Source organism: Vibrio vulnificus CMCP6, assembly GCF_000039765.1.
In the GTDB taxonomy this organism is placed as follows: Bacteria; Pseudomonadota; Gammaproteobacteria; order Enterobacterales; family Vibrionaceae; genus Vibrio; species Vibrio vulnificus_B.
Genome location: NC_004459.3, coordinates 173015 through 403700 on the forward strand (window position 1 = coordinate 173015; position 230686 = coordinate 403700).

The 230686-nt window shown below is 45.2% G+C and carries 212 protein-coding genes, 17 tRNA genes, 1 other RNA gene and 4 pseudogenes (2 of these 234 cut by a window edge); 119 read left to right on the forward strand and 115 right to left on the reverse strand.

What is annotated here, in order from left to right; translation table 11 throughout:
* Positions 1–1274 carry the 3' portion of an asparagine synthase B gene (gene asnB, locus VV1_RS00855; RefSeq protein WP_011078298.1) on the forward strand. 391 nt of this gene lie to the left of the window's left edge, so the window shows 1274 of its 1665 coding nt (coding positions 392–1665); the start codon falls outside the window, past its left edge; its stop codon occupies positions 1272–1274.
* Positions 1275–1351: 77 nt separating this feature from the next.
* Here the strand turns inward: asnB and rfaH are convergent, their stop codons facing one another.
* Positions 1352–1858 carry a transcription/translation regulatory transformer protein RfaH gene (rfaH, locus tag VV1_RS00860; protein ID WP_011078299.1) on the reverse strand — a complete coding sequence of 169 codons (507 nt, stop codon included), beginning with the start codon at positions 1856–1858 and terminating at the stop codon, positions 1352–1354.
* A gap of 305 nt (positions 1859–2163) precedes the next feature.
* Here rfaH and VV1_RS00865 point away from each other — a divergent pair, with 305 nt between their 5' ends.
* The gene (locus tag VV1_RS00865; protein WP_011078300.1) at positions 2164–3552 is read left to right on the forward strand and encodes a peptide MFS transporter; all 1389 of its coding nucleotides are present in this window, start codon (positions 2164–2166) and stop codon (positions 3550–3552) included.
* A gap of 73 nt (positions 3553–3625) precedes the next feature.
* Here VV1_RS00865 and VV1_RS00870 read toward each other — a convergent pair whose 3' ends face one another.
* The 4 genes from VV1_RS00870 to htpG all read right to left on the reverse strand — a co-directional run bounded on the left by VV1_RS00870 (position 3626) and on the right by htpG (position 9792).
* Positions 3626–5584, reverse strand: coding sequence for a methyl-accepting chemotaxis protein (locus VV1_RS00870; RefSeq protein WP_043920901.1), 1959 nt, complete (start codon positions 5582–5584; stop codon positions 3626–3628).
* A 204-nt stretch (positions 5585–5788) separates the two neighbouring features.
* Positions 5789–6799, reverse strand: a complete 1011-nt coding sequence (gene hemH, locus VV1_RS00875; RefSeq protein WP_011078302.1) for a ferrochelatase — start codon at positions 6797–6799, stop codon at positions 5789–5791.
* A gap of 138 nt (positions 6800–6937) precedes the next feature.
* Entirely contained in the window at positions 6938–7582 is a 645-nt protein-coding gene (gene adk, locus VV1_RS00880; RefSeq protein ID WP_011078303.1) for an adenylate kinase, read from the reverse strand.
* A 305-nt stretch (positions 7583–7887) separates the two neighbouring features.
* Positions 7888–9792 carry a molecular chaperone HtpG gene (gene htpG, locus VV1_RS00885; RefSeq protein WP_011078304.1) on the reverse strand — a complete coding sequence of 635 codons (1905 nt, stop codon included), beginning with the start codon at positions 9790–9792 and terminating at the stop codon, positions 7888–7890.
* 232 nt (positions 9793–10024) lie between these two features.
* Here htpG and VV1_RS00890 point away from each other — a divergent pair, with 232 nt between their 5' ends.
* From VV1_RS00890 to VV1_RS00905, 4 genes are read left to right on the forward strand one after another with little or no spacing between them, the layout of a single operon-like run.
* On the forward strand, positions 10025–10897 hold the full coding sequence (locus VV1_RS00890; protein WP_011078305.1) for a winged helix-turn-helix domain-containing protein: 873 nt from the start codon (positions 10025–10027) through the stop codon (positions 10895–10897).
* Positions 10898–11428, forward strand: coding sequence for a regulatory protein ToxS (locus tag VV1_RS00895; protein ID WP_011078306.1), 531 nt, complete (start codon positions 10898–10900; stop codon positions 11426–11428). It begins immediately after the preceding gene.
* A gap of 51 nt (positions 11429–11479) precedes the next feature.
* Complete coding sequence (locus VV1_RS00900) at positions 11480–12235, forward strand: sulfite exporter TauE/SafE family protein (RefSeq protein ID WP_011078307.1); 756 nt, start codon at positions 11480–11482, stop codon at positions 12233–12235.
* 9 nt (positions 12236–12244) lie between these two features.
* Positions 12245–12523, forward strand: a complete 279-nt coding sequence (locus VV1_RS00905; RefSeq protein ID WP_011078308.1) for an Rdx family protein — start codon at positions 12245–12247, stop codon at positions 12521–12523.
* Between the two features lie 35 nt (positions 12524–12558).
* Here VV1_RS00905 and yfcE read toward each other — a convergent pair whose 3' ends face one another.
* The 5 genes from yfcE to VV1_RS00930 are packed head-to-tail and all read right to left on the reverse strand — an operon-like array spanning position 12559 to position 15426.
* On the reverse strand, positions 12559–13110 hold the full coding sequence (yfcE, locus tag VV1_RS00910) for a phosphodiesterase (RefSeq protein WP_043920902.1): 552 nt from the start codon (positions 13108–13110) through the stop codon (positions 12559–12561).
* A gap of 46 nt (positions 13111–13156) precedes the next feature.
* Entirely contained in the window at positions 13157–13564 is a 408-nt protein-coding gene (locus tag VV1_RS00915; RefSeq protein WP_011078310.1) for a CBS domain-containing protein, read from the reverse strand.
* Positions 13561–13911: a P-II family nitrogen regulator gene (locus VV1_RS00920; protein ID WP_013572243.1), complete on the reverse strand. Its 351-nt coding sequence runs from the start codon at positions 13909–13911 to the stop codon at positions 13561–13563. The genes VV1_RS00915 and VV1_RS00920 overlap by 4 nt, the downstream gene beginning before the upstream one ends.
* A complete protein-coding gene (locus VV1_RS00925) occupies positions 13901–14695 on the reverse strand; it encodes a DUF1538 domain-containing protein (protein ID WP_011078312.1) in 795 nt (264 codons plus the stop codon). Before VV1_RS00925 ends, VV1_RS00920 begins: the two co-directional genes overlap by 11 nt.
* The gene (locus tag VV1_RS00930) at positions 14692–15426 is read right to left on the reverse strand and encodes a DUF1538 domain-containing protein (RefSeq protein WP_011078313.1); all 735 of its coding nucleotides are present in this window, start codon (positions 15424–15426) and stop codon (positions 14692–14694) included. Before VV1_RS00930 ends, VV1_RS00925 begins: the two co-directional genes overlap by 4 nt.
* A 213-nt stretch (positions 15427–15639) precedes the next feature.
* On the opposite strand from VV1_RS00930, the gene VV1_RS00935 reads away from it, so the two are divergent.
* From VV1_RS00935 to VV1_RS00955, 5 genes are all read left to right on the forward strand, one after another.
* Positions 15640–16554, forward strand: coding sequence for a TIGR01777 family oxidoreductase (locus VV1_RS00935; protein WP_172665213.1), 915 nt, complete (start codon positions 15640–15642; stop codon positions 16552–16554).
* Between the two features lie 40 nt (positions 16555–16594).
* The gene (locus VV1_RS00940; protein ID WP_011078315.1) at positions 16595–17422 is read left to right on the forward strand and encodes an SDR family oxidoreductase; all 828 of its coding nucleotides are present in this window, start codon (positions 16595–16597) and stop codon (positions 17420–17422) included.
* Between the two features lie 288 nt (positions 17423–17710).
* Positions 17711–18565: a co-chaperone YbbN gene (locus VV1_RS00945; RefSeq protein ID WP_011078316.1), complete on the forward strand. Its 855-nt coding sequence runs from the start codon at positions 17711–17713 to the stop codon at positions 18563–18565.
* A gap of 163 nt (positions 18566–18728) precedes the next feature.
* Positions 18729–19652, forward strand: coding sequence for an SPFH domain-containing protein (locus VV1_RS00950; RefSeq protein ID WP_011078317.1), 924 nt, complete (start codon positions 18729–18731; stop codon positions 19650–19652).
* Positions 19653–19661: 9 nt separating this feature from the next.
* Positions 19662–20114, forward strand: a complete 453-nt coding sequence (locus VV1_RS00955; RefSeq protein ID WP_011078318.1) for an NfeD family protein — start codon at positions 19662–19664, stop codon at positions 20112–20114.
* A gap of 133 nt (positions 20115–20247) precedes the next feature.
* Here VV1_RS00955 and VV1_RS00960 read toward each other — a convergent pair whose 3' ends face one another.
* The 4 genes from VV1_RS00960 to zipA all read right to left on the reverse strand — a co-directional run bounded on the left by VV1_RS00960 (position 20248) and on the right by zipA (position 25541).
* Positions 20248–20616 carry a DUF2799 domain-containing protein gene (locus tag VV1_RS00960; protein WP_043920903.1) on the reverse strand — a complete coding sequence of 123 codons (369 nt, stop codon included), beginning with the start codon at positions 20614–20616 and terminating at the stop codon, positions 20248–20250.
* A gap of 71 nt (positions 20617–20687) precedes the next feature.
* A complete protein-coding gene (locus VV1_RS00965; protein ID WP_011078320.1) occupies positions 20688–22037 on the reverse strand; it encodes a hypothetical protein in 1350 nt (449 codons plus the stop codon).
* A 494-nt stretch (positions 22038–22531) separates the two neighbouring features.
* Positions 22532–24541, reverse strand: coding sequence for an NAD-dependent DNA ligase LigA (ligA, locus tag VV1_RS00970; RefSeq protein ID WP_011078321.1), 2010 nt, complete (start codon positions 24539–24541; stop codon positions 22532–22534).
* Between the two features lie 64 nt (positions 24542–24605).
* Positions 24606–25541 (reverse strand): cell division protein ZipA, encoded by a 936-nt coding sequence (gene zipA, locus VV1_RS00975; RefSeq protein WP_011078322.1) that lies wholly within the window; start codon positions 25539–25541, stop codon positions 24606–24608.
* Positions 25542–25743: 202 nt separating this feature from the next.
* Between zipA and cysZ the strand changes: the two genes are divergently transcribed.
* From cysZ to crr, 5 genes and pseudogenes are all read left to right on the forward strand, one after another.
* Complete coding sequence (gene cysZ / locus VV1_RS00980; protein WP_011078323.1) at positions 25744–26484, forward strand: sulfate transporter CysZ; 741 nt, start codon at positions 25744–25746, stop codon at positions 26482–26484.
* A 155-nt stretch (positions 26485–26639) separates the two neighbouring features.
* Positions 26640–27609, forward strand: a pseudogene (gene cysK, locus VV1_RS00985) (cysteine synthase A).
* Positions 27610–27903: 294 nt separating this feature from the next.
* Positions 27904–28161 (forward strand): HPr family phosphocarrier protein, encoded by a 258-nt coding sequence (locus VV1_RS00990; protein WP_011078325.1) that lies wholly within the window; start codon positions 27904–27906, stop codon positions 28159–28161.
* A gap of 136 nt (positions 28162–28297) precedes the next feature.
* Positions 28298–30022: a phosphoenolpyruvate-protein phosphotransferase PtsI gene (gene ptsI / locus VV1_RS00995; RefSeq protein WP_011078326.1), complete on the forward strand. Its 1725-nt coding sequence runs from the start codon at positions 28298–28300 to the stop codon at positions 30020–30022.
* Between the two features lie 120 nt (positions 30023–30142).
* Entirely contained in the window at positions 30143–30652 is a 510-nt protein-coding gene (crr, locus tag VV1_RS01000; protein WP_011078327.1) for a PTS glucose transporter subunit IIA, read from the forward strand.
* A 76-nt stretch (positions 30653–30728) separates the two neighbouring features.
* On the opposite strand, the gene VV1_RS01005 is transcribed toward crr, so the two are convergent.
* The 16 genes from VV1_RS01005 to VV1_RS01085 form a co-directional block, all read right to left on the reverse strand.
* Positions 30729–31856 carry a flagellin gene (locus VV1_RS01005; RefSeq protein WP_011078328.1) on the reverse strand — a complete coding sequence of 376 codons (1128 nt, stop codon included), beginning with the start codon at positions 31854–31856 and terminating at the stop codon, positions 30729–30731.
* A 160-nt stretch (positions 31857–32016) separates the two neighbouring features.
* Positions 32017–33150, reverse strand: coding sequence for a flagellin (locus VV1_RS01010; RefSeq protein WP_011078329.1), 1134 nt, complete (start codon positions 33148–33150; stop codon positions 32017–32019).
* A 588-nt stretch (positions 33151–33738) separates the two neighbouring features.
* Positions 33739–34896: a flagellin gene (locus VV1_RS01020; RefSeq protein WP_011078330.1), complete on the reverse strand. Its 1158-nt coding sequence runs from the start codon at positions 34894–34896 to the stop codon at positions 33739–33741.
* 455 nt (positions 34897–35351) lie between these two features.
* Positions 35352–36545 carry a flagellar hook-associated protein FlgL gene (gene flgL, locus VV1_RS01025; protein ID WP_011078331.1) on the reverse strand — a complete coding sequence of 398 codons (1194 nt, stop codon included), beginning with the start codon at positions 36543–36545 and terminating at the stop codon, positions 35352–35354.
* 13 nt (positions 36546–36558) lie between these two features.
* Complete coding sequence (gene flgK / locus VV1_RS01030) at positions 36559–38475, reverse strand: flagellar hook-associated protein FlgK (protein ID WP_011078332.1); 1917 nt, start codon at positions 38473–38475, stop codon at positions 36559–36561.
* 156 nt (positions 38476–38631) lie between these two features.
* Positions 38632–39552 (reverse strand): flagellar assembly peptidoglycan hydrolase FlgJ, encoded by a 921-nt coding sequence (flgJ, locus tag VV1_RS01035; RefSeq protein WP_011078333.1) that lies wholly within the window; start codon positions 39550–39552, stop codon positions 38632–38634.
* 16 nt (positions 39553–39568) lie between these two features.
* The gene (locus VV1_RS01040) at positions 39569–40660 is read right to left on the reverse strand and encodes a flagellar basal body P-ring protein FlgI (RefSeq protein ID WP_011078334.1); all 1092 of its coding nucleotides are present in this window, start codon (positions 40658–40660) and stop codon (positions 39569–39571) included.
* A 59-nt stretch (positions 40661–40719) separates the two neighbouring features.
* Positions 40720–41499 carry a flagellar basal body L-ring protein FlgH gene (gene flgH, locus VV1_RS01045; protein WP_011078335.1) on the reverse strand — a complete coding sequence of 260 codons (780 nt, stop codon included), beginning with the start codon at positions 41497–41499 and terminating at the stop codon, positions 40720–40722.
* Positions 41500–41536: 37 nt separating this feature from the next.
* A complete protein-coding gene (gene flgG, locus VV1_RS01050; protein ID WP_011078336.1) occupies positions 41537–42325 on the reverse strand; it encodes a flagellar basal-body rod protein FlgG in 789 nt (262 codons plus the stop codon).
* Between the two features lie 21 nt (positions 42326–42346).
* Positions 42347–43096 carry a flagellar basal-body rod protein FlgF gene (gene flgF, locus VV1_RS01055; protein WP_011078337.1) on the reverse strand — a complete coding sequence of 250 codons (750 nt, stop codon included), beginning with the start codon at positions 43094–43096 and terminating at the stop codon, positions 42347–42349.
* 241 nt (positions 43097–43337) lie between these two features.
* Positions 43338–44642 (reverse strand): flagellar hook protein FlgE, encoded by a 1305-nt coding sequence (flgE, locus tag VV1_RS01060; protein WP_011078338.1) that lies wholly within the window; start codon positions 44640–44642, stop codon positions 43338–43340.
* Between the two features lie 30 nt (positions 44643–44672).
* The gene (gene flgD / locus VV1_RS01065) at positions 44673–45380 is read right to left on the reverse strand and encodes a flagellar hook assembly protein FlgD (protein ID WP_011078339.1); all 708 of its coding nucleotides are present in this window, start codon (positions 45378–45380) and stop codon (positions 44673–44675) included.
* Positions 45381–45397: 17 nt separating this feature from the next.
* Positions 45398–45814: a flagellar basal body rod protein FlgC gene (gene flgC, locus VV1_RS01070; protein WP_011078340.1), complete on the reverse strand. Its 417-nt coding sequence runs from the start codon at positions 45812–45814 to the stop codon at positions 45398–45400.
* 4 nt (positions 45815–45818) lie between these two features.
* The gene (gene flgB, locus VV1_RS01075) at positions 45819–46214 is read right to left on the reverse strand and encodes a flagellar basal body rod protein FlgB (protein ID WP_011078341.1); all 396 of its coding nucleotides are present in this window, start codon (positions 46212–46214) and stop codon (positions 45819–45821) included.
* Between the two features lie 348 nt (positions 46215–46562).
* The gene (locus tag VV1_RS01080; protein ID WP_011078342.1) at positions 46563–47390 is read right to left on the reverse strand and encodes a protein-glutamate O-methyltransferase; all 828 of its coding nucleotides are present in this window, start codon (positions 47388–47390) and stop codon (positions 46563–46565) included.
* 13 nt (positions 47391–47403) lie between these two features.
* Positions 47404–48330: a chemotaxis protein CheV gene (locus VV1_RS01085; protein ID WP_011078343.1), complete on the reverse strand. Its 927-nt coding sequence runs from the start codon at positions 48328–48330 to the stop codon at positions 47404–47406.
* Between the two features lie 75 nt (positions 48331–48405).
* Here VV1_RS01085 and flgA point away from each other — a divergent pair, with 75 nt between their 5' ends.
* The 3 genes from flgA to VV1_RS01100 all read left to right on the forward strand — a co-directional run bounded on the left by flgA (position 48406) and on the right by VV1_RS01100 (position 50071).
* Positions 48406–49152 (forward strand): flagellar basal body P-ring formation chaperone FlgA, encoded by a 747-nt coding sequence (gene flgA, locus VV1_RS01090; protein WP_011078344.1) that lies wholly within the window; start codon positions 48406–48408, stop codon positions 49150–49152.
* A gap of 146 nt (positions 49153–49298) precedes the next feature.
* Complete coding sequence (gene flgM / locus VV1_RS01095; protein ID WP_011078345.1) at positions 49299–49625, forward strand: flagellar biosynthesis anti-sigma factor FlgM; 327 nt, start codon at positions 49299–49301, stop codon at positions 49623–49625.
* A gap of 20 nt (positions 49626–49645) precedes the next feature.
* On the forward strand, positions 49646–50071 hold the full coding sequence (locus VV1_RS01100; RefSeq protein ID WP_011078346.1) for a flagella synthesis protein FlgN: 426 nt from the start codon (positions 49646–49648) through the stop codon (positions 50069–50071).
* 197 nt (positions 50072–50268) lie between these two features.
* On the opposite strand, the gene flgP is transcribed toward VV1_RS01100, so the two are convergent.
* Positions 50269–50700, reverse strand: a complete 432-nt coding sequence (gene flgP / locus VV1_RS01105) for a flagellar assembly lipoprotein FlgP (RefSeq protein ID WP_011078347.1) — start codon at positions 50698–50700, stop codon at positions 50269–50271.
* 8 nt (positions 50701–50708) lie between these two features.
* A complete protein-coding gene (locus VV1_RS01110; RefSeq protein WP_011078348.1) occupies positions 50709–51344 on the reverse strand; it encodes a FlgO family outer membrane protein in 636 nt (211 codons plus the stop codon).
* Positions 51345–51516: 172 nt separating this feature from the next.
* Here VV1_RS01110 and VV1_RS01115 point away from each other — a divergent pair, with 172 nt between their 5' ends.
* The 3 genes from VV1_RS01115 to VV1_RS01125 all read left to right on the forward strand — a co-directional run bounded on the left by VV1_RS01115 (position 51517) and on the right by VV1_RS01125 (position 53442).
* Complete coding sequence (locus VV1_RS01115) at positions 51517–52650, forward strand: flagellar assembly protein FlgT (protein WP_013572259.1); 1134 nt, start codon at positions 51517–51519, stop codon at positions 52648–52650.
* A 53-nt stretch (positions 52651–52703) separates the two neighbouring features.
* Positions 52704–52780 (forward strand) — tRNA-Arg (locus VV1_RS01120).
* 155 nt (positions 52781–52935) lie between these two features.
* A complete protein-coding gene (locus VV1_RS01125) occupies positions 52936–53442 on the forward strand; it encodes a hypothetical protein (protein ID WP_011078350.1) in 507 nt (168 codons plus the stop codon).
* Between the two features lie 80 nt (positions 53443–53522).
* Here VV1_RS01125 and gltX read toward each other — a convergent pair whose 3' ends face one another.
* The 3 genes from gltX to chiP form a co-directional block, all read right to left on the reverse strand.
* Positions 53523–54947 (reverse strand): glutamate--tRNA ligase, encoded by a 1425-nt coding sequence (gene gltX, locus VV1_RS01130; RefSeq protein WP_011078351.1) that lies wholly within the window; start codon positions 54945–54947, stop codon positions 53523–53525.
* A gap of 204 nt (positions 54948–55151) precedes the next feature.
* Positions 55152–55742, reverse strand: a complete 591-nt coding sequence (locus VV1_RS01135) for a YccT family protein (RefSeq protein WP_011078352.1) — start codon at positions 55740–55742, stop codon at positions 55152–55154.
* Between the two features lie 61 nt (positions 55743–55803).
* Positions 55804–56925: a chitoporin gene (gene chiP / locus VV1_RS01140; RefSeq protein ID WP_011078353.1), complete on the reverse strand. Its 1122-nt coding sequence runs from the start codon at positions 56923–56925 to the stop codon at positions 55804–55806.
* 479 nt (positions 56926–57404) lie between these two features.
* Here chiP and VV1_RS01145 point away from each other — a divergent pair, with 479 nt between their 5' ends.
* Both VV1_RS01145 and VV1_RS01150 read left to right on the forward strand, forming a co-directional pair.
* Positions 57405–60143, forward strand: a complete 2739-nt coding sequence (locus VV1_RS01145) for a cation transporter (RefSeq protein WP_011078354.1) — start codon at positions 57405–57407, stop codon at positions 60141–60143.
* Between the two features lie 8 nt (positions 60144–60151).
* The gene (locus VV1_RS01150; protein WP_011078355.1) at positions 60152–60601 is read left to right on the forward strand and encodes a DUF411 domain-containing protein; all 450 of its coding nucleotides are present in this window, start codon (positions 60152–60154) and stop codon (positions 60599–60601) included.
* A gap of 63 nt (positions 60602–60664) precedes the next feature.
* On the opposite strand, the gene VV1_RS01155 is transcribed toward VV1_RS01150, so the two are convergent.
* The gene (locus tag VV1_RS01155; RefSeq protein WP_011078356.1) at positions 60665–63316 is read right to left on the reverse strand and encodes a beta-N-acetylhexosaminidase; all 2652 of its coding nucleotides are present in this window, start codon (positions 63314–63316) and stop codon (positions 60665–60667) included.
* Between the two features lie 413 nt (positions 63317–63729).
* On the opposite strand from VV1_RS01155, the gene VV1_RS01160 reads away from it, so the two are divergent.
* Complete coding sequence (locus VV1_RS01160; protein ID WP_011078357.1) at positions 63730–64590, forward strand: TraB/GumN family protein; 861 nt, start codon at positions 63730–63732, stop codon at positions 64588–64590.
* 335 nt (positions 64591–64925) lie between these two features.
* On the opposite strand, the gene VV1_RS01165 is transcribed toward VV1_RS01160, so the two are convergent.
* Positions 64926–65002: transfer RNA gene (locus VV1_RS01165), tRNA-Pro, on the reverse strand.
* A 256-nt stretch (positions 65003–65258) separates the two neighbouring features.
* On the opposite strand from VV1_RS01165, the gene VV1_RS23025 reads away from it, so the two are divergent.
* From VV1_RS23025 to rluF, 3 genes are all read left to right on the forward strand, one after another.
* A complete protein-coding gene (locus VV1_RS23025) occupies positions 65259–65399 on the forward strand; it encodes a DUF3149 domain-containing protein (RefSeq protein WP_011078358.1) in 141 nt (46 codons plus the stop codon).
* A 149-nt stretch (positions 65400–65548) separates the two neighbouring features.
* Complete coding sequence (gene smrA / locus VV1_RS01175) at positions 65549–66130, forward strand: DNA endonuclease SmrA (protein ID WP_011078359.1); 582 nt, start codon at positions 65549–65551, stop codon at positions 66128–66130.
* 97 nt (positions 66131–66227) lie between these two features.
* Positions 66228–67271 (forward strand): 23S rRNA pseudouridine(2604) synthase RluF, encoded by a 1044-nt coding sequence (rluF, locus tag VV1_RS01180; protein WP_011078360.1) that lies wholly within the window; start codon positions 66228–66230, stop codon positions 67269–67271.
* A gap of 84 nt (positions 67272–67355) precedes the next feature.
* Here the strand turns inward: rluF and ybaK are convergent, their stop codons facing one another.
* The 8 genes from ybaK to hemA all read right to left on the reverse strand — a co-directional run bounded on the left by ybaK (position 67356) and on the right by hemA (position 75383).
* Complete coding sequence (ybaK, locus tag VV1_RS01185; protein ID WP_011078361.1) at positions 67356–67835, reverse strand: Cys-tRNA(Pro) deacylase; 480 nt, start codon at positions 67833–67835, stop codon at positions 67356–67358.
* Between the two features lie 99 nt (positions 67836–67934).
* Positions 67935–69596, reverse strand: a complete 1662-nt coding sequence (ushA, locus tag VV1_RS01190) for a bifunctional UDP-sugar hydrolase/5'-nucleotidase UshA (protein ID WP_011078362.1) — start codon at positions 69594–69596, stop codon at positions 67935–67937.
* 404 nt (positions 69597–70000) lie between these two features.
* The gene (kdsA, locus tag VV1_RS01195) at positions 70001–70852 is read right to left on the reverse strand and encodes a 3-deoxy-8-phosphooctulonate synthase (RefSeq protein WP_026130489.1); all 852 of its coding nucleotides are present in this window, start codon (positions 70850–70852) and stop codon (positions 70001–70003) included.
* A 19-nt stretch (positions 70853–70871) separates the two neighbouring features.
* Positions 70872–71681 (reverse strand): SirB1 family protein, encoded by an 810-nt coding sequence (locus VV1_RS01200; RefSeq protein WP_011078364.1) that lies wholly within the window; start codon positions 71679–71681, stop codon positions 70872–70874.
* A gap of 38 nt (positions 71682–71719) precedes the next feature.
* Entirely contained in the window at positions 71720–72103 is a 384-nt protein-coding gene (locus tag VV1_RS01205; RefSeq protein WP_011078365.1) for a SirB2 family protein, read from the reverse strand.
* A gap of 23 nt (positions 72104–72126) precedes the next feature.
* On the reverse strand, positions 72127–72990 hold the full coding sequence (prmC, locus tag VV1_RS01210; RefSeq protein WP_370293146.1) for a peptide chain release factor N(5)-glutamine methyltransferase: 864 nt from the start codon (positions 72988–72990) through the stop codon (positions 72127–72129).
* 16 nt (positions 72991–73006) lie between these two features.
* Positions 73007–74095: a peptide chain release factor 1 gene (gene prfA / locus VV1_RS01215; RefSeq protein WP_011078367.1), complete on the reverse strand. Its 1089-nt coding sequence runs from the start codon at positions 74093–74095 to the stop codon at positions 73007–73009.
* 28 nt (positions 74096–74123) lie between these two features.
* Complete coding sequence (gene hemA, locus VV1_RS01220; RefSeq protein WP_011078368.1) at positions 74124–75383, reverse strand: glutamyl-tRNA reductase; 1260 nt, start codon at positions 75381–75383, stop codon at positions 74124–74126.
* 159 nt (positions 75384–75542) lie between these two features.
* On the opposite strand from hemA, the gene lolB reads away from it, so the two are divergent.
* The 20 genes from lolB (at position 75543) to VV1_RS01320 (ending at position 81930) form a co-directional block, all read left to right on the forward strand.
* Entirely contained in the window at positions 75543–76151 is a 609-nt protein-coding gene (gene lolB, locus VV1_RS01225; RefSeq protein ID WP_011078369.1) for a lipoprotein insertase outer membrane protein LolB, read from the forward strand.
* On the forward strand, positions 76136–77023 hold the full coding sequence (ispE, locus tag VV1_RS01230) for a 4-(cytidine 5'-diphospho)-2-C-methyl-D-erythritol kinase (RefSeq protein ID WP_011078370.1): 888 nt from the start codon (positions 76136–76138) through the stop codon (positions 77021–77023). The genes lolB and ispE overlap by 16 nt, the downstream gene beginning before the upstream one ends.
* A gap of 29 nt (positions 77024–77052) precedes the next feature.
* Entirely contained in the window at positions 77053–77997 is a 945-nt protein-coding gene (locus VV1_RS01235) for a ribose-phosphate pyrophosphokinase (protein WP_011078371.1), read from the forward strand.
* A gap of 138 nt (positions 77998–78135) precedes the next feature.
* Entirely contained in the window at positions 78136–78726 is a 591-nt protein-coding gene (gene pth / locus VV1_RS01240; RefSeq protein WP_011078372.1) for an aminoacyl-tRNA hydrolase, read from the forward strand.
* A gap of 10 nt (positions 78727–78736) precedes the next feature.
* On the forward strand, positions 78737–79828 hold the full coding sequence (ychF, locus tag VV1_RS01245; protein WP_011149723.1) for a redox-regulated ATPase YchF: 1092 nt from the start codon (positions 78737–78739) through the stop codon (positions 79826–79828).
* Positions 79829–80110: 282 nt separating this feature from the next.
* Positions 80111–80187 (forward strand) — tRNA-Met (locus VV1_RS01250).
* A 38-nt stretch (positions 80188–80225) separates the two neighbouring features.
* A tRNA-Leu gene (locus VV1_RS01255) sits at positions 80226–80310 on the forward strand.
* Between the two features lie 10 nt (positions 80311–80320).
* A tRNA-Gln gene (locus VV1_RS01260) sits at positions 80321–80395 on the forward strand.
* A gap of 77 nt (positions 80396–80472) precedes the next feature.
* A tRNA-Met gene (locus VV1_RS01265) sits at positions 80473–80549 on the forward strand.
* Positions 80550–80591: 42 nt separating this feature from the next.
* A tRNA-Leu gene (locus VV1_RS01270) sits at positions 80592–80676 on the forward strand.
* A gap of 54 nt (positions 80677–80730) precedes the next feature.
* Positions 80731–80805 (forward strand) — tRNA-Gln (locus VV1_RS01275).
* A gap of 45 nt (positions 80806–80850) precedes the next feature.
* Positions 80851–80935 (forward strand) — tRNA-Leu (locus VV1_RS01280).
* Between the two features lie 11 nt (positions 80936–80946).
* Positions 80947–81023 (forward strand) — tRNA-Met (locus VV1_RS01285).
* A 44-nt stretch (positions 81024–81067) separates the two neighbouring features.
* Positions 81068–81152 (forward strand) — tRNA-Leu (locus tag VV1_RS01290).
* A 54-nt stretch (positions 81153–81206) separates the two neighbouring features.
* Positions 81207–81281, forward strand: a tRNA-Gln gene (locus VV1_RS01295).
* A 44-nt stretch (positions 81282–81325) separates the two neighbouring features.
* Positions 81326–81410 (forward strand) — tRNA-Leu (locus VV1_RS01300).
* Between the two features lie 55 nt (positions 81411–81465).
* Positions 81466–81540 (forward strand) — tRNA-Gln (locus VV1_RS01305).
* A gap of 45 nt (positions 81541–81585) precedes the next feature.
* Positions 81586–81670: transfer RNA gene (locus tag VV1_RS01310), tRNA-Leu, on the forward strand.
* Positions 81671–81726: 56 nt separating this feature from the next.
* A tRNA-Gln gene (locus tag VV1_RS01315) sits at positions 81727–81801 on the forward strand.
* A 44-nt stretch (positions 81802–81845) separates the two neighbouring features.
* Positions 81846–81930: transfer RNA gene (locus VV1_RS01320), tRNA-Leu, on the forward strand.
* A gap of 161 nt (positions 81931–82091) precedes the next feature.
* Here VV1_RS01320 and VV1_RS01325 read toward each other — a convergent pair.
* Positions 82092–83240 carry a 2-octaprenyl-3-methyl-6-methoxy-1,4-benzoquinol hydroxylase gene (locus tag VV1_RS01325; RefSeq protein WP_026130490.1) on the reverse strand — a complete coding sequence of 383 codons (1149 nt, stop codon included), beginning with the start codon at positions 83238–83240 and terminating at the stop codon, positions 82092–82094.
* Between the two features lie 306 nt (positions 83241–83546).
* On the opposite strand from VV1_RS01325, the gene miaB reads away from it, so the two are divergent.
* The 5 genes from miaB (at position 83547) to lnt (ending at position 89128) form a co-directional block, all read left to right on the forward strand.
* A complete protein-coding gene (gene miaB, locus VV1_RS01330) occupies positions 83547–84971 on the forward strand; it encodes a tRNA (N6-isopentenyl adenosine(37)-C2)-methylthiotransferase MiaB (protein WP_011078375.1) in 1425 nt (474 codons plus the stop codon).
* 73 nt (positions 84972–85044) lie between these two features.
* Positions 85045–86157 (forward strand): PhoH family protein, encoded by a 1113-nt coding sequence (locus VV1_RS01335; RefSeq protein WP_011078376.1) that lies wholly within the window; start codon positions 85045–85047, stop codon positions 86155–86157.
* Positions 86147–86611, forward strand: coding sequence for an rRNA maturation RNase YbeY (gene ybeY, locus VV1_RS01340; protein WP_011078377.1), 465 nt, complete (start codon positions 86147–86149; stop codon positions 86609–86611). The genes VV1_RS01335 and ybeY overlap by 11 nt, the downstream gene beginning before the upstream one ends.
* Positions 86612–86689: 78 nt before the next feature.
* The gene (corC, locus tag VV1_RS01345; RefSeq protein ID WP_011078378.1) at positions 86690–87565 is read left to right on the forward strand and encodes a CNNM family magnesium/cobalt transport protein CorC; all 876 of its coding nucleotides are present in this window, start codon (positions 86690–86692) and stop codon (positions 87563–87565) included.
* Between the two features lie 42 nt (positions 87566–87607).
* On the forward strand, positions 87608–89128 hold the full coding sequence (lnt, locus tag VV1_RS01350; protein ID WP_011078379.1) for an apolipoprotein N-acyltransferase: 1521 nt from the start codon (positions 87608–87610) through the stop codon (positions 89126–89128).
* A gap of 113 nt (positions 89129–89241) precedes the next feature.
* Here the strand turns inward: lnt and VV1_RS01355 are convergent, their stop codons facing one another.
* Positions 89242–89712 (reverse strand): zinc ribbon-containing protein, encoded by a 471-nt coding sequence (locus VV1_RS01355; RefSeq protein ID WP_011078380.1) that lies wholly within the window; start codon positions 89710–89712, stop codon positions 89242–89244.
* Between the two features lie 122 nt (positions 89713–89834).
* Here VV1_RS01355 and leuS point away from each other — a divergent pair, with 122 nt between their 5' ends.
* From leuS to VV1_RS01420, 13 genes are all read left to right on the forward strand, one after another.
* Positions 89835–92408, forward strand: coding sequence for a leucine--tRNA ligase (gene leuS, locus VV1_RS01360; RefSeq protein WP_011078381.1), 2574 nt, complete (start codon positions 89835–89837; stop codon positions 92406–92408).
* A 185-nt stretch (positions 92409–92593) separates the two neighbouring features.
* Positions 92594–93124 (forward strand): LPS-assembly lipoprotein LptE, encoded by a 531-nt coding sequence (locus VV1_RS01365; protein ID WP_011078382.1) that lies wholly within the window; start codon positions 92594–92596, stop codon positions 93122–93124.
* 2 nt (positions 93125–93126) lie between these two features.
* Positions 93127–94152: a DNA polymerase III subunit delta gene (holA, locus tag VV1_RS01370; RefSeq protein WP_011078383.1), complete on the forward strand. Its 1026-nt coding sequence runs from the start codon at positions 93127–93129 to the stop codon at positions 94150–94152.
* Between the two features lie 56 nt (positions 94153–94208).
* On the forward strand, positions 94209–94526 hold the full coding sequence (gene rsfS / locus VV1_RS01375; RefSeq protein ID WP_011078384.1) for a ribosome silencing factor: 318 nt from the start codon (positions 94209–94211) through the stop codon (positions 94524–94526).
* Between the two features lie 4 nt (positions 94527–94530).
* Complete coding sequence (gene rlmH / locus VV1_RS01380; RefSeq protein ID WP_011078385.1) at positions 94531–95001, forward strand: 23S rRNA (pseudouridine(1915)-N(3))-methyltransferase RlmH; 471 nt, start codon at positions 94531–94533, stop codon at positions 94999–95001.
* Positions 95002–95031: 30 nt separating this feature from the next.
* Positions 95032–96924 (forward strand): penicillin-binding protein 2, encoded by a 1893-nt coding sequence (mrdA, locus tag VV1_RS01385; protein ID WP_011078386.1) that lies wholly within the window; start codon positions 95032–95034, stop codon positions 96922–96924.
* Positions 96924–98045 carry a rod shape-determining protein RodA gene (gene rodA, locus VV1_RS01390; RefSeq protein WP_011078387.1) on the forward strand — a complete coding sequence of 374 codons (1122 nt, stop codon included), beginning with the start codon at positions 96924–96926 and terminating at the stop codon, positions 98043–98045. The genes mrdA and rodA overlap by 1 nt, the downstream gene beginning before the upstream one ends.
* Positions 98045–98839, forward strand: coding sequence for a septal ring lytic transglycosylase RlpA family protein (locus VV1_RS01395; RefSeq protein ID WP_011078388.1), 795 nt, complete (start codon positions 98045–98047; stop codon positions 98837–98839). Before rodA ends, VV1_RS01395 begins: the two co-directional genes overlap by 1 nt.
* A 92-nt stretch (positions 98840–98931) precedes the next feature.
* Positions 98932–100113, forward strand: coding sequence for a serine hydrolase (locus VV1_RS01400; RefSeq protein ID WP_011078389.1), 1182 nt, complete (start codon positions 98932–98934; stop codon positions 100111–100113).
* Positions 100114–100235: 122 nt separating this feature from the next.
* Positions 100236–100514 (forward strand): DUF493 family protein YbeD, encoded by a 279-nt coding sequence (ybeD, locus tag VV1_RS01405; protein WP_011078390.1) that lies wholly within the window; start codon positions 100236–100238, stop codon positions 100512–100514.
* A gap of 178 nt (positions 100515–100692) precedes the next feature.
* Positions 100693–101349 (forward strand): lipoyl(octanoyl) transferase LipB, encoded by a 657-nt coding sequence (gene lipB / locus VV1_RS01410; protein ID WP_011078391.1) that lies wholly within the window; start codon positions 100693–100695, stop codon positions 101347–101349.
* The gene (gene lipA, locus VV1_RS01415; protein ID WP_011078392.1) at positions 101346–102311 is read left to right on the forward strand and encodes a lipoyl synthase; all 966 of its coding nucleotides are present in this window, start codon (positions 101346–101348) and stop codon (positions 102309–102311) included. The genes lipB and lipA overlap by 4 nt, the downstream gene beginning before the upstream one ends.
* A 199-nt stretch (positions 102312–102510) precedes the next feature.
* Entirely contained in the window at positions 102511–102846 is a 336-nt protein-coding gene (locus VV1_RS01420; protein ID WP_011078393.1) for a hypothetical protein, read from the forward strand.
* Between the two features lie 132 nt (positions 102847–102978).
* On the opposite strand, the gene glyA is transcribed toward VV1_RS01420, so the two are convergent.
* Positions 102979–104229 carry a serine hydroxymethyltransferase gene (glyA, locus tag VV1_RS01425; RefSeq protein WP_011078394.1) on the reverse strand — a complete coding sequence of 417 codons (1251 nt, stop codon included), beginning with the start codon at positions 104227–104229 and terminating at the stop codon, positions 102979–102981.
* A 345-nt stretch (positions 104230–104574) separates the two neighbouring features.
* Here glyA and VV1_RS01430 point away from each other — a divergent pair, with 345 nt between their 5' ends.
* A complete protein-coding gene (locus VV1_RS01430; RefSeq protein ID WP_011078395.1) occupies positions 104575–105174 on the forward strand; it encodes a YitT family protein in 600 nt (199 codons plus the stop codon).
* Positions 105175–105272: 98 nt separating this feature from the next.
* Here VV1_RS01430 and treC read toward each other — a convergent pair whose 3' ends face one another.
* The 4 genes from treC to gmhB form a co-directional block, all read right to left on the reverse strand.
* A complete protein-coding gene (gene treC, locus VV1_RS01435) occupies positions 105273–106958 on the reverse strand; it encodes an alpha,alpha-phosphotrehalase (RefSeq protein ID WP_011078396.1) in 1686 nt (561 codons plus the stop codon).
* 66 nt (positions 106959–107024) lie between these two features.
* Positions 107025–108449: a PTS trehalose transporter subunit IIBC gene (gene treB / locus VV1_RS01440; protein ID WP_043920904.1), complete on the reverse strand. Its 1425-nt coding sequence runs from the start codon at positions 108447–108449 to the stop codon at positions 107025–107027.
* Positions 108450–108618: 169 nt separating this feature from the next.
* Positions 108619–109566, reverse strand: coding sequence for a trehalose operon repressor TreR (treR, locus tag VV1_RS01445; protein ID WP_011078398.1), 948 nt, complete (start codon positions 109564–109566; stop codon positions 108619–108621).
* Between the two features lie 38 nt (positions 109567–109604).
* Complete coding sequence (gmhB, locus tag VV1_RS01450; protein WP_324167031.1) at positions 109605–110243, reverse strand: D-glycero-beta-D-manno-heptose 1,7-bisphosphate 7-phosphatase; 639 nt, start codon at positions 110241–110243, stop codon at positions 109605–109607.
* 198 nt (positions 110244–110441) lie between these two features.
* Between gmhB and metN the strand changes: the two genes are divergently transcribed.
* The 3 genes from metN to ilpA are packed head-to-tail and all read left to right on the forward strand — an operon-like array spanning position 110442 to position 112988.
* Complete coding sequence (metN, locus tag VV1_RS01455; protein ID WP_011078400.1) at positions 110442–111476, forward strand: methionine ABC transporter ATP-binding protein MetN; 1035 nt, start codon at positions 110442–110444, stop codon at positions 111474–111476.
* Positions 111466–112143, forward strand: coding sequence for a methionine ABC transporter permease (locus tag VV1_RS01460; RefSeq protein ID WP_011078401.1), 678 nt, complete (start codon positions 111466–111468; stop codon positions 112141–112143). Before metN ends, VV1_RS01460 begins: the two co-directional genes overlap by 11 nt.
* A 35-nt stretch (positions 112144–112178) precedes the next feature.
* On the forward strand, positions 112179–112988 hold the full coding sequence (gene ilpA, locus VV1_RS01465) for a MetQ/NlpA family lipoprotein adhesin IlpA (protein ID WP_011078402.1): 810 nt from the start codon (positions 112179–112181) through the stop codon (positions 112986–112988).
* A gap of 86 nt (positions 112989–113074) precedes the next feature.
* Here ilpA and VV1_RS01470 read toward each other — a convergent pair whose 3' ends face one another.
* Both VV1_RS01470 and syd read right to left on the reverse strand, forming a co-directional pair.
* Complete coding sequence (locus tag VV1_RS01470) at positions 113075–113851, reverse strand: Zn-ribbon-containing protein (RefSeq protein WP_011078403.1); 777 nt, start codon at positions 113849–113851, stop codon at positions 113075–113077.
* A 3-nt stretch (positions 113852–113854) separates the two neighbouring features.
* On the reverse strand, positions 113855–114400 hold the full coding sequence (gene syd / locus VV1_RS01475; protein ID WP_011078404.1) for a SecY-interacting protein: 546 nt from the start codon (positions 114398–114400) through the stop codon (positions 113855–113857).
* Positions 114401–114497: 97 nt separating this feature from the next.
* On the opposite strand from syd, the gene queF reads away from it, so the two are divergent.
* From queF to VV1_RS01505, 6 genes are all read left to right on the forward strand, one after another.
* Positions 114498–115343 carry an NADPH-dependent 7-cyano-7-deazaguanine reductase QueF gene (gene queF, locus VV1_RS01480; protein ID WP_011078405.1) on the forward strand — a complete coding sequence of 282 codons (846 nt, stop codon included), beginning with the start codon at positions 114498–114500 and terminating at the stop codon, positions 115341–115343.
* 25 nt (positions 115344–115368) lie between these two features.
* On the forward strand, positions 115369–117633 hold the full coding sequence (locus VV1_RS01485) for a tetratricopeptide repeat protein (RefSeq protein WP_011078406.1): 2265 nt from the start codon (positions 115369–115371) through the stop codon (positions 117631–117633).
* Positions 117634–117732: 99 nt separating this feature from the next.
* Positions 117733–119298: a GGDEF domain-containing protein gene (locus VV1_RS01490; protein WP_011078407.1), complete on the forward strand. Its 1566-nt coding sequence runs from the start codon at positions 117733–117735 to the stop codon at positions 119296–119298.
* Positions 119299–119537: 239 nt separating this feature from the next.
* On the forward strand, positions 119538–120914 hold the full coding sequence (gene ppnN / locus VV1_RS01495; RefSeq protein WP_011078408.1) for a nucleotide 5'-monophosphate nucleosidase PpnN: 1377 nt from the start codon (positions 119538–119540) through the stop codon (positions 120912–120914).
* A 60-nt stretch (positions 120915–120974) separates the two neighbouring features.
* Positions 120975–121754, forward strand: a complete 780-nt coding sequence (gene xni / locus VV1_RS01500; protein WP_011078409.1) for a flap endonuclease Xni — start codon at positions 120975–120977, stop codon at positions 121752–121754.
* A 236-nt stretch (positions 121755–121990) separates the two neighbouring features.
* Positions 121991–122734 (forward strand): DNA/RNA non-specific endonuclease, encoded by a 744-nt coding sequence (locus tag VV1_RS01505; protein ID WP_043920905.1) that lies wholly within the window; start codon positions 121991–121993, stop codon positions 122732–122734.
* 63 nt (positions 122735–122797) lie between these two features.
* Here the strand turns inward: VV1_RS01505 and rlmM are convergent, their stop codons facing one another.
* The 8 genes from rlmM to pomA form a co-directional block, all read right to left on the reverse strand.
* Positions 122798–123889 carry a 23S rRNA (cytidine(2498)-2'-O)-methyltransferase RlmM gene (rlmM, locus tag VV1_RS01510; RefSeq protein ID WP_011078411.1) on the reverse strand — a complete coding sequence of 364 codons (1092 nt, stop codon included), beginning with the start codon at positions 123887–123889 and terminating at the stop codon, positions 122798–122800.
* Entirely contained in the window at positions 123886–124284 is a 399-nt protein-coding gene (locus VV1_RS01515; RefSeq protein ID WP_011078412.1) for a DUF423 domain-containing protein, read from the reverse strand. The genes rlmM and VV1_RS01515 overlap by 4 nt, the downstream gene beginning before the upstream one ends.
* On the reverse strand, positions 124274–124900 hold the full coding sequence (locus VV1_RS01520) for an alpha/beta fold hydrolase (protein WP_011078413.1): 627 nt from the start codon (positions 124898–124900) through the stop codon (positions 124274–124276). Before VV1_RS01520 ends, VV1_RS01515 begins: the two co-directional genes overlap by 11 nt.
* Positions 124878–125801: a transcriptional regulator GcvA gene (locus tag VV1_RS01525; protein WP_011078414.1), complete on the reverse strand. Its 924-nt coding sequence runs from the start codon at positions 125799–125801 to the stop codon at positions 124878–124880. Before VV1_RS01525 ends, VV1_RS01520 begins: the two co-directional genes overlap by 23 nt.
* Before the next feature lie 678 nt (positions 125802–126479).
* Positions 126480–126647 (reverse strand): hypothetical protein, encoded by a 168-nt coding sequence (locus VV1_RS24890; RefSeq protein ID WP_165386380.1) that lies wholly within the window; start codon positions 126645–126647, stop codon positions 126480–126482.
* Between the two features lie 168 nt (positions 126648–126815).
* A complete protein-coding gene (gene thiI, locus VV1_RS01530) occupies positions 126816–128264 on the reverse strand; it encodes a tRNA uracil 4-sulfurtransferase ThiI (RefSeq protein WP_011078415.1) in 1449 nt (482 codons plus the stop codon).
* Between the two features lie 144 nt (positions 128265–128408).
* Positions 128409–129362: a flagellar motor protein MotB gene (locus VV1_RS01535; protein WP_026130493.1), complete on the reverse strand. Its 954-nt coding sequence runs from the start codon at positions 129360–129362 to the stop codon at positions 128409–128411.
* A 15-nt stretch (positions 129363–129377) separates the two neighbouring features.
* Entirely contained in the window at positions 129378–130139 is a 762-nt protein-coding gene (gene pomA / locus VV1_RS01540) for a flagellar motor protein PomA (RefSeq protein WP_011078417.1), read from the reverse strand.
* 367 nt (positions 130140–130506) lie between these two features.
* Here pomA and xseB point away from each other — a divergent pair, with 367 nt between their 5' ends.
* Genes xseB through dxs form a run of 3 tightly spaced genes read left to right on the forward strand, consistent with a single transcriptional unit; the run spans position 130507 to position 133540 of the window.
* Complete coding sequence (gene xseB, locus VV1_RS01545; protein WP_011078418.1) at positions 130507–130749, forward strand: exodeoxyribonuclease VII small subunit; 243 nt, start codon at positions 130507–130509, stop codon at positions 130747–130749.
* 20 nt (positions 130750–130769) lie between these two features.
* Complete coding sequence (gene ispA / locus VV1_RS01550) at positions 130770–131654, forward strand: (2E,6E)-farnesyl diphosphate synthase (RefSeq protein WP_026050427.1); 885 nt, start codon at positions 130770–130772, stop codon at positions 131652–131654.
* A gap of 20 nt (positions 131655–131674) precedes the next feature.
* On the forward strand, positions 131675–133540 hold the full coding sequence (gene dxs, locus VV1_RS01555) for a 1-deoxy-D-xylulose-5-phosphate synthase (RefSeq protein ID WP_011078420.1): 1866 nt from the start codon (positions 131675–131677) through the stop codon (positions 133538–133540).
* A 68-nt stretch (positions 133541–133608) separates the two neighbouring features.
* Here dxs and pgpA read toward each other — a convergent pair whose 3' ends face one another.
* The 15 genes and pseudogenes from pgpA to vcdP form a co-directional block, all read right to left on the reverse strand.
* A complete protein-coding gene (gene pgpA, locus VV1_RS01560) occupies positions 133609–134112 on the reverse strand; it encodes a phosphatidylglycerophosphatase A (RefSeq protein WP_011078421.1) in 504 nt (167 codons plus the stop codon).
* A 5-nt stretch (positions 134113–134117) separates the two neighbouring features.
* Positions 134118–135086 (reverse strand): thiamine-phosphate kinase, encoded by a 969-nt coding sequence (gene thiL, locus VV1_RS01565; RefSeq protein ID WP_086016911.1) that lies wholly within the window; start codon positions 135084–135086, stop codon positions 134118–134120.
* Positions 135087–135152: 66 nt separating this feature from the next.
* Entirely contained in the window at positions 135153–135620 is a 468-nt protein-coding gene (gene nusB, locus VV1_RS01570) for a transcription antitermination factor NusB (protein ID WP_011078423.1), read from the reverse strand.
* Complete coding sequence (ribH, locus tag VV1_RS01575) at positions 135620–136090, reverse strand: 6,7-dimethyl-8-ribityllumazine synthase (RefSeq protein ID WP_011078424.1); 471 nt, start codon at positions 136088–136090, stop codon at positions 135620–135622. Before ribH ends, nusB begins: the two co-directional genes overlap by 1 nt.
* A gap of 176 nt (positions 136091–136266) precedes the next feature.
* Positions 136267–137376 carry a bifunctional 3,4-dihydroxy-2-butanone-4-phosphate synthase/GTP cyclohydrolase II gene (ribBA, locus tag VV1_RS01580; protein ID WP_011078425.1) on the reverse strand — a complete coding sequence of 370 codons (1110 nt, stop codon included), beginning with the start codon at positions 137374–137376 and terminating at the stop codon, positions 136267–136269.
* 97 nt (positions 137377–137473) lie between these two features.
* Entirely contained in the window at positions 137474–138130 is a 657-nt protein-coding gene (locus VV1_RS01585) for a riboflavin synthase (RefSeq protein ID WP_011078426.1), read from the reverse strand.
* A gap of 1 nt (position 138131) precedes the next feature.
* Positions 138132–139238, reverse strand: a complete 1107-nt coding sequence (gene ribD / locus VV1_RS01590; RefSeq protein ID WP_011078427.1) for a bifunctional diaminohydroxyphosphoribosylaminopyrimidine deaminase/5-amino-6-(5-phosphoribosylamino)uracil reductase RibD — start codon at positions 139236–139238, stop codon at positions 138132–138134.
* Between the two features lie 19 nt (positions 139239–139257).
* Positions 139258–139707, reverse strand: coding sequence for a transcriptional regulator NrdR (gene nrdR / locus VV1_RS01595; RefSeq protein ID WP_011078428.1), 450 nt, complete (start codon positions 139705–139707; stop codon positions 139258–139260).
* A gap of 200 nt (positions 139708–139907) precedes the next feature.
* Positions 139908–141176 (reverse strand): glutamate-5-semialdehyde dehydrogenase, encoded by a 1269-nt coding sequence (locus tag VV1_RS01600; protein WP_072610729.1) that lies wholly within the window; start codon positions 141174–141176, stop codon positions 139908–139910.
* A gap of 12 nt (positions 141177–141188) precedes the next feature.
* Positions 141189–142327 (reverse strand): annotated as a pseudogene (gene proB, locus VV1_RS01605) (glutamate 5-kinase).
* Positions 142328–142450: 123 nt separating this feature from the next.
* Positions 142451–142840, reverse strand: a complete 390-nt coding sequence (crl, locus tag VV1_RS01610) for a sigma factor-binding protein Crl (protein WP_011078431.1) — start codon at positions 142838–142840, stop codon at positions 142451–142453.
* Positions 142841–142945: 105 nt separating this feature from the next.
* Positions 142946–144193, reverse strand: a complete 1248-nt coding sequence (gene frsA, locus VV1_RS01615) for an esterase FrsA (protein WP_011078432.1) — start codon at positions 144191–144193, stop codon at positions 142946–142948.
* Positions 144194–144355: 162 nt separating this feature from the next.
* On the reverse strand, positions 144356–144820 hold the full coding sequence (gene gpt, locus VV1_RS01620; RefSeq protein ID WP_011078433.1) for a xanthine phosphoribosyltransferase: 465 nt from the start codon (positions 144818–144820) through the stop codon (positions 144356–144358).
* Positions 144821–144964: 144 nt separating this feature from the next.
* Positions 144965–146254, reverse strand: coding sequence for an NCS2 family permease (locus VV1_RS01625; RefSeq protein ID WP_011078434.1), 1290 nt, complete (start codon positions 146252–146254; stop codon positions 144965–144967).
* A gap of 465 nt (positions 146255–146719) precedes the next feature.
* Complete coding sequence (vcdP, locus tag VV1_RS25570) at positions 146720–146809, reverse strand: small protein VcdP (RefSeq protein WP_479729370.1); 90 nt, start codon at positions 146807–146809, stop codon at positions 146720–146722.
* Positions 146810–147262: 453 nt separating this feature from the next.
* Between vcdP and VV1_RS01630 the strand changes: the two genes are divergently transcribed.
* The gene (locus tag VV1_RS01630; protein ID WP_011078435.1) at positions 147263–148735 is read left to right on the forward strand and encodes an aminoacyl-histidine dipeptidase; all 1473 of its coding nucleotides are present in this window, start codon (positions 147263–147265) and stop codon (positions 148733–148735) included.
* A 56-nt stretch (positions 148736–148791) separates the two neighbouring features.
* On the opposite strand, the gene VV1_RS01635 is transcribed toward VV1_RS01630, so the two are convergent.
* Complete coding sequence (locus tag VV1_RS01635) at positions 148792–149331, reverse strand: DUF3332 domain-containing protein (protein ID WP_011078436.1); 540 nt, start codon at positions 149329–149331, stop codon at positions 148792–148794.
* Positions 149332–149648: 317 nt separating this feature from the next.
* On the opposite strand from VV1_RS01635, the gene VV1_RS01640 reads away from it, so the two are divergent.
* Together VV1_RS01640 and VV1_RS01645 are read left to right on the forward strand one after the other, a co-directional pair.
* Positions 149649–150707: a succinylglutamate desuccinylase/aspartoacylase family protein gene (locus tag VV1_RS01640; RefSeq protein ID WP_011078437.1), complete on the forward strand. Its 1059-nt coding sequence runs from the start codon at positions 149649–149651 to the stop codon at positions 150705–150707.
* Between the two features lie 130 nt (positions 150708–150837).
* Complete coding sequence (locus tag VV1_RS01645) at positions 150838–151302, forward strand: hypothetical protein (protein WP_011078438.1); 465 nt, start codon at positions 150838–150840, stop codon at positions 151300–151302.
* A 77-nt stretch (positions 151303–151379) separates the two neighbouring features.
* Here the strand turns inward: VV1_RS01645 and VV1_RS01650 are convergent, their stop codons facing one another.
* Both VV1_RS01650 and purL read right to left on the reverse strand, forming a co-directional pair.
* Positions 151380–151685 carry a DUF3622 domain-containing protein gene (locus VV1_RS01650; RefSeq protein WP_011078439.1) on the reverse strand — a complete coding sequence of 102 codons (306 nt, stop codon included), beginning with the start codon at positions 151683–151685 and terminating at the stop codon, positions 151380–151382.
* Positions 151686–151844: 159 nt separating this feature from the next.
* Positions 151845–155738, reverse strand: a complete 3894-nt coding sequence (gene purL, locus VV1_RS01655) for a phosphoribosylformylglycinamidine synthase (protein ID WP_011078440.1) — start codon at positions 155736–155738, stop codon at positions 151845–151847.
* Positions 155739–156035: 297 nt separating this feature from the next.
* Between purL and mltF the strand changes: the two genes are divergently transcribed.
* A complete protein-coding gene (gene mltF, locus VV1_RS01660) occupies positions 156036–157625 on the forward strand; it encodes a membrane-bound lytic murein transglycosylase MltF (RefSeq protein ID WP_011078441.1) in 1590 nt (529 codons plus the stop codon).
* 446 nt (positions 157626–158071) lie between these two features.
* Here mltF and tadA read toward each other — a convergent pair whose 3' ends face one another.
* Together tadA and VV1_RS01670 are read right to left on the reverse strand one after the other, a co-directional pair.
* Positions 158072–158617 carry a tRNA adenosine(34) deaminase TadA gene (gene tadA / locus VV1_RS01665; RefSeq protein ID WP_011078442.1) on the reverse strand — a complete coding sequence of 182 codons (546 nt, stop codon included), beginning with the start codon at positions 158615–158617 and terminating at the stop codon, positions 158072–158074.
* Positions 158618–158653: 36 nt separating this feature from the next.
* Positions 158654–159538: a LysR family transcriptional regulator gene (locus VV1_RS01670; RefSeq protein ID WP_011078443.1), complete on the reverse strand. Its 885-nt coding sequence runs from the start codon at positions 159536–159538 to the stop codon at positions 158654–158656.
* Positions 159539–159690: 152 nt separating this feature from the next.
* Here VV1_RS01670 and VV1_RS01675 point away from each other — a divergent pair, with 152 nt between their 5' ends.
* Both VV1_RS01675 and fghA read left to right on the forward strand, forming a co-directional pair.
* Positions 159691–160821: an S-(hydroxymethyl)glutathione dehydrogenase/class III alcohol dehydrogenase gene (locus tag VV1_RS01675; RefSeq protein WP_011078444.1), complete on the forward strand. Its 1131-nt coding sequence runs from the start codon at positions 159691–159693 to the stop codon at positions 160819–160821.
* Between the two features lie 49 nt (positions 160822–160870).
* Positions 160871–161716, forward strand: coding sequence for an S-formylglutathione hydrolase (gene fghA, locus VV1_RS01680; protein ID WP_011078445.1), 846 nt, complete (start codon positions 160871–160873; stop codon positions 161714–161716).
* Positions 161717–161761: 45 nt separating this feature from the next.
* Here the strand turns inward: fghA and VV1_RS01685 are convergent, their stop codons facing one another.
* The 5 genes from VV1_RS01685 to VV1_RS01705 all read right to left on the reverse strand — a co-directional run bounded on the left by VV1_RS01685 (position 161762) and on the right by VV1_RS01705 (position 166457).
* The gene (locus VV1_RS01685) at positions 161762–163321 is read right to left on the reverse strand and encodes an AbgT family transporter (protein WP_011078446.1); all 1560 of its coding nucleotides are present in this window, start codon (positions 163319–163321) and stop codon (positions 161762–161764) included.
* 279 nt (positions 163322–163600) lie between these two features.
* Positions 163601–164017 (reverse strand): type IV pilus modification PilV family protein, encoded by a 417-nt coding sequence (locus VV1_RS01690; RefSeq protein ID WP_011078447.1) that lies wholly within the window; start codon positions 164015–164017, stop codon positions 163601–163603.
* Positions 164007–165299, reverse strand: coding sequence for a hypothetical protein (locus VV1_RS01695; protein WP_011078448.1), 1293 nt, complete (start codon positions 165297–165299; stop codon positions 164007–164009). The genes VV1_RS01690 and VV1_RS01695 overlap by 11 nt, the downstream gene beginning before the upstream one ends.
* Complete coding sequence (locus VV1_RS01700; protein ID WP_011078449.1) at positions 165296–165964, reverse strand: PilW family protein; 669 nt, start codon at positions 165962–165964, stop codon at positions 165296–165298. Before VV1_RS01700 ends, VV1_RS01695 begins: the two co-directional genes overlap by 4 nt.
* Positions 165945–166457, reverse strand: a complete 513-nt coding sequence (locus tag VV1_RS01705) for a GspH/FimT family pseudopilin (protein WP_011078450.1) — start codon at positions 166455–166457, stop codon at positions 165945–165947. The genes VV1_RS01700 and VV1_RS01705 overlap by 20 nt, the downstream gene beginning before the upstream one ends.
* Positions 166458–166559: 102 nt before the next feature.
* On the opposite strand from VV1_RS01705, the gene VV1_RS01710 reads away from it, so the two are divergent.
* Positions 166560–166994: a type IV pilin protein gene (locus tag VV1_RS01710; protein WP_013572320.1), complete on the forward strand. Its 435-nt coding sequence runs from the start codon at positions 166560–166562 to the stop codon at positions 166992–166994.
* A gap of 60 nt (positions 166995–167054) precedes the next feature.
* Here VV1_RS01710 and dnaJ read toward each other — a convergent pair whose 3' ends face one another.
* The 5 genes from dnaJ to VV1_RS01735 all read right to left on the reverse strand — a co-directional run bounded on the left by dnaJ (position 167055) and on the right by VV1_RS01735 (position 173404).
* Entirely contained in the window at positions 167055–168200 is a 1146-nt protein-coding gene (gene dnaJ / locus VV1_RS01715; RefSeq protein WP_011078452.1) for a molecular chaperone DnaJ, read from the reverse strand.
* A 209-nt stretch (positions 168201–168409) separates the two neighbouring features.
* The gene (dnaK, locus tag VV1_RS01720; RefSeq protein WP_011078453.1) at positions 168410–170320 is read right to left on the reverse strand and encodes a molecular chaperone DnaK; all 1911 of its coding nucleotides are present in this window, start codon (positions 170318–170320) and stop codon (positions 168410–168412) included.
* A 240-nt stretch (positions 170321–170560) separates the two neighbouring features.
* Positions 170561–171346, reverse strand: coding sequence for a metal ABC transporter permease (locus VV1_RS01725; RefSeq protein WP_011078454.1), 786 nt, complete (start codon positions 171344–171346; stop codon positions 170561–170563).
* Positions 171343–172242: a metal ABC transporter solute-binding protein, Zn/Mn family gene (locus VV1_RS01730; protein ID WP_011078455.1), complete on the reverse strand. Its 900-nt coding sequence runs from the start codon at positions 172240–172242 to the stop codon at positions 171343–171345. Before VV1_RS01730 ends, VV1_RS01725 begins: the two co-directional genes overlap by 4 nt.
* Positions 172226–173404 carry a hypothetical protein gene (locus VV1_RS01735; RefSeq protein ID WP_011078456.1) on the reverse strand — a complete coding sequence of 393 codons (1179 nt, stop codon included), beginning with the start codon at positions 173402–173404 and terminating at the stop codon, positions 172226–172228. Before VV1_RS01735 ends, VV1_RS01730 begins: the two co-directional genes overlap by 17 nt.
* A gap of 139 nt (positions 173405–173543) precedes the next feature.
* Between VV1_RS01735 and VV1_RS25040 the strand changes: the two genes are divergently transcribed.
* Together VV1_RS25040 and VV1_RS25045 are read left to right on the forward strand one after the other, a co-directional pair.
* A complete protein-coding gene (locus VV1_RS25040; RefSeq protein ID WP_011078457.1) occupies positions 173544–174194 on the forward strand; it encodes a hypothetical protein in 651 nt (216 codons plus the stop codon).
* The gene (locus VV1_RS25045; protein WP_011078458.1) at positions 174191–174829 is read left to right on the forward strand and encodes a hypothetical protein; all 639 of its coding nucleotides are present in this window, start codon (positions 174191–174193) and stop codon (positions 174827–174829) included. Before VV1_RS25040 ends, VV1_RS25045 begins: the two co-directional genes overlap by 4 nt.
* Positions 174830–174934: 105 nt before the next feature.
* Here the strand turns inward: VV1_RS25045 and VV1_RS01745 are convergent, their stop codons facing one another.
* A complete protein-coding gene (locus tag VV1_RS01745; protein WP_011078459.1) occupies positions 174935–176215 on the reverse strand; it encodes a dicarboxylate/amino acid:cation symporter in 1281 nt (426 codons plus the stop codon).
* A gap of 281 nt (positions 176216–176496) precedes the next feature.
* Positions 176497–177092, reverse strand: a pseudogene (gene grpE / locus VV1_RS01750) (nucleotide exchange factor GrpE).
* A 145-nt stretch (positions 177093–177237) separates the two neighbouring features.
* On the opposite strand from grpE, the gene nadK reads away from it, so the two are divergent.
* The 3 genes from nadK (at position 177238) to bamE (ending at position 180572) form a co-directional block, all read left to right on the forward strand.
* Positions 177238–178122 (forward strand): NAD(+) kinase, encoded by an 885-nt coding sequence (nadK, locus tag VV1_RS01755; protein ID WP_011078461.1) that lies wholly within the window; start codon positions 177238–177240, stop codon positions 178120–178122.
* 247 nt (positions 178123–178369) lie between these two features.
* Positions 178370–180034: a DNA repair protein RecN gene (recN, locus tag VV1_RS01760; protein WP_011078462.1), complete on the forward strand. Its 1665-nt coding sequence runs from the start codon at positions 178370–178372 to the stop codon at positions 180032–180034.
* Positions 180035–180212: 178 nt separating this feature from the next.
* A complete protein-coding gene (gene bamE, locus VV1_RS01765; RefSeq protein ID WP_011078463.1) occupies positions 180213–180572 on the forward strand; it encodes an outer membrane protein assembly factor BamE in 360 nt (119 codons plus the stop codon).
* A 94-nt stretch (positions 180573–180666) separates the two neighbouring features.
* On the opposite strand, the gene VV1_RS01770 is transcribed toward bamE, so the two are convergent.
* Together VV1_RS01770 and VV1_RS01775 are read right to left on the reverse strand one after the other, a co-directional pair.
* A complete protein-coding gene (locus VV1_RS01770) occupies positions 180667–181020 on the reverse strand; it encodes an RnfH family protein (RefSeq protein WP_011078464.1) in 354 nt (117 codons plus the stop codon).
* Entirely contained in the window at positions 181017–181448 is a 432-nt protein-coding gene (locus VV1_RS01775; protein WP_026050324.1) for an SRPBCC family protein, read from the reverse strand. The genes VV1_RS01770 and VV1_RS01775 overlap by 4 nt, the downstream gene beginning before the upstream one ends.
* Before the next feature lie 115 nt (positions 181449–181563).
* Here VV1_RS01775 and smpB point away from each other — a divergent pair, with 115 nt between their 5' ends.
* From smpB to VV1_RS01790, 4 genes are all read left to right on the forward strand, one after another.
* Positions 181564–182049: an SsrA-binding protein SmpB gene (gene smpB, locus VV1_RS01780; RefSeq protein ID WP_011078466.1), complete on the forward strand. Its 486-nt coding sequence runs from the start codon at positions 181564–181566 to the stop codon at positions 182047–182049.
* A 67-nt stretch (positions 182050–182116) separates the two neighbouring features.
* Positions 182117–182483, forward strand: a transfer-messenger RNA (tmRNA) gene (gene ssrA, locus VV1_RS23035).
* Positions 182484–182711: 228 nt separating this feature from the next.
* A complete protein-coding gene (locus tag VV1_RS01785; RefSeq protein ID WP_011078467.1) occupies positions 182712–184070 on the forward strand; it encodes a tyrosine-type recombinase/integrase in 1359 nt (452 codons plus the stop codon).
* Between the two features lie 464 nt (positions 184071–184534).
* Positions 184535–184795, forward strand: coding sequence for a helix-turn-helix transcriptional regulator (locus tag VV1_RS01790; protein WP_011078468.1), 261 nt, complete (start codon positions 184535–184537; stop codon positions 184793–184795).
* Between the two features lie 52 nt (positions 184796–184847).
* On the opposite strand, the gene VV1_RS01795 is transcribed toward VV1_RS01790, so the two are convergent.
* Complete coding sequence (locus VV1_RS01795; RefSeq protein ID WP_011078469.1) at positions 184848–185351, reverse strand: H-NS family nucleoid-associated regulatory protein; 504 nt, start codon at positions 185349–185351, stop codon at positions 184848–184850.
* Positions 185352–185988: 637 nt separating this feature from the next.
* Here VV1_RS01795 and VV1_RS01800 point away from each other — a divergent pair.
* The 7 genes from VV1_RS01800 (at position 185989) to VV1_RS01830 (ending at position 191615) form a co-directional block, all read left to right on the forward strand.
* Entirely contained in the window at positions 185989–186741 is a 753-nt protein-coding gene (locus VV1_RS01800) for a hypothetical protein (protein WP_011078470.1), read from the forward strand.
* A gap of 87 nt (positions 186742–186828) precedes the next feature.
* The gene (locus tag VV1_RS01805; protein WP_011078471.1) at positions 186829–188334 is read left to right on the forward strand and encodes a relaxase/mobilization nuclease domain-containing protein; all 1506 of its coding nucleotides are present in this window, start codon (positions 186829–186831) and stop codon (positions 188332–188334) included.
* A 187-nt stretch (positions 188335–188521) separates the two neighbouring features.
* Positions 188522–189301 (forward strand): hypothetical protein, encoded by a 780-nt coding sequence (locus VV1_RS01810; RefSeq protein WP_011078472.1) that lies wholly within the window; start codon positions 188522–188524, stop codon positions 189299–189301.
* 117 nt (positions 189302–189418) lie between these two features.
* On the forward strand, positions 189419–189676 hold the full coding sequence (locus VV1_RS01815; protein WP_011078473.1) for a helix-turn-helix domain-containing protein: 258 nt from the start codon (positions 189419–189421) through the stop codon (positions 189674–189676).
* A gap of 322 nt (positions 189677–189998) precedes the next feature.
* Entirely contained in the window at positions 189999–190847 is an 849-nt protein-coding gene (locus tag VV1_RS01820) for an LAPAL motif-containing putative phage structural protein (RefSeq protein WP_011078474.1), read from the forward strand.
* A 31-nt stretch (positions 190848–190878) separates the two neighbouring features.
* Positions 190879–191127 carry a hypothetical protein gene (locus tag VV1_RS01825; protein WP_133295491.1) on the forward strand — a complete coding sequence of 83 codons (249 nt, stop codon included), beginning with the start codon at positions 190879–190881 and terminating at the stop codon, positions 191125–191127.
* On the forward strand, positions 191127–191615 hold the full coding sequence (locus VV1_RS01830) for a hypothetical protein (protein WP_011078476.1): 489 nt from the start codon (positions 191127–191129) through the stop codon (positions 191613–191615). Before VV1_RS01825 ends, VV1_RS01830 begins: the two co-directional genes overlap by 1 nt.
* A 324-nt stretch (positions 191616–191939) precedes the next feature.
* Here VV1_RS01830 and VV1_RS01835 read toward each other — a convergent pair whose 3' ends face one another.
* From VV1_RS01835 to VV1_RS24195, 3 genes and pseudogenes are all read right to left on the reverse strand, one after another.
* On the reverse strand, positions 191940–193646 hold the full coding sequence (locus VV1_RS01835) for an ATP-dependent nuclease (protein WP_011078477.1): 1707 nt from the start codon (positions 193644–193646) through the stop codon (positions 191940–191942).
* Between the two features lie 112 nt (positions 193647–193758).
* Positions 193759–194103 carry a hypothetical protein gene (locus VV1_RS01840; protein WP_011078478.1) on the reverse strand — a complete coding sequence of 115 codons (345 nt, stop codon included), beginning with the start codon at positions 194101–194103 and terminating at the stop codon, positions 193759–193761.
* A gap of 283 nt (positions 194104–194386) precedes the next feature.
* Positions 194387–195239 (reverse strand): annotated as a pseudogene (locus tag VV1_RS24195) (IS3 family transposase); the annotation flags it as partial.
* A gap of 165 nt (positions 195240–195404) precedes the next feature.
* Between VV1_RS24195 and VV1_RS01855 the strand changes: the two are divergent.
* Positions 195405–195773, forward strand: coding sequence for a hypothetical protein (locus VV1_RS01855; protein WP_011078481.1), 369 nt, complete (start codon positions 195405–195407; stop codon positions 195771–195773).
* A 45-nt stretch (positions 195774–195818) separates the two neighbouring features.
* Entirely contained in the window at positions 195819–196223 is a 405-nt protein-coding gene (locus VV1_RS01860; protein WP_011078482.1) for a hypothetical protein, read from the forward strand.
* Positions 196224–196611: 388 nt separating this feature from the next.
* Here VV1_RS01860 and VV1_RS24495 read toward each other — a convergent pair whose 3' ends face one another.
* Positions 196612–196830, reverse strand: coding sequence for a hypothetical protein (locus tag VV1_RS24495; protein WP_133295490.1), 219 nt, complete (start codon positions 196828–196830; stop codon positions 196612–196614).
* 391 nt (positions 196831–197221) lie between these two features.
* Between VV1_RS24495 and VV1_RS01865 the strand changes: the two genes are divergently transcribed.
* The 6 genes from VV1_RS01865 to VV1_RS25055 all read left to right on the forward strand — a co-directional run bounded on the left by VV1_RS01865 (position 197222) and on the right by VV1_RS25055 (position 201445).
* Positions 197222–197635 (forward strand): LexA family protein, encoded by a 414-nt coding sequence (locus VV1_RS01865; RefSeq protein WP_011078484.1) that lies wholly within the window; start codon positions 197222–197224, stop codon positions 197633–197635.
* On the forward strand, positions 197635–198891 hold the full coding sequence (locus tag VV1_RS01870) for a Y-family DNA polymerase (protein WP_011078485.1): 1257 nt from the start codon (positions 197635–197637) through the stop codon (positions 198889–198891). The genes VV1_RS01865 and VV1_RS01870 overlap by 1 nt, the downstream gene beginning before the upstream one ends.
* Before the next feature lie 277 nt (positions 198892–199168).
* Positions 199169–199831 carry a hypothetical protein gene (locus VV1_RS01875; protein ID WP_011078486.1) on the forward strand — a complete coding sequence of 221 codons (663 nt, stop codon included), beginning with the start codon at positions 199169–199171 and terminating at the stop codon, positions 199829–199831.
* The gene (locus tag VV1_RS01880) at positions 199832–200374 is read left to right on the forward strand and encodes an ImmA/IrrE family metallo-endopeptidase (protein ID WP_011078487.1); all 543 of its coding nucleotides are present in this window, start codon (positions 199832–199834) and stop codon (positions 200372–200374) included. It abuts the gene before it with no gap.
* A complete protein-coding gene (locus VV1_RS25050) occupies positions 200371–201057 on the forward strand; it encodes a beta family protein (protein ID WP_250698502.1) in 687 nt (228 codons plus the stop codon). Before VV1_RS01880 ends, VV1_RS25050 begins: the two co-directional genes overlap by 4 nt.
* Positions 201020–201445 carry a beta family protein gene (locus VV1_RS25055; protein ID WP_011078489.1) on the forward strand — a complete coding sequence of 142 codons (426 nt, stop codon included), beginning with the start codon at positions 201020–201022 and terminating at the stop codon, positions 201443–201445. Before VV1_RS25050 ends, VV1_RS25055 begins: the two co-directional genes overlap by 38 nt.
* Here VV1_RS25055 and VV1_RS01890 read toward each other — a convergent pair.
* The 3 genes from VV1_RS01890 to VV1_RS01900 all read right to left on the reverse strand — a co-directional run bounded on the left by VV1_RS01890 (position 201425) and on the right by VV1_RS01900 (position 206707).
* On the reverse strand, positions 201425–202048 hold the full coding sequence (locus tag VV1_RS01890) for a sce7726 family protein (RefSeq protein ID WP_011078490.1): 624 nt from the start codon (positions 202046–202048) through the stop codon (positions 201425–201427). The two genes, VV1_RS25055 and VV1_RS01890, sit on opposite strands and share 21 nt — an antisense overlap.
* 577 nt (positions 202049–202625) lie before the next feature.
* Positions 202626–205187, reverse strand: a complete 2562-nt coding sequence (locus VV1_RS01895) for an AAA-like domain-containing protein (RefSeq protein ID WP_011078491.1) — start codon at positions 205185–205187, stop codon at positions 202626–202628.
* Positions 205184–206707 (reverse strand): ATP-binding protein, encoded by a 1524-nt coding sequence (locus tag VV1_RS01900; RefSeq protein ID WP_011078492.1) that lies wholly within the window; start codon positions 206705–206707, stop codon positions 205184–205186. The genes VV1_RS01895 and VV1_RS01900 overlap by 4 nt, the downstream gene beginning before the upstream one ends.
* 2265 nt (positions 206708–208972) lie before the next feature.
* Between VV1_RS01900 and VV1_RS01905 the strand changes: the two genes are divergently transcribed.
* Positions 208973–209683, forward strand: a complete 711-nt coding sequence (locus VV1_RS01905) for a hypothetical protein (RefSeq protein ID WP_011078493.1) — start codon at positions 208973–208975, stop codon at positions 209681–209683.
* Between the two features lie 592 nt (positions 209684–210275).
* Here the strand turns inward: VV1_RS01905 and VV1_RS01910 are convergent.
* On the reverse strand, positions 210276–212114 hold the full coding sequence (locus VV1_RS01910; RefSeq protein WP_011078494.1) for a hypothetical protein: 1839 nt from the start codon (positions 212112–212114) through the stop codon (positions 210276–210278).
* 147 nt (positions 212115–212261) lie between these two features.
* Between VV1_RS01910 and VV1_RS25515 the strand changes: the two genes are divergently transcribed.
* The 3 genes from VV1_RS25515 to VV1_RS01925 are packed head-to-tail and all read left to right on the forward strand — an operon-like array spanning position 212262 to position 213026.
* Complete coding sequence (locus VV1_RS25515; RefSeq protein WP_043920907.1) at positions 212262–212492, forward strand: ParE family toxin-like protein; 231 nt, start codon at positions 212262–212264, stop codon at positions 212490–212492.
* A 21-nt stretch (positions 212493–212513) separates the two neighbouring features.
* Positions 212514–212741, forward strand: a complete 228-nt coding sequence (locus tag VV1_RS01920; RefSeq protein ID WP_000743727.1) for a hypothetical protein — start codon at positions 212514–212516, stop codon at positions 212739–212741.
* A 27-nt stretch (positions 212742–212768) separates the two neighbouring features.
* Positions 212769–213026, forward strand: a complete 258-nt coding sequence (locus VV1_RS01925; RefSeq protein WP_011078495.1) for a molecular chaperone DnaJ — start codon at positions 212769–212771, stop codon at positions 213024–213026.
* A 146-nt stretch (positions 213027–213172) separates the two neighbouring features.
* Here VV1_RS01925 and VV1_RS01930 read toward each other — a convergent pair whose 3' ends face one another.
* From VV1_RS01930 to VV1_RS01945, 4 genes are all read right to left on the reverse strand, one after another.
* Positions 213173–213433, reverse strand: a complete 261-nt coding sequence (locus tag VV1_RS01930; protein WP_011078496.1) for a hypothetical protein — start codon at positions 213431–213433, stop codon at positions 213173–213175.
* A 53-nt stretch (positions 213434–213486) separates the two neighbouring features.
* Positions 213487–213819: a hypothetical protein gene (locus tag VV1_RS01935; RefSeq protein WP_011078497.1), complete on the reverse strand. Its 333-nt coding sequence runs from the start codon at positions 213817–213819 to the stop codon at positions 213487–213489.
* A gap of 394 nt (positions 213820–214213) precedes the next feature.
* Positions 214214–214450, reverse strand: coding sequence for a hypothetical protein (locus VV1_RS01940; protein WP_133295488.1), 237 nt, complete (start codon positions 214448–214450; stop codon positions 214214–214216).
* Positions 214443–216941 carry a DEAD/DEAH box helicase family protein gene (locus VV1_RS01945; RefSeq protein WP_011078498.1) on the reverse strand — a complete coding sequence of 833 codons (2499 nt, stop codon included), beginning with the start codon at positions 216939–216941 and terminating at the stop codon, positions 214443–214445. The genes VV1_RS01940 and VV1_RS01945 overlap by 8 nt, the downstream gene beginning before the upstream one ends.
* A 1951-nt stretch (positions 216942–218892) precedes the next feature.
* Here VV1_RS01945 and VV1_RS01955 point away from each other — a divergent pair.
* Entirely contained in the window at positions 218893–220254 is a 1362-nt protein-coding gene (locus tag VV1_RS01955; RefSeq protein WP_043877077.1) for a type II toxin-antitoxin system HipA family toxin, read from the forward strand.
* A complete protein-coding gene (locus tag VV1_RS01960; RefSeq protein WP_029786578.1) occupies positions 220239–220721 on the forward strand; it encodes a helix-turn-helix transcriptional regulator in 483 nt (160 codons plus the stop codon). The genes VV1_RS01955 and VV1_RS01960 overlap by 16 nt, the downstream gene beginning before the upstream one ends.
* Before the next feature lie 434 nt (positions 220722–221155).
* Here VV1_RS01960 and VV1_RS01965 read toward each other — a convergent pair whose 3' ends face one another.
* From VV1_RS01965 to VV1_RS01990, 6 genes are read right to left on the reverse strand one after another with little or no spacing between them, the layout of a single operon-like run.
* Positions 221156–222898, reverse strand: a complete 1743-nt coding sequence (locus tag VV1_RS01965) for a bifunctional lysophospholipid acyltransferase family protein/GNAT family N-acetyltransferase (RefSeq protein WP_011078501.1) — start codon at positions 222896–222898, stop codon at positions 221156–221158.
* A gap of 42 nt (positions 222899–222940) precedes the next feature.
* The gene (locus tag VV1_RS01970) at positions 222941–223378 is read right to left on the reverse strand and encodes a YHS domain-containing (seleno)protein (protein WP_011078502.1); all 438 of its coding nucleotides are present in this window, start codon (positions 223376–223378) and stop codon (positions 222941–222943) included.
* A 14-nt stretch (positions 223379–223392) separates the two neighbouring features.
* The gene (locus tag VV1_RS01975) at positions 223393–224148 is read right to left on the reverse strand and encodes an NRDE family protein (RefSeq protein ID WP_011078503.1); all 756 of its coding nucleotides are present in this window, start codon (positions 224146–224148) and stop codon (positions 223393–223395) included.
* A gap of 1 nt (position 224149) precedes the next feature.
* On the reverse strand, positions 224150–224704 hold the full coding sequence (locus VV1_RS01980; RefSeq protein ID WP_011078504.1) for a hypothetical protein: 555 nt from the start codon (positions 224702–224704) through the stop codon (positions 224150–224152).
* A 23-nt stretch (positions 224705–224727) separates the two neighbouring features.
* Positions 224728–225855: an ATP-grasp domain-containing protein gene (locus tag VV1_RS01985; RefSeq protein WP_011078505.1), complete on the reverse strand. Its 1128-nt coding sequence runs from the start codon at positions 225853–225855 to the stop codon at positions 224728–224730.
* Entirely contained in the window at positions 225852–226439 is a 588-nt protein-coding gene (locus VV1_RS01990; RefSeq protein ID WP_370443746.1) for a DedA family protein, read from the reverse strand. Before VV1_RS01990 ends, VV1_RS01985 begins: the two co-directional genes overlap by 4 nt.
* A 302-nt stretch (positions 226440–226741) precedes the next feature.
* Between VV1_RS01990 and VV1_RS01995 the strand changes: the two genes are divergently transcribed.
* From VV1_RS01995 to VV1_RS02005, 3 genes are all read left to right on the forward strand, one after another.
* A complete protein-coding gene (locus VV1_RS01995) occupies positions 226742–227728 on the forward strand; it encodes an L-threonylcarbamoyladenylate synthase (RefSeq protein WP_011078507.1) in 987 nt (328 codons plus the stop codon).
* Positions 227729–228026: 298 nt separating this feature from the next.
* Complete coding sequence (locus VV1_RS02000; RefSeq protein WP_172666063.1) at positions 228027–228632, forward strand: DedA family protein; 606 nt, start codon at positions 228027–228029, stop codon at positions 228630–228632.
* A gap of 224 nt (positions 228633–228856) precedes the next feature.
* Positions 228857–230686 carry the 5' portion of a BCCT family transporter gene (locus tag VV1_RS02005; RefSeq protein ID WP_011149614.1) on the forward strand. The gene runs 84 nt beyond the window's last position, so the window shows 1830 of its 1914 coding nt (coding positions 1–1830); its start codon is at positions 228857–228859; its stop codon lies off the right edge, out of view.

The following is a 230686-nucleotide window of genomic DNA, read 5'->3' on the forward strand; positions in this document are numbered from 1 at the left end:
AAGATCAGTACCTAATTGGACGTGACCACATTGGTATCATCCCGCTTTACCAAGGTTATGATGAGCACGGCAACTACTATGTCGCTTCAGAAATGAAAGCGTTGGTTCCCGTTTGCAAAACCATCAGTGAATTTCCTCCAGGTAGCTACTACAGCTCAACCGATGCAGGTCCTCAACGTTACTACATTCGCGACTGGAATGAATACGCAGCGGTACAGGGCAACACCAGCAGCAAAGAGGAACTAACAGCAGCGCTTGAAGCGGCGGTGAAACGTCAGTTGATGACAGATGTGCCTTACGGTGTATTACTGTCGGGTGGACTTGATTCTTCTATTACCTCTGCGGTTGCTAAACGTTATGCCGCAATGCGAATTGAAGACGACGAACAAACTGAAGCCTGGTGGCCACAACTTCACTCATTTGCTATTGGCCTTGACGGTGCTCCAGATCTGAAAGCAGCCCGTGAAGTGGCGGCGAAAATTGGCACTGTACACCATGAAATGACGTACACCATTCAAGAAGGATTGGACGCAATTCGTGATGTGATTTACCACATCGAAACATACGATGTCACGACCATCCGCGCGTCAACACCAATGTATTTGATGGGACGTAAGATCAAAGCCATGGGCATCAAGATGGTACTTTCTGGTGAAGGGGCTGACGAGATTTTTGGTGGCTACCTCTACTTCCACAAAGCACCCAACGCACAAGAGTTCCACGAAGAGACGGTGCGCAAACTGCTTGCGCTCAACATGTTTGACTGTGCTCGCGCAAACAAATCGCTAGCGGCTTGGGGTGTTGAAGGCCGAGTGCCATTCTTGGATAAAGAGTTTATCGATGTTGCAATGCGCTTGAACCCTGCGGATAAAATGTGTGGCAACGGCAAAATGGAGAAACACATTCTTCGTGAGTGCTTTGAGCACTACCTACCAGACTCTATTGCTTGGCGTCAAAAAGAGCAGTTTTCTGATGGCGTGGGTTATGGCTGGATCGACACACTCAAAGCAGTGGCAGAAGAGAAAGTAACCGATCAACAGATGGAAGCCGCAAAATTCCGCTTCCCATACAACACGCCAACAACAAAAGAAGGCTATGTATACCGCGAAATTTTCGAAGAGTTGTTCCCACTGACATCGGCTGCAGAATGTGTCCCTGGCGGTCCATCAGTGGCTTGTTCGTCCGCTAAAGCGATTGAATGGGACGAATCCTTTAAAAACTGTATTGACCCGTCAGGTCGAGCAGTGAAAGCGGTACATAACGAAGCGTATTAATCTGCACGCCGTTCACACTAACAGCAACGAAAGAAGGCACCCAAAAGGTGCCTTCTTTACTAGGGTCTATTGGCCACTCACCCCTTCAGTTCTAGGTCGCTATTCTCAATGCTCACTGGCACGGTCTGGGAAATCATTTTAACCAGCATGATTGAACGTGTTTCGCCATCTTGCTCTTGGAAAATGGCCTCGATACCCGCGAACTGCCCGCTTTTCACTTTGATCGAATCACCCGGTTTCGGCAAATTACTCCCCTGCAACGCACTTTCATGTCCCTCTTGTTCAAGAAGCTTGAGTTCATAAATCAAATCCCCTTGAAGCTCTTTGGGGTGAGCGCCAAACTTCACAAAATCCACCACACCTCTGGTTGAACGCACAGTGGTAAACGTCGGGCCTATTTCAAAATCGAAACGAACAAAAATGTAGGAAGGAAATAAGGGCTCACTCTTTGTTTGGCGTTTACCACGCAGAATCTTTTCAACTTCTATGGTGGGATAGAAACACTCAACACCTTGGTTTTCTAAATGTTGCTTCGCTCGGATCTGCTCTCCGCGCTTACAATACAGCAAATACCATTTTTTCATTTATCACTAGCCATCTATTTTTTGTTTATCCTAGCATTTCGCCAGACGATAGGAAATCGCGTGAGTTGCAATCATACAAACCAATACACTTTGTTTGCTAAACGTTAATTCGCAGAACCAAAAATGGAATATTAGTTTCTAACACGTAGAAACCACCCAAGCAAAACATTGGAAAACCTTTTATAACAAAAGGTTAAATATAAACCGAACAATCCACTGCCATTTAAAAGTATTTGAGTATTTAAACAACGAGGAGTATACGTATTCGCCTATAAAAAATTTCATAACTAGAATTAGTCAAACTTATGCCAAACCAACATCAATATTTTGGTCATCCTCGTGGCCTTTTCCTTTTGTTCGGTACTGAACTTTGGGAACGTTTTTCCTATTACGCAATGCGTGCAATTTTAGTCTTATACCTCACCGACACCACCATCAATGGCGGTTTGGGCTGGACCACCAAAGATGCCCTCGATCTCTATGGCACCTACACAGGATTGGTGTACATTACCCCCCTTATTGGTGGCTACCTTGCTGACAACTATTTGGGTCAGCGTCGCTCGATCCTGATTGGTGGCGCTCTAATGGCCATTGGTCAATTTACTCTTGCCCTGCCTGCGGATGCGCTTGGTTTAGGTTCACTTCACACCTTCTACTTGGGCCTTGCTCTCCTCATCGCCGGTAACGGCTTATTTAAGCCAAATATCTCAACCATGGTGGGTGACCTATATCAAGAAGGTGACAACCGTCGAGATGGCGCTTTCACCATTTTCTACATGGGTATCAACCTCGGTGCGTTGATCGCCGGTGTCGTGTCAGGTTCTGTGACCACGGAATTCGGCTGGAAAGCAGGGTTTGTTGCTGCCGGTATCGGCATGCTTATTAGCTTAGTGATGCAAATGGCCCTCGCACAATCATGGCTAGGAGATATTGGCCGTGAGCCAGCAGCAAAGCGCGATCTCGCTATTAAGAAGTCAGCCCAAAAAGAAGCCTTAACCAAAGAAGAAGTGGATCGCATCAAAGTGATCCTCGTGATGAGCTTGTTCACCATCGTATTCTGGGCTGGTTTCGAACAAGCGGGCGGCCTAATGAATATCTACACCCAACAGTATACTGACCGCATGATCGGCAGCTTTGAGATTCCTGCTGCATGGTTTCAATCATTGAACCCATTTTTCATCATCACTCTTGCGCCAGTACTTGCTGTACTGTGGGTAAAACTGGGTAAACGTGAGCCGAATTCACCCGTTAAATTTGCTTTAGCGATGTTTTTCCTCGCACTTGGTTTCTTATGTATGGTCGGTGCCGTTGTTGAACAAAGCGGTGATACATCGGTAAAAACATCCATGCTATGGCTTGTTGGTGCCTTTTTCTTCCATACTCTGGGGGAACTATGTCTATCGCCAATTGGCTTATCTCTTGTCACCAAATTAGCGCCTTTGCGTCTCGCATCTTTAATGATGGGCGCTTGGTTCGGTTGTAATGCAATCGCAAACTACGTGGCGGGATACGTTGGCTCTCACGTAGGCGAGTTAGGTGCATTCGCCATCTTTAGCGGTATCGCCGTCACCGCAACCGTATCGGGTGTGATTCTGCTGCTGTTCTCAAACCAGCTTGTTCATTGGATGCACGGAGCAGAAAGTGGAAGTTCAACCGCAGAACAAATTGAAGAACAACAAGCCTTAGTTTCTTAATTTGTGTCTAAAGTGCAAAAGCATAAAAGCGCGCCAACGATTGGCGCGCTTTTTTTGTACAAACTTGGCTCGTTTACACTTTGAACTGTTTCAGTAGCTGGTTTACTTGTTCACCCAATCGCTTCATCGCCTGAGCGGATTCTGTGGTTTCAGACGATTGCACGAGTGTCTTCTCCGAGATATCGGACATATTGTTCACATTGACACTGACCTCATCCGACGCAATTGCCTGCTGATTCGCCGCTGTGGATATTTGCCCGATGGAATCGTTGATCTGGGTGATAAAGCCTGTGATTGAGGTCAACGCTGATTCTGCCGAGTGCACCTGCTCTGCGGTTTGCTCAGCACTTTGACGGCTCTGGTGCATCGCCTTGTTAGCCAACTCGGCTCGCTGTTGCAAACTACCGATGATGGTTTGGATTTCTTCGGTCGACTCTTGAGTGCGCGATGCTAAAGAACGGACTTCATCCGCCACCACCGCAAATCCTCGCCCCTGCTCCCCGGCCCTTGCCGCTTCAATTGCCGCATTCAGCGCGAGCAAGTTGGTTTGCTCTGCGATACTGCGAATAACATCCAGCACCGTACCAATTTGTTCACTGTCGGCTCGAAGTTGTTCAACCGTATCTCCAGCACTGGCAATTTGCTCGTTGAGTTTTTGCATTGACTGCGTTGCTTCCATCACCACTTTTGAACCTTGCGTCGCAGAATCGGCCGTCGATTGAGAAAGATCCGCCGCCTGTTGGGCACTGGCACTCACCTCTTGTGCACTGGCTGACATTTCCGTCATCGCTGACGCAGCAACCTGTGCCTGAGATTGCTGCTCTCGCACCTCACTTTGTGTGTCTCGCGCTTTTAATGCCAGAATCTCGGCCGCTTGCAACATCTGTGCGGCCGCTACGCTCATTTGACGAATGGTGTGCTGAAGTTTGCCAGCGAAGGTGTTGTAATGCCCGGCTAACACATCGAGTTCATCATTGCCACTGGTGGGCACGCGTATGGTGAGGTCTCCTTCTCCCTGAGCAATATCTTGTAGCACATTGGTCGTTCTTTGTACTTTAACAATTAACGAGCGCGTGATTACAAAGGAGAACAACAAACCAATGACAATAGCAATCGCCGCGATACCATAAAGAAAGGTGATAGACTGTTCTGCATTCTCATTAGCTTGTTCTGCCGCCTGCTCCATTGAGCTAGCTATCGACTCACGAAGCGATGCGATTCGTTGTGCGACTTGCGGCCCGATCGTATCCAGCGTTTTTATCCCTTCGTTACGGGCAAAAATCAAGCTAGTGACGGAATTGGCCGCTTTTTCATACTTTGTAAACAGCGATTCTGCTTCGTTGGTCAATTGGCGACGTTGTGCGCTTTCCAACGTTGCAAGTAAGCTGCCAATCTCACTGTGTACCGCTTTAAATTCCTGATTGAATCGTTCTACTTGTGCCTGCTGGTTTTCAACCAAGAACTTGGCGACATAAAGTCGCGCGAGCAAAAGCGATCTGAGTGCTCGTCCGGCATGATAGGCGGCAACAACATCACCATCGGTTTTCGCGCTTTCCATGACGCTGGTGAGTCTTTTCTCTATTTGCGGACCGTCGACATTGAGCACACCATTAACCTGCTCATTTCGCATATTCATATTGTTCACCACCACTTGAGTAAACGTGGTGAGATACTGTGCCTTTAAGCCATCAATCTCTTTAAGGATCTGTACGCGTTGTGGATTTTGTATTTCGTTATAGGCGCGATCCATAAACTGTGTCCAGCGAGACGCATTCTCTTGGAAACGAGATACAAATTGTTTATCCCCTGTCTCGATAAAGTTTTTGACCGTTAATCTTAGTCCATAAACGCTATCGGTCATTTCTGCTGCCAACTCGGTGTCCGGCGCAAGATCGAAGGCGATCCTGTTCATATCTTTCGTCAGTGAATTCAGCAAGTTGGCACTGACCAGCACTATCACCAATAAAATTAGAATAAGAATCAGCGGTGAAAAATAGAGCTTCTTGCTAATTGAAATATTATCGAGTCCCATTGTTGACTCCCTTTTGGTTAATAACCACAAATGGCACTCTTAAAAATTAGCAGAGAAGTGAAAAAAGTCACAAAAGCCAGCAAAGGTAATAACAATAAAGTCAGAAGCTTTACGCTATTTGGCTTGGAGAAACACCGATAGTCGGCATAAAAAACGCCGTGAGATTAACGGCGTTGAGGATAAGAATCTTGCAATGAGAACGCATTACCGCTCTGTAACAAGCCTTGCCATCATTTCAATGTGACTTGGGGCATCGTTTAAACAAGGAATAAAACGATACTGCTCACCACCCGCATGCAGAAAGCTTTCTTGGCCTTGCTCTGAGATTTCTTCTAACGTCTCTAAACAATCAACCGAAAATGCAGGGGTTATCACATCGAGAGACTTAATGCCCTTCGCGGGCAACGATTCCAACGTTTTATCCGTATAGGGTTGCAGCCACTCTTCTCGACCAAAGCGAGATTGATAGGTGGTGCCAATTTGGGATTTGTCCAACCCTAATTCGAGACGCAGTAACTCGGTTGTCATTTCGCAATGCAGAGGATAGACATCGCCATTATCGGCGTAGCGTTGTGGAATACCGTGATAGGAGCAAAGCAGGTAATCCCCTTTGCCTTGCACCTGCCATGATTGACGTACTGATTCAGCCAATGCTTTGATATACAAAGGGTGATCATGATAGTCACGAATAAACTGAATACTGGGTACGACAGCAACCTTACGCAACGCGTGCGCAAGTGCATCGTACGCCGCTCCCGTTGTGGTGCCTGAATACTGGGGGTACAGAGGTAAAACGCAAATCTCATCCACACCTTGAGCTTGAAGCTTGTTCACGCCATCAAGTACGCTGGGTGTGCCATAGGTCATACCAATTTCCACAGGGCAATTGAGTTTTGCCTGCAACTCGACTTGCTGTCGCTTGCTGTACACCATTAACGGTGAGCCTTCTTTCATCCAAACGGTTTGATAAAGCTTGGCAACCTTAGGCGAACGAATAGGTAAAATGATGCCATGTAAAATAGGGCACCATAGCCAACGCGTCATATCCACTACACGCTGATCATGCAAAAACTGGCTTAAAAATCGTTTTACGGCTGGGGCCGTTGCTTCTTCGGGAGTTCCGAGATTGACTAAAAGCACTCCGCGTTTTTTTGTGTTGTTCATACTTTCTCTACGATAGTGGCTGAAGGTGGTTTTACGAAAAGGTGGCGACATCGATCAGTTGTGCAACGTCATTTGAGCCATTGTGAATAATGACAAAACTAAACTGCTGATGGCCATAATAAAAAAGCGACCTTAAGGTCGCTTCACTATAACAAAATTCTGAAAACGGTTGATAATAGGTATTACCTATTATGCTAATGCCTTCTCGATATCAGCACTCACTTGAGCAACTTGCTTAGTACCATCAAATTTTAGGTACTTCGTGTTGCCTTCTGCGGCTTCTTTACCGTAGTACTCGATAAGTGGTGCAGTTTGTGAGTGGTAAACACCTAAACGAGCGCGTACGGTTTCTTCTTTGTCGTCGTCACGAACAACAAGATCTTCACCTGTTACGTCGTCTTTACCTTCCACTTTAGGTGGGTTGTAAACAACGTGGTAAGTACGACCTGAAGGCAGGTGCGCACGACGGCCAGCCATACGCTCAACGATCACATCGTCAGCAACGTCAAACTCGATAACGTAATCAACTGCCACACCCATCTCTTTAAGACCGTCAGCTTGTGGGATCGTACGTGGGAAACCATCCAATAGGAAACCTTTCGCACAATCTTCTTGAGCAATACGCTCTTTGATTAGACCAAGAATGATTTCATCAGAAACTAGCTGACCAGCGTCGATAACAGCTTTTGCTTGTTTACCAAGCTCAGTACCTGCTTTGATAGCAGCACGTAGCATGTCACCAGTAGAGATTTGTGGAATACCATACTTCTCCATGATGAATTGAGCCTGTGTGCCTTTACCTGCACCTGGAGCACCTAGAAGAATGATGCGCATGTTGAATCCTCTTTCGATTATGATGATTTATACCGAAGCTCACTGCCTACTGGGCTATGCCCCACGGTAAGTTTCGGTATAAGTGTTCTTCAAATTGACAATAAAACAGGCGTGCACATTACACGCCCGATGATTTTGTTTCAAGTCGGCATTCTAACACACTATTTCTCGTTCTAGAGTCAGTTAAGACTAAAGAATGTTCAAGCTCTCACAAATCGCTTTGGAAACCATCATTTTTTTGCATGTTGAATGCCGATACATACAAAAAGCCCGCAAATGCGAGCTTTTTGGTGATTTTAGCCTTATTAGCCCTTAGTCAAAAGCGAGTTAATGGCCGTTAAGAACTGGCTAGGATCTTCCATTGAGCCACGCTCTGCAAGCATTGCTTGACCCAGTAATACCTCTACCCAGCGGCCAAACGCTTCTTCATCCGTCTCATCCGCCATTTGCTTAACAAGCGTATGATTTGGGTTGATCTCAAAAATGTACTTCACTTCAGGAACAGCCTGCCCTGCTGCCGCCAGTAGCTTCGCCATCTGTGTGCCCATTTCGAAATCATCGGTCACCACCACCGCTGGGGTATTCGCTAGCTTAAAGGTGGTACGCACCTCTTTCACACGATCACCCAAGTAGCTCTTGGTGCGCTCAACCACGGACTGGAACTCTTGTTCCGTTTCTTTCTGCTTCTCTTTCTCTTGCTCATCTTCAAATTGGCTAAGATCAAGGCCCGCTTTCGTGATTGACTGGAACTGCTTACCATCAAACTCTGTTAGGTAGTTCATCAACCATTCGTCAATACGGTCAAACATTAAGATAACTTCAAGACCTTTGGCTTTAAACTGCTCTAGGTGAGGGCTGTTTTTCGCTGCCGCATAGCTGTCTGCTGTGAGGTAGTAGATCTTGTCTTGGCCTTCTTTCATGCGCTCAACATAAGACTCAAGAGAAACGGTCTGCTCTGCAGAGTCCACTTCTGTCGAGGCAAAGCGTAACAACGACGCCACTTTCTCGCGGTTGGCGTAATCTTCGGCTGGACCCTCCTTCATCACCAAACCAAATTCTTTCCAGAAAGTTTGGTATTTATCTGTGTCATTTTTCGCCAAGCGCTCGAGCATGGTTAAAACACGTTTAGTGCACGCACCGCGTAGCGATTGAGTCACCTTGTTGTCTTGCAAGATCTCGCGAGAGACGTTGAGCGGCAGATCGTTGGAGTCAATCAAACCGCGGACAAAACGCAAGTAAGATGGCATAAATTGCTCAGCGTCATCCATGATGAAAACGCGCTGAACATAGAGTTTAAGACCAGATTTATGGTCACGGTTCATCATATCCCAAGGCGCTTTCGATGGAATATAAAGGAGGCTGGTATAGTCGTTTTTGCCTTCTACTCGGTTGTGACTCCAAAGTAATGGGTCAGCAAAATCGTGAGAGACATGCTTGTAAAACTCTTGATACTCTTCGTCTGAGATATCGGATTTATTGCGCGTCCAAAGTGCTTGGGCTTTATTGATTTGCTCCCACTTCACTTCTTCTGTTTCTTTGCCTTCTTCATCGCGAACACGGGTTTGAATAGAAACAGGAATGCCAATGTGATCGGAATACTTACCAATCACATCACGTAAACGCCATTCGTTGAGGAACTCTTTGCCGTCTTCACGCATGTGCAGAATAATATCAGTACCACGTGATTCTTTGGTAATGTCTTCAACGGTGTATTCACCTTCACCTGCAGAATGCCAAAGTACCGCTTGGTCTGCGCTAAGACCCGCCGCTCGAGTTCGTACCGTCACTGCATCAGCCACAATGAAGGCTGAATAGAAACCAACACCAAACTGACCAATCAGCTGAGAATCTTTTGATTGCTCTTGAGATAGTTTAGAGAAAAACTCCGCCGTACCAGATTTGGCAATGGTGCCCAAATGCGAAATCACCTCTTCGCGGCTCATACCAATCCCGTTATCGGAAATCGTCAGCGTGTTATGTTCTTCGTTAAAAGAAAGCTTCACGCCCAATTCTGCATCATTTTCATAAAGAGCAGGATTGGACAACGCTTGAAAACGCAGTTTATCGGCTGCGTCGGAGGCGTTGGAGATCAACTCACGTAGGAAGATTTCTTTATTGGAATACAGTGAGTGGATCATCAGATGGAGAAGTTGTTTTACCTCTGACTGAAAGCCACGAGTTTCTTTGTTATTTGCTACTGTCTCGTTCATTTTCACTCCAAAGTTCTCTAATTGGGTGGGAAATCAATCGCTTGTTACGTAACATATGGCTGACAAATGTAAATTCAAGGTCAATTGTGGTAAAAACGCTGTTTTTTTAGATAAATTTAATTATCCTATTGAGCTAAATACATCTAAAGAAGCATAAGAGATGTTGGTCTAAGCGCTTGTTGCGCAAATAAGCACCAAAAAACGCTGAATCATCGATATAAAGAAGAACCTCATGAGTAATATCGGCACTAAGTTTGTAATCGCACAGCGATTTGTTTTCGATCCTAACAGCAACACATTACTTGATCAGGCTGTCAACAATGAAGTGACTCGATTAGGTAGCAATGAAAGTCGAATTTTACTTCTGTTATCAGAAAAACCTAACGAGGTATTAACTCGTAACGAGTTGCATGAGTTTGTTTGGCGCGAACAAGGTTTCGAAGTCGATGATTCCAGCCTAACTCAAGCGATTTCTACCTTACGCAAAATGCTCAAAGACTCTACAAAGTCCCCTGAGTTTGTGAAAACGGTTCCAAAACGTGGTTATCAGTTGATCTGTTCGGTTGAGCGCATTAACCCGCTCCTGTCAGATTCAACCAACAACGTGAATGACGCAGCTTCTGAAGCATTAGATCAAGAAGAATTAGAAAACGAAATCAGTACTGACGCGGTTCAAACATCCTCGTCAGAAATTGGTAGAGATGTCGCGCATAATGCTGGCACGTCAACAAAGATGGCCGCGTCACAAAAAAATTGGCTAATTAAAGGGCTATTCTTGTTAGCCGCACTGCTGCCACTTTGCGTTGTCTTGCTCACCAATCCGTCGGAGTCTAAGTTCCGTTTACTGGAAAATGTCAATGGTGTGGAAGTGCTCACTCCACTGAATCATCCACCATTACAAGCTTGGATGCCTTCTATTAGGCAGTGTGTTAATAAGTATGCAGAAACGCATACTGGCGATTCTGCTCCAGTAAAAGTGATCGCGACAGGTGGCCAGGGTAATCAGTTGATCCTCAATTACATCCACACACTTCCACATTCAAACGAGAACGTGACGCTGAGAATTTTCTCAGAACAAAACGATCTTGGCTCTATCTGTAAATAAATGAGGTGCACAATGAAACTTCGAATTGCTTCTGTTGTTTTGGCTGCATCGGCTGTGTTTAGTGGGTGGCTTTATTGGGGTAGCGACCTCAAAGTTGAGCAGGTTTTGACTTCCAAAGAGTGGCAGTCCTATATGGTGACGGTCATCACGGATGATCTGCAAAATGAAGGTTCCGTCGGACCGCTGCGCAAAGTCACTTTAACGTCGAACGTTAAGTATCTGCCCAATGGCAATTACGTGCGCGTTTCGGTGTTGAAGCTTTACTCAAATGAGTCCTCTCAAGAGGTAGTGATCAACATTTCTGAATCAGGCACTTGGGACGTCAGCGACAATTATCTGCTGGTGACGGCAAAAGAGTTTAAAGACATCTCTTCTTCGCAATCAAAAGATTTCAGTGATGCCCAACTCAAACTCATCACGAAAGTGTTCAAAATGGATGCACAACAAAGCCGTCGCATCGACATCGTCAATGACCAAACATTATTGCTGACCAGCCTAAACCACGGCTCATCAGTACTGTTTTCCAACTGACGATCGTTTAGTCATCGAATAAGGGAGCGGGATGCTCCCTTTGGTGTATATATGGATTGGATTTCAACACTGTTTCTCTTCTTCGGCTCTCTAATTGCCAACACACTCGCCTCTCTTGCTGGCGGAGGTGCAGGTTTGCTGCAATTTCCTCTGCTCATTTTTCTTGGCTTGCCATTTGGTGTGGCGCTAGCGACCCACAAACTGGCCAGTGTTGCCTTAGGGGTTGGTGCCGCCTATAGCCACTTTCGTTCAGGTAAAATTCCACTATCGGTGGCTGCCTATTTGGTTTTCACCGGCAGCATTGGCGTTGTGATTGGCGCTCACTTAGTGTTAATGATCCCAAGCGACATTGCAGAAATACTGTTGGGTACGATGATCCTTGCTCTGGGTATTTACTCGCGTTTCAAAAAGCAATTAGGTCAACACGAGCAACCTCGTAATAGGCATCTTCAAGGTTGGCTATTCGGAGGCATTGGCCTGATGCTCATCGGGGTGATCAATGGCTCGTTGACTGCGAGCTCTGGCTTATTAGTGACCTTGTTTTTGGTCCGTTGGTTTGGTTACGATTACAAGCAAGCCGTTGCTCTTACGCTAATATGCGTCGGTTTCTTTTGGAACGGTATTGGTGGTATTGCAGTAGTGCAAGCTGGCGCACCTGTTCATTGGCCTTGGCTACCCATTCTTCTCGCAAGCTCTTTTTTGGGTGGCGCACTTGGCGCATGGATGACGAATCGCTACAGTAATCGAACGGTAAAAATTGCCTTTGAATTGCTGACTTTTGCCGTTGGGCTCAAATTGTTATTTTAAGGATTGACGATGCTCAAAGCGAAAATTGAGATCTATTACTGCCGCCAGTGTAACTGGATGCTTCGCTCGACTTGGTTGAGCCAAGAGTTATTGCATACATTCAGTGAGGAGATTGCCTCTATTACCCTCTATCCCGATACTGGTGGGCGTTTTGAGATCCACTGCAACGATGAGCTGATTTGGGAGAGAAAGCGAGATGGTGGTTTTCCTGAAGCAAAAGAGCTCAAACAAAGAGTCCGCGATATCATCGCCCCCGAAAGGGATCTTGGTCACGTTGACAAAAAATAAGGCAGTGGTGACTGCCTTATTTGACGTGCTGGATTTTAGCCACCAATTTGGCAGGAGTGTAACAGCTCACCTTGTAATGAAATGACGGACAAGGTGCCATTTTCAAAGAGGCCATAGCTAGCCAGTTGATTTTCCCGAGGAAAAGTCACAGAGCCCGGATTAAAAACGACGATCTCCCCTTGCGGCTCCGCTAGCGCTACATGGCTATGCCCATGCGCCAAAATATCCCCGGCTTTCAACGCAGGTTGTTGTTTGGCATTGTACAGATGACCATGAGTGAGAAAGAGTCGAGCGCCTGATTCAAGCAATACCCAACTGTAATCCATCATCATTGGAAAAGAGAGCAACATCTGATCCACTTCACTATCGCAATTGCCTCTGACCGCGATAATTTGGTTGGCGTACTGATTTAATTTCTCAGCCACTTGAGGTGGATTATAAGACGAAGGAACAGGGTTCCTTGGTCCATGATTGAGTATGTCCCCCAGTAAAATGAGGTGATCCGCTCCTGATTGTTCAAATAACGCCAATGTTTGCTCTGTCGCCTCTAGGCTGCCATGCAAATCCGAAGCAAAAAATAATTTCACAAGCACTTCCCCCTAAAAATACTAGGGTATTCTAACGCTGCAAAGACTACTCGTCATCCCGAGCCATGGCATTGATCACAATATTGTTGTAGCTGACCATACCAATCACTTCACCATTCTCAATCACTGGTGCTCGGCTAATGCCAAAACGCTCAAACAAACGTGCGCAGTATTTTACGTTCATATCCGGCGAAACACACAACGCAGGCTTGGTCATGATTTCATAAATATTGGTGCGATTGGGCGAGCGATTTTTTGCCAGAACTTTTTTGGCGATATCGTTCATCAAAACGATACCGAATTCATCATCCTCGTGACGCTTATTCACCACCAGCGCTTTCACCTGATGTGCGCGTGCCAGTGTGATCCCTTGGTGCACCGTCGTAAGGCCATCCACCACGACAAAGGTGTTGGCCATTACGTCTCTCACTCGAATTTTATCATGGCTATTCATATTTCATCCTCAACCACTTTGGTCAACTTGGCAACTTGATGCGCCACACCTACGGCATCTTCTATGTCGATTTGAATGGCGATTCCTTGCCCAGATTCGGTATCAAACTCCCCTACTTCACTGATGGTTTCCAATATATGTCGCGATAAGTGCTCCTCAACCACGAACAGTACGACATCTTTCTGCACTTCCAGCGTGAGGCCAAAAAAAGTGCGTTTTTGATTCAAACCTTGACCGCGCGCGTTGTTAATCACGGTCGCTCCAGTAGCCCCCGCTTCTCGCGCAGCATCCAACACCACATCCGTTTTACTGTCTTCCACGAATGCTAGAATCAATTTAAATCGCATCATCATCCTCCTGTGACGAATAGCGGCGATTGAACCACTGCGTTATTTGCGCGTAGCCCATCACAGATATCATCGGAAAAAGGCTGGCAAAAGCAATTAAGCCAAACCCATCAATTAATGGGCTTCTGCCAGGTACGGTTGAAGCAAGCCCAAGCCCTAGCGCGGCAACCAACGGCACTGTCACGGTGGATGTAGTCACACCACCAGAATCATAAGCTAAGGGGATAATCATTCTTGGGGCAAAGTAGGTTTGAATGACCACAATAATGTAGCCAGCAATAATGTAGTAATGGATGGGATCACCGACGACAATTCGGTAGCTGCCAAGGGCGATGCCCACTGCCACCCCAATGGCAACAGCCACGCGCAGCCCCGTTACGCCGATACTGCCGCCTGAAACTTGGTTAGCTTTGATGGCGACAGCAATAAGAGAAGGCTCTGCAATGGTAGTGCTAAAGCCGATAAAAAACGCAAACAGATACACCCAGTAGTAATCCACCCATTGCAACTGCTGACCTAAACTGATTCGCACTGCTTGTAGAAATGCAGGCTCCGTCAGTTGTATCGCCATCGTCTCACCCAATGGAAAAAGTGCGAGATCCAAGCCAATCAAAAATAAGGCTAAACCAATGATCACGTAACCAAAACCAAGCAACACTTTCAATGGATTGGTAATTGGCTTGCGTAAAATGGCAAATTGAAAGCCAAAAATGATCACCGCTATGGGGACAACATCCAATACGGTGGTGGTTAAAGTGTCGGTAAAGCGTTCGAACTCAATCATGCCACCACCATGCCGTAGATCATGACGAACATCATGGGCAATAAGGAGGCAAACGCAATTAAGCCAAAACCATCAATCATCGGGTTTCGCCCCTTAATGGATGAAGCGAGCCCCACCCCCAACGCCGTCACAAGGGGAACAGTGATGGTCGACGTCGTGACGCCTCCCGAATCGTATGCGATGCCGATAATGGTTTCCGGAGCAAACCCCGTCAGCACCACCACGCCAATGTAGCCACCAATAATCAAATAGTGAATCGGCCAACCTTTTAAGATGCGCAGTACGCCAAGTACTATCGCAGCCCCAACTGACAACGCTACGGTTAAACGCAAGCCGTTGGCATACTCTTCCATAGAGTCTTCTGTATGGGCGATCATGCCGCCTTCCGCCGCGACTTCTGCCGCTTCATTGGCGACCGCGGTCAAGGCGGGCTCTGCGATCGTCGTACCAAAACCAAGACAAAACGCAAAAACCATCAACCAAAACACACTGCCTTTTCTCGCAAAAGCTTGCGCCATCGATTCACCAATGGGAAAGAGCCCCATTTCTAACCCAAAGATAAAAAAGGTCAAACCGAGGATCACAAGAACAAGACCAAAGCCGATGGACAAAATATTGGGTAATGGCTCTTTGAGTACAACGATTTGAAAGAAAACAATCACCACAACAATGGGCAACAAATCTCTCGCACTTGCCGCAAACGCTTTAAGTAACGCTATGATTGCATTCATCCGCTGTCCTTAGTGTGATTGTCCTTGTTGTAATCATTGCAGAGTTTTTTTCGTTGCGATGTGATTCGTGTGAAAAGCACAGTAATAATTGGTTACATTTTGACAGGAATGTGACCTTACTCAGAAACAAGGGCAAGATGAACCATTGAACTATCATAGGGTTGGCTGCGTACTTATCTGTGCCATATACTAAATGCAGGTATGGAGGCGTGCATGAAAATACTATTGACTGGTGGAACAGGTTTTATCGGTTCGGAACTGCTGAAAACTTTGTCTTCTCATCAGATCCTACTGCTCACTCGTAACATCGAAGCGGCAAAGAATAGTCTGAGTTTTGCAGACTTAGGCAACATTCAATATCTTGATGACCTCTCTTCTCTGCAAGATTTGAACGATATCGATGCCGTGATTAATTTGGCTGGCGAACCTATCGCCGACAAACGCTGGAGTGCAGCGCAGAAAAAAGCCATCTGCGACAGTCGATGGCAAATGACCGAAGCTTTGGTCGAGCTGATTCACGCCAGTGCTAAACCCCCAGCCGTTTTTATCAGCGGATCGGCGGTAGGTTACTATGGCGATCAACAAGCTCATCCATTTGATGAGTGTTTGCACGTTCACAGCGCCGGATTTACTCATACGGTTTGCGCTCATTGGGAGCAAATTGCTAAGCGGGCGCAATCAGACCTGACGCGTGTTTGCTTATTGCGCACTGGCGTGGTTCTAGCCCCTCACGGGGGGGCACTCAAAAAAATGTTAATGCCCTACCAATTTGGCTTAGGCGGCCCTATTGGCAGTGGCAAGCAATACCTACCTTGGATACACCTGCAAGATATGGTGAGAGCGATTGTTTTTCTTCTCGAAACACCTCACGCTCAAGGTGAATACAACGTCTGTGCACCGCATCCGGTAAGCAATAAAGAGTTTAGCCGCGCCTTGGCCAAATCCCTTCATCGTCCTCATGTTCTCTGGACGCCCAAGTGGGTGATGAAACTCATGATGGGAGAATCGTCTTGCCTGCTATTTGATAGCATTCGTGCCAAGCCAAAACGCTTGACCGAACTTGGCTTTACGTTCCACTTTTCTCGAATTGAACCCGCTTTAAATCACTTATTGAAAGCCAAACACTGACTCTCAAGCGGTTAACATCGAATTTATTTAAGGACTAATCATGACCAAATGGGTCTTAATCACAGGCTGCTCGAGTGGTATTGGGTACGTCTGTGCGCACGCACTGCAAAAAAGCGGCTTTGAAGTCATTGCTTCTTGTCGAAATCTCCGTGATGTTGAGCGCTTGCAAAGCGAAGGACTCACGTGCATTCAACTCGATTTAGCCGATAGCAACAGCATTTCTCTTGCCGTTCAACAAGCCCTAGAGATCAGCGACGGGCAACTCTATGGGCTTTTTAACAATGGTGCCTATGGACAACCTGGTGCACTGGAGGATCTCCCCACTGACGCATTGAGAGCCCAGTTTGAAAGCAACTTTTTTGGTTGGCATCAATTGGTACGTGAAATATTACCGATCATGAGAAAGAACAAGCAGGGGCGCATTGTGCAAAATAGCTCCGTGTTAGGATTCGCTGCGATGAAATATCGCGGAGCCTATAACGCCTCTAAATTCGCGATTGAAGGTTGGAGCGACACCCTCAGGCTTGAGCTCGATGGCACGAATATTCACATTGCCATCCTCGAACCGGGTCCGATCGAAACCCGTTTTCGTTACAACGCACTGCAAGCCTTTTTGCAATGTATTGATATTGAAAACAGCCCTCACCGAGAGAGCTACTTGGCGCAAAAAGACCGCCTAGAGAATACCAACTCGAAGAGCAGTTTCGTCTTACCTGCAGAGTCTTGTATTGAGCCAGTGTTGCACGCGCTAACCAGTCAGAAACCGAAAATACGTTACCGAGTGACCACGCCAACTAAGCTGTTTGCTGTATTCAAACGGATTCTACCAACGCGCTGGCTAGATGAAATATTAAAAAGAGCGGCGTAATTTATTGCTGATAATGTAATCAATTCGTCACAAATGGATGATAATTTACTCATCACCACAAAATCTCGGTCATTTTCACTGCTAACAAAACGAGCACCTAGTTCATGTCATTAAATCAATTAAACTGGCTAAGTGTGGGTGTGGTGCTGACAATATTTATACTTATTTAGGCACTTTCGCTTGCCACTCGACAAAACGCTGCACTCTGCAGCGTTTTTTGTGCTTGAAAAACCAGGCTCTCTACCCAATATCTTGTTGAGATAAGACTGTCTTGATAAGGATCCCAAAATGCAATCTCCATACATTGTTGATATCAATGAGCAAAATTTTCGTGAAATCATCGAACGCTCAACACAAACACCAATAGTGGTACATTTTTGGGCAAATGCTTATCCTGAGAGCACCGAACATCTCCCTGCTCTCCGCCAACTCGCCCAGCAATATCAAGGCGCGTTTGTCTTAGCGCTACTCGATTGTGAACAACAAGGCCCCATCGCCGCACAGTTTGGCGTACAAGTGTTACCAACCACCGCATTGTTCATCAATGGGCAAGCAGTCGATGGTTTAGGTGGTCCTCATCCGTTGGAAAAAATTCAGGCCATGCTTGACAAACACTTACCATCACAAGATGAGTTGCTGTTGAAAGAGATCAACGAGTTTATCCAGCAATCTCGCCATACTGAGGCGTTGGAGAAAATCGCGTTGTTGTCTGAGGCCATCGCACAACGAGGTGATGTCAAGTTGGCTCACGCCAATTGCTTATTAGAGCTTCATCAACTCGACTTAGCAGAGCAACTACTGTCAAGCATCCCCTTAGAATATCAGGACAATTACTATAAAGGCTTGATCGCGAAACTCGACCTACAAAAACAGGCCTCCAACAGCCCGGAGATCCAAAAACTGGAGCAGCAACACCAAGCGAATCCAGAAGATCACACTATCACCTGTGAGCTAGCGATCCAGTATCAGCAAGTCGGTAGAGAAGAGGAAGCGCTGGCGCTACTCTGGTCACAATTGAAAGTTAATTTAAGCATTGGCGATGGTGAAGTACGTAAAACCTTCATGGATATTCTTTCCGCATTAGGACAAGGAAATGCTGTAGCCAGTCGCTACCGTCGACAACTCTACTCCATCCTTTACTAAATTAGCTTCAACTTACTATCAAATCAATTACTTAAGGCTGGTTTAATCCGGCCTTTATTCTGTCAGAAACTGGCGTCAATTCGCATTTATTACATTGTTTTACTTATCATTCTGCGCAAAAATAAACCAATTGCATATCTTATTTATTCAGAAGGATGGAATTATGCCAATTGACTCGTTAGTCACTATCGCGGTACTCGTTTTTGTTGCGATTACCTTTATTGCCTCAGCAGTAAAAACCGTACCACAAGGACACAACTGGACGGTGGAACGCTTTGGTCGCTACACTCAAACACTCAAACCAGGTCTTAACCTGATCGTCCCTTTCATCGATCGTATCGGCCACAAAATCAATATGATGGAACAGGTTCTCGATATCCCTGCTCAAGAAGTTATTTCTAAGGATAACGCTAACGTGGTGATCGATGCTGTCTGTTTTGTCCAGGTCATTGATGCAGCCAAAGCCGCTTATGAAGTCAGTGAGCTACAACATGCCATCCGCAACCTCACCCTCACCAACATGCGTACGGTATTAGGTTCTATGGAGCTGGATGAAATGTTGAGCCAGCGCGATATGATCAACACCAAACTGCTGTCAATTGTTGACCAAGCGACCAATCCTTGGGGGGTCAAAGTCACACGTATCGAAATTAAAGACGTTCAACCACCAGCAGATCTTACCGCAGCGATGAACGCACAAATGAAAGCGGAACGTAACAAGCGCGCGGAAGTGCTAGAAGCCGAAGGGGTGCGCCAAGCTCAAATTCTACGCGCAGAGGGTCAAAAGCAATCTGAAATCCTCAAAGCAGAAGGGGAAAAACAAGCTGCGATTTTGCAAGCAGAAGCCCGTGAACGTGCGGCTGAAGCAGAAGCAAAAGCGACAGCAATGGTTTCTGACGCTATCGCCAAAGGTGACATGCAAGCAGTGAATTACTTCATTGCACAAGGCTATACTGAAGCATTGAAGACCATTGGCCAAGCCGAAAATGGGAAAATCATCATGCTCCCACTTGAGGCTTCTGGCCTAATGGGTTCAATTGCTGGTATTGCTGAAATGTTCAAGCAAAGCGGCGATTCACAAAAATAAGGAGGCGCTGTGATTGAGTTATTAGATGGCATCAATCACTGGCATTGGCTAGCTCTCGGGCTAGCCTTATTGGCAGTGGAATTGTTGGGCACCGCAGGTTACTTTCTTTGGCTTGGTTTGTCGGCTTTACTGGTTGGTCTGTTGCTGTCTCTTATCCCTATGAGTTGGCAACTGCAGTGGAGCGCGTTCGCAGTGTTCTCACTCGTGACGACTTGGCTTTGGTGGCGCAAACAGCTTGCAAAAGATCAGCAAGATGATTCATCACGCGATCTTAATCAGAAGCAAAAACAACTGGTTGGCCAAGAAATTATTCTAAAAGAGGATATCCATGCTGGCATGAATCGAATTCAAGTGGCAGACACCACTTGGTCAGCACATTCCGATATTGATATTCCAGCAGGCAGTAAAATTAAAATTATCGCCTTAGATGGAATTGTGTTGAAGGTTGAAGTGAGCGCTTAGCTGTTAATAGCGTGGACAGTTTGAGGCCTTATTTTCCCAGAGAGCCTCTTTCTGTACTCAAGTAATATTGCTAACAAATGACAAACACAATGTGTTACTGAACGATCGCCACGTCAAAGCTCTGTAACTTTATCTAACGAAAACGATAGAAATCTGCACCCAAGAAGGCATCCCATCCTCTTTGCCATTCCGCTTTAATCATCGCCTCATTCGCATACGCACTACATTGTCCCGTGTAGCGAATCCCTCTAATGCCTTTTTCAAAAGCATGAAAAGGGTCGCAGTATTCTTTCTTCCCTTTTTCATACCCCTGAATATATGCATTCTGCTCAAAGGGAACTTTTTCCTTAATTGCACTTAGTGACTCTGACTCTTGTTGATAACCATGAACGCCAAATCGATATCCTTGATTAAACCAAAACTCTTCCGAAGTCATTGGCGTAGAGGATGTACAACCAGTAATAGATGCGAAACACAGTGCTGCCAAACTATAATTTTTCATGTTGCCTCCTAGAAAAGAAAAAAGCCGAGCACTTAGTGCTCAGCTTATTAGGCAGTTATACTCGGTTCAACTTATTTTACGTTGAAAGGAATCGCTAGAATCAACTTGAAATCAGTCTCATCTTGGAACGCGTTTGCATAACCAGTCCAGTTTGGAGCGTCAGAATCATTGAAGTATTGAGTGTAGTGGAATGCTACAGTCGCATCTTTCAATGCACCAGCTTGAATTGCGTAGTTAGCAAACATACTGTACGCGTATTCTGTTAGATCATCGTAGCCTGCAACTGAAGCACCAGTACCAAGAGCAGCACTCACACCAGCACTAAACCCTGTGCCGCCAATATCAGAAAAGTCACGAGATACAGAACCGAAAACTGCTAGCTCTTCATGATGGTTAAAGTCTGAACGGTTGTTCCACCAAATTTCATATGCACCATTTGAGCCGCCGTAACCTGCTGTAGGACGGTATGCAAACCAGTTTCCATCTTCGTCAGCAGAAGTATAGGTTGCTTCAGCACGGAAAGAATAAGCACCAGCAGAGAAGCTAGACAAAAACGCCAACTGGTAGCCTAGATCATCATTTGTATATTGGTTTTCATCTTGAACGATATAAAGTTGTGGAGACCAGTAGAAGCCACCATCAGTTGTGCCTTTCACTTTAAAGTGAGCCGTTGTACGCTCATCCAACTTAGAAAGAGCACCGTCTAGGCTAATGCCGTTATCTAAAGTATAACGAGCACCTAGAGAGAACAAAATCTCATCATCGCCGTCAACACCTTTGAAAGCGTCAGTTTCTTTATACCAAGGCGCTTTGTATTCATCAGCAACCACGAAACCTAAATCAAGCTTGCCGAATGTACCACCAATTTCACCGCCACGGTAAGTACCAGGAGCAAACGACCAGTTTACACCTAAACCGCTTGCAACTGATGGCTGGAAGTAACCTAGTTTAGCGCGTACATTATCACCAAACTTAAACTTAGCAGCTGCTGTTGCAAAAGAAACACCACCTTTTTCTAGGTTGTTCCAACAACCAGCAGACGCAGGACCATCACAGTCAAGGAAGTTCATTTCATGACCAGCACCAACTGAATCATTCCACATATCCCAAGTGCTATAGATAACGAAATCCGCACCAACGACATCATTAACGTAACCCGAATTAAAACCGAGGTTGATAAACAAGCTGCCGTGGTTCAGGTTTGTCTCTTTCTTAGTATCGTTACCGTTTGCATCAACGTTGCCGCGATCACGAGCACGCATCCACATGTTAAAGTTACCGCTGATGGTTGATTCAGCAAAAAACTCAGAAACCTCACCAGCATACTGTGGACCTACTTGGTCCGCTGCTGAAGCTGGAGCTGCTGCGATTGCGCCTACCATTGCTGCAGTTATGGCAGATACTTTAAAAAATTTGTCCATGGAAAAACTCCTAAAAATGGATATAGCTGTATTTTTTCATTCTCACCTTTAGTTGGCCGCCGAAGGGAGAAATCATTTCCTACGAAAAAACCTAATTAATCCTAATTTTGGTTTTTTTATTTCCTGCATACACCGTGTGTATCCATGGCTCATAGACTAACTTCGCAGCGTAAAACATCCAATAGGAACTTATTTTTTTTCTAAAAAAATATGAGCAAGCCCAAACTTCCTCAAATCAACATGATCTAGATCTTATTTTCCACCCAAAGCAGAAGAAACGAACAAACCCTTTAAAAACAACAAATTAAGCATATCAATTTGAACCTCATCGCATTATATGTTTCTGCGTAAAGCATTTAGTCAGCACACGATCTGGCTCACGGAATAATTTCTATCGTTATTTTCATTCGTTAACCAGTATTTATTTCACATAAAAAAATAACCCTCTAAACGTCAATTTAGAGGGTTTTAGTTTTTATTTTATCTTTTTTAGGTTACAGAAGTGCGAGTAAATCTTGCTCTGTTTGAATTTCCACGCCAAGTTCTTGCGCTTTGGTTAATTTTGAACCCGCCGCTTCACCAGCAAAAACGATATCTGTTTTCTTGGATACACTGCCCGTGACTTTAGCCCCCAATCGTTCCAAAGCCGCTTTTGCATCGCCACGGCTGAGTTGCGTCAAGGTTCCGGTTAGTACCACAACTTTGCCTGCTAATGGCTGAGGTATCTCACTACCAAGCTCCTCGACAGCGGGCCACACAATTCCCTGCTCAATAAGTGCTTGCACCACTCTTTGATTTTTCTCTTCAGCAAAAAATGCCGTGATATGACGAGCGACGACTTCACCGATATCGGGAACTTCGATTAACTGCTCATGCGTTGCAGTTTGTATCGCTTCTAGTGTCTTAAAATGGCGAGCCAAATTAGCCGCGGTTGCCTCGCCCACTTCTCTGATCCCCAGAGAATAAAGAAAACGAGCCAACGTAGTCTCTTTCGCAACGTTCAGTGCGTTGACGATGTTCTGGGCTGACTTTGGTCCCATTCGTTCAAGTACCGTTAAAACGCCTGCAGATAACGTAAACAAGTCCGCTGGAGTCTCTACCATTTCTTTGTCTACAAGCTGCTCTATGACCTTGTCACCCAACCCATCGACATCGAGCGCCTTCCTAGACACAAAATGTTTCAGCGCCTCTTTTCGCTGTGCTTGACACACCAAACCGCCAGAGCAGCGAGTCACCGCTTCTCCCTCAATCCGTTCAACATGTGAGTGACAAACGGGGCAAGCGGTCGGGAAAATGATGTTTTTTTCATCTCCTTTACGACGATCTTTCACCACAGAAACAATTTGTGGAATCACATCCCCGGCGCGTCGAATCACGACGGTATCACCAACCATCACACCAAGGCGTTCGATTTCATCAGCGTTATGAAGCGTTGCATTACTGACGGTAACACCACCGACGAAAACAGGTTCCAGCTTCGCGACTGGGGTAATAGCCCCCGTTCTGCCAACTTGAAACTCAACGTCATTCAACAGGGTGAGTTCTTCTTGCGCAGGAAACTTATACGCGATAGCCCAACGCGGTGCGCGTGCCACAAAACCCAATTTCTCTTGAATCACAATGTCGTCAATCTTAATCACGACACCATCGATTTCATATGGCAATGCATCGCGTCGATTTAAGATGTCTGCGTAGAATGCCTTAACGCTTTCCAACCCATTAACCAACTTCGTCTCAGGGCACATAGGCAAGCCCCATTGCTTTAACTGCAAGAAACGCTGGTAATGGCTTGATGACAGTGAGATGCCCTCTACGACGCCCACGCTATACGCATAAAACGCCAACGGACGAGTTGCGGTGATCTTCGAATCAAGCTGGCGTAAGCTTCCCGCCGCTGCATTACGCGGATTAACGAATACTTTTTCGCCTTTCTTGCGAGCGATGTCGTTGAGTTTTTCAAAGCCTGCTTTTGGCATGAAGACTTCACCACGAACTTCGATGCGTGATGGCCAACCTTCTCCCTGCAATTTCAGTGGCACAGAAGCAATGGTACGCACGTTTTCGGTAATATTTTCGCCTGTGGTGCCATCGCCTCGAGTCGCGGCCTGAACCAAAACGCCATTTTCATAGAGAAGGCTGACAGCTAAACCATCGAGCTTAGGCTCGCAACAAAATGCATCAATATGAGCACTTGGCATACGATCTTGTGCGCGTTTAAGGAAACTCTCAAGCTCTTCATCGCTAAAGGCGTTGTCCAAAGAAAGCATCGGGATCTCATGCGTTACTTGGCGGAAACTATCAAGAGCGACACCTCCCACTCGCTGACTGGGTGAGTCAACACTAATCCACTCCGGATGCTCCGCTTCAATGGCCATTAACTCGCGCATCATACGGTCATACTCGGCATCCGGAATTTCAGGATTATCTTCAACGTAGTAACGAACTGCGTGATAGTGCAGTTGCTGTTTTAATTCTTCTAAATATTGCTGCTTGGATTCAGACATTTTCCAGCCCTTAAATCACGATAAAAAAGGGCTCCGCTGGGAGCCCTGTTGGGATATTGGAAGCTTAAGCGTTTGCCGCTTTGAACTCAACTATTTGCCTTCTGTAACCCGCAAGGCGATCTGGCGTCATAAGATTGCGCTTATCATCAAGCACATTACCACCGAGATCATCCGCTATTTTTTGCGCGGTTTTTAGCATCAAGTTAAAGTTCTGGTCAGCCTCACCATAACAAGGCAAGGTCATAAAGAAAGAGATACCTTTGGTCGAGAATTCCGCTGGATCATCATGTTTTAGCGTGCCTGGATGCATCATATTTGCAACACTAAACAGCACTTTACCAGTACCCGACATATCAAGATGTCGATGGAAAATATCCATTTCGCCATACACTAGGCCATTTTGTTGCATGCTATCAAACAGCTTGGTGCCAACAAAGGGAGAATCACCAGCACAATGTACATTAAGAACAATAACTTGCAGTTCTGGCTCTACTGTTTGTGACATCGGCTCATCGAGCTCTACGATGGTCTCTTCACCTGAAAACGCGTCAATCTCGTCAGGATGATGAGTAAGAGGTTCATCTATTTCCTGAGGTTGCTCAACCCAAGCAGGCGCATCCTGCTCAATCGAAGCGGCTGCTTCTGCCTCTGCGACCGTAATATCATCATCAAATTTAGGTTGTGAGAACTTATTCTCTTTATCTTGTCCGCTATGAAGATCATCAATCAATGGATCGCCAATAACACCACTCGTAGAAAAGGGCTTCTCGTCTTCAAACGCGGGTTCTTTACGCTCTTTTCGAATAATTTCGTAATCATCTTCAGGGGCAACATACATCTCGCTCTCTTTAGGTTCGCTTTCTCCCAAATCAAGCTTGCTTAATGGTTTATCACCAAATTTTGCCTTCCCTTCTTTTTTACTCGTCCAAAGTCCGTGAAACAGCAGCGCCATGATGGCTAATGCGCCAACCACAATGAGTACGAATCGCAATTCCTGCATTATTTACTCTCATAATCCCAGAGACACACAAGGGTCTGTGAATCTATCAACCTAAAATATCTGGTTACTTTACCAAAGTTATCGAAAGAGTTAGAACAAATTAATGTTAGAAGTTCAAAGATTGGTGTGATTTCTTGCACGCTTTTTTTCTTTCCTCAGTTGGGTACAATGAGTTCATTCATTTCTTAAGCAGAACAATAAGATGAACACAACGTACACAAAGCGTAGCGGATTTGGTTATTTTTTCTATGGATTGGAACTGGCGTTATCACCCGGCGTGAAACGATTCATACTCATGCCACTGCTTGCAAACATCCTCCTAGTTGGAGGAGCACTCTATTATTTATTCTCTAACCTTAATCTCTGGATTGAGGGGTGGATAGGTCAATTACCCGATTTTCTTTCTTGGCTGAGTTACCTGTTGTGGCCGCTATTGGCACTGACGATCATCGCGACCTTCTCATATTTCTTCAGTACCTTGGCCAATTTCATTGCAGCGCCATTTAATGGCCTCCTTGCGGACAAAGTGGAAGAAAAACTGACGGGGCAAAAAAGTAACAACGATGGCTTTTCTGATGTCATTAAAGATGTACCTCGCGTCTTGGCTCGCGAATGGCGAAAACTGCTTTACGTACTCCCTAAAGCAATAGGTTTATTCTTACTGCTACTTATCCCCGCTTTAGGCCAAACCGTCGCGCCTCTTCTGTGGTTTATTTTTACCGCTTGGATGCTAGCAATTCAGTATTGTGACTACCCATTCGACAACCACAAAGTCTCCTTTCATGAGATGAGAAACACTTTGAAACAAAACCAATCTAAAGCCTATACCTTCGGCGCTATGGTATCCCTGTGTACTTCCATCCCTATTCTTAACTTGATCGTGATGCCTGTTGCCGTTTGTGGCGCGACGGCCATGTGGGTCAATGAGTTTAAGCGAGGATAGTTTAAGCACTTGCCACCTTAATGATGGGTGGCAAGTTTTTTCCGAGTAGAAACATCACTCTCATAAGATATAACTATTTAATCCTTTTCCCTTTGAATTATCAGTCATATCCTTCTATTCCGTATTCACTAAACGTGTAATGAAGGAACATCACCATGAGCAAAATCTACGAAGACAACTCTCTGACTATTGGCAATACTCCACTGGGTTCGTTTGAACAAAGTGAGTAACGGTAAAGTGCTCGCGAAAATCGAAGCACGCAACCCTAGCTTCAGTGTTAAGTGCCGTATCGGTGCAAACATGATTTGGGAAGCAGAAAAAGAAGGCAAACTGAAACCAGGTGTTGAATTGGTAGAGCCAACCAGTGGTAATACTGGTATTGCGCTGGCATTTGTTGCAGCTGCTCGTGGTTACAAGCTGACACTGACGATGCTTGAGTCCATGAGTCTAGAGCGCCGTAAACTATTGAAAGCACTCGGTGCAAATCTAGAGCTTACTGAAGCGGCGAAAGGCATGAAAGGCGCAATCGCTAAAGCAGAAGAAATTGTTGCTAGCAACCCTGAAAAATACCTACTTCTTCAACAATTCAATAACCCAGCAAACCCAGAAATCCACGAAAAGACCACTGGTCCAGAAATCTGGGAAGCCACAGATGGCGCTATCGATGTCTTTGTTGCTGGTGTAGGTACTGGTGGTACCATTACTGGTACCAGCCGTTACATCAAAGGTGAGAAAGGGAAACAAATTCTTTCCGTTGCTGTTGAGCCAACAGAATCTCCTGTAATTTCTCAAGCGCTGGCAGGTGAAGAAATCAAGCCAGCACCACACAAAATCCAAGGTATCGGCGCAGGTTTCATTCCTGGTAACCTCGATTTGTCACTGATTGACCGTGTTGAGAAAGTGACATCGGAAGAAGCGATTGAAATGGCTCGTCGCCTAATGGAAGAAGAAGGTATCTTGGCGGGTATTTCATCAGGTGCTGCCGTGGTGGCGGCAAACCGCCTTGCTGAACTCCCTGAATTCGAAGGAAAAACCATTGTTACCGTACTACCTAGCTCTGGTGAACGTTACCTAAGTACGGCCCTATTTGCTGGCATCTTTACTGAGAAAGAGAACCAGCAGTAATACGGGTTCAAATCAATTTTTCGTTCAAAAAAGCCCCATTCAGGGGCTTTTTTGTTGATCCTTGCCTCACCTTTGGTAATATCAGGGTGTTTTATTTTTAGCTTCAAAATAAAGAAGCGATAAAGAAAGTTTTTTGACATTTATGCAACAAAGCATAAAGCGTATTACATAAACTTTTGACTCGTATCTGCTTCAACACGCTTGCTCCCCTCGTGCTCTGGCGCGGTTCAAGTAAAGCGGTTAAGCTAAAACGAGTCTTGACTAACAAAAATACATTCAATTGGGGTATATCACATGTACGAGAAGCAAGTAGAAATCACAGCAGAAAACGGCCTTCACACTCGCCCAGCTGCTCAATTCGTAAAAGAAGCTAAAGCTTTTGACGCGGATATCACTGTGACTTCTAACGGCAAAAGCGCAAGCGCTAAGAGTCTGTTCAAACTACAAACTCTAGGTCTTGTAAAAGGCACTGTAGTTACAATCTCTGCTGAAGGCCCACAAGCACAGCAAGCAGTTGATCACCTAGTTGCTCTAATGGATCAACTACACTAATCAATGTATTCCTCAAAGCCATTTAGCTCACACTAAATGGCTTTGTTCAAAGTACAACCGATTAGTCAGCTACAATTTTTCGTTAGCGATTTAGTCACACATTCCCGTTTACGTTTGACCAACTTAAGGTAAGGCTATGATTTCAGGCATCCTGGCATCTCCTGGTATTGCAATTGGTAAAGCACTACTACTTCAAGAAGATGAAATTGTCCTAAACACTAACACTATCACAAAAGCTCAAGTAGAAGCTGAAGTTCAGCGTTTCTACGACGCGCGCAGCAAATCTTCTGCACAGCTAGAAACAATCAAGCAGAAAGCGCTAGAAACTTTCGGTGAAGAGAAGGAAGCGATCTTCGAAGGTCACATCATGCTTCTTGAAGATGAAGAGCTAGAGGAAGAAATCCTAGCACTCATCAAAAAAGAGAAGATGACTGCAGACAACGCGATTTACACTGTTATCGAAGAGCAAGCAACCGCTCTAGAATCTCTTGATGATGAATACCTGAAGGAACGCGCAACGGATATCCGTGATATCGGTTCTCGTTTTGTCAAAAATGCTCTTGGTATCAACATTGTTTCGCTAAGTGATATCAACGAACAAGTTATCTTGGTGGCTTACGACCTCACTCCATCTGAAACTGCGCAAATCAACCTAGATTACGTTCTTGGTTTCGCTTGTGACATCGGTGGTCGTACATCTCATACTTCAATCATGGCTCGCTCACTTGAGCTTCCTGCGATTGTTGGTACAAACGACATCACAAAGAAAGTTAAGAATGGCGATATGCTGATTCTTGACGCAATGAACAACAAAATTATCGTTAACCCTTCTGAAGCTCAAATTGAAGAAGCGAAAGCTGTGAAAGCTTCGTTCCTAGCAGAGAAAGAAGAGTTGGCGAAGCTGAAAGACCTACACGCAGAAACACTAGATGGCCACCGCGTAGAAGTATGCGGCAACATCGGTACAGTAAAAGACTGTGATGGCATCATCCGTAATGGTGGTGAAGGTGTTGGTCTCTACCGTACTGAATTCCTCTTCATGGATCGCGACGCGCTACCAACAGAAGAAGAACAGTACCAAGCATATAAAGAAGTTGCAGAAGCAATGGAAGGTCAAGCTGTCATTATCCGTACAATGGATATCGGTGGTGATAAAGATCTACCATACATGGATCTTCCAAAAGAGATGAACCCATTCCTAGGCTGGCGTGCAGTTCGCATCAGCTTAGATCGTCGCGAAATTCTTCGTGACCAGCTACGTGGTATCCTACGTGCTTCAGCACACGGTAAACTACGTATCATGTTCCCAATGATCATCTCTGTTGAAGAAATTCGCGCGCTGAAAGAAGCGATCGAAGAGTACAAAGCAGAACTTCGCGCAGAAGGTCTTGCATTCGACGAAAACATCGAAATCGGTGTGATGGTTGAAACGCCAGCTGCAGCAGCAATCGCTCACCATTTAGCGAAGGAAGTTTCTTTCTTCTCTATCGGTACTAACGACTTAACTCAGTACACACTCGCCGTAGACCGTGGTAACGAGATGATTTCTCACCTTTACAACCCACTGTCACCAGCTGTACTAACGGTTATCAAGCAAGTGATTGATGCTTCTCACGCAGAAGGTAAATGGACTGGTATGTGTGGTGAGCTAGCAGGTGATGAGCGTGCTACCCTTCTACTATTGGGTATGGGTCTAGATGAATTCTCTATGAGCGGTATTTCTATTCCTAAAGTGAAGAAAGTGATCCGCAATGCAAACTTTGCAGCAGTGAAAGCAATGGCAGAAGAAGCGCTATCATTGCCAACAGCGGCTGAAATCGAAGCTTGTGTAGAAAAGTTCATCGCAGAGCACTCTAAGTAATCTGCTGACCAATTTTCGAGCCTATATAATATGTTAGGCGGCTAAAAAAAGTCGTCTAACTGCTCGGATTGGTATACTATAATTCGACAGAATAAAACTAAACCTTAGGAGCATGACACAATGGGTCTGTTTGACAAACTTAAGAAGCTTGTATCTGATGACAGCGCTAGCGCCGGTGCAATCGAAATTATCGCACCTTTGTCTGGTGAGATCGTGAACATCGAAGATGTGCCAGATGTTGTTTTTGCTGAGAAGATCGTTGGTGACGGTATTGCTATCAAACCAACAGGCAACAAAATGGTAGCTCCTGTAAACGGTACTATCGGTAAGATCTTTGAAACTAACCACGCATTCTCTATCGAGTCTGACGATGGTGTTGAACTGTTTGTTCACTTCGGTATCGACACAGTTGAACTAAAAGGCGAAGGCTTCACTCGTATCGCTGAAGAAGGTCAAACTGTTAAAGCTGGCGACACTGTAATTGAATTCGATCTTGCTCTTCTTGAAGAGAAAGCGAAGTCAACACTAACTCCAGTTGTTATCTCTAACATGGACGAAATCAAAGAGCTGAACAAGCTTTCTGGTTCTGTTGTTGTTGGTGAAACACCAGTTCTACGCGTAACTAAGTAATTACTACTTAGTTAGCAGAAAAACAGTTAACAGAAAAACGCTGCCATTGGCAGCGTTTTTTGTTTTTGTGAGCAACCTAAGATAGCAATCCAATTGCACTGCCTGGGGCTTGCTTGGCTTGAGCCAGCAAGGCAGAGGTAGCCTGTTGCAATACCTGAGACTTCACTAAAGCGGTTGATGCTTTCGCAAAATCGGTATCCCATATTCGCCCTTTTGATTCAGTGACATTGCGATTGATACTTTGCAAATTGTCCATCGTCCCCTCTACCCGATTTTGAAAACTGCCGATTTCACTTCGGTGAGAATCCAGATATTGAATTGCAGTATCAACAACAGCAATCGCCAATTGAGCACCACCCACACTACTGATATCGAGTTCATCGAGCGTCACTTGTCCTTGCGGTTCAAAGTCTAGCTCTCCCTCCAAGCTTCCTGAGATATTTAAACCATCAGGAGCGTGACGATTAGCGACATAAAACTGCAATCGCCGATCATCCGTCACCGAGGACTCCACAACATTTTGCTGTGAATTGATATACGTAGCGACTTCTTCGAGACTGTCTCCAGGCTTAAGCGAGATCTTAATGGATTGATCATCCCCTTCGCTATCTCGAAAAGTAAAGCTAAGTTGCCTTGATTCCTTGTCAACTTGCCAATCCTCATCCGCTGGCTCCGAGGCAAGGTAATGATACCCGCCCATCTCAGGAACGTGAGTCCGCATGTTTTTGAGTTGCAAAGAAATGGAATTAGAATTTGCCCCAAGATGAAAACTTTTTGAACCATAACTTCCATCAAACAGATTTTTACCCGCAAATGTGGTTGTCCTGGCTATTCTTTCCACTTCATCTTTCAATACCACCACTTCCAACTGCAAACTTTGCCGATCCTCATCAGAATTCGATCCGTTTGCGGCTTGAAGAGAAAGAGATCGCAATCTCTGCAGTATTTCACTGCCCTCTTCCAACGCCCCTTCCGCTGTTTCTGCAACAGCATAAGCACTATGAGCGTTAGTTAATGCCACATCCAAACCACGGGTTTGGACGTGAAGCGTATTCGCTATCTGCATTCCAGCGGCATCATCGCTGGCACTATTAATTCGGAATCCGGAACTTAGATTTTTTTGGGTTTCAGCTACCTGACTTGCCGCTGTGCTCAGATGCCTCTGAGCGACCATCGCAGACACGTTGGTATTGAGTGAAACCATTTAATCGATATCCCTCTCCTGTTTCAATTCCGTTCATTCGGCAATAACGAGAAAACCGTCAAACTATGCCGAGAACATCTTGCGTCGAGGATATTAAACAAAGAGCCAGGTAAGACTACCTGGCTCCTGCTTACCGAAATTAACCGCTGCTGCTCAGAGATTAGCCTAGTAGACTTAGCGCTGAGTTTGGCGCTTGTTTCGCTTGCGCAAGAATGGAACTTGATGCTTGCGATAGAATTTGTGTCTTGGTCAACTGAGTCGTTTCTTTCGCGAAGTCGGTATCTTTGATTCGGCTCTTCGACGCGTTCACGTTCTCGTTGATGTTGTCCAAGTTGCTGATTGCATGGTTGAAACGGTTCTGGAATGCACCCAGCTCTGCACGGTGGCTGTCTACGTATTTCAGTGCCGCATCCACAATCGCTACCGACTCTTGCGCACCTTGTACGGTTGTCACGTCAATCGTGTCTACCGTGACGTTTTTGCCTTCGCCTAGGCCAAGTTCACCAGCTAGGCTACCTGAGAAAGCAATTTCACCTTGAACTTTGTTGTTACCAGCAAAGATCTGTAGCTTGCCGCCTTCACCCACTGACGCTTTTACAAGGTCAGTTTGACCGTTGATGTACGTCGCTAGCTCTTCGATGTCATCGCCCGCTTTCGCGTTGATTTCGATCTCTTGCTCGTTACCAAAGCTGTCTGTCAGTGCAATCGTCAAGTCGTTGTCGCCTGCGGCCACATTCCAGTTCTTGTCTTTGCCTTCTTCAGCTTGGTAGCTCACGCCGCCCATCATCACGTTGTCAGAGCGCATGTCTTTGAGTGACAGCATGACCGCTTCACCGTTATCCGCACCAATTTGCATTGCTTTCGTGCCGTAAGTGCCGTTGAGCAGTTTGTTACCACCAAAAGACGTGGTTTCTGCGATACGGTTTAGCTCGTCGTTCAATGCGGTGATCTCTTCTTGAATCGCCACGCGCTCTGATTTTGAGTTTGAGCCGTTCGCTGATTGCAGAGATAGGTCACGCATACGTTGTAGGATGTTGGTGGTCTCGTTCATCGCACCTTCTGCGGTTTGTGCGATTGAGATACCGTCGTTGGCGTTACGTACCGCAACGTCTAGACCGCGACTTTGCACGTTCAAGCGGTTAGAGATTTGCAGACCGGCTGCGTCATCTTTTGCACTGTTGATTTTGAAACCTGAAGACAGACGCTCCATCGAAGTTTGTTGTGCGCTGTTTGCGTTATTCAGGTAACGCTGTGCTGTCATTGCTGCTACGTTTGTATTTACATTCACTGCCATGATGAATTCTCCAATTGATTTTCCGATATTACGGTTTCCGACGTCTCGGAAAACCAAGTAGTTCTCTCAAAGTTACTTCTATTAACGGCTCAGCTTGAAAATCCTTTAGAGGAAAAAGACGATTTTTTTGAGAAAAGTTCATTTGGTGAGAAATTCGTGACCAAAGCAGGAAAAAGAGGAAAAAAGCGAAAATAACGCTAAAGTTTTGCGCATCTTTGCCATAGGAGCAGAAGGTAGAAACCATCTCATCCAGATGAGGGGCATGAAATTGCCACAATAGAAAAAGGTCATCGACAAAGCGATCAAAAAGCGAGATGGAATCGTGGTAGGTGCACATCGGTATAAAAACGCGTTTGTGCAGAAAAAGAAAAAGCCCCTATTCCTTTGAGAGAACCGGGGCTAGGTTGGTAGCCAGAGCCAATGTGGAGATCAAGAGAAATGAACACATTTCCGGCACCGAGCAACTTTACACGAATAATGTCAGGCAGGTGAGAGATGAGAGAGCCCTTCATTCACGGTAAAGCTGCTTGCCAAGTTATCCTGCATCTATAAGCTCACGTCTGAACCACAGCAGACACAGGATTACTATTAGCCCTGCAATAGTGACATTGCAGAGTTTGGCAATTGTTTTGCTTGAGCAAGAATAGAAGTACCTGCCTGTTGCAAAATCTGTGCTTTCGTCATTTGCGTCGTTTCCTTCGCAAAATCAGTATCTTTAATACGGCTGTTCGATGCATCAACGTTTTCTTGAACGTTCGCCAAGTTATTAATACTGTGGCTTAAACGGTTCTGTTTTGCACCTAAGTCCGCACGTTGTGAATCAACGTACTTCAATGCCGCGTCAATAACGCTAATTGCGTTCTGAGAACCTTGTACGGTACGCAGATCCAAATCTTGTACTGTTGTCGCAATCGGTTCGTCACTCAAACCCAGTTCAGAGGCAAGGCTACCCGAAATCGAGATATCGCCTTTCACATTTGGTTGAGCAACAAAGATTTGCAGCTTGCCATCTTCACTTACCGATGCGTTGATGTAGTCCGATTGACCATTGATGTACGTTGCCAATTCTTCAATATCATCACCGCTTTTCGCCATGATGTTGATTTCTAAATCGATAACATTGCCATCTTCATCTTCACCCATCTCTGGCAATACGATGTTCAGCTCTGCGTTATCCGCGCTCACTTCCCAATCTTTGTTTTTGCCATTTTCAGACTGGAAGGTCGTGCCACCCATACGGAAATCATCGGCACGGATGCTGGTTAAGCCCATAATCATCGCTTCACCAGAGTTAGAACCAATCTGGAATGCTGCATCACCAAAGGTGCCATTCAGTAGACGGCGTCCACCAAACGATGTGGTTTCAGCAATACGGTTAATTTCGTCTTGTAGAGCACTCGCTTCTTCATGAATCGCTTGGCGCTCAGACGTTGAGTTAGTACCGTTCGCGGATTGAATCGACAAGTCACGCATGCGCTGCAAGACTGCCGTCGCTTCATTCATCGCCCCTTCGGCGGTTTGAGCGATAGAGATACCATCGTTGGCATTACGCATCGCCACATCTAGGCCACGAGACTGAGCGGTTAAGCGGTTAGAAATTTGCAAACCGGCCGCATCATCTTTGGCGCTATTAATTTTATGACCAGATGACAAACGTTCCATTGAGGTGTTTAACTCATCTGTCGCTTTGTTTAGATAACGTTGCGCAGTCATCGCGGATACGTTAGTGCTTACTGTTACAGCCATTTTGCTCTCCTTTCGAGTTCGCAAGCTTGTGCGAAGCGGCCAGCTTTACTCTCTTATGGAAAAGCACTGACCGTAATTACTTGCTAAAACCGCCGGTGGCAGTTTTTAGAACCGGTAAATCATTTCTGATTTAGTAGATTCAATTTGTGTGCCAACTTTTTAAAATAAGACTGTTACCTGCCTTATTTCTAAGAAAACATACACTTACAAAGTGATATTTTCCTTCAACTTCTTCAACCTCTTTGTTTTGCTCTCTATCTACTGGCATTGCCACTTTGCCGCTTTGCCGCTTTTAGAGACATCTGCCGGAAGGTGGCAAGGTTTTTCTGCTTATCCGCACTTAAGGCATGGCTCATAAGGCATCAATGTTGAAAAACCAACAAGAGGTTTCCTAAAGTCTGTTGTGCACACTCACGATACCGTCATCTCATTCAGAGGCGGTTCGCTCTTGCTCACTACAAGTAATTAAATAATGTGAGATCTTTCGTTTTACCAAATGCGAGCTGCGAAGCTTGCAACGCGCGTGAATTCTCATTGAATTCAATAATTGCCTTGGAGTAATCCAAGTCTTCAAAATTGCTCTTCGCTTTCGCTAAAGAGAGATTGAAATCTTCATGTTGCTGCTCTTGGATATCCAGTGTACTTAGGCGAGCACCAATGTCGGTGCGCGCTTTGTTGAGATGGATAAAGGCAGCATGAAACTCTTCCGTTACTTGGTGCAACTTCGCCGTGGCATTGGCATCAGACACCGACGCTTCAGAGTATTTCTCTGCATTTTTGAAGCTATCGAAAATAGAAAATGTTTCTCTTGGCTTTAGCTCAATCACGTCACCTTTCTGGATCTGGCCTTTGAGCTGAATCGTAAGATCTTCATACTGGATGCCTGTTGATGGGTTGAACTCATCAGCGGCAACCACACTGCCATCTTTTTCTAATTGGTATCCCCAGCGACCATTACTCATATCAACCATAGTGACGCGATAAGTCGCTTTATCGAAATAGTCTTCGTTGACTGCTTTTTCGAGCAACAACTCAGAAGCATTTTGCAACTGATATTCTGGTTCGTAATCGCCAAAGGGATTCGGAATATCCATAAACAACTTACTGCCAGGATCATTCATCGCCATTTCAAGATTGGCCGACACTCGCATTTTGCGTTGGTAGTCATCCCCTGCATAAGTCACCGTGCCATCATAGTCACGGAAAAACGGCTGCGATTTTGGCTTGGTGCCAGCGAAGGTATAGTTGCCGGATTCATCTTGTGCATTGGCAAGGTAGAGGAAATTGGTGGCCAGTTCCTCAATTTCACGTCGTTTCGCGCGGCGATCTTCCGGTGATAATGCACCGTTAATCATTTCCATCACGGTACGTTTCGCCTCGTCTGCAAACTGCTCTTGGTTAGCCACATTCACTTCATGCTGCTCAAGACGGTTGCGTACTAGGACGATCGCATCAAGATACTGTTTTAACTGCTCAGATTGCTGACCAATATTTTGAATGTAGTGTGTTGCAAGGGGGTCATCACTCGGTGATAACAACTTCTTGCCAGACGCCAACTGCGCTTGGTTGTGATGGATTTTATTTTCCATGCGGCGCAAATCGTTTTGCACCGACTGATAGTTGTGGAAACTGGCGATACGGCTAATCATTTACCTGCTCCCTCTATCTCAATTGCAAAATGGTGTTAAAGGTGTCATTGGCCGCCTGCATAATGCGTGACGAAGCCATATAAGCTTGCTGGAAACGCATCATGTTTGCCGCCTCTTCATCGAGGTTAACACCTGAAATCGACGCGATGCGTTCTTGAGCGGCTTCATTCTCATGCTGAGCAATATTGGCCAATCGCGTTGCGGTGGAATTGCGCAATCCCACATTGGTATTCAAGTTATGATAAACATCTATGATGGTGGATTGATTACCATCCATCTTTTTATCCAATTGAATTTGCTGCATTTTACGCAAGTTACCGTTATCACCTTCAGACGGAACAAGGTTGGCGGTAAACTTGTCGTTTGCCCACGCGCCAGCGGTCAATTCAAAGACGGTCTCTTTACCCTCTTTATAACTGGGATGCGATGATGGCAAAGTCACTGAAACCGGACCTTTGGGTGGATAAGGTTCCGGGCTTCGTACCACATTGCCTTTAGTATCAATCACCGCAAACTGATCGCCTTGGGGTGACACAATCACTTCAAACTCGCGCAAATCACCCGCGGCCAAAATGTTAAATTGAGCGGTTCCTTGAGCAAAACTGGTGGAGGCTTCATAGCTTTGTGCGGCAATCATACTCGCATCATTCGTTGCGACTTGCATTTGCGCGGCCGAGTTACGCGTTGGGCGTAATAAGATTTTTTCGCCCGCTTTGGGCTCATTTCTCACTTCAACACGCATACCATCCATGTAAAACGCAGACTTAGCTGAATCTAAAGAGACGGAGACCGTTTCGCCCGATGGCTTGGTCACTGTATAGTTACTGCCGTCATAACGAAGCGCATATTCACCACCTTTGAGCGACGCTAAATCGTTAATAAAAACGGCCACTTCGGCTTGCGAATCTGGCGCCGTCACGGCTCTTGATTTGGCGATCACCTCGGCATTTACATCGGTAAAAATCACACCACCAATATTGCCGCGTAAATCCAGACCTTGTTTTTGCAGCTTGTTCACTTCATCAGAAAATCCGGCTGCCATGCGGCCAAGTTCATCCATCACATAGGGGATTTGGTTGTCACGCATGTCAAGCATGGCGCCGAGTTTGCCGTCTAGACCAACGCTTTTAATCGGTTTTAATGACTTTCCTTCGTAGATCGCTAGGCGACGTTGATGAACGTCTGGGTAGCCATCAATCATCTTAAGTTGGCTTGCTTCCGTGCCTGAGACGAGCGTATGGCCATTGCCGATATGCACGTTAAAACCTTCCGCGTTTTTCCGCGGAGTCACGGTCACTTTAGTGTATTCAGAAAGCTCTTTGACCAGCTTTTCGTGTTGGTCCATCAAATCGTTATGAGGACCAGGCGTGCGCATCATCAAGCGGTGAATATCACGGATTTCAACCGCAATCTGGTTGATACGCTCTATACCCATATCGAGTTTTTTATTGGTGACATCGTATTGCTGACGAATGGTTTCATGAAAGCCATTAACGGTTTCACTGATGATTCGCGCTTTTTCCAGTAGAACTTTTCGCGCGCCAATATCGTTTGGGCTGTCCGCCAAGGTTTTTAGCGCATCGAACCATTCATTAAGATTTTCAGGAATTTTTTTCGACGCAACAGAAGAAAGCATGCTTGAAAGCATTTCTAAGTTCGCTTCGACATCCCCTTTGTTGGCAAAGTTGGTGGTGGAAAGATTAAGCTCATTAACGGCAAATTGGTCCCAAGAGCGGCGAACATTTTCCACATGCACGCCCATACCGTAGGTAGAACCACCAAACTGACGGGGATCATTGGTCGCTTGAATGACCGACTGACGGCTATAACCTTCTGTATTTACGTTAGAAATGTTATGACCGGTAGTATTTAATTGTCTCTGAGCTGTCAGTACGCTCTGAGTACCTACATTCAGAAGATCCGACGCCATAATGCCCCCAAAAACTCAATCAAATCAGTAAAAACTGATCACCTGACGGTAAAAATGCAAAAGATATGCCAACAAAAACACATGACTGATATAGAAAGGATTTAAGGGTTAAGGAAGGGTAAAAAAACGGCCTATTTTTAGTAGGCCGTTGGGAGATTACATGTTGTCGATACGTTGCTGCACTTTGAGCACTTTGTCGGCGTATTCAGGATCCGTCGCATAACCTGCACGATGAATACCGCGAATAAAGCTTTCAGAATCGCCATTGTGCTGAAGTGCGGTCTGATAACGCGGATTGTTATTTAAAAACGCTACGTAATCATTAAAGCTGTCGGCAAACGAATCGTATGAACGAAACGCTGCCGTTTCCTTCACTGGCGTATTGTCGTGGAACTCTAAAGTTTGCGTAGTAACTTTGTCACCCGCCCAACTGCGATCCGCTTTGATGTTGAAGAGGTTATTGCTGCTGCCACGAGCATTTTTCACCACTTTCTGCCCCCAGCCTGTTTCCAAGGCCGCTTGTGCGAGCAATAGAGAAGGTTCAACCCCTAAGGATTTTGCCACCCTTTCCGCGTAAGGTCTCATCGAAGTAATGAACGACTCTGGTGAATCAAACCTTGCCTTATCACTGCGAGCAAGCTGGCCTGACTCAATCAGGCGCTGCTCGGTTTCTCGCGCTTTCGAGCGATTGATTGGCATACGTTGTGGCGCTTCTTGTCCCGCTTCACGCATTGCCAACTCATTTTTGTCGATGCCTTTTCCACTGCTTAACTGCGCCACAATCATGTCCGCTAAGCCAAGCGAACCGGAAGAGCTGAGCTCACTGGCCATCTGTTCATCCAACATTTGGCGATAGAACAGCTGGTTTTGGCTGTTCATCAAATCCGATTCAAAACCACTATTGGCTTCGCGCATCGATTTAAACAACATGGAAGTAAAAATCGACTCAAACTGTTTTGCCGCCGCTTCTAGTGCTTTTTGTTCACCGCCATCTTTATCGTTCACGGCTTGCTGACGTAGCTTATCAAGATTGCTAATGTCGTGAATAAAGCCGATGTCGTTTGGATTGTTAATCATATTGCCTCCAAACCGATCAGATGATGATCAGTTGTCCCTCGATAGCACCCGCTTGTTTAAGCGCTTGTAGAATGGCCATCAAATCTGACGGTGCAGCACCGACTTGGTTAACCGCGCGAACAAGATCATCCAAGGTTAAGCCCGGCTCAAATTTGAACATCTTACCTTGTTCTTCGGTCACTGAAATATCTGAATTGGGAACAACAACGGTTTCGCCACCCGAGAAACCATTCGGCTGACTCACACTCAAGTTTTCTTTAATCGCAACCGTCATACCACCGTGAGTCACGGCCGCAGGTTTTAATCGAACATGTTTACCCACCACAATGGTACCCGTACGTGAGTTAACAATGATTTTGGCTGCGCCGTCTGCTGGATCAAACTCGAGGTTTTCAATGGCAGAAAGAAAGGCGACGCGCTGACTGATGTCGCGGGGTGCTCGCACACGTACCGACGTCGCATCGACCGCAGAGGCCATTTGAGGACCAAGGAAATTATTGACGGCATCGGCCATGCGTTGTGCGGTGGTGAAATCAGATTCAAGTAAGTTGAATGTAATGAAGTCGCCACGGCCAAATGGGGTTGGCACTTCACGCTCAACCATGGCACCGCTAGAGATAATACCGACGGTTGGGTTATTGCCGACGATTTTAGAGCCATCCGCCCCTTCTGCGCTAAAACCGCTCACCACTAAGTTGCCTTGTGCCACGGCATAAACTTGCCCATCCAAACCTTTCAAGAAGGTTTGCAGCAAGGTACCGCCACGTAAGCTCTTGGCACTACCAATAGAGGAGACCGTCACATCAATCTGTTGACCGGGTTTAGAAAAAGGAGGAAGTTCTGCCGTTACCATTACAGCGGCAACGTTTTTGATTTTTGGTTTGGTTCCCGCAGGCAACTGAATGCCGAAGTTTTGTAGCATTGCGGCAAAACTCTGCTCGGTAAACGGTGTGGATTCACCCGTTCCAGGCAAACCAGAGACAAGACCATAACCTACTAATTGGTTGCTTCTTACCCCTGCCACCTGAGCAACATCTTTAATACGCGCCGCATAGGCCGAGGTCATCGGCAATACAAAACATAACAACAGTAGGGTGAACTTTTTCATCTTAACTTACCTTTCTCTAGTGCAGGATCAAGCCGTCAAATTGCCATCGGCTTTGCCGCTTATAGAGAGACATTAAAGAATCGTGCCAAGAATCCAGGCTCTTGCATATCTTGTTGTGTCCCGGTACCAGAATATTGAATTCTTGCGTTAGAAACGCGATTTGACGCAATAGTGTTGTCAAAACTAATATCATCAGGACGAATTGTGCCACTGAGGCGAATGTACTCATCACCCGTATTCAGCGTCAGCCACTTCTCACCACGAATCACGAGGTTGCCATTGGCCAGTACTTCGATCACTTCCACGGTGATGTAACCGCTGATGCTGTTGCTCTGTTTTGCCGACGCATCGCCAGTGAAGTTGTTTGAGTTGGTCAGGTTGTAAGAGAAATTATACTTACCGTCGATTTTGAGCTCTTGCCCACCCACTTCAAGGGGATCCATGCTTGAATCGTTGCTTTTCGACAGGTCCGCATTGGCACTTTTGGAAGCATTGGTTTTTTCATCCAGAGTGACGGTAATGATGTCACCGACGCCGCGAGGCTTCGAGTCATCATAAAGATTCGACAAATGATTCACGCTAAATAGCGAGCCCGTTTCCGCAGCGTAGTGCTCTGGCTGCTGTTTCGGATGAATGGGAGCCCACGCAGGATCGCCTGCCACGGGATCGCTACGTCCACGCAAGGTATCGACGATACCCGAGCTCTCGTCCTTCGACTTATCCCCTTCAACCGCATCCACCACTGTCGTCGCATTGACCACTTCTGGGGTTTCGATTGGCTCAAGCATGGTACAGCCACTCATGATGGTGACTAAAGCAATCAGACTGATGCGTTTCATGGCGATATTCTCTCCTACTCGTTTAGCTAACCAGCGCTTAAAGCTGCTGGTTAACAAAACTCATCATCTTATCGACCGATGAGATGACTTTTGAATTCATTTCGTAAACACGTTGTGCTTCGATCATGTTGACCAATTCTTCCGTTACGTTCACGTTGGATGTTTCTAGCATGGATTGGCGCACTTCACCCAAGCCATCAAGGCCAGGTACCCCTTCTTGTGGGTCACCACTCGCCCCTGTCGGCAAGTAGAGGTTCTGACCAATGGGCTCTAGACCACCTGGGTTAACAAAGTCGGTAATGGTGATTTGCCCAACCACTTGGTTATTCTGCTGGCCACGAATACGCACAGAGACTTCACCGTCCGTACCGACAGTAATGGAAATGGCGTCTTCAGGGATCACAATTTCAGGTTCTAATGGATAACCCGAACCGGATGTGACTACGACACCTTCACCGTTCAGTGTGAACTGGCCATTGCGGGAGTAACCAATATTGCCGTCGGGCATGGTGATTTGGAAAAAGCCATCCCCTTCAACCATCAGATCCAACGCATTGGTGGTGGTTTGGGCGTTACCATGTGTATGCACTTTTTGTGTTGCGACCACTTTTGAGCCCGCACCTAACATCAAACCACTGGGTAGTTGCGTATTCTGAGAAGATTGACCGCCAGGTTGGTTAATATTTTGGTAGAACAGATCTTCAAATACCGCACGACCCTTTTTAAAACCGATGGTTGAGGCGTTCGCTAGGTTGTTTGAAATTGTCGCGATATTGGTTTGTTGAGCGTCTAAGCCCGTTTTACTTACCCATAGTGCCGGATGCATAATCTGTGACCTCTAATTCTGTTAGCTCATACGAAGCAGAGAATCAGACGACTTGTCCATCTCTTCTGCTGTGCTCATCATTTTTACCTGCATCTCAAATTGACGTTGCAGGTCAATCAGAGCCGTCATTTCACCAACAGCATTCACGTTGCTGCCCTCAATGGCACCTGTCATGATTTGCACCGTTGGATCCGCTTCGTACGGCTGATTGGGTTCCTTGTGGCGGAACAGGCCATTGGTGTCTTTAAACAAGGCACTGTCATTGGTCTTGACCAGCTTAATACGATCGATTTCTTCCATCTCTTCCGCTGGCGCTCCTTGAGGTAAGACCGAAATCGTGCCGTCGCGACCGATTTCAATTTTGCTCACAGGAAGAGGAATGGTAATGGGTGCACCACCTTCCCCAAGGACCAAATGTCCACTGGCATTGCTCAGTAGTCCATTTTGATCGACTTTCAGATTACCGTTACGGGTTAACCCTTCTTTGCCTAGTTTATCCATCACCCCAATCCAACCATTTCCCTCAATCGTAATATCGAGGTCACGGCCTGTGGTGATCACACTGCCTTGAGCAAAATTATGTCCTGGGCGCTCTGTCATGCTGAAAACTCGAGTAGGTAGCCCGTCACCGTACGCTTGCATTGAACGAGCTTGTGCTAAATCTGCACGAAACCCTGTTGTGCTCACGTTGGCTAGGTTGTTCGCTCGTAGTTGCAGAGCCTGCATATTCTGCTTGGCACCACTCATAGCAAGAAAGAGTGCACGATCCATAATCCGCTCCAAAAATCTTAATCTAAGACCTTAAAAGCAAGCATCATGCCAATTTATTTTATTCAATGAATTCAAACACATAGAAGAATAACTACGAAAGAGGCAATCAGAGAGAGGCAAACCATCGGTAGAAAAGATGCCGATCGGCAATCAGAGAGGCAAAGTATGATAGATGTGAATAATGCTTAGCCTGAGTGAGGTCGTTCAGGCTAAGCACCAGATGAATGTCATGTAAAAACGATTAACGAATCTGCAGGATGTTCTGTTGTAGCTGGTTGTGAACTTCTAGCGCACGTGAGTTTGCTTGGAAGTTTCGCTGAGCAGAAATCAGATCCACCAGCTCTTGAGTCATATCGATATTCGACTGCTCAAGCGCACCGCTGGAAACCGTACCAAATGAACCTTTGTTTGATTCACCCCAGATTTTATCGCCTGAGTTATTGGTTGAATTCCACTGCGTACCACCTTTCTTATCCAAGCCTTGCTCATTTGGAACACGTACCAAGGCAACTCGGCCTAGAGTCACGTTTTCACCGTTAGAGTATGTACCGTAAACACTGCCGTTTTCGTCGATATCAACTTTGGTCAAGAAACCCGTGGTGGCACCATCTTCATCGAACTTTGTCAGCTCAAATGGCGCGGCAAACTGGGTTGATGAGTTTAAATCAAACGCGATGGTTTGCGTTGGATCGCCACCGTTCATATCAATCGGCACAGCACCAGCACCAAGCGGATCTGAAATGATTGGCTGACCATTGTTGAGACTTGCCAATGTACCATCATTATTGAACTTAACGGTGTGGCCAATATGACCTGTCGCGTTGGTCGCATCACCGCCAGCAATATTGAGAGGTTTTTCACCTTGGCTGTCTGTTACCGTGTAGTACGTCTGCCAAGTATTGGGCTGAGTCTGATCTTTCAAATAGTAGGTGGTTAATTTGTAAGATTGACCCATTGAGTCATAGATCGTCGAAGAAGTAGAACGGTTATACGTATCTGGATCTTCGAAATCAAATGCCTGTGGATCTTTAAGCGCACCACTGGCAGGTAGGTTAACACCCACAGTGACATTCGAGGTCTGCTTTGGCTTACCAAACTCCGCAGGGATGTTCAGAGGCTGGGGTTCATAAGAAGCCACATCGCCACTCAACGGGTCCACTTGATAACCCAGTAAGTATTCATCATTCGCCGTCACCATGTAGTTGTCTTTGCTTAGATGAAATGCACCATTACGTGTTAGTTCGTTCTGGTTGGGTACCATGCGGTCTTTCGCTACGGCAAAAAAACCGGTGCCGCTAATGCGCAAATCCATAGGGTTGTTAGTGTAAATACTTGAACCTTCGTGGAACTGTTGTGCCACTTGGTTTGCTTGTACACCACCACCTGGAGTGGTTTTCGCATTGGTAAAGAGTGAGTTAGAGTAAACATCACCAAACTCCGCACGCGACTCTTTAAAGCCGTAGGTATTGGCGTTAGCAATGTTGTTACTCGTGGTATTTAGATCTAACTGAGCTGCGGACAAACCGCTTAAAGATACATATGACATTCCAAAATCTCCTGAATCTAGCCAGCGTAATTACGCTTTGCCAACTTCTAGTACTTCAGCAAGTCGAACTGGCGAATCAAAGCCAGCCAGATTGAGCAGTACGTTACCATCACCTTTACCTAGCAATACACTGTTTACGTTGGCATAAGTGGATACTGGGAAGTCACTTGACTGACCATCCAATAAACCTGATGCCTTCACTTTGTATTTGCCAGCCGGCAATGGATTACCGTTTTCGTCGTTGCCGTCCCATTCAACACGGTTATCTCCCGCAGGTTTCGCTCCTACCTCAAAAGAACGAACCAGTTGGCCAATTTCGTTTTCCACACGGACAATCACGTTATCCATCGCTTGTGGAAGTTTGACCATGGCAGGCATACCCGTATTTTCTTGCTTCAGCCCCGCCGCTCCTGGAACCAAAACATCACGACCCACTAAAGAAGAAGCCTGTAATGCTTGGTTTGACGTCATCGATGAGTTGAGGCTCTCGAACTGAGAGTTCATCTTGCCGATGCCATCGACGGTCGCAAATGACGCCATTTGCGCAATCATCTGGTCGTTACTCACCGGCTTAAAAGGATCCTGTTGAGCAAGCTGCTTGGTCAACAACGATAAAAAGTCTTCTTGTTTAAGCTCTTGTTTACCTGTTGTTTCTGTTGGCTTCTTGCTCTCTTGCAAACTCTTAAGCTGGTCGATATAGGACAAGCCGCTTTGACCAACGTTATTGATTCCGGCCATACGCTACCTCCTTATCCCTATTGACCCATCTGCAGCGTACGCAGCAGCATTTGTTTACTTGCATCTGCAACTTGAACGTTTGTTTGGTACGCTCGTGAAGCAGAAATCATGTTGGCCATTTCTTCCATCACATTGACATTAGGCTTGTAGATATAGCCTTCATCGTTTGCGAGTGGGTGCTCTGGGTTGTATTCCGCGCTCAGCGGTTTATCGCTTTCCACAATGCCAAGTACTTTCACAGGAACCGTGTCCCCGCGGTTGTACATCGCATTACTTAACTCAGCACCAAACACCGCGTGACGAGCTTTGTAAGTATCTTTAGCAGAACTACTGACACTATCCGCGTTGGCTAGGTTACTTGAGGTCGTATTTAGACGAACAGATTCAGCACTCATTGCAGAACCAGTCACATTGAACACATTAAATAAGCTCATCTAATTATTCCCCTTTGATCGCTTTCGTTAAGTTCTTAAATTTCCCGCCCAAAAAATCGAGAGACGCTTGATGACGAATTTGATTCTGCATAAACAAATTACGCTCGAGATCCAAATCCACCGTATTGCCATCTCCGGTATCTGGTTGAGTCGGTAAACGATAAAGTTTTTCACCCATTACCGTTGTAGTGGCAGGAATATGCCGACCATCCGTACGGCTAAGACCAATGCTTGCCCCCGAACTTGCCGCCTGCAGTTCCTTAGAAAAATCTAGCCCTCTTGCCTTGTAGCCAGGTGTGTTTGCTTGCGCAATGTTAGTAGAGATAACCTCTGCATTGCGTTCACGCACGCCCACCGTGTGTTGGTGGATGCCTAGTGCCTTGTCAAAAGAGATAGTCATAACTTGCCTCTACAAATAGAACTGACCGTTATTGGTTAAACAAAAGCAATTAGTGTGCCAAAAGACAAAACCAACAAAATTTGTTTTAACCGATATTGGAATAGCAATAACTAAGCCATGTCAGTGAAGGGAATGTCATAAAGCTTCACCAACATGACTGGTTTTAAAATTATACACCCAAACAATCTGAAGGCGCCCGTTTAGTGGAAGTGAACCAGAGAGCTCGAAGGAAAATGACAGAAGACCTAAGAGGCTGAGGGAACTAGGGACTAGAAAACTAGAAAACTAGATATAAAAAAACAGCTCGAGAATATCGAGCTGTTTGAATTTTGTCTGTTGCTTTGCAAATTACTTCAACTTATAGATGATACCTGGATTACAACGAACCATTTCGAATCGGTCTGTCAATCCAGTGAGAGACTCTGATGCCCCTAGCAGTAAGTAACCACCAGGGTTCAAGCTGTTCGCCATCTGATTGAGCACTTTTGATTTCATATCTGGTGAAAAGTAAATCAATACGTTTCGGCAGAAAATGATGTCAAATTTACCCAGTAACGCATAGCTATCCATCAAGTTTTGTGGCCTAAAGTTCACCAAACGCTTTACGTTGTCTTTGACTTTCATACGGCCATCGCCTGCGTCTTCAAAAAACGTGCGACGTCGCTCAGGAGAAAGACCACGTCCTAGGGCCAGGTTGTCATACACACCAGCACGGCACATATCCAACATACTGGCTGAGATATCCGTCGCGGTGATTGACACGCTGGTTAACATGCCGGGCTTGCGTTGTTGAGTCTCTAGCACCGTCATTGCCATCGAATAAGGTTCTTGACCTGAAGAACTTGCCGCTGACCAAATTTTAATAGGGCGACGGCTTGCCGCAACCTCAGGCAAAAGCTTTTCTGCCAACACGGTGAAAGGATAGGTATCACGAAACCACAAGGTTTCGTTTGTCGTCATTGCATCGACTGCTGCCACTCGAAGTTCGCGATTGCGGCCAGTGACCACATCTCTTAGAAGATCTGAGAGTGAAGCTAGTTTGAATTTGGTGACCAATGGACTGAGACGGCTACGGACCAAATACTGCTTACTGTCACCCAATACGATGCCGCACTGGGACTCTAGAAAACGGCTAAAGTCTCGATACTCTTGGTCACTGATTGTAATAGCAGTCATTAACGTCTCTTTATTAGTTTGTTAGTGCAGTTTTCACTGCATTACCCAATTCGTCTGGATTGAACTTCGCGATAAACGCATTTGCGCCGACTCGTTCAACCATGGCTTGGTTAAAGACACCACTGAGAGAGGAGTGCAGGATCACATACAGATCTTTTAGCTCTGCATGGCGGCGAATTTCCGCCGTTAAAGTATAACCATCCATCTCAGGCATTTCGATATCCGAAATCACAAGAGAAATCTGATCTCTAATCGGGCCATCTGCGGCCATTTCAAGCAGCTTCTCGTAAGCCTCTTTACCATCTTTAACCGCCACGCATTCAAAACCAATATTGGTAATGGCGCGCTCTACCTGTTTACGAGCAACGGTTGAGTCGTCAGCAATCAAGATGCGACGTACGATCGCTTTTTCAGTTTCCACCTTGGCAATTTCTTCACCAATAGAAGAATCCATCGTTTCATCCACTGGCGCGATTTCAGCCAAAATTTTCTCAACGTCGAGAATTTCAACTAACTCATTGTCAATGTTGGTTACTGCGGTTAGGTAGTTCGCTTTACCAGCACCATCTGGTGGTGGCAAGATAGCCTCCCAATGCATATTAATAATACGCTCAACAGAAGTTACCAGGAACGCCTGAATGGAACGGTTGAACTCTGCGATAACCACAAAACATTTATCGATATCTTGAGTTGGACGTCCGCCAATTGCTAGGCTTAGGTCAATCACCGACACGGTATGGCCACGAATATGAGCAACACCTTTTACCAGTGGGTGCAGATTAGGCATTGAAGTAAGCTTAGGGCACTGTAGCACTTCTTTGACTTTAAATACGTTAATACCATAACGTTGTCGGCCCATTAAACGAAAGGTCAGCAACTCAAGTCTATTTTGACCTACGAGTTGCGTCCGCTGATTCACTGAATCAAGAATCCCCGTCATAAGCTCATCTCCATCTCAAACTTTTTGATTAAAAGTGATAATCTAATTACAGCTGCATAACACCAGAGAAACAGAATGGCGTATTCTAATACTTATTTATCTTCATTTACCATCTATAAGTGTAGAGCTTTCTATAAAAGTTACGCTAAGTCTATCGGCATTTTGCTAACTTTGTTTAGTTTTTTTGCGCATGGCGCGACAGAAAATCAAATAAAACAGATACAGTTAGCTGCAGAAGAACACATTTTAGCCAATGTGGAGGCCCCATTGGGAGGCCAGTTGACTGTCAGTGCCGCTAATATAGATAGTAGAATAAAAGCGACCGATTGCCCGATTGCTTTGGTAACAAGTTCCACTTCAACCAATAGCACTCGAAGTAATATTAATGTTCTTGTGGAATGTCCACCAGATGAATGGCAGATCTATGTTCCTGTGAGACTGTCGATTGCCGTTTCCCTTGTAACGGCAAATCGCTCCCTTAGCCGGGGAGAAATCATCTCCTTCTCAGATGTGAGTACCAATTTGATAGAGTTGCAACGCTTTCGTAAAGAAGGGTATTCCGACATCAATCAAGTCGTTGGGGCGAAAGTAAAACGCGTTTTGCGTCCTGGTGATGTAGTGGAACGAGGAGACATCTGTGTTGTATGCCGCAATGAAAAAGTGGTGATAAAAGCAACAAAGGATGGGATGACAATCACAACTCAAGGCACCTCATTGCAAGATGGCGCAACAGGGGAACAAGTTCGGGTGAAAAATGACAAGTCTCAGCGTATAATCGAAGGAATTGTGACCGGCATTGCTGAAGTGACTGTTTCGTTTTAACATGTTCCTCATGCTTCCTATCGGGGCTCGTCTAAGTTTTAGGCCCGAATCCTGCTAGAAAGAAAATGGAAATTTTTTCTAAAGTATTGACTGACGTGGTCGATACTGAGAGTACAAATCCCGTACTGTGTAGGTAAGGTTTATATATGGCAAGTATCGATAACATACGTTCAGGTCAAATCATGACGACAAACAGTCGTGGCCCTGCGCGTGCCGATTCAAATTCGGTATCTGATACCCGTAACGAAGCGAAAAAAAGCAACGTCGGGCAAGATGCAGTCTCTTTGAGTCAACAAAGTCGTGATATCGAGCAGCTTCATCAGGAAATGGCGTCTAAGCCAGCATTCGATGCCGCTAAAGTCGCCGCGATCAAAGAAGCGATCGCAAACGGTTCTTATCGTGTCGATCCTGAAAAGCTTGCAGATAACATGATGAAATTTGAAAACGAACTGGCAGACCGCGTTAAAGCATAAGGTCTAGGTAGGTAGTAGTTATGGCTGCTTTAGTTGATTTAGTAAATTTCCAGTTTGAAAATGCTAAAGCTCTCTCTATTGTGTTAGAAAAGGAAAGCAAGATCATTGCTAGCCGTGTTTCAGCAGATATTGAGAAAATTGCCAAAGAAAAGATGACGCTCATTGGTCGTTTACAACAAACTGACCAGCGAATTGCCTCTCACCCGCATGTCAATCAACTTACCGAAGATACTTACTTAAGAGAAACGGTTGCCAGTATTCAATCTATTATTCTTGATTGCCAACAAATCAACCAAATCAACGGCGAAGCGCTTACGCGCGCTCAATCTAGCTTCAACAAACTCAATAATATGCTGCAACATAGCCACGGAAAAATAGGCATGACTTATAATGCCGGTGGTAAAACGCATACCATTTCTACCCTTGGTACCAATATCAAAGCGTAATCACACCGAATAACGCCTTTTTTCGGTATTAATCCAAACCCAATGCCCCTTTTCTCATACAACACTAAATCGAATCCTCCTTTTTATCCTTCGATAACATCACGTCAAAAAATCACGAACGCTGCGCTAAAAACGAATAAAAGAAAAGCGGCCAACCGTGGCCGCTTGATTCTGATTATCTGGAAAACTGAAAGAGATTAGAAAAGTGTTTGCTGCCTTTTTTCAGGGATCTGCTGAACTTCACCGTAGTCACGCAGCTTATCCATCTTACGGATATCTAAACGCAGTTCAGTTACATAGCTGTCGCCCACAGGGTAACTACGCACCACTTCTGCACCACGGATCACACCATCAACCGCACCGGAAGTATTTTCAACACCCAAACGTTGATCTTCCAAATGCGCTCTGCCACTCACTCGCATACCATAAACCTGCTCGGCAAGTTCACGATACGCATCAATTTTAGAAGCACGCATAGCACGAACGCGTTTTTCTTCATCTGTGCGGCCTGTTTGTTCACTAATACTGGCATACCCCACGGCAACCAGCATATCGTCTTGACGCATCTGTTGCAGCGGTTGGCATCCCACCATAAGGAGCATAACGAAAGCGATAAGATACTTTTTCATAGCTCCCCCTATGGACGCAGGATCACGGTATATGGTTGACGAATGGTCGGATCTGAACGAATGATCACCCCATCTTGAGTGCGAATGCTGTTCAATGTATCCAAGTCGCGGCCAATGCGTTCAGCAGGTAAGAAGCCTTGAGCTGAAGCCACTACCACTCGAGTTTGCATCCCCACAACGCGAGCGTTGACTAACACGCCGCCTTCTTGTCGTAGCATGGTCCCTGTTAGTACATATTGGATTTCTTGTTCTTGTGCGAGATCTTTCCAATCACGGCTCAAAGCAAAATCGCCTTGTTGCGTCACTTGAATTGATCCCGTGGTTTTGAAATCCACGACTTTGAAGCCACGACGCTGAAGTTGGTAAATAAAGCCTTCAGACACGGAATTTCCAAGCCAGTTGGTTGAATCCATGTTCTGCAAATCAACAAACGAGGTGACGGCAATCGGCGTGCGAGCAGACACACTGGTATTTGACAGAATCAGATCTTCCGTCAGGCTCTCGACAAAGAAGTCCATAGTATGACGCGGGCTTTCCATCAGCATAAATTGGCTGCCCGAGTACGGTTCTTTACCGTTGTAAATCGGTGAGTAGGCGCATGAACTCAAAGCCATGACGGACGCTACAACAATCCATTTTTTCATGGGGTTAATCTCCAGATAATCTCAGATGTCCATTAAGACTGCTTTTGTTTTCCGACTGGTTTACAATCTTGGAACAGTCTTTGCTTTTGTATCTCTGCAACAAGTTAAAAGCGACATCCATATACAGCTGATAAATGCAAAGCAATATCTATACCCACTTGGGAAACCCACAATGAAAAAAATCACTTTTGGCCTATTTTCAACAATTTGGATGACACTCATTTCTCTGAATGCTCATGCTGCATGGTATGAAGCGACGGGAGTTGCCACCATTGTTTCATCTGAAGAAGTGGCAAGAGTTCACGCCTTAGAGGACGCGTTATATAAAGCCGTCAACTTTTCTGGGGCAGACATCGGCAGCCTCAGTAATCTTCGCCCATTTCTTGAAGAGAGCCGCACAGAGTATCAATTCACTAACCACGAAGTCCGCTACATCCTGGTTCAGTCTCAACGATCCAAAGGGAATAAGGTCGAAGTACGTGCCAGAATTGATATTTATCCATCGGCAACAGGTTGCCACGTTAGCCAATATAAAAAGACCATTTTGGTCGGCAATATCGATGTTGCCTCCCCCCAACAAGCGGTGATGGGGCAAATCTACAAAGTGGGGGACGATTTCAGCCACGTCATTAACCGACAGTTTGATCAGGAATCAAGAAGTTTTGTTTCGGTCGGCACCACTGATTACGATATTGATCGACGTAATCCGGAACGTATCAAGATGATTGCCCAAGACACTGGTGCTCAATACATCATCGGTGGTGTCATCACTGACTTAACCGCGACGATCGAATCGAAATTACTGGTGGATGACGTGATCAATCGCCAGTTTGCCCTCGAAATGCAGGTGTACGATGGCAAAACGGGCAATGAAGTGTATTCAAGAAGCTACCGTGAAGTGGCGAAGTGGCCGTTTGCAAAAACCAGCCAAATTGACACTCGCAGTGCGCGCTTCTGGGCTTCAACCTATGGTGAGATGATGCTGCGAGTCAGCCGTAACATCATGTTAGATATGGAATCGGAAGTGTCGTGCAAGATCACCTTGCCAGAAGTTGTGGCTGTTTTTGGCAATACCGTCACGATGGATCTCGGCCGAGTTCATGGTGTGCGCGAAGGCGACAGGTTGCAACTTTGGCACACGGCTTCGTTTATTGATCAGTACGGCTTGCCACGCAATAAAGTATCTCAAAGCGAAATTACCTTAACGGTTTCTCGAGTTTATGAAAATGAAGCCGAGTTGACGGTGGATCAACCGAACTTAGCCTCCAGTATCCAGATTGGCGACGTAATGCACAAACCGCTTTAATATCAAAAGTTAAGGCTTAACATTTGTGTCTATTTCCGTAAGATAACAAGCCTGCTCCCATGGCACAGCTGGATAGCGCGGCCCCCTCCTAAGGGGCAGGTCACAGGTTCAAATCCTGTTGGGAGCGCCATTTTACTAAGCCAAGCGTCAACGACGCTTGGCTTTTTTTCGTCCAGTACTTTCCTATTGTTCAGAAAAAAATGGGCAACTTTTCATTTTGCTACTTTAATTATTACTAATATTTTCTTACTCTAACCCATATTAATAAAATTATTAGTTACTGTTATGACTAAGAGCAATCTGATAACTAACACTGGGCATCGTTTTATTTCAAAAGGCAAAACTGCCTTTAAAATTCATATCCATACACCTGACGATAAAGTGCTGCATCGTTCGATTGGATTTGTAAAACTTGGGGAAAAGAAAGCGCTACAAAAAGCGATTAAAATGCGTAATGAACTAGGGAGAGAGATGTGGGGGAAATTCTGGCGACGCCTAATGAAAGATCCGTACTTAATGACTCGTCTGCCTCATAGTTTAGAACCAAAGATCGTACACAAACCCAACCCTACTCTGGCGGATCCTAACAACCGAGATACCTGCTACATTGCCAAATGGCGTGTGATGAATGACAAAGGCGAATACAAATACAAAACCGTCGTTCGTTCCATCAGCAAATACGGCAAACTTGCCGCCTACTCACAGACCAAAAAAGCGCTATTGGAAGCGCACAAAGAGAATTTAGAGATCCTCACCTTTATGGGCCGATTGAACAGTATCGGTCTCAAATAACGCGTGCTCTTTTTCGCACTCAAACAAAGTCCAAAAAAAACCGCAGCACAGAGCTGCGGTTTGTTATTCTCGCTGGCCAATTATGCGTTTGCTTCACGCTCTGCAATAAACGCCAACGCCATCTTAATACGCGCAACAACACGCTCTTTACCGATGAGCTGCATCACCGCATCCACAGAAGGAGACTGACCGCCACCAGTAACAGCAACACGCAGAGGCATACCGATTTTGCCCATACCGATTTCAAGCTCAGTACACACATCGGCAATCACTTGGTGTAGGTTTTCTGTTGTCCACTCAGTAAGTGCTTCCACTTTAGCCAGTGCGACTTCTAGCGGCTGCTTCGCCACACCACGTAAGTGTTTTTTCGCTGCATCTGCATCAAATGCGTCAAAATCTTGGTAGAAGTAACCAATTTGATCGGCCAACTCAACCAACGTATTGCAACGCTCACCAACCAGTTTGATCACGTCAGTGATGGCTGGACCATTTTCTGTCTTGATGCCCTTTTGATCCAAGTGCCATTGCAGGTGTTCTGCCACATACTCAGGATCCGATGTTTTGATGTAGTGGTTATTCAACCAAAGCAGCTTGTCGGTATTAAACGCAGACGCTGACTTTGAGATAGCATTCAAGCTAAATAGGTTGATCATCTCTTCTTGAGAGAAAATTTCTTGGTCGCCGTGAGACCAACCAAGGCGCACGAGGTAGTTGTTCAATGCCACTGGCAAGTAACCCATATCGCGGTATTGCATCACTGATACCGCACCATGACGCTTAGACAGTTTCGCACCGTCATCACCTAGAATCATGGCACAATGCGCAAACGTAGGGACTGGCGCGCCTAATGCTTCATAGATGTTGATTTGACGAGGCGTGTTGTTGATATGGTCTTCGCCACGAATAACGTGCGTAATGCCCATATCCCAGTCGTCAACCACCACACAGAAGTTGTAGGTTGGTGAGCCGTCAGTGCGACGGATGATGAGATCATCCATTTGGCTGTTGCTGATTTCGATACGACCACGGATTTGATCTTCGAATACCACGCTACCCTCTTTCGGGTTACGGAAACGAATCACGCATGGATCGCCATCTTTTGCCGCTTCATTTGCCGCTTTGATTTTTGGATGCTCAGCGTCATAGCGAGGCATTTCTTTGTTGGCTTCTTGCTCTGCACGAACTTCATCAAGCAGCTCTTTTGATGCGTAACATTTGTACGCTTTGTCTTCCGCAAGCAGCTTGTCAACCATCTCGTTGTAACGGTCAAAACGCTGAGTTTGGAAATAAGGACCTTCGTTCCATTCCAAACCTAGCCACTGCATACCTTCAAGAATGGCATCTACCGCTTCCTGAGAATTGCGCTCTAAGTCAGTATCTTCGATACGTAGAACGAACTCACCACCTTGGCTTTTCGCGTATAACCAAGAGTAAAGTGCTGTACGAGCACCACCAACGTGTAGGTAGCCAGTTGGGCTAGGAGCAAAACGAGTTTTAACCGTCATCAGAATTCCTTAGGGATAAAATACAGCCTCTATTTCAAGCACTGCGAGTTCAAGGACAAAAGTGGCGACATTTTACCATCGTCGAACGAATCTACAACCAGAGAAAATCGCTCAGGCTATCCCAAAAACACATGCCCTCAATGTGTTTATCACATTGAGGGTGGAATTCGATTTTTCGCTTGTTAAACGAAGGAAAGAAGAAAACTATTTTAAGTTTTGCATTGCCCATTGCATAAAGGCTTGCTGCTCTTGTCGAGTCATTTCTTTAAATGCAGTTTTAAGATCCATTGCTTTTGGATCGTGATTAACGAGTGGTGCGCTGTCCGCCTTTTGTGCTTTCTGCGCGTTGTAATCTGCGACTTCTCGTTCGTAATCACGAAACCCTTGCAGGCCACCTTTATAGAGCTGAACCATGGTAAATGCGACCGGATTTCCTTGAGCATCCGTCAAGTGCACCGTTGGGTTGTTTTCAAATTTTTTCGCGTCGTCAATCGTACGGAACTTGCCATACTTTAGTGTCAGCGCTTGTTCTGGCTTGGCGACAAACTCAAGCAATAATGGTTGTGAATCAAATTTGCGGCGTTTGCCATCTTCAAAAACAATTTGTCCAATCGTCACCGCAATCTGATTGTGGCCCGGTTTTAATTCGATGCGATTGCCATTATGCACTTCTTGAAGCGTCACGCCTTCACCATTGACGATTTGTGGCGTAATTTCCTTCTGCAGCGTCAGGTTGGCAGCGAACAGTGAGCTGCTAAATAGTGCTAGCGCACTCAGAATCATCATTTTTTTCATATTTCAGTTCCACTTATCAACGAAGAAAGGGCGTTGCCGCCCTTTCTTGATTTCTAACGAGTTAGAAGTAGTATTCAACACCCACTGAGAACTCAGTGTAATCATCTGACTTCCAACGAGTCTTCGTATTGTCATCTAGTAAAGTCGCTCCGTCGCCAAAGTCTAGCGTACGAGCACGAGCGTACAGTACTGCAGATGGGTCAACAAAGTACATAACTTGTGCAGAAATTACGTTGTCATCTGTGTTGTTGATTGTTTTGCCGTTACGCTCTAGCTCAAAGTTAGCCGCGTAGCCCAATTTGTACTGCCAGTCACCCGCGGTGTACATCAAGCCTGCAGTCATTGCATTTTGCTTCTCGTCAACACCGTTGTTAGCACTTGCTTCCATCATCTTGTATTGAGCGAAGAAAGAAATGCCGTTTTCAAACCAACCTTGAACGCCCACTAGGTAAGTATCGTTGTCCCAAGTTTGACCTTCAGCAACAATATTGCGGTTACCTTCGTACGCCGCGTCTAATTGGATTGGACCAATTTTGTAGTGTGCCGCTAAGCCAGCCCAGAAATCGTCGCCTTCACCAAGGCCAGCCTTGTCACCAGCGCCAGCTGCCACATCTAGAGAGAATGCTTCGCCGTACATTGGAGAGTCCCAACGGATGGTGTTAGATTGGCGATCTTGGTACTTAGCACCACCGATAGCGCCACCCCAGTCGTATACATCACCTAGACCTGGGTTCGATCCTGGCCAGTCAACCACTTCGTAAAGCGGAGTCAATACGCGACCAACACGGACTTGACCCATTGATTCACTTTCAAAACCAACGAATGTATCACGTTCACCAAGGCCAGCACCTTCACCGCCGAAGCTTGGGTCTACATAGCCACCTTCAATTTGCCAAATGAACGTTGGCCCGAAGTTAGCAAAGTTCTTCTTACCGCGGAAACCAATGCGCGATTCGTTGTTGAACTGCATGCCACCTAGGTTGTCATCTGTTTTTGCGTCACCAGAATCGTAATCGCGGTAAGCGGCCTGCATCGCAATTACACCGTATACTTCGTATGCAAAAGAGTCTTTAGTTAAATAGTTTTTTGCTGCATCGCTGTTCGCACCTTCTGCAAATGCTGCACCACTGAACATTAGGCCAGTCACTGCTGTTGCTAATAAGCTTTTCTTTAGGTAAGACATGTTTAACCCCTATATCTTTTTAGTTTTCCTTGGCTTGCTTACTTCCCTAGGACATAGAACCAAGCTCACCAGTCATGTTTGGACGGGGCAAATATCTCAGACTTTTTTTTCTTTAAAAAATGGCGACACCAACAACCTGAGCCACTTCAAAATCAACCAATAAAAATTAATATAAAAACATTAAAAACAAACACTTAACTTCAAACAAAAAATATAAAAAACGTCAAATTTAGTTTTTTATTGCGACGTGGCGGCAAATATGTTGCCGTATCGTGAAGCGACTCACGCAACTTTTAGCTCAATTAACGGAACTTTATATTTCCAAAGAAAAAAGATTGAAGTGCCTCGCAAGGAAATAAGGCGAAATATCGGTACGGCAAAGCCATTTTGACGTAATTGATTGCACGAACCAATGCTTGACCTTCCCCCGGCGGCAAGGTTTATCGTTATTACCACATTATTTCGTGGGAGATAAAAAGATGAACCAATTTACCCTTGCGCTCTCTGGCCTCAACTGCATGGGTTGTGCTCGTAAGGTCGAGAAAGCACTGCATGCCGATCACAGTGTCACGATTCAAGCGCTGTCTCCCAAAGAAATCAGCTTAGAGACCCCGTCCACTCTGGCCGAGATTGCTGAGACGATAGAAAAGCTTGGTTATCATGCTGGCCATGATTATCACTTCCAGCTTCAAGGGCTTAACTGTGGTCGCTGCGTCAATAAAGTGAACACCTTACTCAGTGAGCACAGCGAGGTGATTCGCTTCACCGTGAGTAAAACAGAACTTGCTATCACCACCTGCTTGAGTGAACAAGCGGTCATTGAGCTTATTGCTTCTATTGGCTACCAAGCCCTACCTGGGGATGCCGCAACAACAGAGGTAGCGCAAGCGAGCGCAGTGACTTCTTTACCATTGCCGCAAAGTGCCCCCCCACTCGACGCTGACTCCTCTCTCTCAGAAGCGATCACCTCACCGGAACTTCAGGAAAGCATACCGTTACTGATTCAAGGCATGACCTGTGCAAGTTGCGTTTCGTCAGTCGAAAAAGCGCTGCTTTCTGTCGAAGGAATTGACAAAGCGCAAGTCAATCTTGCAGAGCAAAGCGCACTCGTGTTTACACGCTCAAGCAGAGCGGATTTAACAGAAGCATTGCTTGCCGCCGTCAAACAATCAGGTTATCAAGCGGAAGTGGTGCTCGACGCTGAACTGACACAACAAAAGCAAAGTGAACAGATGATGCAAGCGCAGCGAAAACACAAAGTCAGCGCTTTCGCAGGAATAGCCCTTGGTGCGCCACTGATGTTGTGGGGGGTATTAGGTGGCAGCATGAGTATCGAAAACACTCAAGATCAGATCGCATGGGGAATTGTCGGCTTAGTCTGCCTATTGTTGCTTGCTACCGCGGGAAAAAGTTTCTTTACTAATGCGTGGCAAGCATTAACGCACAAACGCGCCACTATGGATACGCTGGTTGCATTGGGGACTGGAACGGCTTGGCTCTACTCGATGTTGGTGGTTTTATTTCCGAGTTGGTTTCCGCAAGCCTCACGCCACGTTTATTTTGAAGCCAGTGCGATGATTGTCGGCTTGATTTCACTAGGACACTATATCGAAGCGAAAGCCAAAGCGCGTACAACTCAATCACTGCAATCACTGATCAACCTTCAGCCTCAAACCGCAAGTTTGATCACCAACCAAGGCGAGCAAACCATCGCCGTTAAACAGATTCAATTGGGGATGAAACTGCGCATCAAGCCGGGAGAAAAAATCCCCGTTGATGGTTTGGTGATTTCTGGCGAGTCGTATCTCGACGAATCCATGCTCACAGGTGAACCCGTTCCGGTTTTCAAACAAGCGCAAGACAACGTTTCTGCTGGCACTCTAAATAATGACGGCAGCTTAATTATTCAAGCAACTGGGATCGGTGCTGATACCATGCTGGCTCGTATTATCCGTATGGTGCGTCAGGCGCAAAGCAGTAAGCCCGCTATCGCCAAACTGGCGGATCAGATTTCATCGGTCTTCGTGCCTGTTGTCGTGGCCATTGCCCTTTTCTCTGCGGCAATTTGGTTTTTCGTTGGCCCTGAGCCAAAAGCCAGTTACATGTTAGTGGTCACCACCACCGTACTGATCATCGCGTGCCCCTGCGCACTCGGCCTTGCGACCCCATTGTCGGTGACGGTGGGGGTTGGTAAAGCGGCTGAAATGGGCATTTTGATCCGAGATGCAGATGTGCTGCAATCGGCCAGCAAAATCGACACCGTGGTATTCGACAAAACCGGCACCTTGACCCAAGGGGCACCCAAAGTCCAAGCGCTTTATGCCTTTGACTACGATCAGCAGCATTTACGTTCACTGCTGTTGAGTGCCGAACAGCAATCAGAGCATCCACTCGCCAAAGCGATTGTGGCAGACGCCCTACACCACAAAGCACCAGAGCTTGAGGTAAACCAGTTTGAAAATATGCGAGGCAAAGGGGTTAGTGCCGTCATTGCGGGGGATGAACTGTTGGTGGTGTCATTAAATCACTTACAAGCACAGCAATTTGATTTGAGTGTCGCCACTGAGGCGATTGACGAATGTGCGCAAAACGCGTGGACGCCAGTCGCTGCCGTGCTTAACCAGCGTTTAATCGGCATGATCGCCATTTCAGACCCAATCAAGAGCGATTCTAAACAAGCTATCCAAGCCTTGAAGAGAGAAGGCATCCACACCGTAATGCTAACAGGTGACAACCAAAGCGTGGCCAATGCCATTGCTCAAGAGTTGGGTATCGATGAAGTCATCGCGCAAGTGCTGCCTGATGAGAAAGCGAGCCATATTGAACGCCTTCAATTGCAAGGTCGCAAAGTCGCCATGGTCGGTGACGGCATTAATGACGCGCCAGCTCTAGCCTTGGCCGATATTGGCATTGCGATGGGCAGTGGCAGCGATGTGGCGATTGAAAGCGCACAGATGACGCTGCTCAACTCATCACCACTTGCCGTTCTCAACGCCATTGAACTGTCCAAAGCGACGGTGAAAAACATGAAGCAAAATCTCTTTGGTGCCTTTATTTACAACTCTTTGGGTATTCCGGTGGCAGCTGGCGTACTGTATCCTGTATCCGGTTTTCTTTTGAGTCCTGTGGTGGCTGGTGCAGCCATGGCACTCTCTTCCATTACCGTGGTCAGCAACGCCAATCGACTACGCTTATTTAAAACGACAACACGCTCTTAGGGGTCACTATGAAACTAAAAACACTTACTCTTATGCTGCTGACAGGTCTGTCAGCAAATGTTTTGGCAGCGGATGTCATCAACCATAAATCGCCATACTGTGGATGCTGTGGCGAATGGACCAAACACATGGAAGAGAATGGTTTCACCGTTAAAGAAGAGCTTCATGAAGACATGAACACCGTCAAACAGAAACTCGGTTTGAAGAACGATCAGCTTTACTCTTGTCACACGGCAGAAATCAATGGCTTCGTTTTTGAAGGGCATATTCCTGCAGAAGACATCAAAGCGTTCTTAGAAAATCCACCACGCAATGCGAAAGGCCTTGCGGTTCCGGGCATGCCAATGGGCTCTCCGGGCATGGAGTATGGTGATAAAAAAGACAGCTACTCTGTGTATGCCTTTAACGAACAAGGTCAAGTGTTTGAGTATCGCCGCCATGAAGGCAATCAAAAATAGCGATTGAACAATAAAGAGAAAAACCCAGCTGAGCTGGGTTTTTCTTTCTTTACGCGCTAAGCATTACTTCACACTTGTTACTCGGCTTGCTTTCTCGCCTGTCGCAGACACAGAACGGATAAAGACTTCACCTTCTACGGTTGGACGAGCATCATCCGCGTACGTCAGCCAGTTTTTGCCGTCTAGCGAGTATTGAAGCGTGACGCCAGGGAACTGAACGTTCATAGCTAGCTTACCCCCTTCGACTTTCGCACCCGGTACAGGTAGGCGGTAGTCGATGCCTGATTTTTCCAGTTTCGCCAGTTCACGTTGACCAAGTACGTTGGCAAAGCGGTTGTAGTCTAGGTTTAGTGCTGCTTTGTCTACTAGGTTAGAGTTTTGCGAGTATTCAACACCCACTTTGTAGTCGTTTTCCCAATCCGCTCGGTGCCATGCACGCTCAGCGGCTGCCAGTACGCGAGGGAATACCATGTACTCATATTGCTCATCGTTACGCACGGTTTCAGACCAAAGCTGTGCTGATAGACCGTAGAAAGGTTTCGCTTCGATTTCACCTTTACCCGTAAAGCCATTGCCGTCACGGTCTAGAGAGGTTTCTGCGTTTTGCGGCATGTTCTCTGGCGCAAAGCCGAACATCTTACGCGTATCCGTTGCACGTGTTGCCCAGTAGTAACCACGCTCTTTCGGGTCTACTTCGTATGGCATATCCATGTAGACGTAATCTGGGTTAGAAACGATCACGTCGTAACCTTTCTTAGACCACTCGTACACTGATGAAGTACCGCCCCAGTACAGAACGTCCCAGAAGTTTACGCGAGTATTTTCTGTTGCGAACGCGTTCTCACCTTCACTGTACTTCAAGCCATCTTGCCATGCTTGGAAGTTTGAAATGCCCTTCTCAGCCACGATCTTCGACACTTGCTCAGCAAAGTGACTTGGCAGATGACCGAAGTCACTGACTGTGCCATCGGTAATGAGCGTCTGACATTGTGGCGACTGGGCAAATGGCTTGTCTTGCTTAGACAGGTCAATCGTGCCTTTCCAGCTAACTTTGTCTTGCGCGTTAACGTCTTGGAAACCAGCACCTAGCTTAATGTTCTTCGCTTCGTCACCACCGAAGTGCCATGTTGTTAGCGGTGCGCCCGCTTCTAGGTGCATGGCTGCCACTTCTGAAATCACCTTATCAACAAAGCGAGTTGAAGACTCCATACATGGGTTGATAAAGCTTTGCTTATCGTAGAACTGAACCGTCGTCACGTTCGATGTATCTTGAGGATCCATCAGGCGGAACTCGTTCGCTTGTGCTTCTTTTCCTTCGGCCATGAGACGATCGTAACGTGCCTCCATCGATACCACTGCGGCACGAGCGTGGGCTGGCATATCGATTTCTGGAATCACTTCAATGTTACGTGCTTTGGCGTACTTCAAAATTTCCACGTAGTCTGCTTTGCTGAAGTAGCCAGAACCAAAGTTGTCTGACGTTGAACCCGAGCCAAGCTGAGGCAATAAACAGCTTTTCTCTTCAATGTCGAAACAACGATTAGCACCCACTTCGGTCAGCTCAGGCAGACCCGGGATTTCTAAACGCCAGCCTTCATCGTCCGTTAAGTGAAGGTGTAGTTTGTTCATCTTGTACGCTGCCATTTGGTCTAGCGTGGCAAGAATGGCGTCTTTAGAGTGGAAGTTACGAGCCACATCCACCATCACGCCACGGTAATCAAAACGAGGCGCGTCTTTGATCGACAGTTGTGGTAGAGAATCCGCATTTTGGCTATCTATCAGGCCAAAGATAGATTGCACTGCGTAGAAAGCACCGGCTTGGTCAAACGCTTTAATCGCAATACCGCCGCCTTGAATGCTCATCTCGTAAGCACCCGATTTTGCTAACTCACCGGTGAAGTCCGCAGGAACAACCGTGATGCTAACCGGAACATCACCGCGAACATTCACACCAACCACTTCTGCACGTTCTTGAATTGCTGCAAATTGAGCTGCATCGAATGCGTCTTTAGGCAGCGCAATACCCGCCGCGATATCAACAGTGCCCTTGCCTGCTTCCACAAACAGTGGCGTCGGTAGCAGCGTAGTTGATACATCTTGTTTTGCTAGGTCTTCGTTCTTCTCGAAGCGAGACACAGCACTCGCGAATACGTTGTTGTCATCTGGCGTACGTTTTAGGTTGTTACCTTCAAGACCGGCCACGAAAGATGCCACATCTTCGGTGTTTAGAGAGGCAATCATCTTTGGCTCTGCGTTTGGCGCAGTGACGAAAGCACCTGGCATGAAATCGGTTTCAAACAACGTCCAGTATTCACCAATCAGAGGCAGTACGACTTCTTCACCCGCGGCAAAACCATCAAATTTATCCGTCGGTTCTAATTTGTGTAGGTCACCCGTGACACGAGAAATTTTAAATTGGTCATTTTCCACATCTAAAATCAGACGGATGCTGTGAAAGTAAATGGCCCAATCTTTGGCATTGACGGCATCACCTTGATTCACCAGCGTCATATTCACTCGGTTACAAGAAGCCCATTCAGCCCCCATATCACCACAGGCGAGCCCCTCGTTCGCGCCATGATTTGTCATAACTTGGTATTGAATGTCCAAATTATCCGCTAATGAATTGACGACACGTTGCTCATCACTTTGTAATGTAGAGCAACCCGCCAAAGAGGCGATAACCGACGCAGCAATTAAAGTTTGTTTCAACATCTTACTTACCCTAAAACTTAGAAAACCAATCCAGCCAAAACGGCTGTTACTTACCAATGCACTCAACATACAGCGAGTTTTTTCTAAGCGTAAAATTAATAAGCAGGAGAAGTGATCTACTTCAAACTGCGATCGAAAATGGAAAATATAAAAACTTAAATTTCAATAAGTTACAATGAACGTTAAATTCGTAATTTCATTTTTGACGAGTTTTTATCAAATACAGATCACAAAAACATCAACACAATGGACACTATTGAAAGAAATTTCCCACAATGGCGACGTGCTTTAAAATTCAAATCATCAGAATTTGACGTTGAAATTGAGTATTTGATCGCACTTTTAGCTCCGTTAACGCTCGTCATTTTTATCAAATCAACAAATTTGCCGGAACATTTTTCAGGGAGTAAAACATGCTCAAGCTCGTTACCCTTATTATTGCGATTGCCACTCTCGTTCCCACGGTACTTGCCGAACCATTAGTGTGGAAAGCCACCAAAGGTAAAACGGAATTCAGGATATTAGGCTCGATTCATGTAGGAAGCGATGCACTGTACCCGCTACCCAATGAGATAGAAAACACCATCGCTAACAGCCAAGCTCTCATTGTGGAGGCCGATTTATCGCAATTGAATCAAGTGACTTATCCACCTCAACGCTATGTCAGCCAGCAAGTCCTCACCGATGAACAGAAACAGCAGCTGCAACAAATCGCCAATGAGCTCGGCTTGCCCTATCAGCAATTGATGCTTGCTCCGCCGTGGGCAAGTGCCTTAACCATCCAAATGGCTCAAGTACAAAAACTGGGGTACCACTCAGAACTTGGCGTGGATACTTATCTCATTCAAAAAGCACGTCAACATGGTGTCCCTCTTCATCCGTTGGAAAGTGCGCAATTTCAAATCGATCTACTCACCAAAACACCTCAAGATGGCAAAGAATTGCTGACTAGTGCGCTGTCAGAGTTTAGTGAAAGTGAGCAGTTACTCTCTTGTTTGGTTGAGAGCTGGCAAAAAGGCGACAAACAAAAATTGGTGGAGTTCGCTAACCTGTCAGAGATCTCCCCTGAGTTGGAAAAAGCCATGCTGACGGATAGAAATCACGATTGGGTCCAAAAGCTCTCTCAACTTGCTCAAGAGGAGCCAGGGCATTATGCGGTGGTGGTCGGTGCGTTGCATCTGGTAGGCAAAGAGAATCTCATTGCACTGCTCGAGCAATCCGGTTTTAAAACCGAGCAACTGACCCAAAGCCAGCCTGCGCAATGCCATTTCTAATTTTGGCCACCTCATAAAAGGTTCGACATCAGCAAACAAACTTTGCCTCACCCCAAAACGACGAAAGCCTGCTATAAAAGCAGGCTTTCTAAAAGTGGCCGGTGAAGAGCCATATTCTAACGTCAAGCGAACCCCACGAGGTTCGACATCAGCAAACAAACTTAGCCTCACCCCAAAAACGATGAAAGCCTGCTATAAAGCACGCTTTCTAAAAGTGGCCGGTGAAGAGCCATATTCTAACGTCAGGCGAACCCCACGAGGTTCGGCATCAGCAAACAAACTTTGCCTCACCCCAAAACGATGAAAGCCTGCTATAAAAGCAGGCTTTCTTAAAGTGGTCGGTGAAGAGGGATTCGAACCCCCGACCCTCTGGTCCCAAACCAGATGCGCTACCAAGCTGCGCTATTCACCGAGATGTTTTACAGAAGCTTTGTTCCGTCAACGGATGCGTATATTACGGATTCTGGCTGACGACGCAAGAGCTAAGCGCAGTTTTTTTGTAATAATTTATCCGTTTGCTTATTCCGCCACCAGTAGCACATAAAATGTGAGCAGAAACACACCAATAAAAACATGTCGTTAACTTATGCAACACAATTGATCCAGATCAGTGTGCAAAATAGCACCAGCTTTTAACTTTACCCTGTCTTCACACTTTGGAGGAAACCATGGACTTTTGGCTCGATTTGCTATTCGGTAATGCGGTAGGACTTTCTTCAATGATTGTCATATTTGGTGCACTAGGTCTAATGCTGTTTTACGGCGGTTTCATCGTTTACAAGGTCATGAATGACAAATCTCCTCACTAGATATCGCCAAGCTCTATAATCTTTTATAGAAACGCTTTGCACCGGAATGGGTTTTCTGCCTGTTCCGGTTTTTTATTCTCTGGATTGATCGTTTTCCCCCAACCGTTGGTATACTCCTGCAACCATTAATCAAGCTTTGAGATGCCGTTATGTCTCACGACGATGATTTCGAACTTTTCCAACAAATGATGGGGGATGTAAAGCCCATCACTCATGACACTGCTGAGCACAAGAAAAAACACCAAGTCAGTGAATCCCAATTGGCGCGGCGCGAAGCGGCGATTTGGCTCACCGAGGATAATCCGGAGCACCTCAGCCTTGATCACGCAGAAATGCTCAAACCTGATGACATGGTGGAGTTTAAAAGAGACGGCGTACAAGAGGGTGTCTATCGTAAGTTGCGTTTAGGCAAGTACCCCATTCAAGCCAGGCTAGACCTGCATAAGAAATCGCTCAAAGAAGCACGGGATGAACTTGTTCGCTTCCTTAAACAATGCATGAAAATGGACATTCGCACCGTCGTGATCGCTCATGGTCGAGGCGAGTTATCCGATCCCCCCGCCAAGATGAAGAGTTTTGTCACGACGTGGTTAATGCAGATTAAAGAAGTGCAATGTTGCCACAGTGCGCAACGTTTTCATGGTGGAACTGGCGCTCTCTATGTTTTGTTGCAGAAAAGTGCCGACAAAAAACTCGAGAATCGAGAACGTCATCAAAAACGCTTAGGCTAACATTTATTCAGTGCTAGAATGCACGCCCCAATTTCCCTTACAACCAGTAAGGGACTGAACAATACAACGCCGTTGTGAAACGTTAAGAGAGAACAACATGTCCCAAGATAACGCTAAACGCCTTAATAAATACATCAGTGAAACTGGTTTTTGCTCACGCCGCGAAGCCGATAAACTTATCGAGCAAGGTCGCGTCACCATCAATGGCAAACAGCCAGAAATGGGCACCAAGGTCTTGCCTGGTGACGACGTTTGTGTCGATGGAAAGCCTGTCGCTGCAAAGGAAAAACCGGTCTACATCGCACTGAATAAACCCACTGGCATTACCTGCACTACTGAACGCGACATTCCGGGCAATATCGTTGATTTTATTGGGCATAAGAAGCGCATTTTCCCAATTGGTCGATTGGACAAACCTTCAGACGGTCTGATTTTCCTAACCAATGATGGGGATATTGTTAATAAGATTCTCCGTGCGGGTAACCACCACGAAAAAGAGTATGTGGTGCGAGTGGATAAACCCATTACGCCTGAATTTATTAAAGCAATGTCGAGCGGTGTGAATATTCTCGATACCGTAACCTTGCCGTGCAAAGTCACACAGGAAACCAAGTTCTCCTTCCGTATTGTTTTAACTCAAGGCTTGAACCGCCAGATCCGCCGTATGTGTGAAGCACTCGGCTATGAAGTGTTTAAACTGCGTCGTGTGCGCATTATGAACATTTCACTCGATGGCATTCCGAACGGTAAGTGGCGTTATCTCACAGACGATGAGGTGACGGAAATCCTTGCGATGTGTGAAGGTTCTGTTGGCACCGAAGAAGCCTCTCGCGTTGACGCCAAAGGCCGCCGTATTCGCAAAGCCACCGACGCTAAGCTGTTTGACAGCCGCGAGGAAAATCAAACCTCTACTGCACGTCGCAACCAAAAACAGCGCACCTTCAAAGGCAACAATGCCGATGAGTTTCGCCATGCGCCAAATTCAAAAAAAGCGCAGCAAAGAAAGCAGCAGGATGGCGATAAACCGCGTTTTGAAAAACCAAAGCGCCAAGAGCAAGCTGGAAAAGCAAAACGCTATGACAATCCCAACGCAGCAAAACCCGTCAAACGCACGGGCGGCACTTTGACTCTTAAGAAATAATATTACTCGCAAGCTTTGAAAAGGACGCTCCTACGAGCGTCCTTTTTGTTGGTCAAACGTATTCTATTTTACCCCTCAGAGAACTTAAGCCTCTAAACAGAGTTCAGCAAAATGCCCTCGAGTGAGCATCAGTAAATCTTTGGGTGCTAGCTCAATCTCTAAGCCACGCTTACCAGCACTGACACAAATGGTCTCTTGTTGCCCTGCACTCATATGAAGAAAGGTGGGCAGAGCTTTCTTTTGCCCGAGCGGACTAATGCCGCCCACGACATAACCTGTGGTTTTTTGCGCGATTTCAGGATCGGCCATATCGGCTTTTTTGCCATTAGCGGCTTTCGCTGCCAATTTTAGATTGAGTTTTTGATCAACGGGGATGATCGCTACCGCCAAGTTTTTTGCTTCGCCATTTAAGCAAAACAGTAATGTTTTAAAGACTTTTTTTGGATCTTGCCCAAGCACTTCTGCCGCTTCCAAACCATAGCTTGTCGCTCGTGGATCGTGCTGATATTCGTGGATGGTATGAGGAACTTTCTTTTTCTTGGCAAGATTGATAGCCGGAGTCATTGTCTTTCTCCTGTATAAACAAAAAGCGCTATCCCAGATCGGAATAGCGCTTTAGTTAAAGATATCAGCGAGATTGAGTCAAACTCTTTCTCTTATCGATTATTTGTAAACAATCTCACCATTTGGCGCGAACTTGTTCACATCGATTGGGCTGTTCTTCTCTAGGAACTCTTTCAGTACTTCAGCATCCACAAAACCAGTGTTCACGTAACCAGGGTGACCAGTCAGTTTAGGGTAACCATCACCACCCGCGGCGTTGTAGCTTGGTACGGTGAAGCGGTAAGTTTCATCTAGACGAAGCTGTTTGCCACCAATGAATACGTTCGATACTTTGCCGTTAGCCACTGTCATTGAGATACCGGCGAATTGCGCGTAAGCACCTGAATCAACAGGTTTCGTTGCAACTACGTTTAGGTAGTCCAGCACTTCTTTACCCGTCATATCGGTGTAAGTCAGGATGTTTGCAAAAGGCTGAACGGTAAGGACGTCTTTGTAAGTCACTTCACCCGCTTCAATCGAGTCACGTACACCACCCGAGTTCATTACTGCGAAGTCTGCTTTTGCACGCTCCATGTGTGATACTGCGATCAAACGACCTAGGTTAGTTTGCTGGAAGCGAACCACGTTACGGTCACCTTCAAGCTTGCCGTTTGTGTCTGCAATCTTCACGTTAAGTTGCTCTTGACCTTTCTCTTGGTAAGGACGTAGGAACTCTAGCAATGCAGTATCTTCTTTAATTTCGCTTTCAATGAAGACGCGCTGGCTCTTACCATCGACTTCCACTTTCTTCTTCAGGTTAACCGGAATCAGATCGTAGCTCACCATACGTAGCTCACCATTGCGGAACTCGTAATCAGCACGGCCAACGTATTTACCCCACTCGTGCGCTTGCACGATGTAAGTACCGTTTTGTTGGTCTGGCTTACACTCGTCTGCTGGTTTGAAGTTTTTCTTCACCACATTTGGTGCTTCCATACAAACCGGCTCTTGCGAGTGACCACCGACGATCATGTCTAGGTCACCTTCGTTTAGGTAACGAGCCAGTGCCACATCGCCAGGAGCGTTGATGCCACGCTTACCATCTTCGTAGTGACCCATGTGCGTCACGGCGAAGATCAAATCTGGTTTTTCTGTTTCTTTTAGCTCAGCAATCAGCTTCTTCGCTTCTTCCTTCGGATCACGGAAGTCAATGGCGCCGATGAATTCTGGGTTGCCTAGCTTAGCTGTATCTTCGGTTGTTAGACCGATAACCGCAATTTTGATACCTTGCTTATCGAACATCTCGTAAGCTTGGAACATGCGCTCGCCGGTTTTCTTGTCGTAAATGTTGGCAGACAGCATTGGGAAGTTAGCCCACTCTTTCTGCTTCATCAGTACGTCTAGAGGATTGTCAAACTCGTGGTTACCCAGCGCCATTGCGTCGTAACCGATTTTGCTCATGCCTTTGAAATCTGGCTCAGCATCTTGAAGGTCTGACTCAGGAACACCTGTGTTGATATCACCACCTGAAAGTAGCAGTACGCTGCCGCCTTCCGCTTGGATTTCAGCACGCAACTCATCGATCAGAGTTTTGCGAGCTGCCATACCGTACTCACCGTATTTGTTTTGCCAGAAACGGCCGTGGTGGTCGTTCGTGTGCAGTACTGTCAGTTTGTAAGTTGTATCTGCTGCCCATTCTTGAGTTGGCTGAGTTGCACAACCCGCCAGAGTTGCCAGAATAGCTGCGCTAAGCGCGGTTTTTACAATCAGGCGTTGCTTCATTGTCATACCTTTTGAACTTTTTGGGGATTCCACTGCAAATATCTACAGGCCTTTTTAAACATAAGCTCAATTTATTAAACCGAGTTAGGTTGGCTGTAAAACTTGATACAGTTTAAAGTAACTGGCCAAACCATTTCAGCGCGTTTTCATATTTATGATGCATTGATCACTATAAAAACCGCGAAAAACTGTAACAAAGCCTGAGAGTTACAGTGACAAAACTCATGCGATCACAGGCAAACGTTTGACTAAGAAATGATGATATCAACTGAAGTTGTGATTAAGTTCACTAATTAAACAGAGTCAGAATAAAAAGCCACCACATCACGAAAGAGAAGCCGACGGAAAAAACAAAAAAGGACCGTTTTATCGGTCCTTTTTTTAATCTCGATAACACGAAAATATTATCGGATATCGATACTCGCGAAGCTTTTCACAAGATCGTCCAGTGCCTTCATTTGCGCAAGGAACGGCTCTAGTTTGTCGAGTGGCAATGCCGATGGGCCATCACAACGTGCTTGGTCTGGATTTGGGTGCGCCTCAATAAACAGACCAGCAATACCCGTTGCCAAACCGGCTTTCGCTAGTTCAACGGTCTGTTCACGGCGACCACCTGATGCCGCGCCTGATGGGTCGCGCATTTGCAGTGAGTGCGTCACATCAAAAATGATTGGGCTACCTTTTGACGCTTTTTTCATTACGCCAAAACCCAGCATATCTACGACTAGGTTATCGTAACCATGACAAGAACCACGCTCACAAAGAATGATCTTATCGTTGCCACACTCCGCAAATTTCTCAACGATGTTGCCCACTTGACCTGGGCTCATGAACTGAGGTTTCTTCACGTTGATTACCGCGCCCGTTTTGGCCATCGCTTCCACAAGGTCAGTCTGGCGAGCCAAGAACGCAGGTAGTTGGATAACATCCACCACATCCGCTACAGGCTGCGCTTGTGCTTCCGTGTGAACATCTGTGATGATCTTTACGCCAAACGTGTCTTTCAGCTCTTGGAAGATTTTCATCCCTTCTTCAAGACCAGGGCCACGGTATGAGTGAACAGAACTGCGGTTGGCTTTATCAAAAGATGCTTTGAATACGTAAGGAATACCCAACTTATCGGTCACTTTCACATAGTGCTCACAGATCTGCATCGCCAAATCACGTGACTCTAGTACGTTCATGCCAGCAAACAAAGTAAATGGCTTATCGTTGGCAACTGGAATATCACCAATCTGAACAATTTTCTGTTCCATCATTATGTCTCTTATTTGATCAATGTAGAGTGACCGCTTTGCCACTCATAACGTTAACTTGTTTTTTTAGCAGCTCTGCCGCTGGGTCATCGGGACACTGATCAATAAAATATTGAAAATCAGACACCGCAATTTGATGACACTCTAGTTGTTGATAGATAAAGCCGCGATCACGAATTTCATAAGGGTCATCTGGCACAAACGTTAACGCCAGATTGGTACAACGTAAAGCCAGAGTATAGCGCTCTTCTCGAAGTAGTGCGCCTTTTAATAAGGCAAGCCAGCGGCCAATCACCGTAGGGTTATCCGCCACCTCAAGATGCTCAGGTTTCAACGTTGCTAACGGCCCTTCGTGGCCAATCAACCAAGCTTGTAAAAGGCGCTCGCCAACAAACTCACCATTAAATGGGTTGATGTATTGAACGCCCCCTTCACACCAATCCACTCGCAAAAGAAACTGGGTTGGAAAGGTGACACCATGCAAGTCGAAGCCAAGCTGGCGACCCAGATAAAGCAGTATCGCGCCTAAACTGACAGGGATGCCTTTCCGACGCTGCAATACTTTATCAATAAAGCTGTTGTCTGAATCAAAATAGGCTTCACGATCACCTTGGAACTGCCATTGGATGAAAAATAGGCGTAGAAAGGCGTCAAAGCGTTGCTTTTCATCTCGCTCGACAAACAGTTCGTTTTCCGCTTCTTTTAACAAACGAGCCAACTCATGCTTTACCCAAAGATCTTCTGTTTCTGGATTAATGGCTTTATTGAGCTCTAACGCCCCTTCCACCAGCTCCATGTTGTCAAAATCTTCGTCAAACAATTCCAGCATTACTTGTTATCCGTTTCCTTAATTCACACTAAATATTCTTAACCGAAAAACATCGGTGTCTTTGAAACCGCCAATTTGCCTGCCATCGCTAGCCAACCGAGTGCACCAAAGAAAGAGAAAGTACGTAGCAGCTTGTTTTTACCCAGTTTAAGCGCAAAGAAGCCAAGGGCAATGTAAGCCATTACGCAAGTGAGCTTCTCAGTTAACCACGGCGCTGATGGGGTAAAAGGAATAAATCCGGTCATCACAATCAATGCGATTCCTGAGAGTAACAATAATGAATCGTTGATATGAGGAAAACGCTGTAAAAATGGGTGCTTCAACTTATTTGAATTCATCATCATCAATGCATAGCGAACGGAAAGCAGCAACGCGCTGATGACAATGGTGAGTAAATGAAAGTATTTCAGAGCTTCGTACATAGTGTTCTCTTTGATATCTGGATCTAGTGATCCGTGTTTTCTGGTAAAGCAACGAAGTAACCCAAAGTCACTCGATCATTGCCACCGTAATCCTTTTCGGTTGCTACCTCTTGATATCCCAACGTATCTAGGATTTCTCGAACAGCGATACCTTGGTCGTAGCCATGTTCAAACATCAGCCAGCCATGAGGCTCAAGATAGTCACGTGCCTGTTGCGCGATATAACGGATATCAGCCAGGCCAGACTCTTCGGCAACCAGAGCACTTTTCGGCTCAAATCGCACATCTCCTTGATTAAGATGGGGATCATTCTCATCAATATAAGGAGGATTGGAAACGATTAAAGCAAACTTTGTGCCTTGAGCCACAGGTTCAAACCAGCTGCCCTGTTTAAAGGTCACATTTTTGATATTCAATGCCAACGCATTCGACTCAGCAAGCAGCTTCGCTTCCTGCTGCAAATCCACGCCCATCACAGTGCGATGTGGCAGTTCAGACGCCAGTGCAATGGCAATCGCTCCCGTGCCTGTGCCTAAGTCGAGGATAGAGCCCGTTTGCGTCGCAGTTTTTTCTAGCGCCAACTCCACTAAACGCTCGGTATCGGGGCGAGGAATTAACGTCGATGGCGCGACTTTAAAAGGCAAAGACCAAAACTCTCGTTCACCGATGATGTAAGCCACCGGTTCGCCAGACAGTCGACGCGCCACTAAGGCTTCAAACTGCTGCTGCTCTTGTTCGGTGAGTATTTTATCTGGCCAGGTAAACAGATAGCTACGCGGCTTATCCAGTACATGGCAAAGCAATACCGCGGCGTCTAAAGACGGCGAATCATTGCCTAACTCAGAAAAGCGAGATGCCGCCTGTTTAACAGCGGCATCTAGTGTCATCAACTCAGACATGGGATCAGTTGTTTTCCGCCAAAGCAGCCAATTGGTCCGCTTGGTGTTCCTGAATCACAGGATCGATCAAAGACTGAAGATCGCCTTCCATCACTTCAGAAAGACGGTAAATCGTCAAGTTGATGCGGTGATCTGACACACGGCCTTGTGGGTAGTTGTAGGTACGAATACGGTCACTACGATCGCCCGAACCAAGCAGGTTACGACGCGTATCAGACACTTCAGCTGCACGCTTAGCCTCTTCAGCTTGAACAATACGAGCCGCTAGAACAGCCATCGCCTTGGCTTTGTTTTTGTGCTGTGAACGCTCATCCTGACACTCCACGACAGTACCGGTTGGTAAGTGAGTAATACGGATTGCCGAGTCGGTGGTGTTAACGTGCTGACCGCCCGCGCCAGAAGAGCGGAAGGTATCAATTTTTAGATCGCTTGCTTTGATCTCTGGAATTTCCGCTTCAGGAATTTCAGGCATGATTGCCACGGTACACGCCGAGGTGTGTACGCGACCTTGCGATTCGGTTGCAGGAACACGTTGAACACGGTGACCGCCCGATTCAAACTTCAAGAAACCGTAAGCGCCATCGCCATTCACTTTCGCGATCATCTCTTTGTAGCCGCCATGCTCTGCTTCATTCGCGGACATGACTTCAATACGCCAACCACGTTTTTCTGCAAACTTGCTGTACATACGGAACAGATCACCAGCAAAGATACCGGCTTCATCACCGCCTGCGCCCGCACGAATTTCGAGGAAACAGTTGCGATCGTCATTCGGATCTTTCGGTAGCAGAAGAATTTGCAACTCTGCAGCCAAATCTTCAATGGCCACTTTTGCCGCTTTGATTTCTTCTTGCGCCATTTCACGCATCTCTGCGTCGTCTTCTTTGGCCATCTCTTCCGCAGCAACTAAATCTTCTTGCGCTTGTTTATAGGCAGTAAAGCACTTAGTGACTTCTTCAAGTTGAGAATACTCTTTTGACAGTGCACGGAATTTGTCTTGGTCACCGATCACTCCCGGATCACCAAGAAGGTGCTGCACTTCTTCATAACGCTCAACCAGCATTTCTAGCTTGGTTAGAATCGAGGCTTTCATCATTTATATATCTTACTGATTGATAGAATTATTTGAGTTCATCCAGCCCTAAGCTTTGGCGAATGACGGTTAATTTTGCGGGCTCACCCTGCTCTGCGGCCAATTGTAGCGCACGTGTGGGTGCATGGATGAGTTTATTTGTCAGGCGATTACTCAGCTCACGCAGTACTTTTTCTGGGTCACTACCGCTTTCGAGTGATAACAGCGCTTTGCTGAGTAAATCCTCACGAATTTCATTGGCCGACTGACGATACTCACGAATACTGTCCACCGCTTGGAGCGAGCGAAGCCAACTCATAAACGCGGCACTTTCTTCCGCCACAATCGCTTCTGCTTGAATCGCTTCGACTTTGCGCTGCTCAATATTGCTGTCAATAATCGATTGCAGATCGTCAACAGTATACAAGTAAGCATCATTCAAATCGCCCACTTGCGCTTCCACATCACGCGGGACTGCAATATCCACCAACAACATAGGCTGATGACGACGTTGCTTGAGCGCCGTTTCCACCATGCCTTTCCCTATGATCGGCAGCGGGCTCGCCGTGGAGCTGATCACTATGTCCGCTTTGGCAAGGTGATTGGGAATCTCTTGCAAGCTGATCACCTGAGCATCAAATTGCTCTGCTAAGGTCAGTGCACGCTCACGAGTACGGTTTGCCACAATCATTTTACTACAACCATTCGCGTGAAGGTGCTTCGCCACCAACTCGATGGTTTCACCAGCACCGACCAATAGAACCGTCGATTTCTCTAACGATTCAAAAATGTGTTTGGCTAACGTACAAGCAGCATACGCGACCGAAACGGCGTTACCGCCAATGTCGGTTTCCGTGCGGACGCGCTTAGCAACGGAAAAGGTTTTCTGAAACAATTTTTCCAAAGACGCATCCACAGCCTGCTGCTCACGCGAGTCGGAATACGCCTGTTTCACCTGCCCTAATATTTGTGGTTCACCCAGCACCAAAGAATCCAAGCCGCAAGAAACGCGCATCAGATGGCGAATTGCTGCTTGTTCTTCGTACACATACAAACTCGGTTTGAGCTCTTCTAAACCGATTTGATGAAACTGGCTTAACCAATCAATCACCTTGCTGCGTGCACCCGATTTGACATCGCAATACACTTCGGTGCGGTTACAGGTAGAGAGAATCACGCTGCCATTGACTGCTTCATGCTGGCTGAGCTGCTGCAGTGCGTTAGCCAGTTTGTCTGGACCAAACGCCACTTTCTCTCGCAAGTCAACCGACGCGGTGTGGTGATTTATGCCAATAGCAAGCAAAGACATCGATAGTGCTTTCTCTGTACAGAATGGAAAATTAGGAGGCGAATTTTACTTTATGCACGACTTTATTAAAAGGGTGTAGCGGATTTGTTTTCCTTACTTCGTGAGTTCGATGCTATAGTTGAGCGCTCAAAGACTTAAATCAGACAGAAAGTATCCGCCATGTTTCGACGAACTTATTTTTGGTTAATGCTCTTGCCGCTGTTTATGGTTGGCTGTACTGGCCTTCCGGACCATCCCACCAGCGTTGAGTGGCAAAGTCATCAAGCCAAACTGTCACAAATTCAATCATTTCAAGCCGTTGGCAAACTGGGTTACATGTCGCCAGATCAACGACAAAACCTCAATTTCTACTGGAAACATTCACCTGCGCAAAGCAACCTGCGTTTTACGACATTTCTTGGCCAGACCGCATTAAATCTCACCATGACGCCGCAAGGTGCTCGCGTTGAAACCTACGACGATCAGATCTTAACCGCCGCGAATGCGACCGCTTTGGTCCAACAGTTAACCGGGTTGGTTATACCTGTCGAACAACTGAGTGATTGGATCATCGGTTTGCCTAATGGCGCTGACGACTTTCAACTCAATGAGCAAAATACACTCAGCTCATTAGAGAAAGATCTCAATTTTCAGCGTTGGCATATCGCCTACACGCAGTATCGTGATGTGGAATTTCATCAGCAAGTTGTACCGCTGCCAGCCAAGCTTAGCCTGACCCAGCAAGACATCAAATTAAATATCGTTGTGAGTAAGTGGACGCTAAAATAATGATCACCAGCCCAACTACTTGGCCCTCACCGGCCAAACTCAATCTTTTCTTGTACATCAATGGTCGTACTGACAATGGTTATCACGAACTGCAAACGTTATTTCAGTTTCTCGACCATGGCGATCAACTCACGATTACAGCCAATGACAGCGGTCATATCACACTGACGCCAGACATTGTCGATCTCCCCGTAGAACAAAATCTCATTTGGAAAGCGGCCAATGCACTCCAGAAAAAGACGGGATGTACCTTGGGCGCCAACATTCATCTGAACAAAATATTGCCGATGGGCGGCGGTATCGGTGGTGGTTCTTCCAATGCAGCAACGGCATTGGTTGCACTGAATTTTCTTTGGCAACTTGGTCTTTCTGATGATGAATTAGCCGACATTGGCTTAAAACTGGGCGCGGATGTGCCCGTTTTTGTGCGCGGCCATGCGGCATTTGCTGAAGGTGTTGGCGAAAAACTGACTCCAGCACAACCAGAAGAGAAGTGGTATTTGGTGGTGAGACCCGATGTGCACATCGCCACCGTCGATATTTTCACGCATCCACAATTGACGAGAAATACGCCAAAGCGTTCTCTGGAAACGCTTCTTGACAGCGAATACGGAAACGATTGCGAAAAAATTGTCCGAATGATCCACCCAAAGGTTGATAAGCAACTTTCATGGCTGCTACAATACGCGCCGTCAAGATTGACGGGGACCGGATCTTGCGTTTTCGCTGAATTTAACAGCAGATCTGAAGCGGAATCAATCCTTGCCCAACTCTCTGACAATGTCTCGGCATTTGTCGCTCAAGGGCGCAATATTTCGCCGCTAAAAGAGACGTTGGCTGATTATCTTTCAGCCCAAAACCGACCTATTTAAAAACTGGACGCAACCCTGAGGTTTCCACCGTGCCTGATATGAAGCTATTTGCTGGTAACGCAACACCTGAACTAGCCCAACGTATTGCTGATCGTCTCTACATCTCTCTTGGTGACGCCACTGTTTCTCGTTTCTCTGACGGTGAAGTAGCGGTACAAATCAACGAAAATGTACGTGGTAGTGACGTTTTCATTATTCAATCAACCTGTGCGCCGACCAACGACAACCTAATGGAGCTGGTCGTAATGATTGATGCAATGCGCCGCGCTTCAGCGGGCCGTATTACAGCAGTTATTCCTTACTTTGGTTACGCTCGTCAAGACCGCCGTGTGCGTTCGGCGCGTGTGCCAATCACTGCAAAAGTAGTCGCAGACTTCCTTTCAAACGTAGGTGTTGACCGCGTTCTGACGATTGACCTACACGCAGAGCAAATTCAAGGCTTCTTCGATGTGCCAGTAGACAACATCTTCGGTACGCCAGTACTGCTTGAAGATATGCACGCGCGTGGCCTAGAAGATCCTGTTGTCGTATCTCCAGACCTCGGTGGTGTTGTTCGTGCTCGTGCAACGGCAAAAGCGCTTGGTGATATCGATATTGCTATCGTCGATAAGCGTCGTCCACGTGCCAACGTTTCTGAAGTGATGAACCTTATCGGTGATGTTGAAGGTCGTGACTGTGTGATCGTTGATGACATGATCGACACTGGCGGCACGCTATGTAAAGCAGCAGAAGCGCTAAAAGAGCGTGGTGCAAAACGTGTATTTGCTTACGCAACTCACGCCGTGTTCTCAGGCAACGCAGCGAAAAACATCAAAAACTCTGTGCTTGACCAAGTGATCGTCACTGACTCAATCACACTGAGCAAAGAGATGGCCGCAACCGGTAAAGTGACTCAACTAACTCTATCTGGCATGTTGGCTGAAGCGATTCGTCGTATCAGCAACGAAGAGTCTATCTCTGCGATGTTTAACTAATCACCCTTTTCGATTAGTCCATTTTTAGAACACCCCTTGATTGGGGTGTTTTTATTTGCGATGGAGCTTAGCCTCGCCCATCGTTACTTTTCTGTGCTATCATACCGCGCTTTTGAAGATTCCAAAGAGATCCTAACCTTGAGTCAACAGATCAAACTTCTTGTCGGCCTTGCTAATCCTGGGCCTGAATATGCCAAAACTCGCCACAATGCGGGCGCTTGGGTAGTAGAAGAACTGGCACGCGTTCACAACATTACGCTAAAGAATGAAGCAAAGTTCTATGGCTTAACAGGACGTATTGTGATGAATGGTCAGGAACTGCGTTTACTGATTCCTACTACTTTTATGAACCTTTCTGGTAAAGCCATTGCTGCATTGGCAAAGTTTTATCAGATTCAACCAGAAGAGATCATGGTCGCGCATGACGAACTGGATCTTCCTCCTGGTATCGCAAAGTTCAAAAAAGGTGGTGGCCATGGTGGCCACAATGGTTTGCGAGATACCATTAGTAAACTGGGCAACAATAAAGAATTCTACCGTCTACGGATCGGCATTGGCCATCCTGGACACAAAGATAAAGTAGCGGGTTTTGTACTGGGTAAAGCACCTGCTAGTGAACAATCCTTACTCGACGCTACCGTCGACGAATCTGTTCGCTGCTTGGATATTTTGATCAAAGATGGTCTATCCAAAGCACAAAACCGCCTCCACACGTTCAAAGCTGAATAAGGTTACAATCATGGGTTTTAAATGTGGCATCGTTGGCTTGCCAAACGTTGGTAAATCAACTCTGTTTAACGCACTGACTAAAGCGGGTATTGAAGCCGCTAACTTCCCGTTCTGTACAATCGAACCAAACACTGGCGTGGTACCAGTGCCAGATTTGCGTTTAGACGAATTGGCAAAAATCGTAAACCCACAACGTATTCTGCCAACCACGATGGAATTCGTTGACATTGCAGGTCTAGTAGCTGGCGCATCTCGCGGCGAAGGTCTGGGTAACAAATTCCTAGCCAACATCCGTGAAACGGACGCAATTGGTCACGTAGTTCGTTGTTTTGAAAACGAAAATATTGTTCACGTTGCAGGCAAAGTCTCTCCAATCGAAGATATCGAAGTGATCAACCTTGAACTGGCCATGGCTGACCTTGATTCTTGCGAACGCGCCATTCAACGCCAAGCGAAGAAAGCGAAAGGCGGCGATAAAGACGCGAAATTCGAACTGACTGTTCTAGAAAAGCTGCTTCCTGTCCTCACCGAAGGTGGCTCTGCACGTACTGTAGAACTGTCTAAAGAAGAACTTGCCGCCGTTGGTTACCTAAACTTCCTAACACTGAAGCCAACCATGTACATCGCTAACGTGAATGAAGATGGCTTCGAAAACAACCCATACCTAGACGCGGTTCGCGAGTTTGCAGCGAAAGAGAACAACGTGGTTGTTCCTGTTTGTGCCGCGATCGAATCAGAAATGGCAGAGCTGGAAGATGACGAGCGTGCAGAATTCCTAGCGGATATGGGCATTGAAGAACCAGGCCTAAACCGCGTAATCCGTGCAGGTTACGAATTGCTGAGCCTACACACATACTTTACTGCGGGTGTGAAAGAAGTTCGTGCATGGACTATCCCTATCGGTGCGACCGCACCAAAAGCGGCAGGCAAGATCCACACCGATTTTGAGAAAGGCTTCATCCGTGCAGAAGTGATTGCCTACGATGATTTCATTCAATTTAAAGGTGAAAACGGAGCAAAAGACGCAGGTAAGTGGCGTCTAGAAGGCAAAGAGTACATCGTTAAAGATGGTGATGTGGTTCATTTCCGTTTCAACGTTTAATTGTTTGTTTAAACTTTAAACAACTCAATCGAATACAAAGCCAGCCAGATCGCTGGCTTTTTTATTGGCTGAGAAAAAAGTTCATATTAAGTTATTCAAACCAAGTCAATTTGTTAGCACTTTTCGATCACAAACGCGCCTCTTTGTTTAAAAAGAAAGCGAACGATTTGTTTATCCCGATTTATTTAAAAAAACTGTTGACGGTTGTGACGCAACTCCTCATAATGCGCCCCGTTCCCAACGAGACAGCGATGAAACGAAAGGAACGGAAAACATGGTTTTGGCTACGTAGCTCAGCTGGTTAGAGCACATCACTCATAATGATGGGGTCACAGGTTCGAATCCCGTCGTAGCCACCATCCCTAAGAACTTTTTTAAAGAGTTATTAGGAATAGTTGCGGAAGTGGCGAAATTGGTAGACGCACCAGATTTAGGTTCTGGCGCCGCGAGGTGTGAGAGTTCGAGTCTCTCCTTCCGCACCATGTTTTCAGCAGGTCTATCGCCAAGCGGTAAGGCAGCGGCTTTTGATGCCGCCATTCCCTGGTTCGAATCCAGGTAGACCTGCCAACTATTTAAGTGAAAACCTTTTATAAAGGGGTTGTCACTGAGAGAGAGAATAGTTATATTGTCTCGCTCCAAAAGATGGCTACGTAGCTCAGCTGGTTAGAGCACATCACTCATAATGATGGGGTCACAGGTTCGAATCCCGTCGTAGCCACCATTCCTAAACATTCTCTTCATTGAGAGTTTTTAGGAATAAAATGCGGAAGTGGCGAAATTGGTAGACGCACCAGATTTAGGTTCTGGCGCCGCAAGGTGTGAGAGTTCGAGTCTCTCCTTCCGCACCATTATTTAAGTTTCTAGTCGATGATTAGAAACGGATAGTGAAAGCTATCAACTGCAGGTCTATCGCCAAGCGGTAAGGCAGCGGCTTTTGATGCCGCCATTCCCTGGTTCGAATCCAGGTAGACCTGCCACTATTTAGCTATTGAGATGATTATCTTAATTAGCAGACAATTTATGCGGAAGTGGCGAAATTGGTAGACGCACCAGATTTAGGTTCTGGCGCCGCGAGGTGTGAGAGTTCGAGTCTCTCCTTCCGCACCATAAATTGTTGTGGCTACGTAGCTCAGCTGGTTAGAGCACATCACTCATAATGATGGGGTCACAGGTTCGAATCCCGTCGTAGCCACCATTCCTAAACATTCTCTTCATTGAGAGTTTTTAGGAATAAATAATGCGGAAGTGGCGAAATTGGTAGACGCACCAGATTTAGGTTCTGGCGCCGCAAGGTGTGAGAGTTCGAGTCTCTCCTTCCGCACCATTATTTACGTTTCTGAGCAATGTTCAGAAACCGATAGCGTAAGCTGTCAGCTGTAGGTCTATCGCCAAGCGGTAAGGCAGCGGCTTTTGATGCCGCCATTCCCTGGTTCGAATCCAGGTAGACCTGCCACTATTTAGCTATTAAGACAATGTCTTGATGCATGAAAATTCGATGCGGAAGTGGCGAAATTGGTAGACGCACCACATTTAGGTTCTGGCGCCGATAGGTGTGAGAGTTCGAGTCTCTCCTTCCGCACCATCGAATTTCTTTTCTAAGCGAACACTTAGAAAACGATAGCAAAGCTGTCATCTGTAGGTCTATCGCCAAGCGGTAAGGCAGCGGCTTTTGATGCCGCCATTCCCTGGTTCGAATCCAGGTAGACCTGCCACTCATTCGTTATTAAGACTCTGTTTTGATAACAACACAAATCGATGCGGAAGTGGCGAAATTGGTAGACGCACCAGATTTAGGTTCTGGCGCCGCGAGGTGTGAGAGTTCGAGTCTCTCCTTCCGCACCATCGATTTGAATTCTAAGCAACGACTTAGAAAACACGATAGCAATGCTGTCATCTGCAGGTCTATCGCCAAGCGGTAAGGCAGCGGCTTTTGATGCCGCCATTCCCTGGTTCGAATCCAGGTAGACCTGCCACTATTTAGCTATTAAGACGTTGTCTTGAAAGCACACAATTTGATGCGGAAGTGGCGAAATTGGTAGACGCACCAGATTTAGGTTCTGGCGCCGCGAGGTGTGAGAGTTCGAGTCTCTCCTTCCGCACCATCATTGAACAAAACCCAGCTTAGGCTGGGTTTTGTTTTATCTGACGTTCTTATCTTCATTACATTGTTCATTGTTTGTGAAAACAAAAAAAAAGCGAACTCGATGAGTCCGCTTTCCTTTCCTGATACAAACGCTCGTTTATGAGCCCTCTCCCAATGCCATCACATTCCTAGCGCATATTTCAACACTTGATGTTTGATAGGCCCAGAGTGCTCAGCCAACTTGAGGGCTGCGTTACGAACCAATTTTAATGGGGTGATATCGTTACTAAAGCCTTTGTAGAACAGATCCATCCCAGTTTGCATTAGCAAGTTGTCCGCATAGCGTGCTTTCTGATAGGCCGCTTGTTGAGCCACTGTCAAAGGTTGGTTTTCCGTCGCCTTGAGTAACGCTTCAACGTCTTTAAAACCAAGATTGACGCCTTGGCCGGCTAATGGATTGATCGTGTGGGCCGCATCCCCAAGCAACAAACAATTTTGTTGATAATAGGCTTGTGCATGTCGTCGGGTTAATGGGAAAGAATCCCAGTACAACACGTCAAACTCTCCCAATTCATCAGGGAAATGACGAATAATTTCCTGTTTCAGCTTTTCTGCGCTCATGGCTGACAATTCGCGAATACGTTTGGGTGAATCGTACCAAACCAAAGAACCTTGCTGGCCTTTCAATGGCAAAAAAGATCGTGGGCCACTTGGGGTAAATTGCTGCCAAGTGATCGCCTGTTGCGCAGATTCCGTCGCAATATTGATCAACATACAATGCTGGCGATAATCCCATGCGGTAATGCCAATGCCAGCCAACTCACGCACCTGAGAGTTGGCACCATCTGCGCCAATGACCCAAGAGGCTTCAATTTCTAAACCACTCTCAAGCGTCAACGTGTTGAACTCATCGAACTCAAGACGCTTCAGTTTATCTGGGCATTGCAGAGTCAAATTCGGGTACTGAGCAAACTCTTGCCACAACCCCAATTGAATGAGACGGTTTTCCACAATGTAACCTAGCTGCTCCAAATTGAGTTCATCGCTGTGAAAACGTGTACGACATTCTGGGTGCTCCCAGGTTTCTAACCGTTTGTAGGGGCAAACTCGAGTTGCTTGAATATGTTGCCAGGCCCCTAGCGATTCCAGCAAACGCACGGAGTTGTGGGAAATGGCGGACACTCGGATGTCCATCGGTTGGCTTGCTTCAAACGCTTTCGGCTCAAACCCTTCAACCACGATGACTTTTCTGCCTTGTTTGGCAAATCCGATGGCCACAGCCGCACCTACCATGCCGCCACCGACGACGGCAATGTCGTATTTATTCATCTTGTACTCTTGATCAACTTGATTCAAAGACGGTTTTGCATTGTACGTTTTACTGGCAAGTTTGCGAAACACTTTGTCCCTATCAAGCGGCTTAGGTCACTCAGTTTCCATCGACAAAAACCTTAGAAAACCAAGGCGAAATACCTGACAAGACCCTAGATAAAATCAGGCTTTGCGAAGAATTCACCAGATCACTAGTCAGTAGGTTTTTAAAGCAGTACAATACGCCGCTTACCGCCGTGATGGCGGCTATACTTTGAACAATTTGTTCAACGAATTTTTAGTATTAACACGAGCGAAAGTGAGATGAGTAAGAAACTGCTAATTAAAACCTGGGGTTGCCAGATGAACGAATACGATTCATCGAAAATGGCGGATCTGCTGAACGCAGCAAATGGCTACGAATTGACAGAAGAACCAGAAGAAGCAGATGTTCTATTACTTAACACCTGTTCGATCCGTGAAAAGGCGCAAGAAAAAGTGTTCCACCAGCTTGGCCGTTGGAAAACACTCAAAGATAAAAAGCCAGGCGTCGTGATCGGTGTTGGTGGTTGTGTAGCAACACAGGAAGGCGATCACATTCGTGAACGTGCACCTTTTGTTGACGTTATCTTTGGCCCGCAAACCTTGCACCGTCTTCCTGAAATGATCAAACAATCACAAAGTGAAGATGCACCAGTGATGGACATTTCATTCCCAGAAATCGAGAAGTTTGACAGTCTGCCAGAACCACGTGCAGAAGGCGCAACCGCATTCGTTTCTATCATGGAAGGCTGTTCTAAGTACTGTACTTACTGCGTAGTGCCTTACACTCGTGGTGAAGAAGTCAGCCGCCCAATGGACGATGTGCTTTACGAAATCGCGCAACTTGCCGAGCAAGGTGTTCGCGAAGTCAACCTGCTAGGCCAAAACGTAAACGCATACCGTGGCCCAACGCACGATGGTGAAATCTGTTCTTTTGCAGAACTGCTTCGCCTTGTTGCGTCTATCGATGGTATCGACCGTATTCGCTTTACCACCAGCCACCCACTTGAGTTCACCGATGATATCATCGCTGTCTACGAAGATACGCCAGAGCTGGTGAGCTTCCTTCATCTACCAGTACAAAGTGGTAGCGATCGCATTCTGACGATGATGAAGCGTCCTCACACTGGCATCGAATACAAGTCGATCATTCGTAAACTGCGTAAAGCGCGTCCTGATATCCAAATCAGTTCTGACTTTATTGTTGGCTTCCCAGGTGAAAGCGACAAAGATTTCCAAGACACCATGAAGCTGATCAAAGATGTCGACTTTGACATGAGCTTCAGCTTCATCTTCTCTCCTCGCCCTGGTACTCCTGCGGCAGATTACCCATGTGATCTTTCAGAAGAGACGAAGAAAGAGCGCTTGTACGAACTGCAACAACAAATCAACGCACAAGCCATGCGTTACTCTCGCCTCATGCTAGGCACAGAGCAGCGTGTACTGGTTGAAGGCCCTTCTAAGAAGAACTTGATGGAGCTACGTGCTCGTACAGAAAACAACCGTGTAGTAAACTTTGAAGGTAGCGCAGATCTGATTGGTCAGTTCGTTGATGTGAAAATTACCGATGTATTTGCGAACTCACTGCGTGGTGAGATTGTACGTACTGAAAAAGATATGGACCTACGTAGCGTGATTTCGCCAACACAAATGATGGCCAAAACACGCCGCGAAGATGAGCTAGGTGTAGCGACATTTACGCCATAAGCTCGTATTAATCGCCATTGAGAGCCTGGTTGTTATCAGGCTCTCGTTAAGTGGCAGACAATGAGAGGCAACATTGAGCAATAAAATCGTCACTCTAGAGATTAACCTAGAACCCTCCGATAACCGCCGTCTTGCAAGCTTGTGCGGTCCTTTTGATGAAAATATCAAACACTTAGAACGTCGACTCGGCGTTGAAATCAGTTACCGTGGCAACTTTTTTACCATCGTTGGTAAACCCCACACATCCGCCGCCGCGCTCGATATCATTAAAACGCTTTACGTTGAAACCGCGACGGTTCGCGGCCAAATTAAAGACGTTGAACCTGAAGATATCCACCTTGCGATCAAAGAATCTGGTGTGCTTGAACAAAACCAAGAATCGGCCATCGCGCATGGTAAAGAAGTGTTTGTTAAAACCAAGAAAGGGGTGATCAAACCTCGCACGCCGAATCAGGCGCAATACTTGGTCAATATGGTCACGCACGACATCACTTTCGGTATTGGCCCTGCTGGTACGGGTAAAACCTATCTTGCAGTTGCTGCAGCTGTCGATGCGCTAGAGCGTCAAGAGATCCGCCGCATTCTGCTCACTCGTCCTGCGGTTGAAGCAGGTGAAAAACTCGGTTTCCTACCGGGTGATTTGAGTCAGAAAGTCGATCCTTATTTACGCCCGCTTTACGATGCATTGTTTGAAATGCTCGGTTTTGAACGGGTTGAAAAGCTGATTGAGCGTAACGTCATCGAAGTGGCACCACTGGCATACATGCGTGGTCGCACACTCAACGATGCCTTCATCATTCTCGATGAGAGCCAAAACACCACAGTAGAACAGATGAAAATGTTCCTGACCCGTATCGGCTTTAACTCTCGCGCCGTGATCACAGGGGATGTCACGCAGATTGACTTACCTCGCGGTGCAAAATCTGGCCTTCGTCATGCCATCGAAGTGCTCAATGAAGTGGAAGAGATCAGCTTTAACTTCTTCCAATCCGATGACGTCGTTCGCCACCCAGTCGTCGCGCGCATCGTCAATGCCTACGAGAAGTGGGAAGCACAAGACCAAAAAGAGCGTAAAGAGTTTGAACAACGTCGCCGAGAAGAGCGCGATGCCAAACTGCTTGAAGCCGCCAAAGCCGAGCTTTCTGCACAAATCAGCGCGGATAAGGAAACCACACATGGCAATTGAACTGGATCTGCAACTGGCGGTCGAAGATCAAAACGGCCTACCTAGTGCGCAAGATTTCCAAACCTGGCTGGACAAGACCATTCCGCCGTTTCAGCCACAGGCAGAAGTCACGATTCGCATCGTTGATAGCCAAGAGAGCCATCAGCTGAATCACGATTATCGTGGTAAAGATAAGCCCACTAACGTGCTTTCTTTTCCGTTTGAAGCGCCCCCTGGAATGGAAATGGATTTGTTGGGTGATTTGGTTATTTGTCGCCAAGTGGTTGAACAAGAAGCCATAGACCAAGACAAACCCCTGATGGCACATTGGGCGCATATGGTTGTACATGGTAGCTTGCATCTGTTAGGTTATGACCATATTGAGGACGACGAAGCTGAAGAGATGGAGTCCCTCGAAACAGAAATAATGCAAGGTATGGGATTTACTGACCCATACTTAGCAGAAAAAGAGTGAGCATTCGATACGCACTAGCGCGTTGAATGCCAAATGTGTGCTATCACACATCTGATAGCGTTACTTAATAGAGAAACAATGAACGACGACAATTCTCAAAATTCAGAAGGTCCGAGTAGAAAGTCCTTCTTCGGACGCCTGGGTCAATTATTTCAGGGTGAGCCTAAAGATCGCCAAGAGTTAGTGGATGTTATCCGAGATTCTGAAGTAAATGACCTGATTGACCATGACACTCGAGATATGCTCGAAGGTGTGATGGAAATTGCTGAAATGCGCGTTAGGGACATCATGATCCCTCGCTCGCAAATGGTCACCATCGAGAGAAAAGACAATCTCGATTCACTTATCGCACTGATCACTGATGCGCAACACTCGCGCTACCCAGTTATCAGTGAAGATAAAGACCATGTAGAAGGCATCCTACTTGCGAAGGACTTACTCAAATACTTAGGCTCAGACAGTGCTCCATTTGATATCGAAGAGGTTATCCGCCCAGCGGTCGTGGTTCCTGAAAGTAAGCGAGTCGATCGCCTACTGAAAGAATTCCGCCAAGAACGTTATCACATGGCCATTGTTGTTGATGAATTTGGTGGCGTCTCCGGCCTTGTCACCATCGAAGATATTCTTGAAGAAATTGTTGGGGATATCGAAGATGAGTTCGACGAAGAGGAAGATGCAGATATTCGTAAACTCAGCAAGCATACTTATGCGGTCAAAGCATTGACCACCATTGAAGAGTTTAACGAAACCTTTGGCAGTCGTTTTAGCGATGAAGAAGTGGATACAGTGGGTGGTTTGGTGATGACAGCCTTTGGTCACTTACCAACTCGTGGCGAGATCGTAGAAATTGATGGTTTCAATTTCAAAGTGACCGCCGCCGATAACCGTCGTGTTATCCAGTTACAAGTCACCGTGCCTGACTCGGTTTCTGTTGCAGAAACCACTCCAGAGTAACGATAACCGCCTCTGCAAAGAGGAATATCAGACGAACGATAGATGAAAAATACCCTATTTCATCGCCTCAAGCGGCCCATTGCGGCCGCTTTTGTTGGCGCTCTCACTACGCTTGCCTTTGCACCTTACCAAATTTGGTTAGTTGCGCTTATTACACCAGCCCTGTTACTTATCCTTATCCATGGTCAATCACGTCGACAAGCTCTGTGGACGGGGTACGCGTGGGGATTCGGGCAGTTTGCCTCTGGTATTAGCTGGGTCTACGTCAGTATCGCAGGCTTTGGTGGCATGCCTCTGGCGGCTAACCTCTTTTTGATGGGGGCACTCATCGCCTATCTGGCCATCTACCCTGCACTCTTCACTTGGAGCTACCAACGCTTTTTTGCCAAAGCAACCTTGCTCAACTTGTTGCTTGCCGCGCCAGCCCTGTGGTTAATAGCAGACTGGCTGCGTGGCTGGGTGATGACGGGCTTCCCTTGGCTGTGGCTCGGTTACAGTCAAATCGATTCACCTCTGGCGAGTTTCGCTCCAATTGGTGGTGTTGAGCTGCTTACGCTACTGCTTTTGGTCGGTGCAGGTGCGATCGCCTATGCGGTAATTCATAAACGTTGGTCAATGCTACTCATCCCAACGGTGTTACTCAGCACGGGTTATGGCTTATCACACTGGGACTGGGTCACACCGCAACCGGACAAAACCACCAAAGTGGCGCTTATCCAAGGCAATGTCGACCAAAACTTAAAATGGTTACCAAGCCAACGCTGGCCAACCATTATGAAGTACACCGATTTGAGCCGTGAAAACTGGGACGCAGATATTATTATTTGGCCAGAGGCTGCCATTCCAGCGTTTGAAGTCGAGTTGCCCTCCTACCTGAGTAATTTGGACAGTGCGGCAAAAATGAATCAAAGCGCGATCATCAGTGGCATTGTCAATCAAGCCGAAGATGGTCAGTTTTACAACAGCATTCTTGCCGTCGGCCTGACGCCTTATGGGGATTACTCTTTTGATCTCACTGAGCGTTATCATAAGCATCACCTGCTGCCGTTCGGTGAGTTTGTCCCGTTTGAGCAAATTTTGCGTCCATTAGCACCGTTTTTTAATTTGCCCATGTCATCATTTAGCCGTGGTGATTTTGTTCAGCCTAATATCGTGGCAAATGGCCATCCAATGGCGCCAGCGCTGTGTTACGAAATTATCTTTAACGAGCAAGTAAGGCAAAACGTTACCGACGACACCGATTTCCTTTTGACTCTATCAAACGACGCTTGGTTTGGTCGTTCAATTGGCCCCTTGCAACACATGGAAATCGCGCGAATGCGTGCTCTCGAGCTGGGCAAACCGCTGATTCGTTCCACCAATAATGGTTTAACGGCCGTTACTGACCATAGAGGTAAAATTATCGCCTCTATTCCACAGTTTGAAACGGCGGTACTACGGGCAGAGCTTACGCCAACCCAAGGACAAACGCCCTATCATCAACTAGGCAGCTGGCCACTCTACATTTGGGTAGCTTTGTCACTCGCTCTCGCATGGTGGCGAAAACGCCGCACGAATGCTTAGCGGCAAAAGCGGTAGAGAAAACCCGTTGCGAAAAGCGCAAGCACAGATGGGCAAAAAACAAAAGGTACGCAATGCGTACCTTTTCTGTTTCTCACGTGAGCAAAAGAGCGTGATTACGGTTTCAACGCTTGGCGGCTAAAGCCCTTGTGACCACATTTGATGCAAGGAATGATCACGGTTGGATGATTGTAGGAGGTTTTATGGCCACATTCATCACACACCAACACACCAAGCCCTATTACCTCTCCCGCTTCGTAAAGGCCTTGATGTTCAAGATCTTCAAACAGTTCAACCCATTCCACTTTGGTTCTGTCAGTAATTTCGAGCAAACCTTGCCAAATAGAATCGGCAATGGTGAGGTAAAAAGGTCCACTTTTGCTCTCTTCATAGTTGTCGGCAAACTCTTTTAAGTCCGCTTTTACGTACGCAGAGATCAACGCCAACTCATCTTTGGTCATATCATTCGCCGCTGATATCACCTTGCCAGACGTTTCTAGGACGTTGTTCACTTCATCTGGGCTATGTTTGAGTGTCTCGATGACATCTTCCAACATTTCTTCATAACCGGATTTACGTTTCGGCATGGCAGTCCTCCATCTGTAAAGATTGGCTATTGTTGTGCACGGTACCTTTAGGTATTCTATGACGATCTATTTCAATCTGTTCTAACCGAACTCACAAATTCCAAGATAACCGGATACCATCGATGCAAGAACAATATAATCCACAAGATATTGAACAGAAAGTTCAACAGCACTGGGACAACAACAAAACATTTGTTGTGACTGAAGATCCAACCAAAGAGAAGTTCTACTGCCTCTCTATGTTCCCATACCCAAGTGGTCGACTGCACATGGGTCACGTGCGTAACTACACCATCGGTGACGTAGTATCTCGTTTCCAACGCCTACAAGGCAAAAACGTCATGCAGCCAATCGGCTGGGACGCATTCGGTCTACCTGCAGAAAACGCAGCGGTGAAAAACAACACCGCGCCTGCGCCTTGGACTTACGAAAACATCGAATACATGAAGAACCAACTTAAGCTTCTTGGCTTTGGTTACGACTGGAACCGCGAATTCGCAACATGTACGCCTGAGTACTACCGTTGGGAACAAGAGTTCTTCACTAAGCTTTACGAGAAAGGCCTGGTTTACAAGAAGACGTCTTCTGTTAACTGGTGTCCAAACGACCAAACTGTTCTTGCGAACGAGCAGGTTGAAGACGGCTGCTGCTGGCGTTGTGATACGCCTGTAGAGCAAAAAGAAATTCCTCAGTGGTTTATCAAGATCACCGAGTACGCTCAAGAACTGCTTGATGATCTAGACAAACTTGAAGGCTGGCCAGAAATGGTGAAAACCATGCAACGCAACTGGATTGGTCGTTCTGAAGGTGTGGAGCTCAAGTTTGAAGTGAAAGGTCAACAAGACCTAGAAGTGTACACCACTCGTCCAGACACACTAATGGGTGTAACTTATGTCGGTATCGCAGCAGGTCACCCTCTAGCGAAAATTGCCGCTGAGAATAACCCAGAGCTTGCTGCGTTCATCGAAGAATGTAAGAACACCAAAGTTGCTGAAGCTGAGCTTGCGACCATGGAGAAGAAAGGTATGGCGACGGGCCTTACTGCTATTCATCCATTAAACGGCCGTGAAGTGCCAGTGTACGTCGCTAACTTCGTATTGATGGACTACGGTACAGGCGCTGTTATGGCAGTACCGGCACACGACCAACGTGACTTCGAGTTCGCCACTAAGTACGGTCTAGACATCATTCCGGTAATCAAGCCAATTGATGGCAGCGAGCTAGACATCTCAGAAGCGGCCTACACAGAGAAAGGCGTGCTGTTCGATTCAGGTGAGTTCGATGGCCTAGAATTCCAAGCAGCGTTCGATGCCATCGCAGCGAAGCTAGAAGCAGAAGGCAAAGGCACTAAGACGGTTAACTTCCGTCTACGTGACTGGGGTGTATCTCGTCAACGTTACTGGGGTGCACCAATCCCAATGGTCACCACTGAAGATGGCCAAGTTCACCCAGTACCCGCAGACCAACTACCCGTGATTCTTCCTGAAGACGTAGTAATGGACGGCGTAACGAGCCCAATCAAAGCCGACAAAGAGTGGGCGAAGACAACCTTCAACGGTGAGCCAGCTCTGCGTGAGACAGATACGTTCGATACCTTTATGGAATCTTCTTGGTACTACGCACGTTACTGTTCACCACAAGCTGACGACATCCTAGATCCAGAAAAAGCCAACTACTGGCTGCCTGTAGACCAATACATCGGCGGTATCGAGCACGCGTGTATGCACCTACTGTACTCTCGCTTCTTCCACAAACTACTACGTGATGCTGGCTACGTAACGTCTGACGAACCGTTCAAGCAACTACTGTGTCAAGGCATGGTACTGGCAGATGCCTTCTACTACACCAACGATAAAGGTGGCAAAGAGTGGGTATCACCAACGGAAGTGAAAGTTGAACGCGATGGCAAAGGTCGCATCACTTCAGCTGTCGACAATGAAGGTCGTAACGTAGAACACTCAGGCATGATCAAAATGTCTAAGTCGAAAAACAACGGTATCGACCCACAAGAGATGGTCGACAAATACGGCGCAGACACAGTACGTCTATTCATGATGTTTGCTTCTCCAGCAGACATGACACTTGAGTGGCAAGAGTCTGGCGTAGAAGGGGCTAACCGCTTCCTGAAACGTGTCTGGAAACTCGTAAACGAGCACACATCAAAAGGTGCAGCAGAAGCAGTCGATGCAGCAGCACTGTCTGGTGATCAAAAAGCACTGCGTCGTGACGTTCACAAAACCATCGCCAAAGTAACCGATGACGTTGCGCGTCGTCAGACGTTCAACACTGCAATCGCTGCTGTCATGGAGTTGATGAACAAGCTGGCGAAAGCGCCACAAGAATCTGCACAAGATCGTGCGATCCTTGACGAAGCGCTAAAAGCGGTCGTTGCGATGCTGTACCCAATCACTCCGCATATCTGTTTCGAAATGTGGACGGCACTTGGCCAGCAAGACATCGACAACGCATCTTGGCCAACTTACGATGAGCAAGCTCTGGTTGAAGACGAAAAACTGATTGTTGTTCAAGTAAACGGCAAAGTCCGCGGTAAAATCACCGTTGCTGCAGACGCAACCAAAGAGCAAGTTGAAGAAATTGGTCTTAACGAAGAAAACGTCTCTAAACACCTAGACGGCGTGACTATCCGTAAAGTGATTTACGTACCAGGCAAACTATTGAGCATTGTGGCGAACTGATCACGATATCAAGAGTGAAAAACCACCAGGTGAGGCGAACCAACGCGCTTCATCTTGGTCAAAGTTTGGGGTAGCTCGACTACCCCTACTTATCTAAAATCATTAGCACAGAGTGATTTTAGATAAGTCTAACCGTCGTGCTGCTAGCGGTAGCCCGTTTTCTGAACATCAAGAAGAGCATCTCAATGCGTTTTACGTCCGTGTTTAAACTCTCATCCATTTTGGTTCTATCAGCCATGTTGTCTGCATGTGGTTTTCATTTACGTGGTGAGTACTCCGTTCCTGAAGAACTAAGCACACTCTCGTTTACCAGCTACGATGATTACAGCCCGCTCACTCGTTCAGTGAAAGCGCAATTGATTCTGAACAAAGTCAATCTCGTCGCTCCAGCTGAAACAGTTCCAAATCTATATTTGATTGGCGAGAACATCTCTGAGCGCACTTTATCGCTTTACCAAAACAGCCGTGCCGCAGAAAAAGAGCTGACTTACGTCGTGAGCTACCGAGTTACCGTACCTGATCTTGGCAGTCAAAGCTTCCAAACCACCGTCAATCGCAACTACCTAGATAACCCGCTGACTGCGTTGGCAAAATCGGTGGAACGTGAAGTGATCGAGGATGAAATGCGCAACCAAGCGGCCAGTCAAATGATGCGTCAACTAGGTCGCCTTCGTGCGGAATACGAGGAACAAACCGTCAACTCAAGTAATCAGTAATTATGCGAATTTTTGCCGATAACCTTGCTCAGCAACTGACGAAAGAACTCAAACCTGTCTATTTGATTTTCGGGAATGAACCGCTACTGATCCAAGAAAGCCGCTCTGCTATTCAAAAAGCAGCGTTTCAACAAGGTTTCGAAGAGCGTCATCGCTTTGCCGTAGATGCAAGCTTAGATTGGAATCAAGTCTATGACTGCTGCCAAGCTTTGAGTCTTTTTTCCAGCCGCCAACTGATTGAACTTGAACTGCCAGAAAGCGGTGTCAACGTATCAATCGCCAACGAGTTGCTTTCTGTCGCTCAGATACTGCATGCCGATATTATGTTAGTCATCATTGGCAGCAAACTCACCAAAGCGCAAGAAAACGCAAAATGGTTCAAAACATTGAGCCAGCAAGGCCACTGGATCAGTTGTCTAACACCCGATAATCAACGCCTGCCACAGTTTGTATTAAATCGCTGCCGTCTACTGAATTTAAAACCAGACCAACAAGCGGTACAAATGCTCGCGCAATGGCATGAAGGAAATCTTTTTGCCCTTTCTCAAAGCCTGGAGAAATTGGCACTGCTCTATCCAGACGGCGAACTCAACTTGATTCGTTTGGAGGAATCCCTCAGTCGACATAATCACTTTACTGTTTTTCACTGGATTGACGCACTATTAGAAGGGAAAGCCAACCGCTGCCAAAAAATCTTGCGCCAACTTGAAGCAGAAGACATTGAAGCGATTATTTTGTTGCGCTCATTGCAAAAAGAGCTGCTATTGCTTTTACAAATGCAGCAACAACTGCAGCAAAGCTCTATGATGCAAGTGTTCGAAAAGCACCGAATTTGGCAAAACAAGAAACCGCTCTATACTGCGGCTTTAACTCGACTCAAGAGCACTAAGCTAAGACAACTGCTCACATTGCTTGCAAAGGCAGAGATTCTGGCCAAAACGCAGTATGAGCAACCAGTATGGCCAATTCTTCAGCAATTAAGCGTCGAGATGTCTCTCCCTGACGTAGAGTTAGCTTTTAAAAGTTAAAAGCGTGCTATATTGCGCGCGCATGTAAAACAGAGAACAACACCGAGGAAATATTCGTGCTTCGCGAAGAACTAAAAGACTTTTTGGCTGATAAAGCCGACGATATGAAAGCAGAAAACATCGTAATTCTGAACGTGGAAGACAAATCCAGCGTGACAGATTATATGGTCATCTGCACTGGCACATCGAAACGTCATGTTGCTTCGATTGCTGATCACGTCGCTGATGAAGTAAAAAAAGTAGGCCTTCAGCCATTATGCATGGAAGGTGAAAACGAAGGCGAATGGGTCGTACTGGATATGGGTGATGCGATGCTACACGTAATGCAAGAAGAACACCGCCAGCTATACCAACTCGAAAAACTTTGGGGTTAATGGTTTGAAAATTCAGTTGATCGCCGTTGGCACAAAAATGCCAAAGTGGGTTGAAGAAGGTTTTCAAGAATATCGCCGTCGTTTCCCGCACGATATGCCACTAGAGCTCATCGAAATCACGGCGGGTAAACGAGGCAAAAACGCAGATATCGCACGCATTTTGCAAAAAGAAGGCGAAGCGATGTTAGCCGCCATTCCCAAAGGCAATCGCATTGTCACTCTCGATATCCCAGGAAAGAAATGGGATACACCAGAGTTGGCGCAACAGCTTGAAGCGTGGAAACTGGATGGTCGAGATGTCTCGATCTTGATTGGTGGCCCAGAAGGATTAGCACCCGCATGCAAAGCCGCTGCGGAACAAAGTTGGTCTCTTTCAGCGCTAACCTTACCTCACCCGTTAGTGCGCATTGTGATGGCCGAGAGTTTATATCGTGCGTGGAGTATCACCACGAATCACCCTTATCATCGAGAATAAGTTCAGCCCAATGAGTGAGACGCTGCGTTAATGATGAGAAAACGCCGAACCACGATACGAGATTACCAAGCCGAAGCACGGTTGTTTGCCAATCGTGCTCTGGTGTCTTTTTTCGGTATCGTCGCCTTAATGGGCGTTCTGGTGACCAACCTATACAACATTCAGGTCAACCAGTATCAAGATTACAAAACCCGCTCGAATGACAACCGCATTAAAGTGGTGCCCATCGCACCAAATCGTGGCTTGATTTATGATCGCAACGGCGTGTTATTAGCGGAAAATAGACCGGTTTTTGACTTGGAAATCACACCGGAAAAAGTCAAAAACATGGACGCCACGATTGCTCAGTTGCAAACCCTGTTTGAAATCACGCCAGAACAAATCGAACGTTTCCATCGCGAGCGAAAACGCACGCGCCGCTTCAAATCGGTCCCGATTCTCAGTCAACTTACAGAAAAACAAGTCGCAGTATTCTCTGTGAACCAATACCGTTTTCCTGGCGTTGAAGTGTCTGGCACATTGAAGCGCTACTACCCTTATGGCGAAATTCTCACTCATGTGATTGGCTACGTATCACGCATCAACGATCGAGACATGCAACGGCTGAGTGATGAAGGTAAAGAAGCCAACTATCAAGCAACACGCGACATCGGCAAGCTTGGCATTGAGAAGTTTTACGAAGACATGCTCCACGGAACGGCAGGCTACCAAGAAGTCGAGGTCAACAGCCGTGGGCGGGTCATCCGCACCCTCAAATTTGTTCCGCCAGTGCCTGGCAAAGATATTGTGTTGAACATTGATATCAAACTGCAAACCTATGTTCATCAGTTGCTCGACGGTAGACGAGGCAGTGCGATCGTACTGGATCCGAAAGACAATGGCATTTTGGCCATGGTATCGAGCCCAAGTTATGACCCCAATGCGTTCGTCCACGGTATTTCAGGCAAAGGTTACAGCGATCTTCTTAACGACAAAAACCGCCCGTTGGTAAACCGTTCGACGCTGGGGATTTACCCCCCCGCTTCGACCGTCAAACCCTTTATCGCCGTCTCTGCATTGCAAGAAGGTGTGGTAACACCAAACACAACCAGAAACGATCCTGGTTATTGGCGCATCCCCAACTCCGATACACGTCCCTTCCGTGACTGGCTGCGTTGGGGACATGGTCGAGTGAACTTGGTGCAATCCATTGAAGAATCGGTCGATACCTTCTTCTACCAAATCGCTTACGACTTGGGCATTGATCGTCTTTCCAATTGGATGAGCATGTTTGGTTTTGGTGACTACACCGGCATCGATATCTTTGAAGAAAGCAAAGCCAACATGCCAACACGCGATTGGAAAATGTCTCGTCATAAAACACCTTGGTACAAAGGCGACACCATTCCTGTTGGTATTGGCCAAGGTTACTGGACAGCAACACCAATGCAACTTGCGAAAGCCACTTCTGTATTAGTTAACGAAGGAAACGTGACCGCACCGCATTTATTGCGTGCGACGATTGAAAACGGTGAAGCGTTTGACAACCGAGTGTTGTCGGATTACGTCACTTACCCCCCCATTCAAAACGTACCAGACAAATACTGGAACCTCGCCAAAGAAGGGATGCGCTTGGTTAACCATGGCAAGAAAGGCACCGCGCGACGCTCATTTACCGGTATGTCTTACATGACCGCAGGTAAATCAGGCACAGCGCAGGTTTTTGGCTTGGCAGAAGACCAAGAATACAACGCCGATGAGCTGGCCGAGCACTTACGCGACCACGCTCTCTTTACTGGCTTTGCGCCATTTGACGATCCCAAAATCATCGTCACTATAGTGTTAGAAAACGCCGGCGGCGGCTCCTCCAATGGTGCTCCTGTCGCAAGACGTATTTTTGATAAAGTGTTACTCGATAAAGACAGTGACGAGGTCAAACACTGATGAAACTCGATCCAGCAACCGGAAAGAATCGCGCTCTGTTTGAGCGATTTCATATCGACCTGCCACTTCTTCTAGGCATTTTGGCCCTGATGGGGTTTGGCTTAGTTGTGATGTACAGTGCCAGCGGGCAAAGTTTGGCGATGATGGATCGCCAAGCGATGCGCATGGCACTCTCTATCGTGGTGATGCTCGTGTTAGCGCAAATTTCACCACGCACCTACGAATCGTTAGCCCCTTTAATGTTTGTTGGCGGCGTAATCCTTCTTCTTGGCGTACTCTTTTTCGGTGAAGCGTCAAAAGGAGCTCAACGCTGGTTGAATCTTGGTTTCGTCCGCTTTCAGCCCTCAGAGCTGCTTAAACTGGCGGTACCATTAATGGTAGCGCGCTTCATTGGTAAACGGCCGCTGCCTCCCACCTTCCAAACCTTGTGTATCGCATTGGTGATGGTGTTCATTCCGACCATTTTGATCGCCAAACAACCTGACCTCGGCACTTCGATTCTGATTGCGGCCTCGGGTATTTTCGTTATCTTCTTAGCGGGGATCAGCTGGCGCATTATTGGTGCGGCAGCGGTGGCGTTAGCCGCATTTATCCCAATTTTGTGGTTCTTCTTGATGCGCGAGTATCAGAAAGTGCGTGTCAGGACCCTTTTTAATCCTGAGTCAGATCCTCTTGGTGCGGGCTATCATATTATTCAGAGTAAAATCGCCATCGGTTCTGGCGGCATATCTGGTAAGGGCTGGCTGCAAGGGACACAGTCTCAACTCGAATTTCTTCCTGAGCGACATACCGACTTCATCTTTGCGGTGATTGCCGAAGAATGGGGCATGATTGGCTTCTTACTGCTGCTGTCGCTGTACCTATTCATCATCGGTCGTGGGCTTTACTTAGCGTCTCAAGCACAAACGGCGTTTGGCCGTATGATGGCAGGCAGTGTTGTGTTGAGCTTTTTCGTTTACATCTTTGTTAACATCGGCATGGTCAGCGGTATCTTGCCCGTTGTGGGGGTACCACTGCCACTCATCAGTTATGGCGGTACTTCCATGGTGACCTTGATGGCGGGCTTCGGTATTCTGATGTCTATCCATACTCACCGTAAAGCATTCTCAAAGGCAAATTAATGAATAAATCCATTGTTATCTTCAGTTTACTTTGCGGCGCGTCGCTTTTAGCGGGCTGTAGCTCTAAACCTGAGGGGCGCTATAGCCTAGAGTCAGATGTTGCACCTGACCAACCGATTTCCGTCGAGCATATCGAAGATGCCCACCCACGTTATGAGCCATACAGCTTAGGTGGAAACAAAGATTACACTTTGCGCGGTCAAGACTACAAAATTGTGCGCGATGTAAAAGGGTTTAAAGAGTCTGGTATTGCCTCTTGGTACGGTAAAAAATTCCAAGGCCATCTCACCTCAAATGGTGAAATCTACGATATGTACTCGATGACCGCAGCACATAAAACCTTGCCATTGCCAAGTTACGTGAAGGTGACCAACAAAGACAATGGCAAAAGCACCATTGTGCGGGTGAACGATCGTGGTCCTTTCCACGAAGGACGTATCATTGACCTGAGCTACGCCGCCGCTTACAAACTGGATGTACTAAAAACGGGCACCGCCAATGTGGAAATTGAAGTATTGAACTTTGAACCACCAACCGATGCTAAAGCGCTGGAAAATCATCCCAAATATTTCATTCAAGTATTAAGTTCAAAATCTGCCGAACGAGCGAGAACTTTAGGACAAGATCTTGGTCAAAGCCTGAATGTAGACTCTTTCTTAGAAAGCACCGACGATACACATCGTCTCATGTTGGGGCCATTTACTGACTTTACGCTGACGCAACAGATCTTGGATCAGGTTAAGTTGGCGGGTCATGAAAGCGCCTTCATCAGAAAGCGAGCCATAACTCGTTGACAACTGACACGACACTTTCTAGTGTTAGACGCTCTGACTTACAGTGCGAATCTGTTAAGATATGGACAATTAACCAAAAAAATTGAATTACCATGAACAAAACAACAAAAATTGTGAAATCCACTCTCGTTTCTTCCCTTGCACTTTCTGCAACGCTGGCTTACTCAGTTTCTGCTGCTCCAGTTGTGGTGCCTGACGCGCCACAAATCGCAGCTAAAGGTTTTGTTCTAATGGACTACCATTCAGGCAAAGTCCTGGCTGAAAAAGAGATGAACACTAAGCTCTCTCCAGCCAGCTTGACCAAAATGATGACCAGCTACGTGATTGGCCAAGAGCTTGAACGTGGCAACATCAGCCTAGAAGATGACGTAGTCGTCAGTAAAAACGCTTGGGCGAAGAACTTCCCTGACTCTTCAAAAATGTTTATCGAAGTGGGCACCACGGTAAAAGTAAAAGATCTTAACCGTGGCATCATCATCCAATCCGGTAACGACGCCTGTGTGGCCATGGCAGAACATATTGCGGGTTCAGAAGATGCGTTTGTTGATCTCATGAACGCTTGGGCAAGTTCTATTGGCATGACCAACACACATTTTGCCAACGTACATGGTTTGGATAACGCCAACCTATACTCAACGCCGTACGACATGGCGCTCCTTGGTCAAGCATTGATCCGTGATGTGCCGGATGAATACCGTATCTACTCAGAGCAAAAATTTACTTACAACGGCATTACCCAGTACAACCGTAACGGTCTGTTGTGGGATAAAAGCATGAATGTGGATGGCATCAAAACGGGCCACACAAGCAATGCAGGTTACAGCCTAGTAAGTTCTGCCACTGAAGGTAAGATGCGTCTTATCGCTGTCGTCATGGGCACCAAAGACATGAACGCACGTAAGTCAGAAAGTAAGAAACTTCTGAGTTACGGCTTCCGTTTCTTCGAAACCGTTGCGCCGCACAAAGCCGGTGAAACTTTCGTCGAAGAAAAAATCTGGATGGGTAACAAAGACACCCTAGCATTGGGCGTTAATGAAGACACTTACGTCACGCTACCTCGTGGTCAAGCGAAAAACCTCACCGCCAGTTTTGTACTTGAAAAAGAACTTCAAGCTCCGATTAAGAAAGGCGATGTGGTTGGTAAGCTTTACTACCAAGTCGATGGTGAAGATGTGGCTCAGTACCCACTACTGGCTCTTGAGTCTGTAGATGAAGGCAGCCTATTCAGCCGTCTTTGGGATTATCTAGTACTGCTATTTAAGAGCCTGTTCTAATTTCAAAACAGACTGTTAGCCTAAAGCCGCCAATTTGGCGGCTTTGTTGTACTTGAGTTCACATAAAACAGACGTTACTATTGCGCCCCGCATAACCGAATATCTAACTGGAGTTATCCTCAATGCTCACCATCAACTCTGATGCCAAACTGAAAGATCTTCTTGAGTTCCCTTGTTCATTTACATACAAGGTAATGGGTTACGCAAAACCTGAACTGCCAGAGAAAGTGTTGGAAGTGATTCAGCGCCATGCTCCTGGAGATTACAGCCCTGCAGTAAAACCTAGTGCAAAAGGTAACTATCACTCGGTTTCTATCAACATCACTGCCACCTCTATCGAGCAGGTTGAAACGCTGTACAAAGAGCTTGGCGAAATCGACATTGTACGCATGGTTCTATAATTTTTTGATAAATTAAATTTTTTTTGAAAGCAGCTTATGGCTGCTTTCTTTATATTTATCAGAGAGATAAAAACCTAAGCACGACCAAATGCGTTAAATAGTTGTGAAACAAATATAGTTCCCAACCGTGAACAGGTTTATAATGCAAAAACTTTACTAAGCGATAACAGGAAATATCATGCAAAACCAATTAGTTGTAAAACGACTTGGCCGTCGAGATTACCTGCCAGTATGGCAAGCAATGCATGAATTTACTGATACACGCAACGAGGAAACACCGGATGAAGTGTGGCTGGTTGAACACAACCCCGTTTTTACCCAAGGCCAAGCGGGTAAAGCAGAACATCTTCTCAATACCGGTGATATTCCTGTTGTGCAAAGCGATCGTGGCGGACAAGTGACTTATCATGGACCCGGTCAACTGGTGGCCTATTTCCTCATCAACCTACGTCGCAAAAAATTGGGTGTGCGAGATCTCGTCACGACTATCGAGAACCTCGTAATCAATACGCTTAAAGCATACAATATCGACTCCGCAGCCAGACCGGATGCACCCGGCGTTTACGTCGAGGGTAGAAAGATATGTTCGTTAGGTCTGCGCATCCGAAAAGGATGCTCTTTCCACGGGCTCGCACTCAACGTAAATATGGACCTTTCCCCTTTCTTGAGAATTAACCCATGTGGTTATCAAGGCATGGAGATGGTTCAGGTGAGTGAGCTTGGTGGCCCTAAGGACATCGCTCTCGTTGAGCAACAATTAGTCAAAGAACTGGTAAATTTGCTTGGTTATGAGCAAGTTGAATTCAGCACAGAAGCAGAAGTAAGAGAAGCATGAGTAAACCAATCCAGATGGAAAAAGGCGTTAAATACCGTGACGCCGACAAAATGGCTCTGATTCCCGTCAAGAACATGCCGACAGAGCAAAAAGAGGTCCTACGCAAGCCTGATTGGATGAAGATCAAGTTGCCTGCAGATAGCCAACGCATTCAAGATATTAAATCCGCTATGCGTAAAAACAATCTGCACTCGGTTTGTGAAGAGGCTTCTTGTCCAAACTTGGCGGAGTGCTTCAACCACGGTACGGCAACCTTTATGATTCTAGGTGCCATTTGTACACGCCGTTGTCCATTCTGTGATGTTGCCCATGGCCGACCTCTTCCTCCAGAAGCAGAAGAACCCACGAAGCTGGCAAAAACCATTGCCGACATGAAACTCAAATACGTGGTGATTACCTCCGTAGACCGCGACGATCTGCGTGACGGTGGGGCAAAACATTTTGCCGATTGTAACCGTGAAATTCGCGCTCAAAGCCCACATATTCGTATCGAAACATTGGTTCCTGATTTCCGTGGTCGTATGGACGTGGCACTAGAAGCACTAAAAGATAACCCGCCAGACGTCTTCAACCACAACTTGGAAACGGCACCACGCCTGTACCGTAAGGTGCGTCCAGGGGCAAACTACCAATGGTCACTGGATCTTCTGAAGAAATTCAAAGAGCAGCATCCTGATGTCCCAACCAAATCGGGACTCATGATGGGTTTAGGTGAAACCAAAGAAGAGATCGTTGAAGTGCTCAAAGATCTTCGTGCGCATGGTGTGACCATGCTGACACTCGGCCAATACCTTGCTCCAAGTCGCCACCATCTTCCGGTAGAGCGTTACGTTCCACCAGCAGAATTTGATGAGCTCAAAGAGATTGCTCTGGAACTCGGTTTCACTCATGCAGCTTGTGGTCCATTTGTGCGTTCGTCTTATCATGCTGATATGCAGGCGCAAGGCTTAGAAGTCAAATAGGCCAAATCACTGATTGCCTCGAAAAACAAAAAGCTGGTATTGATAACCAGCTTTTTATTTGTCTTAAATCTTTGTCTATCCAGCCTTCACGACATGAATTGCTTGTCATCTATTGGTCAATTCTATAGGCTTGATGCAAACGTATATCCATCGCATTGCGTATGGCATTCTAAATTTTCAAAAAAGTAGGATTGATTAGATGAACAAATTAGGTTTTATCACCCTATTCGCCTCGGCTCTTTTGGTTGGTTGTGCCCAACAAAACACCGCACAAGATAACTACCGCGAAGCGTCCTTTGAGCTCTGCAATACCGAAGTAAAACTTTACTCAGTCAGTAAAGACGGACGTGTCCGTATTGTATGCGCTGATGGTGCGAAGTTTGCACTAAACAGTGAAGAGACATTGAATGTGATGCGTGATATCAATATCGATTACTGTGATGGCGAAGGCTTAGGCAAGTTTAGCGAAACCAATAGCTACTACTCGTTCCAATGTAAATCAGGTTCGCTATTAAGCATTTCTAAAGACAAGTAATAGCTCTCGCCACTCAAACACTCTTGGTTGAATGGTGACTTTTCTTGTTCCTTTTACTGTTTCGACGAAGAAATGTTAGAAGAAAAAAGGCTTCCATCCGGAAGCCTTTTTGATGTTCAAGTAGCCAAAATCTTATGCGTAAACAGGTAGACGCTTACAGATTTCTAGTACTTTCTGTTTCGTTGCTTCGATAACCGCTTCATTGCCGATGTTATCTAATACGTCACACATCCAGTTTGCTAGCTCTTTCGCGTCCGCTTCCGTAAAGCCACGGCGAGTAATCGCAGGCGTACCAACACGAATACCCGAAGTGACAAATGGGCTACGAGGGTCGTTTGGTACTGAGTTCTTGTTTACCGTGATGTTTGCTGCGCCTAGTGCCGCATCCGCATCTTTACCCGTGATGTCTTTGTCGATAAGGTCAACAAGGAACAGGTGGTTTTCTGTACCGTTAGATACGATTTTGTAACCGCGCTCTTGGAACTGAGCCACCATCGCTTTTGCATTTTTCACTACGCGCGCTTGGTAAGCTTTAAACTCAGGTTCCATCGCTTCTTTGAACGCTACTGCTTTACCAGCGATAACGTGCATCAGAGGGCCACCCTGACCACCAGGGAAAACGGCTGAGTTCAGTTTCTTGTACATGTCTTCGCCAGCGTTAGACAGGATAAGACCACCACGTGGACCTGCTAGCGTTTTGTGCGTTGTCGTCGTCACTACGTGTGCGTGAGGAACTGGTGTTGGATATTCACCTGCTGCGATAAGACCCGCAACGTGCGCCATATCGACGAATAGGTAAGCGTCAACTTTGTCCGCGATTTCACGCATACGCTTCCAATCAACGATTTGAGAGTACGCTGAGAAACCACCGATGATCATCTTAGGTTTGTGCTCAAGCGCTAGCGTTTCCATCTCGTCGTAGTTAATTTGACCCGCTTCATCGATACCGTAAGGGATAACGTTGTAGTGCTTACCAGAGAAGTTAACTGGTGAGCCGTGCGTCAAGTGGCCACCGTGCGCAAGGCTCATACCTAATACAGTGTCGCCTGGGTTAAGCAGCGCCATATACACTGCACTGTTTGCTTGAGAACCTGAGTGAGGCTGTACGTTTGCATATTCACAACCGAACAACTGGCATGCGCGATCAATTGCGAGTGCTTCCGCTTTATCAACATATTCACAGCCACCGTAGTAACGCTTGCCTGGGTAGCCTTCAGCGTACTTATTGGTTAGCTGAGAGCCTTGAGCTTCCATTACACGTGGGCTTGTGTAGTTTTCTGAAGCGATCAGCTCGATGTGTTCTTCCTGGCGAAGAGTTTCTTCCTGGATAGCTGCGAATAGCTCCGCATCGTAATCAGCGATATTCATATCACGCTTAAGCATCTGTATCTCCTGACTCAGATTTGACTGAAAGTTGCAAAAAAACTGGTTAATGACCCAACGCAAACGTTTTCGTCACCATAATGGCGCGCATTCTACATAATTTGATCCAGGTCATAAAGAGAAAATTCACTTTTCTCTATGCAGTTTCTTCATGATGACATGTGAAAGATTTCATCTTGGCTTTGTCCTTAAGCGAAAATGCAATCTAAAGTGTCAATTTTGCGTTTCACACCCTGTAAAACAACAATTACATAGGTTTACCCTAATTTTAACCCGCTAGCTACCAAAAAGATCAGCTTTTTACTACTATGCACGCCCTTAATCGCAAATGAAATTTAACCACTGATGGAAAAACACTCACGTAGAGAAGACTGGATCGCCATATTGACCGGCACCTTCCTCGTCGCCCAAGGCGTCTTTTTTCTGCAATCAGCCAATCTACTGACAGGCGGGACAACTGGGCTTGCTCTGTTAGTCACTCAGTTTACTCCATTCACTTTTGGAATGTTGTATTTTTTGGCGAACTGCCCTTTCTATTTATTGGCTTGGAAACGCTATGGGCGTCGCTTTGCTTTTAATAGTGCCATTTCTGGTGGTTTAGTCTCGATTTTTGCCGATAACCTATATTTAGTAATCTCTGTTGAGCATATCAATGAAGTTTACTGCGCGATTGCGGGTGGGCTGTTAATGGGTCTAGGCATGCTTATCCTATTTCGTCATCGCTCCAGTTTGGGAGGCTTTAACGTGCTTTGCCTCTACATCCAAGATAAATTTGGTGTTTCAGTGGGCAAATCGCAGATGGCAATTGATGCAACCATCCTATTTGCTTCCTTTTTCTTTGTCAGCCCGACCACGATCGCACTGTCGATTCTCGGCGCTTTTGCGTTGAATTTAGTACTCGCGATGAATCATAAGCCGCATCGATACTCGGTTCGTTATCAGTAATTTGTTTTACCCTGCAACAAAAAAAGGCTTTGGAACTTCCAAAGCCTTTGAACGTATTAGGGGTGTGCCGTTAGCGTTCTTTATAACCAACAACAAACTTAACGTTCAATCAAGAGAATACGAGTCTCGTAAGGTTTGAGCACTTGGTGATGCGAAGCCATGGCACTCGGTTGATTTTGGTAGTTAGACAGCAAACATTTCGCTTTACGCATGTCGAGATCCAATGGCAACACGCACTCTACTTCTTCCCCGTAGTAGTTATTGATGCACACCAGTTGCTGAGCCGCACTGGTCCGTGCATAAGCAAACACACTCTGATGCTCGGGTAATAAGTCTTGATAATCACCTTGGGTGATCACTGGCTCTTCTTTACGCAGTTCAATCAATCGCTTATAGAAATAGAACACCGAATTGAGATCCGCCACCGCCGCTTCCGCGTTGATCTTCGGGTAGTTACTCGCCACCGCTAACCAAGGTTCTCCTTGCGTAAATCCTGCGTGTTTTTCTTCTGACCACTGCATTGGGGTGCGTGAATTATCACGAGACTTTTGTGCCAAAATTGCCATCATTTCGTCATGGTCAATTCCTTGCTGCTCAACCATGATCTGATACATGTTGGTGCTTTCAACATCACGATACTGTTCAATCGCTGTATACCCTGGGTTGGTCATGCCAATTTCTTCGCCTTGATAAACATAAGGCGTGCCTTGCATCATATGAACCGAGGCAGCCAACATTTTTGCCGATTCAACGCGATACACTTGATCGTTGCCCAAACGGCTCACGATACGTGGCTGATCATGGTTACACCAAAAGAGCGCTCCCCACCCTTTCCCATTCAGGCCGGTTTGCCAATGATTAAAAATCTGTTTGAGCTGGAGAAAGTCAAATGGTGCCTTGGTCCATTTTTCACCATTTGAATAATCCACTTTCAGGTGATGGAAATTGAACACCATGGAAAGCTCTTTGCCATCAAGTGAGGAGTACTGCTGACAATGCTCTAAGGTTGTCGATGACATCTCACCCACTGTCACACTGCCATACTTTTGGAAAACGGCTTGACTGATCTCTTGGAGATAGTCGTGCACACGCGGTCCATCAGTATAGAAACGACGCCCATCGCCAATCTCATCGTCGCAAAAATCTTGTTGCTTCGAAATCAGATTGATGACGTCCAGACGAAATCCGTCGACGCCTTTTTCCGCCCAAAAACGAATAACATTTTTCACTTCCTCACGAACCGTGGGATTTTCCCAATTGAGATCGGCCTGCTCTTTGGCGAAAAGGTGCAGATAATATTGGCCCGTTTGTTCATCCAGCGCCCAAGCGCTGCCGCCAAACTTAGACTGCCAATTATTGGGCACTTTTCCTTCCACTGGGTCTTTCCAGATGTAGTAATCCCGATACGGACTGTTTTTGTTACCCAGTGCCGATTGAAACCAAGCGTGTTCGGTCGAGGTGTGGTTCACCACAATGTCCATGATAAGACGGATTCCAAGCTGATGCGCTTTCTCGAGCAATTCATCAAAATCAGCCATCGTGCCAAACTGAGGATTAATTCGGTAGTAATCCGAAATGTCGTATCCATTATCGACCATCGGCGATTGGTAAACCGGCGTTAGCCAGATTGCATCAATACCGAGATGCTTCAAATATTCCAACTTAGAGATGATGCCTTGAATATCTCCCGTCCCCTTTGCCCCGCTGTCGCAAAAACTTTTTGGGTAGATTTGATAGATAGTGGCGGTTTTCCACCAATGTGCATCTGTGTTACGTGTTGTCATGGTAAAGACTCACTTACCGAAGAGAAACAAAGCGGAGTGGCCATTCGCCACTCCAAATCGATGAAATTATGCGTTTACCGGTTCGAGTTCGCCTTTGGCTTCTGCTCGCTTGTAAAACACTAAAGTGAGGGCTGCTGGCAACACAATGGCGGTCAACATCGCCAGTGCGTAAATTCCCCAAAATTGTGGTTGAATTGAGAGAATGCCAGGTAGGCCACCCACCCCGATGCCATTTGCCATCACACCAGCACCACCACAAATTGCGGCCGCGACAGCACTACCAATCATCGCGCTAAGCATAGGGAACTTGTACTTGAGGTTGATGCCGTACATGGCAGGCTCAGTCACACCTAAATAGGCTGAAATCGCAGCGGGTACAGAGATGTCACGCTCGCCATGTTTTTTACTGATAATGATGATGCCAACAACGGCAGACGCCTGTGCGATATTTGACAACGCAATCAGCGGCCAAATTGGCGTACCACCCATCTCTTGCATCAACTGCAAATCCACCGCGTTGGTTGTATGGTGAATACCGGTGATCACAAGTGGTGCGTACAAGAAGCCAAAAATCATTGAGCCTAACACTGCAAAGTCGCCCGTCATGGCCGCTTTTGCCGCAAATGCCACGCCATCACCCAGCACACGGCCAAACGGGCCAATCAAAGAATGGGCAAGAATAACGGATAGGATGATCGAGACAAACGGCACCACCACGAGGTAGAGGTAAGAAGGGACGATACGTTTTAGGTTAGTTTCAATGAAAGCCAACGCAACACCTGCCAACATGGCTGGGATCACCTGCGCTTGATAGCCGACCTTTTCAATCACAAACAGACCAAAGTCCCACACTTCTGGGGCTTGTTTACCTATTAAGTAGGCGTTCATGAGCTGCGGTGAAACCAGTGTTACACCAAGTGTAATGCCCAAAATCGGTGTCCCGCCGAGTTTCTTCACGGTAGACCAGCACACCCCTACTGGTAAGAAGAAGAAAATAGCTTCGCCAATCAACCATAAAAAGGAGTGAACCGTTGCCCAAAACTGGCTAATCTCCGTCAATGTCTGGCCATCAAACATCTTGATGTCACCAATCACATTACGGAAACCAAGGATTAAACCACCAGTGATGATCGCAGGGAGCAGAGGGACAAAAATTTCAGCAAGATGGGAGATTCCGCGCTCAATGATGTTCATGTTTTGACGAGCCGCCAATTTCGCATCGTCTTTGCTCGCTTCCGATTTACCTGAAATCTCAAGCAACACTTTATAGACAGCATCAACTTCCGTGCCAATCACCACTTGAAATTGACCCGCGTTGGTAAAGCATCCTTTGACCATCGACAATGTTTCGATTTGCTTAACATCGGCGGCCGACGTGTCGTTCAACACAAAGCGAAGGCGTGTCAAACAGTGGCTGACACTGGCGATGTTGTCGCTTCCTCCGACTAGCTCGATGAGACGTTCAACGTCCTTGCGCGCTATCTTACTCATAACTCTGTCCACCCTATTCTGATCTACTCAATTATAGTTTTTAGATAATGGGAACATTCCCATTCCTTGATTTAATATTGCCAGTTTTTATAAATAAACAAAATGGGAACAGTCCCATTAATTGAAAGTGATCACAGTCTAGATCGGAAAAACAAGAAAAATGAAAGGGTTAGTTTTGGATCGGTGCCTGAGTGATGTGCGAGATAGCTTCCTCACCATTCATCTGAGAAATCAGCATCTTAGCGGCCTTTTCTCCCGCTTGCTTGTAACCGGGATCGACACTGAACACCTTTGGAAAAAGAAAAGAGAGCAACTCATTGCCACCCACACCAGTGACACAAACCTCTTCGCGCCCCAGTTCTTGAAGTCGCTTGATGACGCCCAAAGCCAAGGTATCGCTCGCACAGACAATCGCTTGAGTGTTTTCCGCTAACACCTCATCAACTAAGTGATAAGCACTCTCATGGTTGAGTTTGCCAGTTTGATAACGAGCTTCAACATCGTGTTTTTGGCACCACGACAAGTAGGCATTCAAACGCGACCAGCCCGTGGTTTTATCTTCTTTATTCACACCGATATAAGCGATATGGCTCAGCGATAAAGATTGCAAGTGTTCTAACGCCAGCTCAATCACGCGCTGATTATCGTAGTTAATCGAAGACACCTCTTCCGCAGGCGTGGCAATCACCACGGCTCGATCTTGCCAACTGGCTAAGGTTTGTAGATCGATATCGGTAAAGCCAAACACAATGACGCCATCGACATTGCGACGACGCAGCACTTCTAAGTGCTCGTTGGTTTTCTCGCGATCGAACTGACTCTCCATGATCACCGCATCGTATCCCGCTTGATACAGCACATTAAGCATACTACCTACAGCACGATTTTCTGAGGGAGAGTCGAGACGCGAGATAATTACCCCAACCACCTTCTGGCTACCGCCACGCATCGATTGAGCGGATTTAGAAGGCACATAACCGGAATCTTGTATCACCTGTTCTACCTTCGCTCGGGTTTCAGGTTTTACCTTGGGATCATTGGTCAGCACGCGCGAGACGGTCGATTTACCGACCCCAGACAAACGGGCAATATCAAGAATAGTCAGCTTTTTGCTCATAATAGGCCAAGAAAGACGTTCAATAATAAAAAGGCCGCTTAGCGACCTTTTACTTGTTCTTTTACATAAAGTGGCACATCACGGATGCTATCGAGCACCACGGTTGCCAGTTGCTCACCCTGCTGTGTGACAGGTTTGCCAGTGCGTACCAGAATCTTAGTTGCAACCCCTGCCGCTTCGGCAGCCATCATATCTTCGGCTTTGTCACCCACCATCACTGAGCGAGCCATATCGATTTTGAGGAAATCACGCGCTGAGATAAACATCCCAGGTTTTGGTTTGCGACAATCACAATCTTGTTTGTAATCCCCCACACCGTGTTCTGCATGGTGCGGACAGTAATAAATGCCGTCAAACTCAACGCCGTTGTCCGCAAAATTCCAATCCATCCATTGGGTCAGAGAAAGGAAGCGATCTTCGCTAAATTTGCCACGGGCAATCCCCGACTGATTGGTGACCAACACCAAAAGATACCCCATATCCTTTAGGGCCTTCGTCGCCTCAAACACCCCTTCAATGTATTCAAAGTCGTGCTCGTCATGAACGTAACCATGATCAACGTTAATCACGCCATCACGATCCAAAAAAACAGCTGGTTTTGCCAAAGTATCTGTCTCTGTCACAAAGGAATATAAGCCGAGATTATACCTTAAAAGCGCTACATTGCGAGTTTCCAAGCCGTGAGGTACATCGTCAAAACACCCTCTATATACGAATATCAACTAACTCATAGCAAATCCGTTAGCCTCAAACGAACGTTTAGACGTCTAGACGTAAAAATATCTATTGACTTAAAAACACGAAAGCCATAGCATCATCTGAAAAGTGAGCTAGAGCTCAAAATATTATTCTGTTGTCCCTGCACAGGTTGAGAAATGATTGAAATTAACCAAGTAAATAAAGTGTTCTATCAAGGCAGTAAGGAAATCCATGCCTTGAAAGACATTAACTTACACATCGCAGAAGGCACCATTTTTGGTGTGATCGGATCATCGGGTGCAGGGAAAAGCACGCTGATCCGCTGCGTGAACATGTTAGAAGCACCAACCAGTGGTTCCATTGTGGTGGATGGTGTTGATTTAACAAAATTGAGTAAAAAGCAACTCAGCGAAACTCGCCGCAATATCGGCATGATTTTCCAGCACTTCAACTTGCTCTCTTCTCGCACTGTGTTTGACAACGTTGCACTGCCATTAGAGTTGGCTGGAAAAGACAAAGAGCAAATCCAAAGCAAAGTAACGGAGCTGCTCAAGTTGGTGGGTTTGGCTGACAAGCACGAAAGCTATCCAGCCAACTTAAGTGGTGGTCAAAAGCAACGTGTGGCGATTGCACGAGCATTGGCCAGCGATCCCAAAGTACTGCTGTGTGATGAAGCCACCAGCGCGCTGGATCCTGCGACCACTCAATCCATTTTGGAGTTGCTCAAAGAGATCAACCGCAAGCTGAAAATCACCATTTTGCTCATCACTCATGAAATGGATGTCGTGAAAAGCATCTGTCACGAAGTAGCCATCATTGGTGGCGGTGAATTGGTTGAGAAAGGCACCGTCGGTGAAATTTTTGCCCATCCTAAAACGGAATTGGCGCATGATTTTATCCGCTCAACACTGGATCTTTCTATTCCTGAAGATTACCAAGTGCGTTTGCAACCCACTCGCGTCGCAGGCAGCTATCCTTTAGTGCGTTTGGAATTTACCGGCGCGACGGTTGATGCACCTTTGGTGTCGCAGATTTCTCGTAAATACAACATCGACATCAGCATTCTCAGTTCCGATCTCGACTACGCCGGCGGAGTGAAGTTTGGCATGATGGTCGCAGAACTGTTTGGTAACGAAGAAGACGATAACGCAGCGATTGAATACCTGCGCGAGCACAACGTAAAAGTGGAGGTTCTGGGTTATGTCCTTTAATGACCTATCTCAATGGCTCAGTTTGAACACTGACCTGCTGCTGGGCGCGACTTGGCAAACGCTTTATATGGTTGCCGTTGCTGGCGTCGTTGGTTTTGCGATTGGTATTCCTTTGGGCGTGATTCTGCACACCACCAAAAAAGGTGGCTTGCTTGAAAACACCAAACTCAACAGCGTACTTGGCGCCATTGTTAATATTGGCCGCTCGGTGCCATTTTTGGTCTTGATGGTGGCGATCATTCCCGTCACAAAACTGTTAGTGGGTACATTTATCGGCACTACAGCAGCGATTGTTCCACTCACCATTGGGGCCATCCCATTTGTTGCGCGCCTGATTGAAGGAGCCTTGTTGGAAGTTCCAACTGGCCTGATTGAAGCGGCACAATCGATGGGTGCAACACCACTACAAATCATCACTAAGGTACTGCTTCCTGAAGCATTGCCGACCATTGTTAACTCCGTCACTATTACGTTGGTAACATTGGTGAGCTACTCTGCCATGGCGGGCACCGTTGGTGGCGGCGGTCTCGGTGACGTAGCCATTCGCTACGGTTTCCACCGCTACGATATCACTATCATGGCGGTCACTGTCGTGATGTTGATTGTGTTGGTACAAATTATTCAGTCTATCGGTGACGCCATCGTGCGCCGTGTAGACCACAGATAAGCATTGAAAGATTCAAAATAATAAGGAGATTTACTATGAAATTTAGCCTTAAAGGTTTACTGACCATTATTGCTGCTGCCTCAACATTGGTATTGGCTGGTTGTGGCGAAAAAGCGACTGACACGAGCAAAGTAAAAGTTGGCGTTATGGCGGGTGCCGAAGCACAAGTTGCGGAAGTCGCTGCGAAAGTAGCCAAAGAAAAATACGGCCTTGACGTGGAATTGGTCACCTTCACTGACTACGTGACACCAAACGCGGCATTGGATGACGGTTCTATCGATATCAACGCGTTCCAACACAAGCCATATCTAGATCGTCAAGTAGAAGACCGTGACTACAAACTGACCATCGCTGGCAACACTTTTGTATACCCTATCGCAGGCTACTCAAAACAAGTGAAATCGGTTGAAGAGTTGGCTGACGGCGTGCGTATTGCGGTACCAAACGATCCAACCAACCTTGGCCGCTCTCTGCTGCTTCTTGAGCAACAAGGTTTGATCAAACTACGTCCAGAAGTGGGCCTACTTGCGACCGTTCGTGACATCGTTGAGAATCCAAAGAACATCACTATCGTCGAGCTCGATGCTGCTCAGCTTCCACGCTCACTTGACGACGTGGCTCTGTCTATCATCAACACCACTTACGCGAGCTCTATCAACCTAACTCCGGAAAAAGACGGCGTATTTGTTGAAGACAAAGAATCTCCATACGTGAACCTGATTGTGGCTCGCCAAGACAACGTTCAAAACGAAAATGTACAGAACTTTGTTAAAGCGTACCAAACTGAAGAAGTCTACACGGCAGCAAAAGAAATCTTCAAAGGCGGCGTAGTAAAAGGCTGGTAATTTCGATAGAAAAAGTCGAAGTTCATCAAAACAAAAAAGGTTGGTGTGAGAGCGTCAACCCTTTTTGCATGTTGAGATTCCACTTGCTACTTCAAATGATCCCAAGAGATGTTTGAGACGATACGGCAGTCGTCACATTTGAAATAAAAGATATCGTGCAGTGGCTCATCGAGTAGCCATTCACCACCACATTTCGGGCACTTGCGCGCTTGCTCTTCGGCGAGCGAATGACCGCCAACACGATATTGGTAATAGTAGGTCGGCACTTTCGTGATGTACTCAATACGGCCACGAAGATCCCAACCTCGCTTGAACAAGACACTGTCCACGTCGCACATCTCATGCAGTGCGGCATGCTCGGCGCGACACGCCCCGGCCATCTGCAGCTCATCACACGCTTGCCATTCGGTTTGCCACTTAATCACCGCTTTGTGATCGCCATTTAACGTCGGGCCATTGCGATACAAAGGGATTGGCAGCAAAGTTTCACCGCTTCTCAGCGGCGAGCAGGTATGCACATAAGTGGTATACAGCACCTGCCAACTTGGCGTTTCGATTTCTGCCGCTTCTTCTGAGTTAATGTCTCGTCCCAGCAAGCGCATTTTGGGCGCAAGTAACGCCGCCTCTGAAAGTCGATTGAAACAAACGCGCACATAATCGGAATGATAACGCGGGTGTAAGCTCTCTTTTTCAGGGCAAACCGCACGAACAAAAAATTCCCCATCGCCCATCACAATCGGAAACTCACGCCCCAGCACTTGGCCGTTATAACGCAACGCATCCATTAGGCCATTAATCGCTTTATCGACCGCGCTGATGGTGGTGTTGTCGAAACACTCAAACTGCAATTCAACTACGTACATCGGTTACACCATTGGTTGGAGTTTGGTAAGAAACTCGGTGACGTTTTCCGCCAAGACATCTCGCTGAGAAGTGCCCAATCGCTCCAGCACAACATTCCCGGTGATATTGCAAATCGACAGAACATCTAACTCAGCATCGGTTGCGGCAATAAACACCGTTGGTTTGAGTTTTAGACGTCGTTGCGTCACTAAATGACCCAAAATGTTCTCCTGCAGGCGAGTAAAATCATCGTCATTCCACACTTGCAACAGCGTAAGCTCATTACCCTCCCACGTGGCTGTCATATCGGCACTCAATTGACTGCCATAAAAGGCTTTGATGTCGTCATGCAGTGTCAACTCAATCGCCTGTTCAACATTGGCGAAGTCCACAGGCGCAGACAGGCTCACTGAGCGCCAGAGCACTTCATCTCCTTTTGACTCCACCACGCAAGGAGAAGGCAAATCCGCCAACTCTTCACTGCTAGGCAATGCGTTGTGCTGTGCTTGCCACGCTGCTTGAAAACGTTGACTAAAGTCAGCAAGTGCCAGTGAAACTGGAGATGACATGAATAACTCCTTCTATACCTTGTGAGCCAACAAGATGGCTTTTAAACGATGGATTCAGTAAAATTCCCGCCATTCTAATCGAAAATGACCGCAAAGTATGAGCAAATATTCTGACGCGAAAGAGCTTGCTGGCCTAACGCTGGGTAAGAAAACCGACTACGCCAACCAATACGATCCTAGCTTGCTACAGCCTGTACCACGTAGCCTCAACCGTGACGATCTTCAGTTGGGTGATGAGCTGCCCTTTATGGGCCACGACATCTGGACGTTATATGAGCTCTCTTGGCTCAACAGCAAAGGGTTGCCTCAGGTCGCGGTCGGTGAAGTGTATATCCCAGCCACCAGCGCCAACTTGATTGAATCAAAGTCATTCAAACTCTACCTCAATAGCTACAACCAAACCCGTTTTGATAGCTGGGAAGAAGTTCGTCAACGCTTGATTACCGATCTTTCTCATTGCGCAGGCGAAGCGGTGGAAGTGGCGGTGAACTCGGTCACTCATTACACCCAGCAACCTATCGTGACGATGGAAGGGGAATGCATCGACGAACAAGACATCGACATATCCAGTTACGATTTTGATGACCGCTTGCTCGAAGGCGCTGCGGGCGAAGAGTGGGTGACAGAAACGCTACACAGCCATCTGCTCAAATCGAACTGTTTGATCACCAATCAACCGGACTGGGGCAGCGTCGAAATTCGCTACCAAGGCCACAAGATTGATCGCGAAAAACTGTTGCGCTACCTTGTGTCATTCCGCGAACACAATGAGTTCCACGAACAGTGCGTAGAGCGCATATTCACCGACCTCATGAAATATTGTCAGCCAGAATCACTGACGGTGTTTGCTCGTTATACTCGTCGCGGTGGATTAGACATCAATCCATACCGTTCAACCGAGCAAGCGAAGCCAGATCATAATCATCGAATGGCTCGTCAGTAACACGTCTGTCAAAAAGGAATTCACTATGCGTTGGCAACGGTTTTTCGCAGTTTTATTTTTGCTGGTTTGCATGCAAGTGCAAGCGACCCCGCTCTCCTCAGTGCTACTCACTGAGGCTGAGCAATTGGTGGAAATTGAACCCGACCAAGCAAAAAAAATCGTGCAGAATTACCTCACCCAACGCGAATTAACTGACAATCAAGAAAAAAGTCCGTCGGCGATTTCTCGTGAAGACGCCGATCGCACTTTGCGCACCCCAAGTGGCAGCGTTGAAGCATACAAAATCCTCGCGCAAGCGGAATTTGCTCTTGGTAATCAACGATCAGCTCTCATGCAGCTAGAGACGGCGCAACAACTGAGCAAAACCTTCCATCTCCCTTATCTTGAGATGGAAGTCAAACTGATGCGTACCCAGTTGGAGTGGCAATACAGCAAGGACTACGCGACGGCAGAGCAAGCGCTCAAACAGATTAGTGAACAGTTGGATCAGGCCACTAACTCATTGCAAATGAGCGACAGTGTGAAATACCGTTTGCTGATGCAACAAGCCTTGCTCGCTTCCCAGCAGAATGCGTTGCAACAAGCTGAGCAATATTATGCGCAGGCGAAAGAGCTGATCAAAAACACCCGCTCAGAAAACATCATTATCGACTACCACATCGCGGTGGGTGAGTTTTATCTGAGCCATCAAAAGTACAACTTGGCACTGTCTGAATTGCTGTTTGGTTATTGGCAAGCGGTGGAAGGCAACAAGAGTGCTCGACTGGCCAAAGTGAACCGCCTTTTGGCACAACTGTTTGAAGAGCGACGCGTACTCGACAAAGCCCTTGAATACTTATCGCAGGCAGCCGACTTTTACGACAGCTACCCCAACTCCCCTATCCTTGCACAAGTGATGGAGCAAATGGGCGATATCTACTTCCGCCAAGGCAAGTACAACTTAGCATTAGTGCACTATTTCAATGTGCTCGACCATGACAGCTCGGCTCGCAACATCAAGCAGGTGATCAGCATTCGTTTGAACCTTGCCGCCACCTATCTGCAACTCTATAACTACCCACTGGCAGAGCAATACCTAGAGCGCGCCGAAGACGTTCTCGAGTTTTCCGATATTCCCGAGTTAAAAGCCAAAGCGGCATTAATGAAAGCAGGATTGGCGTTTTACCAAAATGACAGCCAAGCGGTGATCAGCAACGCCAACAAAGCGTTGGAGATTGCCAACGCGCAGCCAGAAGAACAACTGAGCGTGAAGCAGAATGCTTACCAACTGCTCTCTTTGGGTTACGAGCAATCAGCACAATACGCGTTATCGCTACAAAATCTGCGCCGCTACAATAATTTGGTCAGTATTGAACAAAAAGAACTGAACCAAATCAGTGAAGATGCCTTCCGCCAACAAAAAGAATTTGCCGAGCAGACCATTCACTACATTGGCCAAGCACAACAACTCGAAAAAGTAACGGTGGAGCACGCCAAATTTCAGAAAATCGCCTTTGCGCTATTCTTGCTCTCTCTCGTGCTTTTCTTATTGCTCATGAGACGCGGTGTGTTACTGCAACGGCAGTCGGCGCAAATCGAGCAGCTTACGAGTGATCTGTACACCCACTCACGCTCAAAGCTACGTAATCTGCGCATGTTGAACGTGAAACTCTCAAATTCATTGCGCAAAGCCAATGAAACGTTTGAGCAATGGCAGTTAGGTGAACTGATCCATGAGCCGCTCAACGATCGCTTACGCTTTGTGATGATTGATTTGCCGTTTTTGCGCAGCATGTACGTGCAGCATGGCTATAAAGCGGGCCTAGAACTTGAGCGCGCCTTTGGTGCGTTCATGAGTGAGAAAATCCAAAAACCTGCGCGCCTCTACCACTTTTCGGATGCCAATTTGCTTTATATCGAACCCAATGCCGAGCGCGATTATTCAGCTGAGGCGGTTTTTAGTAAAGTGCAAGCGTGGGTAGATGAGTTTGCCGCTGAACACGCGGTCAACCGAACCGTTCGAATGGGCATGGCCGATTACCCATTTTTGCCGCGCGCCTACACGGCGATCAACGATCAAGAGCTGCTTGATTTGCTGTTGCTCGCAACTCATCTTGCTCGTGAAGTCAGTTTGACAGACAAGTGCAGCCATTACGTTTATCTTAAAGCCATAGAGAATGCCCCCGCAGCAAGCCTTGCAACTGGTAACATAAGAAATGCCTGCCAGCAGGCCATCCATCAAGGCTTAATAAAGATACACTCGTCGTATCAGAATGAGGACAACCTCAAAAAATTATTAAAAAGTGAATAATTCTCAAGCAATCAAACCGTAAGAGAGATGACGCTATAATGTTTTTTGTTATTATCGAACTCATTCTTTAGTCGTACATGGACCGTGTTGTAGTTCTTAATGGGCATTCTGGAATCCGATATTCAATCGCAGCTGCATCAGTTAAGTTGTCAATTAGACCAACTTCGATTGACACATCGCGACTCGTCACTCAAATTTAAGCGTGAACAACAAGTTCTGAAGCGCATCGTTACTTCCCTGAGCGCAGCATGCCAGGGGGGCGACCCGACGCTCACGCAGCATTTGAAGGCGGTTCAGCAAGAACTTGAACAACAAAAAGATGTAAGCACTCTTATTCCACGCCTTGCCGTGTTAGAAAGAATGCTCAGACAACAAGCAGTGGCTATGGATAAACAGAGCGGTTTTCTCGACGAACAGATTAAGCACAGCGGTGAGACTTTACAGCGCGTCGCTGGGCTTCCCCCACAACTAAAACGCGAATTGCGCAGTTTAATGACGTTCAATGACGTCAATAAAGCGCGCAATGTCGATCAAGCAGTACGTCTGCTCAATATTTACGAACGTGCGCTGAAGATCATCACCTCCAACTCTCGAATCAACTTTAATGAACTCAGTGATACTCCCGATCGCTCGCAGCTAGACTGCCTCTCCGCAGAGCTGCAACACGTGATCACGGAACTGGATTTTGAAGGCGAATCGGGCGACTTGTTATTGGATATCCGCACTAAGCTGCTGTTGGGTGTTTCCACCGAATCACTACTAGAACTGACCCTTCAAGTGCTCAAACTGGTGATTGAAGGGACGAAGTTTGAAAGAAAATCATCCGAGCATTTCCTAGAACAGCTTAATGGCTCACTCGCTGCCAACTTAAAAACCTCTCACGTCAACGTTGACCAAAGCCAAACGTATTTTGAACATCGCCAACAGCTCAATCGAGAGTTAGAAGGATTGGTGGCGAAAAGCCAGGCTTCATTGGACAATGCAACCGAGCTCGAACAGCTCAAAAACAACATTTCCCCCTTGTTAGCGCAAATGGCCTCGTTGTCTCAACGTTTGCAACTGGCGGAAGAGAAAGAACAAGCGCTACAAGAAAGACTGCAATACAACAAAAATCAACTTGAAGCGGTGTTTGAAATTACCCAAGACTATCGTAAACGCCTAGAAGATCAGGCTCAGCGCATGCTGCTAGACCCCCTCACTAAGGTGTATAACCGCACCGCCTTTAACGATCGTCTTGAACTTGAATATCGTCGCTGGATCCGCGCACAGCACAATCTCCGTGTGGTACTGCTCGACATTGATGGTTTTAAAGCCATCAACGATAGCTATGGCTACTCTGCTGGCGACAAAGCATTGAAGATCATTGCGCGAACCATTCGCAAAGCGGCGGCCGACACCGATACCGTGGCACGCTTTAGTGGTGAAGAGTTTATCTTGCTCATTCCAGAGCAAAGTGAAGAGTACACACTCGAGCTGATTAAGCACATTCAAGCAGAAGTCAGCAAACTACCGTTCAAATTCCGTGAACAACAAATCACCATCACGCTCAGCGCCGCTTCCGTGGCTTTTAAAGAGTCGGATAATCCGGAATACGTGGTGGATCGCCTCGGCATCATGCTCAACGAATGCAAACGACGTGGAAAAAAACAGCTAGAATGGCGTTAATGAGTGGTCATTTATTAACCACTCAGACGAGATTTCACCATCAGTTATAGTTTTTTCAATTAGTTATCACATTTCTTTTTGCTCATACTTTGCTAAGCTAACTACATTCATGACGTGTTTTGCCGAGATTTTTTCTCGGCATAGAACAGAGATTCACGCGCTTATCGGATTCAATAACAACCATTATTTTTCCTCGTGGATCTCTGCCTGTTAATTACAATGCTAAGCAAGGAGGCCATATGATTACTCATATCAGCCCAGCAGGAAGTATGGATCTGCTCTCTCAACTTGAAGTTGAGCGTCTGAAAAAAACCGCCTCTAGTGAGCTTTACCAACTCTACCGCAACTGTACGTTAGCGGTGTTAAACTCAGGTAGCCACACGGATAACTCCAAAGAGCTGCTCGACAAATATCAATCTTTTGATGTCAACGTAGTGCGCCGTGAGCGTGGCATTAAGTTAGAGCTCACCAATCCACCTGAACACGCTTTTGTCGATGGTGAGATCATCAAAGGTATCCAAGAACATTTGTTTTCTGTGCTGCGTGATATTGTTTACGTCAACATGCATCTTGCGGACAACCAACGCCTTAACCTTACTAATGCCACCCACATTACTAACCTTGTTTTTGGTATTTTGCGTAATGCTGGCGCTTTGATTCCTGGTATTGAGCCAAATCTTGTGGTGTGTTGGGGCGGTCACTCCATCAACCCTGTTGAGTACCAATACACACGCGAAGTGGGGAACGAGCTCGGCCTGCGTGAATTGAACATTTGTACTGGCTGTGGACCGGGCGCGATGGAAGGGCCAATGAAAGGCGCCGCAATTGGTCATGCCAAACAGCGCTACAGTACGCAACGTTACTTGGGCTTAACCGAGCCTTCAATTATAGCCGCTGAGCCGCCAAACCCGATCGTCAATGAATTGGTGATCATGCCTGATATCGAGAAACGCTTAGAAGCATTTGTCCGCATGGGGCATGGCATCATCATTTTCCCGGGTGGTGCAGGTACTGCTGAAGAGCTGCTCTACATACTGGGCATTATGATGCATCCAGAAAATGCCGATCAGCCGATGCCCATCGTCTTAACAGGCCCTAAAGAGAGCGAGGCTTACTTCCGCTCACTGGATGCGTTTATTGGTGCTACTTTGGGGGAAGAAGGTCAGAAGCACTACCAAATCATCATTGATGACCCAGCTCAGGTTGCCCGTGTGATGAAACAAGCGATGCCAGCAGTACGTCAGCACCGTAAAGACAAAGGCGATGCTTACAGCTACAACTGGTCTTTAAAGATTGAGCCTGAGTTCCAGTTGCCATTTGAACCAACACACGACTCTATGGCAAGTTTGGATCTGCATCTCAATCAGAAGCCTCAAGTATTGGCCGCTAACTTACGCCGTGCCTTCTCAGGTATTGTGGCGGGTAACGTAAAAGCCGAAGGCATTCGTGAGATCGAACGCAAAGGGCCATTCATTATTGATGGTGACCCTGCACTGATGAAGAAAATGGACAAACTGCTGCGCGATTTCGTCGCCCAGCACCGTATGAAACTGCCCGGCGGCAGTGCATATGAACCTTGCTATAAGATCGCGTCAGCGGAAAATGGCGGTCGATAGTCCATACGATTTACGTTACACTCAGGGGCCTTAGGCCCCTTTTCAATACTGTAATTTTCTATGGCTATTCATCTTGTTATCATCGATGCACTCAATCTGATCCGCCGTGTCCACTCAGCTCAACCGGATCCGACGGACATAGCCAACACCATCCAAAACACCCGTCGTACCTTGCAGCGAATCATTAGTGAAAGTCATCCTACGCATATCGTCGCGGTGTTTGATCATCTCGGTAGCGACCGAGGATGGCGTGCAGAGATCCTTCCAGAATACAAACAAGGGCGAAAGCCGATGCCAGAACCTTTGCTCAATGGTTTGGAGAAGATCCAAGAGGCATGGTGGCAGTTGGGTATTGATTCGCTGCTTTCTGAAGGTGATGAAGCCGATGACTTAGTGGCCACCCTAGCGTGCAAAGTCGCGCAACACGGTGAGAAGGTCACCATCATTTCAACCGATAAAGGCTACTGCCAACTCCTTTCTCCCACTCTGCAGATTCGCGATTACTTCCAACACCGTTGGTTAGATCAGCCGTTTATTGAACAAGAGTTTGGCGTAAAACCTCAACAGCTTTCTGACTATTGGGGCCTGACGGGCATCAGTTCCAGTCAAGTGACCGGCATTCCCGGCATTGGCCCAAAAGCAGCCAAAGAGATCCTCAGCCAATTTGACGATATCGAACAGGCTTTTCTCTCGCCGGATCTACCAAAGAAATATCGCACTAAGTTCGATCAACATATCGAGTTAGCTCGCCGTTGCAAACGAGTCTCGGCACTCAAAACCGATATTGAACTCGGTTTTAACCTGCAAGATCTGCGTTTTACCGCTAATGAGGCCCGTTAATTTCCATGAACAACGCCTTGCCAGTCAGAACACATTGACCGTGCAAATCCCACCAAGTGCATAACAAAACACCATCAATAAATGTTAAACGTTATTGTTGTGTAATGGGTTACATTCACAACAATAACAACAAATTAATCAATACCTTACTGAGTATTGATTAATTTATTATCAACATCACAGCATTGATGAGCATTTACTCTATTTTCACCACTCTCTAACAAGGAGTAATGAAAATGAAAAACCTCATCCTACTATCACTATTATTTGCTTTACCTGCTGCGGCTGAAATTTGTGGCCAACACCTCGACAAAGGCATGCCCTCCACACAACCGGATCAAGTGCTTTGCCGCGATGGCTACGCGGTAGGTTACAACTACAACACCAAAAACGCCGATTGGGTGGCCTACCATATTACGGCAGAGAGTGTGAATGCTTCCTATAAGCGCAGCAACAGCTTTAAAGAAGATGCCGAACTGCCCGACTATGCTCGCTCCACCTTAGCGGATTACAGCAACTCAGGTTACGACAGAGGCCATCTTGCCCCGTCAGCGGCGATGGATTTCAGTCAGCAGTCAATGCAACAAAGCTTCCTGATGAGCAACATGTCACCGCAGTTACCGGGCTTTAATCGCGTGGGTTGGCGTTTTCTGGAAGAGCATGTTCGTGATCTTGCCAATGAATATAACGAGCTTTACGTCGTCACTGGGCCCATTTACCAAGGTGGCGAAAACGCGATTGGTAACGGAGTGGTCATTCCTAGCGCCTTTTTCAAAGTCATTCTTGACCCTGCGTTTAATGACGCGATTGCGTTTGTCGTGCCACACCGAGATGTCTCTGGCAGTGAGCTAGCGAATTTCATCACCACGATTGACGAGGTGGAAAGATTGACCCAACTTGACTTCTTCTCCGCCGTCGATGACAGCACAGAAGCGAGCATGGAAGCACAGGTGTGGGAAATGTGGCCAACGTCGAACTAACACAAACAAAAACGCTCCTCATGTCGAGGAGCGTTTTTTAGCGAACCGTTTCTTCAACTCATCTTAGTGCGGAGAAATGTTCGATAGCACCTGAATGTGTACGGTGATCTCTTCGCGATCGTGATAAAGGTGTTTCGCTTGCAGCTTAAACTTCACCTTGTTCTCAATCAGGAAGGTCTTAAGATTTTCAATGTCTTGTAAAACCTCGTCATAACGACCTTTCATCGGCAACTTCAGGTTAAAGATGGTTTCTTTCGCCCACCCTTTAATGAGCCATTCGCCCATCAGATGCGCCACGCGAGCTGGCTTTTCCACCATGTCACACACTAACCAAGTCACGTTCTTACGGTCTGGCTCAAATTTAAAGCCATCCACCATGTGATGCTTGATCTGGCCTGTTTCCATCAAGCTGTCTGCCATCATGCCGTTGTCCACACAGTGAACGAACATAGAGCGCTGCACTAGCTGATAGGTCCATCCACCAGGACACGCGCCTAAATCCACCGCCCACATGCCCGAAGACAAACGCGTATCCCACTCTTCACGCGGAATAAACACATGAAAAGCCTCTTCCAACTTCAACGTTGAGCGGCTTGGCGCATCGGCCGGGAATTTTAAACGTGGAATGCCCATAAAGAAGCGCGAATTATTGTGCGAATAAGAGTAACCAGCAAAGCAGTGGCCTGACGCAACAAAGCAAAGGTGGAACACAGGCTTCTTGGCATTTTCTTTCGCCAGCAATAAACCTTTACCACGTAATGCTTGGCGCATTGGGACGGTAAACTTGCGACAGAACTTCAACAGCTCTTTTGCTTCGTTGGTGTCTGGTGTTTCAATACGCAAATCACCACAAACAGGGAACGCGTCGATCTCACCCAGCTCCGCAAGGATTGGGCTAATGCGATCTTCACTCGGCAGTTCGGTGAACTCTGCTGCAACCGCAAACATTTGACGCGCAAAAATCAGCGCGTTGAAGTCCAGTTCACGTGCCAGTTTATCGGCATCCCCATCTTGGTAACATTCGAACAGAACATACCCTGCGTTTTTGAACACACGTGGAAAACCATAAACCTCTAACTGAGTCGCTTTGTCCTGAATTTCACCAGCACACTCTTTTTCAAAGCCCTGACGACAATAGAGCATTAATTGTTTCACTGAGATACCTCGTTCGTTTTTAAAGCTGCCAACATCAACATTATCCAACCAATAATAAACAGCAAGCCTCCCATAGGAGTGATGGGGCCAAACCATTTTATGCCAGTTAATGCGAGGGCGTATAAGCTGCAGCTAAAGCAAAAGATGCCGATGATAAAACAAATTGCCGCGCGGAAAAAATATTTTTGCGCTTTCTCTCCAGTCGGCAAAGACAGCAGAACGGCGCACAGGGCGATGGCGAGGGTATGCCAAAACTGGTACATCACGCCCGTCTCAAACACACCTAACAAATATGGCGACAATTGACTTTTGAGTCCGTGAGCAGCAAACGCGCCAAGTGCGACCGCCGATGCGCCTGAGAAACCAACAAAAGTGAGTAGCCACTTACTTTTCATCGTCAACCCCTTTAATAAAAGCGCACAGTTGCTCAATCGCCAACTGCACATTGCCGGCTTCTGTATAGCCAGAACTTTTTCTCGGTTTAAAACTATGATCGCCGTCAGGCAAAAACGCCAAACGCACCATTGAGGAGAACTCAAATTGCTGACACTCAGTTTGAGTACCAAACGTGTCTCGCTCACCTTGCAAAATCAACGTCGGTTTACTCAATGTTTGTAAGTGCTCACCTTTGAACTTTTCAGGCTTACCGGGAGGATGAAACGGAAAACCTAAACAGGCAATCCCTTTCACGAGGGGGTGCTCCGACAACAAACTCGCCATGCGTCCGCCCATCGACTTCCCCCCAATGATCACGGGGTCATCGGTCACGGATGCTATCACTTCGGAAAAGGCTTCCAGCAATTTCGGCGCGCGATCCGGTGGGCGTTTTTTGCCATCTTCAGCTCGTTTGGCCATATAAGGGAAATTGAAACGCACCACTCGAATCCCTTCCTTTGCCAATCCTTGAGCCACTGCGGTCATAAAAGCATGCTCCATCGGAGCCCCTGCACCGTGAGCAAAAATAAACAGCGGTCCGTTGTCTGGCCCATCAATAATGCATGGCAGATTCATCTAACACCTCTTCTTGTTCTTTGCGCGCGGTCACTAACATCCAGTCTCGAAATCGCGCGATACGCCCCATGTCAGCTTGCTGTTCATGGCAGACGACGTAAAACGAATTCTTCGACAACAATATTTCATCAAAGGGTGCTATCAGACGGCCCGCCTCCATTTCTGGTTTGGCCAGCACATTGTTGCCCAAGGCCACCCCTTGCCCGTGGGCCGCCGCTTGCAGAACCATGGTCGAGTGACTAAAAATCGGACCTTGGTTGACATTGACCTCATCCAGACCGTTTTCCTTAGCAAATTGTTTCCAATCTTTTCTGGAGGTGTCATGGAGTAACGTATGTCGTTTTAAATCCTGCAAAGATTCTAATGGTTTGTTACCTAAAAGTAATGAAGGTGAACAAAGTGGGATCAAATATTCTTGGTACAATTTATCGGCACGTAACCCCGGCCAATTGCCACGACCGTAATAAATCGCCACGTCCACATCGTCCGTCAAAGAGCCTTCGTCCATGTCCACCGCTTTGATTCGCACGTCAATGTCTGGCTCTTTAGCATTGAAATCCGCCAATCTTGGTACCAACCATTGAATGGCAAAACTCGGTGGCAAACTGATGGTCAATGCCCCTTTTTCGCTACGTTCCAATACCTTATCGGTCGCTTCCGCGAGTGCTGAGAAGATATCTTTGATGTCTAAAAAGTAACTTTGCCCCTCTTCAGTGAGGAGTAAAGAACGGTTGCGGCGGCGGAACAGTTTCAATGAAAGAAACTCTTCAAGTGCTTTGATCTGATGACTCACTGCCGCTTGAGTGACAAAGAGCTCTTCTGCAGCTCGAGTGAAACTAAGATGTCTAGCGGCGGCTTCGAATACACGAAGGGAATTCAGTGGGGGCAATCTTCGGGACATACGGCTCTCTAACCATTAGTTTTTTTAATCTGAAACATTATAATTTGTCCATTGTAGAACAGCCAGATAAATTCTATATTTCACCCCGCAACGCTAGCCTGAACGGCTTGATTTCTTTGTAAATCAATTGGCTTAGTTGTTGCGATGTTGTGTTTGCAAACTCGTATTTCGAGTTAGGTAGATTTCTACCGTAGTGTTTTGTCCAACTCCCTGTGACAAAACCTATACTTCCTGTATTTATTTTTGACCTGTCTGTCAAATTTGTTACACCGCCTATTAGGCGGTGTTTTTTTATCTGCGAAATATGCTCACATCACAGTGATATACCCAAGTGACTTCAAGATGCAGGATTCAGAGCTTCATATTCTGGTTCAGTTCAAGGAAGAGAACGCAGCGGAATGACGAGTCCTTTCCAAGTTCTATGACACAGAAATGAGACAGAATATGCGCTCCCAAGGGCGAGTTTAACTGGCCTTCATACTGCGTTATCGATTCTCGATGTAGAGCGACTAGACCTTCAAATCGATGCCTTGTCTAAACGCCAGTTAACTCTCGCTGAAACTCGCATCTCGAGGTTACTTGGGTATAATTACCACCAGCGCCACGGCAAGAATCGCGACAAAATAGAGAGTCCAAAGCACGCTGTGTTTGAGTATTTCTTTTACCTCTCGTTGGGCTTTATTCATGCCTGCGTCTCCGCCACAGTGAAATGATGCCACTGAGGCCAACCAAAATCACAAAACACCCCATCGCCCACCAATTTCGTTTGGGCTGCCACCCCAATGCTTCGATCTCTTCTTCTGTTAAACTGATCTCTATTTGTTCAAGCCACTCTTCATCTTGCATGGTGCATCCCCGTTTACCCGTTCCGCCATAATGCTAATTCAAGCCTGTGTTCATAAAAATCAAAGAGAATTTAACCTAGGTTCAGATTTATAAAACCTTGGACGTGGGCAATAAAAAATCCGAATGCGAGCATTCGGATTTTTAGACATTAGGGTTAACACATCACCGCTATGGGCGATACACTTTAACGTTGTTAAAGCCTTGCTCTTGTAGGTAGAGAGCTTGCAAACGGCTCATCACACCGCGAGCACAGTAAAGCAGATACGTTTTCGACTGGTCTAAGTCACCAAATTGCGTGCTGAGCTTGTAAAACGGAATGTGTTTTACCTCAACACCATCGATCTCTAGCGGACTGTCGTCTTCTTCATCTGGGCTACGAATATCCAGCACCACAGCGTGCTCTTCAATCGCTTGAACTTGCTCTACTTCTGGCGCTGCTTGCGCCGACTCTTTCGCGATATCACGAATGTCCATTTGACGGGCATTGCGTACCACTTGTTCCAAGATATCGAAATTGAAGTTGGCTTCTTCCGCTTCGAGCTTCTCTTTGACTGCTTTCACGGTTGGCTTCTTCGAAATCACGCCACAGTATTCTGGCATGGTTTTGGCGAAATCTTCGGTGCCGATGTCACGTGCAACTTTAATGATCTCGTCTTTATCCCAGTTGATTAGAGGACGTAGAATCAAACGATCGGTCACCACATCAATGTGGCGTAAGTTGGTCAAAGTTTGGCTTGATACTTGGCCTAGGGCTTCACCAGTTACCAAAGCTTGAATATCAAACTTCTCGGCAACCATGCCAGCTGCACGCATGAACATACGTTTTAGCACAACGCCCATTTGACCGTCTTCAACCTTCTCTAAAATCTCCGCCACTACAGGCTCAAAATCAACAGAGATGAAGCGAACTTTGGCTGAAGAGCCGTATTTGTTCCACAAGAAGTGAGCCACTTGTTTTACGCCGATTTCATGCGCAGGGCCACCCAGATTGAAGAAACAGTAATGCACTTTAGAGCCACGCTTGATGTGCAGATAGCTCGAAACACCCGAATCAAAACCACCAGAGATCAGGCTCAGCAGATCTTCTTGCGTGCCCAGAGGGAAACCGCCAAGACCTTTGTGATGGGCCAAAATCTGGTTCAGTTTGTCATCCACCACTTCAATCTTGATGGTAATGTCTGGGTTGTGCAGTTTGACCGAGGCGCTCTCGACCGATTGATTTAAGCCACCACCGACGTAACGCTCCAGCTCAATTGAGGTAAAGTCATGCTTACCACGGCGCTTAGCACGCACCACAAAGGTTTTGTTTTCAATGCGCTCGCGGCTGAGCTCCAACACTTGCTCATAGATGTCGTGCAGATCTTTAAAGCCAGATTGCTTCACTTCCAACACTTGCTGAATGCCAGGTGTCGTCGTCAAGATTTCGAGCACTTGTTGGTAATATTGATGGCTGTTAGCCGACACTTCGATATGATCGCGACGGTTAAAGACAGCCACAGATTCAGTGCGATTCTGAATAATGATTCGGATGTTGCTCTCAAGAATCTTGGTAAAGCGCTTACGTACCGACTCACTCTTTACAAAAATTTCTGGATGGGGCTTTACAATAAATTTCATAGTTCAATTCGCAGTCTGTTGGCTATCAATTCACACCGCAGCTTGCACTAAGGTGTGGGACTTAGGGCGCAAGATTATACACGAATTATAACCATAAAAAAGACGAGCATTTCTGCTCATCTTTTATTCAACTGACGTACCCAATTACTGGTCTTGAGGAATGGCTGGAATTTCATCACTATACAAAGGCTCACCTTGCATAATGCTGATTTCCACTCGGCGGTTTCTTGCTCGGTTTTCTTCAGTATCGTTATCGACCAGAGGATCGGTATCAGCCATGCCTCGCACCCGTAGGCGCTGATGAGAAAATCCGCGCACTTTTTCCATCTCTTGCGCCACCGAAACGGCACGTTGCGCAGAGAGATCCCAGTTAGAACGATAAAGCTCCGAATCAAGACGCTGATTGTCCGTGTGGCCTGAAATCCGCACAATGCCAGGGACATCTTTCACCAACTCAGCAATTTGTCGCACTAGCGGGCGGAATTTCGGCTGCAAGAACGCAGAGCCTTCTGGGAAGGCGCCCTTCTCTCGCATGCGAATCACAATTTGCTGCCCCAAGTTTTCCACTTCAATCGCCCCTTGCTCTATTTCACGCTCAAGGGCCTTCTTGATGCTTTCCATCAGCGTTTCCATCTCTTTCGACATGGCTTCCGATTGCTGCTGTTGCTGTTGTTGTTCGGTATTTTGGTTGGTCTGGGTCGAGGTTTCAGGCGACTGCCCGCCCGTCATTTTGCCTTGGTCACGCTGAGTACCACCAGCACGATCCGACTCTCCCTCATGAAACTCTAAGGTTTGCTGGGTGATATCAATGGTTTGCTGCATGATCACGTCAATCGGTGTCGGCTCTGGACGCCCCGGACGAAATTCTTGAGCGATGATGCTGGTGCCTTTGGGGATGTCTTTCACCTCAAGGCGGTTTTGCACACCAAAGGCAAATTTCATTGAGCCTGCGATCTGTTTGAACTTCAGTACATCCATTTCCGAAAACGAAAGCAGCAGTACGAAGAAACACATCAACAGTGACATCAAGTCAGCGAAGGTACCCATCCACAGAGGTAATCCGGGAGGGGGACAATCACATTTGCTATCGTCATCCATCACATACTCCCGTGATTAATCGTTGATATCGAGGGCACGCTTGCTCTCGTTGAGGTAGTTTTTCAAATAGCTGTCGATAACACGTGGGTTCTGGCCATCTTGGATCGCCAACACGCCGTCCATGATCAAACGACGATTAAGGGTCTCTTGGTCGCGACGAAGCGCCAATTTATCCGCAATCGGGAAGAACACCATGTTCGACAAAATCGCACCGTAGAGTGTGGTCAAAAGCGCAACCGCCATCGCAGGGCCGATGGATTTGGGGTCATCCATGTTGGACAACATCGCCACCAGACCAACAAGGGTACCGATCATCCCCATCGCAGGCGCAACGTCACCAAACGCGCGAAACACGCCCGTTCCTTGCGTGTGACGTTCATCGGTCAGAGCAATGTCTTTCTGTAGTGCTGCACGCACCACATCGGCGTCGTGGCCATCCACCAACAAATCAATGCCTTTTTGCATGAAGCTGTTGGAGATCTCCATCTCTTCCAAGGCCAAGAAACCGCCTTTACGTGCCGCGTCCGCCATTTCGACAATTTTCGCAATCAAATCTTCTGGTTCATCGGCTTTGAACATGAAGGCTTTGCCCGCAATCTTCGCCGCGCCAAAAAATTGCCCCATCGTAAACTTCATCAATACAACGAAGATTGAACCACCGACAACGATGAGGATTGAGGTTACATCGACGAACATCATGATGCTGCCGCCAAGAATCATCGCCATCACGACGAAAGCAAGGCCACCTATCAAACCTAAAAGGGTTGCTAAATCCACAAAGCACTCCTCATGCTATTTTCCGATTTACCGCAATATAAAGAGATTATTTTCTTTATCGACAATGAGTAACGATCTTTTAGAAAAAACTTGGCCAACAAGTCACAATTTTGCCGCAAAGCGTCAAAATAAAGCCGTTACCCTTGATTATTTCGATGAGGCGGCAAAGTGCCGGGCATCATCTCGAGGCTTTTTACAAGTTATAGCAAGTTTACTGCCATTTTAACGCTCACGGGCAACCTTTTTGTTAGCGAGTCAATATTCTCCTCCTTATTAACCTCATTTTCAGATAAATTTGCCCGCTTAAATTTGACCAAGTCAGCGTGCTAAGGTAACTTGCGGGCATTCTTTTAAAGGCAGAATAGATATGGCAACCAAGAAACCAGAAAACATGTCCTTCGAAGCAACCATCGAAGAATTGGACAATTTGGTGGATCAACTGGAAAACGGTGATCTGGCTTTAGATGACGCTCTTAAGAAATTTGAGCGTGGGATCGCATTAGCCAGAGCCAGCCAAGCTAAACTAACAGAAGCAGAACAAAGAGTTAGCATTTTACTGAGCGACAGTGATGATGCTCCTCTCAGCGATTTCTCCACCTTGGCAGAGTAATGTTTTAAATGGATAACTCTATGATTGACGTCCTTGCGTCTTTTCAGCAGCGTAACAACCAACAACTCAATCTTTGGCTCGATAAACTGCCACACCAAAATCAAGCGCTGATCCAAGCGATGCGCTATGGATTAGTGTTAGGTGGAAAACGTGCTCGCCCATTTTTGGTGTATGCCACCGGTGAGATGCTTGGTTGCAGCCAAGAGCAGCTCGACACACCTGCGTCAGCGATTGAGTGTATCCATGCTTACTCTCTTATCCATGATGATCTGCCAGCCATGGATGATGATGAACTGCGCCGTGGCCAACCGACCTGCCATGTTAAATTTGACGAAGCCACCGCCATTTTAACCGGTGATGCTTTACAAACGCTCGCATTCACCATTCTCGCTGAAGGTACATTGTCTGCTGATGGAGAAACACAACGTGTTGCCATGATCCAAGCATTGGCGCAAGCCTCTGGAGCGCAAGGCATGTGCATTGGTCAGGCGTTGGATTTGGCTGCGGAAAACCGCGCAGTCACGCTGGAAGAGTTAGAAGAGATTCACCGTAACAAAACCGGCGCTTTGATCCGTTGTGCGGTACGCTTAGGTGCCTTAGCAGCAGGCGAAAAAGGTTTGGCGATTTTGCCTCAGTTGGAGAAGTACTCCACGGCGATTGGGTTAGCATTTCAGGTGCAAGATGACATTTTGGATATCATTAGCGATACCGAAACGCTCGGGAAGCCACAAGGTTCTGACCAAGAACTCAACAAGAGTACCTACCCATCGCTGCTGGGTTTAGAAGGCGCAATGGAGAAAGCTCACACTCTGTTACATGAAGCACTTCAAGCTTTGGAAGCAATCCCATACAATACCCAACACTTAGAAGAGTTCGCCCGATACGTCGTCGAGCGCAAGAACTAACACAATAAGCGCGCATACCTATGACTCTTGATATTTCAAAGTACCCGACACTGGCACTAGCAGAAACACCCGATGAGCTGCGTCTCTTACCAAAAGAGACGTTGCCAACACTGTGCGATGAATTACGCACTTACTTACTGAACTCCGTCAGTCAATCAAGCGGTCACCTAGCCTCTGGTCTTGGCACCGTTGAGCTTACGGTTGCCCTTCACTACGTTTACAACACGCCTTTTGATCAACTGATTTGGGATGTCGGCCATCAAGCGTACCCACACAAAATCCTGACTGGTCGTCGTGAACAAATGCCGACTATCCGTCAAAAAGGCGGCTTACACCCTTTTCCATGGCGTGAAGAAAGTGAGTACGACACCCTGTCTGTGGGCCACTCTTCGACCTCGATCAGTGCAGCACTTGGTATGGCCATCTGCGCAGAAAAAGAAGGCCAAAACCGCAAAGTCGTTAGTGTAATTGGTGATGGCGCGATCACGGCAGGCATGGCGTTTGAAGCAATGAACCATGCTGGCGATGTACACAGCGATATGCTCGTGATCCTCAATGACAACGAAATGTCGATTTCCGAAAACGTGGGCGCGCTTAACAACCATCTTGCTCGTGTCCTTTCTGGCAATCTTTATACCTCCATCCGTGAAGGTGGCAAGAAAGTGCTCTCTGGCGTGCCGCCGATTAAAGAGCTGGTTCGTCGTACCGAAGAGCATCTTAAAGGCATGGTGGTTCCGGGCACCCTTTTCGAAGAACTGGGTTTCAACTACATTGGCCCGATTGATGGCCACGATGTGGTGGAGCTGGTCAAAACCCTGAAGAACATGCGCGAGCTAAAAGGCCCGCAGTTCTTACATATCATGACCAAGAAAGGCAAAGGTTATGAGCCTGCCGAAAAAGATCCGATTGGCTATCACGGTGTGCCAAAGTTCGATCCTGCCCATAATAGCCTGCCGAAAAGCAGTGGTGGTAAGCCAAGTTTTTCCAATATTTTTGGCGATTTCCTTTGTGACATGGCCGCGCAAGATCCAAAACTAATGGCGATCACTCCAGCCATGCGTGAAGGCTCCGGCATGGTGCGTTTCTCTAAAGAATACCCAGAGCAATATTTCGATGTGGCGATTGCAGAGCAGCACGCAGTGACACTGGCTACCGGGATGGCCATTGGCGGCTACAACCCGATTGTGGCGATTTACTCGACGTTCTTGCAACGCGGCTATGACCAACTGATCCACGATGTGGCAATCATGAACCTGCCTGTGATGTTCGCGATTGACCGCGCTGGTTTGGTGGGCGCAGATGGTCAAACTCACCAAGGCGCGTTCGATTTAAGCTACATGCGCTGTATTCCAAACATGGTGATCATGGCGCCAAGCGATGAGAACGAATGCCGCCAAATGCTCTATACCGGCCACAAACATCAAGGACCGAGCGCGGTGCGTTACCCTCGTGGCAATGGCATGGGCACGCCTATCGAATCTGAATTTACCGCGCTTGAGATTGGTAAAGGCCGCTTGGTTCGCCAAGGCGAAAAGGTAGCCATTCTGAGTTTCGGCACCTTTTTAGCCAATGCGCTTGAAGCGGCAGAGGCATTGAATGCGACCGTTGCAGACATGCGTTTTGTTAAACCTCTTGATGAAGCACTTCTTCGTCAATTGGCCAACGAGCATGATGTGCTCATCACGATTGAAGAAAACGCCATTGCCGGTGGTGCGGGTGCGGGCGTGATCGAGTTTATGATGCAAGAAAAGATCATGAAACCAGTCTTGAACCTTGGTCTACCAGATAAGTTCATTCATCAAGGTACTCAAGAAGAGTTGCATGAAGAACTCGGCTTAGATGCCAAAGGCATTGAACAAGCGATTCGCCACTATCTTGCAAAATAAAGTAAAGACGAACAGACACAAAAAAGGGATTGGCAAAGCCAATCCCTTTTGTTTATGCCTTATCTGGCTTATAGCCAACCAGCAAAATACCCTAGCACATAGAGAGAAATGGCAGACATCACCCCTGCGACAATGTCATCCAGCATTATGCCTAACCCACCATGCACACGCTTATCCAACCAGCCAATCGGCCAAGGTTTGACCATATCGAAGAAGCGGAACAATACGAACCCTGCGCCTACCCATTTCAACTCAGAAATGGGAATTTGCAACGCAGGCATGATGGTCATGGTGATCCAAAAGCCAGCAAACTCATCCCAGACAATCGAGCCGTGATCGTGCACACCCATGTCATCTGACGTCACCTGGCAAATTTTAATACCGACTAAACAAGCAGCGAGAACAATCACCAAATAGACAGGAAGAGGCAATGGAGCGAAAACCAAAAACAGAGGAATGGATGCCAACGTCCCCATGGTGCCAGGGATAATCGGCGATAAGCCACTGCCAAACCCCGTTGCCAATAAATGCCAAGGATTATTTAAAGAAATTTTATCAAGTGGATTGTTCATGGTGATTACGCCTTAAAGTGGTCAAAGCCACTCAAATCCCAGTTTAATTTTGTGCCATCATCATGGAGTTCAAAAAAACCATGTGGACGAATTTGCCCGATACACGTCACTTTGCAACCAACGTGTGCCAAGGCACTTTCGATTGTTCCTCTTGCCTCTTCGGGCACGGTAAAACAAAGCTCGTATTCTTCGCCGCTGGTCAGCGCATATTGAAGTGCCATTTCGCGCTCGGTCAAAAAAGAGAGCAGTTCAGATGAAATCGGCAGCTTAGAGACATCCAGGCTAACACCAACCTGAGAGCGGTTTAAGATGTGCCCTAAATCCGCAATTAAGCCATCGGAGATATCGATCGCCGCCGAGGCTAATCCGACCAACGCTTGCCCTGCTAAAATCCGCGGCATACTCATATAGTGCGCTTTTTCTAGCGCTTGTGCGGCTGGGCGAGTACGCAAGTTGCTATCGAGAATCACATCCAATCCCGCCTTTGCATCGCCTAGCGTCCCCGTAACAAACACATAGTCGCCCGGTTTGGCACCACTGCGCGTGATCGCTTTCCCTTCAGGGACAAACCCTTGCACCGTCATGGTCAAACTCAGTGGACCTTTCGTCGTGTCACCACCAATGAGCTGTATGCCGAAGTAATCCGCCAGCTTAAAAAAACCATCACAAAAGGGAGCCAACCAGGCTTCGTCGGCTAGCGGCATAGTCAGAGCAAATGAGACCCACGCAGGTGTTGCCCCCATGGCCGCCAAATCGCTGATGTTCGATGCTAGCGCCTTATGCGCCACCCAAGCGGGATCGGCATCGGCTAAGAAATGAGTGCCACATACTAGGGTATCGGTGCTAATGGCAATTTGCACGTTGCTTGGTGGCTTAACTAGCGCGCAGTCGTCTCCAGCGGCTAGGTGTACATCTTTACGTTGTGCCTGACGGCCAACGAAGTATTTTTCAATCAGATTAAACTCGCCTGACATCAAAATCCTTTCCTTTGTTATAAAAAAGGCCAGCATTGTGCTGACCTTTTCGTTATTCAGTGACGCTTATTTTTTGCGTACGTGCGGTGCGGCTTTATCAAGCACACCGTTGACAAACTTGTGGCTGTCTTCAGCGGCAAAAACTTTAGCCAGTTCAATCGCTTCGTTAATCACAACTTTGTAAGGTACGTCTTCACGGCGAGTCATTTCGTACATCGCCAAACGTAACAACGCCAGTTCCATCATATCCAAATCTTGCATTGGACGAGAAACGTAAGGGCGAATCTTACTATCCAGTTCGGTGTGGCTTAGAACAACACCGGTCAACAAGTCGCGGAAGTATGCTACGTCAGTCTCCGGAGCTGCTAGTGCAGGCTCAGCAGCACGATGCTCTTCTTCATCATACTTTTCGCCAGCCAAAAACTGAGCTTCGATAGTGGCAACATTTTCTTTAGTAATTTGCCATGAATAGATTGCTTGTAAAGCGAATTGACGTGCGTTACGACGTGCGGCTGGTTTCACACTGGCCCCCATTAGGAATCAATTTCAGAAAGAACGTTTATCATCTCAAGTGCGCTCAGTGCAGCTTCTGCACCTTTGTTACCAGCCTTGGTTCCTGCGCGTTCAATAGCTTGATCGATAGTATCAACGGTCAATACGCCAAATGCCACTGGAATACTAAATTCAAGAGACACTTGTGCTAGACCTTTATTCATTTCACTACAAACATAGTCGAAGTGTGGTGTACCACCACGGATCACTGAGCCAAGAGATACAATCGCGTCGAACTTACCTGTTTTTGCTACGCGCTGAGCCACTAGAGGTAGTTCAACAGCACCAGGACAACGTACAACGGTGATGTTGTCTTCACTGACTTGACCGTGACGCTTCAAAGTGTCGATGGCACCAGACAATAGACTTTCGTTAATAAAACTGTTGAAACGAGAAATAACGATAGCAATTTTTGCGTTTGGCGCAGGGAAGCCACCCTCGATCACTTTCATAAGCCTTCCTTTAACTATGTTCATCAAGTGAGAATCGCCGGATTCTAGCACAATTTTGTGAGCAATATCTAATGGTATTTCGCCACGAAATACTGCCTTACAGCGAAGAGATAAGTCGAATTAGGGGAGAAAAATAAACGCAGAGTTATTTTCGCTGCGTTTATTTAGAAGTGGTGTTATTCACACACATACTCAACAACATTCAAACCAAAACCGCCAAGGGCATGGTATTTCTTGTTGCTGGAAGAAAGTAGACGCATGTCGTGCACACCTAAGTCTGCAAGAATTTGCGAGCCGACACCAACACGACGTGAAGTGCCCTGCTTCTTAGCCAATTTAGGCGCCTCTTCTTTGTCTTGAGCTTCAAACATTTTGACGCGATGGATCAGCAGCTCAGGCGACTCTTCATTCCCTAGAATCACCAAAACGCCCCCTTCTTGGCCAATACGCTTCATCGCTTTATCAAGCGTCCAACTGCGCTCAGCATTGCGATCGCTGCGCAGTAAATCGGTAAAGGTGTCTTGTAAGTGAACACGAACCAGTGGTGTTTGATCACCCATCGTACCTTTACGCAAAGCAAAGTGAATTTGATTATCAATGGTGTCGCGGTAGGTCACGAGATCAAACTCACCAAACTCAGTGGGTAGCTTGCACTCAGCAACGCGCTCAATCGTGGTTTCCGTGTTGTTTCGATACTCAATCAAATCGGCAATGGTGCCAAGTTTGAGACCATGCTGCTCAGCAAACACTTCCAAATCAGGGCGGCGCGCCATGGTGCCATCGTCATTCAGAATTTCAACGATAACAGAGGCTGGTTCGAAACCCGCCAAACGAGCAAGGTCGCAGCCCGCCTCAGTATGCCCCGCGCGAGTCAACACGCCACCATCTTGCGCGGCTAATGGGAAAATGTGCCCCGGTTGCACCAAGTCTGCCGCTTTAGCTTCTTTTGCGACTGCCGCTTGCACGGTACGAGCACGATCCGCTGCTGAAATACCGGTTGTCACGCCTTCCGCCGCTTCAATGGAAACGGTGAAGTTGGTAGTGTATTGCGCGTTGTTATCTTGCACCATTGGTGGTAATCCAAGACGCTGGCAACGCTCTTTGGTCATAGTCAAACAGATCAAACCGCGACCATATTTGGCCATAAAATTGATGGCTTCTGGCGTAATGTGCTCCGCCGCCATAATCAAATCACCTTCGTTTTCGCGGTCTTCATCGTCCATTAAGATGACCATTTTGCCCAAACGAATGTCTTCAATGATCTCTTGGGGTGTACTGATTGGCATAGCGATATTTCCTGTCAATTTAAGCGCTAAAACGCTGATAGACACTAGTCTGATTCATCGTTACCGAGTGTCAACCTGTGGGCTAACATTCTGTGAACTAAGCAAAACCATTCTGTTGCAAGAATTCCATGGTGATGCGGGACTCGTCATTGGATTGTGCTTGTTGACCAAGTAGCAAACGTTCCATGTAACGAGCAAGAACATCCACTTCCAAGTTAACTTTGCGCCCCACTTGGAAATCATTAATCGTGGTTTCGTCCCCCGTATGAGGAACGATGGTGAGTTTAAACGCATTCTTGCGTAGATCATTCACGGTCAAACTGATCCCATCAACGGTGATTGAGCCTTTTTCCGCAACGTATTTACTCAAGCTCTCAGGCATTGCGACCCAAAACTCGATAGCACGACCAACCTGATTACGCTCAACAATTTCACCAACGCCATCCACATGGCCAGAAACAATATGCCCGCCAAAACGGGTGGTAGGCAGCATCGCTTTCTCGAGATTGACCTTGTCACCCACTTGATAATTGGCAAAGCCCGTTTTCTTTAAAGACTCTAACGAGAGATCGGCACTGTAATGACGGTCTGAAAAATCAATCACCGTCAGGCAAACACCATTCGTGGCAATACTGTCGCCCAACTTAACGTCCGACATATCGAGCTTGCCTGTGTTAACCGTTACGGTAATGTCTTCCCCTCTTGGGGTAATCGCAGCCAAGGTTCCAACTGCTTCGATAATTCCTGTGAACATATCAACTTTCTTTTGCTTTGATGTGTGCAATGATGCGGATATCCGGCCCAACCATTCGCACATCTTTAATGTCTAAATCGATCACTTGCGACATGGCTTGCAAACCCAGCGCACCCATCAATCCACGTCCATCGCTGCCCATCAGTTTTGGGGCAAGGTAAACAATCAGTTCGTCCACCAACTGGTGTTTTATCAGTCCAGCGGCCAGCGTTGCTCCCGCTTCAACCCAAAGATGGTTAATTAACTGCGTTTGACTCAGTTGCGCGAACAGTTGCGGCAAATCGATCTGTCCGTGCTCATCCAAAGGTGCAGGGAGATCGCCTTTGGGACCAACAATGAGTCGCTCACCCTCGGTTTGGTAAAGTTTTAGCTCCGGCGAAAGCTCGGCTTGTCTGTCTAACACAACACGAGTGGGCTGACGCAGCTGCTCTTGCGGTAAAGCGCGTTGCACAGATGAAGGTAACTCGGACCAACGAACATTAAGAGACGCATTGTCAGCGAGCACCGTTTTACTGGTGGACAAAATCGCCCCTGATTGCGCCCGAAAACGTTGCACATCTCGGCGAGCTTGTGGAGAGGTGATCCACTGACTCTTGCCATTGGCTAAAGCCGTTTGACCATCGAGGGACGCGGCCATTTTGAGTTGAACAAACGGCATGCCCATTTTCATTCGCTTAATAAAAGCAGGATTCAGTGCTTCTGCTTCTGCTTGAAGTAGGCCCACCGATACCTCGATCCCTGCCTCTCGCAACATGGCAAAACCTCTCCCCGCGACTTGGGGGTTTGGGTCTTCCATTGCACACACCACTCGGCTTACCCCAGCTTTAATTAAGCCTTCCGCACACGGGGGCGTTCGACCATAGTGTGAACAAGGCTCTAGCGTGACATAAGCGGTCGCACCTTTGGCTTTGTCACCAGCCATGCGCATCGCGTGCACTTCCGCATGAGGCTCGCCAGCGCGAAAGTGAAAACCTTCTCCGACAATTTCGCCGTCGCGCAGTAAGACACAACCAACATTAGGATTAGGTGCGGTGGTATAGAGGCCGCGTTTCGCCAAAGCAATGGCGCGCAGCATCATTTGTCTATCGATTGCAGTAAATTCCGACATGGTGAACCGTTACCTTGCGTTAATCTTCCAATCTGGCGATTTCCTCACCAAATTCACGAATATCTTCAAAACTACGGTATACGGAAGCAAAGCGAATATAGGCCACTTTGTCTAAATCTTTGAGCTGTTCCATCACCAAGTTGCCGATCATTTTGCTCGGCACTTCACGCTCGCCAGTGGCACGTAATTTGGATTTGATCATGCTGATCGCCAATTCAATTGCATCGGCACTGACAGGACGTTTCTCTAAAGCACGCTGAATACCACCAACCATCTTGTCTTCATTGAACGGCTCACGGTTGCCATTGGATTTGATCACCTTTGGCATTAACAACTCCGCGGTTTCAAACGTGGTAAAACGTTCGTTACAGGCGAGGCACTGACGACGGCGACGTACTTGATGACCATCGGCCACCAAACGCGAATCAATTACTTTGGTGTCATTTTCTGAACAGAAAGGACAATGCATATCACCTCCCAATGATGCATAGATCCATCTGCACGCTATTGCGAATATCCGTGGTAATACAGCGCATCACGGCGGCAAAGCAGGTGCAGAACTTGCGGCTAGTTTAGCGGAATTGCTAGGCCGAATAAAACAAAAAGGGGCGTGATGCCCCTTTTTCAAAACGGTTTAGACCGGATATGTTAACTCAAACTCGATTACGCTTACGCGCGTGAAAGGTAATTCGCCTTGCCAACCCATTTGTAACTGGTTAACTCTTCTAATCCCATTGGACCACGTGCGTGCAATTTCTGAGTAGACACCGCCACTTCTGCGCCCAAACCAAATTGTGCGCCATCGGTAAAGCGTGTCGATGCGTTGACATACACCGCCGCAGAGCCCGCCGAGTTGATAAACAACTCAGCATTTTGCAGATGGTTCGTCATGATGGCATCAGAGTGACTCGCGTTATGTTCACGCATGTGGTCGATCGCTTCTTGCACATCCGCAACCACTTTAACTCCCAGCGTGTAACTCAACCATTCGGTATCAAAATCACCATCACTCGCATCACGCACCTGTTCAGCTTTAGTCATGTACGCTTTGGCTTTTGGCTCAACAACAAAAGTCACTTTGCCATTGAGTTTTGCCACCAGCATCGGAAGAAACTGCTCTGCGATACGCTCATGAACAAGTAAGGTATCCAGCGCATTACAAGCGGAAGGACGCTGAGCTTTTGCATTCTCCACCACATCCACGCTTTTCGCGAGATCAGCCGTTTCATCAACAAAAATATGGCTGATACCGAAACCACCAATGATCACAGGGATGGTGCTGTTCTCTTTACACATTTTGTGCAGCCCCGCGCCACCACGAGGGATGATCATGTCAACGTAATCGTCCAGTTTCAGCAATTGAGTGACCAGCTCACGATCCGGTTTTTCAATGTACTGCACCGATGCCGCTGGCAAGCCAGCTTTCGCTAACGCCGATTGAATCACCTTCACCAACTCCATGTTGGAGAAGAAGGTTTCTTTTCCGCCACGTAGGATGCTCGCATTGCCGGTTTTTAGGCACAATGCCGCGATGTCGATAGTGACATTTGGGCGCGCTTCGTAAATCACACCAACCACGCCAAGCGGCACACGACGGCGTGACAGCTGCATGCCATTTTCCAACACTTTACTGTCGATTTCGCTACCGACCGGATCCGTTAGGCTGATCACGTTACGTACATCGTTGGCGATGCCATTCAAGCGAGATTCATTCAAAAGTAAACGATCCAGCATCGCTTCGCTCAAACCCGCTTGTCGACCGAGTTCGATATCTTTGCTGTTTGCCGCCAAAATATCCGCCGCATTCGCTTCAAGTTCATCCGCAATGATGGCCAATGCTTTGTTCTTTTGCGCCGTAGAAGCGGTGGCAAGCTGAAAAGCAGCATCTTTTGCCGCTTTGCCTAATGTGATTAAATCCACTTTGTTGTCCTCTTTGATTCTGGTGAGCGACTATTCTTGAATGACAACCATGTCGTCACGGTGAATCACTTCTGAACCATAGTCATAGCCCAGAATCGAAATAATGTCTTTGCTGTGCTTACCGGCAATTTTCGCCATATCTTGGTTGGAATAACTCGCAATACCTCGCGCAACCAAATGGCCTTGTGCATCCGTTACACGGACCACTTCACCACGAGAAAACTCGCCAAGTACTTTGGTCACCCCTTTCGCCAACAAACTGCTGCTTTTTCGACCACGGCTTTCACCGCACCTTGGTCAATCACAATATCACCAGAGGCCGCAGGGCCAGCGAGAATCCAACGCTTGCGGTTTTCCAACGCCTCTTCACAAGGCAAGAAACGGGTTCCTTGAGGGGCTGGGCTCAACGCATCAAAAATGACATTTTGACCACGGCCTGCCGCAATGATGACTTCAATGCCAGCACGACGCGCAATGTCCGCAGCTTGGAGCTTTGTTGCCATCCCACCAGTACCTAATGTTGTACCGCTGCCACCAGCAATTTTACGCAAAGTATCGTCAATGACTTTAACTTCTTTGATCAGCTCAGCATTGGGATCTTTACGCGGATCGGCGGTATACAAGCCTTTTTGGTCTGTCAGCAACAGTAGTTTATCAGCACCACATAAAATGCCCACCAACGCAGAGAGGTTGTCGTTGTCACCCACTTTGATTTCGCTCGTGGCGACGGCGTCATTTTCATTAACGACAGGGATAATGCCGTTATCCACTAACGCGTTAATCGTATCTCGAGCATTGAGAAAACGTTCGCGATCTTCGAGATCCGCTCGAGTGAGCAACATTTGGCCAATTTTGATGCCATACAGTGCAAATAACGATTCCCAAGTTTGAATCAACTGACTTTGCCCAACCGCAGCAAGCAACTGTTTGCTTGCCATCGCATTGGGCAGCGCGGGGTAACCTAAGTGCTCACGTCCAGCGGCAATCGCGCCTGACGAGACGACCACCACAGAGTGGCCTTGTTTTTTTAACTCTGCACATTGGCGCGCAAGCTCAACCATATGAGCGCGATCTAACGCTAATGTACCACCGGTCAATACACTGGTTCCAAGCTTCACAACAATAGTTTTTGGTTGAGAAGCTGCGACGCTTTGTTGATTCGTTGTCATGATGTCTTCTGAAATGAAACACAAAAATAGAGAAGATGTTTTAACAATCAAATGAAGAATTCACAAGCAGAAAAGGTGCGAAAATCGCACCTTTTTGATTTAGGTAGTTCCAAGAGGATGAAATCAGACAAATTCCACAGACTGCTCGTGATACGCCACGCTTAGCTGAAAATTTTCTTCCAAGGTTTTGACTAATTTGAGGTGAAAACAGTTCTGGGTTTTGTTCACTTCTTCAAGTGCATTTTTAGGAATAGCCAAATCGAGCCAGTTCCCTTCAACATCATATTTTCCAATATGATAGTTTGCTGTAAAGCCTCCCTCAGTCGCTTCCAGCTCCATCCACCAGCCCCAAAACTCGCGCAACTCTGGTGATTTTCGATCATCAATACAAACAGACAAGCAATCAAAGTAGTAAAGCCCTTCCTTAGATTGAGGGTCTCTCAAGTAAGGCCCCATCGCTCGCAATTTTGCCAATAAACGATTGTGGGTAGGGTTGTTCGTCACTTCTGACATGTGAATCTCCATTTTCTTCAATGTTAAGAATGACAATAATTTTTATTTATCATGAGCTTAAATTTTCAGGCTCATATATCACTCTTGACTAAATTAGGAGATTTGTCACCTTAAGAGTTCATCTTCCAGCCACTTTATCGCTAAATCGAGGGATTGCTCATATCCTTGTGTAATTGTTTTGGAACTGATTTTCTTCGCTTTTCCATAAGTGCTAAAAAAAGCAACCATCTGATTATCCGAATATGGCGAGACCGGATCCCCTTCTAAGCTCATCGCCAAGATAGGCACCTTGGTTTTACGACTGCTCAAAAAGCCTTGTACTTTCAGTGACCACGCGGCCATTTGCCCCGATAAGCTGTAAATATCTACCACACTCTTACCTAAACGCGAGGCTAAGACATCGAGATACATCTTCGGCATTTGCTGCAATTTCTGTGGGGAGGCAAAAATATCATGAATAGGTGCGCCTAAGATAACGCACGCTTTGATCTTTTCTTGCTCAAGGAACGAGAGCCTCACCATGGCGTTACCGCCAAAACGAAAGCCGATCAAACCCACTCGATGATGATCGACATAAGGAATAGAGAAAAGCTCGTTCAACACCGCTTGGTGAAGGCGACTGTAATCCTCCGTTAATGGGTATTTTGAGCTGTACCCCACCGATGGCATGTCTACTGTCAACATGGCAATATCGTGCTTGGCAAGGTGATCTCGAAATAGACGCCACATGTCGGTTTGCAGACTGTCTAATCCCGCACTCACAATAACCACAGGATGCGGTTTATCCGTATTGGTCAGATGCAAGTGCGCGGTGATCTTCCCTTTCTCAAATGGGATCTCGAGCTGCTTAATGATGTATTTGCTTTTTTTCGCGGCTTCAAGATAAGCGCTGTTGGCCAAAACTTGTGCTTGAATGGCCAAATTATCGCTCTTGAGGTGTGGGTAACCTGCGATGCTGTAACACAAGGATGCGGAGAAGAGCGCTTCCGATGCTGCTTCATTCGTCATCTCACCGGCACGCTTTTGATGCTCCATACCGAGCCTCGTCCATTCATAAGCCCAGTTACCACTGTGATATCCCATCACCGTATCGAGCCATTGCTCATCAGTGCGTGAATGTTTGGAAGAGGCAATACGAGCCAATACTTGTTCTTGCTCAATAGGATCGACACCTTGCCACACCCATTGCAAGCGACGAAGGTTGCGATACCAAGAAAAACCATTCTTCTCTTTAATTTCATCAAGTAAGGATTGGCTGGTCGGCATGTATTGAGTCAATGCCGAGGTTTCTTTGGCTTGCTTATGTTTGACAAATAGCGTTTCTGACAGGTTTTTGCTGACTTCTTCTGACATATTCGGGCTCAGAGTGACATTCCAAAAGACTAAAAAACAAATACGGCTCAGTGGCTTAATACTCTTTCCATGCAAGAGTGTGTGCGCCTAAAAGCCAAATCAGTATAACAGTATAAAAAAAAATGACCCGTAAAAGGGTCATTCTCTCAACAAAATCAGGATTTACTTCTGCTTTCGGTTTACTGGTTCAGCGTAAGCCAATGCCATATCCCATGGCTGCTCAATCCAAGTATCTTGAGCGATGTCGACGACATAATCATCCAACAACTCTTTACCAGAAGGTTTTGCACAAACCGCAATCAGTTTCGCTTTAGGGTACATTTCACGCAGTTTACGCGCGGTGTCACCGCTATCAACTAGATCTTCAACGATTAGGTAGCCTTCGCCGTCACCTTCCGGTGCTTTCAGTACAGTCATATCACGTTGATGATCGTGGTCATAGCTGGAAATACAGATGGTGTCGACATAGCGAATACCTAGCTCACGAGCCAGAATAGCCCCAGGAACCAAACCACCACGGCTCACTGCCCAAATGCCTTTCCATTGGTCTGCTGGCATCTGTTTTTCAGCAAGTTGACGGCAGTAAGTTTGCATGGCGTCCCAGGTAATAACGAATTTGTTGCTCATTGTAATAACCTAATTATTTGAAAAATCTATTGTCCCAAACAGACAACAGGCTCTCATAAAGATGAGAGCCCGAAACGTAACAGAAAGTTTGGGTATCGAGCTGCGCAAACGATTATTCTACCGGAACGCAACTCTAAAAGCTATTTAAGCCACCAGATACTTGATGATAAAAATAGCCGACATAATCCAGACGCTGAGTGAAACATCACGCCCTTTTCCGCTGAACAATTTAATGGCAGCGTACGCGATGAAACCTAAAGAAATCCCTTCTGCAATCGAGAAAGTCAGTGGCATCAGCAAGCATGTCACAACAACAGGAGCCGCCTCGGTTAAGTCGCGCCAATCAATGCTGACCAATCCAGAAAGCATCAAAATTGCCACGTAGAACAGGGCACCCGCTGTTGCGTACGCGGGAATCATGCCTGCCAGTGGTGAGAAGAACAGTGCCAATAGGAATAGCACACCCACGACAACCGCCGTTAAACCTGTACGGCCACCAGCCGCCACACCAGAGACACTTTCGATGTAAGACGTTGTGTTTGATGTCCCTAGTAGCGCACCTACAGAAGTCGCTGTTGAGTCAGCCAGCAGTGCTTTGTTCAAACGTGGCAGTTTGCCATCTTTCTCAATCAGGTTCGCTTTGGTTGCAACACCCACGAGCGTGCCCGCTGTGTCGAACAAGTCAACGAACAAGAAAGCAAACACCACTGAAATCATGCCTACTTCAAATACCGCAGAGAAGTCCAGTTGCATGAACGTAGGCGCAATACTTGGTGGGGTTGACATCACACCCGCCCATTGGACATCACCAAACACCAAACCAAGTGCCGTCACAGCTAAGATCGCAATCATTACTGCCCCTTTCACACCACGGTGAACCAGTGCAATAGTCAAAAAGAAACCAAAAGCCGCCAGAGCTGGTGCGAGAGAAGTGATATCGCCAAGAGAAACAAACGTCGCAGGATTATCAACAACAATGCCTGCATTTTTCAGAGCAATGAACGCAAGGAACAAGCCGATACCCGCTGAGATCCCCGTTCTCAAAGAGAGCGGAATCGAGTTGATGATCCACTCACGAATTTTGAAGATGCTCAACAGGATAAAAAGCACACCCGACACAAATACGGCCGCCAATGCGACTTGCCAGGTGTATCCCATTCCCAGAACAACCGCGTAGGTAAAGAAGGCATTTAAGCCCATACCTGGCGCCTGTGCGATTGGGTAGTTGGCAAGTAGACCCATAATGAAACAGCCAATTGCTGCGGCAAGACAGGTAGCAACAAACACGGCACCACGGTCCATTCCCGCATCAGCTAGAATCGCTGGGTTAACAAAAATGATGTAAGCCATCGTCAAGAAGGTAGTAATACCTGCAATGATCTCAGTGCGCACATTTGTGCCATGTTCGCTGAGTTTAAATAGCCTTTCGAGCATGATCGAATCCTGTAAAGGTAAAAAGTAAACGGTTGCGTAATCGATTGGCTGCAGATTATAAAGTTATCAAATAACAAATTCCAGATAGATTTTTCACTCTAATAAAGATTTCTCGCTGGATTATGAAACCAATTCAGCAAGAAAAATTAGCCGCTATTATTTTTCCTTTAAGAAACAACCAGAAAAAACAGGGGCTTTAGAAGATAAACTGAAGAATAAATCGACAATGTCGTAAACTTACACGGAATAACGAGGAAAAATTGCAGAGTTTACATGTAAGAAATGCGGCGGATTCGATTGGTTTCGGAAGTGAGGTCTGTTCTCGTATCACTAATATTGAGAAAACAAAAAAACGCCACTCAATTTGAGTGGCGGTAGAATCATGTCAGTTCGATTACTGAAAGAAAATTCCAATTTAGGGGTGAACAAATCGTTCGGGGGTCACATGCACTTGGTTAGCGTACGTTACTTGTAACCAAAGCTTGTTGGGTATGCAAAGTTGCTGGTGTAAACAGAGTTGTTTGTCCAAAACATTGCAGATGCTAAACCTTTCATAACTATCACCTTATTAAATCAATTAAACACGTTTGATTTCTCGGTTCCTTGGAGGCGATAAACGGACTCATCCTTTGAGCATTTTGTCTTCGCTTTAGAAGTTGGTTACAAATATACCACCAAGAAATTTTATTACAATACTTTTAGTGATTAAAATCACATAAATTTCATTTAATGATCTATATCAAGTTAATTTGGTAATTAAATTACAGAATTATCAAACTCAAAATAGGTTAAGTTACAGAGCATAACCAACCAATTGAGTAAGCGCTGACAGCGATGTTCACATTCTGTGACAGTGCACTTGTAAACAGCCTGTGACTGGCACTACTCGGCTCTGCTTGCAAGTGATATCCTTGCTCACAACTTATTATCTGCTGAACCCACAACCATCTAATCTACTGGGCTAACAGCAGTGCCATCATCCGGCAAACCTAGAAAAAGGAGTCATCTGTGTCTGAGTTCCATTCTGAAATCAGTACCTTATCACCTGCTCCACTTTGGCAGTTTTTTGATAAGATTTGTTCTATCCCACACCCATCAAAGCATGAAGAAGCCCTTGCTCAGTACATCGTCAACTGGGCGACGGAGCAAGGTCTAGACGTCCGTCGCGATCCAACCGGCAATGTGTTTATTAAAAAGCCTGCGACACCAGGCATGGAAAACAAAAAGGGTGTTGTTCTTCAAGCGCACATCGACATGGTGCCTCAGAAAAACGAAGACACTCAACACGACTTCGCCACCGATCCTATTCGTCCATACATTGACGGTGAGTGGGTGACCGCAGAAGGTACGACGCTCGGTGCGGATAATGGAATTGGCATGGCTTCCTGCCTTGCGGTGTTGGCCTCAACAGAGATCAAGCATGGTCCAATTGAAGTACTGCTAACCATTGATGAAGAAGCGGGCATGACGGGTGCTTTTGGTTTGGAAGCGGGTTGGCTAGAAGGCGACATTCTTCTTAATACCGATTCTGAACAAGAAGGTGAAGTCTACATGGGCTGCGCAGGCGGTATCGACGGCGCGATGACGTTTGATATTCAACGCGAAGCGGTTCCTGCGGGCTTTATTACTCGTCAGTTAACGCTAAAAGGCTTAAAAGGCGGTCACTCAGGTTGTGACATCCACACTGGCCGCGGTAACGCAAACAAACTGATGGCACGTTTCCTTGCTGGCCATGCACAAGAATTGGATCTGCGTTTAGTAGAGTTCCGCGGTGGTAGCCTGCGTAATGCGATTCCTCGTGAAGCATTCGTCAAAGTGGCGCTGCCTGCAGAAAAACAAGATAAGCTTGCTCAACTGTTTGACTACTACACTGAACTTCTAAAAACCGAGCTCGGTAAAGTGGAAACCAACATTGTCACGTTTAACCAAGCGGTTGATGTGGAAGCTGGTGTATTGACGAATGCTGATCAACAACGCTTTGTCGCTGCATTAAATGCTTGTCCAAACGGTGTCATTCGCATGAGCGATGAGATTGAAGGTGTGGTTGAAACGTCGCTTAACGTGGGTGTAATCACCACTGAAGAGAACAAAATCACCGTATTGTGCTTGATCCGTTCACTGATCGACTCAGGTCGCAGCCAAGTGGAAAGCATGCTGACATCAGTAGCGGAACTGGCAGGTGCACACATCGTGTTCTCTGGCGCTTACCCAGGTTGGAAACCGGATGCTGATTCTGAAATCATGGCGATCTTCCGTGATATGTACGAAGGCATTTACGGTCACAAACCGAACATCATGGTCATTCACGCGGGCCTAGAATGCGGCCTATTCAAGAAACCTTACCCTGACATGGACATGGTGTCATTTGGCCCAACGATTAAATTCCCGCACTCTCCAGATGAAAAAGTGAAGATTGACACGGTACAACTCTACTGGGATCAAATGGTGGCGTTACTGGAAGCGATTCCTGAAAAGGCGTAACACGATAAAAACAAAGGGCGCGAAACTCGCGCCCTTTCTGTCTCGTTCACTATCGATTAAGCACGATTTTGCGCGTAAGCCGCTAGCTCATCCATTGAAGTTTGTGCAACCACTTCACCATCAATGTAGTACGTCACGAAATCACCTTCACGTACACCGGTCAATATCGCTTTTTCACCATTGTTGTAGGTGATGTCCATTTGAACGGTATTTTCGTCGATCTGCTGCATCATACCTTGCTCAATGATACGGTTGTTCGTTAACGGCGCAATCGGTGCAGTTGTTAGCGACTTGTCTAGTTGGTGGTTCACATCAATGTAAGTGTCCATCTTAGTGTCAAAGATGTGTGGCTTGCCGTTTAGAGGGTTTTTGCCCGTCCAGAATTCCAGTGAGTTAAACACAATGTAGTCTGCTGCAATCGCCACACCGTATACTGGCGCCAACAACATGTTTAGACCACCACGAGCATAACGGTTGTCTACAGCTTTCAGGTTGAAGCCCATAACATAACCCGTTACTGCATTGCTACCTACACAGCCAGACAATGCCATTGCTGCTACAGATAATGCCACGACTTTAGTGATCGTCTTTTTCATATTTACCTCGAATGTAATTTGGAGAACAGGAATTGGGGGCGCATATTAGCGCAGATAAAAACCATCCTCAAAGTAGGAAAATTCTGTGCTGCTAAAGCAATCTCAAAATTAAGACTCTTTACATAACAAGGTCATATACCAAAACAAGACACATTGAGCGATTAAATTTCAATCAGCCAAAATTAACAACCTATCGACAAAAATCAGAGAAAAGTCAGTGAACGATTAGCGATTTTTATCGTAATCTTAATAAGGTCGAATGGTTTCACCTTAGCTGCGTTGTTAGAGTCAGTGGAACAGCAAATACAGGAAGTAGTATGGTTCGTATCAAGAAAAACAAAGTGTTCGAGATCTTAGGGCACAAAATTCCCCCCGCACAACGGTTAGAGATAGAGCTCGATGCGGCGCAGCTTTACACCCACTCTCCTCTTTCGATCCCGATTGAGATCATCAATGGACGCAATGCTGGCCCTGTACTGATGATCAACGCTGCAATACATGGTGATGAACTCAATGGCGTTGAGATTGTTAGACAACTGATTAACAGCCTCGATCCCAACCAAATCAAAGGTACCGTTATTGCCGTTCCAATCGTGAATGTGTTCGGGTTTATTCATAAATCTCGCTATCTGCCGGACAGACGCGATCTCAACCGCTGTTTTCCCGGTAGTGAAAAAGGCGCACTGGCTTCACGCATGGCACATACCTTCTTTAGTAATGTGGCCCTAAGAGCCGACTATATTCTTGATCTTCACACCGGAGCCATCCATCGAACCAATTTGCCTCAAATCCGTGCCAATTTGAGTAATCCAGAAACGTTGAGAATAGCCAAAGCCTTCGGCGCGCCCGTTATCATCGATTCAGCCCTTAGAGATGGTTCCATTCGCTCCGAAGCTGAAAAATGCGATATTCCCGTACTAACCTATGAAGCTGGCGAAGCGCTCAGATTTGATCCTCTCTCCATTAGTGCCGGAGTGCTCGGTGTTAAACGCGTGATGCAAGCTATTGGCATGCTCCGAGCCAGTCGAAAAAAATTGCCTCAACCTGTCATCGCTAAGTCCACCAGTTGGGTACGAGCATCAGGAAACGGCATTTTGCGTACCGTGGTCAACTTGGGCGCCAAAGTTGAAAAAGGGGAAACCTTAGCCTATATCAGTTCACCGCTGGGCCATGATGAAGTGGAGTTGAAAGCCCCGAAAGGTGGCATTGTGATTGGCCAACAAACACTGCCTCTGGTTAATGAAGGAGACGCTATTTTTAATGTGGCTTACTTCCGTCAAGATGACGAAGTCGTCGAGCAAGTGGTAGAAAGCTATATTGAAGAGCTCGTTGAAAGTGACATTGACTTGATCACCACAGGGCAAATCCCCCTTTAACCTTTTTTCGCTACAATACGTTGGCTCATGCTATTGACGTGAGCCATACATATCATTACACGAAATAAATTGAACGGCGTTTTATTGATATTTACCATCACTGGATTATTGATATAGCCGCCGAGTCACTATGATGTTTCGTTCCATTCTTTCTTTTGTCGCTTTGTTGTCACTGCCAAGCATGGCACAACATACCCAAACACCGGATCTCGCCCACTACCTGCAACAGCATTTTGAAGCCAATCAGGATCCGAGTCAGGACAGAATGACACAAACGGAAAACCTATCGACATCGCTTGATCTGGACGCAGGGAAGGAAAACATCGAATGGACCTTAGATCGTGGAGCGAATCGCATCAACTGCGACATGCTGGTCTCTCAATCAGGTCAAGAGCCCCACTTTGACTATGGCGAAGCCAAAGATCTTTCTGATGGTTTGCAACACTTCGACTTACCAAAACGCAAAAGCGAACAAGAATATTACCGCAATCAAGTCAACAGCAATACGCCGGGATTAATCCCTAGTAGCAAGCAGTTTGCCGCCCCTGCGGCGGGAGACTTCCATGTTTCACTCTCCTCAGATTGCTTCAACTAACCTAGGTAAAACGCATAAATGCAAAAAGCCCCGATGTGTGAGCATCGGGGCTTTTTCAAACAGTATCCAGCAGACGATTACTCTTCGTCATCTTCTTCAACATCGCGAGCGCGACGTTGTTCTGCTTTACGTAGTTTTGCGCTCAACGCTTCAGCATCGCGCTCTTTGCGTTGCTGAGCTTTACGCTCGTTGCGCTCGGCTTGGTTTTTAACAAAACCAGCGAGTTCAGCTTCTGCCCACGCTTGAGCAGCCGCTTCAGAGTCAAAACCCATTTGACGTTTTGAAACAACAGTTTTACGAGAGGTTACTTGACGAGTAATCTCAGCCGCCCAACCTTCACGTTTCTCAGTCACGCGGATGGCAAATTTTTGGTTTTTAGACATGTCAGATGTTCCTAAGGGATTGTAAAGGGATTCAAGCCATCCCTTGGCAAGCGGCGTATTAGACCACAATTATTTGCGATTGGCTATTGGCTCACTGATAAAAAAACCGCCAGAGAAACTCTCTAGCGGTTTATTCAGTATCACATTATTTCAATCGGATTAGCCTAGATTTTTGCGTGCGTTTTGGAACATACGCATCCACGCGCCATTTTCACCCCAACCTTCTGGTGCCCATGAGTTCGCTACGGTGCGGAAGACACGCTCTGGGTGCGGCATCATGATGGTTACGCGACCATCTTTTGTCGTCAAACCGGTAATCGCATTTGGTGAACCATTCGGGTTGTTCGGGTATTGCTGTGTTGGATTTCCTAGGTTATCAACAAAGCGGACCGCAACGGTGCCCGATGCTTCAATCGCAGCGAGATGTTGAGCATCGCGTACTTCCACGCGACCTTCGCCGTGCGAAACAGCGATAGGCATACGAGAGCCAGCCATGCCATCAAAGAAGACGGAATCCGATTTCTGTACTTCGACTAGGCTAAAGCGTGCTTCAAAACGCTCTGATTCGTTGCGAACGAAACGTGGCCACAAGTCGGCACCTGGGATCAATTCTTTCAAGTTTGAAAGCATCTGACAGCCGTTACATACACCCAGTGAGAAGGTGTTTTCACGATTAAAGAAGGCTTGGAACTGCTCACGTGCTTGCGCATTAAAGAGCACAGATTTCGCCCAACCTTCACCCGCACCTAATACATCACCGTACGAGAAACCACCACAAGCCACTAGACCATGGTACTCATCCAGCACTGCTTGACCCGTCAGAATGTCACTCATGTGGATGTCAGTCGCTTCAAAGCCAGCACGGTCAAACGCTGCTGCCATTTCAACGTGAGAGTTAACCCCCTGCTCACGCAGGATCGCCATCTTAGGTTTCGCGCCTTTCGCGATATAAGGAGCTGCGATATCTTCATTCACATCAAAGCTTAGAGATACATTCAGACCTGGGTCTGAATTGTCTTTCTTCGCTTCAAACTCTTGGTCTGCACACGCTGGGTTATCGCGCAGTGCCTGCATCTTATGCGTCGTTTCCGCCCAGATAACACGCAAATCTGTGCGTGAACGTTCCAGTATCACAGCATCACCAGAGCGAATCACAAAGTTGTCTGAAGCATCAATTGCACCAATTACGTGTGAACACGCTTCTAGACCATTTGCCGCCAACGTCGACAGCACGGAATCCAATTCATCGTTCTTAACTTGAACAACCGCACCGAGCTCTTCGTTAAATAACGCAGCCAGAACATCGTCACCCAACGCAGCGATATTCGCGTTGACACCGCAGTGACCAGCAAATGCCATCTCTGCAAGCGTCACCAATAGGCCACCATCCCCTTTATCGTGGTACGCAAGCAATTTGTCTTGACGAACCAGAGCTTGCATCGCATCGAAGAAGCCTTTCAACTGTTCTGCGTTGTCGACGTCAGCCGGTTTATCACCCAATTGCTTGTAAACCTGAGCCAGCGCCGTAGCACCTAGGCGGTTCTTACCGTTGCCAAGGTCAACAAGAACAAGTGAAGTCTCGCCTTTGTCGGTACGCAGCTGAGGAGTAATGGTTTTACGTACATCTTCAACACGAGCAAACGCGGTGATGATCAGAGACAGTGGAGAAGTCACTTCTTTCTCTTCACCGTTCTCATTCCACTTGGTCTTCATTGACATTGAGTCTTTACCAACAGGGATAGTAAGACCTAATGCAGGGCACAGTTCTTCACCCACCGCTTTCACCGCTTCGTAAAGACCCGCGTCTTCACCTGGGTGACCTGCTGGTGACATCCAGTTTGCCGACAGCTTAATGCGCTTGATATCGCCGATGTCAGTCGCTGCGATGTTAGTGAGAGACTCACCAACGGCTAGACGAGCTGACGCGCCAAAATCAAGCAGCGCAACAGGCGTACGTTCACCCATAGACATCGCTTCACCGTGGTACGTATCGTAGCTGGCAGCTGTTACTGCACAGTTTGCAACTGGCACCTGCCACGGACCGACCATTTGGTCGCGCGCCACTAAGCCTGTGACGGTACGGTCACCAATGGTGATCAAGAAAGTTTTTTCAGCCACGGTTGGAAGACGAAGTACACGATCCACCGCTTCATTAAGTTCGATGCCATCACGCGTCATCGCTGGGCTGTCCACTTTGAGTGTGGTTGCTTCACGGTGCATCTTTGGTGGTTTGCCAAGCAGAATGTCCATTGGCATATCAATCGGTGTATTGTCGAAGTGCGCATCTTCCAGCGTTAGGTGACGCTCTTCCGTTGCCACACCGACCACGGCGTATGGCGCACGCTCACGTTTACAGATTGCATCAAATGCCGCCATGTTTTCTGGTGCGACCGCGAGCACATAACGCTCTTGAGATTCGTTACACCAGATTTCCAATGGGCTCATTCCCGGTTCATCGTTTGGTACATCGCGCAGCTGGAACTTACCACCACGCTCACCATCATTGACCAATTCGGGTAACGCATTTGAAATACCACCTGCGCCAACATCGTGAATAAACGCGATTGGGTTGTTGTCGCCAAGCTGCCAACAGCGATCGATCACTTCCTGACAACGGCGTTCCATCTCTGGGTTTTCACGCTGTACCGAAGCAAAATCCAGATCTTCGGCCGACTGACCTGATGCCATAGACGAAGCGGCACCACCACCCAGACCAATGTTCATCGCCGGGCCACCCAGTACGATTAAGCTCGCACCGACAGGGATCTCTTTCTTCTGCACGTGTTCATCACGAATGTTACCCATACCACCAGCAATCATGATTGGCTTGTGGTAGCCACGCACTTCTTCACCTGCGTGTGACGTCACTTTCTCTTCGTAAGTACGGAAGTAACCAAGGAGGTTTGGACGACCAAATTCATTGTTGAATGCCGCGCCACCAAGCGGGCCTTCTAGCATGATGTCAAGGGCGTTGACAATACGACCCGGCTTACCAAAATCGGTTTCCCATGGCTGTTCAAAGCCAGGAATGCGCAAGTTCGAGGTGGTAAAGCCAACCAGACCCGCTTTTGGCTTGCCGCCAATACCGGTTGCGCCTTCGTCACGAATTTCACCACCAGAACCGGTGGAAGCACCTGGCCATGGTGAAATTGCGGTTGGGTGGTTGTGCGTCTCTACCTTCATCAAGATGTGTGCATCTTCGTGATGGTAGTTGTATTGACGCGTTTCTGGATCGGGGAAGAAACGACCCACTTTTGAACCCGTCATTACCGCCGCGTTATCTTTGTAGGCAGACAGCACGTGATCTGGCGTTGTTTCAAAGGTATTTTTGATCATCTTAAACAGCGATTTTGGCTGTTCCACACCGTCGATCGTCCAATCGGCGTTAAAGATCTTGTGACGACAGTGCTCAGAGTTGGCCTGAGCAAACATCATAAGTTCGATGTCATTTGGATTACGGCCAAGCTTAGTAAAGTTCTCCACCAAGTAATCAATTTCATCTTCTGCCAATGCTAGGCCAAGTGAAACGTTGGCTTCTTCAAGCGCGAGACGACCTCCAGAAAGGATATCCACCTGAGTCATTGGTGCAGGCTGCGCAACGCTGAACAATGCCGCTGCCGCTTCTAGATCACCAAATACCGCTTCCATCATACGGTCATGAATAATGCTTTTTACGATGTCGATTTGTACGCTAGAAAGCTCTGAAGACGACTCAACATAGTACGCCGTGCCGCGCTCTAAACGCTTCACTGCGTTAAGGCCACAGTTTTGTGCAATGTCTGTCGCTTTTGATGACCAAGGAGAGATGGTGCCAGGACGAGGAGTGACCAGCAATAAGAGACCTTGAGGCTCGTGCTCTTCGATAGTTGGGCCGTAAGTAAGAAGTTTCTCTAACTTTTCTAGCGCTTCTGCGTCTAACTCAGAGGTCAAATCCGCAAAGTGCATAAACTCGGCGTAAATGCCCGTTACAGGCAGATCTTGTTCACGACAAAGTTCCAGTAGTTTATTAACTCGAAACTCAGAAAGAGCTGGGGAGCCACGCAAAATTCTCATGTGCTTAGGTCTCTTATGCAATTGATTAAGGTGATATTGGAATAAATTCAGTGGGTTATACTGTTTTACTTCGAACTTATGCCGATTGCACCTCTCTGTTGCGGGCGCATTATATAGCAATTGTTTTTGTGATGTAACACCAAAAGCAACCGTTTGCGTCACTTTTTTTGTCAAATTTGAAATACAACCAAAATGTCGTCGCTAAGAAAAGGTGTACAATTTTGCCTATCGCTTTTTCTTTGCCTACCTTGCCCGCTTTGATATAAAGAGACGAATCGATTTTTGAGAGCAGACTTGATGCCAATATTTAATCTTCACCAACTACGTAACTTTCTGTTTATTATCGCGACAACGCTGTTTTTATCAGCGTGTCAGATTGAATCAAAGCCCACTAGCGAGCTTGATCAGATCAAACAGAGAGGTGTACTCCGTGTCGGCACTCTCAATAATCAACTCTCTTATTACATCGGTCCTGATGGCCAAACTGGTTTAGATTACGAACTCGCTCGCCAGTTTGCAGATGAACTTGGCGTCAAACTTGAAGTGAAAGTGGCTTTTCGCCAAGCCGAGTTGTTCCCCATGCTCAAACGCGGAGACATCGACCTCATCGCCACCGGTCTCAACCAGACCCCAAGAGCGATTAAACAATTTCGCCCCGGCCCAAGTTATTATTACGTCAGTCAAGTCGTGGTGTACAAAAATGGTGCCCTACGCCCACGTAACTTAAAACAGTTAGTCGAATACCAAAACGCCAAAACCGCCTCCGAAGATGAAGCCGAAGCGAGTAACAATGCGGCTGCCAACACTCTGCAAGTAGTGAAACAATCACAAAATGTGACGTTGTTGAAATCGCTACAGAGCGATTACCCAGAGCTGCAATTTACCACCGTCTCTGATGCCGATAATTATGATTTGCTTCGCCGTGTCTCAACTGGGGAGCTGAGGTTTGCCATCAGCGATTCTATCGAATTATCACTGGCTCAACGTCTCTACCCCGATTTAGCCACCGCATTTGAAGTCACCGAAGATCAACCTGTTTCTTGGTTTGTTCGCCGTTCACCGGATGAATCTTTGTATGCGCTGATGATTGAGTTTTTCGGCAACATTAGCCAATCTGGCGAACTTGCACGCCTAGAAGAAAAATACATTGGCCACATTGGCAGCTTCGATTATGTGGATACGCGCGCCTTTATCCGTGCGTTGGACAATAAATTACCCAAATGGGCTCCTTTATTTGAGCAATATTCTGCAGAATTTGACTGGCGCTTAATTGCCGCTCTGGCGTACCAAGAATCACATTGGAATCCCCTCGCGAAATCGCCGACCGGTGTGCGCGGTATGATGATGCTGACGTTGCCGACTGCGCAAAGTGTTGGGGTAAAAAACCGCTTAGACCCAGAGCAGTCTATCCGCGGTGGCGTTGAATATCTGCGTCGTATTGTCGCTCGTGTACCTGAATCGATCCCTCAACATGAGAAAATCTGGTTTGCTTTAGCATCCTACAACGTTGGCTTTGGTCATATGATGGATGCACGCCGTTTAACCAAACGACAAGGTGGCGATCCAGATTCTTGGGGAGATGTGAAAGAGAGACTGCCGCTATTAAGACAGAAGAAGTATTTCAGCCAAACTCGCTACGGTTATGCCCGTGGAGACGAGGCGAAAAATTACGTTGAGAATATCCGCCGCTACTACCAAAGCATCATTGGTCATGTGGGACAAAACTCTCTGATTGCGAGCGATCAAGAGGGCGAAATTCAAGTGATCCCGCCACTCGAAAACAGTGAGCTAGTGGCAGCTAGCGACATTGACGCTGCAGAAAACGAAGCTCTGTCGCCAGATGTCGGTGTCAGCCAAGCGACACTCACCACAGAAGTCCAACCTTAAGAGCAGAAGTGGAGCGATTTTTGTAAAAGTCGATTGCTTTTTATCGGCAACTTTATCTAAAATCGCTCTTCTGAATTAAGCTAAGCGGACCACTTCGGTCGTTCTAAATCTTAGCGTCACTTTCCAAGCGTCAAGCTTGTACTGAAAGAGTTCATATTTAGCCACCCCAAAGACTGCTCTTAAAGCCAAGGCTCTAAAGAATGCGGAGACGTTATCGTCGTCGTTAAGGGGATTATTTATCGTCAGTAGGAGGTCGTTGTGTTAAGACGTCGCGTCCAATCCAAACGCCTGAACAAAACTGTAGCGGCTAACCGACGTAAACGTAAGTTAGCGAATACAAAAAGAAAAATTAGCGCTCGCAATCGCATTTTTGTGCACCTTGTGAACCACGCTTAATTGATGAGTAAACATCTGCACCATGAAACGCAGATGTTTGCTACTACTCTCTACTTTTCTTCCTCGTCCACATCTTCATGATCACTTTGAGTCTGCTGCTCCTTCTTCAACGCCTTGATCTCTTTTCGACGGCGCTTAAAAAAGGCCTGTAACTGCTCACGACATTCCAACTCTAACAATCCTTTTTCGATGGTTGCGTAGTGATATGCCGCTTGACTAGAAAACAGATCGAGTACCGTCCCTGCCGCCCCCGCTTTCAAATCAGGAGCACCAAAGACAATGCGTTTCACACGGCTATGCAGCAGTGCGCCCGCACACATTGGGCAAGGCTCTAAGGTGACGTACAACGTGGTGTCAAGCAGACGATAGTTACCCAGACTCTGCCCAGCTTGGCGTAAGGTCTGTATTTCTGCATGGGCCGTTGCATCATGTTGACCAATCGATTGATTCCACCCTTCAGCAATCACTTCGCCATCTTTGACCAGTACCGCGCCAACAGGCACTTCCCCTTCACTTTCAGCAATCGCGGCAAGCTCAATCGCTCTGCGCATAAAAACTTCATCTTGAAGTGAAAAGGGTTGATGTGTCTCTGCCATGTTTACCTCTATCGTCTGGGTTGGGGATTATAGCGGTTATGCGGCTGCAGATAAATGTTGTGCCAGATGATCCACCAGCAAACGAACTTTCGGCGATAAATGTCGATTGTGTGGATACAGCGCCCAAACCCCTTCACGATCATCACGAAAATGCGCCAGTACTTCGATAAGTCGCCCTGCGTGCAAGTGCTCATCAACGTAGTAATCCGGTAACTGAACCAAACCAATCCCTTTCAGAGCGGCATCCAATAGCACAACACCACTAGAGCAACGAATACGCCCATTCACTTTAATGGAACGACCTTGATGATTCTCTTTGAAACGCCAATGATCGTGGGTACCGATCAGGCAGTTGTGTGACGACAAATCCGATAACGTGTGAGGCATGCCATGCTGTTCAAAATATTCTGGCGTCGCACAAACATGCAGATGACGATCACTTAGTCGACGCGCCATGGAACTAGAATCTTCAAGCTGACCCAGCCGAACCGCGATATCCACACCCTGCTCAATCAAGTCGAGCTTTTGGTTGGTGAGCACTAACTCTAAATCAATTTTAGGGTAACGAATCAGAAAGTCATTCAGCAACGGCGCGATCTTTTGCTCACCGTAAGTGACCGGGGCGGTAATTCTTAATTTCCCTTGTGGCGTCTGCTGCATTTGTGTCACGGCTAGCTCCGCTTGATGAAGCCCTTCCAATATGCTGCGACAATGCTGAACGTAGATCTGCCCAGCCTCAGTCAGTGACACTTTTCTTGTTGAGCGCAGTAACAGCTTCACACCTAACCGCTCTTCCAGTTGTCCGACTCGGCGGCTCACATTTGCGACCGATGTTTCTAAGCGCGTGGCGGCCTGAGTGAAGCTGCCGCTTTCGGCCACCGCAACAAACTCGTTCACACCTTCCCAATGAATATTGGCCATCACACTTCTCCTTCACATTCATTATTACTCATGTGTAAAAGTCATTCTCAATTTAACAGGATTATAAAACAATTTGGAATGACTATACTGAAATTCTTGGTTCGGTGTGCCTATACGCCACCGCTTAGTTAGACGCTTAAAGGAGCCTCTCCATGACTCAAGATAAATTCATCAAATCTCGCGCCGCTGTAGCTTGGGGGCCAAAACAACCACTGAGCATCGAAGAAGTCGATGTCATGCTGCCCAGAAAAGGCGAAGTCCTTGTTCGCATCGTCGCGACTGGGGTTTGTCACACGGATGCTTTTACGCTGTCAGGAGATGATCCAGAAGGGGTTTTTCCAGCGATTTTAGGTCATGAAGGTGGCGGTATTGTCGAAATGGTTGGCGAAGGGGTAACCAGCGTCTCAGTCGGTGATCACGTCATTCCCCTTTACACCGCAGAGTGTGGTCAATGTAAGTTCTGTCTGTCTGGTAAAACCAACTTGTGCCAAGCCGTGCGAGAAACACAAGGTAAAGGCTTAATGCCTGATGGCACGACGCGATTTTATAAAGATGGCAAGCCTATCTTCCACTATATGGGCTGCTCAACCTTTTCGGAGTACACCGTGTTACCTGAAATCTCACTAGCAAAAGTAAATAAAGAAGCGCCGCTGGAAGAGATCTGCTTACTTGGCTGTGGTGTCACGACTGGGATGGGCGCGGTAATCAATACAGCAAAAGTGAAGCAAGGTGATACGGTTGCGATCTTCGGCTTAGGTGGGATCGGCTTATCAGCGATTATTGGTGCGCGTATGGCTGGTGCGAGTCGCATTATTGCCGTTGATATCAACGATAGAAAATTTGAATTAGCCAAGCAGCTGGGTGCCACAGATTGCATTAACCCTAAAGAACATGCTCAGCCGATCCAAGAGGTAATCATCGAGATGACTGACGGCGGTGTGGATTTTTCTTTCGAATGCATCGGTAATGTCAACGTCATGCGCCAAGCGCTCGAATGCTGCCATAAGGGCTGGGGGGAATCTGTCATCATCGGGGTCGCAGGAGCAGGGCAAGAAATCTCAACACGCCCTTTCCAACTGGTCACAGGTCGAGTTTGGCGTGGTAGCGCTTTTGGCGGCGTGAAAGGTCGTTCTCAACTGCCTGCGATTGTTGAACAATACCTTGCTGGTGAATTTGGTTTACAAGAATTCATCACGCATACAATGCCACTAGAAGGGATCAACGACGCCTTTGAACTGATGCACTCAGGAGAGAGCATTCGCTCAGTAGTTCACTTCGAATAACCCCTCCCCTATTAACATTGGCGAGCTTCGGCTCGCCAAAGGAGCAAGCATGGTTTTGACCCACCTTAGCCAATCAAAAGTTTTCCAAGGTTGGCACAAGCAGTACCAACATCACTCAAGCACGCTTAATTGCGAGATGCGATTTGCGATTTTTTTGCCTCCCCAAGCCACCAACCATCACAAAGTACCCGTCCTGTATTGGTTATCCGGCCTCACCTGTAGCGACGAAAACTTTATGCAAAAAGCGGCTGCATTTGAAAAGGCGGCAGAGCTAGGTATGGCTATTGTTGCCCCCGATACCAGCCCCAGAGGTGAAGGGGTCGCCGACGATCCCGATGGGCACTATGACCTTGGTCTTGGCGCTGGATTTTACCTTAATGCCACTCAAACGCCGTGGAAAAAGCATTATCAGATGTACGACTACATCGTGAGTGAGCTGCCTCAGTTAATTGAAGCTAATTTTCCTGTCACGGAAAAAAGGGCCATTGCAGGACACAGTATGGGAGGACACGGCGCTCTGACGATTGGGATTCGCAATCCAGAGCGATATTGCTCTATTTCCGCATTCAGTCCAATTTGTCACCCCACTAAGGCACCTTGGGGGCAAAAAGCCTTTCGCCATTATTTAGGGGAAGAGACTGAACAATGGGCACAATACGATGCCGTTGAACTGCTCAAAGAGCATTGCCTTACACGCCCGTTGCTGGTCGACCAAGGTGCTGCCGACCCCTTCTTAGAAGAACAACTGCAAATTGAGACGCTGCAACAAGCGTTACAAAACGCTCCTGCACATACTCAAATTCGCCTGCAGCCGGGGTACGATCACAGCTATTTCTTCATCCAAAGCTTTATTGCGGACCATCTCTCCTTTCACTGGCAACACCTTTGCGCATAACGTAAAAAAGCCTGCTGAAGCAGGCTTTTTTCTTATCCAATGGTATTACATTGTGTAGGTGTATGGCGCTTGAACACCCAGCGGAATACCCACTGCCCAGTAAGCAAGCAAGAAGATCGTCCAACCAATCAGCATCGCAATAGAGAATGGCATCATCAGTGATGCAAGCGTACCGATACCGGTTGATTTCACGTAACGTTGACAGTAAACAACAACGAGTGGGAAGAACACCATCAAAGGTGAAATGATGTTGGATACAGAGTCACCCACACGGTAAGCCGCTTGAGAAAGCTCTGGAGAAATACCCACAGCCATTAGCATTGGAACTAGGATAGGACCAATCAATGCCCACTTAGCCGATGCTGAACCGATAAGTAGGTTCACTGACGCCGTCAGCAGAATCATACCAACGATGGTCGCTTCACCCGGCAGGTTCATCGCTTTCAGACCTTCAGCGCCGTAAAGCGCCAACATGGTACCGATGTTTGACTGAGCAAATGCCGACAAGAACTGTGCACAGAAGAACGACATCACAATGTATGCGCCCATCGTCGACATTGTTGTTGCCATCGCTTTGATGATGTCGTTACTGGATTTGAACGTGCCAGACACACGACCGTAGACATAACCAGGGATGATAAACAGGATGAAGATCAATGGCACAATTGACTTCATGATCGGAGCAGAGAACGCCGTAATTTCACCATTTGGTGAACGCAGCGCTGAGTTTTCAGGCCAGATAGCCGCGATAAGCAGCGCAATACCTGCCATCATCGCCCAACCAGCGTAACGGAACGCTTTCGATTCTAACTCGGTGAATGAACCAAGATCCGGTGCTTTTTCCGCATCGTCATCAATCGGAGTACTCGCTAGACGAGGCTCGATGATTTTCTCTGTCACATACCAGCCAATCGCAATGATGATCACCGAAGAAAGACCAGTGAAGAAAATGTTCGCCAGTGGGTTAACCACGTATGCAGGATCCAGAACCTGAGCTGCCGTTTGTGTAAAGCCAGCCAATAGAGGGTCGATACCTGAAGGGATAAAGTTGGCCGAGAAACCACCTGATACACCCGCAAACGCAGCCGCGATACCCGCAAGAGGGTGACGACCTGCCGCATGGAAAATGATACCACCTAGAGGAATAACCAGTACGTAGCCTGCATCCGCTGCGGTGTGCGATACGATCGCCACCAAAATCAGCATAGGAGTCAGAAGCTTAGCTGGCGTGAAATTCAGCATCTTCTTAAGGCCTGTGGTAATAAAGCCTGAAGAGTCCGCAACACCGACACCAAGCATCGCCACTAACACGATCCCTAGAGGTGCAAAACCAGTAAACGTGGTCACCATGTTTGCAAGGAAACTGGCTAATGATTCACCGGTTAGAAGGTTTTTGATTGCAAGAGCGTCGCCAGTTCGAGGATTGATAAGATCAAACGAAACGTTTGACAAAAGTGCAGACGCAGCCCAAGTAATCACTAGTGCCCAGAAGAACAAAATCGCAGGATCTGGGATCTTGTTCCCTACCCTTTCGATGAAGTTCAAAAAACGATCCATACCGCTCGGCTTCGGCGATGGCGCTTGATTTACAGCTTGGTTACTCATGGTAACTCCATAATCAATGATGTTGGTGCCAATGGCTTCTTAAAATTATTGTTTCAGCCTATTTTTCAACGTTTGATTCTATTAAATCCGTTTAAGAAAAGCACAAGGTTCCGAAAGTTTTTCCATATTTGGAGACATATTTTGCAAAAACACAATCAATGTGCAACAAATTAAATACAATCAAAAACCCTTTTTTGAAACAAAAACGACACCATATTGAAATACATCACGATAACAACTGAAGCACCTGCCACCATTTAACCACTCAATATCAACTCATCACATATCAAATTCGCTGTATTTGGAAATCATTGTTTTAAGCTCAATAGAGTGCGAATCACCTAGCCGATCCGTCCACGTAGTTTTTATCTCTATTGTTTTTAAGGCACCGGAAACACTACTGCTAGGAACATTCCAATACACGTTGTAACCACTAGCAACAGCAGAACTTCCCGCAGAGAAATCTGTCGAAAAGTCAGCCCCAGAAATAGATGACATAGCATCAGAAATACCACGTGTCCGAAACCATTCGAGTTTTTGTTCTGCTAAGTTGAGCGCCTCAATGCTCCTCTCAGCAAAATCAGCTTTACGCTCCATGTACACTTGAAGTTTTATCAACCCCAAGGCTCCGATACCAATAAGTAGAAAAGAGATCAGCACTTCTATCAAACTGAAACCACTTTGCTTACAAATCATTCCAGCTCCCCTTCTCCCATGCGTAAAAAATAACGGGATCAACCACCTCTTCTATATTGTCTCTATTGAAAGCAAAGTTCAGTGAGTTTGCGAAGTAAGCTGCATAGCTTGGACTATCTAAAACTTGCCCTCCAGAGAAAGTGAATGCCCCTCTTTGAAAATAAACAATTCGGTTTTTACTCAACCCTGTAAAGTGAACAACCTCTGCAAAATGATCTTTTGCTTCAAAGTTATCCCAAAGAGTATCTAAGTTAGTTGGTGCTGTTGTATGAAGTTGATACAGCATTCCAGGAAACGTCATCGCGCCATGTGCAGCAAAAATGCCGTTGTGCACTAGTAATAAAACAGGATCCCCTCCCGAACTAACAAAAGCCTCGGAAATATGATCGATCCCACCTTTAATCGGGTTACCGTTTGAATCGGTTGGATAATTACCATTAATTTTTGTGGAAGACGTAAATTCACACGAACCCGTTACCCATATTCTTCGCTTACCTGCGTTTATCTGATCAGCCACTTTTTTTCCACAATCCGTAACTATCTGATCCAACACGTTGTCAAAATTTACAGTGGCAAAGTTGAGATTAGTTTTTACGCTACTCCAATTGGATCTCTGCACTCTGAAAAGATCATAGAAAGGCTCCAGAGCGCCATCCTGAATAAAATCATCACCATATCCAGTATCTGCGGAGATATTGGTCTTGTGCGAAGCTTTACAATCTTTAGATTTATGATTGAAGCCTTGATATGGAACACTGCCATGTATCACGCCTTGGTTAGTGGCGCCTGATCTAGAGTGAAATGCACTTTTGTAACGGATTGCTGTACATTCCCATCCATCATCAAAATCACCAGGATCAGGTGTAGAAAAAGTAGCACTACCGTTGATATAGAGATCGGAGCTACTTTTCAGAGCACCGCTAGATGCACCACGACTCAGTTTAAGAGTTTTGCTTATCGTCGCATGTCCGCTAGAGGCTACTTTGCTCGTAATTTTATTGTTGCTATCGATAGCAAGATTAGACAGTCCTAATGGGTTTTTACACGTAGAAGGAAAAAGAGTAGTTGCAGCAAGAATATCACCTTGCTGTCTGACAAGCGCAAACGCGCACTCCAATCCCCCCTCCGCTTTCCAGTAACTTTGCCGTGACAATACCTCATTTTGCGCTCGTTTGATTTGATAAAGCAATGTTTTATAACTACCTAAAGTCGCCATGAGTGCAGCGATCAGCAATACACTCGTAACAAGCAAGGTCGTCGCACCTTGTTCACGATTTATCATTGCCAATTCCTCTGCGTTACTGAGAATGAAACGTTTTCTTTACTGGATGGGAGGTCGGTCAAGCGCGTAATCAATTCAATATCAAAATAAGCTGACGTCGCACCACCACCCGCTATATTTTTCTGCACTACATTGAATGCCTCTACCTGGATCTGGCTAGCCACAAATAAAGAATTACAGGAGTTTACAAATGAACCGGCAAAATTGCTCGCTTGAGCTGTCGTAATCAAATAATCTAACTCCTTTTCACATATTCTAAGAATGTGACTATCATTATCTCTTTGTTCATAAACTACATTCTTATATAGCGGCGTTGCTCCAGACATTTTGGTAAAATAAGCGTAAGCAATTAACCCCTCATCTGCACTATTGTGTGAATAGATCACCGTGGTTGCCCCTGATAGTCTGACCGTTTGACCATTACTTCCATCATAGCCAGCTCTCAACATGTCTGAATGCATCATCTGCGTAACACTCCTTGTGTTTTGCAATAACATCAAATCTTTGCTGCGCTTCGCTGACGCATTTTGTCCTTGAATAAAAATCGAACCAACAACACCTAATGCAAACAAGCCAATAGTTGCGGATATCATAAATTCGACCAACGAGGCACCTAACTGCCTCTTACGTTGAAAAGAAATTTGTTTAGCAACGAGGGTAGCCATAGTATTCATCACTCTGGTTATCACTACATAGGCGGAAACGGGCAGAACGATTATGCGCAATTAACTTAATTGCTTTCGTAGATTCACCTGTAGGGTAAAAACGGATGTTGCCCTGACTAGGACGGCCATAAACACCATCAAAACTGATCTGATCAGACGGGAACTGCGATTTAACTAATACTCCTTTGTAAGGAGCACCCGAAAGATTAAGCAAGACAGTACCAATTCCTGGAGTTGCATTGTCAGTAAGTTCAATTTTCCAAGTCCCTAAACTATCCCCATTAGCTGCGATGGAAATATGTGCCCAAAGATTTTGTCGACGTAATACAGCCTCCGATTTTGCTTGGATAACAAAGCCATGCAATTCATTTCCTAGTCTCTGCATTTTGGTTGTATTCGTAACACCAGTAAAACTAGGTACTGCCCAAGCTAAAATTACAGCCAGTACAGCCACTGTAATTAAGAGCTCCAAAAGTGTGAAGCCGCGAGTCATTTCCCAAATTCCTATGTAATCTATTGCTAAGCAACAATTCAACTTGCACCAATGCTAGCACCATAGAAAAATAGGAGGAAAATCAACGAGGAAGTGTTCGTGATGATTCGAAATTTTCCCTGCAAACACTACAATAAACACTCATCTGGTATGACATTGATCGAATTATTAATCGCAGTAGTCATCGTGGGGATCTTGGCAAGCATCAGCTACCCGAGCTACAAAAATTATGTGATCGAGTCGCATAGAACAGTAGCCAAAGCAGATATGGCGAAAATTCAGTTGGAGCTGGAACGTAGCTACAATAGTGGTTATCAATGGACGCAAATCCTATCCGGCAGCACTTGCCTGATATGTGACTCTCTCTCGGAGAGATATACATTTTCTGTTGCCAGTTCTGCAACCATTTCATATACCATTACAGCGACAGCGAAAACCGATAAAGGTCAAAGCAACGATCCTTGCCTAGCCAATGAAACGATAAAAAAAATGACGCTCGATTCAACCAACCAAGCAAAACCAACGGCTTGTTGGTAACAAAAAAGCCCGTTTGGCATCACCAAACGGGCTTTGTCGTACTGAACTCTTATCGCATGACTAGCTGGTCAAATCGTCAAAGAACTTCTTAACACCATTAAAGAAGCCTTCTGATTTTGGTTTGTGCTTGGTGGCCGCTTCACCACAGCAAGACTCTTCAAACTCTTTCAGCAACTCTTTTTGACGTGAACTCAAGTTCACTGGCGTCTCGACCACAAGTTTCACAATCAAATCACCGATTGCGCCGCCGCGAACGCCTTTTACGCCTTTGCCACGCATACGGAACATGCGGCCCGTTTGGGTCTCTGATGGTACTTTCAAATTCACACGGCCATCGAGTGTCGGCACTTCCACTTCGCCACCCAGTGCCGCCATAGCAAAACTTACTGGCACTTCACAGTAAAGGTTGTTGCCTTCACGTTCAAAGATGTGGTGCTCTCTTACGTGTACTTGTACATACAAATCTCCCGCTGGGGCGCCGCGCTCACCCGCTTCCCCTTCACCAGAGAGACGAATGCGATCGCCTGTGTCAACCCCTGCTGGAATCTTAACATTGAGCGTTTTGGTTTTCTGCTTGCGGCCTTGACCATGACACACATTACATGGGTCTTTGATGATCTTGCCTTTGCCGTGACAGGTTGGACAGGTTTGCTGTACAGCGAAGAAACCTTGGCGCATCTGAACCTGACCATGGCCATGACAGGTACCACAGGTTTCAGCTGAAGTGCCTTTCTTCGCCCCCGTGCCTTCACAAGTGTCACAATGAACCAATGTCGGAACTTCAATTTCCTTCGAGACGCCACGTACGGCTTCTTCTAGCGACAGTTCCATGTTGTAGCGCAGATCGGCACCACGCTGTGGACGAGCGTGACCACCACCACGGCGACCACCACCAAAAATATCGCCAAAAACGTCGCCGAAGATGTCACCAAAGTCAGCACCACCGCCACCAAAACCACCGCCGAAGCCGCCACCGCCTTGTTCAAATGCAGCGTGGCCATATTGATCGTAAGCTGCTTTTTTCTGTGGATCGGTCAGAATTTCGTACGCTTCTTTTACTTCTTTAAACTTATCCGCAGCAGACTCGTCACCCTGATTGCGATCTGGGTGAAATTTCATAGCCAAGCGCTTATACGCCTTTTTGATGTCTCGCTCTGAGGCATCGCGGCTAACGCCTAATACTTCGTAAAAATCACGTTTTGACATATTGTTCGTCACCAATTAATTACTGCAAACGGTTGATTCCGCTTGGTGTTTGTATCGATATAGATAAAGGTTCGACGTTTGAAAACAATGAAGTCCTTTATCTATAAGTACACAGGTATTTACAAACTTACGGGCGTAAGAGTTACCCCAAACGCCCGCAAACAGGAAGTTCAACACCAGATGGCGTATTGCCATCTGGTTAAACAAGATTATTTCTTGTCGTCTTTCACTTCTTCAAACTCTGCATCAACAACATCGTCTTCTTGAGACTGAGCACCAGCTTCCGCTGAACCTTGTTGTGCTTGAGCTTGTTGCTGAGCGATTTCCATTAGCTTCTGAGCTGCAGCCATTAGCGCTTGGATTTTCGCTTCGATCGCTTCTTTGTCTTCGCCTTTACGAGCTTCTTCAAGTTCGCTGATTGCTGTTTCGATCTTCGCCTTCTCATCTGCTGGTAGCGCTTCGCCCGCTTCTTCTACTTGCTTGCGTGTACCGTGGATGATTTGGTCAGCTTGGTTACGTGCAGTTGCTAACTCTTCGAACTTTTTGTCCGCTTCTTTGTTTGCTTCTGCTTCTTGTACCATTTTCTCAATCTCAGCGTCGCTTAAACCGCCAGAAGCTTGGATAGTGATCTTCTGCTCTTTACCAGTCTGCTTATCTTTCGCAGATACGTGTAGGATACCATCCGCATCAAGGTCGAAAGTGACTTCGATCTGTGGCATACCACGTGGTGCAGGGTTGATACCTTCAAGGTTGAACTGACCTAGCGACTTGTTGTACATCGCTTGTTTACGCTCACCTTGTAGCACGTGAATCGTTACCGCACTCTGGTTATCTTCTGCTGTCGAGAACACTTGGTTCGCTTTGGTTGGGATAGTAGTGTTCTTCTCAACCAACTTCGTCATTACACCACCCATAGTCTCGATACCTAGAGACAGCGGTGTTACGTCTAGTAGAAGAACGTCTTTAACATCACCTGCTAGTACACCACCTTGAACAGCCGCACCTACCGCTACTGCTTCGTCTGGGTTTACATCACGACGTGGTTCTTTACCAAAGAACTCTGTTACTTTCGCTTGAACCATAGGCATACGAGTCTGACCACCCACTAGGATAACGTCAGTGATGTCACCTACTGAAAGATCTGCATCCGCAAGCGCAACTTTTAGCGGCTCTAGTGAACGTTGAACTAGGTCTTCAACCAGTGATTCTAGCTTCGCACGTGTCACTTTGATGTTCATGTGCTTAGGACCCGTTGCATCTGCCGTGATGTATGGCAGGTTTACGTCAGTCTGGTTAGTAGAAGACAGTTCGATCTTCGCTTTTTCTGCCGCTTCTTTAACGCGCTGCATTGCTAGTGGATCGTTCTTCAGATCGATACCTTGATCTTTCTTGAATTCTGCTACTAGGTAGTTGATTAGACGGTTGTCAAAGTCTTCACCACCAAGGTGAGTGTCACCGTTGGTTGCTAGTACTTCAAAGGTTTTCTCGCCTTCAACTTCATCGATTTCGATGATAGAGATATCGAATGTACCGCCACCTAGGTCGTATACTGCGATAGTGCGATCACCACCTTGCTTGTCTAGGCCGTATGCTAACGCTGCCGCAGTTGGTTCGTTGATAATACGCTTAACTTCTAGACCCGCGATACGACCAGCGTCCTTTGTTGCTTGACGCTGAGCATCGTTAAAGTATGCAGGAACGGTAATTACTGCACCTGTTACTTCTTCACCTAGGAAGTCTTCTGCTGTTTTCTTCATTTTCTTAAGAACTTCAGCAGAAACCTGAGGAGCTGCCATTTTTTGGCCTTTCGCTTCAACCCAAGCATCACCGTTATCTGCCTTCACAATTTTGTATGGCATGATTTCGATGTCGCGCTGAACTTCTTCATCTTCAAAACGACGACCAATCAAACGCTTGATTGCAAATAGCGTGTTTTCTGGGTTTGTTACCGCTTGACGTTTTGCAGGTTGACCAACAAGAGTCTCACCATCGGTATAAGCGATAACTGAAGGAGTTGTGCGCTCACCCTCCGCATTTTCGATTACACGTGGTTTGTCGCCGTCTAGTACAGCAACACAAGAGTTAGTAGTACCTAAGTCAATACCAATGATTTTACCCATCTGGCTATCTCCAAATAAATTCTATTTTCTTTTGCTTTATCCCCTATATGGGGATCGACAATGGGGATTCAACCCTTACTCACAAAACCAAAATAAGTTGTGTGTTTCACTTATGCCTCATAAATAGGGGCGTCAAAAACCTTTTCAAGGGGCAACAAGAAAAAAAGTGATATTTTTTTATTGGATTCGAGTCATCAGATGGCGGAGCCAATATCCGCTCCGCACAATTGAAAGGATAATTTAAGACGAGAGAGGACGAGAATCTGCGCGTTGAGAATATAAACTCGCTAGCTTAACCATCACGCCAACGGCGCCGACACCTGCCATGGTCAGCACAATACTGGGCCCGACCGGATAATCTCCCCACAATGACATCAAAAAGCCCGTGCTCCCACCGACAATACCAAGGCTTATCGCCGCCCACCAATAGAGCGAAGTTCGAAAGAGCAAGGCAAACAGAGCGGGCAAAATGAGTGCGGCAAATTCAAGATAAACCCCTAGGTTGATCACCAAAGGCGGAACCGCCAAAGCAAACAGCAGATAGAATTTTGCCCCCTCCAACCAATGAGAACGCAACCATTGCACCCAAAGCAAACTGAGCGTCACCATCAAAACCAACCCAACATCAGTGATGTCTGTCCATAGCAAGCGGCCACCCAGCAGCGAATCAATCAACTCTTTACCATGTGCCTGAACGCTCACCACATTGATGGAAACGCACGCAGCAATGACATACAGCAGACCAATCATGGCTTCCAAATGCGGCGTCGCTCGATGCTCTAAATAGCTGAGTAACCCAGCCACTGGTAAAGTCAATAAATACGAAGCCAGTACTTTACTCAGCAAACTGGCTTCAAACCCCGCATAGAGCTCTACGATGATCATCGCCAGTGCCGAGATTTGTGCCATGGCCAAATCAATAAAGACCACTCCACGGCGTAACACTTGCCTTCCTAAAATGATGTTACTCACCAAAGCCAGTAACCCAATGGCCACTGGTGTCATTAGCCAGATGTGATCACTCATGGCGCACTTCTCAACTGAAGCAGTTGCGCAATACTGTCATCAATCAGCGCGATCAGATCACTGGCCTGCTCTCTTCCTCCAACACTTTGAGCCAACTGCACAATCGGCAACTGGCTTCGCTGGGCCAGCCAGTTGGCCGCATCCACAGGTTGATGGCTGGAGTAGACGATACCACTCACCTGACTCAAATCGAGCTGATTCAACTTTTGCAGATGCGCCATCGTCGGTGGCAGTCCGGGCTTTGGTTCAAGATCTGCTACTTGTTCTATTCCCAACCAAGCATAAAGGTAGCGATAGGTCTGGTGGTAACCCACCACTTGCATATCTCGTAATGATCTTGCTTGCTCACGCCAAACGGACAAACGTTTTTGCCACGCATGACGAAACTTTACCCCCATCCCTTTATATAGGGACTGATTGTCTGGATCGATAAGCGCAAGCCTATCCGCTAACGCGCGAGACACCGCTGGCATATCGGCCAGTGCAAATTGGACGTGAGGATTACCGTGTGCGTGCACATCGCCCATAGCACGATCAAGCTGCTCATGTTTATCCAACATTTGCACATAGTCACTGACCCAAAACAGCCCCGTTTGCCCGTTTTGTACTTTCGGGTTGCGGCTTTGTCTTTGCAGTTCAGGTAGCCAACCGATCTCCAGCTCAGCGCCAGAACAGACCACCAGATCTGCACGGCGCATTTGTGCAATCAGTGATGGCCTAGCTTGAACATAGTGCGGATCTTGCATCGCCGTGGTTGCAGAGTAAATCCGGGCATCAGGCGCGTGCTGGCGGACCAAATCTGCCCAATCCGGCTGGCAGACAAAGACATTTAGCCCTGCGATGCTCGGCATGCTCAAAAGTAACAGCGACAAACAAACACTAAAACGCATGAGCATGGTGCGCTCCAAATGACATCACGTATTGCAGGCTAAATAAGGTCTCATCACCATCAACGTTTTCTTCATAGGTCACCTGACCACGAATGCGACCAAAATGGGAAGCATGCCAATCCAGCGCGACATCCCACTCTTTCAGATCGCCACGAGAAAACTCACCATGCAAGTGATCACCATGAGCATGCACTTCTCCTTCCACAGTCCGCACTTCCCCATAACGTGTACTCATGGTCCAACTCGGATGGAATTGATAAGCCAGCTCCGCATACCAACCTTGTGCAGATTGCTCCGCTCCAGGCACACTCGCCATTGGCGGATCAAATCGATTGTCTAAATACCAAAATTCACTGCTGGCTCTCAGATTGGTTTGACGATAGTTACCTTCCGGTGCCCATTTCCAAGTGAAATCCGTACCGTATAAATGACGCCCGGTTATCACGGGCCCATGCGAATGGCTCGCGTGATCATGATGATGGTCATGCGCACTGTGATCCGATGACTCTGAATGAACAAACTGACGACCATTGGCATTGTAAAGCGCGCTCACTCCCCAACGCCAACTGTGCTCCACACCTAAGTCTGCGCCAATTTGCACGTTCGCGGTATACACACCAACATTCACCGGATCGCTATACCCTGCATCCAAAGGTTTTCCACTTAATGCTTCGATGCTCGTCTGCAGATAAAAATCGGTCGGCGCTAACCAACTCATTTGAACGCCATCATCGAAATAGTGACCACCAAGAAATGCGCGATAAACAGCTGGGCGTTCGATAAATGCATCTTCATGCATGTGTTTATTGTTTAGGTAACCAATGTGAGAGAGTAATCTCCCCGCTTTCAGTTTGAATCCCAGCGGTAAACTGAGCGTTTCTATCCAAGCCTCTTCGAGCTCAAGCTCAGTTTCTCCCCCATGGCTCGCCAGTACCGTAACGAGCTGACCTTTGAAGTGATGATCAATGTTACTGCTTAGTACAAGCTCAGAATGACCAAGCGAAAATCCCTTGTCACGGCTTCCCCAATGGCGAGATTCATTTTGATAACTGCCATCCAGAACGACGCCAATATCAATATTTGCGTTTACCGCTGAACTACTGATGAGCATGGCACCACACAAAAACAACCTACTCTTCTTTACTGCTGGGACTCTCACGACATCCATCTCCGATTAATTAATGATAATACGTCTCAAAACTATTGAATGAGACAAATGTTATGTTATAACATTTCATAAATCAATCTAACCTACTAAGTTTATTCGCTAGGTTTATTCCATCGTTCAAATGAAAGGACATCGTTAAATGCAACCCCTGTTGACCACCAAAGTTACATACACCGCACTCTCTCTGGCCGTCATGCTGACACTCAGTGGCTGTAGCGAAGGCGAGAACAAAGCAGACCATCACAATCATCAAGATTCAGACCACACGCCATCCTCCATGAGCCGTTTGGTCGTCACAGAACAAGGCAGCACTAACCTCTACGTTCTTGAAGGCAAAAATTGGGCACCATTGGAACAATTCAATTTACAAAATACGCCATCTGGCCTGAAAACCAGCCCAGGTGGGCGCTACGCGTTGGCCCTGCAGCGCACTCAAAACCTCGTGGAAGTTCTCGATTCTGGTATTGAAGCAGAAGCGCATGGCGATCATTTCCATTTACACGTAGAGCGTCCGCAATTACTCACGACCCAGTATCAGGGCATCAAACCAACGCATTACGATCTTAGTGACGACGCTGCGGCGCTCTTTTTTGATGGCGACAGCAACAGCGGAGAAAACGCAGAGTTTCGAGTATTAAATGATGCCAGCATCGCCAATGGCACTGCCCTAGCTCATTACACCTTTGGGTATGCCGTGCACGGCACCGCGCAACTGTTTGGGGAACATGCGTTTACCGGTATGTCGACAATCGGCCAATCCCGCCGCTTTGCCAAAAGTCGTGGCTCTTGAACGACAACGGTGACCATTTTCACGAATTGAGCACCTCAACCGATGCGTGCCCCGCTCTTCACGGCAGTGCACAATCCAAAACACAAGTGGCTTTTGCGTGTAGTGATGGCGTGATCGTTGTTGATACACCCAATGCCACCCCGCAATTCACTAAACTCGCCAATCCGGCAGGTTTAGACACAGGATCTCGATTTGGCACTGTGGTGGGTTTTGATGCTGCGGATAAACTGTTGTTTCTCACTCGTCAGGCTCAAGCCTTTTATCTCGCCCAAGGGGAGCTGAAAGAGGTCAATTGGAAATCTTCTCCGGAGGAAGGCGCACTAGCTCATTATGCCGCTAACGACGCCTTGGTTGTGGTGAGCTCCAACGGCACATTGAAAGTGTTTAATGCCGCGGCGAATTTCATTCAAAGCCACAATATAACTTTATGGGAAACGCCACCAGCGTTGGCGGAAGGACAAAAAATTCAGTTAACGGGAGACAAACGTACAGGTCATCTTATTGTGAGCGATCCTGCCAATAACCAACTGCTAGAAATCGACCTTGTCAAAGAAGAGGTCCGTCAACATCCGCTTGGTTTTGTTCCTCACTTACTCACTTGGGTAGGGACCGTAGAACAAGAACACCAGCATTGATGCTTGACGCTTGATGTACTCAATGAGCAAAAGAGGGGGCATCATTTCAAAGTACAAAAAAGCGAAGCCGCTAGGCTTCGCTTTTGTTTCGCAGAAAAAGTGTGCTTACGCATTCGCTGTGGTTGAAGGCGCTGTTTGCGCTTCGTCCGCTTCCACACCAATTTCCCCTTCAGATTTCGCAACGATGGTATTCACCGCGGTATCGCCTACTACGTTAGACGAAGTACAGAACATATCGTTGATACGGTCTACCGCGGCAATAATAGCAAGGCCTTCAGGTGGTAAACCAAGTTGATGAAGCAGTACACCCACCATCACTACGCCACCGCCAGGTACGCCACCAGCACCAATCGAAAGCAGAAGAATCGTCAAGCCCAGTGTGAAGATGTCTGCCGTGTTAATTGGCTGGCCAAATGCGTTTGCCACAAACATGGTCGCCAACGCAATGTAAATAGACACGCCTGACATGTTCATGGTCGCGCCCAGTGGCACACCAAAACCAGCCACAGACTTAGATACATTAAGCTTCTCAGTCAGGGTTCTCATGGTCACAGGAATGGTTGCATTCGAACTCGCGGTCGATAACGAGAACAAGATCTGCTCGCGAGTCGCACGCAAAAATGCCTTGGGTGTGATCCCAGTAGTAATGCCCACCACCATTGGGTAGAAGAAGAAGATCCAAAACACCAGCATGGCCACAACCAACGCGACATAGCCTGCAACCGACATCAGCGTGTTGGCATCCAAAGTCGCTCCAAGTTGAATCATCAGAGCAAACACACCGTAAGGCGCAAGGCTCATCACAAGGCCAACCAGTTTCATCATGATCTCATTGGCCATTTTGAAAGTACGGATAGCAGGGCCACCACGAGAATCCAGCGCTTGGATTGCCAAACCGGTCAAAATCGCCATAAAGATGATTTGCAGCATGTCACCATTGGCGAAAGCTTGCACTGGGTTGCTTGGCACAATGTTCACTACCAACGAAAAGATATCCGGTGTTTCCGTTGTGGTCAGTTTTACCGTTTCTGAAATGGTACCCGCAAGATGTGCATCCGCCCCTGGTTGGAAGATAAGACCAACTGTCAGCGCTGCCGCAATCGCAATAATGGTATTGATAATGTAAAGCGCAAAAGTTTTACCACCAAGGCGACCAAACGCAGTAATGTCTTTTAGGTCAACAATGCCACACACAATCGAAACATAAACAAGTGGCACAACCAGCAGCTTGATTAGCGATACAAACATACCACCAGCGCCCTCTGCGGCACCCAGCAAATAAGTATCAAAGATAGTAACGCCACTAAAGAGATACTGAATAGCAGTACCGATAAGTAGACCAGCAAACAAGCCTACAAAAATCTTACTTGAAAGTGATTTATCCATCCTTCACTCCAGAATGTTGTGTTTTTAATTTATGGTTTTGTAGTTAAAACCGCCTATATTTCAGACGGAGTTCGCACATAATACACACTTGAGTTACAAAATGAAGTATTTGTTTACAATAATGATACAAATTTCCAATCAGAAATTAATTTTCAGTTAAAGGAAAAGCAAAGAATAATCGACTAAATCAAAGGGTTGGTTTACTAGGTGCGGGGGCTTAGGAGACATAAAAAAGAGCGGCAAAAGCCGCTCTGTGTGTTTGAATCGGTCTATCAGTTCGCTTATTTCGCAACCATAACCATCGCAGGACGAATCACTCGACCATTCAATTCATAGCCTTTTGCATCACGAACATCACGGTATTTGACTCGTGGTCTGGGCTTTCCTGAATCGACATCGCTTGATGCCATTCTGGGTTAAATGGTTGGCCTTCTGGATTGATTTCTTTCAAACCAAACTTACTGACCACATCAACGAACGTTTTATGAGTCAATTCAACGCCTTCAAGCAGCGGTTTTACCGCTTCGCTTTCAGCGTCAGCCGCTTGAATCGCACGCTCTAGATTATCAATCACTGGCAGCAGTTCTTCAGCAAAGCGATTCAACGCATATTTACGCGCTTTATCAATTTCTTGCTCAGTACGGCGACGCATGTTTTCCACTTCTGCTTTCGCACGTAGCACTGAATCTTGCTGCTCTTTCACACGCGCTTCGCTGGCTAATAAAGCGGCTTCCAGTTCAGCGATCTTCGCCGCTGATTCATCGGCCTCTTCGTTCCATTCGATATCAGCATCAGTGCCAACAGCTTCTACTTCTACTTCCGCAGCGTCTTGCTGTTTAAGCGCTTCTTCGTTGATTTTGTTTTCTTCGTTGCTCATGATATCTCCAGAATTCAACTATTTGTCCTTAAAGCCCCTCACGTTTTATGGGCTTTATCTTCACAAAAATTCGCAAAGTTAGATAACTTGCCATTATTATGGGGATGATGAATCCCGATTCAAGCCTCTTTAGTGCGGAAAAGCTATGAAAAAACCATTTAACGTGATCGCCATTATCGGTAAGCCAAGAGATCAACAAGCGATTCAGACGCATCGTGACCTATATCATTGGTTGAGTTCACTCGGCTATCAGGTATTTATTGACGATCGACTTTCCGCCATTCTCAATGATGTTCCCGAAGAACACTTTTCTGGTTTGGTCGAGTTAGGTGAAAAAGCCGATTTGGCCATTGTCGTTGGGGGTGATGGCAATATGCTCGGTGCAGCCCGTATTCTCTCTCGCTTTAACACCCGTGTTATCGGGGTAAACAGAGGCAATCTTGGATTCTTGACCGACTTAAACCCTGAAGATTTCCAGCACTCTCTGGAAGCCGTTTTGGACGGAGCCTACATCGAGGAAGAACGATTTTTGCTTGAAGCAGAAATCCACCGCCATGGGCAAGTAAAAAGCCACAACGCCGCACTCAATGAAGCCGTGCTCCATCCGGGGCAAGTCGCGCATATGATTGAGTTTGAGGTTTACATCGATGAGAGCTTTGCATTTTCCCTACGTGCAGACGGTTTAATTGTCTCCACACCAACAGGTTCAACCGCTTACTCGCTCTCTGGCGGAGGCCCCATTTTATCACCGAGCCTGAACGCCATTTCTTTGGTGCCAATGTTCCCTCATACACTTTCAAGTCGACCATTAGTCGTGGATGGCAATCGCAGGATTAAACTACTGGTATCGCCAGACAACCGGGGAACGCAAGAAGTCAGCTGTGATGGCCAAGTCTCTCTTCCCGTTTCTCCCGGCGATGAGATTCATATCTATCAAAGCCCAAATCGACTTCGTCTGATCCATCCAAAAGACTACAGTTACTATCACGTCTTACGTAACAAGCTTGGTTGGTCGAGCAAGTTGTTCTAAATCTCCTTCCTTAAAAGGGTTAAGGCGTACCTTAACCCTCTGTACGATCATCAAAAAACACTCTTCCGACAAAGGAAATTCAACTTATCACCTTAGCTTTGCCTTTACATTTTCTTCTATGGAAACAGCACTCTATTGGTAAATAAAACCGCCTTCACATTTTTTCTCTTGGAGATCTTTACTGTATAAAGAAACAGTATATACTGAATTTATATACAGTATTGTTCAGTTATACAGGTAAACCAAAATGCTGGCTCATTTAAGTGTTAATAATTTTGCTATTGTTAAGTCTTTACAACTCGAGCTGTCAAAAGGCATGACAACCATTACCGGTGAAACCGGAGCAGGTAAATCCATTGCTATTGACGCACTGGGTCTATGCCTTGGTGGACGCGCAGAAGCCAGTATGGTGAGGCAAGGCGAGGACAAAACTGAAGTCAGTGCCGCCTTTCTACTCGACAACAATCTTCACGCCACACGCTGGCTAGAAGACAACGAACTTTTAGACGGCAGTGAATGTATTTTACGCCGCATTATTACCAGTGAAGGGCGCTCTAGAGCCTTCATCAACGGCAGTCCGGTTCCCCTTTCTCAGCTAAAAGCATTGGGACAACTGCTGATCAACATTCACGGCCAGCACGCCCATCATCAATTGATGAAGAGCGAACATCAAATGGCCATGGTGGATCAATACGCTGGCCACCTCAACTTGCTGAAAAACACACGTGTCGCTTACCAAAATTGGCGCCAAGCAGATAATCATCTAAAACAGTTGCAAGAGAACAGCCTCCAAAACCAAGCTCAAAAACAGTTATTGGAATACCAAATAAAAGAACTCAATGAACTTGCGATTGGTGAAGAAGAATTTACTGAGCTCGAACAAGAACACAAGTTGCTATCCAATAGCGGAGAGCTCGCCAGTACTTGCCAACATGCAATAGAACTTATCTACGAAGGCGAAGACGTTAACGCACTCGGTATTTTGCAAAGCGCCAGCAATGCTTTGATTGAATTGGCAGAGCTAGACCCGAAACTCAGTGCTCTTCCTGATATGGTCGCCGAAGCGATCATTCAGCTTGAAGAAGCCAACAGTGAACTCAGAAATTACCTCGATCGTATCGATGTCGATCCAGCTCGTATGGCCTATGTTGAGCAGCGTTTTTCCAAGGTAATGTCCGTGGCTCGTAAACACCACGTTCAACCTGAAGAGCTTTATCAACATCATCAAGATCTGCTGCAACAAATAGAAGCGTTAGATTGCTCCGATGAAAAAATGGATGAGTTAGCCGCCAATGTGCAGGTTAAATACCAAGACTATCTTGAACAAGCGGAGAAACTGCATAAATCCCGCTGTCGCTATGCCAAAGAACTCAACAAGCTGATTAGCCAAAGTATGCATGAACTGAGCATGGAAAAGGCAGTCTTTAACATTGAAGTCAACAATGAAGGCACACATCCCTCGCCATTAGGCTTAGACACTGTGTGCTTCTTGGTTTCAACCAACCCAGGCCAACCACTGCAACCTATTGCTAAAGTCGCTTCTGGTGGTGAGTTGTCGCGCATTTCTCTTGCCATTCAAGTCATCACGGCGCAAAAAGTCGACACACCTAGCCTCATTTTTGATGAAGTAGACGTAGGTATCAGTGGGCCAACAGCGGCGGTCGTCGGAAAAATGCTGCGTAAACTGGGAGAATCAACTCAGGTGCTATGTGTGACTCACTTACCGCAAGTTGCAGGGTGTGGTCATCAGCAAATGTTCGTGGCTAAGAACACCAAAAATGGCACCACAGAAACACAAATGCGCTTGTTAGACCAAAATCAGCGCGTGTCGGAGTTAGCACGCCTACTTGGTGGAAGCCAAATTACTGAATCCACACTCGCCAATGCAAAAGAGTTGCTGATCGCAGCGTAGTTTAAGCCTTCTTCAACAATCAGCCAGGTTCCTTGAGCCTGGCTTTTTTCTTCATAAATGCAACTCATCTCAAAATTCGTTGTCTGATTCCTCAATACTCTCCACAGAGCTTTTTACATCTGAGCCGAGCTTGTTTATTATCGGTCGCAGTATTTTTGAGGTTACTAAGAATTTAGCTATGCAATTAAAGAAGTGGTTGGTTGCCTTACCATTGGCAATGACAATGCTGACAGGCTGCTCGGTGTTAGAAAAACTGGTCTATCGTATTGATATCAACCAAGGTAACTACGTTGAACAACAAGCGGTTGATAAATTGAAATTTGGCATGACCAAAGCACAAGTGCGCTTTGTCATGGGTTCACCGATGCTGATCGAAAATGGCTATCCAAATACTTGGTACTATATCTACCACCATACGGAAGGGCACAAAGAGTCTATCCAGAAAAACCTTATCGTTAACTTCAACGATGATGGCACATTGGTGGATATTGCAGGAGACTTTCCTGCCAGTGATAGCTTTTTTGAAGGGCTCCGTTAAGCGTTATAGAGTACCTTCCGCATCCATTACGATGGTCCTATAACAACAAACCCCGAGAATTCGGGGTTTGTTTTAGCCAGTATTGAAGCTGAAGTTAGTCCGCTTTGCGCAGTGGGCTTGGTTTGCCTCCTGTGACAGGATCCGCCGCACCACTCTCTTTTGCTTGCTCAGCACGTTTACGACGAATCTCTTTGGGATCGGCCAATAAAGGACGATAAATTTCAATACGATCTTTATCGCGCACCGTTGCATCTAATTTCACCAAACGGCTAAACACCCCAACCTTATTTTTGCCAAGGTCAATCTCGGGATAGATCTCTAACACGCCAGATTGACGAATGATCTCTTCCACTGTCGCTTGTTGGTTCACCACAAGGGTTAATACACGTTGCTCCTGAGGTAAAGCATAAACCACCTCAACGTGGATCATCTCAGATTCAATACTCATAAATACACCTGCTTCGCACGCTGAGTAAATGCATTGACCATATTATTGGTCAGCTCATTAAAGATTTTGCCAAAGGCGAGCTCAATCATCTTGCTTGAAAACTCAAACTCCAGCTTTAACTCAACTTTGCACGCTTGCTCATCTAAGGCAGTAAAGAACCACCCTCCTTTGAGGGTTTTAAAGGGGCCATCGACCAGCGTCATCATGATCGCTTCACCTGGAACAAGATGATTAGCGGTGGTGAAAGTTTTGCTGATACCCGCCTTTGCCACATCTACCGACGCGACCATATTGGAGTCCGACGCCTCGATCACTCGGCTCCCAGAACAACCTGGCAAAAATTCAGGGTACTTTGCCACATCATTCACTAGGGCATACATCTGTTCTGCACTAAACGATACCAATGCAGACCGGGTGACTTGCTTCATAGACTCTCCTCTCACAGCTTTCATTTCAAAGCGCCAAACAATTTTACTGTTATTCTGAGCCAGCGCAAACAAAAGCATTTCCTATCAAAGTTGCACACCGTATAATGGCATCACTATGGCAAAGAAAAATTCAAAACCAAAAGCGGGTAGCAACACTATCGCGCTGAACAAAAAAGCTCGCCACGAATATTTCATAGAAGATGAGATTGAAGCAGGCATGGAGCTACAAGGGTGGGAAGTGAAAGCTCTTCGCCAGGGCAAAGCCAATATTTCTGAAAGTTACGTATTTATGCGTGACGGCGAAGCCTTCGTTAGCGGCATGACTATCACTCCTTTGAATCAAGCGTCGACACACGTAGTAGCGAACCCTACCCGTGTGCGCAAACTGCTCATGAGCCGTCGTGAACTTGATAACTTACTCGGACGTATCAACCGCGAAGGCATGACATTAGCAGCACTTTCCCTCTACTGGGCTCGCTCATGGGTGAAGATCAAAATCGGTGTAGCAAAAGGTAAAAAGCTACACGATAAACGTGATGATATTAAAGATCGCGATTGGCAACGCCAAAAAGCTCGCGTGATGAAGAGTTCACTGCGTTAAACTTAACCACTTAGACGCATACTACTGGACAGAAAAGGCTTTTCTGGTAGTATGCCCGAATTACCTTGGGGCTGATTTAGGATTCGACGGGAATTTTGCAGTCTGAGGTGCATGCCGAGGTGCGGTAGGCCTCGTTAACAAACCGCAAAAAAATAGTCGCAAACGACGAAAACTACGCACTAGCAGCTTAATAAACTGCTCAGAGCCCTCTCGCCCTAGCTTCCGCTTGTAAGACGGGGAATCACGAGGGGTCAAACCAAATCAAGCTGGCGTGGATTCCCCCACCTGAGGGATGAAGCGTAAGATATAATTCAGGTTAGCTATTCATTCGCGTGTCGGTTCGCAGGTGGTAGTGAAATTAAAGATCGACTAAGCATGTAGTACCAATGATGAATGGTTTTCGGACGGGGGTTCAAATCCCCCCAGCTCCACCAAACATCAAAACGAAAGCGCTCGGAAGAGCGCTTTTTTTTTTCGCCTGAAGCCTTATAGAACGGGCGCTCATCACACTTTCGGAAATCTGAATCGTTCGGAAGCGTTCGGTTGAAATCGGTGCAATCCGCCAACTTTTGTTCCCCGTTGCGTTCCCCAATTCCCCCAATTATATTGCTGGGGAACAGTTGGCGTCCCCGACTATTTTGGGGAGCACTAAAAGGATCTAAATGATGGCTAGAAGAAACCCTGACAAAACTTATGATAAGGCATCTCTGCAAGACGGCAAGAAAGAACAACTCATCAGCGACGGTGATAATCTTTATCTTCGCTTGCGCTTGGGAAAAAATAAAAAGACGAAAAAATCTTGGCAATTCAACTATCATCATCCACTGACTAAAAAACGCATCAAACTAACAATCGGAAACTATCCCGCACTTACACTCAAAGACGCTCGAAAGAAGGCGGAAAATTATCTAGAGTTACTTGAAAAAAACATCGATCCTCAAGAGTACGAGCGCACGGGTGGCATTAACGCAATTGATCCAGACAAGCGACTCTTTAAAGACGTAGCTGAAAAGTGGTTTGAAGAAAAAATATTGGCTGAAGACAAAAAGAAGCGACAAGAAAAAATTGACGATGCAAACAAGCGTGCGAAAGATGAAGGTCGAGAAAAAGCATCAGAACAAGAGCTTGAAGCAGTCTTGCGCGACATCAGATACTCAAAAGACATCCGAGGGCGCTTAGATAACCACATATTACCCGCTTTGGGCAATATACCGATCACTAAGATGGAGACCTATCTTGCTCAAGAAGCATTGCAACCCAGCTACGCGAAGGGTATAAACATGGACAAGATTTGTCAGATCTCTAGTCGCGTCATGGGGTATGCTAAAAAACTGGGCTATATGAAATCAAACCCGCTCAGTGACTTGAGTGAAGTGTTTGTGAACAAGCGCAAACAAAAGCAACCTTCAATCAAACCCGAAGGGCTAAGTGAGCTGATGAAAGCAATGGGTGAGCGCAACATAACTAAAGTCACCCGCGCTGGTTTTGAAATGCAAATGCACACACTGGCACGAGCATCAGAGATAGCAAAAATGCGGTGGGACGAAGTCGATTTTGAGAATAACTTAATAAAAATACCGAGCTATCGAATGAAGCGCTTAAATGAGCATTTCATACCGCTGACTAAATACACGCGTGGCTTACTGGAGTACTTAAAACCGTTTAGCTCTCATCTTGAGTATGTTTTCCCCGCAGATCCACGCTCATCTCGACCGCACATGAATCAGCAGAGCATCAACGCAAACCTAAAGCGAGCTGGCTTTAAAGGTGAACTTGTATCGCACGGATTCAGACACATGGGCAGTACTTTTTTGAATGACTCAAAAAAATACGGAGCGAATGAGAAGTTTGACGCTGACGTGATCGAAGCATGCCTTGCGCATTGCGATAACGACAAGATTCGTGAGATCTACAATAGCGCAGAGTACATCGAGATGAGACGAGAGATTCTCGAATTCTGGGGCGATTATATCGTCGAACAAACAGCTAACTATCACTCAATCGCCGCTCGCTTCAAGTAACCTACACCACAGCCCTCTCATGCTCAGAGGGCTGAATTCCCCCTTCCACCACTACACCCTTCAAAATAAACCTGTCTTTTATTATACATAACGCGCTTAATAAAATTACTTTTATTATACATAGCACGCCCAATAAAACTTACTTTATTATACATAGCAACTTCATCAAGTTAACCAAATTAAAAATCTTTAATGTGAAAATCTTAAAAAACACTTTACAAACCATCTTTTCGATCATAACTTAATCAACTCGCACAACTGCGAAGCAAAAGCATTATAAAGTGCAGCAACTGCTTTTATAAAGTTGCAAACAAATAATAAGCAAAATAACTTTAAAATAATATAACAACAAAGAGTCTATCGTAACTAGAAGTGCAGACAGCGTATCAGCACTCAGTACAACTGATTCACTAACTAATTATTTAAAACGAATGCTTTTGTTTGTTTGAAAGGCTTAGTAAAGAATGAACGAACTACAATTTATGTCGCTAAAAGAAGTAATTGAACTTGTTACACTAAAGAAAACTGCGATTTACGATAAGATAAAAAAAGGCGAATTTCCACCGCAAATTCGCATGGGCGGTAACACTATTGTATTCATCAAATCAGAGCTGGAATTTTACTTAGCTAGTAAAATTCTTGAGAAAGATGAGAAAGAGACAGTACAAAAAATCTTAGAGAAGCGAGAAGAGACGTTTAAGCCGATTCTTGAGATGTATATGTAAGATGCAAGATATTAAAAAGCCAGCTCATCGAGCTGGCTTTTTTGTATGGTGATTATAAACCGTACTTTTCGGGATGAGCAAGCATGTAATCTTTAACTTCTTCTTCGCTCATTCTGTAGTTATCTAGCTCACCGCTCTCTTTTGCAGCTCTGAAAACTTCTGGAGAGCGTCCTTTACCAGACCAGACGTGCTCTTCGTCATCTAAAACAATGCGGTATTGTGGACGTGTCGGTGCGTTCTTTCTCTCTTTGTTATTGCTAGTCTTTGTGCTTCTAGTGCGAGCTGCAACACTCACTTTAAAGCGAGCAGCAATAGCTAAAGCAAACTCTTCTTTCGAGATAGACTCTTCTTCTAAATCGCGCTCAATGCTATCAATCAAGTCTTCGATCTTTTGCTTGCGCTCAGCCTCTTGCTTCTCTTTCTGCACTTGGACAGCTTCTGTCGCTGCTTTAGTGAATGCTTGAACAGCATCGCCCCCCAGTGAGGCAAGCTTTTCAGCTAGGTCTGGTGACTGTAGAAGCGCTTGCAATTGCTCGTTTGTTAGCTCTTTACTCATTGTTTTAGTGTCTACTTTTGAACTTCAATGTGTATAATTTAAAGTAAATCAAAGAGCAAATAAAGCTCTCATTTAAAAATAATCAGTAATCACCATGTAAATTATTTACAAAACCTGCGCTTGGTGAGCACATTCTATTTTAAGAATATAAATAACCACTCTTCAATTTATTTAGAAATAAAAAGAAAACACCTCCCCCTCATTTTTTTATAAAAATAGACCCGCACTGCATTAGTTACTTTCTTTAAACGAATAATACATATGCATTAACACTGCATGTTTAAGTAGAAAATATGCATACACGTAGAATGACTTTTCGTGCATCGCACTTTGACTGCTTACATGTAGTGCGAACAAAGCACGATGCACGAAGACCATTTTTTATTAAAATAATATATTTTATAATGATATTTCAATGGACATTATAATACATACAATCTTATAATATAAGTACATAGTTAGTAACAAGCGGATACTGCTCTTCCCCATTTGTTCCAAATGGCTCGTTTGTAGCTTTAGCCTCCCCTTCAGTCGGTTGCGCTAACATGCTTCGCAGTTATCGCTAAGTCGCACGCTGTTGCTTACTAGATAAATAAGATAATAAAAATAAAATAATAATAAAAAGAGAAATAATAAAATGAACTTATCATTAAAAGAAGAATTAAATAACACAATAAGAGAAATAGTAATCGAAACTAAAAGAGAAAATAAAGATAAACTAAGAGCGCTTATTGAGAAAACAGATTACAGCTTAGAAGAATTACAAGTTGTTGTACCTTCCCTACTTCCGCAATTTTCAAGCACATCTAAAATTACGCTAAGTTCTCATGCGCGTTTTTGTAATTGCATTGTAAAAAGTATTTACGCTAAAAATAATGCAGATAGCTTTAACGATGATGTTGTTACTGAATCACTTCGCATCCTGGACGCTGTAGAAAACGGCTTTAAAGAAGAGCGTAAAAAAACTAAAGACTTATACAATATTGCATTAAAAACACACATAACTGTAGAGCAGTACAAACGTTTCATAACCAGCAAGAAAAGTCACAACTATCGCTCTAACGCTGCTTTTCTTAGAGATGTAGCCTTGAACCAAGTCGAACCACGTCCGAACAATGACGAAGATTATTTGAAGTACTTTAAAGAAACCAAAGAGCTATCAAAATCACTTCAGGTGCTTGCAGAAGACATTGAAGATGCTGACAGCGCTAAGATAGCTAAACTAAGCAAATGCATTAAAGAACTTAAGGAAAGCATTGATACTACGCGCAAGCTAGCAATAGACTCTCATTCATCAGCAACAGCTAAAGTACTAGCTTTAAAATACTTATCTTCGCGTCAATTGGATGAGCTATGCAAACAAAAGATACTAGAAGAAGCTGAATTATAAAGCCTGAATTCCCTCCTTAAATATAAGGAGGGCTTATCTACATTACTTATTACTTTCTCACTCACAATAATAATAAAGAGACAATAGATGGTATTTACAGAATTAGAATGCACAAGAAGTCAACAGACAGCCAGGGACGCACAGAACCTTATAGAGTACGGCGCTAAACAAAAAGATGCAGATAACCTCGTAAAATACGGTGCAGGTAAAACAAAACATGCTCCAGCATCAGAAGGTCACTCATTCTTCATCTGCGCTAACGAAATAGAGTCCATCCCAGTCAGCATGGGCGAACTGGCTACTGGCGCTGACTGGCACGATGCTATCACTGAGCTTCAAAGCTCATACAGACATAATCCACACGTCAAACACCCCTTCCGACATTTCGTCATCTCTATAGACGAAGGAGAGCGACTTACAGACAAGCAATGGCGTAGAACAGTTAGAAAGACTATGAATCGTCTTGGTTACAAAAACGCACGCTACATCGCATTTAGACACGAAGATACTGATTCTCAGCACGTACACATAACAGTATCAACACAAGACTTGGAAACAAACAAAGTCATCAGCAACTGGATGTCTGTTGAAGCTGCACAAGAAATCATGCGCGAACAAGAAAAAGAGTTTGGATTAAGACAGCTAGAAAACTCATCAGAGATATTAGCTAAAGGCGAAGCAGTCGTTTCGGACAAGTACTCTCACTCAGTCAAGTTAATGATGAGACGGCTAATCGGATCAAGTATTAAAGAGCTACCGATGCTAGTGCAAGCCAGGGCAAATAATCTAACAAAACTAGGTGTAAATGATGAGCACACTAGTAAAGCGAGCTTGGCTCTTTATCAAATAGCACTGCTAAGGAACGGCGTTGAGATAATACTTAAAGAAGACAGAAACAACGAAAAATTTATCGGTCTTGTTTACAAATACAATGACTTCATCATACCCGCCTCAAAACTCAGGAGCGGTAACAAATTCACGCTCGGCGGTTTAATCAAATCTGGTGTTCTAGCAAGTGATGCAAACATGATAAGTAGTTATGACGAGTCACAAGTTGAAAATTACGAAATTAGAGAAATGTTTGAATCGCAGAAAGATTTTGCAGAGCAAAGATTTGAAACAGTAAGAAAAGACGCTGAAGCACATGCTGATAAAGTAAAGAAGCAAGCTGAAGAGTGGGATAAGCACATGTTTAACTGCTTCATTATCTCGTGTAGAAAGCAGCACCAAAAAGCGATGGAAGATGCTATCGACTTTTGGCTCTATCATGGCAAGCGCATCAACAAACGCGACAAAGCTTTCGTTCACGCAATTTACGAACAAGAAAAAGGCATTTACTCAGCATCTAAGACGCTAAGTAAATTCTTCTATCACCTGCTTCTAATCTTGTTCGAACTGAACAAGAAAAATCACTGGGAATTGAAAATCACCCCTGTCGCGACACATGAAGATCAAGAGCTAGCAATTAACCAAGCTATTGAAAACATAGAAAAAGCGTATGAAAACGAAGGTATCTTTGCTGACAATAAAAAGCAGAATAGAAGACATAACACTAGGAATAAATCAAAAGATATCGCTGAAAACACATATTAATTTAAAAAAAGAGGGCTGAAGCTCTCTTTTTATTTTAATAATACAAACAACAAATAGCTTATTATTTAAAACCACCAAGCTAAATAGTAATTTTAATATAAATACTTGCATTATAATTGATATTATAAATTTAAATGCTACAATTAAAACACAATAATAATAAATATAATATTAAAGAGATAATAATATGAGCATTTTTAAAAAAATAAATAATGAGTTAACTTATAACGTTACAGTCACACCTAAACAAAAGAAATCTCCCCTTCCTCGATTTCAGAAAAACAAAAGCGGCAAGATGCTTTACATCATTGTCCGAGACCCTGAGTCGACAAACTCAAGTGGCAACGCAACGCATGTAACATTAATAAAGCTACCAATAACAGCTCCTGCATGTCCTCGCTCAATAAAAGACTTAATTGCAAAGTTCGGTACTGAAGAAGCTAAATCTGGAAAGTACGAAATCACGGAGCACAACTTTGAAGAAATCATGTCTCACTTTAAACCAGCTAATGCGCTATACAAGAAGTACAGAAAAGAAGAACTGCATGAAAAGCAAAGTGTTGTTATCAATGAAGATAAACACTCTCTTTGTGCAATAGCTGCGAAACTGCATGAAGCTGTAGAGATGTTTGACGAGCTAGAAAGTGAGGATGAGATTAATGCAGAAGAAGCGCAAGAACTACATCAAGCTTTGTATAGAATAAAAACAAGGCTGGACGCTGCTAAGTTCCCCGCAGTGTTATTCAATGACTATGTGTTCAGTCCTAGCGACAGCAATAACTTACAAGCTATCAAGAGAAAAAGAAAAGGCATTACATCAGTATCTGACGCATCAAGCTTAAAAAGATTTGCACCTTACTCAAGCACTTTAACGCCTTTCGATTACAAGCCCAAACCGAAAAAAGCAGGAGAAGATGCTCAAAAGCTAATCGCATACTTAGCGAAAGCAGAAGCAAACACAAACTAGAACCAACAGCCCCATAGGGGCTGTTTTCTTATTCTCACACGCTAAAGTTGTCTTTTACCCTTGACCGAGGGTAAAACCTTATTTACCCTCCATAAAGGGTAAATACGAGGAATTGTTATGTTGATAACATCACCAAGGCAGTTAGCAATATATCTGCGTGACGAAAGAAAACACGAGAATCTGTCGCAAGCAAAAGTTGCCGCCCCTGTTGGTCTTAAACAGGACACCATTTCTAAGTTTGAGGTTAATCCTGAAACTACAAGGATTCAGACGCTATTTCGCATCTTATCTTCTCTAAACCTTGAAATGCATATTGTTCAGAAAGGCGAAAGCATCTACTCGAAAGTTGATGATGATGGCGAAGAGAAATGGTGAGTCAAGTCATTCCCACGCATGGGAATCCACCGAAGTCAGATGCTTAACGAAATCGAGTGCTGCTGGTATTGTAGCTCACAACTGGACAGAAGCAATTTAGGTTGGTTACGCTACCTTGGTTCTTTCAAATTTGCTTTACTAAGCCAAAAAACTAGGTATCAAAAGGCAAGAACTGACCGTTTTGGTCTATTAATACCTTTGGTTCTAGTTAATAGCTTATTGATTTAGTTTGTGTTTGTGTTTGTGTTTGTGACCCACTGTGATGCATATTAACCCCTATAAGTGGTAATCTAAGCAAATTTACTCATATAGGATTTATAAAATGGAACAAGTTATCCTCCGCTATGATGGCGAAGCTCTCGTTGAACACAGCATGAACCTTAAATTGGTTGCTGACTCTCTACAAGGTATTGAAGCCTTAGTAAGAGAAGTCCATGAAGAAATGGGCGGCAAAGAAGAAGAGCTGAACCTTCAAATCAAAGGAGGATTCCAAAAGGGTTCATTTGAGTTTTTATTTACCTTAGGGCAGCAACTACCTGATGGTATTGAGTTACTTAAGATTATCGGCTTCGGTAGTCCAATAGCTGCTGGATCGTTGATGGCTTACCTTGAATGGTTGAAAGGTAAGAAAATCCAAAAAATAACTATGACAGAAGAAGGTGACTGCAAAATAGTGACCGAAGATGGTGAAGATAAAGTTGCACCTAGTTACATGCGCCCTCTCCTAGCTTCAACATCTGTCCGTGGTGCTTTCAGCAAAATCATCAGTAAACCACTACGTGATAGTGGTATAGAAGTCTTCGAGGCTCTATCTACAGAAGAAAAGAAAGCTGACCGAACTCAATATGTATCAGTAACTACAGCCAACGAGAAAAACTATCGAGCTAAAAATACTACTGTAATTGACTTGATAGATAATAAACCGATGGATGAGAAGGTAATAACATTCCTTACGGTACATAAAGATAAAGACACTAGTTGGCGTGTTGAAGACGTTGATGGCATCACCTACACCGTGAAAATGGAAGATGAAGACTTCCTAGCTAACTTCCGCAAGGGTAACGAGCCAGATATTTTTGTGAACGCATACGCAGTTGAGATTGTCGAAAAAGAAAATACGATAAATCTGGACAAAACCTATTCTATAGTTAAAGTATACGCTCCTGAATAGGCGTGTATTTCTTAACCAAATGGAGAATGTGATGGGTGAAGTAGCCAAAATACTACTACTCATAGTAGCTTGTGCGCCCATCCTTTACTGGCTGAGCAAGATAGTGACTTCATTCGTCCTATACAAGCTATCCCCACCTCACTACGTAGCTATGCAGTTCGAGGACAAAGAAGGGAATGTACGTAATAGCAAGGTAGTTGATGTCTCTAAGGATAAAAACTTCTATGCCGTGGTTGCTCAGATCTACAAAAACAGCCAGCACAAGGAAGGGAATACTTAGTGAGTAATAAGAACTCTATTGCGGCACCAACATTTGCGAATGGTAGCGCTGCGATTTTAGGTGGTTTTGCTCTGGAGTTTGCCGCTGGTCTTGAACAACCTCTATTGAAAGAGTACGCAATCTACGTTGTTCCTGCCTTTACGATATTTCTTGCTTATATCTTCAATATCCTTGCTAGCTTGAGTGCTATGTCAGTTACCGAATTGGTGGCTATTTGGTCTTCTCGAGGCTACTTCAAAGAGCTTAAAGACCAAATAAGTGACCCTCTAACTTCAGAGGCAAGGCGAGAAGAAAAGCGTAAGGAATATGAAGAAGCTCTTGACGCGAAGTTAGCTATGAAGAAAGGCAAGTTTTCGATCTTCAACGCAGCCAACCAAAGAGCTACTAAACAGGCAGAAAAAGCACTTCAGCACGCACCAACACAGACTGATCGGGAAGCCCTCGAGAAGCAAACTAAAGAATTCCAGCAAACCACCCCCCAAGAATAACAAGAGCGGTCTGTACGACCGCTTTTTTAATACTCTCGAGCACAATAAACGTATGAAAAACAAGAAGGGTCAGGTTTTGCCTTTTGCCTTTTGCCTTTTGCCTGTCATTAGCTCTAGTATCATAAAAGTAGATCGTCAAGGCTTGCTATTTCTTCGACGCATACATTTTGGGGCAAAGTGTGCTAGAACTGTTCGCGTGACACGCCTCTGGGCAGAAGTAAGTTAAGATTGTCCCTTAAGCCATTGGCTTCGAATAAACTACGTTCAGGCGAATCCATATTGAAGGCTTTTCTAATGCGCCGTTGGTATGCATTCAGTGTAACATCACGTGTGGTCAGTCTCAGAACTGACTAAATCTTGAACAATCTCTTTAAGCATACTTAGTCTGCCTGCATCTAATGCATTTTCATGGTGTGCTTTCAACACGTTGATAGGCTTTAAATCGCTCCGTTTTTTATCAGGTTTAGGTATTTGGAGGAAACCTTCTAAATCAGACTCAAACTGATGCAATCCTGTTGTACAAGGTGTCTTGGCTCCTTGGATGATGCCATTCCAAACTTTATGATTAATGAACTTATTTACAGCGTCATTATCTCCATCAAACAGTACAGAGTGTTTAATACCTATTACATTGAGTAAGTGCATAAATCGATGCAAATTAAATTTACCTACACAATCTAAGATGTATACGCGATGTTCTCTCAAAAACTCCCAATCACTATCAGCTAAGCAATCAAGCAATACTTTTTCAGATGGTCCTTCACACAATAGTACATGTCTTGCAAAGAAGAGATTTGAACGCTCTGTATCTAGCCACAAAAAGTACTTTATCGCTTCATCAGCAGCTCTTACTTCCTCATCAAATTCGGGAGACTTATCTTCCCCATGAACTCTTGCAGCAACTAGGTTGTTTGATAGTATTTCCTTTAGAGAACGCTCTGTTATTTGATAAGCTGTTGTAGAATCTGTTTCTTTGAAAAGTCGAGAAATAGAGTTTATTGAGTCGATTGACTTGCTAACGAAAACTGATGAATGCGTCGAAACTAATACTTGTTGCTGCTCGTCTGAAACTAGTTTATTTAAGCTTCGGTAAAGCACATCTTGCTGTGCGGGATGTAAAAATGCCTCAGGCTCTTCAAATAGTATCAATGAAAAATCGGGGTTAAAATCTTTTTTGGTCGATTTGGTTTTAGCACTATATTTAGCTGAAAGCTTGATGAGTGTATATATCAAATGGCGTTGTAAACCTTGGCCAAATGACGAAATATCCACTCGCTCACCAAGGTTACTATCTTCAATATGTGGCTTTAACAAGCTCTTGACTAGGTCATCAGTGTTAATAGGGGACACTTCAATATCAAAACCTACACCCCATTGTTTCAGTTCACTATTTATTTCAGATTTAACACCATCAATTGAAAATCCGCTAATTTCTTCCTGTTTAAATACTTTATTGAATTCGTTAAATGCGGTTGTTAACGTCTTAAATGACTCACTACTAGCAATAGCCTTTTTCATCACCACGTTAACCATATTTCTAAATGGTGAAGGTCCTGTAGTTTTCATGCTATCTTCGACCTTACTAACTGCTGGTATGTAGATAACACTACCTAGCTTAGATGTGGATACGTTAGCAGCACCGTAAAACAAATTGTTAGATAACTGCCCGTTCTCATAAGCATAAATATTTGATTGTTTAGACTGAACTAATCCATGCTCTGACTGAAGATATTTACGTACCTTAAGAACTCGATCCGCTGAACGGTACTCTTCCTTCAGAGAGTCTTGTTCTTCTGGTGTAGTTAAGAAAGAAAGTTCAATCCAACTCTCTTGATCATCAGTTGAAAATTTGGGGAAATCTCTCTTAGTATCGAACTTTAAGCCACTTTCTTCATAAAATACGCGCAACGCCGACAAAAGGTTTGTTTTTCCTGAGTTATTTTCTCCAACAATCAAAGAATAAGGGTTAACCTCAATAGCAATATCCTTGATTGAACGGAAATTATGCACTTCAATTTTTTTGAGTTTCATATTAGTTATCTGCCACTTCTATAAAAATTTCCAAATGCCGCACTCTAAACCAATTCTGGGGTATCTATTCAGTAAGCCGACTTCAGGTATCAAATAATAAATTATCGCCACGTTAGACACTTTCAGCGGCTGATCTAACTGCTTTAACGATTGAAAATGGTCTTATCTCGTCATTGGAGAAATGAACCTTATAACAAGGATGTGATGCCCATACACCATTATTTTGACGTTTCTCGTAGGCAACACTGAAAGCTGTAATCAATCGACCATTTAGCTCATAACCAGGTGAGTTATCACAGTATCTTACGTATACATCTTTGAGTGCTTCATATAGCTCACCTGCCTGAATTAATCCGCTTGATAGCTGTTCTTCCTTCTGCTCGGTGAAATAGCTAATAGCGTCGCCTTGTTTCTTAAATAGCTTCCCTGCAATTGTGACTGATTTTGCTTTGCCCATTAATATTATCCTTTAGATCTAGTTGTTGACTTATCTTACGCCCCTGACTTGAACCCAACTCTTTTTGTCCGCTTATAAGTTAGCTTAATATTCAACTAAATACATAATGAGGCGTTAGATAAACTTGGTCAAACTGAAGTGACTAGAAATGTGTCCTAAACAGGTTTGGGGCAAAGCTATGTTTGCCGTGATTGGCATGCTTTGTGATTGGCATGCCTAGCGAAATTGAGTGGCGCTGATTTTAAGCTACTTGCCCTATTCCCACGAATGGAAATTAACTCTTTACGCCTCTAGGCTTACCTCGTGACTCAAATGCCATAGAGAGTGCCTTTCCTGTCATCTTGCTATCGGGAGAGACTGACATCGCCCAAACAATTGGCTTTCTCGCGAATAGGTCGATGACAACAGCAAGATACATCCAGCGCTGACCTGTCCAGACATACGTCACGTCTCCTACCCAGACTTGGTTGGGAGCAGTAACGGCAAACTGTCGAGATAGATGGTTTGGGATCTCTACATGCTCTTGTGATGTTTTTCGATAACGGTGCTTCAATGTTTGGCAGCTTACCAGGCCTAATAATTTCATCACCTTAGAAGCTCGATAACGTGCCAGTTTTACACCTTGGGCCGTTACCATGTCGGCAATGCTTCTCGCACCCGCAGAGCCATTGCTTGCCGTGTGAACTTCTTTAATGAGACTCTTGAGTTTCACCAGCTCAGGGGAAACACGTTTGGGGCGACAACGCCAGTATTTGTAGCTGCTACGCTGGACACTGAACACATGACACAAGGTGGTTACACTAAAGCTCTGCCTGAGTTTCTCGATTATCGAGAGCTGTTCAGCGAGTCCGACATCAAGAGAGCTGTAGCTTTTTTAATATTTCATTGTGCTCTTCAAGGCGTGCAAGTTTCTTCTTCAGCTCACGTATCTCAATTTGCTCTGGTGTCATAGGTGCGGCTTGGGGAGTGACTCCCTTTCTTTCTTGCTTAAGCTGCCTTACCCACTTGTCCATTGTCGATTTACCGACACCCATGGCTTTTGCAGCTTCAACAACGGTGTAGTTTTGGTCGAGCACAAGCTGTGCTGCTTCGAGTTTAAATTCTGCACTGAAAGTGCGTCTGGTACGCTTGGTCATAGCTTCACCTGTCATGCTATGAGGTGCATCTTAACACCTCTAATCAGGTGGCCAAATTCACTATGTCACTACAAAATACAGTAAAAAAACCATTGCAACAGTATAGTTATTGTAATATTATAAAAATACAAGCTAAACAATAAGAATAATAAAGAGAGCAGTAAAATGACTAGATCAGAAATAATGAAAACAGCTTGGAACATCGCAAAAGAAGCAGCAGCAAAAACAGGTTACAAAGCAAAAGAGTTTTTTTCAGAGTCACTAAAGATGGCGTGGACAATGGCTAAACAAGAAGTCAAAACAATAAAAGAAAGACTAGTAGAGCTTGGCGGTAAAGAATACACAGCTCACAACTGCAACAGAGTTTACTTAACACTAGATCAATTTAACGAAATCACAAACCTCGGCTATAACTTGAATGAGTATCGCAACAAGTTCTACGCTGACTTAGATGATAATAGAATTTACAGAAAAATATCTAAAAACGGCAAGTCAAAAATCTATCATGAGTTTGACTTAGCGAGCTGGGCATAATAAGAATAACCAAAATAAAAAACATAATAAGAAGGCATTAAAAACATGAAAGATTTAATAATTAAAAGCATTATTTTCGGAGCAGTAAAAGGCGAGCTTAGAAGAAGTGTTATCGAAGTTATCAAAAACAACAAAACTGCATACGAAGCTGCCCAAGATCTAGGCAACATCAACAAGCAGGCTACGATAAGAAACAATATCGATAAAGTTATACAAGCATTTAATATGTTGATTTATACTGAAGTTGCAAGCAAGGTAGACCCGACCGACACGCACGAGCTGGTTGTCTACAGCGAAGGTGGCAGCACACACTACAAAAACAATCTTTCTACGCTTTTGAAATATATCAACTACAGAAAAAATCTTTTCGAGCTGGAGTTTGAAATAAATAAAGTAAGAATAGAAGATAATGAAGTTATTGAATCAGAGACAGTATTCTCTTTTAGATAACAAAGTAAACCACCGCATCGGTGGTTTTTACTTTTGGGCATTTCTAATTTTTTTACTTTTCTTTTTTCAATTTTAAAAAGTAAGAGACTTGTCGTTTTAAGCGTGTTACTTTTCAACCTCGGCATGATACAAAAATATAAAAGCAACAAGTTGTGTAATTAAATTACAGAAAAGAAATATTGAAATTTTATTGACCGATATAATCATTTATGCATTCCATGGCTTTAGGTGTGGTTTATATGAAATTATAAAAACCCCAATGCAATGCCAACCCCAAAGCCTTATAATGACAATTTTTTAATGTAATCACATTACAACAAAAACAGCCCCTTTATTTTAAAATCTAACAGACTTAAAAAGCAAAAATACCGCAGATTTTAAAATCCAGTTATCCATTTAACATTTTCAAGGTTTTAGTAATTTCAGCTACTTCATCAGTCTTATGATAAAAACGACTCTCATCACTTACGAACCTACATTTGTGCAGCAAAGAACACTGTTCCACAGCTATCTCAGATAAAGCTGAATCAAGCTCTAAAAGCTCTGTGTTACCTCTCGCTGTTGCTTTTACTGCTTCTCTTAATTCAATAGAACCATCGATCATCAAAAAATAAAGATGCTTATAATTAGCATGCGTATAGCTGCTGTAGTAACAGTTCTCGACAGCAATTGTTTTCGAAGCTGGGTTGCTATCAAGTACGTTTAAATCGTGTCTAAGCGTTGGATACCAAAATGCTTCGTAACGTCCCTTATGTGCATGAGAAATCTAAGAAATGCTGGGTTTCTTCTTTGCTGAAACAGCTAAACCCTCTTTTCATGCATTTTTATCGGTGTATGTATATGAAATTGGGGAATTATGCACGATAGGTAGCCCTACTGCCGACCCGACACATCCTAAAACACTTAGTAGGATAAGTGCGGTATTTTCTTTCTAATGTCCTTGACGATCAAACCGTTTAGTTCCAAAATAACTGTATATATGTACAGTTATTTTTATTATGAAAGTTATCCCTATCTTAGCAAGCGCTGGTATTACAGGCTTTGAAAGCCCTGCTGCTGAATACAGACAACTAGGAATGAGCCTTGATGAACTGCTAGTTGAGCATCCAAGTGCTACATTCATCGGACAAGCAATGGGGGAATCTATGCAAGAAATTGGCATTTTTGATGGTGACTTGTTGATTGTAGATCGTCACGTTGCCGTCCAAAACCTTGATGTAATCGTGGCCAATTATAATGGTGAGTTCGTTTGTAAAATGCTAGATATGACACGTCGATCACTCTTATCTGCAAATGAAACAATGATGCCTATTTGTATTCATGCTCAAGATACATTTTCGATTGAAGGTGTAGTGATTCGATCTATCCGTTGTCACCGCCCAAGCTATTTACTCTCATCTCGTAGAAAATAATGTTTGCCCTAGTTGATGCTAATTCCTTTTATTGTAGTGCTGAGCAAATTTTTAGACCCGAGTGGAGAGGTAAGCCCGTAATCGTTCTGTCGAATAATGATGGCTGTGTCGTTGCAGCTAATCGTCAAGCTAAAGAAGCAGGTATAGCAAAGTTTAAACCTTACTTTGAAGTCAAAGCGTTGTGTGAGTTGAAAGGTGTAATTGCTCTATCATCTAATTATGAACTTTACGCAGATTTGTCGTCCAAAATGATGGATGTTATCGGGCGGTTTGCGCCTGAGCAATATATATACTCCATTGATGAATCATTTCTTTCCTTTCATCGCTGCTTTCCTGCCATTAAAGACTTACGAGAACATGGCTCTTTAATCCGACGAGCCGTTTGGAAAGAGTGTCGATTACCAGTATGTATAGGTATGGGAACAACGCTAACCCTCGCCAAAATTGCCAATCATGCAGCTAAAAAAATTCAAGGCTGTAAGGGCGTTTGCGTTATCGACAATGAACATCAGCGTACCTCTATATTAAAGCAGCTAGAAGTTGGTGATGTATGGGGGGTGGGCAAAAAAATATCAACACGATTAAAACATATGGGGATTAACTCGGCTTATGATTTGTCTCAGTATGCCCCAGAACAAGCACGTCGAGAATTTTCAGTCGAAGTTGAAAGAACCGTTCGTGAATTAAATGGTGTCGCTTGCAAGGGCTGGGACACAGCTAGAGCTGATAAAAAGCAGATTTACTCAACTCGTAGTGTTGGAACAAGAATCACCGACCTTGAACTACTGAAGCAAGCACTAAGTAAACACGCCGCTATAGCAGCACATAAAGCACGAAATCAAAAGTCGCTGTGTAAAGCTATGCTCTGCTTTGCTTCCAATTCACCATTCGATGATAAACCTCAGAGCTTCCGTATAGTTCATCATTTTGCTTATCCAACTGCTGACTCAATGCAGTTGGTCAAAATTGCTACACAGGCAGCAACACAATTGTTCAAACCTGGTGTACGTTATTACAAAATTGGCATCGGCTTGATCGATCTAGTTAATGGGCAGCACGAACAATTAGATCTGTTAAATCAAACTCCGAGTAATGATAAGTTAATGAAAGTGTTTGATAGTCTTAATAATCGGTATGGCACTGATACGCTTTTTGTTGGTTCCCAAGGCATAGAGCAGAAATGGAGCATGCGGAGAGAAATGCTTACTCCGCAATATACAACCAACTGGCTAGATATACCTAAAGTAAGGTGTTAACAGTTCAATTCTTAACAAAGGTGTATTTTCTGTGAGCTGCGTTAGTACACCTTTGGACAGAAATGAGTTTTGGAAAATCAAACATTAGCAAATGACTAATAACTTCAGGTATGACAAATAGCTAAACATGATAGAAAAACTGCCACCAAAAAGCAAAAGACAAGACCTGACCCTATTGGTTTTTACTCTGGAATATGCAACCACATTGAGTTAAATTATTTTATATGAATCAGATGTATAGTAAGCTACAAAAAATTACAACAGATAAAACGGAAGCATGTCAGAGAATACCCCCGCTAGTCCTAGCATCTACAAGGCAATCTTTTTTGTAAGCTTAATCACATGCTCACTTTTTTGCATTGTGCTACTGGCGCTACTCGTATGTTTACCTTCCCCATCACTGCTATCTTACCTTGGCTATGCCGACTCAGTTGCACTTGCTAATGCTGATAATATCAACGATCCATTCACATCCCACATTATTGGTGAATTAGTCAAGAGTGGGACATTAATCAGCCTTAAAGATGTCTGGTCATTTCAAACTGGCTTTTATCAAACAATAATCACCGTCCTTATAGCTATTAACGGTTTGATCGCTGCAATATCCGTGATTTACATCAAAAGCACATCAGAAGAAAAAGCTGAAGAAATCACAAAAAAATATATGCATAGTGATACGTTCAATCACGTACTCAATACAAAAGTCGAGAATGAAGCAGAATCACGGCTTCGAGTTGTGCAAAGCGATCTAAATGCTACTGCTAGTGATTTTGAAAGGTCATTAGGAACTGTCGATGAAGCTCTAGAACGATTGCAACTTTTAGAAACAGAAAACCAAAGCCTACGCCAACAAATAAAGGTCATTTCGGAACGTGTAGCTCAGTTAGATATATCCGAATCTGAAGGCAAAGAATCCCTACTTGTCAAAAAGGAACAATAGATGGCATTCGTTAGAAAATCTGGTAGAAAAACTCAAACAACTACAGAATTTGAAGATTTGTCTACACCTGAACATCTAATAGCACTTGCTGAAGACAAGGGCTTAGAAACTGACCCTGTCAATGTATCTGAATTAGCCAAACATCTAGGGATTACCGTTAGATACGAGCCAATGCAAGATGAAGAATCAGGCTCGCTTAAAAAGGAGAAAAAGTCAGGTAGTTGGGTAATGACCGTTAATTCATTACACCATCCGCATAGGCAAAGGTTTACAATAGCCCACGAAATTGCACATCGAATTCGTCATGCTGCTAACAATGATTGCTTTGAAGATACAACTTTCTTTAGAAATGGGGAAACAAACTGGATGGAAGCTGAGGCCAATGATTTTGCAGCCTCACTATTGATGCCTAAAGATGCTTTCGATAATTTCATAGCCAACGTATCATCAAAGGTTGAAGATGTTGCTATGCACTTCCAAGTATCTTCTCATGCAGTTCGAATTAGAGCCAAAGTTCTTGGTTATGACGGACATAATCTATGAGTGAATTTGTCTATTTCCCGATCATAAAAACTAGAGATGGCGAACTCCGCTGTTTTGAACACATCAATGATGATGATTTTTCAAAGATTTTGCCAATTTACGAACTAACCAAATCGAGAAAAACAAAAAAAGCACCTGATGGTGATATATATCGCCGTATGAAGCAAATTGCTGAAATTCAGAAGAAGCGACCATTTATACTTGATTTGAGTACAAACGAAAAATATATCAACCCTCAGATTGAGCAATTGTTATCAGAACACAACGGCTTTAAAGAGTGGCAGTATTTTCTGTTTGATCTACATTGCGACTTAAACATCATCCCGATGGTTCACTTGTATGAAGATGATGACGGTAAGTTCGAAGACGTTGAAGAATTCGTAAGAAGTGCTTCTGCAAGAACTAATTGTCTTGCGGTTAGATTGCCATATGACTTAAGTGACGAAGAAGTTGAATATTATTTAACCCCTATAACAAGAAACCTGAACGAAAATTGTAAACTCTACGTAATTCTAGATGCTGAATTCGTAAGAAAGAAAGCCATTAATGATGTAGTTGATACTTTCCTTGAAGCATGCTCGGGTACGGAGTCTTTCGCTGATAAAATAGAAGACGTTGTAATGCTCTGCTCTAGTTTCCCATCGAATGTTGCTCAAACTGGTGGCGAAGCATATTGCAGGTGAGTTTAGAATCTGTGAAGAAGATATCTATCAGGGTATTAGTGAAGAGTTCCCAATCAAATATGGCGACTACGTTTCAATTAACACCGAACAAATTGAAATGAAAGGCGGTACTTTTGTACCTAGGATTGATATTGCATCTTTAGACGGAAAATCGTTCACCTATAAAAGATACCGTCGAAACAATGGTGGGTATGTTAGAGCCGCAGAGCACACCGTCAGAGATACAACATCATATAAGCCGCTTGGAGTGTGGGCTGATGAAGAGATCCAAGCAGCAGCAAATGATAATCCATCAGGTATTAGCCCTGCATTTTGGATATCAGTTCGCATGAACTACTACATTAAAAGTCGAATTTTACTCAGAGAATCAGACGATTCTTCGTTTTAGTAATGACGGAGCTTTCTTTGTAATTGTGTATATGTCATCCGACGTCAAATGAAGGGTGGTTTCTTGTTTCAACAGTTTTGAAGCTACCCCATATCTTTCATTAAAATCGTTTCTTGATAACTGTCTTAATGACTCTAACGTATTGTTTTTTGATACGTAGTCGCATAATTCGTGCTTCGATCTTAAATTGCTTCCTTTCGATAGAGCACTCAACTTTTGCACACTTAACGCACTGGCTAACACTCTTTTATCGTGTCGTTTGAACTGTTTTGATTGGCGAACATGAGTAATTTTGCCATTTTCGACCAGAAAGATGCCAACATCTCTTGAAATCGTTGCTCGTACTTCAGCCAGATTGCTTGGTTCACACACAACAAAGCAAAAATCAAAAAACTTTTTATAACTTTCAATTTGATAATTCAACCTAGATACAGTGTCACGAGCACCTTTTATTTCAAAGGCAGTTAAGTAGCCATCATCCAGCAATGCTAGATCCGCTCGTCTTTCACCAAATTGAAATGAAAATTCAGAACCAACAACAAAATTTTCATACTTTTCTAGAAAGTACCTTACTATTAGTTTTTTAATTTCTAGCTCTGTCATCTATGCCACTTTAACTGTATATACAAACAGCATTATCGTATATCACTAGCCTATCAGCAAGCATATTGTTGACACCTTTTTTATTGTTATTTCTCCCGAACTTCGAGGTCAGGTCTTGTCTTTTGACTCTTATTACTTTTTGTATATCAAAGTTGACTGAGTATCATTGTGTGATTTGAAGGCGTAACTAATTTTGGGGCATTTTCGTGTTTCATGCCCTGTAGCACACTCTTGGACAGATACGTGTTTCGGGTAATCGAATATTAGCAATTCACGAATAACTATAAGTATGGAAAGTGCTTTAGTTCAGTATCCAGTATGGATGGTGTATATCACCGCCGCTGGGTGAAGCAAAAAAATTAAACAAACAATCGGGTGGATATCTGTTGACGGCGCATCAACGAGTTGACATGGTCGAGAGTTGTAGACGGTATTGAAACGAGAACAAATAGACATTGAAGGTGACACTGCCTTTGAGCGATTCTAAGCACTCGCAGGATAATTGTACCTAGAGGATAGGTCTGCCGCGTCTTTCACTATATTTGCGACAGACCCCATCTAACGACTTAAAATATCACTAAATGATGCGGCATTTGCCATTTTCTAAGTCGTTTATGAATTTTTTGTACTTACCAACTTCGGTAGTATCATTTTCAATGTATAGAACGGAAATTAACTCATTTCTTTTATATTTTCGTTCATGAATCACCTGTTTAATAGGTGTATTTTTAATTATGATACCTTTAACGTTTTTTCGTATATTGTCTACTTCTTTCATATTAAGCCTAGCATGAGCAACGTTCTCAACGGTTATTTTATCTAGTAGATTATCGAGTTCTTTAGCTAGTGATACCTTTTTATCAGTATTTTTTGAACGAATCATTCTAATGTACATTATTCTTATAAGAATGACCTTAGTTGAGGTTGATGAGAGAACATCTAGGCTATGAACTAAGTCTGATAGCGATATTGCTTGTTCATCTTTACCTTCATCATATAGTCTTATTATTTCACGTTCAAAAATCTCAGCATCGATTATTTCTGGTGTTGAGCTATAATTTTGAATACCTTGAAAGTATAAAGACCTTGCTTCTTCATTCTGTGGTTCCAAATATGTAGAAAACTTATTGCACAAAAATTCAAATTCAGGGTCTATAATTTCTCTATCTAATGATTTAATAAAGTTTAACGTAGATATCCACCTTTCCTTTTTAGACTTATTTTGTAAATCAAGCACAAGACACATGATTAAGTTGTGGAAAAAGTCAATATTTAGTGATTCTGATTGTTCAATTATTTTTTGTATACATTTTAGATATTCCAAAAATCTATCATCATCAAGACATTGAGATAGGTTTATAAAAGATTTTATATGAGTGTCTTTCAATAGGTATGGGTTGGAATTTTTATTGGAAGTGTGGATTTTTTCACTCTCATTAACCTTTAGGAATATAGAATCCCAAAATAAATCACAGTCTTCATCTTTTTCATATCGCATAATAGAAGGAACTATAACATCCAGTCCAACAGCATACTGACATGCACTATCTATATGCCGTTCAGAATTCATATTATCTAGCTCTTGAAGAATCATACTTGCAATATATAATACTTCCATAATTGAATTCTTTATATCAATTAAAGGTTCATTTTCAACTGATATAGATAATTCTTGAATTATTGATTTACAAAGTCGTATTATTTCATCGGTATGATTATTATTAGACTTTAACAGAGCTAGACAATAATCTACTGTTGCTCGATACTTCAATGAATCTAGCTCTTCGCCACTAACTAAAATTGATAGCTCTTCGATAGCTGGCTCTATAGAGTTTGTTTTAAAAAAACTAAACCCAAGCATCCAAGAAACTTCTCTTTGATCTATTTTTTCTACGTCTTTTAATAACTTGCAATACTTAATAGTATCAGTATATTTAGCATTAAATAGCGTACAAGCAGCTAGCTTGTAACGAATAAAATCCAACATTTCATCGTTGATTTCAGACTCAATTAATGTCAGAAACTGCTTTTCAGCGGCTATATATTCTTTTTTATTGAATAGTTCTAGTGTTGAGTCAATAGATACATAACTATTTAGACTTAGACTACTTAACCAGGTTTCAGATAGACTTGCTTCAACTACTCTATTTTTAAATGCTACAGATTCGTCAGCTTCAGATGGAGCAGCAATGCCCGCTAAATATAACTTAGACCTTATGTGATCGGATACTGGTTTATTGTAGTGCATTGAAAATAAACCACTTTGTAAATCTTTATCAGCAGATGCAAGAACTCTTATATGATCTATTGGTGGTCGATCATAATTTGAAAGATATAGGTCTTTTATTACAGAGTTAATTGAATCAACATCAATATTTATACCAGCTTTTACCTTGTCTTCTATAGTAGATAAAACTTCCCATGACATTCTAGGATTCCCCTGAATCCAATAATAAATACGCTCAATGACAATATCGTTCAGTTCTAATTTTGACTTCTCGACAAATAAACGAAACTCGCTAAGGCTAAAATCAGTTAAGAATATTTTCTGACCAATGTTAAATGGTGATATAGATTTATCTTTTATTATCTCACTTGGTTCGGCAACACCAGATATTACATATGTTAAACGCTTTAACTCTGGGAAGTTTACTCGCTCGAAATATACACTTCTAATATGTGCGAATATTTTATCAGAGTAATCTGATGAAGTAAGGGAATCAATTTCATCAAGGTTGATAATTAGTTTTCCAGAAATTTTATTTAGTATCTTTCTTATTTCAAATCCATGTTCTTTATGTGATGGTATTTTTCTGTTGTTTCTTCTGTTTTCTATTTCTTCTTCTATATCTTCCAATTTCTCATAGTTAGATTCAATGATTGTGTCTATTATACTTCTAAAACACTCTCTTGCTGTATCAAAACGATTAGATAGATCTATATAAGCAAAGATATCATTCTCAGTTTCAAGTTTTCTTTTTGTATGGATTAATAAATTTGTTTTACCCATTTGTCTAGATACTAGTATGTATCCAGGTCTCCCCATATCATTGACTATTTGCTCAATCTGCCTATCTGCGTCTCGTTCTATATATAATTCTCTAGGAATTATTGTTTCTGATATTAATTTTTTAGTCATGATCTAGCCTTTAAAATGTCTAATGACTCACGATAGTGGCTTTTTAACTTCCTAGGTGAACCTTCTATAAGTTCAATATCAACATTAGGTAGGTTATCAATATTCAAGTGTCTGTTTATTATATTGTCTAATTCAATTAGATCTTCTTTATTCCAGTAACCAAGAGAGAATATACTAAAGTTGTCTGATATCTTTTCAAACTCCGTTCCAACTAGAGAGTCAGGCTCAAATATAGAAGATAATACTAGTTTGAAATTTTTAATTTCTTTTAATTTTACCAATATAGAATAGATGCATTGCGAAAATTCTTTAAACGCACAATGATCACTGATTGGTATTTCCTCAATGAATAAAACAAAACTATCAGATTTACATTTGTCTCGTATGATTAACTCTATATTATTTAAAATTACAGATATTCGTTCAGACTCATTGATTATGACATTTTCATCGAGATCGTAGGCAATACTTGTAAACATTTGTTGAATGTTTTCATTTATAGATGTACCTAAAGAAATATATTGAAAGTCAACTCCGTTTTTGAATAACAGTCTTTGAATAATAGCAGTTTTTCCAACACCAGATGGGCCACAAATCCATAGTCCTGATAATCTGAATTTATTTAAAACTATTTGGTCTACATCTCTATGTAGGTAGAAATTTTCTTGATTAGGGGTATATAAATCGAAAAGGACATCTTCCTTGGAGTCATCTGTTTTTGCTGATGAACTTGTTAACTTTATTTTGCAGAAGTCATTTCTTTCAATAAAACCCCAGAGTGCTTTGTGTGATTGGCTATCTTCATTTTCTGGCTTTACGATAGATGAATGATCTGTTCCTGCTATAAGTTTAGCTTTACCAAAGTAGCGTGCGGCTGACTCCTTGGATACAACTCGGTGTTTTGAATGATTTAACAAGGTCAAATGAAAAGGAGACCTATTTTCATAGCACTCTAAACCGACAATATCAAGCTTAGATGATTGCAATAACTCTTTAAATCTACCATCAAGATCATCTAATAATGCACTTCCCCAAGCTAGTTCTTGAGCTAGTTGGTTTTTGAATCGTTTTGCAATCCAACCGAAGCTAGATGCCATCCGTGAGCCAAAAGAAGGAGATGCATATAGTGCCAATCCAATTTTCTTTCCAACAAATTTGTCTGATTTTGACTCTAAAATATACCTTGCAATTATTCCACCAGTACTGTGAGTTACGAAAATGATATTACTTTTACTTAGAGCTGGACTTCTCATGTGTTTGTCGGTTTGGCTAATGTGATCCCAAACTTCGTCTGAGCAGTTTTGAACTCCATAATCATTTGAGTCTATTGATGTATAAAAGTTGGCTAGAAATATATCAATTCCATTAAATCTAGGATCGCTTGCGATTAAGTCAGGCCAGTAGCGCTGATTCTTATCGTTGAACCAGCATTTTTTACTACTAGAAAATAATCCATGGATAAATATTATGACAGTGTTACTGTTTGAGTACCTTAACCAACCATTTTCTTGGACGTTCAAAATATGCCTTAAAGCTTTGATTTTTAATTATGATACAGCGCTCGCATCAATAAAATCAATAAACAGTGTCAGTCCTGTTTAACAATTCTTAAATTTCATTATTTAAGGAAAAATGCGTTAGGTCATCAAGATTCCACTCTAATCGCTCTATGTAGGGCTGTAACACCCCTGTCAAAATCCTTACCATATCTATCAAAAACAATTGAGCCATTCTCACGCCCAACATTGCCCTGTACAAAGCAGCTCTCAACGGTGGAGTCTTGCTTTAAGTAGCTGATAAAATTATGTAAAAAAAATAAAAGTCATGCCCCTTGTCAAAACTAAGATTTGATTTAAATAGAGCAAACCAATTCGAAGCGTTACCACCTAATCCATTTGTTTTCTGCATAGAGTAGTTCTGGGAAAATTCCCTCTTCATTTGATGCCACATAATCTAAAAAGCCTAATTCGATTAGCTTTGAATGGATTGGGACTAAACGTCTAGCTGAATCATTTTCTAGTCTCTGGCCTTCAAGAGTGTCAGAGAAGCTAAGACAGCAAATATTGTCGTCTTTTTGTATGTCTGTACAGTGATGCTGTGCTAGCTTATTGAGTCTTGCACCAGAGAGTTCTCTCTGAAATTAGATTTTATAGTCTTTATTATTGCAGGTAAGTAGATAAGTACTCGACAAGTAAACTGAAGGTTTTCGGAATCTCTTTTGCGCCCCCTAAGATAAAGATACTTTTAACCGTCGATTTCGAATAACTTTTTGTAGGGCAATTGCACATTAACAAGATATTAATGAGTAATAGCACTAAGCAGAAATGGGGCAAAGGTGTGTTTGCTATGATCGGCATGCTTTGCGAAATTAAGTGGCACTGATTTGAGATTAACTACCCCATTCCCACGCATGGGAATCAGTCAGAATCGGCATACTCAATGAAACCGAGAGTCGCTGATGTGAAGTTGACTCCCCCATTCCCATGCATGGGAATCAACCTAGATCGGCATCGTCAGTGGAAACCTGTGCCGCTGATGTGAAGTTGACTACTCCATTCCCACGTATGGGAACCAACCTAGATCGTTATGGTCAACGAAATCCAGTGCCGCTGATTTGAAGTTGGCTACTCCATTCCCACGCATGGGAATCAGTCAGAATCGGCAGGTCAATAAAATCGAGAGCCGCTGATGTGAAGTTGACTACCCTATTCCCACGCATGGGAATCAGTCAGAATCGACAGGTCAATGAAATCGAGAGCCGCTGATGTGAAGTTGACTCCCCCATTCCCATGCATGGGAATCAACCTAGATCGGCATCGTCAGTGGAAACCTGTGCCGCTGATGTGAAGTTGACTACTCCATTCCCACGTATGGGAATCAACCTAGATCGTTATGGTCAACGAAATCCAGTGCCGCTGATTTGAAGTTGGCTACTCCATTCCCACGCATGGGAATCAGTCAGAATCGGCAGGTCAATAAAATCGAGAGCCGCTGATGTGAAGTTGACTACCCTATTCCCACGCATGGGAATCAACCTAGATCGGTATCGTCAGTGAAAACCAGTGCCACTGATTTGAGTTAGTTACTCTATTCCCACGCATGGGAATCAGTCAGAATCGACAGGTCAATGAAATCGAGAGCCGCTGATGTGAAGTTGACTCCCCCATTCCCATGCATGGGAATCAACCTAGATCGGCATCGTCAGTGAAAACCAGTGCCACTGATTTGAAGTTGGCTACTCCATTCCCACGCATGGGAATCAGTCAGAATCGGCAGGTCAATGAAATCGAGAGTCGCTGATGTGAAGTTGACTACCCCATTCCCACGCATGGGAATCAGCCATGTTCGGCATACTCAATGAAATCCAGTGCCGCTGATGTGAAGTTGACTCCCCCATTCTCACGCATGGGAATCAACCTAGATCGTTATGGTTAACGAAATCAAGTGCCGCTGATTTGAAGTTAGCTGCTCTATTCCCACGTATGGGATTGCTTTATTCTAGGTTATTCATATTACTGTTGCGCTGTAAAAGCCTACACCTTTAAATTCAACTCGAATGTAAACTGTAAATTATAGATAAAAAGTAACACCACTACCTTTCATTAAATTATTATTCAATATAACACATTACATTATTGCCACATGGCAAAGAAATATATCATTAAAACAAATCAACAATAGCCCCTCACTACCACACTAAAAACAAGAAACATAAAGCATTAAAACTTGAAAGACTTAGATAGATAAGCTATAAAATAAAAACCAACTCATAAATACTTATAATCATGAACAATAAAGTTAAAGATATCATTGATAATATATTAAAAAACATTTTCAACCATTTAGCGACAAGAAATTCATTCACTCTTTACTACAATGAAGTTTTTCAAGAGTTAGAAATATCACTTGCTCAAGATATACCTAACCCCAACATCTCTTATCCCGCAATTAACTCAATATACTTAACAGAACACTGGCAAAACAAAGGAGTTTTGAACTATTTAGTAGAGCGGTTACTTGAGCTAGAGTGGGTAAATGGTGTTGCAATTCAATCAATAACCAACCCAATTTTAGGAATGAGCTTGCTACACAACCCCAAATGGATTCCGATTATAAATACTAACCAGTTTCATCGGCTGGATCGAATTATCCCGCTCGTGAGAGATAATAAAGAATACTACGATTTATTTTTACAAACATTCGAAAAGAAAAGGCCTGCATTCAGTACATTAGATCTATCTATACTAAAAGAAAGTTATATAAGAGTTACTAGTAGAAAAGAAACAGACATACCGTATCTAACAGATGACCAACTATGTGGATTCGCTCCAGAATATGATGGTACTTCGCTAATAAAACTACCAGAGTGTCATTATAATAATTATAAAAATCAAATCACAGCATTAGCTGAAAATCACGGTATATCAGCGCATCACTACATCGGTATGTCTAAATTTTTTGATAGTTTTATAACTTTAAAAAACCCACGTAGTTAAACTATGTTATAAAAAAGTAAAAACGAATAAAACTCACCTTATTTAAGGCATTAACATTTCGTATAAGTAACGCAATATCAGTTGAGATCACTTCCGATTTTAGGAATGGCAATTACAGCTAGCTAGTTCATTCCCATGCATGGGAATGGCTTATTCAATATGTGTCGGTTTGTATGTGCGAAACAGAGCCAAAACCTAAACATTAACCCGAAACAGAAACTTAAGGTCACTAGGACTGTAACTTCCTTCTAGCGCACGGCTCAGAAACAGTATTCACAAGCCTATGTTTAGAAAACAAACAGCCCCAATGAGGCTGTTTGTCATCTAAGGAGATAACATTGTAAGACCTAAGCGATGGCTAGAGCTGAAGAAGCCTTGAAAGATTGCTCTGTCAGTTCTGCCCCCAAGTTACTTAGAGTAGATGCTCTTTACTCAACCTATAAATACTTAGTGACCGACGTTTTCTAATGTAAGATTTTAAATTTAATTCGGTCACCGATAAGCCTAAATGGGCCACAAAAGCAAGGCCTGATTTTGTCTTGTTTGTTACCACTCCTTGGGAGTATCTTAGCGGTGGATTGGAACTCTTATGCTACTTGTTCAGGATAAAAACTGGCAAACCATCAGAACCAATATAACTTTTTTCACCAGCCCGCCTTGCTTTGATCGATCTTTTCGATGCAGCATTATCTTTTTCATATTCTTTAGGGCTTAATACTTTCAGTGCTTTCTTTTTTATGCCATCTGTTAAACGAAGATACTTATCAACACTAGGTGGAACAATCGCATTGCCATCTTTAAGTTTCACACCAAATATCTCTATGTAAAATTCAATATCTCGTAATACTTCATATACTGACGAGCGATCTACCCTCCAAAAGCGGTTAGGTTTAGTTAGCACTTTCGCCTTTGTCTTATCAAACTTGCCGTTATGGTATGAGTCGATAAATTCTTCTAACTGAAAATCCATGTGCCAAAATGGGAGTATTAACTTACCCGACCAATCAGACACGTGTAGGCTTTCAATCAACCGCATATTGTACACTTTAATTGAATATGCAATTAGCTGACTATCTTCATTGAAACGATTGATATCAATGAGCGTCTTTGTTCTTCGATCAAAAGGCGTAGAGAATGGTGGCAAAACAACAAAATCTCCAAAAGAACTCAAACAATTTCTAATTGCAGCAATGAGTTTCGTCATTTTATTGTGTTGGACGGTTTGTAAGCACACTAATGAGATAGCCAATACTATGCAAGACAAAACAAGTAATTGCTGAGATGAAGAGGAACTTTTTCTAACCTTTTCAATAAAGTTAATAAATTCCTGTCGTGCTCGTTCATGAGCATTAGATATTATAATTCCGTAGGTATTGTCATCAACATGCTTACTTTTATCAATAACACTTTGTAATAGTGTAGGGTCAAAACCTTCAAAATCAGCCATGTGCTCATGCAATATCAACAAGATATACTCAAAGCCATTATTAGCTGCAACCGTAGGAAAACCTCCGACTAACTCATTGATAGCATGTATATTTTTCAAGGTGTGTTGGCTGGTTTCTTTTACCAAGTTAGATTCTAGATAATTAAACACCTCAATAAGTGAATCAGAAGCGTCAGTTTCAGTACCCGTTTCAAAATTATCTTGTATCTTTTCAAAGGAAAGAAGGAAATTGTCCATTTTTAGCATTACTTCATCAGCATCAGAAATAGTCAACTCTTCAAAATCAATGCCTTTTATAGCTTTTCTTAATACACCGCCAGCCTTAACCACTGATCTAATCTGGGGAAGTAATTTAGCATTTTCACGACCAACTAAATCAGCTTGAAACTTTTCAAGCAAATTTTTATTTAACTCGTCACAATATGAAATTGATTTCCATCCCTTATTCGAGGCCAGATCGCTTTTTATATCTCCACTGACTCCCCTTGGAAGCACTAGAGCCAGTTTTTGGCGAATGAATGATTCAACATCACAGCTTTTAGATTTTGTAGCTTTTCTTACATCATCGCTTCCTTGCAAGATCTCAATCAACCAAGTCCTCATAGTAGACAATGGCGATTCTCTATCAATCCTACCTTCTAGTTTGCCTATTGCTGAAATTGCGTATGGTATGCACCAATAACTGATGAATATCGCCCTATTTTTCTGTTGATTAGCTTCATCCCTAGCTAAAGGGCCTAGTAGCAAATTAAGTTCCTGCATTGCTCCTAAAAGCGTCCCTATCGTTTGATCTATGTATAACCATATGTCGGGATCATCTGAAGATAAAGCAGAAGTTATAAGAACGCATTTTTCTTTGAATATCTCATTTTGACTCTCAAATTCTGAGCGACTATCAATAGCAATCTTTTTGTTTTTACTAAGCTTCAGATCCAGTAACTCGAACACAAAGTCAACAGTCTGAGCAGTATTTGGAATCAACATAATGGCGTCCCAACCCTCTGATTAAATTAGATTATCATCTTGCACCTCTTAAGCTTCATTTTCAAATAAAGCTGGCTCGAATAAAACTGGGGGTATAAAAAAATTCGCTCTTACATACACTAACCCTAGATGATGAAGGAGAGTGAAATGCAACTTTACAACAATATTGATTTCGGAACTGGTGTCCCAAACCATGTAGTAAAAAAAGCATCAGAAATCTTGTCATCATCGGTCATGGAAAAACGGTATCCCAGAAAAATTAAGACAAGATTTGGTATCAAATTTGTATTTAATGTAGGGGCTAGATACCGACTACTTTCCACTGACAAACAAAATTGGAAGCTCTTAACACATGAGACTTACAACAGATACTCATAACCAACGATCAAAGGTGATTACATGAAAAAACAAGACAGGTGGTGTATGCCATTAAAACGAAAGGGTAAACCTACTATTTCAGGTGGAGCGGCAAGAAATGTTAGAATTGCAGAATCTGGAGGAATGGATTCGATTGTAGCAAACGCAGTCGATTTCGCACTAAACCAAGCCAATCTAATATCTGGTTCAATTCCCAATGAAACATCATTGCTACCCACAAATACAGGCGATAACCGCCCACTTCATTAATGACGGTTATACACAGGAGAGTTCAAAATGAAAGAAGTACTTTGTTCGCTATGTAATGGTCGTGGTAGTGACGTAACTATTAGATGCACTAACTGCCATGGTTCAGGTTATGATCCAGAAGAAGACAAGCCGTTCGCGCAGTGCCACACCTGTTATGGCGAAGGTGTTGAGGAAGTTGAAGTTTGTCCTAATTGTGGTGGTGAAGGCTATTGTTACGAAGACGAAAATGATTATGAAGATGAAGATGATTATGAAGATGATTATGAAGAAGGTGGAAGGCCGTAAATAGTTCTGTTTGACTGCCAACGCTTAGTTTCAATTTCAAGATAGTTATCCCAAGTTGACAGAAGCGAGCATCCGTCTAGCTCGCTTCTGTCAACTTGTGGATTTAACGAAGCAGCTCCGCGGTTGGTCACAGGCCGACTTTGGTATTACTGATATTTTCTTGCTATCTCTCGAATCTCTTTCATTTTCTTCTTGTCATCAGTAACAATGATTTCAAGAAGTTCGAGAACTTTAACTTGTAGCTTACTGCATTTCTTACCCGCAAATGCTTGCTGAACAGTGTTCCTAGACAGACCTGTCAGCTTCACCATGCCGCTGACAGGGTTGATGACTGAGTTATTGTATCCATGTCTTTCTTTGAACAGATACTTGTCTGCAAATTCAATTACTTCGTTAGTGTGTTGCATGTTGTGCCTCTTTATTATTTTTATTAAAGCCCCTGACAGGGGCTTCTGGAGGATTATGAGTCGTAGCGCTCGACTAGCTCATTAACCAACGCATGCTGCATGTCTCTTGCGTTGTCGATGAAGCTGCAATCAGTTAGTTCAAACTTATCGTCCAGCTCGTGAATATCGATGAACTCGCTTAGAACTTGCTCACACACATCTTCGTCACCAAACACTAACTGTTCACAGAAACCTCTGACGGAACCGCTTTCCTTTTCCATATAATCGACATCCCACTCTCTTAACATAAGCTTTTCTCTTTGAGCATCAACAGCTTTGATCATTAGAGATAGAAGTAGTTCTTTTTTGCTTTCAACTTTTATTTCAGTTTCTTTAAAATCTTTCATTTTGTATTTTCCATTTTTATTATTAACTTTCGGTGTTTAAGTGTCCCCCTTTACTTTATGTTTATATTGCAAACTTTTATATTACAAATACAAATAACAAAGTTATAATGAGTGGCATTTTTAATGATTATTTTTATTTTATTTAAAAATAATACATAAAGAAATAAAAAGGCAAAAATGGCGATTTGATGTCAATTACCTTTTTTAATTAATTAAACCCATGCAACTAAAACAGATAATTTATTTAAGATAAAAAATGCCCCGACCAGTAGCGAAAAGGTCAGGGCGAAAAAGACCCCAGTTTTAACTGGGGTTAAAAGCTTTGTAAAGTATGAGTTGACGTACAATCACCTCACACTTTTAATATAATAAATTAAAATATTATAATCAACTTTTAAATGTCACTTTCAGCAAGGTTGAATTGCAAATAAAACAATGCAAGGGTGCTTTTATCTTTTAAACCATCATTTATTATATTAATCGCTTTTCTCTGTGTGCAAAACAGCATTTCACTTAAGGCTTTACTAGATGCCTTGTTTCTGTATGTATAACCATTTTTGATTAAGATGGATGACACTTCACTTCCGCTCAGAAATGGTTTTGATTCGATTAAATTATTAACACTATGCATGTTCATTTACCTTCTTATTATTATTTATATTATTATCTGTTTTTTCTGCTGCCGCTTTTTCTGCCGCGACTTCTGCTTCAACTCTAGCTCTTTCACTTTCTCTTCTCTTGTCATCAACAAGAACGAACTGCGCTTGAATTTCGTCTATTGCATTGCTTTCAAACAAAGCTGACTTGGCAAGCTTGTGCAACGTGTAGATTTTACCGTTTGTGGTGTTACCTCTTCTGTTTCTCTTCTCTACAAATCCAAGTGCAGTCATGATTTCTTTAAGTGCTCTTGATGCTGCCTTCTTACCTTTTGTGTCTGAGCGCTTCTTGCCTGCCTTTAATTCACATAGTCCAGCGGCGTTAAAAGTTGATCTACGCTGTTTGTCAACGATATGGTTGTAAACTGCTGTTGTGTCCTCAACTACAATTTCAGTGTCTACACTAAGCTCTTTAACTCCAAGCGCATCAGCAAGAACTTTCATAGCTTTTGCCTCTTTTGAGCTGGTGCCTCCATTAAGCAAGTTGCCCTTAAACGCTTTCAGAAAATCTTTTTTGAAAACTTTGTTAAACTCATACACATCTTCATCAACACGCTCAGTGCTAATGCGCAGTCTTTGTGCTATCTCGTACTTCTTAACTGCGTAGCTTTCATCTGTTGTCAGTTCTTCTTTTTCTTTTAGTTCTGCAATTGATACATTATTGAGATTAAGTGCTTCAGTAGTAGCTTTCATCTCTGACTTTTCGAAAGCTTCTTTTGATACCTTATCTGCTTTTGAAGCTGCCTTAATTTCTTCAAAATCAACATCAACACGCTCAACATTAAAACCTAGGAGCTGTAGTGTTTTAGCTAGCGTAAATCGAAGATTACTTTTAAGTAATTCTTCTCGAACCAGAAACTCAGCTTCTAGTTCGCTGTTGATATTGCCTTTGATTGCATCAGCACGATAATCAGTGTAAGCAGCCGCTTGTGAGAATGTCGGTACAGCAAAAGTCAACCTGATTGCTGTTCTAAGTCTTCTTGCTAATTGCACCAGTGCTGTTGGCTGAAGAACGCGATTACAAAGCACTATGACTTCATCAGCATGATTTGCTGTAATGCTGAAACCTTCTCTTAAACATGGCGATACAATAACAGTGCGGTATTTAACGATCTCCTTGTTTGGATTCTTAAGAAATGCACGTTGTTCTTTCCCGCCTTTATTTTCGCTGTGTACGACCAGGATTCCCGCTTTTAGCGCTTTATTGTAGTCAACCTTGCCTTTCGAGTTTATATAGCCAGATTGCTCGACTAGACGGTCGATTTCGCCCTTTCTGTCGCAAGCAATGAACATCTGACTTTTACCAAGTAACTTTTTAGCTATTAGCTCCTGATTCATCACCTCAATACTTTCGACTGTAGTAGCGATATCTCTGTATACGTTTTTACGCATATTCACAGTTTTAACTTTGCGACCAAAAGCTTTTGCATATCTCACAGAAATCGCGTCAGTAGCATCAGCGTCCATGAAGATCACTTTCTTGTTGCTTCTTATAGCTTGAGCTAGTTCTGCCCTAATCGTTCTTTTAGCTAACTCGCTGATATAGTCAGAGCGAGGATCGAAGATAGACTGTAAAACCTTTTCGCACTCATCAATGATGATTGTGTCCGCTTCTTTTACTGTCTCTGCTGTAAAAGCGTTGGTAAGAGAGTTGACAGTAGCACTTAGATGAGTCGCATTTTCAATGACATGCATTTGTTCATCATAAAACGCTGAGGCAACATTTGATGGTGTGTGCTGCTTAACCACAGCGATAAGACCAGTTATAGTGGCTGTCTTGCGTCCTTTACTAGCTTCTCTTTCAATTAGAGCTTTTGCAAACTCAGTTTTGCACGTACCTGTAGGTGAGCGCAGAACAACCACATTGCGCTGGTTCTGAGCGAAAACTTCCATCTCCATGTCGTGAAGTTCGTACGCATTGTGGTCAGCAGTAAGAGTGACAGATTTGATGATCTCTTCCATCAGGTCTGAATGAGATTCTTCGTAGATAGCTTCTGCTTTTTCTGTGCTAACTCCAGTCCATTCCATCAGATTTCTCACTGCTTCTTCATCCGATGAGATCATAGAAGGAACTAGTGATTTAACAGCCTTAGCGCTCTCTCTAAGAAGCAACTGAGAATTGAACTGGTTAAAAGCTTCGCAAACGTATTTCGCAAAACTTACATCACTGTAACCAGTAGTAATTTTTGTGTCAGTGCTTATGTCATGCATATTTAGCTTATGCTTAATCGCAGTAAGAGCAATGCTTGATGCATACTTAGCTTTGAAGTCGAAGTTGATAGCTGTAATGACCTTATCTTTAGCGTCATGCTTTCTGATAGTTAAAACAAGATGGCTTTGAGTTGTAACTACTATTCTGTCTGTAGAATTGAATGCTTCTGCTTTAGCTAGAAGTGTTTCATCACCTGATGATATGAAGAGTTGAGTGTCTACCGCACTTTCTCCTTTAATGCAACTGTACGTCATTTTAAAAACTGCCTTTCCCTCTATGGGGATTATAATTATATTTATACTTTACCCTCTCAGCATAAGTGAATTATTTTCACTTTACAAGTTACAATCTTATAAATTAACTATTTTTATTAATATAGAAATTAAAGGTTAGTTGATTATTATTTTATTATACATGAGTAGCTGGTTTTTATTTTATGCAAAATGCTTCGCATGTTTGCTTGCTCTATCGGTTGTTTACTTGTTACTTGTTTTTTTATTCACACTAACCTATGGACTATGTAGTGTTGATTTATATATAAAATAAGTAAAACATAGTCCACACCTCAAACCTTATCTAGCAAGGCTTTAAGGCAGATTCACTTTCAAAATCACCAAAGGGAAATTTTTTTTAAAAACAAGGAGCATAACCACTCTTTAAAGTCGATTGAAAATTCAAAGGTTATATCAGGGGGAGCTAATGAGGATGCGAGTTTGGAGTGTGGTTATAAAAACCCTCATAACTATCACCCCCAGAAATATTTTTCTTCATTATATTTCCTAGCAACGCTATGAATGACGGTGGTTCAATTTTCGGTTAACTATAATCATAAGGAGCTAGATTATAAATATTAGCGTCATAAATAAGTTCACCAAAAGGATCGGGTATAATAAAACCATTTTTAAATATTATATTTATCTTTAGCGGTTTTGATTATATTTAAATGCAAAATTCTTCGCATGTTTGCTTATTCTATCTGTTCTTACCTTCTGGATGCTTTTTTATTCACACTAAACTATGGACTATGTAATGTTGATTTATATATAAAATAAGTAAAACATAGTCCATGCCTAAGCCCTTATCTAGCAAGGCTTCAAAGCGAGTTAGAACTTAAAAATGGATAAAAGCTAGCCTCTAAACTTATGGCAATTAAATATTCAAAAATGATGCATAAAAAACAAAGAGGCAGACAAGCTAGGAAAGTTAACTGCAAAGCAGTTAACACTTCTGTTCCTTAACTCTCTCCACCTAATCGAACTAGGAAGAACTACTTCCTGGTTGAAAGAGCGCACAAAATCACAGGCAGGGGTATGCGCAAGTAGAATGGGTATAATACTAACCCCTCTTAATCACACCGATGGTTCATGATGAGACAAGTCAAGAAGCAGAGCGAGAAGCTCGGTCGCACAAGTCGAGCAAAAATGCTTCGTCTTGCTGATGTAGTTAGAACGGTAAGAATTCGACTTGAAGAAGTTAAAGACAAGCAATTAGACAAGTTAGATCGTTTATCAGATCATTTGCTAGATCGTGTTAAAATCACAAGCCCTAGCAATCTTGAGATTCAGATCTCGGTTCAGTTCCCCATTACACAGTTGAATCGGAAAAAAACAATGTGGGGAACATCAAAAAAATGCAATTAAATCATCTCTTTTGACTACTGTTCCCCAATTTGTTCCCCAGCTCACTCACTTGCAAATAAATACAAATAAAAACAACAACTTAAACACCTCATTCAGAGTACGCCAGCTCCACCAAACGTTTGGAAAGGGCGATAACTCTTTGAGTTATCGCCCTTTTTGTATTCTGTCTCTCAATAACTGGCTATGAGTACTAAAACAAGGTACTAAACGATGCACTACCTGAGCCTTTCAACATCTGGTAACTGGTACTTTCACGACCAAAATATCGTCACCTCTTTGTTCACCATACTGAAGTCAAACAGTCGCTACGTACCTAATCAAACATACCCTACGTAAGAGAAAGGAGACCGGCCTTGGAATCATTGGCGATTTCAAGACCTACGTCAAAAATTAATAAATAGTTCCATCCATTCTGTTCATCAACAATTTGGGCTTACAGATTACGAGTAATTATTTACTCACAAAGAGTCTCGCCACATACTTATGAGTAAATAGTTACTCATAAGTTGAAAGATAGGAACTTTAAGAGTAAAGTTTTACTCATTGATAAGTAGAGGTGTTGTTGATGGAAGAACTAACCGTACAAGCTTTTATCAGAAGTGAATGGATAGACATTGGTATCATCTCATTCCCAAAAAGTAGCCAACATAATTTCCGAGTGACTGAACTCAACTACCTCAGCGACTATGCGCTAGAACATCACGATAAAGATGACTTTCACGCTGTTTCACTAAACCACCCTGTCTCATTCTTTTTTAATGACATGGGTAAACCTGGATGGTTAAAGTTTCTAGACGATATTATGCCTAGCGGCGCTAGTAGACGGTACTGGGTCAGATATCTAGATATTGAAGACCTTAGTTCTGATGAACAAGACTATGTTTTGCTCAAGTTTGGCACAATGTCGCCTGTTGGTAACTTAAGAATAAAAGACTCTCTTCCTGAGCGCTACGAAGTAGCAGACAACCTCTACTTCTCTGTTGATGATGTTAAAAATCGAGCAGGTGATTTCCTCGACTATGCACTGCAAAGGGGCGCAGCCGCGGGTGGTGCAACAGGGGCTGGAGGTGAAGCGCCAAAACTGATCCTCCGATGTGGTCTCGATCATGGATCTGGCAGCGAAAAAATATGGATTGATCCATACCAAGATGACAATAGCAACCACGACTTACATTACTTAGTAAAGTACCCTAGAGGCTCAAGAAGCACCATCGACTGTAATATTCTAAGAGCAGAGTTCTACTTCTACCACGAGCTAACTGAAATGGGAGTTGAAACGATCTCCACCGACGGTATGCGCTTGGAGGAAGGATTAAACTACCCTTCCTTATGGCTTCCTCGATTTGATGTTCAAATTAATGAGCAGCAAATCGAGAGATTTGGCATGGAATCTGTGTATTCCATTTTGAACAAAGGCGCTGGGGTCACTCTTGATCACGAAACAACAATCCGAACTCTCATAGAAAAAATTACTGAAAGCAATATGGTTAAACACCAAGGGTATAGGTTTGATACCCAAGCTTTCGTCATTGAATGGGTGAAGAGAGATCTACTCAACATCTTGTTTGGTAATAGTGATAACCATGGCAGAAACACTTCATTCTTAAAAGGTGATGGAGTCATAAAGCTTGCTCCCGTTTACGACTTCGCACCAATGAAAGCTGATCCTGAAGGCATTCCAAGAACAACAAAATGGAAAGCCCCATTAGAGGTTGGCGGAACTTACGACTTCATCGGAATAGCGGACACCTTATCTGATCTCGTGCCAAAAGAGGTGTTATTACAAGAGCTAGAGATTACTGCAAGTAAATGCATTGACTTAAAGCAGAGACTAGCATTACGAGGAGTACCAGAACAAATCTTAGAGATGCCAGCCGTTGGACTTAATCATATATCAGAAAAGCTCACTAAATGGGGGCTACTATGAATAAGCCAAGCAATAAAGAGTCCGTACAAGATACCGTTGCTCGTCTAAGAGCAAACCGAAATCAACATCAGCCCAAGACTGGGACGGATGCAACTCATTCGACCAAAGAACGATCGCAACTTAATACTCCGACTAGATCGAAAACCTCAAAAAACGCCAAAGCAGTAAGTGCAGCAGAACGCAAAACAGAGGCAAACAAAATCATCAAACACTTATTGCTTGGAGAGCTAACACAAGGCCAAGCGTTAAAAAGTTTACGCATTAATATACTGGGACTCAAACAGGATGTGTTCGCAAGACTTGTAGATGTCTCAAGAAAAACACTCTCAGATATAGAGAATGATCGGGGCAGCTACAATACAGAGATTCTCAACAAGGTATTCAAGCCATTTGGCTTAAAAGTCGGAATGCTACCGTCTTCTCCCGATGTGTTAAAATCGCTACTAATAGATGGTGAGGCTGGGTAAATGTCCTGTATCAGCTTTCTTGTTTTAGATTGAATTGTCATAAGAACTCAATCTTTTTAAATGAATTAGAAATATGTGGACGCGGGTTCAATTCCTTTTGAAGCAGGAAATTGATGTAACATTTGATGCAGCACCAAATTGGCAACATCGATATAAGTTACTGAATTTATGAAAAGTGAGAAACCATTTCAACTCCCCAGCCCACCAAACGTTTGGAAAGGGCGATAACTCTTTGAGTTATCGCCCTTTTTGTATTTTATTTCTCAGTAACTTGGCTGTGAGTACTAAAACAAGGTACTAAACTAAATCAGGTTACTCGCCTTTCCGATATCGACGTCCTTGCGAACAACGCTATTTATTTGAGAGTAGTTCAGCAATATAAAGGCTAACTCAAAGAGTTAGCCTTTATTAAGTCTCTTCTATTTTTGTAAACCTTATTGCTCAAGGTAGCGCTGGGCGGCTTCCTTGCCCATATATTTGGCTAACGTTTTCAGCGGGACTTGTTTCAAGTTCACCACGATCAAACCATCCAGCGCGTGGTTAAAGGCAGGGTCCACGTTAAAACACACCAGTTTCCCCTTCATGCCTAAATATTGGCGTAGCAATACTGGTAGGCCAGGGCCTTTTTCCAAACGCGAAATCACTTTAGATAACGCTGAAACACTGGCCAATGCCGAGAGCAGATTCTTGTGCCAAAAAGGTGATGTGCTTGTTTTTAATGGTGTGGTGGGAGTCACTAATCGCGCTTTTTCTTGATCGTAATGATGAATCGAAAGCGTGGCCGCCATCAGTTGTCTAGCCACTGAACTGTAGTCATTACTGATGCTAACAGGGCCAAACAAATGAGTGTATTGAGGATGTTGCGACACAAACGCAGCGATGCCTTTCCACAAAAGCAGCAAAGCATTCAAACTGCGCTGGTATTTGATGGCAACCACTGAGCGCCCCAATTCAATACTTTTATCCAGCGTATTGAGAAAGGCTTCGTCGTATTGAAACAAGCTTCGCGAATAGAGCCCATCAAGGCCTTTCTCTACGGTAAGTTCATCCACCAGCCCTAATCGATAAGCCCCTACCAACTCGCCTTCACTGTGATTCCAAACAAACAATTGTCGATAACTGGCATCAAAGGGATCCAAATCGCACGCCAAGCCACTGCCCTCTCCCACTTCACGAAAACTTTCTTCTCGAACTCGGCCAATTTCCCTGAGCATATTAGGGATCGCTGTCGATTCCACACAGTAGACGGCGTAATCACCTTGCTCTAGCAGTAACGCGTTTGAAGGCAGAGCCGCCAGATCGCGTTCCAACAAAGCTTTCTCAACCGGTTGGATGAGCGGTTGCGTGTACACTGGTGAGCAAAAGGCAAACGGTGGTTCTCGCTCTGCGCCCATGAGATACGTATTGAGCCGTAAGTAATGGACAATATCTCGCTCATGTTCAAACTCTTTCACCTCGGAATAAGGAATGGGATTTCCGATCGAAATGGCAATCGTAGAAGTACTCTTGTTCAGCAACTCTCGACCAAGCAAAGCGGTGCGCAGCAGAGGGTGTACTTTTCCGGCTTTGTAAAAAAGCGCACTATTTTGGCCATTAATATAAATGGGGATTGTCGTGGCTTTGGCACGAGTGACAAACTTCGCCACCGATTGGCTCCATTCAATATCGGATAGGGTTTCACTCTCCTCTCGATAGGTGGAAACTTCTCCGGCAGGAAAGACTATCAACACGCCTCCTTGCGCCAAATGACGATGAGCTTCTCGCACTGCGTTGGCATTCGTACGCATTGCACTGCGCCCTGCAAAAACATCGATACCAATAAACAACTCATCAATTTCAGGCAAGCGCTTGAGCAGTTGATTGGCCAGCACCTTCACATCTGAACGTACTGCGCCGACCAAGTCAGCTAAGATCACACCTTCAATTGCCCCAAGCGGATGATTGGCCACGATCACAACCGGCCCTTGCTCAGGAATGTGCGTGACTAAGCCCTGTTCGACACGATAATCAATGTTCAACGCAGAGAGGGTATAGCGCATAAATTCAAAACTGCTTTGAGTGTTCGGACGAGCTTGATAAAAGCCATCAAGTTTTGCTAAACCCGTCATCCACTCAACCAGTGATTCTCCCAAGCCAAAAGGCGTATGTCTGGGTAAACGAAATGGACTGGTTAACATACTTCTCTCTCCACGCGAGTTAAAACCAACATCAAACAGCTATCACTTCAGCATCGCTGGCCAATTCGCATCGGCTTGTGTGATGTGTCGCTGCGGCGCTTCGTCCCACCATTGTTTAATTTTTTGGTCGTAATTGAGGTAAAGCTTGCCATCAACAATCGCCCAGTATTGTGGATCTCCCGGAGCAAAATCGCTCTTTTCGGAAACCGCCCAAGCGCAATAACCACCGTATTGAGGGGCGTATTTCTCTGGATTAGCGAGAAACAAATCAAGATGCGCTTGCGATGCAAACAGCCAATCTGCACCTTTGTATTGCGTTTTGAATTTGGCCTCTCCTTTCACTGGCTTGTTTTGTGTGAAGTAAGCAACGGTGTCATACCCATCTAAAGCCTTGTTGCTAAAAAAGCCCGTGTAGATTTCATCAGCGGCATAGCTCGTCGCGCTCACCAGCATCAATAAAACAGCAAACCATTTTTTCATTGTGAGCTCCTTACTCAATGATCATTTGCCGCAGCTGCGGCAGGATTAATGTGATAACCGTGTTCCTCAAGTGCGCTTTCTGAGAGCTGTAAAACAGGCAACCCAGGGAGATAACTCATGCGCTTGTGCTGACGATTGACGCTTATGGAGGTAAAGCTCACGGTATGTGCGTCTTCTCGTACCATGCACGGAGAGAGATGCGGCTCTTTTGCCTCAAAGGCACGATGAAAAGCCAACAGAGATTCGCGCGTTTTCTCTTTCGCTGTGCATTCCCGGTAAAGTTGCTGGCGATAATTCTGCACAGCATCGAAATGCACAGCGGAAGAAAACAGCGGACTATCTACAGGAAAGATCCCTAGTGTTTCACCATTCCATTCAAATGCCATGACATCACCAAAACGCGCCGTCAACGACGGATCAAACGCCAGCAAAGTAAAGGGTGCTAAGCGTTTCAACTGAATGGTTCGAAACACTTTCACAATGTCCTCAACTCGCTGATGCGGCGAAAGATGACGCAATAATAAACCGCGACTGACCAACTCCCCGGCAGGCACTTTTCCTTGATAGTAATTCAGCAGACACAAGGAAAGCCCATGCTCATTGAGCGAGATCCAACTGCCTCGCCCTTTGGGATCAATCGGCATGAGAACCGATGTTTGTTGAATGCAAATTTGCTGAGGGGGCAACGCCAATGGCCTTGCCTTTTGCTCATCACGATTAAAAAACAGTTGATAGCCATCAGGCTCTATAAGCCAAGTCACCGAACACATGCTATTCGCCTCGGATGTAAGTCGCGGTGGCTGGGGCAATGCCAAACGCGCTATTGGTTTCCACTTGCATCACCTGCGCCGCCACTTTGGCCATAGCGAAATGATGGTTGGCGTGCAGCGCCGCGAAAGCCAACTCTCGCTCAAGGGTTGATTGCATCTCAGCAATCCGTGTTTGATAGAGCGTCACTTCACTGGTCACGGAGACTTTCATCACTGCCGCTTCGGCGCTCAAATTCCCTAGCCACGTCGTGAGCTGTGCGATTTCTGCTTGCGCCTGTTCGATAGAGTGCTCAACAGCGTGACCACGGCGACGTTGGTTGTAGTCAATCTCTTCACTGGCTAAGCGAATCGCATGAAAAATATCTAACCAATGACGAAAATGTTCTCCAATACTGCTGCTTACGTACGGGGCTGCGGGTGTCACATAGTGACGATCTTCAATATCAAGTAAAAACTGCTGTGCTTGTTCAAGGGTTTCTAAACACCCCTGCACAACCGCGGGATAACTCATCACCATTCTGGCTTGTTGGTTGTCTGATTTGGCAATCATTAACATAAGGAAATTCCTAACAATGGGGGCTAATCGGTAGCGGGATACTGACGAACTAATTGACGCTCAGTTTGCCAAGCGCGAAGCAATTCACGGATTTTCGGCGTGCGGTGGCCCAGTTTTTTCTGTTGCGCACCAATTTGGAAAAGCAGTCGGTATTGCAAAAGCAGCGTAGAAAAAATCTCCAGCAAAGGCGTTTCGCTATCCCAGATATGGGCAGCCTCACTGCTGGCACCATTCACTTCCAAAATGGTGAAGTTTTCTCCAGCCATAAACTGTTCAATGTCGGCGAACTTGATATCCAACCGTCCATAATGAAAGCCGTTGAAATCATCAAAAATGGCATCTAAACGCTGAGTCAACTCTGGGGTGATGTATTGGTTGCCATTGCGAAATATCGAACCGCGACTGTGGCTTCCCGCAAACGCTAGCTGCACTTCTTCACCAGCGTCAGGCACCCAATCCAACTTGTTGCTGTGCCTTGGGAAATACAAATGCGTCAACTTACCTGCTCGAGGCGAGTCTTCAATTAATGTTTTCAGTGTTCGCTGGCCATCACCCACCACCGATGGCGCGTACTTCAACGTGATTGAAATAATCCGCCCCTGCTTTTCTTGTGGATGACGAACGTAAAACACCCCTGCCTCCGCCGAAAAAGGCGCTTTTTGCTGCAACAGAAACCGCGCTTGCTGCGGAAAAGTGTCCAAATATTGGCGAAGTTGCTGCTCGGTTTCGATAAGCTTCACGCCCGCGCCACGGCAACCAAGATCGGGTTTTGCCACTAAGGGATAAGTCAATCCGGCATCAAGCAACGATTGCTCGATCTCGGCCAACAGACTCTCAATCTCCTGCCCATGTTTGCTGACGGTGATGAAAGGTGAAATCCAGCGCTGCGCCTCTTTGCCCGCTAAGGTCAAAATATCGTGCTTAGACTCCCCCACCATGCCACTGAGATGTATGGCGGGATTCGCAATTAATGGCAGCGTGATGTCTCGATGCCACAAACCTTGCACGACACTCTGTGCCACCACCGGGGTATAAAAAAACCAGCTCGGTAGAAACTCATAAGGTGAAATCTCACGCTTGGGTGATTGACTTAACAACGGCATGCCCGCATTCACTCGGCCTTGTTCAATCATTTCAATGGCTCGATTCATATTGATATTTTTCCTTTTGACCAAGACTGGCTCACGACACGATTCATAACGGTCAGCAGTAAAAATGCGCCTAACACCCACCACCAAAGCCACGAGCTTTGTGCTAAGAAAGCTTGGCTACCTAACCAGTACACCGACCCAAACACACCCCCGACCCAGAGCGCGCTGGCGAGTATGACCGCCAACAAAAAAACACGCATCGGCACGAGGCAATAACCACTTAGGGTGTAACCTAAGGTGCGCAATCCAGGAATAAAACGAATCACAAACAAACTCACGAAAGCCTTACTTTGAATACGCCCTCTCACCTGGCGAAACGCTTTATGCTTGAGCGTGTGATAACGCAAAAAACGGACACTTTGACCATATTTGCCCAACCAATAGAGCGCTAAATCACCAGTAGTAATACCAACAAAAATGGCAACGATGGCAACCAAAGAAGGGAGGTAACCTTCCACGGCTAACCCTGCGGCTAGCACGATGGCAAGATCTTCCAAGAGATAGGAAACCAGCACGATGCCAATAAACAGCCACAGCGGCGAGCTCAGATGTAAGCTCAATATTTCTTGGATATAGGCGGCCAACATTTCCCCTCCATGAAGCCAAATGTCATATTTGAAATGCATAAGCTGCTTGAATAGACCGGAAGGGGATGAAAAAAATTACGCATTGAAGAAAAATAGGCGAATGATCTGGCAGAGCTAGGTCCGCAGTTTTGCTCTGCTGACCATTTATCAATAGCTTAAAGAAGGAATCAACGAGGTGATTTTGCGCGAACAGAGCACAATACTGCTAGTGCTCGCATCTTCACACTAGTTGAGTATAATGTCGCCTTCGTTTTGAACCGCACGGCGCGGGCTCGGATAACGCAGTACATCGGTCTCTCATGGCCAATTCTGAGGAAGTAACATTGAACACGCTTTATCTTTCTGCCCTAGAGCAAAAAGACATCGATCAAGCCAAAGAGATTCTCGCCAGCGGTGAGCTCGTGGCGATCCCAACTGAAACGGTTTACGGCTTAGCCGCAGATGCCACCAATCCAGACGCTGTAAAAAAGATCTTTGCCGCGAAAGGAAGACCAGCCGATCACCCTTTGATTGTGCATATTGGCCGTGTGGAGCAATTGACCGATTGGGCGATCGACATTCCTGAAGAAGCGTATACTTTGGCGCAAGCCTACTGGCCAGGCCCAGTTACCTTGCTGTTAAAAAAAGCGCCCCATGTTACTCCCGTGGTTACTGGTGGCTTAGAGACCATCGGCATTCGAATGCCTGCGCATGACGTATTTGCAACCCTATTGCAATCTTCCGGTATGGCGGTTGCTGCGCCTTCAGCGAACCCCTACAAAAAACTGAGCCCCACTTCAGCCAAGCACGTTATGAATTCACTCGGTGGCAAAATTGCGGCCGTATTAGATGGAGGGGACTGCGCTCATGGGCTTGAGTCGACGATTGTCGATCTGACCGAAAAACCTTTCCGTATTTTACGTACCGGCCCAGTGACCGCAGCGCAACTCTCTGCCACGTTGAGCGAGGAAGTGAGCTCTCCGGTTAGCCATAATGTTGCAGTACCCGGTAATGTCACTAGCCACTACCAACCCAATACCCGTGTTCGTTTGGTTCAAGCTAGCGATCTGGCACTGGTTGGGGATAAGAAGATCGCCTACCTTCACTACACGCCGTTCACTGCGCAAGAGAATGTCGAAGTCAGACAGATGCCCTCTTCAGTAGCCGAATACTCACATGACTTATATCGCACACTCGATGAAGCGGACAAATGGGGCTGTGAGGAAATTTGGGTAGAAAGACCACCGGTGACCGAAAGCTGGTTTGCCGTTCATGACCGACTCAATCGAGCACAATCAAAACTTTGATTTAAAAGAGAATAACCAGAAAACCCAGCCGCTATCGCTGGGTTTTCTTTATGTATTTTTCCCACTTTTTCCGTCGCTGGTTCTGCTTTTTGAGCATTAGGATCATCATGTTCCAAATGCTTTAGGTACATGATGATCTAAATGCTTCTTAAGCTGTACACATCCCCATTGCTGAGTCACCGCTCGACAACTGAACGGTTTTGTAAAATCCACGCAAGAACCCATCAGCACACTTGATTCGCGCCATAGACAGGCGTATTAACATCTCTTTATCGCATACCCCTTCTGGACAGTGACCGTGCAACATCTCAACCAACTGCTGATTTCTATGCAACCTTTGTTGGAACAATATGGCTACCTAGCTTTGGTCGTCAGCATCGTGCTTGAGGGCGTAGGCGTACCGATGCCAGGGCAATCGCTAATGATCGCGGCATCCATCCTCTCTTCTGATGGTGTGATGAATTTTTATTGGGTGATGATCGTCTCTTGGTTGAGCTGTTTTATCGGCAACAGCTGTGGTTACTTGTTGGGTTACCACTTTGAGTCTTGGTTGGATAAAAAAGGCTACATTTCAGGTGCTAAGTTTCACAAGCTGCAACAGGCAATTCAAAAATATGGCCCAGCTTGCCTAGTCATCAGCCGCTTTGTCGAAGGGATGAAACAATTTATGCCACTGGCGTGTGGGATTGCCAAAATGCCCCTCAAAGAATTTCTCTTAGGCAACCTTCTCGCCACCAGCATTTGGGTTGCGGTATTTGGCTTACTGACTCACTTTGCCTTCGAACATTTGCATCAGATCACCCATTTTTACTCTGCCCACCACTTTGTTATTTGGGGGATCAGCGCCCTGCTCTTCTGTTCGATGATTTATGCTGTCATCAAACACCGACGCCGTTCAAAATAACCACGAATAGAAGACATGGTGATGCCTACACCACAGTAAAGGTGACGCTTCTCCTGTTGTTATTTCTAAAAGCAATTACTCACCAACCAATTTAGCACCATCGTGAATACTATAAAAAATTCATGTGGTTACCATTCAATATTTCAATTGCACAAATAGACTCCCTCATTAGTATCGAACAATCGGTATTTCATACTGATTGTAATTTTGTACTAGGGAATTTTATGAAAAGGCACTTTGAACTCATCGATAAACCCACTTTTTTTGGCGCTCTAGCGCTTCTTTTTTCGGTGATTATTCCACTTCTTGTTTGGCCATCTCAGGGAGAATACTGGATAGGCGTAGCAAAAACATTCATGACCGATAAGCTGGGTTTTCTTTACCTAGGCCTTGGTTTGGCTGCATTTTTCTTCATGGTTTACATCATTTTCAGCGATATCGGTCAAATTAAACTGGGCGATGCCGATGAAAAGCCAGAGTTTGCCACAGGCTCCTGGGCGGCGATGCTTTTCTGCGGAGGGATCGGAGCCAGCATTCTTTATTGGGGCACTATCGAGTGGGCTTACTACTACCAAAATCCGCCATTCCAACTAGAAGCAGGCAGTGAAGAAGCCATTCGCTGGGCCGCCACTTACGGAATTTTCCACTGGGGGCCGATTGCATGGTCTATCTATCTGATTCCGGCTTTACCCATTGCTTACTTCTTCTATGTTCGTAAGCAGCCAGTTCTGAAAATTTCTGCGGCACTGATGCCTGTGATTGGAGAAGCAAGAAGTTACGGTAAATTGGGCAAAGTGATCGATGTTTTGTTTATTTTTGGCCTTCTTGGTGGCGCAGCCACCACGCTTGGTTTAGCTGCCCCTCTCATCAATGAAGGGATCAGCTATTTATTTGGCATCCCTTCAACAACACTCTCACAAATTGGTGTACTGCTCCTGTGTACTGCGCTGTTCGCCTATTCCTCTTATAAAGGCATGGATGGTGGTATTAAAGTACTCAGCAACATCAATTTCTGGGGTGCGCTCGCCTTGCTCGCTTTCATCTTAGTGACAGGCCCAACACTCTTCATGCTGGAAACCGGCTTAGATTCTATCGGCCGAATGCTGTCCAATTTCTTCGTTATGGCAACATGGGCGGAACCATTTGGCGGTTATGGGCCATTCGAGGATACCCACTTCCCTCAAGACTGGACGATTTTTTACTGGGCATGGTGGCTAGTGTTTGCCCCAAGTATGGGACTGTTTGTTGCGCGAATCTCGAGAGGGAGAACCATAAAGCAGATGGTGTCAGGGTCGATCTTTTTCGGCTCAATGGGCTGTGCGCTCTATTTTATGGTACTGGGTAATTTTGGTTTATCATTGCAACTTTCGGGTCAATTAGATGTAGTCGCCATTCTTAACCAGCACGGTGCGACAAGAGCCATTTTTGCCATTCTGGAACAACTTCCGCTCAGTACGGTCGTGATCGCGGTATTCACTATTTTGTGCATTATTTTCACTGCGACAACCTTCGATTCGATTTCATTTATTCTCGCGTCCGTTGTACAAAACAATGTCACGGAAGATCCACTACGCTGGAACCGACTGTTTTGGGCTTTCACCTTATCACTCATGCCTTCCATTCTCTTATTCATGGGTGGCTTAGCGACATTGCAAACCGCAGCCATTGTGGGCGGTTTACCATTGCTAGGTATCGCCATTATGTTGATGATTTCCGGAATCAAAGCCGCAAGCTTAGACTTAGCACACCAAGAAGGTTATGAAGATCCCGTTATCAACATAGAAGAGTTTCCTGATGTTGATCCTTGGTCACGCGAAGGTATGGCACTGGCGAAATTCGAACGATTGAAAGATGAAGCGGTTGAGGCAGCAGAGCAAGAACGCGAGGCTCTCGCTGCCATCTGGAAACTGAAAAAAGTGATACGTTCTGAAGCGCTCTCTCGCGGAGAAAGCGGCTTAGAACTTGGAGAAGCTCCTGAGGAACAACTTACAGAAATTCAACGCCTAACGAACGCGGCAATGGAGGCTAAAGAACACAAACTGCAAGCCTCTGAA

Bases quoted from the DNA above. Each gene is read 5' to 3' on its own strand.
- rfaH (WP_011078299.1), bottom strand. From the start codon at position 1,858: ATGAAAAAATGGTATTTGCTGTATTGTAAGCGCGGAGAGCAGATCCGA.
- VV1_RS00865 (WP_011078300.1), top strand. From the start codon at position 2,164: ATGCCAAACCAACATCAATATTTTGGTCATCCTCGTGGCCTTTTCCTT.
- VV1_RS00870 (WP_043920901.1), bottom strand. From the start codon at position 5,584: ATGGGACTCGATAATATTTCAATTAGCAAGAAGCTCTATTTTTCACCG.
- hemH (WP_011078302.1), bottom strand. From the start codon at position 6,799: ATGTCGCCACCTTTTCGTAAAACCACCTTCAGCCACTATCGTAGAGAA.
- adk (WP_011078303.1), bottom strand. From the start codon at position 7,582: ATGCGCATCATTCTTCTAGGTGCTCCAGGTGCAGGTAAAGGCACACAG.
- htpG (WP_011078304.1), bottom strand. From the start codon at position 9,792: ATGAACGAGACAGTAGCAAATAACAAAGAAACTCGTGGCTTTCAGTCA.
- VV1_RS00890 (WP_011078305.1), top strand. From the start codon at position 10,025: ATGAGTAATATCGGCACTAAGTTTGTAATCGCACAGCGATTTGTTTTC.
- VV1_RS00895 (WP_011078306.1), top strand. From the start codon at position 10,898: ATGAGGTGCACAATGAAACTTCGAATTGCTTCTGTTGTTTTGGCTGCA.
- VV1_RS00900 (WP_011078307.1), top strand. From the start codon at position 11,480: ATGGATTGGATTTCAACACTGTTTCTCTTCTTCGGCTCTCTAATTGCC.
- VV1_RS00905 (WP_011078308.1), top strand. From the start codon at position 12,245: ATGCTCAAAGCGAAAATTGAGATCTATTACTGCCGCCAGTGTAACTGG.
- VV1_RS00915 (WP_011078310.1), bottom strand. From the start codon at position 13,564: ATGAATAGCCATGATAAAATTCGAGTGAGAGACGTAATGGCCAACACC.
- VV1_RS00920 (WP_013572243.1), bottom strand. From the start codon at position 13,911: ATGCGATTTAAATTGATTCTAGCATTCGTGGAAGACAGTAAAACGGAT.
- VV1_RS00925 (WP_011078312.1), bottom strand. From the start codon at position 14,695: ATGATTGAGTTCGAACGCTTTACCGACACTTTAACCACCACCGTATTG.
- VV1_RS00930 (WP_011078313.1), bottom strand. From the start codon at position 15,426: ATGAATGCAATCATAGCGTTACTTAAAGCGTTTGCGGCAAGTGCGAGA.
- VV1_RS00935 (WP_172665213.1), top strand. From the start codon at position 15,640: ATGAAAATACTATTGACTGGTGGAACAGGTTTTATCGGTTCGGAACTG.
- VV1_RS00940 (WP_011078315.1), top strand. From the start codon at position 16,595: ATGACCAAATGGGTCTTAATCACAGGCTGCTCGAGTGGTATTGGGTAC.
- VV1_RS00945 (WP_011078316.1), top strand. From the start codon at position 17,711: ATGCAATCTCCATACATTGTTGATATCAATGAGCAAAATTTTCGTGAA.
- VV1_RS00950 (WP_011078317.1), top strand. From the start codon at position 18,729: ATGCCAATTGACTCGTTAGTCACTATCGCGGTACTCGTTTTTGTTGCG.
- VV1_RS00960 (WP_043920903.1), bottom strand. From the start codon at position 20,616: ATGAAAAATTATAGTTTGGCAGCACTGTGTTTCGCATCTATTACTGGT.
- VV1_RS00965 (WP_011078320.1), bottom strand. From the start codon at position 22,037: ATGGACAAATTTTTTAAAGTATCTGCCATAACTGCAGCAATGGTAGGC.
- ligA (WP_011078321.1), bottom strand. From the start codon at position 24,541: ATGTCTGAATCCAAGCAGCAATATTTAGAAGAATTAAAACAGCAACTG.
- zipA (WP_011078322.1), bottom strand. From the start codon at position 25,541: ATGCAGGAATTGCGATTCGTACTCATTGTGGTTGGCGCATTAGCCATC.
- cysZ (WP_011078323.1), top strand. From the start codon at position 25,744: ATGAACACAACGTACACAAAGCGTAGCGGATTTGGTTATTTTTTCTAT.
- VV1_RS00990 (WP_011078325.1), top strand. From the start codon at position 27,904: ATGTACGAGAAGCAAGTAGAAATCACAGCAGAAAACGGCCTTCACACT.
- ptsI (WP_011078326.1), top strand. From the start codon at position 28,298: ATGATTTCAGGCATCCTGGCATCTCCTGGTATTGCAATTGGTAAAGCA.
- crr (WP_011078327.1), top strand. From the start codon at position 30,143: ATGGGTCTGTTTGACAAACTTAAGAAGCTTGTATCTGATGACAGCGCT.
- VV1_RS01005 (WP_011078328.1), bottom strand. From the start codon at position 31,856: ATGGTTTCACTCAATACCAACGTGTCTGCGATGGTCGCTCAGAGGCAT.
- VV1_RS01010 (WP_011078329.1), bottom strand. From the start codon at position 33,150: ATGGCAGTGAATGTAAATACAAACGTAGCAGCAATGACAGCACAGCGT.
- VV1_RS01020 (WP_011078330.1), bottom strand. From the start codon at position 34,896: ATGGCTGTAACAGTAAGCACTAACGTATCCGCGATGACTGCGCAACGT.
- flgL (WP_011078331.1), bottom strand. From the start codon at position 36,545: ATGATTAGCCGTATCGCCAGTTTCCACAACTATCAGTCGGTGCAAAAC.
- flgK (WP_011078332.1), bottom strand. From the start codon at position 38,475: ATGGCGTCGGATCTTCTGAATGTAGGTACTCAGAGCGTACTGACAGCT.
- flgJ (WP_011078333.1), bottom strand. From the start codon at position 39,552: ATGATTAACAATCCAAACGACATCGGCTTTATTCACGACATTAGCAAT.
- VV1_RS01040 (WP_011078334.1), bottom strand. From the start codon at position 40,660: ATGAAAAAGTTCACCCTACTGTTGTTATGTTTTGTATTGCCGATGACC.
- flgH (WP_011078335.1), bottom strand. From the start codon at position 41,499: ATGAAACGCATCAGTCTGATTGCTTTAGTCACCATCATGAGTGGCTGT.
- flgG (WP_011078336.1), bottom strand. From the start codon at position 42,325: ATGCATCCGGCACTATGGGTAAGTAAAACGGGCTTAGACGCTCAACAA.
- flgF (WP_011078337.1), bottom strand. From the start codon at position 43,096: ATGGATCGTGCACTCTTTCTTGCTATGAGTGGTGCCAAGCAGAATATG.
- flgE (WP_011078338.1), bottom strand. From the start codon at position 44,642: ATGTCATATGTATCTTTAAGCGGTTTGTCCGCAGCTCAGTTAGATCTA.
- flgD (WP_011078339.1), bottom strand. From the start codon at position 45,380: ATGGCCGGAATCAATAACGTTGGTCAAAGCGGCTTGTCCTATATCGAC.
- flgC (WP_011078340.1), bottom strand. From the start codon at position 45,814: ATGAGCTTATTTAATGTGTTCAATGTGACTGGTTCTGCAATGAGTGCT.
- flgB (WP_011078341.1), bottom strand. From the start codon at position 46,214: ATGACTATCTCTTTTGACAAGGCACTAGGCATCCACCAACACACGGTG.
- VV1_RS01080 (WP_011078342.1), bottom strand. From the start codon at position 47,390: ATGACTGCTATTACAATCAGTGACCAAGAGTATCGAGACTTTAGCCGT.
- VV1_RS01085 (WP_011078343.1), bottom strand. From the start codon at position 48,330: ATGACGGGGATTCTTGATTCAGTGAATCAGCGGACGCAACTCGTAGGT.
- flgA (WP_011078344.1), top strand. From the start codon at position 48,406: ATGGCGTATTCTAATACTTATTTATCTTCATTTACCATCTATAAGTGT.
- flgM (WP_011078345.1), top strand. From the start codon at position 49,299: ATGGCAAGTATCGATAACATACGTTCAGGTCAAATCATGACGACAAAC.
- VV1_RS01100 (WP_011078346.1), top strand. From the start codon at position 49,646: ATGGCTGCTTTAGTTGATTTAGTAAATTTCCAGTTTGAAAATGCTAAA.
- flgP (WP_011078347.1), bottom strand. From the start codon at position 50,700: ATGAAAAAGTATCTTATCGCTTTCGTTATGCTCCTTATGGTGGGATGC.
- VV1_RS01110 (WP_011078348.1), bottom strand. From the start codon at position 51,344: ATGAAAAAATGGATTGTTGTAGCGTCCGTCATGGCTTTGAGTTCATGC.
- VV1_RS01115 (WP_013572259.1), top strand. From the start codon at position 51,517: ATGAAAAAAATCACTTTTGGCCTATTTTCAACAATTTGGATGACACTC.
- VV1_RS01125 (WP_011078350.1), top strand. From the start codon at position 52,936: ATGACTAAGAGCAATCTGATAACTAACACTGGGCATCGTTTTATTTCA.
- gltX (WP_011078351.1), bottom strand. From the start codon at position 54,947: ATGACGGTTAAAACTCGTTTTGCTCCTAGCCCAACTGGCTACCTACAC.
- VV1_RS01135 (WP_011078352.1), bottom strand. From the start codon at position 55,742: ATGAAAAAAATGATGATTCTGAGTGCGCTAGCACTATTTAGCAGCTCA.
- chiP (WP_011078353.1), bottom strand. From the start codon at position 56,925: ATGTCTTACCTAAAGAAAAGCTTATTAGCAACAGCAGTGACTGGCCTA.
- VV1_RS01145 (WP_011078354.1), top strand. From the start codon at position 57,405: ATGAACCAATTTACCCTTGCGCTCTCTGGCCTCAACTGCATGGGTTGT.
- VV1_RS01150 (WP_011078355.1), top strand. From the start codon at position 60,152: ATGAAACTAAAAACACTTACTCTTATGCTGCTGACAGGTCTGTCAGCA.
- VV1_RS01155 (WP_011078356.1), bottom strand. From the start codon at position 63,316: ATGTTGAAACAAACTTTAATTGCTGCGTCGGTTATCGCCTCTTTGGCG.
- VV1_RS01160 (WP_011078357.1), top strand. From the start codon at position 63,730: ATGCTCAAGCTCGTTACCCTTATTATTGCGATTGCCACTCTCGTTCCC.
- VV1_RS23025 (WP_011078358.1), top strand. From the start codon at position 65,259: ATGGACTTTTGGCTCGATTTGCTATTCGGTAATGCGGTAGGACTTTCT.
- smrA (WP_011078359.1), top strand. From the start codon at position 65,549: ATGTCTCACGACGATGATTTCGAACTTTTCCAACAAATGATGGGGGAT.
- rluF (WP_011078360.1), top strand. From the start codon at position 66,228: ATGTCCCAAGATAACGCTAAACGCCTTAATAAATACATCAGTGAAACT.
- ybaK (WP_011078361.1), bottom strand. From the start codon at position 67,835: ATGACTCCGGCTATCAATCTTGCCAAGAAAAAGAAAGTTCCTCATACC.
- ushA (WP_011078362.1), bottom strand. From the start codon at position 69,596: ATGAAGCAACGCCTGATTGTAAAAACCGCGCTTAGCGCAGCTATTCTG.
- kdsA (WP_026130489.1), bottom strand. From the start codon at position 70,852: ATGGAACAGAAAATTGTTCAGATTGGTGATATTCCAGTTGCCAACGAT.
- VV1_RS01200 (WP_011078364.1), bottom strand. From the start codon at position 71,681: ATGCTGGAATTGTTTGACGAAGATTTTGACAACATGGAGCTGGTGGAA.
- VV1_RS01205 (WP_011078365.1), bottom strand. From the start codon at position 72,103: ATGTACGAAGCTCTGAAATACTTTCATTTACTCACCATTGTCATCAGC.
- prmC (WP_370293146.1), bottom strand. From the start codon at position 72,990: ATGACACTAGATGCCGCTGTTAAACAGGCGGCATCTCGCTTTTCTGAG.
- prfA (WP_011078367.1), bottom strand. From the start codon at position 74,095: ATGAAAGCCTCGATTCTAACCAAGCTAGAAATGCTGGTTGAGCGTTAT.
- hemA (WP_011078368.1), bottom strand. From the start codon at position 75,383: ATGTCTTTGCTTGCTATTGGCATAAATCACCACACCGCGTCGGTTGAC.
- lolB (WP_011078369.1), top strand. From the start codon at position 75,543: ATGTTTCGACGAACTTATTTTTGGTTAATGCTCTTGCCGCTGTTTATG.
- ychF (WP_011149723.1), top strand. From the start codon at position 78,737: ATGGGTTTTAAATGTGGCATCGTTGGCTTGCCAAACGTTGGTAAATCA.
- VV1_RS01325 (WP_026130490.1), bottom strand. From the start codon at position 83,240: ATGAATAAATACGACATTGCCGTCGTCGGTGGCGGCATGGTAGGTGCG.
- miaB (WP_011078375.1), top strand. From the start codon at position 83,547: ATGAGTAAGAAACTGCTAATTAAAACCTGGGGTTGCCAGATGAACGAA.
- ybeY (WP_011078377.1), top strand. From the start codon at position 86,147: ATGGCAATTGAACTGGATCTGCAACTGGCGGTCGAAGATCAAAACGGC.
- corC (WP_011078378.1), top strand. From the start codon at position 86,690: ATGAACGACGACAATTCTCAAAATTCAGAAGGTCCGAGTAGAAAGTCC.
- lnt (WP_011078379.1), top strand. From the start codon at position 87,608: ATGAAAAATACCCTATTTCATCGCCTCAAGCGGCCCATTGCGGCCGCT.
- VV1_RS01355 (WP_011078380.1), bottom strand. From the start codon at position 89,712: ATGCCGAAACGTAAATCCGGTTATGAAGAAATGTTGGAAGATGTCATC.
- leuS (WP_011078381.1), top strand. From the start codon at position 89,835: ATGCAAGAACAATATAATCCACAAGATATTGAACAGAAAGTTCAACAG.
- VV1_RS01365 (WP_011078382.1), top strand. From the start codon at position 92,594: ATGCGTTTTACGTCCGTGTTTAAACTCTCATCCATTTTGGTTCTATCA.
- holA (WP_011078383.1), top strand. From the start codon at position 93,127: ATGCGAATTTTTGCCGATAACCTTGCTCAGCAACTGACGAAAGAACTC.
- mrdA (WP_011078386.1), top strand. From the start codon at position 95,032: ATGATGAGAAAACGCCGAACCACGATACGAGATTACCAAGCCGAAGCA.
- rodA (WP_011078387.1), top strand. From the start codon at position 96,924: ATGAAACTCGATCCAGCAACCGGAAAGAATCGCGCTCTGTTTGAGCGA.
- VV1_RS01395 (WP_011078388.1), top strand. From the start codon at position 98,045: ATGAATAAATCCATTGTTATCTTCAGTTTACTTTGCGGCGCGTCGCTT.
- VV1_RS01400 (WP_011078389.1), top strand. From the start codon at position 98,932: ATGAACAAAACAACAAAAATTGTGAAATCCACTCTCGTTTCTTCCCTT.
- ybeD (WP_011078390.1), top strand. From the start codon at position 100,236: ATGCTCACCATCAACTCTGATGCCAAACTGAAAGATCTTCTTGAGTTC.
- lipB (WP_011078391.1), top strand. From the start codon at position 100,693: ATGCAAAACCAATTAGTTGTAAAACGACTTGGCCGTCGAGATTACCTG.
- lipA (WP_011078392.1), top strand. From the start codon at position 101,346: ATGAGTAAACCAATCCAGATGGAAAAAGGCGTTAAATACCGTGACGCC.
- VV1_RS01420 (WP_011078393.1), top strand. From the start codon at position 102,511: ATGAACAAATTAGGTTTTATCACCCTATTCGCCTCGGCTCTTTTGGTT.
- glyA (WP_011078394.1), bottom strand. From the start codon at position 104,229: ATGCTTAAGCGTGATATGAATATCGCTGATTACGATGCGGAGCTATTC.
- VV1_RS01430 (WP_011078395.1), top strand. From the start codon at position 104,575: ATGGAAAAACACTCACGTAGAGAAGACTGGATCGCCATATTGACCGGC.
- treC (WP_011078396.1), bottom strand. From the start codon at position 106,958: ATGACAACACGTAACACAGATGCACATTGGTGGAAAACCGCCACTATC.
- treB (WP_043920904.1), bottom strand. From the start codon at position 108,449: ATGAGTAAGATAGCGCGCAAGGACGTTGAACGTCTCATCGAGCTAGTC.
- treR (WP_011078398.1), bottom strand. From the start codon at position 109,566: ATGAGCAAAAAGCTGACTATTCTTGATATTGCCCGTTTGTCTGGGGTC.
- metN (WP_011078400.1), top strand. From the start codon at position 110,442: ATGATTGAAATTAACCAAGTAAATAAAGTGTTCTATCAAGGCAGTAAG.
- VV1_RS01460 (WP_011078401.1), top strand. From the start codon at position 111,466: ATGTCCTTTAATGACCTATCTCAATGGCTCAGTTTGAACACTGACCTG.
- ilpA (WP_011078402.1), top strand. From the start codon at position 112,179: ATGAAATTTAGCCTTAAAGGTTTACTGACCATTATTGCTGCTGCCTCA.
- VV1_RS01470 (WP_011078403.1), bottom strand. From the start codon at position 113,851: ATGTACGTAGTTGAATTGCAGTTTGAGTGTTTCGACAACACCACCATC.
- syd (WP_011078404.1), bottom strand. From the start codon at position 114,400: ATGTCATCTCCAGTTTCACTGGCACTTGCTGACTTTAGTCAACGTTTT.
- queF (WP_011078405.1), top strand. From the start codon at position 114,498: ATGAGCAAATATTCTGACGCGAAAGAGCTTGCTGGCCTAACGCTGGGT.
- VV1_RS01485 (WP_011078406.1), top strand. From the start codon at position 115,369: ATGCGTTGGCAACGGTTTTTCGCAGTTTTATTTTTGCTGGTTTGCATG.
- VV1_RS01490 (WP_011078407.1), top strand. From the start codon at position 117,733: ATGGGCATTCTGGAATCCGATATTCAATCGCAGCTGCATCAGTTAAGT.
- ppnN (WP_011078408.1), top strand. From the start codon at position 119,538: ATGATTACTCATATCAGCCCAGCAGGAAGTATGGATCTGCTCTCTCAA.
- xni (WP_011078409.1), top strand. From the start codon at position 120,975: ATGGCTATTCATCTTGTTATCATCGATGCACTCAATCTGATCCGCCGT.
- VV1_RS01505 (WP_043920905.1), top strand. From the start codon at position 121,991: ATGAAAAACCTCATCCTACTATCACTATTATTTGCTTTACCTGCTGCG.
- VV1_RS01515 (WP_011078412.1), bottom strand. From the start codon at position 124,284: ATGAAAAGTAAGTGGCTACTCACTTTTGTTGGTTTCTCAGGCGCATCG.
- VV1_RS01520 (WP_011078413.1), bottom strand. From the start codon at position 124,900: ATGAATCTGCCATGCATTATTGATGGGCCAGACAACGGACCGCTGTTT.
- VV1_RS01525 (WP_011078414.1), bottom strand. From the start codon at position 125,801: ATGTCCCGAAGATTGCCCCCACTGAATTCCCTTCGTGTATTCGAAGCC.
- VV1_RS24890 (WP_165386380.1), bottom strand. From the start codon at position 126,647: ATGCAAGATGAAGAGTGGCTTGAACAAATAGAGATCAGTTTAACAGAA.
- thiI (WP_011078415.1), bottom strand. From the start codon at position 128,264: ATGAAATTTATTGTAAAGCCCCATCCAGAAATTTTTGTAAAGAGTGAG.
- VV1_RS01535 (WP_026130493.1), bottom strand. From the start codon at position 129,362: ATGGATGACGATAGCAAATGTGATTGTCCCCCTCCCGGATTACCTCTG.
- xseB (WP_011078418.1), top strand. From the start codon at position 130,507: ATGGCAACCAAGAAACCAGAAAACATGTCCTTCGAAGCAACCATCGAA.
- ispA (WP_026050427.1), top strand. From the start codon at position 130,770: ATGATTGACGTCCTTGCGTCTTTTCAGCAGCGTAACAACCAACAACTC.
- dxs (WP_011078420.1), top strand. From the start codon at position 131,675: ATGACTCTTGATATTTCAAAGTACCCGACACTGGCACTAGCAGAAACA.
- pgpA (WP_011078421.1), bottom strand. From the start codon at position 134,112: ATGAACAATCCACTTGATAAAATTTCTTTAAATAATCCTTGGCATTTA.
- thiL (WP_086016911.1), bottom strand. From the start codon at position 135,086: ATGTCAGGCGAGTTTAATCTGATTGAAAAATACTTCGTTGGCCGTCAG.
- nusB (WP_011078423.1), bottom strand. From the start codon at position 135,620: ATGGGGGCCAGTGTGAAACCAGCCGCACGTCGTAACGCACGTCAATTC.
- ribH (WP_011078424.1), bottom strand. From the start codon at position 136,090: ATGAAAGTGATCGAGGGTGGCTTCCCTGCGCCAAACGCAAAAATTGCT.
- ribBA (WP_011078425.1), bottom strand. From the start codon at position 137,376: ATGCCAATCAGTACACCCCAAGAGATCATTGAAGACATTCGTTTGGGC.
- VV1_RS01585 (WP_011078426.1), bottom strand. From the start codon at position 138,130: ATGTTCACAGGAATTATCGAAGCAGTTGGAACCTTGGCTGCGATTACC.
- ribD (WP_011078427.1), bottom strand. From the start codon at position 139,238: ATGTCGGAATTTACTGCAATCGATAGACAAATGATGCTGCGCGCCATT.
- nrdR (WP_011078428.1), bottom strand. From the start codon at position 139,707: ATGCATTGTCCTTTCTGTTCAGAAAATGACACCAAAGTAATTGATTCG.
- crl (WP_011078431.1), bottom strand. From the start codon at position 142,840: ATGTCAGAAGTGACGAACAACCCTACCCACAATCGTTTATTGGCAAAA.
- frsA (WP_011078432.1), bottom strand. From the start codon at position 144,193: ATGTCAGAAGAAGTCAGCAAAAACCTGTCAGAAACGCTATTTGTCAAA.
- gpt (WP_011078433.1), bottom strand. From the start codon at position 144,820: ATGAGCAACAAATTCGTTATTACCTGGGACGCCATGCAAACTTACTGC.
- VV1_RS01625 (WP_011078434.1), bottom strand. From the start codon at position 146,254: ATGCTCGAAAGGCTATTTAAACTCAGCGAACATGGCACAAATGTGCGC.
- vcdP (WP_479729370.1), bottom strand. From the start codon at position 146,809: ATGAAAGGTTTAGCATCTGCAATGTTTTGGACAAACAACTCTGTTTAC.
- VV1_RS01635 (WP_011078436.1), bottom strand. From the start codon at position 149,331: ATGAAAAAGACGATCACTAAAGTCGTGGCATTATCTGTAGCAGCAATG.
- VV1_RS01640 (WP_011078437.1), top strand. From the start codon at position 149,649: ATGGTTCGTATCAAGAAAAACAAAGTGTTCGAGATCTTAGGGCACAAA.
- VV1_RS01645 (WP_011078438.1), top strand. From the start codon at position 150,838: ATGATGTTTCGTTCCATTCTTTCTTTTGTCGCTTTGTTGTCACTGCCA.
- VV1_RS01650 (WP_011078439.1), bottom strand. From the start codon at position 151,685: ATGTCTAAAAACCAAAAATTTGCCATCCGCGTGACTGAGAAACGTGAA.
- purL (WP_011078440.1), bottom strand. From the start codon at position 155,738: ATGAGAATTTTGCGTGGCTCCCCAGCTCTTTCTGAGTTTCGAGTTAAT.
- mltF (WP_011078441.1), top strand. From the start codon at position 156,036: ATGCCAATATTTAATCTTCACCAACTACGTAACTTTCTGTTTATTATC.
- tadA (WP_011078442.1), bottom strand. From the start codon at position 158,617: ATGGCAGAGACACATCAACCCTTTTCACTTCAAGATGAAGTTTTTATG.
- VV1_RS01670 (WP_011078443.1), bottom strand. From the start codon at position 159,538: ATGGCCAATATTCATTGGGAAGGTGTGAACGAGTTTGTTGCGGTGGCC.
- VV1_RS01675 (WP_011078444.1), top strand. From the start codon at position 159,691: ATGACTCAAGATAAATTCATCAAATCTCGCGCCGCTGTAGCTTGGGGG.
- fghA (WP_011078445.1), top strand. From the start codon at position 160,871: ATGGTTTTGACCCACCTTAGCCAATCAAAAGTTTTCCAAGGTTGGCAC.
- VV1_RS01685 (WP_011078446.1), bottom strand. From the start codon at position 163,321: ATGAGTAACCAAGCTGTAAATCAAGCGCCATCGCCGAAGCCGAGCGGT.
- VV1_RS01690 (WP_011078447.1), bottom strand. From the start codon at position 164,017: ATGATTTGTAAGCAAAGTGGTTTCAGTTTGATAGAAGTGCTGATCTCT.
- VV1_RS01695 (WP_011078448.1), bottom strand. From the start codon at position 165,299: ATGATAAATCGTGAACAAGGTGCGACGACCTTGCTTGTTACGAGTGTA.
- VV1_RS01700 (WP_011078449.1), bottom strand. From the start codon at position 165,964: ATGGCTACCCTCGTTGCTAAACAAATTTCTTTTCAACGTAAGAGGCAG.
- VV1_RS01705 (WP_011078450.1), bottom strand. From the start codon at position 166,457: ATGACTCGCGGCTTCACACTTTTGGAGCTCTTAATTACAGTGGCTGTA.
- VV1_RS01710 (WP_013572320.1), top strand. From the start codon at position 166,560: ATGATTCGAAATTTTCCCTGCAAACACTACAATAAACACTCATCTGGT.
- dnaJ (WP_011078452.1), bottom strand. From the start codon at position 168,200: ATGTCAAAACGTGATTTTTACGAAGTATTAGGCGTTAGCCGCGATGCC.
- dnaK (WP_011078453.1), bottom strand. From the start codon at position 170,320: ATGGGTAAAATCATTGGTATTGACTTAGGTACTACTAACTCTTGTGTT.
- VV1_RS01725 (WP_011078454.1), bottom strand. From the start codon at position 171,346: ATGAGTGATCACATCTGGCTAATGACACCAGTGGCCATTGGGTTACTG.
- VV1_RS01730 (WP_011078455.1), bottom strand. From the start codon at position 172,242: ATGCTCATGCGTTTTAGTGTTTGTTTGTCGCTGTTACTTTTGAGCATG.
- VV1_RS01735 (WP_011078456.1), bottom strand. From the start codon at position 173,404: ATGGATGTCGTGAGAGTCCCAGCAGTAAAGAAGAGTAGGTTGTTTTTG.
- VV1_RS25040 (WP_011078457.1), top strand. From the start codon at position 173,544: ATGCAACCCCTGTTGACCACCAAAGTTACATACACCGCACTCTCTCTG.
- VV1_RS01745 (WP_011078459.1), bottom strand. From the start codon at position 176,215: ATGGATAAATCACTTTCAAGTAAGATTTTTGTAGGCTTGTTTGCTGGT.
- nadK (WP_011078461.1), top strand. From the start codon at position 177,238: ATGAAAAAACCATTTAACGTGATCGCCATTATCGGTAAGCCAAGAGAT.
- recN (WP_011078462.1), top strand. From the start codon at position 178,370: ATGCTGGCTCATTTAAGTGTTAATAATTTTGCTATTGTTAAGTCTTTA.
- bamE (WP_011078463.1), top strand. From the start codon at position 180,213: ATGCAATTAAAGAAGTGGTTGGTTGCCTTACCATTGGCAATGACAATG.
- VV1_RS01770 (WP_011078464.1), bottom strand. From the start codon at position 181,020: ATGAGTATTGAATCTGAGATGATCCACGTTGAGGTGGTTTATGCTTTA.
- VV1_RS01775 (WP_026050324.1), bottom strand. From the start codon at position 181,448: ATGAAGCAAGTCACCCGGTCTGCATTGGTATCGTTTAGTGCAGAACAG.
- smpB (WP_011078466.1), top strand. From the start codon at position 181,564: ATGGCAAAGAAAAATTCAAAACCAAAAGCGGGTAGCAACACTATCGCG.
- VV1_RS01785 (WP_011078467.1), top strand. From the start codon at position 182,712: ATGATGGCTAGAAGAAACCCTGACAAAACTTATGATAAGGCATCTCTG.
- VV1_RS01790 (WP_011078468.1), top strand. From the start codon at position 184,535: ATGAACGAACTACAATTTATGTCGCTAAAAGAAGTAATTGAACTTGTT.
- VV1_RS01795 (WP_011078469.1), bottom strand. From the start codon at position 185,351: ATGAGTAAAGAGCTAACAAACGAGCAATTGCAAGCGCTTCTACAGTCA.
- VV1_RS01800 (WP_011078470.1), top strand. From the start codon at position 185,989: ATGAACTTATCATTAAAAGAAGAATTAAATAACACAATAAGAGAAATA.
- VV1_RS01805 (WP_011078471.1), top strand. From the start codon at position 186,829: ATGGTATTTACAGAATTAGAATGCACAAGAAGTCAACAGACAGCCAGG.
- VV1_RS01810 (WP_011078472.1), top strand. From the start codon at position 188,522: ATGAGCATTTTTAAAAAAATAAATAATGAGTTAACTTATAACGTTACA.
- VV1_RS01815 (WP_011078473.1), top strand. From the start codon at position 189,419: ATGTTGATAACATCACCAAGGCAGTTAGCAATATATCTGCGTGACGAA.
- VV1_RS01820 (WP_011078474.1), top strand. From the start codon at position 189,999: ATGGAACAAGTTATCCTCCGCTATGATGGCGAAGCTCTCGTTGAACAC.
- VV1_RS01825 (WP_133295491.1), top strand. From the start codon at position 190,879: ATGGGTGAAGTAGCCAAAATACTACTACTCATAGTAGCTTGTGCGCCC.
- VV1_RS01835 (WP_011078477.1), bottom strand. From the start codon at position 193,646: ATGAAACTCAAAAAAATTGAAGTGCATAATTTCCGTTCAATCAAGGAT.
- VV1_RS01840 (WP_011078478.1), bottom strand. From the start codon at position 194,103: ATGGGCAAAGCAAAATCAGTCACAATTGCAGGGAAGCTATTTAAGAAA.
- VV1_RS01855 (WP_011078481.1), top strand. From the start codon at position 195,405: ATGACTAGATCAGAAATAATGAAAACAGCTTGGAACATCGCAAAAGAA.
- VV1_RS01860 (WP_011078482.1), top strand. From the start codon at position 195,819: ATGAAAGATTTAATAATTAAAAGCATTATTTTCGGAGCAGTAAAAGGC.
- VV1_RS01865 (WP_011078484.1), top strand. From the start codon at position 197,222: ATGAAAGTTATCCCTATCTTAGCAAGCGCTGGTATTACAGGCTTTGAA.
- VV1_RS01870 (WP_011078485.1), top strand. From the start codon at position 197,635: ATGTTTGCCCTAGTTGATGCTAATTCCTTTTATTGTAGTGCTGAGCAA.
- VV1_RS01875 (WP_011078486.1), top strand. From the start codon at position 199,169: ATGTCAGAGAATACCCCCGCTAGTCCTAGCATCTACAAGGCAATCTTT.
- VV1_RS01880 (WP_011078487.1), top strand. From the start codon at position 199,832: ATGGCATTCGTTAGAAAATCTGGTAGAAAAACTCAAACAACTACAGAA.
- VV1_RS25050 (WP_250698502.1), top strand. From the start codon at position 200,371: ATGAGTGAATTTGTCTATTTCCCGATCATAAAAACTAGAGATGGCGAA.
- VV1_RS25055 (WP_011078489.1), top strand. From the start codon at position 201,020: ATGTTGCTCAAACTGGTGGCGAAGCATATTGCAGGTGAGTTTAGAATC.
- VV1_RS01890 (WP_011078490.1), bottom strand. From the start codon at position 202,048: ATGACAGAGCTAGAAATTAAAAAACTAATAGTAAGGTACTTTCTAGAA.
- VV1_RS01895 (WP_011078491.1), bottom strand. From the start codon at position 205,187: ATGACTAAAAAATTAATATCAGAAACAATAATTCCTAGAGAATTATAT.
- VV1_RS01905 (WP_011078493.1), top strand. From the start codon at position 208,973: ATGAACAATAAAGTTAAAGATATCATTGATAATATATTAAAAAACATT.
- VV1_RS01910 (WP_011078494.1), bottom strand. From the start codon at position 212,114: ATGTTGATTCCAAATACTGCTCAGACTGTTGACTTTGTGTTCGAGTTA.
- VV1_RS25515 (WP_043920907.1), top strand. From the start codon at position 212,262: ATGCAACTTTACAACAATATTGATTTCGGAACTGGTGTCCCAAACCAT.
- VV1_RS01920 (WP_000743727.1), top strand. From the start codon at position 212,514: ATGAAAAAACAAGACAGGTGGTGTATGCCATTAAAACGAAAGGGTAAA.
- VV1_RS01925 (WP_011078495.1), top strand. From the start codon at position 212,769: ATGAAAGAAGTACTTTGTTCGCTATGTAATGGTCGTGGTAGTGACGTA.
- VV1_RS01930 (WP_011078496.1), bottom strand. From the start codon at position 213,433: ATGCAACACACTAACGAAGTAATTGAATTTGCAGACAAGTATCTGTTC.
- VV1_RS01935 (WP_011078497.1), bottom strand. From the start codon at position 213,819: ATGAAAGATTTTAAAGAAACTGAAATAAAAGTTGAAAGCAAAAAAGAA.
- VV1_RS01940 (WP_133295488.1), bottom strand. From the start codon at position 214,450: ATGCATAGTGTTAATAATTTAATCGAATCAAAACCATTTCTGAGCGGA.
- VV1_RS01945 (WP_011078498.1), bottom strand. From the start codon at position 216,941: ATGACGTACAGTTGCATTAAAGGAGAAAGTGCGGTAGACACTCAACTC.
- VV1_RS01955 (WP_043877077.1), top strand. From the start codon at position 218,893: ATGGAAGAACTAACCGTACAAGCTTTTATCAGAAGTGAATGGATAGAC.
- VV1_RS01960 (WP_029786578.1), top strand. From the start codon at position 220,239: ATGGGGGCTACTATGAATAAGCCAAGCAATAAAGAGTCCGTACAAGAT.
- VV1_RS01965 (WP_011078501.1), bottom strand. From the start codon at position 222,898: ATGTTAACCAGTCCATTTCGTTTACCCAGACATACGCCTTTTGGCTTG.
- VV1_RS01970 (WP_011078502.1), bottom strand. From the start codon at position 223,378: ATGAAAAAATGGTTTGCTGTTTTATTGATGCTGGTGAGCGCGACGAGC.
- VV1_RS01975 (WP_011078503.1), bottom strand. From the start codon at position 224,148: ATGTGTTCGGTGACTTGGCTTATAGAGCCTGATGGCTATCAACTGTTT.
- VV1_RS01980 (WP_011078504.1), bottom strand. From the start codon at position 224,704: ATGTTAATGATTGCCAAATCAGACAACCAACAAGCCAGAATGGTGATG.
- VV1_RS01985 (WP_011078505.1), bottom strand. From the start codon at position 225,855: ATGAATCGAGCCATTGAAATGATTGAACAAGGCCGAGTGAATGCGGGC.
- VV1_RS01995 (WP_011078507.1), top strand. From the start codon at position 226,742: ATGGCCAATTCTGAGGAAGTAACATTGAACACGCTTTATCTTTCTGCC.